Genomic DNA, 227,966 nt, shown 5'->3' with positions numbered 1-227,966 from the left:
GCTCGCCCGTGATGCCGCCGACCAGGTCGAGGCGTACGGCCTTGTCAGGGACCGCGTCGTCGTCGATGTCGGCGGCGGTGGTGGGTATTTCACCGAGGAGTTCCGTCGGCGCGGCGCGCAGAGTTTCCTCTTCGAGCCGGACCCGGCCGAGCTGGGCGCCAAACCGCCGGAGGGTTCCGTCGTCGCCGACGGATACCTGTTGCCCCTCGGCGACGGCGTGGCCGATGTGACCTTCTCCTCCAACGTCCTCGAGCACGTGGACGATCCGCAGACGTTCCTCAGCGAGATGGTGCGGGTGACGAAGCCCGGCGGCCTGATCTACGTCTCCTTCACCAACTGGTACTCGCCGTGGGGCGGCCACGAGTGGGCGCCCTGGCACTACTTGGGCGGCGAGCGGGCCCGCGCCCGCTATGAACGGCGTACCGGCAAAGCAGCCAAACACACGCTCGGCGAGAACCTCTTCGCCCACCACATCGGCCCGACCCTGCGCCAGGTGCGGGCGCGGGACGATGTGTCCGTCGTGTCCGCACGGTCCCGCTACTGGCCGTTCCTGGCCGGTGGCATCACCAAAGTGCCGGGTGTACGCGAGTTCGCCACCTGGAATCTCCTCCTCATCCTCAGGCGGTGTCCATGACCACGGTCCAGGCCCCACCCCCGGCGGCAGTCCGGCCCACGGCTGACGCCCCCGAACCCGGAAGGGGGCCGCGTTCACGGCGCTGGCTGCTCGGGTTCTGGGCCGTGGTGTTCGTCCTGTTCCTCGCCGTGAAGCCGGGGCGGATGACGTTCGACACCAAGCTGGGTGTCGCCGTCGACCCCTGGCAGTTCCTCTCCGACCTGGGCCAGCTGTGGCACGACCGGGGCGGGTTCGGCGGGATCCAGGACCAGTACGTCGGCTATACGTTCCCGATGCTGCCGTTCTACGGTCTCGCGAAGGCCGTCCAGCTACCGGTGTGGTTCGCGGAGCGGCTCTGGCTCTCGCTGATCGTGGCGACCGCGTTCTGGGGTGCGCTGCGGCTCGCCGAGCGGCTGCGGATCGGCAGCAACGGGAGCCGTCTTCTCGGCGCGGTGGCATACGCGTTGTGGCCGACGTTCACGATCGTCGTCGGTTCCACGTCGGCCGCCGCACTGCCCGGCGCTCTCCTGCCGTGGGTGCTGCTCCCGCTGACGAACGACCGCATCAGCGCACGCTCCGCCGCCCTGCGGTCCGCGCTCGTCATCCCGTTCATGGGCGGCGTGAACGCGGCGGCCACCCTTGCGTCGCTCCTTCCGGTGGGCCTGTACCTCCTCTCCCGGCCGAACGGACCACGCAAACGGAAGCTGATCACCTGGTGGGTGCCCGGCGTCGTCCTCGCCACCGCCTGGTGGGTGGTGCCGCTGCTCATGCTGGGCATCTACGGCGAGAACTTCCTTCCCTACGTGGAGAATTCGGCCACCACGACCGGCACGATGTCGGCCACGGAGACGCTGCGCGGCGCCGGTAACTGGGTCGCGTATCTGCACTTCGGCGACGCGTGGCTGCCCGCGGGCTGGACGGTCGCGACGTCCGTGCTCGTCGTGGTCTGCTCGGCGCTCGCCGCCGCCCTCGGCCTCGCGGGGCTCGCCCGGCGTGATCTGCCCGAGCGGCGCTGGCTCGTCCTGACCGTGCTCTCGGTCGCCCTGATCACCCTCGCCGGGTACGGCGGTTCGTTCGGCGCGCCCTTCCACGAGACGGTGCAGTCCTGGCTGAACGGCGGGCTCGTACCCTTCCGCAACATCTACAAGTTCCAGACGGGCCTCGCGCTCGCGCTTGTCCTCGGCCTCATGCATCTCGTGGGTGTCGCGGCCCAGGCGCGCGGCGCGCGGCCTGTGCGGGGGCGGCGCTATGCCCCGCTGATAGCGGCCGTCCTCGTGCTGCCGGGGCTCGCTCTCCCCTACCTGAACGGCTCGATCCTCCAGCCGGGCTCCTTCCAGAAGCTCCCCAACTACTGGGAGGCGACGGGCGACTGGCTGAAGAAGTACTCCCCCGACTCCCGCGCCCTCGTCGTCCCCGCCACCGCGCACGGCATCTACACCTGGGGCTCGCCCATCGACCAGCCGCTCGACGTGCTAGCCGAGTCCCGCTGGGCCCAGCGGGACTACGTGCCGTTCGGCACGCCCGGCAACCGGCGCGCGATGGACGCGGTGGAGCAGGCGCTCTCGACGGGCGGCGAAGTCCCGGGTCTGAGCGACTACTTGTCGCGAGCGGGCATGCACTACGTCGTCGTACGCAATGACCTCGACCCCGACCAGATCGGCAACGTACCGACCGCGACGGTCAAGCGGACCCTTGAGGAGTCGGGCTTCAAGCGGGTCACCGGCTTCGGTCCGACCGAGACCGGCGGGAAGATCCCCGACGACACGCCCCTCCAGGTCGAGGGCCTGTACCCGCGCGAGCGGGCGGTGGAGATCTACGCTCCCGCGGCGGGCGCCGAGCGGCCGGGCCAGGCGGGGATCAAGCCGGTCTCGAACACGGCCGTGGTGAGCGGCGGACCCGAGTCGCTGCTCCAGCTGTCCGCCGACAAGTCGATGCGGGACCGCCCCTCCGTCCTGACGGGTGACAACCACCCCGGCGTCGGAACTCCCGGTCTCCAGGCGGTCGGTGACGGTCTGCGCCGGGCCGACACACGCTTCGGCCTGGTCAACTCCAACACCTCCTATACGTACACACCCGGCGAACGCAACGCGAGCGGCGCCCTCCAGGACGCGGGCAAGAAGCCGCACCAGATCCTCCCCACCAAGGGCATCGAGCACCAGACGACGGCTCAGCTGCGCGGCGCGAAGTCCGTGACGGCGTCGAGCTACGGCAACTGGCTCTTCCACCTGCCGCAGTACGACCCCGTGAACGCCTTCGACGGCAACCCGGCCACCTCGTGGGCCGAGGGCAGCCCCGGAAAGCCCAAGGGTGCGTGGATCAAGGCGGAGTTCAGGTCCAAGGAGTCGATCCCCTCCTCGATCAAGGTCATCCCGCTGCCGCAGGAGGGTGTGCGGGCCGCGCCGACGAAGGTGCGGGTGGAGACGGAGCAGGGCAGCCGGACGAGTTCCCTCCAGCCCAATGGCATGAGGCAGCGCATCAAGGCTCCCGCGGGCGAGTCCGACTGGCTGAAGATCACCATCCTGGACGCGCAGATGGGCCACGCGGGCCTGACGGGCGCCGGGTTCTCGGAGATCACCGTTCCTGGCGTACGGGTGACGAAGCTGCTCCAGCTGCCCAAGGACACCGGGTCGTCCGCCAGGGAGCCCGATGCGGGCGCCGACGCGACGACGTACTCGATGCACCGTTCATCCGACCCGAGCGCGCTCGCCCCGGTGAACGCCGAGGCGGGCCTCCACCGTCGCTTCAACACTCCGGCCGAGGGCGATTACGAGGTCAGTGCGAGCGCGGTCGCCATGCCGGGCTCCGAGCTCGACAAGCTGCTCTACAAGGTGGCCCCGGAGCAGAAGGACCAGATCGTCGCGACCGCCGACTCCACGTCGAAGCTCGGCGGCAGTCTCTCGCCCCGCAATCTGACGGACGGCGATCTGACGACGGGCTGGATCGCCGGGGACAGCCCGGTGATCCACCTGAAGTGGAAGGGCAAGCAGCCGATCGACGAGATCGTCCTGCCGGCGGCGGGCGGGCTCTCGACGCGCCCCGAGAAGATCGAGATCAGCTCACCGGACGGCGCGGCGATCGCCGGTGTCGACGAGAACGGCAACTCGCACTTCGCGCCGATCACCACGGACGAGCTGACCATCACGGTCACGCAGACGGCGCCGATCTCGGTCCACAACCCGGTCGCGGACGAGGACTTGAAGCTGCCGGTGGGCCTGACCGAGGTCTACATCCCGGCCCTCGACAAGTACCGCACGCCGCAGCCCGAGGCATCGCAGACCTTTGAACTCGCCTGCGGGGAAGGCCCGGACCTTGCCGTCGACGGCAAGCTGCACGCGACGAGCGCGAAGGGTTCCGTGCGGGACCTGGTCGAGCGGCGCCCCATCAAGGTGACGCTCTGCTCGCGCGGCTCGGAGAACACGAACGTGTCGCTCGGCTCCGGCGAGCACACCGTCGAGGCCGGGGACGCGGGTCCGCTCACCCTCATGGACGTCTCGCTGACGCAGGGGACGCCGGGCGCGATCGACCGGGACTCCCGGTCCCTGAGCATCAAGGACTGGCTCGGCGACCGGCGTGAACTGTCGGTGGGCGCGGGCGCTGCCTCGTACCTCTCGACGTACGAGAACATCAACGACGGCTGGAAGGCGACGCTCAACGGCAAGGAGCTTTCGTCCGTACGCCTCGACGGCTGGCAGCAGGGCTTCCTCGTCCCGAAGGGCGAGGGCGGCACGGTCAAGCTGTCGTACGAGCCTTCGCGCCTCTACGAGATCGGGCTCATCGGCGGTGGCGTCGGCGTCCTCGCCCTGATCGCCCTGGTCCTGATCAGGCGCCGTGACCCGAACCCCGACGGCCCTGACGTGGCACCGCCCGCGCCGGGGGTCATCCTGGGCACGGTGGCGCTGACGCTGGTGGCCGCGGTGATCGCGGGCTGGTTCGCGCTGATCGTCCCCGCGCTCGCCGTGGTGGCCTGGCGCCGTCACGCACTGCTCGTGCCGCTCGCCTTCGTGGCGATGGCGGGGGCGGGGATCGCGGCGGCCGTGGGAGCGGGCGAGCCGATCGCCTCGGACGAGGGGGCGTTCGGGCCCACGGCCCAACTCCTGGCGGTCATCGCGCTGTTCGCGGCGCTGGTGAGTGTGCGGGAGCCTTTGGGGGCGGCGCCGGAGCCGGGGTCGGTGGATCCGGATTCCGGTGGAGGCACTTTCGGTGGCGACGCTTCTGGTGGCGGCCCTTCCGGTGGCTACACCGCGGCGCCGCTCGGGCCGCCTCCGCAGGCGGCTCCTCCGACCGCTCCACCCGCTGCCTCACCCTCCGCCCCGCCACTGGGCCCGGACAGGGACCTGGGCACGCAGCCGCTGCTGCCGCGGCGCAAGCGCGGGGAGAGCGGGCCCGGAGCGGACGCCGGGGGCACCCCGCCGGCCACCAGCTCGACCATCTCCGCCAGGGGCCCCGCCGCCGCCCAGCCGGAACCGGCACCGCCGGGCACGCGGACCACGCGCTTCAGGCGGCGCAGGCCAAGGGCGACGGACGGGCTCGCGGGAGCAGGGGCGCCGTCCGCCCCCGGGGAGGACACGGACCGATGACCGCACTCGATCACCCGGCACGTCACGCGGACGGACCCGAACGGCCACCGGAGCGCGTGCCGTTCCCCGTCGTCGACGAGGTCTCCCGGCACTGCCTCCAGGAGGAGGAGCCGGAGACGGTCCACATCGAGGTCCACCTGCCGGGCACCCCCGACCCGGCCCGCCTGAAGGCCGCGTTCACCGAGGCCCTGCGCCGCCACCCGCGCATCCTGATGCGGGAGGCGCGGGGGCCTTGGTACCGCCGCCGCTACGAGTGGGAACTGACGGCGGAACCGGACGTAGAGGTGGTGACGTTCCCCGCACCGGAACGGGATGCCCTGAAGAAGGCCCGCATCCGCTCCCTCTCCCAGGCCCCACCGCTGTCGGCCTCGCCGCCGATACGGCTTGAGGTGATCGCCTCCGGCGGGGGTGACAGTGCCGCCTCCGGCGGGGACAGCGATTCCGTGGAAACGTCCGCCCCCGTCGGTGACACCGCCCCGGCGGGGACGGACACCCCGGCCGGCCCAGGACAACCCGCCAGCAGCAGCGTCCTCTTCCTCACCATCAACCACACCGCCCTGGACGGCCCCGCCTGCCTCCGGGTCCTCGCCACCGCCGCAGAGCTGTACGGGGAGCAGGACAACTCCCCCGCCGCGCCCCCTCTGCGTACGCCATCGTCGACCGCACCCGAGAGCACGGAGCCGGTCAGCGACGCGCCCTCCAGCTGGGCTCCCCCCGCCCGCGTCTCCCGCGGCACCCCCGAGCCCTCCCCCGGCAACGGAATGCTCGTCGCCGAGCTGCCCGTGCCGCGACGGCCCAGGGGGGCACCGTTCACCGTGAACGATCAGCTCATGGTGGCTACCGCACTGATGATCACGCACTGGAACCGGGAGCACGGGGCGCGGCCGAGGCCGTTCCGGATCACCATGCCCGTGGACGACCGGCCCCGCGATATGGACATGCCCATCGGGAACGGCACCCGGCTCGTCGAAGTTCCTTTCAGCGCCGCCGAGTTGACCTCCGAGGAGTGGGGCCCCGAGGACATCGGCCTACTCCTGCGCCGCACCTCCGAACGCACCCGCGCACTCAAGGCACTCCCCCGGCCCCAACTCGGGCGCGGGGCAGCGATGCTGACCTCACCCGTCCTGCCCGTCACCCTCAGAGCCGCCCTCACACGCGGCCTGCGCAGAGCCGCCGCGCCCTGGACCTCCACCACGCTGCTCAGCAACATCGGGCGCGTTCCGTACTCCCTCGACTTCGGTGACGCCGGACGCGCGCACGCCGTCTGGTTCTCCGCGCCCGCCCGGCTGCCCCGCGGCCTGACCGTGACCACGGCGTCCACCGCGGGCCGTCTGCACGTCGCCCTGCGTTGGTCGAAGACCCTGCTCAGCAGCGGCGACGGAGCCCATCTGCGCGACCTCTTCGAGCACTACCTCCACGCCACTGAGCACACGGAACACACGGAGGAGGGGACAAAGCCATGACCAGCACCAGCACCAGTGCAAGCACCCGCACCGCGCCCCGTGACCTGCGCGACTTCTACGAGGACCCCTCCGTCCCCGTCGCGTCCGGCGACGCGCGCAGCCTCCGCCAGGCCCGGATGCTCGCCGCCGCCATCGGCCCCGCCACCACCCGCACCTCCGTCGTCCTGGACATCGGCTGCGGCGACGGCACCGCCGCCGCGGCCGCCGCCCCGTTCCTGGCGGGTCATCGCGTCATCGGCGTCGACTGGTCCCAGGACGCCCTGAAGCGGGCCCACTCACATCTGTCGTACGTCGTACGCGGTGAACTCACCGACGGCGGGCTCCCGTTCGCCGACGGCTCCGCCGATGCCGTCCTCTTCAGCGAGGTCATCGAGCATCTGGTCGACCCCGACAGCGCTCTGGACGAACTGCGGAGAGTTCTCAGGCCGGGCGGCCATCTGATGCTGTCCACGCCCAACCTCGCCGCCTGGTACAACCGCGGGCTGCTGCTCGCGGGGGTGCAGCCCGTCTTCTCCGAGGTCAGTCTGCGCGGCATTCACGGTCGGCCGGGGAGCGAGGTCGTGGGGCATCTGCGGCTTTACACCGCCCGCGCGCTGCGGGAGTTCGTCGCGGCCTCCGGTTTCGAGGTGGTGCGGGTGGCAGGGGCCCCCTTCCACGGCGTACCGCGTCCGCTGCGCGCCCTGGACAGGATCGCCTGCGCCGTGCCGAGCGCCTCGTCGATCCTGCTGCTGCACGCCAAAAGGACGTAACGCCATGTGGTGGGGTGTGACCGCCGCCCTACTGGCGAACGTCCTCTACAGCACCGGGTTCGTTTTGGAGAAACGGGCCCTGACCGCGATGCCCGCCGTCAGCGTGCGCAATCCGGTACGGCTGCTCAGGCAGGTCATCACAAGCCCCCTGTGGATCGGCGGATCGCTCTCGCTCGCCGCCGGTTTCGGCGCGCAGCTCGCCGTCTACAGGACGCTGCCGATCGCCGCCGCGCAGGGCATCTTCGTCTCCGGCCTCGTGCTCCTCCTTCTCCTCTCCTCCGTGCTGCTCGGGGAGCAGACATCGGGGCGCGAGCGGTACGCCGTCGGGGCGATCCTCCTCGCGCTGCTCATGGTCGTCCTCTCCCTCAGCGAGGACGCGGACACGGTGAGCCGCAGTGCGCCCGTGCCGCTCGTCCTCACGGTCTGCCTGCCCTCGCTCGCGGCGGGGGTCTGGCTGTACGGATCGGCCGAGCGCCGCGCGAAGCACCGGCACCGGCTTCCGACGGCGGGCGTCGAGTACGGGGTCGCCGTCGGGCTCCTCTACGGAGTCAGCTCCCTCGCCATCAAGGGCGTATCCAGCTATCTGACCACGCGGGGACTCGGCGCCGCGCTGCTCGACCTGCTGCGTTCCCCGTACCCGTATCTCCTGCTGTTCACCGGCGCGTTCGGCCTCGTCATGTCGCAGGCGGCGCTGCAACGCTGCCGGGCCTCGCTCATCGTCCCGGTGTGCACGACGGTCACTTCCCTGTTCACCGCGGTACTCGGAACCCTCGCGTTCGGCGAGCCGCTGCCCGACCAACCACTGCGGCTCGCCCTGCGCATCGCGGGCACGGCGCTCGCGGTGTCCGTCCTGCTGGTGATGCCCAAGCACGACGCGCCACCAGCCCCACCACCTCAACCGACGCCATCGACAAAGGAGTTGACGAGCTGATGAACCCCGAAGACCCACTCCTGAAGATCCTCGCCTGCCCGCTGGACAAGGGGCCGCTGCATCTTCTCGAACCCGACGAGCCCCTCGTACCGGAAGAGGTCCTCTACAACCCGCGCCTGCGCCGCCGTTACCCGATCATCGACGGCATACCGCAGCTCCTCCCCTCATCGGGCGAGCAGATATCGGAGGACGAGCACGAGCAGCTCCTGAAGCGGATCTCTCCGTGACGGGGCCCGGAAGGCCGACCGCAAGGCCCACCGCGAAGGACACCTCGAAGCCCACCGCGAAGTCCCACAAAACCGTGGCTGCCCGGCTCGCCCCGCACCTCCCCGCCCGGCTCGTCGGCGCCCTGGCCCGCCTCGTCTACCCCCGCTTCGAACCGGAGCTCGGGCGCCTCTCCGACCTCTGCCCGCGCGGCTGCGCCACGGCGGTGGACGTCGGCGGCTGGTACGGCCCGTGGTCGCGCCGCCTCGCCTCGCGTGCGCGCAGCGTGGTGACCGTGGAGCCAGTCCCGCATCTGGCCCGGCTCCTGGAGACCTCCACGCCCGGCAACGTCCGCGTGATCCAGGCCGCAGCCAGCGACCACCCCGGCACGGCCCGCCTCTGGCTGCCGCGGGGCGACCGCGGGGACCGCGGCGTCTCCTCCCTCATCCGCAGGGACATCCACGCCACGGCGGTCGACGTACCCTGCCTCACGCTGGACGGACTCGGCCTGCGTGACGTCGACTTCATCAAGATCGACGTGGACGGCAACGAACTCCCGGTCCTGCACGGCGCCCGCGATCTCCTGACCCGCGACCGTCCCGCCCTCTTCATCGAGCTGGAGTCCCGCATCCAGCCGATCGCCCCGATCGTCGAGCTGCTCACCCGGCACCACGGCTACCAGGGCTGGGTGCTCCCCCACGACACCTGGCTCCCGCTCGACGGCTTCGACCTGGAGGCACACCAGGAGGACACGTCGTACGTCGTGTCGCAGGGGCTGCTGCGCAGAGTGCTCACGCCGCGCCGACCTCGGTACGTCAACTCGGTCCTGTTCCTTCCCGGCGGGCGCCGCCCGGGAGCCGCCGCGGTGCGCGACCATGGAGTACATGCCCGCTAGCTCCGCCTCCGCGCCCAGGCCGTCCGGCCCGTTCACTCCCCTCGACTTCCAGCTGGTCCTGTTGCGTCGCATGGCCGACCACAACCCGGACCTGGTGGAGGCGGCCCGCCACGAGCTCGGCGTCTCCATCGCGGACATGCGCGAGGCCAACCGCCGCTGGCAGGCGATGAGCCGCGGCGCCCGCTCGCGCGGCGCTGCATCCCGCTACCGCTCGATCCTCGGCGCCCCCGAAGCCACCGTGACCCGCCGCATCGGCGACCTGGAGTGCGAGGCCCTGCTGTGGCCGGTGCCGCTCTGGCCGACCCTGCGCTTCGAGGTGCTGCGCGCCCCGAACGGCGCGGTGTGGAACGAGTGGCTGATCCGCACCCCGGGCGCTCCGGGTCCGGCGCTGTCCACCCTGGACGACCTCACCCCCTGGTCGTGCACGGTCGACGAGGCCGCCCGCGCGTTCGCCCCGGCCCGGCCGATGGAGGGCACGGCCCCCACGCGCTGGCGGCTCGCTTTCACCGCCCCGGACGGGTCGGGTCAACCGCGGCGCTGCGTCGCGGAGTTCACCTGGGGGCTGCTCCAGCGGCTCTCGTACCCGGACTCCCCCGCCGGGGGCTGACGCCTGCTGAGCGCCACCGCTCCGACCACGAGGGCCAGCGCCACGAGCAGCGCGCTGACCCACAGCGGCGCCCGGTAGCCGAGCCCCGCCGAGATGGCGAGACCGCCGCATACGGGACCGACAGCGGCCCCCACGTTCAGCGCGGCCGTGGCGAAGCCGCCCGCGAGGGTGGGGGCGCCGGTAGCCGCGTACAGCGTCCGGGCGATCAGCGCGGAGCCGACGCCGAACGACAGCGCGCCCTGGACGAGGACGAGTACGACGGCCGCCACCGGACTCCCGGCGGTCAGCGCGAACAGCACCCACCCGGCGAGCAGCGCCACCGCACCGCCGAGGAGGAAGGGACCCGGCCGCGCGTCCGCGAACCGCCCGGCGGCCGTGACGCCGACGAACGACCCCACGCCGAAGAGCGCGAGCAGCGCAGGTACCCAACTCTCCGAGAAACCACTGACGTTGGTGATCAGCGGCGCGAGATAGGTGAACGTACAGAAGGTCGCGCCGTTCACCAGCGCTCCCAGGAGCAGTGTTACCAGGAGGCGCGGCTCGCGCAGCGACAGCAGCTCCCCGCGAGCGCCCGCCCCCGTGCTGTCGGGCACACCGGCGGGCACGGACCGCAGGATCGCGAAGACCGCGGGCACGGAGACGAGCGCCACCGCCCAGAAGGCGGACCGCCACCCCCAGTGCTGCCCGAGCAGAGCACCGCCGGGAACGCCCGCGATACAGGCGAGCGTGACGCCCCCGAGCAGCGCCGATGTGGCCCGCCCCTTGGCGTTCGGCCCGACCATGCCGGTGGCGGTGACGAGCGCTACCGCGAGGAATCCCGCATTGGCGAGCGCACCGACCACGCGGGTCGCGAGCAGCACGGCGAAGCTGCTGGTCAGCGCGCCGATGACGTGGACGAGCAGGAAGGTCACGAGGAAGCCGAGAAGCGCGGTCCTGCGGGGCCAGCGACGGCTGAGGACCGCCATCAGCGGCGCGCCGACGACCATCCCCACGGCGAAGGCCGAGGTCAGGGCTCCTGCGGTGGACAGGGATACGTTCAGGTCGGCGGCGATGTCCGGGCCGAGGCCGGAGAGCATGAACTCGGATGTGCCTTGCGCGAAGACGGCGAGACCGAGCATGTAGATGGCAAAGGGCATGACGAAGCTCCGCAGGGGCGGGTGGCCACTGGCCGGGAAAAGGGAAGGTCGGTCCGCGCCCCGAAGGGGCGCGGGGCTGTGACATCTGCGGCTCCGCCGCGTGGGCGCGCTCAGCGACGACGCACTCGCAGCTGGCCACCGGACATGCCGGGCCGGTGGCTAGAGTCTGTCGGACTCGGGACTGGACATGGCGGCAGGCTATGCAGGCCCAGGCCGGCAAGTCCACCCGATTACTCGGCGGCGGCCAGGATCTCCTCGGTCACAGCGGACAGGGCCCCCGCGTCCATACCGAGAAAGAGATTCGGCTCAACCAGCTCGAGCTCCATCACGCACGGCGCGAAGCCTCCCGCGTCATCAACCAGGTCCACGCGCGCGTAAAGCAGCTCGGGCGAACCCGGAACAGCGGCCAGCGCCCGCTCGGCCACGTCGAGTTCAGCTGGGGTCGGCTGCCACGGCCGGAGGTCCGGATGCGGCATCCTCTCGTCGTCGTACGCCGCTCCGGGCGCAAGCACCGCGCCCTTCTTGACGGCGTGCAGGAACCGTCCGCCGACGAAGACGAGCGCACGTTCACCGGTCTCGTCGATACGCGGCATATAGGGCTGGACCATCGCGGTCAGCCCTTCGCCGTGCAACCGCTCGATGTGCCGTACGGCGTCGTCGTACGCGCCCTTCTCGTACCGGGCGGCGAGGCGCGCACCCGCCCCCGCCGCGGGCTTGACGACGAACTCGCCGTCGTCCGGGAGCTCCGCGGGGCCGACGGGGTCGCCCGGCGCCAGATAGCGGGTCGGAATGACCGGCACCCCGGCCGCCGCCAGCTCCCCCAGATACCGCTTGTCGGTGTTCCAGCGCACCACGGACGCCGGATTGGCCAGGATCGTGAGCCGCGCGACCCGGCCCGCCCACGCCACGAATTCGGCGAGCCGCTCGCTGTAGTCCCAGGCGGACCGGATGACGACCAGGTCGAAGCCTTCCCAGTCGACCCGCGGGTCGTCCCAGGACACAGTGGCGACTTCGGCGCCCGCCGCACCGAGCGAGCGCGCCAGCTCGGGGAGATCGCGGTCCATGCCGGTATCCAGCTGGACCCGGCTCGTGACCAGGGCGATCGTGGGGCGGTCGGGTGACACGGAGGCCTCCATGGTTCGATGATCCGCCCCGCAGGCTAACAACTTTTCGACGTGCTCCCGACAAGGCCCGTCTCGTACGCGATGATCACCAGCTGCACACGGTCCCGCGCGTCCAGTTTGGCGAGCAGGCGGGTGAGATAGGTCTTGGCGGTGGCGACGCTGATGGAGAGTTCGGCGGCGATCTCCGTGTTGGAGAGTCCGCTGCCTACGAGGGTCAGCACCTCGCGCTCGCGGTCGGTGATGCCGGTGATCTCGCCCCGCGGGCGGGATTCGGGCTTCGGGCGGCCCGCGAACTCCTTGATGAGCCTGCGGGTGACGCTGGGGGCGATCAGGCCGTCCCCGGCCGCCACCACGCGGATCGCGGCGAGGATGTCGTCCAGGGCCATGTCCTTGACCAGGAACCCTGCCGCGCCGACACGCAGCGCGCCGTAGACGTGATCGTCGTCGTCGAAGGTGGTCAGGACGATGACATGGGTGCTCCTGCTCGGGCCTTCGGTGATCAGACGGGTGGCCTCGATGCCGTCCATGCCGGGCATACGGATGTCCATCACCACGACGTCCGGGCAGAGTTCGGCGGCCAGCCTGACGGCTTCCGTGCCGGTGCCCGCCTCGCCCGCGACCTCGATGTCGGGGGCCTCGGTGATGACCATGCGCAGCGCGGCGCGGACGAGGGGCTGGTCGTCGACGAGTACGACACGGAAGGGCGCCGGGGCCGGAGTCGGGTGGCTCTGCCCGCTCATCGGACGCCCGCCGGTACGGGAAGCCGCGCCGCGACCCGGAAGCCGCCGTCGGGGCGTGGCGCGGCGGAGAACTCGCCGTGCAGCAGGCCGACCCGCTCACTCATGCCGAGGAGGCCGTAGCCGCTGCCGGGGGCGCTGCCGTGGCCCCGTCCGCCGTCGATCACTTCGATGGACAGCTCGTCGGCGGCCCGGCAGTCGACGGACACCTTGCACGATGCGGTGCTCGCATGACGTACGACATTGGTCACGGCCTCCTGGATGATGCGGTAGGCGGACATGTCGATCTCCGGTGGCAGTGACCGGAGTTCGCCGAGCCACCGCACGTCGACGCGGACACCGGCGGCGGTCGTCGCCTCGGCGAGGCGGTCGACGGCGGCGAGGCCGGGGGCGGGTTCGGGTTCGGGTTCGGGTTCGGGTTCGGGTTCCGCGGCGCGCAGCGCGCCGAGCATCCGGCGCAAGCCGGAGAGCGTCTCGCGCCCGGTGCTCTCGATGGCAGTCAACGCCTCACGCGCGCCGGCGGGTTGGGTGTCGATGACCCGGCGTGCGGCGCCCGCCTGGAGGGCGATGACGCCGATGCTGTGCGCGACCATGTCGTGCAACTCCCTCGCAATACGCAGCCGTTCAGCGATGACCGCCTGGGCAGCCGCCTGGGAGCGGAGATTCTCCGCGTACACGCGGGCCTGGTGCACGGAATTTCCGACGAGCCAGGCGACGGCGGCGACCAGCGCGATGTACGGCTCCGACGCGGTTCCGTCGTCCCGCCCGAAGCCGAGCAGTTCCCGTGGGAACCAGAGGGCGAACAACGCGCCGAAGGCCAGGGCGCTCGCGATCAGCGAGGTCCGCCGGGAGTTCCGGGCCGTGATGAAGCCGAGTGCGGCCGTCACCGGCAGGTAGACCATCGGCACCGTCTCCGTCTGGTGCCACGCCGCCATCGAGGCACCCGTGCCCACGACGAGCAGGGCCATCGCGGCCGGCGGACGGCGGCTCAGCAGGGCACAGCCCGCGAGGGCCAGGGCGGTGGCGAGCAGCAGGAGCAGCTGGGCCGCGGGCCCGTCCATGCCGTGCCGCGGATAGGAGTAGGAAATCTCCCGCCTCGGCGGCATCAGGACGTACGACACGAGGGGGTAGGCCGTCACGGCACACCACGTCACTGCCGTCCAGAAGCCCAGAGGTATGCGCTTGAGCAGCGGAAGGCGCGGGGTGGCGGACATGTGCCGATCGTAACGACGCGGGCCCGGCGGGTCATCGGACCCTGGGTGTACACCCAGGGTCGACATCCGCCCACGCGATTGCCGTCGGCGGTCCGACGACAGAGGGGGGCGCGTCCCGGCACCGTGGACCGGGTGATCGAAGTCAACGAACTGACCAAGAGGTACGGCGACAAGACTGCCGTCAAGAACCTGAGTTTCACCGTGCGCCCCGGACACGTCACGGGGTTCCTCGGCCCGAACGGCGCGGGCAAGAGCACCACGCTGCGGCTGCTGCTCGGCCTGAACGAACCCACGGGCGGTTCGGTCACCATCGACGGCAGCCCCTTCCGGGACCGCCCGCGCGGCCTGCGCCACGTCGGCGCGCTCCTGGACGCGGGGGATGTGCACGGCGGCCGCCGTGCCGCCGCCCATCTGCACGCCCTGGCCCGCGGCAACCGCATCCCGCGGGCGCGGGTCGACGAGGTGCTGCGCGAGGTGGGCCTCGCGGGTGCGGCACGGCGGCGCATCGGCGGCTTCTCCCTCGGCATGAGGCAACGCCTCGGGATCGCCACCGCGCTCCTCGGCGACCCGCCGGTCCTGCTCTTCGACGAGCCCCTCAACGGCCTTGATCCGGAAGGCGTGAAGTGGGTGCGCGGCCTCTTCCGGCGCCTTGCCGCCGATGGCCGCACGGTCTTCGTCTCCAGCCACCTCATGTCCGAGATGGAGAACACGGTCGACCAACTCGTCGTCATCGGCCGGGGCGAGCTGATCGCGGCGGAGAGCCTCGCCGCATTCGCGGCGCGGGGCACGCGGCTGAGCGTGACGGTGCGTACGCCGGATGCCCTGAAGCTGACGGACGTACTGAACGCCGAGGGCGCGGTGCTCGAGGCGGACGGCGAGGCACTCACCGTGACCGGCGTACCGGCGCCCCGCATCGGCGAACTCGCGCTCCAGCACCGGGTGTTGCTGCACGAACTGACGACCCGCACCGCCTCCCTGGAGGAGGCCTTCATGGAACTCACCGCGGACAGCGTCGAATACCTGGCAGGAGAACCCCAACCCCGATGATTCCTACGACGACGTCCACGCCCCCCGTGGTCACGGAACCCCGCGCCCGCTTCCGCGACCTCATCGCCGCCGAGTGGATCAAACTCTGGTCGCTGCGCTCGACGGCCTGGGTCTTCGTGCTCAGCACTCTGTCGGTCCTCGCCTTCAACGGAGGCACCGCCTACGACACGTACCGCTACTGGTCGGAGCGGAACGGCTCCGACCGGGCCGACTTCATCCGGGACGGCATCCCGCTCCAGGAGGCCTTCACCTCGAACGGCGCGCTCGTCTACATGCTCACCGTTGGCGCCCTCGGCGCGCTCCCGGTCGTCGGCGAGTACAGCACCGGCCTGATCCGCACGACGTTCACGGCGGTCCCGGACCGCCGCGCCGTGCTGGCCGCCAAGGCGACAGTGATCGCCGCGGTGACGACGGTGTTCGGCGCGGCGGTCAGCGCGGCCTCCTTCGCCCTCACACAGGCGATCCTGTCCGGCCGCGGCGCGGGGATCGGGATCTCGCACCCCGGCGCCCTGCGCGCGGTCGTGGCATCGGCGCTCCTCGCTCCGGTCTGCGCGCTCGCGGGCATGGCGCTCGGCACGCTGATCCGGCACAGCGCCACCACGATGGCCGCCCTCTTCGTGTCGCTCATCCTGCTCCCCGCCGTCGTCACCGACGGCCGCCGCTGGTCGGCGATCCTCTCCCACGCCCTCCCCCTCAAGGCCTGGGCCCGCCTGGCCCAGCCGTCCGGCGCCCCGACCCACTACCCATGGACGGCCACCGGGGCCTGGACGGTCTACGGCGTATGGGCCCTGGCGACGGCGGTGATCGCGGTGACGGCGGCGCGACGCCGCGATCAGTGAGGCCCGTCGGCAGGAATCAGTGGGGCCCGTCAACGAGCCGGAGCACGGCCCCGAGCCCCCGCACCGTCCCCGGCGCCGCTCCTCCCGGCAGCACATAGGACCGCAGGCCCGCTCCCGCGGCCCCGCCGTCCTTGGCGGGATGGTCGCCGACCATCAGGGTGTCCGCGGGGGCCACGCCCAGTTCCGCGCACGCGTGGGCGAAGAGCCGCGGGTCGGGCTTCTCCGTGTCGTGTTCGTACGAGTGGACCCAGCTGCCGAAGCAGTGGTCGAGGCCGTGCCGGGCGAACGTCGGCCGCAGGTCCCAGCCGACGTCGCTGACCACCCCGAGCGGGATGCCGCGCGACGCAAGCCCGGCCAGGGTGCGCTCGGCGTCCGCGTACGGCAACCAGTGCTCCGGGGAACGGAGTTGCTCGTAGAGGACGTCCGCGAAGGGGGCCAGCGCGGGCGCGGAGGCGTACCAGGTCGTGAACGCGTGGCGGTGGGCCTTGGACGAGACGTCGCGTGCGTGCTGGGCCCCGACCACGGCGGGGTCCGAGAGGCCCGCCTCCAGTGCGGTGAGGATGGCGTCCATCGTGGGCTCGTCCACCGGGTCCGGCAGCGCGGCGCGGATGCGGTCCTCGTACGGCTGGATCTGGAACAGCGTCCCGGAGAAGTCGAAGAGCACCGCTCGCGGTGGCGTCACCGGAGCGGGGGTGACCGTGCGGATCGGGCCCTCGGGGCCGGAGACGGGCGGGAGCTGGGGAGTTGGCATGTGATCTCCCTATCGGCCGCTCCGTAAAGCCGCGATGAAGATCGACCCGCACGCGGCGCCTCGCGGGGGCGCGAGGCGCCGGCGCCATTCATCCCCCGGCAGGCTCAGAGCACGAAGACGCTCTGAGCGGTCTCCGTGTAGTAGGCCTCGCCCGGATAGACGAGCCACTCGACCTGTCCCGTGCAGTCCGGACCGCTGTGGACCTCGGCGATCGCGTCGGTGTGGTTGGCCACCGACGACGGGTACCGGTCGATGGGATAGCAGCCGCTCGGATCGACGTACTCGCTGCCGTTGACGATCAGGACCCCCTGCGCCGCGTAGGCCGAGCCCGGCACCGCGAGTGCCAGGGTCGCGGCAGCCGCGAGTGCGCCCAAGGCCATGGCCATGCGTCGTCGTCGCATCATGTGTGAGAACCCCTCCTCCTCGCGAGCCGCTCCCGACGCGGCCCGCTGGAATCACCCACAGTAGGCGATCAGGCACGCCACGTATCCGGCGTGCGGAGGCAGTCCCGCTCGGCGCGTGCGCCGCTCACTTCGCCCCTTTCCTTCACGGATCGGTCACGCCACACACTCACCATCGTCACCATTGAGCCCAACTGCACCTATTGCAACGGGAGTTCGTATGATGCGGCCATGGCGAGTCACGGGGATCTCATAGCGGGGCGCTACCGCATCACGACACCGCTCGGACGAGGCGGCATGGGCACGGTCTGGCGGGCGGAGGACGAACTCCTCGGCCGTGCGGTGGCGGTGAAGGAACTGCACGTCGACGCGGGCCAGTCGGCCGCCGACGCGGCGGGCCGGCGCGACCGCACCCTGCGCGAGGCCCGCTCGGTCGCGCAGGTGAAGCACCCCGGCATCCTGGTCCTGCACGACGTCGTGCAACATGCCGCGCAGCCCTGGATCGTGATGGAGCTGATCGACGGCCGCTCGCTCGCCGACCGGATCGCCCTGGACGGCCCGGTCCCGCCCGCCGAGGCGGCCCGTATCGGCCTGGCCCTGCTCTCCGCGCTCGACGCCGCCCACAAGGCCGGGGTCCTGCACCGTGACCTCAAGCCCGCGAACGTACTCCTGGAGGCGGGGACGGAGCGCGTGGTGCTCTCCGACTTCGGGATCGCGCAGGTCGACGGGCAGACGACGCTCACGGAGACGGGCGCGTTCGTCGGCTCTCCCGAGTACACCGCTCCGGAGCGGATGTCGGGCAAGCGCACGGGCCCGGAGTCCGATCTGTGGTCGCTCGGGGTACTGCTCTGCGCCGCGGTCGAGGGCGAGTCGCCGTTCCACCGCGACTCGGTGGCGGGCGTGCTGCACGCCGTCGTCATGGACGAGATCACCGTCCCGGAATCGGCGGGACCGCTGGCTCCGGTCGTACGCGGCCTCCTCGACCGGGATCCCGAGCAGCGGCTCGGCGCGGACGAGGCCGCGCAGGCCTTGCGCGGCTTCCTCGTGGAGGAACGGATGCCCACCGTGCCCCGCACACCGGTGGCCCGCAGACCCGCGGCACCGTCCCCGTCCGACGGGGAGCCCATCGTGCTCGGCGCCGCACCGGCCGCACCGTCGAAGCGTCCCCGGATCCGTACGGCCCTGCTCGCCGGAGCCCTGGTCGCGGCCCTCACGGCGGGCGGCACCGGCGCGTGGCTCCTGGCGCGGAACGACACGAGCACGGGGGCGGAAACGGAGGCGGGCGGCAAGGGCGGCCCCGCGGACGAGGTGAGTGAGCAGCCGGAGACCAAGGAGCCGTCCAAGAAGCCCTCCAAGAGCCCCGGCAAGCCGAAGAAGCCCGGCACCGGCAAGAAGAGCCCCGCCGCCCCCAAGCCCTCCGCCGAAGGCACCGGCAAGGCCACCCCGGCCGGTACGGGCGGTGCCCCCGACGGGCAGGGCAAGCCCGCCGACGACGATCCGGCCCCCGCGGGGTACCGCACGGTCTCCGACCCGACCGGCTTCAAGATGGTGACGCCCACCGGCTTCGTCCGCTCGTCCGAACCGCCCCGCGTCTTCTACAACTCGGCGGACAACGCCTTCCGCATCGGCGTCCACCCCCAGCCGCTCGACCCGGAAGGCCCTCTGGCGGTGATGCGGCAGGCCCACAAGGACGGCCCGTCGGACTACCCCGGCTACCGCAACGGCTCGGTCCGGTCGACCACGCACAACGGCCATGCCGCCGCCGTCTGGGAGTTCACCTGGGACGGTGGCGCCGGTGACGGCGGGCCGCGCAGGACCTACGACCTGAGCTGGGACGAGGGCGGCAAGATGTACGACCTGTGGGTCTCCGCGCCCGCAGGACAGGCGGCGGCGGGCGAGCGCCACTTCGTCGAGGCGCACCAGTCCTTCGTGCGGACGGGCTGACAGCCGTACGCCCTCAGGCGGGTTCGGTCATCAACTCGTCCCGCAACGTGGGCAGATGCCCATGCTCCACGTCCTTCACCGCCGTGACCAGCGTGACCGTCCCCGCAGCCGCCAGTTCACGCAGGTGATGGATGGCGTCCTGCTGCTCCGGACCCGCGAGCTCGGCGCGGTAGCGGTTGCCGAACTCCTCGTACTGATCGCGGTGTTGATGGAACCAGGTGCGCAGCTCGGTGGAGGGCGTGACCGCCTTGGGCCATTCGTCGACGGCGGCGCGCTCCTTGGAGACGCCGCGCGGCCAGAGCCGGTCGACGAGGACACGCACGCCGTCCGCCTCGCCGGGCGGGTCGTACACACGGCGCACAGGGAACCTCTCGGCGGGCTTCATACGCCCATCGTCGCGCCCCGCCGGGCCCTGCGCATCTCGAAAATACGAACAGGGGAGCAGGTGTTCCCTGGAACAGGTGATCGTTGCGCCAGGGATTGCATGTGACGCAGGTGATTGACGATGATTACGGAACGCAAGCAACGGGCTGCAGACCGTAGTTGCCGCGTTCCCGGCTCATGTCCCATACGAGAGCCGGGAGTTCGAAGATCCTGAGCAAGTCCCCCAAGGAGAAGCACCACCATGAACCTCATCACTGACGTCGTCGCCGGTCTCGCCCACTTCCTCGGCTGGCTGGTCTGAGTCTGACGTCACCCGAAGTTCCCGCAGCGACGCCGCCTCCCCCGTCCCACGGGGAGGCGGCGTCGCCGTGTCGGGACAGCCGAAGGGCTGAGGGAGATCAGCGCGTCGGATCCGGATAGAAGTCCCGTGCCACGCCCTTCCCGTCCCTCGCCTTGCCGAGCAGGCTCGCCGGATACTCCACCAGCCAGTAGCTCGCCGTCCCCACAGCCACCGCGATCACGATGACGATCAGCGCGGCGATCGGGAAGCCCGCCTGACTCGTCGGCACCAGACCGGACTTGATGAGTTGCAGCATCACCGGCTCGTGCCAGATGTAGAGGCTGTAACTGACCAGACCGACCGACGTCACCCAGCGCGCCCTCAACAGGCCGTGCCACCGCACCTGTTCACGCGGGCGGACGTGCAGCGTGGCGTAGAGCAGCGTGAACCACAGCACGGCCGCGATCGGGTGGTAGTAGGTGTGGGCGAAGTTCTCCGGGTCGGAGAGGTACGACAGTGCGTAGAGCCCCGCGAGTGCCGCCACCGAGAGCGGCACCGTGGCCCGCGCGCTCAGCCTGCCCCGGTCACCGAGCGCCACGAGCAGCACCGCGAGCGCCATGCCCGCGGCGAAGCCCCCGAAGCGCGCTTGCGGCCCGAAGTAGACGGGCCAGTTGGTGTGCGGCACCCCGACGACGTAGTGCGCGACGGAGATCCAGACCACCGGCAGCACGAAGAGCGCCGCGCACCCCGACGCGCACACGGCGACCCGCGCCCGCCGCGTCGCGAGGCCCCGGCAGACCCGCACCGCGAGCGGCCCGAGCGCGATGAGTGCCAGATAGAAGGCGATCTCGAGGGACAGGGACCAGGTGGGGCCCAGGGTGTAGAAGATCCGCTCCTGGTCGAAGATGTGTGTGAACGTGAGGTGCCCGACCAGGTCGCGCCAGTCGCCGGGCAGTGTCGGATTGCGGACCGCCCAGACGACGAGCACCGCCAGGAAGTACAGCGGCAGAATCCGGATCGCACGCCGGAAGAGGAAGTCCTTGCCCGTACGGATCGAGCCGCCGTTGCCGCCGCCGTTGCCGTTGCCGTTGCCGTCGATGGCCGCGCGCGCGTACGACAGCGTGAGCAGATACGCGGACATCACGAAGAAGAGGTCGATCACCTCGAGCGAGATCAGCGCGCCCAGCCAGGGGCTGTCGACCGGTGGGTGCGCGCCGTGCGCGTCGTACGTGTAGTACTCCTGCCACACGTGGAAGACGACCGTGCTCAGCGCGGCGAGACCGCGGTATCCCTGGAGTTCGAGCGCGCGCCCGCGGGACGCGGCAGGTGCGGGAGCTGCCGCATCGGACGTCCCGGTGGGCCGCGTGGCCGTCAGCGCGCTCACGTGCGCACCGCCGGTTCCGCGACCGCCGCCGTATCGGGGACAGCGACGGGCACGGCCGCCCGCGGAGTGACCCGCCACTGCCGGTCGCCGAGCGCCTCCTTCAGATGCGCCTGGCGCGCCACGAAGTTCTTGAAGTGGCTGTAGAAGAACGTCGACACGAGCAGATAGCGCCAGAACCACGCCTTGCGGCGCCGCAGTTCGGGCACCGCGAGCCGCCACGCGAAGGCCGCCTGCACCACCCCGGCCGACATCGTGACCGCCGCCGCCATCAGGCAGACCGGCACCGCCCAGTCGAGGCGGTCGGCACCGCCCGCGCGCCAGGCCGCGTGCAGCAGGATGGGCAGGATCTGGAGCGTCAGCCACGGCTGGACCTCACGCCAGCCGAGCAGCACGGACAGGCCCGTCTTCTGGCGCCGCGAGAACACCGGCGAGCGCAGTGCACCCCACAGATGCCGGAGCGATACCTGAAGCCAGCCCTGCGCCCAGCGCGAGCGCTGGTTCCACAGCGGGCGAAGCAGCGTGGGTGCGAGCTCGCGCGAGATGAGCGTCCGGTCCATGGCGATCCGCGCGCCCTCGTTCAGGGCGCGCAGCGTGGAGTCGATGTCCTCGGTCAGCATCGAGCCGTGCATCCGGGTCCTCGCGAGCAGATCCGTACGCCAGAAGCCGTTCGACCCGCCGAAGACCCCGAAACCGTACATCCGGGTCCGTCCGGGATGGCTGACCGCGTAGATGGTCTCGAACTCGACGGCGACCATCTTGGCGACCCACGAACTGTCGCCGTTGCGGATCACGCAGTGCCCCTGGACGACGTCGTAACCGTTGGACAGCCAGTCCCAGGCGTGCCGGAAGGCGTTGGGGGCGGGGTGATGGTCGGCGTCGAAGATGCCGACGAACTCGCCGCGCACCCGCGTGACCGCCGCGTTGATGTTCTGCGCCTTGGACGTGCTGCCGGCCACCGGAAGCAGCACGAGGCGCGGATCGCGGGCCGCCATGTCCCGCAGGGTGTCCTCGACGGGCAGCGGATGCGGGGTGTTGTACGCGAGGACGATCTCCAGGTCGCTCGGGTAGTCGAGCCGCAGGAACGACTCGACGGTGTCGACGATGGTCGCGGCCTCGTTCGGCAGGTACGCGGCGATGACGGCACTGGCGGGCGGGTACGGCTGGGCGGCCCGGTCGGGTCGCCCGGTCGCGTCCAGCGAGAAGAGGCACTCCAGCATGATGAGCAGGGCGGACAGGACGAGCCCCGCCACCACCACCCAGTACGCGAACCCGGCCGCGTCCCAGCCCAGTTCGTACGCCTGCTGATAGAGCAGGAACGGCACGCCCACGCCGAGCACCAGCGGAAGCACGGGAGACAGCAGCCGGGTGACCCAGGTGAGCAGGACCCGGAGCCCCGCGCGGCCCCTGCGGTGGCGGTGCGTGGCGCTGGCCCGCATCCAGGGCTCGTAGCGAACAGGGCGCAGATCCCGATGGCGTACGGCTTCGGATGCGGCGTCCCTCGCGTGCTCGGCCGCCCGGGTGTGGTCGGCGTAATCGGCGAGCGGGGTCCAGCCGACGGCCGGGGTGAGCCGGACGTTCTCGTCGGCGACGACGAACCGGGTCCCGGCCACGGACGCGGCGAACTCCCGCAGGCTCCGGGTGGCGGTCTCCTCGTCGACACCGGGCATGAGGACGAGGAGCTGCCCGGCCTCGTCCCAGCCGAGCCGGTCGCAGACGCCGCCGAGCTTCTCCGCCACCCCCGCGAGCCGCTCGGCGACCTCGCGCCGCACGCGCGGCCCGAGGCGCGTCTCCAGGGCCGCCATCTCGGCGACGCCGACGACGGCGAGGACACCGCCGCGCCGGGCCGCCGCCGGACGGCTGAGCTCGCGGTCGAGTTCGTCCATGAAGTGCGGCCCCGAGTAGAGGCCGGTGCGCGGATCGCGCAGCAGGTTCTCGACCGGGACAGGGACGCGGTGCAGCTTGGCCGCTATCCGGGCCGAGAGCTCACGCGGATCGCAGGCCTCGGGCAGGCAGTCGTCGGCGCCGTGCCGCAGCAGATCAACGACGGTGCCGGGTAGGTGAGTTCGGGCCGCGGTGACCATGAGCAGCGGAAGAGCCTGCCCGGCGGGGTCGGCGCGGACCTCGCGTATGACGTCGATGCCCTGCCGCCGCCCGTCAGGACCGTCGTCGAGGGCCACTATCGCGTCCGGGGGTGCCTGCCTGACCTGGCGGTGTACGTCACCGGGGACGGCGTGGGTGACTTCGTACCCGGTGAGTTTCAGCGTCCGGGTGAGCAGATCACGGCTGGGCCCGGGTGACCCGACGGCGAGGACGTGACCGCTGGCCGGCGCGGGGGCCGGGGATGGGTTGGCGGGGGGAGAGATGAGGGTGACCGAGGCCGAGGATGAAGAACCTTTCGGGCGCGCGCGAGTATGCCCCGAGGGCAGTGGAATGGACATCTATGTGGTCCCATCCTGTTCGGATTGTGGGGGGAGGACCGCTTGGTTTTCGTTGAACCGCTTGAACCACCCACTGACCCGTTGAAACCCGGGCCAATCGGCCACACCAGCCTCAACGATCACTGTGACACCGCACCTTCACCGGCGTAACGCTCTGATTACGTCCCGGTGCAGAGACTGAGCAGACCCTGAGGCCGGGCGGGCTGCCGCCGCCGGCTGCGGGAACCGACAACTGCCGGGCAGGCGTCCAACTCGTCATGCAAGATCGATATCTGTACCTCGCCCGTCACGGTGAAGCCACATCAGAAGAAGGCGGTCTTACAGAGGCCGGGCGACGGCAGGCCGCGCTGCTGGGCCGGCGTCTGCACGGCGTGCCGCTGACCGCTGTCCAGCACGGTCCGCTGCCCCGCGCGGCGCAGACGGCCCGGCTGGTCGCAGAGCAGTTGAGCGGGGTGCCGTCGCACGAGTGCGAGACGGCCGGGGACTACGTCCCGTACGTACCGGAGCGCGACGAGCTTCCCTCGGAGATGGCCGACGCCCTGCTGTCGCGGCTGGCCTCAGTTACGGCCGAGGAGCGTGCACAGGGTGCGGAGTTGGCCCGCCGGGCGGTCGCGGACTTCACCGGCCCGGTGGAGCACGGGGACGCACCCCGGCACGAGCTTGTCGTCACCCACGCGTTCCTCGTCGCCTGGCTGGTCCGTGCCGCGATGGACGCACCGGCCTGGCGCTGGATGGGCCTCACCCACGGCAACGCGGCGCTCACCGTGATCCGCTATGCCGAGGCCCGGCCCGCAACCGTCCTCGTCCACAACGACGTGAGCCACCTCCCGGACGAGCTGCGCTGGACCGGTTTCCCCGCCCAGCTCCGCACGCCCTGACGGTCTCCTGCCGACAGCGGGACAGGGGAGAGCCCCCGCAGGGCCCGCCCCGCCCCGTCCGTTCCCCCTACCGCACCCCCACCGCCCGCACGATCTCCTGCGTGACCGCCCCGCCCCGGTCGTCCTTCGCCGAGGCCCGCAGCGAGATGAACTTCGCGGAGCCGGGCACCTTCAACTTCCCGCCCCACGCCGCCTTGTGGCCGTCCCTGTCGAGCTCAACGCCCGTCCAGCTCTTGCCGTCGTCGTACGACACTTCCAGCTTGCCGCCGCCGATGGCCCCCGTGTCCGGCGCCCCCTTGACGTACTCGGAGAAGATCCCGACCTGTACGGAACGCCCACCCCGGACGTCACCCGCGAGGTCCGTGTCCACGTTGAACCCGAGGTTCAGCAAGGGCAGGAAACTCTTCCGGTCCCCCGGTGTCTCCTTCGACTTGAAGGTCCACTCCGAGTGGCCCTTCGTGGCGAGACGCCACCGCTCGGGGTCCAGCGTCGTGTCCGTCACGACCTTGTACGTGGTCAACGCCGGATTCGCGTCCCACACGTACACACCCGAACTCTTGCGCCGGTCGACCAGCTTCCCGTCCGCGTACACCTCGCTCGTCTGAGTCATCGAGTCGTCGTTCCACACGTCACCGAATCCCGTGTGATCGGGCCCGGAGTCGCCCCATCCGGGGACATTGAATTCCAGCGTGTTCCCGTACCGCTGCTGCCCCCAGCCGAGGCCGGTCCCCAGCCACGGGTGCCACACGGGCTTGAACCAGTTCAGCGAACCGTGCTTGCCGCCCTGGTAGCTGATCAGACCGCTCCGCTCCTCCAGAGCGCCGGGCCCGACCGAGACAGACTCGTGCCACAGCTGCCCGGCTCCGGTGGACACGTAGTCCGTCCGCTCGACCGGGTAGTCGATCTTCTCCTGGAAGCCGATTCCGACGGCGAACGTGTCCGTGATCGAGTAGCGGAACTCCCCGCCCGCCACCGGCTTCACCGCGTGGAACTTCGTGTCCAGGACAGCCAGTTCACGCTTCGACGGCTCGTACGTCAGGTCGCGGGGCACCGCCCCCTTGTGGCCCTGTGACACGTCGTAGACGTACGGCGTGCGCGATGTGGCCGTGGTCTCCACCGCCTTGCCCGCCTTCGCCGCCGCGATGAGCCGCGCTCCGTCCGCCGCGTCGACCGTTCCGATCTGCAACGGCCGGTCCGCGTTGTCGTCCGTGCCGAACCACGCGTTGAGCCGCCCCGGCACGTCGTCCGTGACGAACAGCGCCTTCGCGCCGGCGTCCTGTGCCGCCTGCCCAAGCTGAGTGGGCGTCACATCGGGGTCAGGGGTGCGCCGCACTACGGCGGCCTTTCCCTTGACGTCCTTGCCCGCGTACTCGGCGGCCGTACCGCCGCCCACATCCACGAGCGGCAGCTCGCTGCGGCCGTCCGTGACCGTGCCGCCGGGTTGCGCGACGACCTCGCCGAGGCCCTTCACGTCCAGGGTCGGCTTCCCCAGGCGCCAGACGGTGCGGTACTCGAAGCTGCCGTCGGACACCTTGGCGGTGGGCGCCGCGAAAATGCTGTCGTACTTGACCGGCACCTGGACCGCGCCCATCAGATCGGCGCCGTTCGCCTTCCGGTCGTACTCCATCAGGAGCTGGCGGGTCTCCGTCCGCTTGCCGACGTCCACGCCGACCTCGCGCAACTTCCGCCCGTCCAAGGTGACTTCGCGATCCCGGTCGAGGACGATCTCCGGCGCGGCGAGGAAGCCGATACCGAGCGAGTCCTTGCCCTTGCCGCCGCGTACGTCGAGGAACGAGGACAGGGCGTACGAACCCGGCGTCAGACGCAGCTCCAGCGTGCCGGAATCACCGACCTCCACCTGGAGCGGGTCGGTCTCCTTGACGAGGTGCTGAAGCACCAGACCGGCCCCGGTCGCCGCCCCGTCACGGTCCTTGACGTGGACGGTGAGCGTGTACCGCTCCTCCTCCTTGACCAGACCGAACGCGGTGTGCGCGACCGGCTTCCCGGCGGCACTCGCGACGATGCGGCCACTCGTGTTGCCGACCGGCGCTTTCGCGCCGTCGCCGGTCACCGTGGTCGACGCGGTGCCGTGCGCGGGAACGGTGAGCGTCTTGTCGGCGAGGGTGGCGACCCCTTCGGCCGCACCTTCGGCGGCGAGGGACAACTCCAGTGGCGCATCGGAGGAGTTCGCGTACGTCACTGTCTTCGTGACGGGCTTGTTGTCCCCGTACGGCCAGGAGTAGAAGCCCAGGTCGGCGCTGCCGCTCGCGGTGACCTGCGCATCGATGGCACCGGGCACACTGACCCGCCCCGCACCCAACTCATATGCGGAGGCGTCCAGTTGTGCGGAGCTGGACATCAGCGCGTCCTTCAGGCGCGCCCCGCTCCAGTCCGGGTGCTTCTCGGCGAGCAGGGCGGCGACGCCCGCGATGTGCGGGGTCGCCATCGACGTACCGCTCATCTCGGTGTAGTAGCCCTCACCGCTGACCAGTTGGGAGCGTGCGGCGAGGATGTCCACGCCGGGCGCCGAGAGGTCAGGCTTGAGGGCGTGGTCTCCGTAGCGAGGGCCCTGGCTCGTGAAGTACGCGGCCTTGTCGGCGGAGTCGACCGCGCCGATGGTCAGCGCGGAGTCGGCGGCGCCCGGCGAGCCGATCGAGGAGGGGGCGCCGGTGTTGCCCGCCGCGATGACGAAGAGGGCGCCGGTGTCCTTGGAGAGGGTGTTGACGGCGGCGGCCATCGGATCGGTGCCGTCGCTCGCCTCCTGCGAACCGAGGCTCATCGACACGACCTTGGCGCCGACATCCTTGGCCGCCCACTCCATCCCGGCGATGATCTGCGACTCGCTGCCCGAGCCCTCGTCGCTGAGCACCTTGCCGACGGAGAGAGCCGCGCCCGGCGCGACGCCCTTCTCCTTGTTGCCATCGGACTCGGCGCCGCTGCCGCCGACGGTCGAGGTCACATGGGTGCCGTGGCCATTGCGGTCGGCGACCTCCTCGCCCGGAATGAAGCTCTTGGTGGCACCCACGCGGTCCTTGAGACCGGGGTGGGAGGTGTCGACACCCGTGTCGAGGACGGCGACCTTCACGTCCTTGCCGGTGAGTCCGGCCTCCCAGGCCTTGGGGGTGCCGATCTGCTCGTTGCTCTGCGCCATGTCGGCCTCGACGCGGCCGTCGAGCCAGATCTTGCCGATGCCGTCGGCGAGGGCGCCATCTGAACTCACAGTGTTGCGGGACGACTTGCCCGACTCAGAAGCATCCGGCGCCACATCCCGCCAGAACGTGCCGGGCTTCTCCGCCTTGACGGCCACGCCTCCCACGCTCGGCAGCGCGCGCACCTTGTCGGCGCCACGAGGTGCCGCCGGGCTCGCGTCGCGACGCGCGCTCTTCTCGTACGTGACGATGAGCGGCAACGCCACGGCGGCCTTGTCGCCCTTCCCTTGCGCCAGACCCTGGCGTATCAGCTCCGTCACGTCGAAGAGCCGCTTGTCGAGGGTGCCCGCGCTCAGATAGGGCCGCGCCTCATCCGGTACGACGGTGATGCGGTCGCCCGATATCTCGCTCCGCACGGCTCCGGTGGCCCCGTCGGGCCGGTCCACGGTGACCGTCTTCTTGCCGCCGCCGAGTTCGGTGACGGTGACCTTGTCCCCGGTCACCAGGGTGACCGTGTGGGCGGCACGCGCGGCGGGGGTGGCCCGCCCCTGCGACGCGCCGGAAGGTGCCGCATGGGGGGCGGCGGTGGCGCTCTGCCCTGCCGGAAGCAGCGCGAACGCGAGACCGACGGCCGGCAGCAGCCTCGCTCTTCGCCACGCGGATGATCGGGTCATGGGTGCCCTCTCTTCGTCGGACCCGGGCGGGGGTGGTTCCCGGGTGCTGGGAAGAGTGTCAGGGGGCTTGTGTTGCAGGGGCGTTGACGGGTGCTGGCGGGAATCCGCCAGGGCACCTTCCCGCCAGGGGAATCCGTATGCGTCGGGTGCCAGGGACTTGGCTGACAACTACAAGGGCTTTCCGCAACAATGCAGTTGGCAGGCGTACGGCGGGATCGACGGGATCGACGGGGCATTGATGGACGACTTGGTGGAGTTCACGACCGACGACGGCTCACAGGTCGTCATGGCGGACGTGGCGGACGTCCACGGCTCCCACCTCATCTCCCGCGACGACGGCCCGTCCCGTGCGGCCCGGACCTTCGAGGAGTCACTGTCCGGGGCGCGCGCTGCGGCGGAGTCGGCACTGCGGGTGTTCCGTGGCGGCACCCTGCGCCCTGACTCGGTGGAGATCGAGTTCGGGGTACGGATGTCGGCGGAGACGGGCGCCGTGATCGTGAAGGGGACGGCGGAGGGTCACCTGGTGGTGCGGTTGGCCTGGACGCCGGAGGGGGCGGGGGCGGATGCGACCTCTCCCCGGGCCGATGCGACTGCCCCCCGGGCCGATGCGACCGCCCCCGGGACCGATGCGACCGCCCCACACCCCCCGGAGGCCACCCCCACCCCATGAGCAGCGCATCGTGGCATACCCGCATCGCGTGCGGGAGCGAGGTCGGGGCAGGGTTTCTCGTGTCCGAACGGCATGTCCTGACCTGCGCGCATGTCGTTCGCGGCAGCGGCAGCGCGCCGGTCGTCGTGTCCTTCCCGCACCGCAAGGACCTCCCCCCGGTGACCGCCACCGTCGTCGTGCACGGCGGCTGGGACGGGCGCGGTGACGACCCGGGCGACCTCGCCGTCCTGGAGCTGGAGCACGCCGTGGCGGTGTCGCCCGCCGAGTTCGCGGCGCCCGACGACGCGTACACCGAACCCCGCCCACGGCTCCTCGTCTACGGGTTCCCCAAGGGTTACCCGGAAGGCACCCTCGCCGAGTACCGCGCGACCGCCGCCCAGTTGATCGCCGACGAGTGGGTCCAGCTGGAGGCATGGAACGCCCACGGCCAGCCCCTGGCTCCGGGGTTCAGCGGCGCGGCGGTGGCCCTCGCCGACAGCAACCGGGTCGTGGGCATGGTGTCGGCCGCCCCCCGCGCTTCCACCGGCGTACGCAACGGAAGGATGCTGCCCACCTCCGTCATGGCCCGCTACTGGCCCCCGCTCGGCGACCTGATCCCCACCCCCGGCCACCACCGGGCGGCGAAGGAGCGGCTGCGCTCCCTGGTGGACCGGGCGGCCGGCACCGGCGCCGCCCGCGACCCGGAGCGGCTGTACCGCGACGCGGTGGGGCCCCTCGGCCCGCCCGTGCCGCCGGGAGGCTTCGGCTCGCTGTGGTCGGCGGCCTGGTACGTGCTCTCGGAGGTCGAGGACCCGGACGCCGTTTCCCGCCTGGCGGACCGCATCGCGGGCCTCCTCGAAGCACCGGCCGCCGACAGCCCGACAGATACTGGTGGTTCGCCGTCCTGGTCGCCCATCCTCATCGAGATCGACCACAGCGGCGCGGGCGACGACCAGCTCCTGGTCGAGGTGTCCGCGTACCGCGAGGGACTTCGCCACCCCGTCGGTTCGCACACCCTGGCCACCGGAAACGTCCGTACGTACATCCAGGAGCGCGTGGACGACGCCTTCTCCCATCTCACCCCCGGCGCGGAGGAGTTACTGGCCTTCGTCCTGCCCCGAGCGCTGCTCAACTGGCCGGTGGCCCAGTGGCAGTGCGGCCCCGACGACCCGACCCCGCTCGGCTGCTCGTATCCCCTCGTCGTGACCGACCGGTCCCGCCGCAAGGGCGGGCTGCGCCATCAACTTGCCAGGAAGTGGGAACACTTGGACGGGCACACGGCGACCGTCCTGCACCGCGTCGAGTGCGGCACCCAGGAGAAGCCGAACAAGCTCAGGTTCCGGCTGCGGCGGGACGGCGCGGACCTGGCGGGGTTCGCCGCGCCGCCACCGGCCGGCCGCGCCGCTCCCGACGCCGACGTGACGCACTTCGACGTCTCGCTGACCGCGCCGGTGCCGGTGCTCCTGTGGCGGCGCACGGGCTGCGAGGAAACCGATCACCTCAGCGACAAGGGCTGTACGGGCTCCGACTTCCTCGACCGCATAGCCGCCCACATCGACGGCCATCCGCCCGCCGAACTTCCCCGCACCATCCTGACGTTGAGGGAGAGCGCCGAGGCGTCGGACGAGCCGGACACGCACTGGGCCAGGGACGTCCAGCTCCTCTGGGACGACCCGCGCTGTTTCCCCGACACGCCCGCCGCCCACCGCCACTCCCCCGTCGCCTGATCCCGACGCGCGAATGCCTGCGCCCGACGTCCGATACGGAGAACCCCGATCATGTCCCTGTGGCCCGTCTACACCGGCACGAACGAGCCCCACGACGGGATCACCCGGCTGCCCCCGCCCCCGCCCTGGCGCGCCTTCGACGGCGGCCCGGTCATCGGCACTCCCACGGACGACGGCTCGGCGACCTCCCCGGACCGCACGCACCGTGCGCACACGTACCGGGCCACGGAGACCTGCGTCCAACTGGTCAACGCCGCCCTGTACTTGAGGCGTCCACTCCTGGTGACGGGACCGCCTGGAAGCGGCAAGTCGAGTCTGGCGTACGCGGTGGCCCGGGAGTTGGACCTCGGCCCCGTCCTGCGCTGGAACATCACGAGCCGCAGCGCGCTGCACGACGGCCTCTACCAGTACGACCCGCTGTCGCGGCTGTACGCGGCGGGGCGCTCCCCGAGGGCACGGGCCCCGCGGGACGGCGCGGGCGTCGAGGACCACCTCCGCCTCGGCCCGCTGGGCACCGCCCTCCTCCCCTACGCCCGCCCCCGCGCCCTCCTCATCGACGAGATCGACAAGAGCGACCTCGACCTGCCCAACGACCTCCTGAACATTCTGGAGGAGGGCCAGTACGAGATCCCCGAGCTGGTGCGGATCGCCAAGCACACCCCGAAGGCGGACCTCCTTCCGGACGGCTCGGACGACCCGGTGACGGTCGAGCGCGGGCGCGTACGCTGCCGGGCCTTCCCCTTCGTCGTCCTCACCAGCAACGGCGAGCGCGAGTTCCCGCCCGCGTTCCTGCGCCGCTGCGTCACCCTGCGACTTCGCCAGCCGCGTGACGAACACCTGGAAGAGATCGTCCGGGCCCACCTCGGTGAGCCCGACGCCTACGCCCGGACCCTCATCGCCCGCTTCCTGGAACGCGGCACGGGCGGCGAACTGGCCACCGACCAGCTCCTCAACGCGATCTATCTGACCGGCGCTGCGGGTATCGACGCCGCATCGCGCGACGATCTCGCGCGACAGCTGATGCCGTATCTGACGCAGTCGGCGGACCAGCCGGGTCCCGATGCGGTCTGACCCACCGGGGCGCGGGACGCCGCTCGCGCAGTTGGCCGGCTTGCTCGCGAATGCGGCGGGCGGGGCCCGGCCCACGTCGGTCGAGCTTGCCGAACTGGTGTGGCTGGCAGGGCTGATGAAGTCACCCGCCGAGGACGCACCGCCGGATGCGTCCGGAAGCGATGACGTATCACCGCCCCTGCCACCCACACCACCACCGGTGGGGCCCGAACACCCCCCGACGGCACCCTCGACGCCTCCCGCCGAGGGACGAGTACCCCTGCGGCTCCCCGCGATGCCGCACGGGCCTGACGATCTGCCTGGCGTCCCGCCTGGCAACCCGCCTGACGGCACGTCACCATCGGACGTACAGGGTTCGGGCTCCGGCGCCACACCTCTCCGCGTCCCCGTCCCCCCGATGGTGACGCACCCCCTCACCTTGCAACGCGCCCTGCGCCCGCTCAAGCGCCGCGCCCCTTCCCCGGTGGGCCAGGTCATCGACGAGGAGGCGACGGCCCACCGCATCGCGCGCCTGGGCGGCCACCCGCGAGGCTGGCTTCCGGTCCTTCGCCCGGCGGAGGAACGCTGGCTGCGCCTGTGCCTCATCCACGACGCGGGCCCGACCATGCCGATCTGGCGCCCCCTGGTCCACGAACTCCACACGGCGCTCGCCCAGTCCGGCATCTTCCGCACGGTCGAGCTGCACCGCGCGGCACCGGACGGCACGATCCCGCCCCAGGCGGCCCACGCGCCCGCGACGGGCCGCACGGTCACCCTCGTGATCAGCGACTGCATGGGCCCGCAGTGGCGCGATGGCGACGCGGGCACCCGCTGGTACCGCACACTGCGCCGCTGGGCGAAGCAGATGCCGCTGGCCGTGATCCAGCCACTCCCGGAACGCCTCTGGCGCACCACGGCGCTGCCCACGACTCCGGGGCTCCTCTCCGCCCCGCATCGGGCCGCGCCGTCCGGGGCTCTCACCTTCACTCCGTACGCCGACGATGTGCCGCCGAGTGATGCGGTGCCGGTCCCGGTGCTCGAGCCCTCCGGGGCGTGGTTGTCGCACTGGGCCGCACTGGTGGCGGGTGGGGGTGGCAGTCAACTACCGGGTGCGGTGGGGTGGTTGGGGTGCGCGCCAATACCTGCGGAGGAAGACACAGAGGCCGGCGTCGAGGACGTGACCCGGCTCTCCCCCGAGGAACTCGTACTCCACTTCCGGTCCACGGCGTCCCCCGAGGCCTTCCGCCTCGCGGGCCATCTGGCCGTGGGCGAGCCGCAGTTGCCGGTGATGCGGCTCGTCCAGGCGGCGGTGGAGGAGCGTCCCCGGCCGCAGCATCTGGCCGAGGTGATCCTCAGCGGGATGCTGACGGAGGCGGCGGGCGGGGCTCCGGGGGCGTACGACTTCCGGGACGGTGTACGGGAGTTGCTGCTGCGGACGTTGCCGCGTACCGCGCGGGGACGCACTCGGGGGCTGCTGGCCCGGATCGGCGGGTTGATCGACGAGCGGGCGGGGGTCGCGCCGGGGGAGTTGCGGGCGCTGGCCTCCGCACCCGGCCGTGGCAAAGGCCCCGAGACGCCGGTGGGGGAGCCGTTCGCGACGGTGACTCCGGAGAGCGTACGACAGCTGGGCGGGGCGGGTCGTACGGAGCTGCTCGGGGGCCGATACCGGCTCCGGGAGCAGATCGGGCAGAGCGGCAGGGTCTGGCTCGCGGAGGATCAGCGCGAGGACGGGCGCCGCCCCGTGGTGGTGCAGCGCTACCCGCAGGCCCCGCAGTGGCTCCGCCTCGACTTCACCCGGGCCGCGCGACAGCTGTCCCGGTTCCGGCACCCGCATGTGGCCACTGTGCGGGACTACGCCAACGGTGAAGTCCCCTATCTGGTCATGGAGTTCGCCGAGGGACCCGATCTCCATGACGCGCTGCACAGCTCATCCCACAGTGTTCCCGTCGACCGCCTCGTGGAACTGCTCCCCCGGCTGGCCGAAGCCGTCACCGCGCTGCACGGCGCGGGTATCGCCCATGGCGCGCTCAGCCCCGCGAATGTGAGGGTCCCGCGCAACGGCCCTGTGCTGTGCGGCTTCGGTCTCACCCCGTACAGCGAGGAGAGCCGCGCCGCAGACCTCCAGGCGCTGGGCAGCATCGCCCGGGATGTGCTCCAGGCGGACGAGCCGGTGTTGCGCGTCGGCCTGCCTCCGCCGGCGTTCTCCTTGCCGGGCACGGCCCATACCGCGCTGACGTCGGCCGTCCGCGACCTCACTTCCAGCGATCCGGTCACGCAGCAGCGAGGCGTCGAACAGCTCGAACTGGCCTCGCTCGCGCTGCACACGCGCACCTACTCCCTGCTCGGCCCTCTCACGGTCACCCGGAACGGCCGGACCCTCGAAATCGTGGCGCCCAGGGAACGGGCGATGTTGTGCATGTTGCTGCTCAAAGAGGGGCGCGGCGTGACCCACGCCGAGCTGGCCGCGGGGATCTGGGGGTCGGATCCTCCGGCCAACTCGGAGCACCTCCTGGCCCTCTGCGCATCCCGCCTCCGCGAGGCACTGGGCCCCGACTCGGTCACGGGCGATGGCGACGGGTACGCCCTGCCCCTGCCGCCGAACGCCGACGGCGTCGACCTGTCGCGCTGCTGGCAGTTGGCAGCCGCCGCCGAATCGTCGCGCCGCCAAGAGGACATCGACGGCGCGCTCCGCCTGGTCCAGTCAGCTCTGGACCTGTGGCGCGGTGACCCGCTGGATGACATCCGGGGCCCGGCGGCCGAGATGGCCCGCACCAACATCGCCTCTCTGCGCGCTTCCCTGTTCCGTATGCGGCAAGAGCTCCGCCAGGAACTGAGGCCGTCCGTCCAGCAGGCCTCCGAACTGGACGAACTGCTCCAGGAGTTCCCCCACACCGAGGACGAGGTGCTCACCCCCCACGAGGAACTCCCCAGCGCCCAGCTGGACGACCTCGGCGTCAGCCGTGAGCTGCCGGACGACCAGCCCACGCCACCGGGGACGACCCTCGCCTTCGAGTATGTGACCCGCCCCTCCGGAACCCAGTCGGAGACCCTGCACAAGCTGGGCCGGGCGATCTCCCATCTCCTCATCCACGGCGGTATCGGCCCGGACCGGTTCGAGATGCGGCCCCGCCAACGCGGCTGGGACGTGACCGTGTCCGCGGAGGTCCACGTGCTGCACGTACTGACGACGATGGTGAACGAACTACCCGGCGCCCTCGACGAGTTCCCGGTGCTCGGACTCGGCGTCACCCTGACCCACGAACCTGACCCGACCGTCTCCGCACCCACATTCCCCTCCGGTCTGCGGCACCTCATCAACCGTGCCGACACCCGAGCCGTCGTGATCGTCTCCAACGATCTGCACGAGCGGCTCAACCGCTCCGGCCGCCTGAGGAACACCCGGTTCGCCCCGGTGCCCCAGTCCGACGACTGGTACTGCGAGGTCACCACCGAGCAGCCCGCGAACTCCCACCACACCACCGTCGACGCCCTGATCCTCGGCTTCGACGGCACCCTCGCCCGGCTCTACTCACCGAGCGCGGCACGCGAAGCCGCCCGCAGCCTCACCGCGCTGATCGCCGAGCGACGCGACCCCGAGTCGGCGCTGGCGGGCGAGCCCCTGCTGCCCGGCGGCGGCCCTGTCCGGCCCATGGGAGACGCGGTCCACCCCGTCGACGTACTCCATGCCTTCCCTCACCACCCCGAACTGCACATGGAGTTGCACACCCGGCTCGAGTACATCGAGATGCAGGCCGCGCTCACCGCCAAGCCGACGCCCCACGTGGCGAACGTCCTGCACACCCTGTCCGGCCCCGAGAACCCCTTGCGCCTCGCCATCGCCACCGACGCGTCCCCGCGCGCCGTGACCGCCTATCTGGGAGCCAAGGGGCTCTACCTCCCCGGCGTCGGAATCCACGGCCGCACCCCCGAGCTCGCGCTGCTGATGCCTGACGTCGACTGCCTGCGCCGCGCCCTTGAGCAGCTCGGCTCCCCGGCCGACCGCTGCGTCATGGCCGGCTCCTCCCCCGTGGAGGCGACCGCCGCCCAGAGCCTGGGCATCCCCTTCATCGGGTACGCCCCCGACCGCCGGGCCCGGGAGCGCCTCACCGCGGCCGGGGTCCACATCACGGTGAGCAGCCTGTCGCAGCTGCCGGATCGCTTGCTCAACCTGTAGGGGGCTCCTGACCTCGCCCGCCCCCCTACGCCTCCGGCGCCCTCGCGTCGTACCGGGCGAACCTCCGCCACTTGAGGGCCAACAACCCCACAGCGACGACACACGCGACTCCACCCCCCACGACCGCCACCCCGGGCGAGGCCACATCCCCCACCGACCCCGCGACGAAATCCCCGAGCCTCGGCCCGCCCGCCACCACCACGATGAAGACCCCCTGCAACCGCCCCCGCATCTCGTCCGGCACCGCCGCCTGCAGCATCGTCGTACGGAAGACCATCGAGATGGCGTCCGTGCACCCGGCCACCGCGAGGAAGAAGAGACCGAGCCACAGATTCCGTGTCAGGCCGAAGACCGCGACGGCCGTTCCCCATCCCGCCACCGCGAGGAGGATCGCGAGCCCGTGCCTGCGGATCCGGCCCAGCCACCCGGAGAACACGCTGCCCAACAGCGCCCCCACCGCGGGCGCGGCGGCCAGCAGGCCCACCGTCGTCGCGTCGCCGCCGAACCACACCACCGCCACGGCCGGGAACAACGCCCGCGGGTGCGCGAGAACCATCGCGCACATGTCCGTGAAGAAGGTCATCCGCAGGTTCGGCCGTGCGGCGAGGAACCGCAGCCCGTCGAGGACCGAAGCCCGTTTCCTGGGCATCCCCGCCTCCGCCTCCGCCCCAGCGGGCCGCATCGCGGGCAGCCGCCACATCGCGTACAGCGCCGCGCTGAAGGCCACCGCGTCCACCGTGTACGCCGCCTGATAGCCCCACAGGCCTACGACGAAGCCGCCCAGCATGGGGCCTAGCATCGTGCCCGAAGTCGTCGTCACCGACGTCAGCGCGTTGGCGGCGGGCAGCTGCTCCGGCGGAAGGAGACGCGGGATCATCGAGGAACGCGCCGGTGCGTTCAGCGCCGCGCAGACCGCCTGTAGCGCGACCACGGAGTACAGGAACCACACGTGGTGGAAGCCCGCGAACGCGCCCGCCGCGAGCGCGAGCGAGAGCCCGCACGAGCCGAGCGCCGAGCCGAGGCCCAGCTTCCGCCGGTCCACCGTGTCGGCGATCGCGCCCCCGTACAGGCCGAAGACGACCAGCGGGACGAGCGAGAAGAGGCCCACGAGGCCGACGGAGAAGCTGGAGTGCGTGAGGTCGTAGACCTGGAGGGAGACGGCGAGCGCGGTCATCGCCTGGCCGGTCCAGGAGATCGTGTTGCCGACCCAGAGGCGGCGGTAGTCGACGGACGTACGCAAAGGCGTCAGATCGGCGAGTATCCGCCTTTTCGCGATGGGTCCGTGGGACTCCACTGGAAGCGGGGGCAGCGGGGGGTTGTGGTCGGCCTCGGGTATCCGGGGGCCGTCGGCTTCGTCTTCTTCCGGGGGCGTATGCGGCACACAGGATGCTAACTGCGCCACCTGCGAGGCCATCAAGACCACCCGTGCGGCGGCACCCCTCCCGGCTCAGCCCGACGCGCGCGCCGCCCGCGGTCACCGCACGATGCGAGATGGGACCGTCGTCCGACGGTCCGTAGGGTCCGCGCTCTCGGGAGGATCTGCCATGACCGTCAGTCTGGAGCAGTTGCGCCGCTGCCACATCGCCGTCGACCTGGGTGCCGCGAGGACCCGGGTGTTTGTGAAAGGCTCCGGCCTCGTCGTCGACGAGCCGAGCGCCGCCGCCGTGAACACGCGGACGGGCGCACTCATCGCGGTCGGCCAGTTCGCCGAGCAGATGACGGGCCGTACGCCGGCCTACATCCGCGTCGTACGGCCCGTGTCCGGCGGCACCGTCGTCGACATCGAGATGGCCCAGCGTATGCTGCGGCACCTGCTCGGCGAGAAGCTCCGCCGCACCCTGCGCCGCAAGCCCCGCCTGCGGGCCGCCGCCTGCACCCCGCACGACGCCGATCCCCTGGCCCAGCGCGCGGCCGTCGAGACGATGGTCGGGCTCGGGGCGCGCAGGGTCGAGCTCGTGGACACGCTGATCGCCGCGGCGGTCGGCTGCGGGCTTCCCGTCGAGCGTCCTGAAGCGACGATGATCCTGGTGTGCGGGGCCGCGACCACGCAGGTCGCGGTGTTGTCGCTCGGGTCGATCGTCACCGCCCAGCGGATCCCGGTCGGCGGTGAGGCCATCGACCACGCGATCGTCCAGCATCTGCGCCACCACCACGAGCTGATGCTTCCGAGTCAGTCGGTACGTCCCCTTCAGCTGGCCCTGAGCGGCAACGGGCTCACCTCAAAGGGGCCCGAGTCGACCGAGATCCACGGCCGCGATGTCGCCACAGGGCTCGCACGCTCGGTGCACGTCGACACCGCCGCCGTCCGCGAGGCGATCCACACCCCGCTCACCGCCGTGCTCGACGGCATCGGCAAGGTGCTTCGCGACTGCCCGCCGGACCTGGTGGCCGACCTCGCCGACCGCGGGATCATGATGGTCGGCGGCAGCGCGCTGCTTCCTGGGCTCGACCAGATGCTGCGGGAAGCGACGGGGATGCCGGTGGCGATCGCCGAACGGCCCGACGTGTGCGCCATCCTCGGGCTCGGGGCGATGCTGGAGGGCAAGATCCAGCCGCTGGTCCTCGACCCGCTGTCCGGCTGAGCCTGACGGCAGGTGGGGTCTTCTGCTTTGGAGGGTGCGTGGATGGAGGTCTCGATGGCCTCGGTGGGCGTGGTCAGGACGGCGCGGGGCGGAACGGACGTGGCCACGGGCGGCCCGGCCCGATGAACCGCGACGACCTGCCGCTTCCCCTCGCCCCGCTCCTGGACGCGGTGCTCGGCGTCGGCACGGACCTCGAACTGCACGCCACGCTCCAGCACCTGGTGGAGAGCGCGGCCGAGCTGACGGGCGCTCGGTACGGCGCGCTCGGCGTCATCGACCCGGGGCACGGCAAGCTGACCGACCTGTTCACGGCGGGCCTGACCGATGCCGAACGCGGCCGCATCGGGCGCCTCCCCGACGGCCACTCGGGCCTGCTCGGCACCCTGATCCGCGAACCGCGGCCGCTCCTCCTCGACGACCTGACGGCCGACCCGCGCTCGTGCGGCGTACCGCCGGGGCATCCGGAGATGCACAGCTTCCTCGGCGTACCGGTGCACGTCCACGACGAGGCGTTCGGCAATCTCTACCTCACGGAGAAGCGCGGCGGCTCCTTCACGGAGGGGGACCTGCAACTCCTGCGCATCCTGGCCAGCCAGGCCGGCATCGCGATCGGCAACGCCCGCCTGTACGAGGCTGCCAGGCAGCGCGAGCGGTGGATCGACGGGGCGGCAGCGGTCACCACGGCCCTCCTCACCGGCGAACCGGCGGCCGGGGCGCTGATGACGGTCGCCGAGCAGGCCCGGATCCTCGCGAACGCCACCGCCGCGGTGATCTTGCAGCCGACGGACCAGGGCGGCATGAGGATCGTGGCGGCGGCGACCTCGGAAGACACCGAACCCCTGAGCCCCTCCCCCTCCTCCCCCTCCCCCTCCTCCTCCTCCTCCCACGACCTCCAGAACGAGCTCATCGGCACCACCATCGAGCCCGGCAGCGCGGTGTTGGAGCAACTACTGGGCGGCGAACCGGTGTTCATCGAGGACTCCGCGACCGACCCCCGGATGACCACCCACGTACGGACCAACTTCGGTCCCAGCATGATGCTGCCGCTCCAGGCGGGCGGGCGGCTCATCGGGACGCTCGCGCTGCCCCGCCGCCGGGGCGAACGCGCGTACACCTCCGTGGAACGGCTGCTCGCCACCCAGTTCGCCTCGCAGGCCGCCCTCGCGCTTGTCCTGGCGGACGTCCAGCAGAGCAGGCAGCGCCTCGCGGTGTTCGAGGACCGCGACCGCATCGCCCGCGATCTGCACGACCTCGTCGTCCAGCGGCTGTTCGCCACCGGCATGATGCTGGAGTCGACCCGGCGCCGGGACCGTTCGCCCCAGGTCGAGTCGACGCTCGACCAGGCCGTGGACGAGCTGGAGTCCACCATCCAGGAAGTCCGCACGGCGATCTTCGCGCTCCAACAGCCCCCCGCCGACGCCCCGACCACGTTCCGCGGCAAGGTGCTCCGCGAGACGGCCGGAGCGGCCGCGGTCGTCGGCGTACAGCCATCGGTGCACTTCACCGGCGCCGTCGACACCCACATCACGGACCCGGGGGCAGGCCACCTGCTCGCCGCCCTGCGCCGCGCCCTCGCCACCGCTTCACGCCGCTCCGACGTCACGCGGATCGAGGTGGCGGTGGACGCACGGGCGAGGTTGCCGGACGGGCGGACGGGGGTACGCCTGACGGTCTACGACGACGGCACGACGGACGGCGTGGGCTCGGGCACGACGACGACATGGCAGGCGCCGCTCTAGGGCCTGGGGTCCTGGCCGTTGGGCCGATCAGGACACCGACACCTACACCGACACTCACGCATGAGGACAACCGGCACTAAGGAGACAGCAGATGCTGTTCGGCAAAGAGCATGTGAAGCGCTACGTGGAGACCGACGGCGCGGAAGGCCATGACTGGCAGGGCGCCACGGTACTGATCCTCACCACGACCGGCCGCAAGAGCGGTGAGCAGCGCAGCACTCCGCTGATCTACCAGCCCTACGGTGACGCGGTGCTCGTGGTGGCATCGAACGGCGGTGCCGACGCGCCGCCCCTCTGGTACCGCAACCTGGAGGCGGATCCCGAGGCCCATGTGCAGGTGAAGGGCGACCGCTTCACCGCCCGCGCGCGCACGGCAACGCCGGAGGAGAAGCCGGGCATGTGGCGGACCATGGCAGCGGTGTGGCCCGCTTACGACGAGTACCAGACCAAGACCGACCGGGAGATCCCGGTGGTGGTCCTGGAGCGCGTCTGAGGATCGGGTACGCGGCGTACGGATACCGACTGGCGCCCCTGGTCCGCATGATCTCCGCGGGCGCGGAGCCCGTCAGTCGGGGCCGCTCCAATCGAACGGGAAGTACTTGCTGGACTTGCCGCTTCGGCTCCAGCTGAAGCCGAAGGCGTCGACCTGGTCGGTGGTGGACCGGCCCCAGGTGGCGATCTGCCCCGGGCCCACCTCGGCACCGGGCGCATTGTGGACCTGGACCCGCGCCCCCTCGGGCGTGGTAGGACCGGTGAGGGCCTCGGCACGGGCGGTTACCCGGCCGGGGATCTCGGCGCGCCACCACCCCAGGTCCTCGTCGACCTCGATGATGATCGGAGCGACGTCCATGCCACGTACCTCGGGTCCGAGGACCTCGACGAACTGCTGTGGCCAGCCACCGGCCTCCCCGCCGAAGATGGCACCGAGTGCGGCGCGCTGCCGGCCGTCGGCGCGCTCGTCGACGAAGACGGCGGCGTACGGGTCCGTGTGCTCGCCGGTCCACACGTTGCCGGTGAACGACCCGAGCATCAGGACATTCAGGTCGTCGAGCCGGAGATCCCCGAACCGTCCCTCACGTATGTGCCAGGCGAGCACTCCCTCGCAATCGCCCTCGGACGGGGGCTGGGCGAATGTGCACGGGCACGGTATGGCGCACTTGCAGGTGTCGAACCAGTCGCCGGCCACACGCCAGGGCGGGCTGCTGGTGGTCTGCTCGGCCATCTCACTCATCCTCTCCCCCCACCATTCCCCCACCGTTCCCCCACCACGGAGCGGCGTCACTTCCAGGGTGCGCCCCGCCGACGCGAAAGCGAAGTGCCGCCGAAGCCGAAAGGGGCCGACCCACGGGTCGTGAGGCCTGCGGTTCTGTGATCAGCTGGAGATGTCTTCGGAGTGCTCGTCGCGGCCACCGGAGCGGCGGGCGTCCTTGGGAGGCCTGTCATGCCACATCTCCGGCTCGCCCCACCGGAGCCCACCCGCCCGGGGATTCTGCTGCCCCGGCGTGACCTGGCCGTCGGCTGGTCTCTCCTGGCCCTGATCGCCGCTCTGGCGTGGGTGCTCACGGCCAGGCAGTCCCGGGACATGGGGATGGGGCCGGGCACCATGGGCCTGGCGCTCCCGCTCTTTCTCCTCCTGTGGGTGGTCATGATGGCGGCGATGATGCTGCCGTCGCTGGCACCCGTGGCTCTCACCTGGGTACAGGCGATCAACCGCAGCACCGCGGGTCGCCTCCGTGCGCTGCGCCTCACGGAATTCGTCGGCGGCTACCTGCTGGCCTGGGCCGGGTTCGGGCTGCTCGTGTACGGGGCCCTTGCGGTGACCGGGCACCTGGTCGACGCTCACCCCGAGGCGGGGCGCTGGATCGGTGCGAGCGCGTTCCTGCTCGCGGGAGTGCAGCAGTTCGGGCCCTTGAAGCGGGTTTGTCTGCGGCACTGCCGCAGCCCGATGTTCCAACTGCTGCGCTATGCGCGGTTCCGGCCGTGGGCGAAGGATCTGCGGGTGGGCGCGCACCATGGGCTCTACTGCGTCGGCTGCTGCTGGGGGCTGATGATCGTCCTGATCCCGCTCGGCGTGATGAACGTGGCGGCGATGGCGGGACTGGCAGCGGTGATCTTCCTGGAGAAGCTGTGGCGCGGCGGTCCCTGGCTCAGCTGGGCGGTGGGCGTCGCCTTCCTCGTACTGGCCGTGCTCGCCCCGTTCCAGGACTGGCTACTGCCGGGCCTTCAGATGCCGGGTCCGTCGATGGACCAGATGTCGGCCCTGAGGCTCTGAGGCTGGCGGTGGCACGGGAGGAGGCATTGCGTGCCTCCTCCCGTGCCGGTCCGGTACGACGACACGGCACTCGGCGCCGCTACCGCCCGGTGGGTGCGCCCTCGGCCTGTTCGCTGGAGAACGTGTAGTCGGACACTTCGCCGTACGTCGGCTCGAAGGTCAGGCCGAACGCCTGCGAGCTGCCGGTGGTGGTGCCGATGGTGAACTCGGGCGCGAATCCGAACATCGCGTTCTTCACCTTCGTCGGTCCCCCGTCGGGTCCTCGCAGCGGCTCGAATTCGAGCTGGGTCCTCCCGCCGACGCTGAGCCGGGGCTTCTCCCCGTCCGTGAGGGTGATGCTCGCCCTCTCCACGCCCAGGTTCTCGCCGAAGAACTGCGAGAGTTCACCGAACGCGCCGCCCTCGCGCCCGGACACGATGCGTTCGAGCGCGTCGGCCTGGGTATCGCTGGCGCCGTCGTCGATGACGAAGCCGACCTTCCAGTCACCCGCGGTCAGATGAGAGGGGAACTGGTTGTACAGGGCGAAGTCCACGCCGGACAGGTCCACCTCGTCCAGGTTCCCTTCGGCCACATGGAAGGCGGTGCATCCGAGGCATTCCTCGCGTCCTTGAGGGTCGTGCGGCATCGCGTCGACCGCGCACCCGCAGACCACTGCGCATGAGCAACCAGCCAGGTAGTTGCCCGAAATACTCCACGTCATGACTGCTCCTGATGGCTTGACGACGACCGTCGCCCGCAGCACGGGACGGCGCCGGTATCAGTCCCCCTGAGCCCTTTCTCCCTCAATCGTAGGCACGCCGAGGGCGCCTTTTCAGAACACGGCAGAGCCACGTACGTCCTGCCGCATTCTTCGTCATCGCTTGACCTCATCGACAGCTGAGCGTTATATGTATATATACGGCGTAAGTATACGACTTAAGGGCATCCCAGCCGAGAAGGGCCGGTTCACCCGAGTCCACTCCATCGGGTCCCTCGAGCGCACCGCATCCGCGGCATCCGCCTAGCTCTACGTCGACGGAGTCAAGACCGCGCCCCGGTTCGCGCTGCCTCCACGGCTCGCAGGACTAAGGAAAACGTGATGACGATCCATCGTCTCCAGAATCCGCCCCGCGGCCTCCGTATCGACGGCATGTCCGGCGCCGCGCAGCAGCGCGTGCCCTTCGCGTCCACCGTGATCAGCCGGGAGGCCCAGCAGGCAGCTCAGCGCGTCCTCGCCTCGGGCTGGGTGACCACCGGCCGGGAGACAGCGCAGTTCGAGCAGGAGTTCGCCACATACGTGCAGGCTCGGCATGCGGTCGCGGTGAGTTCCTGCACCGCGGCGATCGAGCTGGCACTGCGCGCGCTGGGACTGCCACCGCAGAGCCGGGTCCTGGTGCCGACGCTGACCTTCTGTGGTGCGGCCGAGGCGATCATCCATGCCGGGCTCCGTCCCGCGCTGGTCGATGTCGACCCTCGGACCGGTATGCCGTCCCCGGCCACCGTCGCCCTCGCGGCCCGCACCTGCGGTCAGCCGGCCGCGATGATCGTCCTGCACTTCGCCGGCGCCCCGGCACCACTGGCCGAGCTGGCCGAGGCGGCCGGACTGCCCCTCTCCCGTGTCGTCGAAGACGCTGCCCACGCCCTGGGAACCTTCGTGGACGACCGCCGTGTCGGCGCACTCTCGGGGGCCACCTGTTTCAGCTTCTACGCCACCAAGAACCTGCCGGTCGGCGAGGGCGGCATGGTGACCACCGACGACGAGAAGATCGCCGCATGGATCCATCGCGCGCGGCTGCACGGGATGTCCGCCGACGCCTGGCGGCGCAACACCCCGGACGGTGACTGGGAGTACACCGTCGAGGAGGCGGGCCTGAAGGCCAATATGACCGATGTCCAGGCGGCGATCGGGCGCGCGCAGCTGCACCACCTCTACGGCTGGCAGCGCCGACGCGAGGCGATAGCCGCCCAGTACGACGACGCCCTGCGGCAGGTACCCGGGCTGCTGCTCCCCGCCCGCCCCGCGCAGGGCCGCCACGCCTGGCACCTGTACGTGGTGCGGGTCCAGGACGAATTCGAGATGAGCCGCGACGAGCTGATCAAACGCCTTGCGGAGCGCCGGATCGGCACCTCCGTGCACTTCATCCCCCTGCACCACATGGAGTACTTCCAGCACGCCACGATCACCCCGCCCGGCGGCCTGCCGGGAGCCGACGAACTCTTCCCGCAACTGCTGTCCCTGCCCATGCACCCCGGGCTCGGGGAGGAATCGGTCGACCGGGTCTGCGCCGAGCTCACCCGGCTGGCTCCCGCCCGGCGCGCCCCGGCCTCCCACCCGGTGCGGCCGGGACTGTCCGGGCGGCCGGAGCGCCACACCGGACTGCGCACACTGGTGGCGGGAGCAGGCGAAGCCGGACAGGCGCTCGCCCGGGATCTGCTCGGCGCGCCGGGCTTCGGACTCGTGCCGGTGGGCTTCGTGGACGACGACCCGGCCAAGCGCGGCACGGCGGGCCTGCCCGTCCTCGGCAGCCTTGACGACACCGCGCAGGTCACGCTCGCCCACCGCGTCGAGGAGGTCGTGGTGGCCATCCCCGGACTGAGCCCGGAGCGATTCCGTCAGGTCACCCGGGCCGCCGAAGTGTCGGGCGCCGGCGTGCGCTACCTGCCCTCCTTCATCGCGGCCCTCCGCCGTGACGTGGTGGGCAGCGACATGCGGTCGCTGGACGTCCAGCGCCTGATCGGCCGTACGGAGATCCACGTGGTCAGCCCCGAGGCGCGCTCGATCATCGCCGGAAAGCGCGTGCTGGTCACCGGCGCCGGAGGCTCCATCGGCAGCGAACTGTGCCGCCAGGTACGCGGCTTCGAACCGAGCAGGCTGTTCCTGCTCGACCACGACGAGTCGAACCTGCACCGGCTCCAGTTGGAGCTGTACGGCGACGCGCTCCGCGACGACGACATCGTGATCTCCGACATCCGCGACCGTGCCCGCATCGACCAGGTATTCGGTGAGCTGCGCCCCCAGGTGGTCTTCCACGCGGCGGCCCACAAGCACCTCCCGCTGCTCGAGCGCCACCCCTGCGAGGGCGTGAAGTCCAATGTGCTCGGCACCGAGAATCTGATCCGGGCGGCGCTGGCGACGGAAGCCGAGCGTTTCATCCTGATCTCCACCGACAAGGCGGCCGACCCCGTCTCGGTGCTCGGTGCGACGAAGCGGCTGGCCGAACTGACCGTGCAGGCCAACGCCGGCAGTCCGACGAAACTTGCCGCCGTCCGCTTCGGCAACGTCCTGGGCAGCCGCGGTTCGCTGCTTTCCGTGCTCGCCGAACAGCTGGCGTCCGGCGGGCCGGTCACGGTCACTCATCGCGACGTGGAACGGTTCTTCATGACGGTCGAGGAGGCCGTGGGGCTCGTTCTGGAGGCGGGCCGGATGGCCGCCTCCGGCGAGGTGTTCGTCCTCGACATGGGCGATCCGGTCAAGATCGTCGACATCGTCCACCGATTCGCCCGGTCGCTCAACATGCCGGATCCGCAGATCCGCTTCACCAGCCTGCGCCAGGGCGAGAAGCTGAAGGAGACGCTGTTCTCGGAGCAGGAGGATTGCACCCGCACCTCCCATCCGCGGATCTTCGCCGCGAGCCAGGCCTCGTGTCCCGCTCTTGCACAGCTGCGGCAGCGGCTTCCCGACCTCTACGCCGCCGCCGAGCACAATGACCCGGCCGGCACCCGCCAGGTGCTCGCCGGCCTGCTCCCCAGCTTCCCGTCGTCGCCGGCCACCGCCCCGCGGGCGCTGACCGAGCCGTACCCGGACGGCTTCTGATGTCCGCGCGGCGCACCTGGCCCACCTGGCCGCCCCGTACGCCCACCGGCCCGCACCGCCGTCGCGCAAGGGCCCGGTGGATCCTTCTCTGGGCGCTGGCGGCCCTGCTCGGCGTACTCGCGCTGGGGGCGGGTGGCGTGTGGTGGGGCACGAATCACTATGCCGGCCACGTACAGCGCATCCCGCACGCCCTCCCCGACATCCCCTCCGAGCAGCGTCCGGGAAAGGTGCAGGGAACCGGAGGCGCGGAGAACTTCCTCCTCGCCGGAGTCGACAGCCGCTCGGTCCGGCCGACCACCGGCAGCGACAGCAGGGCGCCGGTGTGGAAGCCGGGCGCCCAGCGCAGCGACTCGATCCTGCTGGTGCATCTGAGCGCCGACCGCAAGACCTCGTACGCGGTCTCGATCCCGCGCGACACCTGGGTGACGATCCCCGGCCACGGCAAGGCGAAGATCAACGCCGCGTTCTCCTGGGGCGGCCCACCGCTGCTCGTCAACACCGTCGAGAAACTCACCGGCGTCCGCATCGACCACTTCGCGGTGATCGACTGGCACGGATTCAAGTCCCTGACGGACAAGGTCGGCGGCGTGACCATCACCGTCCCGACCGCCTCCTACGACTCCGAGCAGGACCGGCACTTCAAGGCGGGCACGTACACGATGAACGGCGCCGAGGCGCTGGCCTACGTACGGCAGCGCCACGGTCTGCCCGGCGGCGACCGGGGCCGTATCGAGCACCAGCAGGAGTTCCTGCACAGCCTGCTGGCCAAGGTCCGCGGCGAGATCAGCGTGACCGACCCGCTGAAGACCCACCGCATGATCGACGCGCTGACCCACGCGGTGAGCGTGGACGACACCATGTCCAACGGCGAGCTCCGCGACCTGGCCCTGGGGCTGCGGCACCTGAGTTCCGACCACGCGACCTTCGTCACGGCGCCCATCGCGAGCTCCGGCTGGGAGGGGAAGCAGAGCGTGCTGTACCTCGACCAGTCCAGGGCGAAGGCGATGTGGCAGGCGATCAGGACGGATCGGGTGCCGTGATGCCGTCCGTCCGGCACCGCGGCTCCCCCGCCGGTCTCGTCTCCGGTGTGAGCTACAGCGCCATCGCCCAAGCCGCCCCGCTGCTGGCCAACTTCGCGTTGACCCCGTTCCTCGTCCACCATCTCGGTCTTGAGCGGTTCGGCGTCTGGTCACTTCTGCTGATCTTCCTGGCAACCCTCACGGTCCTTGACGGCGGGGTCGGCGCCTCACTGGCGCGTTTCCACGCCGTCTACGGCGCGCGGGGCGATTCGGACGGAGCGGGGCGGCTCGTCGTCGGATCGCTGGCGGTCTTCGTGGGTCTTGGCACGGTCGTCACCGGGGTGTGCTTCGCGGCGGCACCCCACCTGGTGACCTTGCTGAACATTCCGCCGCGCCTGCAGAGTGAGGCACAGGGCCTGCTGCTCTGGCTGGGGCCCCTGCTCACCCTCGCGCTGGCCTCGAACTCGGCCACCGCTCTGCTCCAGGCGAACGCCCAGTTCCGGCGCCTGGCCGCGGCCACCGTGGGCTCGTGCCTGGTCTACGCCGTCGCCGTCGTACTCGTGGTCGGCCAGGGACGAAGCCTTCCCGCGCTGGCCGCCGTCGCCGCCGGGCGGTACGCGCTCCTGCTGACCGCCGGTCTCTGCCTGGGAGCGCGGCACCTGTCCGTCCGGCGCCCACTGCTGCCGGGAAAGTCGGTGCGCAGAGAGTTCGGTGGCTACGCCTTCCGTATGCAGCTGTCGGGTTTCACGGTCTTCCTCAACGGTGAGATCGACGCCTTCGTGATCGCGGCGATGCTCCCCGTGCGCTATGTCGGGATCTACGCCGCCGGATACCAGGTGGCAAGCGCCCTGCGCAGCCTGCCGCTCTACGCCTTCCCGCCGCTCCTCACCCGGATGACCGGCGTTTTCGCCGAACGCGGACTGGCCGGTGCGACAAGGGAGTTCCATGCCCTTCAACGGAACTGGCTGCCTGTCACACTCGCCTACGGCGCGGTGACCCTCACCGCGGTCTGGTTCGCGGTCCGGACATGGCTCGGTGAGGGGCTGGCGCTCAGCGGCGTGGTGGCTGCTGTCCTCCTCGTCGGCTACATCGTCCAGGTCGCGCTCACAGGGATCAGGACCTGCTTCGTGCGCGCGATCGGGCGCCCCGGTCTCGAGACCCGGTACTCGTGGTGCTCGACGCTGGTGAACCTTGCGCTGACCGTGCCCCTGGCCCTGCTGTTCGGGGTCACCGGCGTCGTCCTGGCCACCACGATCGGGCTGCTGGCCGGCTCTCTCTACTTCGTTGTCCTGTGCCGGCGGGTGTCCGATCTGCACGAGCAGCGGCTCCCTGGACACTGGGCCGCCGCGACCGGAGCCGGCGTGGTGGTGACCGCCGTCGGCGAGCTGTTGGTCACGCGTCTGGGATGGCACGGCGTGCTGCCCACGCTACTGGCCGGAGTCCCGGTCCTCGCCGGCCTCGCCACCGCCGCCGCACTCGGTGTCCGGGCCCCTCCCCCACCCGTCCCGACGGCCATCGCTGACGAAGTACTGGAAGAAGGAGGAGAGCGAAGATGACGGTGCACAGGCGGGCCGAGCACCCCAAACGAGTTCTGATCGTCTGCCAGCTCGACGGATTCGCCAACAGCGTCAGGCCGCTGGGAATCCAGCAGTTCCTGCGGGACCTCGGACACGACGTGTCCGTCGTCGACACCTACGGTCTCAGTCGGGCGTCCGACGCCCCTGGCTCCCTCGGGTGGAAGCTTCCCGGCAGTCTGCGCCCCTCGAAACTCGCTCTGTATGCGAACGAGGCCGCATCGAAGCTGTGGACCCGCGGGTGGAGCTTCGGGCGACGCCATCTCTCGTACTACGTACTGATGACGGACTACCGGCTGCGGCGCTCCATTCTGACGTCGAGCCTGCCGCTCGACGACTTCGACCTCGTGATCTGCCACACGCCGTACGACGCCGGGGTGCTGAGCTCTGCCACCTCGGCCCGTACGTTCTACGACTGTCCCACCCCCTGGGCGGACGAGGCCTTCTTCGAGGGCCGGCTGACCGACCGGCAGCGCAAGAAGTTCCGCCGCACCGAGTCGAAGCTCCTGGAACAGGTCGACCACCTCTCCTTCTCATGGGAGTCGTACGCGCGCTACGCCGTCGAGCACTACGGCATCAGTGGGCGCAACCTGACACAGCTCAACTGGGGCTGCACCCCCTCGGCAGACCGCGCCCGGTTCCGCGATCCGCCACGGGTGGCCTATCTCGGGTCTCTGAGCTCGCAGTTCATCGACGTACCCCTCCTCGCGAGGCTGTCCGCGCGCTACCCGCACATCGATGTCTATGGCGGCCCTCCGCCCGATCCGCGACTGGGGCTGAACTACCGCGGATACGCCTCCCCCGATGTCCTGCGTCAGTACCAGTTCGGGCTGGTGACGTGCAGCCAGGACCTGCTGCGCCAGGAGGGCTTCTCGGCCAAGCATCTGCACTACCTCGCCCACGGACTGCCCGTCCTGGTCCCGGCGTGGCGGCGCTACCTGGACCTGCTCCATGGATCCGTCACCTACACCGAAGAGACCTTCCTTTCCGTCATCGGAGGGCTCAGCGAGGAAGGGGCGTGGCAGTCGGTCAGTGACCAGGCGTACGAGCAGGCACGGCAACTGGCCTGGGAAGAGACTCTGCGGCCGCTGGAGAACCTGCTGGCCTGAGCACAACCGCTCCGGGAACCAGCGTCGCGGCGACGAGGGCGAAGCTCAGAGAATCGCTGATGCCGAAGGACCAGGGTCGTTCGAGCGCCGCGTTGAGCAGCACAGGCAGCAGCACGCAACAGGCGACGGCCACGTTGGCGCGACCACCGCGCAGCAGAATGTAGGCCAGGAGCAGCGCCAGAAGACTCAGCCCGATGAGCCCGCCGGCGAAGAGGACATCGATCCACTCGTTGTGCAACGTGGGGGTGAGGGCCTTCGGGACCCCGTACTGGGGGGAGGCCGCCGTCCAGGCGTTGGCGCCGAAGCCGATGAACGGTGATCTGGACAGCTGCTCTCCGGCGACGCTCCAGATGTAGGCCCGTCCTCCCAGTCCGCCACCGGCCGCCACGGTGAAAGGGAGGAGGAGGCCTGCGAAAGCTACCGCGCAGAGACTGAGCACGCCCCCGGCGACTATCGCAGCCGGCGTGTGCCGGGGGCGTTCAGTGCCCTCAGGGAGCTTGGGCCGCATCAGGACGAGGAGGAGCAGCGTGGCGATCGCCGCCACTTCGCCCGAGCGGCTGCCCGTGGCGATCACGACGAAGGCCACGTAGCAGGCCAGCAGAAGGCGCACCCGCCCGCGCACGGCCATCCAGATGAACGGGATGCACACCACCAGCAGCAGGCTGAAAATGTTCTCGTTCGTCAGGACCCCTGTGTACAGCGCGCCGAAAGGGCTGCACTTGTCCGTCCGGCATACACGGAACACATGGTCCGGAGCCACCAGCGCCTCGATCCCGCTCACCAGCGTGAGCAGTACGGCGACGGCCGCCGCACCCAGGAATGCCGGGCGTCCGGGACGGGCGACACTGGCCGCCAGGAGAACCGCCAGCAGGGCGAGTTGACGCGGAGCAAAGAGCTGACGCCCGTCAAGGCCGTCGGAGAACGCGAGCAGCAACGCCAGCAGGAGGGCGATCAGGGGCGCGACGTTGACCTTCGCGCGACCGCCGGCAAGCCGGAGGAAGACGAAGAGCACACCTGCGCCGAGGAGGGCGGCGTTGGTCAGCTGCCCGATCCGGTTGACCCACCCCGGAAGATCCGCCACGACATCGCCGAAGGCATCCAGGCGCTGGGGCCGGCCCGCGACGAGCACGTACGTGACCGCGGGCAGGATGCCCAGCGCTCCGACGAGGAAGACCAAGGTCGAGGTGAGCTCCCAGTCGCCATGCTTGCGGGCCCGGACGAGTGCCACCACAGCTGGAATCACGGAGAGAAGTGCGGCGATCCCCAGGACGAGCGCAGCCGCGCGCGGTGTCGTCATCGTGCGGGGGAGGCCGGGGCGGAACGGTGGCGACGGCCCATGGGGGACGCCGTGGTGAGGACGACACCCAGCACCGTTGCCCCGACAGCTGTCAACTTGTCAAGACCGCGCTGCACCGCACCGCGCGGGGTCCGCCCCGCGCGGACGACGAGGAGGGCCCCGCCCGCCTCGGCGGCGAGTACGGCACTGTCCGTGAACGGAAGCAGGGGCGGGCCGTTCAGGAGCACCACGTCCGCGTCCGCCTCGAGGGCGCGCAACACGTGCGTCATCTCGGGGGAGGCCAGGAGTTCACTCGGGTTGGCCACTGTCGGGCCGCCCGGCAGGATCCGCGTCAGCGGGCTTTCGAAGTCCTGGAGGCAATCGGCCAGGGTGGCCTGACCGGTCAGCACACTACTGAGGCCGGCCCCCTCCGCGAGGCCGAGACGGGTGGCGAGCGAGAGTTTGCGGAAGTCGGCCTCGACGAGGACGACCCGCTGTCCCGCCCGGCCCAGGCTCATCATGAGATCGATCGCGGTAGCGGCCTTGCCCTCGTCCCGCTCCGCGCTCGTCATGACGATGGAGCGGGGCAGTTGCCCACCGGAACCGAATTGCAGGTTGGTGCGGAGCTGGGCGACAGCTTCGGTACTGCCCGAAGGGCCGGTACCGGGCAGGACGGGCGGGCGCCCCCGACTCTGTTCCACGGGGATGACCCCCAGCGTGGCCAGGCCGGTGTAGCGACTGACGTCACTCTCGGTCTGCATCGTCGTATCGAGCGATTCACGCACACCGGCGCCTGCGACACCGACAACGAGGCCGCCCAGCAGGCCGATCGCGAGATTGAGCCATACGTGCGGGCTCGTCGGCGATGTAGGCAGTTGGGACGGCCCGACGACACTGACCTTGACCAGAGGCGTGCCGGCCGCCGATGGCTGCTCGATTCCGGCCACGAACTTGGTGAACTGCACGGCAGTCGCGTCGGCGATCTTCTGCGCCTGCTTCGGTGACCTGTCGCTCACCCGGATGTCGACCAGTACGGAGTCGAGAGGGGCGGTCGCGCTGATGTGCTGGGAGAGCGCCTCGGGAGTCATGTGCAGGCCAAGATCGGACACGACCTGACCAAGCAGAGCCGGGCTGTTGACGATCTGCGTGTACGACTTGACCCGCTGCTGTGTGAAGAGGGCTCCTTGATAGGCGTTGGAACTGTCCTTGTCACTGGTGGCCACGAACAGCTGCGCCCTCGCGGTGTACGTGCGAGGCATCAACAACGTCACCAGGCCCGCGACGCACAGGCCGAAGAGAACGCAAAGGGTGATGAACCGCCAACGCCGACGCAGTACCTGCACATAGTCACGAAGATCCATTCGGCATTCCTCCGCGTACGCCGGTATTATCCGTTTTGTAAGAGCATGGGTTCCTTGTCCCCACCGCGCACCCTCGCGGTCACGGATCCGGATCGATGCAGAGGGCCTGAAGCCACACCGCCGACGCTTCGGAACGGTCTCTTATGGACGACCAACCGGTTCGTTGGGCAGTAACGCCTTACGGCCGCAACGCAGGCAGCTCACGCGTCCGTGTCTTCGAGTGGCTGGACCGGACGGGCCTGGACTTCGCTGTCAGCAGCTACCTCTCGCGTCGCAACGCCACACCCTCGCGACTGGCCCGGCACCCCGTAGCGCTCCTTCAGGCGGAGCGGCGACTTCGGGACATCGCCACTGCCCGGCCGCGCCGGCTCCTTCTGCACCGGGAAGCCTCCCCACTCAGCCGCGGCGCGAGCGAGCAGCGCCTGCTCACGAGTTCGGAGTTCGCCGTGTACGACTTCGATGACGCCCTGCAATGGGACCACGGCGACGGTGGCCTGGCACGCCGCATCGCTCCCAAGTCCCTCAAAGCACGCGTCGCCGTGCGCTACGCCGACCGGGTCATCGCGGGCAACACGGTCCTCGCGGACTGGGCCTCCCAGCACCACCGTGACGTCGTGGTGATCCCGAGCTGCGTGGCGCCGGAGACGTACGCCCGCAAGACCACGCACGACCTCCATGACCCGCCACGCCTCGGCTGGATCGGCTCGCCGGACAACGAGGCCCATCTGCTGCTCATCGAGGAAGCACTGACCGAGGTCCATCGCAGGACCGGGGCCCGGCTGACGATCATCGGTACGACACGGCCCTCGCTCGGCCCGCTGGAGAGCTTCACCCACCGCGTCGCGTGGAGCGCCGCGAGCCAGCGGACGGCTCTGGCGGAGCTCGACGTCGGCCTCATGCCGGTGCCGGACACCCTCTACAGCCGCGGAAAGTGCGGCTACAAGCTGCTCCAGTACGGTGCCGCCGCACTGCCGGCGATCGCCAGCCCGGTCGGAGTCAACGCGGAGATACTTTCGCTGTTCGGCGCGCCCATGGCTCCACACGCACACGACTGGACCGACGCCATCCTCGGCCTGCTGGCCTCCCCGGCATCCGCCCGGGAGCAGCTCGGGCGGCGGGCCCATGACGTCACCTGCCGGCGGTACTCCTACGCCGAGTGGCTCCCCCGCTGGGAAGCCGCACTTGAGCTGGAAGCGACGCGGTGATGACCACCGCGGACTCAGGTCCCGTCGGAGCGCTGCGCCCCTCGGTAGTACCGGATGATCTCCTGCGGCGACATCCCGCCCTCCCGCTTGCGCCCCAGGAAGTAGCAGGCACCCGCGCTGTCCATCGCGAAGCGGCCGGGTACGACGGCGTCCAGGTACCGCAGCCCGAACAGGACACCACGCACGAGGCGCCCGGCCAGGGCGGAGCGGGTGACGCCGCGGACGAGGTGATCGACACTCCAGAGCAGCTGGGTGCCCGGCCCGGTGACCGGTCCCGCGGCGAGTTCGTCGAAGCGCCGGAAGAGGTAGCGGTGGCCGCTGGCCGTGAAGCGTACGAAGTCATAGGCGCCGGCGTGCACCTGCTGAAGGAACGGCGTCTCCGCGTACACGAGTCCGCGGCCCTTCAGCACCCGGTGCATCTCGCTGACGACCTGCCACGGGTCGAGCACATGCTCCAGGACCGCTTGCACCAGCACGGCATCGACGCTTCCGTCGGCCAGCGGGATCCGGTGGGCATCCGCGACGAACTGCGTGACAGGGCTGCCGGTGATGTCGAACCCGATGACCGTCACCCGCGGATCGTCGTAGACAGCGGCCACTCCGTTGCCCACCGTGCCACCACCGACCACGAGCAACGTGGGCGCCGGACCGGGGAGGAGCCGCAGCAGGCGCTGGACGTTGCGGACCGCCACCCGGTTCAGCGGTTTCCACAGTCCGCGCACGCGGGGAGGGAGTCGGTCGACGGCGGCCCTGGGAACGTCACCGCGCAGCTCGGCACCACCAGTGCGGTCCGCCGCCGTCACCAGCTCCTCGCGGCGCAGCACGCTGCGCTCGAAGTCGACGAGGACCGGCCACCGCCCCACGACGGGGAAGGCTCCCGGGCGGTGGTAGTGGCAGGAGCTCAGGGTGCAGTGCGAGCCGCCCGTGCCGACCGCCACCGACGACCGGCACCGCGGACACACCAGCAAGGGCCTGAGTTCGTCCAGAGTGGCCAGAGGCATACCCACCCCCATGTGCGATTTCTTGCGTTTCGGGCCAGTATTGCCTCCCTGTGTCACCGTCGCCACACGCTCGCGAGTCCGGAGTGTGCCGCGCGCGAGGGGGTGCTCCCATGACGGCCGGACATCTGAGCCCTCTGACGGCCGACATCGTGATCGTCAACTGGAACACCGGGCGCTACCTCAAGGAATGCCTGCGCTCCATCGCTCGCGCCGACCGGTCCGTCCTCGCCGTCCGCACCGTGGTCGTGGTGGACAACGCCTCCACCGACCGGTCCGCGTACGGCCTCGACGTGCCGGGGCTCCAGCTCAAAGTGATCGCCAACACCCGCAATCGCGGATTCGCCGCCGCGTGCAACCAGGGAGCGGCCCTGTGCGGCTCCGACTACATCCTCTTCCTGAACCCGGACACCAGGCTCCTGCCCGACACCCTGCGGACCGTGGGCGAGTTCCTGCACACGCCGACGGCCGAGCGAGTCGGCATCGTGGGAGTCCGGAACGTCGACGAGCAGGGGCGGCCCGGGGTCTCGTATTCACGATTCCCCAGCCTCCGCGGCTTCGTCGGCATGATGACCGGCCTCGACCGTGTCCTGCCCGCGCTCTTCCCTCCCCGTCACGCCCGCCCCGCGGAAACCGTCCGCTCCGGGCCCGTCGACCAGGTCATCGGCGCCTTCTTCCTGGCGCGCCGACCGCTGTTCGAAGCATTGGAGGGCTTTGACGAGCGGTACTTCCTCTACTACGAGGAGGTGGATCTCGCCCTGCGCGCGCGGAGGCGAGGCTGGCCGTCGTACTTCCTGAGTGACGCACGGGTGTACCACGCCGAGAATGTGAGCACCGATCAGATCCGCGGCAAACGGCTGGGCTACTCGCTGCGCAGCAGAACGCTGTTCGTCTTCCGGCACTGGCCCCGGTGGCGGGCGGGCCTGCTCGTCGCACTCTCCCTGACCGTCGAACCGGCCGCGAGGTTCCTCCGGGCGGGGCTGCACGGCGGAGGCGAACTCCGCGACACAGCCGTCGGCTACGCGGACTTCCTGCACTGGCTGCTGCGGCCGGGAGCGGCGGCCACCACGACGCCCGCAGCGCCCGCGACTCCCACCAGGCCGTCAACTCCCCGCCAGATTCTGGACATCGCCGTCAGCCTCGCAGGGCTCGTCGCGCTCTCTCCCCTGCTGGCCGTCGTCGCGGTGCTGGTGCGGATGACGAGCCGCGGACCGGTGCTGTTCCGCCAGCAGCGCATCGGCGAGGGCGGCAGAGAGTTCACGCTCTACAAGTTCCGCACGCTGCGCCCGGACATGGCGGGGCCGGAGGTGACGGGCAGCGACGACGCGCGGGTCACCCGGGTCGGACGGCAGCTGCGGCGCCTCTCCCTCGACGAACTGCCGCAGCTCTTCAATGTGGCGCGCGGCGACATGACCCTGGTGGGCCCGCGTCCGGAAACCCCCGGTCTGGCCCGGCGCTACCCGCCCGGATGCCGGTGGGTGCTCGACCACAGGCCGGGGCTCACCGGGCCGGTCCAGCTCAGGTCCCGCGCGTACGCCGCGCAACTCGAGGGACAGGCGGACCCGGAGGCGTACTACCTCGACGTCATGGTCCCGCGGCGGGTGACGCTCGACGCCGAGTTCCTGGCGGACCCCACCCTTGCCCACTCCGTGCGCCTGCTCATGCGCACGGCGCGCTACGTGCTGTCGGCGGTGGGGGAACGACCGGGCGGCACAAGGAAAGGAGGCTGACCCGATGCGAGCCATTGTGACGGGTGCGGCCGGATTCATCGGGTCGCACCTGTGCGAATACCTGCTGGCCGATGGGGACGACGTCCTCGGAATCGACGCCATGACCGACTACTACCCGCTCGCACGCAAGGAGGCCAACCTCGCACGCCTGCTGGGGAGGGACGGGTTCACCTTCCGGCGAGGCGACCTGCTGACTCTTCCCCTGGGACGGGAATTCGCCGGCGTCGAGGCCCTCTACCACCTCGCGGGACAGCCCGGCGTCCGCGCGTCCTGGGGCCCGGAATTCGCGGTGTACCTGGAGCGGAACGTACGCGCTACCCAGCGTGTCCTGGAGGCGGCGCACGAGGCCCGGCTGCCCAGGATGATCTTCGCGTCGAGCTCTTCGGTGTACGGCGACGCCGAGACCTGTCCCACGGCCGAGACGGAGCGCCCGCGACCGGTCTCTCCGTACGGCGTGAGCAAACTCGCCGCCGAGCACCTCTGCGAGATCTATCGCAACAGCTTCGCCGTACCGGTGACCTCCCTGCGGCTCTTCACGGTCTACGGACCGCGCCAGCGACCGGACATGGCGTTCTCGCGCCTGATCACGGCCGCCCTCACCGACGGCACGTTCCCGCTCCACGGAGACGGCGAGCAGACTCGTGACTTCACCTACGTCACGGACGTGGTGAGCGCCATGCGACGGGCGGCGCTCTCTCCATGGAACGGAGTCGCCAACATCGGCGGCGGCCTTCCGGTGACGATGAACCAGATTCTGGCCGTCGTCGCCGAATTGATCGCGCCCGTCCGCGTGGTCCACCACGCCGCACAGCCCGGCGACGCCCGCCATACCGCGGCCGACATCACGACGGCACGCGAAGCGTTCGGCTACCGGCCCGTGACCGGCGTCCGCGAAGGTCTCGCGGCGATGGTGGAGGCCGAGCGCGCCGCATGGACGGTGACGCGTTCATGAGGGGCTGGCCGGCCGCGCCCGCCCGTCTTGTGCCACGGGGTGAGTTGCCTCAGCAGCCGGTCCCGCCGCGGATCAAGGTCCTGCATGTGATCACCCGGTTCTGGGCGGGCGCCGGCGGCAACACGCTACTGTCGGCGACGGGGATGGATCCGGCCGTGTACGAGGTGTGGGTGGCGGGCGTACCCGGGGGCGATCTGTGGGAACGGGCCCGGACGGCCGGTGTGCACACCGTGGAGGTCCCGCGCTTCAGAGAGGTACTCACCCCCGCGGACGTCCTCGTGCTGTGGCGACTGGTGCGGCTGATCCGGTGCGAACGCTTCACGATCGTGCACACCCACTCGGCCAAGGGCGGCTTCCTCGGACGCCTCGCCGCACATCTGTGCCACACGCCGGTGGTCGTCCACACCTTCCACGGCCTCAGTTTCCACGCCCAGATGCCCCGATGGCGGCGCGTGTCGTACCGGATCCTGGAGCGGGCGACCCGGCGCTTCACCCATGCCTTCCTCGCGGTGGCCCCGCTCCTGGCGGCGGAGGCCGTCGCGCAGCGCCTGGCCCCGCCGGGCCGTGTCCGGGTCGTACCCTCGGCGGTGGACCTGGACCACATCCCCCACGGTTTCGACCCGGCCGCACGGCGCGAGCTCGGCGTCCCCGCGGATGTCGCTCTCATCGGCACGGTGGGCCGCGTCGACCGCCAGAAGGCCCCGCTGGACTTCGTCCGGATGGCTGCCGCGGTCCACGCCGCGCACCCGCGGACCGCCTTCGTGATCGTGGGTGACGGCCCACTCGCCGACGACGTCCGCCGGCTGGCGGCCGAGCTCGGCGTCGAGGTCCGGCTGACGGGCTACCGGCCGGACGCGGACCGACTGGTGGCCGGCCTGGACATCTTCGTGAGCACGTCGCTGTACGAGGGCCTCGGCCGCGCGCTCACCGAGGCCCTCGCCACCGCCCGGCCGGTGGTCGCGACGGCGGTGAACGGCGTACCCGATCTCGTGGAACCGGGCGCCACCGGTCTGCTCGGCGCGCCTGCCGATCCGGAGGGAATGGCGCGTGCGGTCGGGTGGCTGCTCGACCATCCCGACGAAGCCGCCGGCATGGGTCGCCAGGCGAGCGCGCGGGTTCGTACGGCCTTCGCCCCGGCCGCCATGTGCGCTGCCATCGACGAGTGCTACCGCCAACTGCTCGGGCTGCCGCCCACACCTTGACGCGACTGAACAAGGGGTTCAAAATAGACATATACGTCGTAAACGTACGCCAGCCACGTACGGCGACATCCCGCACTAGCCGTGCCAGGGGACGAGGACCGTGAAAGCGCTTGTACTCTCCGGCGGCGCGGGCACCCGCCTGCGCCCCATCACCTACACCTCCGCGAAGCAACTGGTGCCGGTCGCCAACAAGCCGGTGCTGTTCTACGGACTCGAAGCCATCGCGGATGCCGAGGTCACCGACGTCGGCATCATCGTGGGAGACACCGCGCAAGAGATCCGGGAAGCTGTCGGCGACGGGTCCAAGCAGGGTGTCGACGTCACCTACATCCCCCAGGAAGCTCCGCTCGGTCTGGCCCACGCCGTACTGATCGCCAAGGACTTCCTCGGAGACGACCCCTTCGTGATGTATCTGGGCGACAACTTCATCGTCGGTGGCATCTCCGGTCTCGTCGACGCCTTCCGCGCCGACCGGCCCGACGCCCGGATCCTGCTGACCCGCGTGCCCAACCCCACCTCGTTCGGCGTGGCCGAACTGGACGGGGCGGGCCGCGTGGTGAGCCTGGAGGAGAAACCGGCCCGGCCCAAGAGCGATCTCGCGCTGGTCGGCGTCTACCTCTTCTCCCCGCTGATCCACGAGGCCGTCCGCTCCATCAGCCCCTCCCGCCGCGGCGAGCTGGAGATCACCGACGCCATCCAATGGCTCATCGACCAGGGCCGGGACGTGCGTTCCACGACCATCTCGGGCTACTGGAAGGACACCGGGAACGTCACCGACATGCTCGAGGTCAACCGCACGGTGCTGGCGACGCTGCCCCCCGGAATCGAGGGCAGCGTCGACGAGGCCAGCGAGATCATCGGCCGGGTCCGCGTCGACGCGGGCGCAAGAGTGACCTCCAGCCGCATCGTCGGCCCCGCCGTGATCGGCTCCGGGACCGTGATCTCCGACGCCTACATCGGCCCGTTCACCTCCATCTCGGAAGACTGCCGCGTCGAGGACAGCGAGATCGAGTACTCCATCGTGCTGCGCGGCGCCTCCCTCGTCGGAGTCCGGCGCGTAGAAGCATCCCTGATCGGCCACAACGTCGAGGTGACCCCGGCTCCCCGGCACCCCGCGGCCCACCGCCTCGTACTCGGCGACCACAGCAAAGTGCAGATCGCCTCATGACCACGAACAGGATTCTCGTGACGGGCGGTGCCGGTTTCATCGGCTCCCACTACGTACGGACCCTGCTCGGCCCGGACGGCCCGCGGGACGTGACCGCCACCGTGCTCGACAAGCTCACCTACGCGGGCAATCCGGCGAACCTCGACGCGGTGCGCGGCTCCGACCGCTTCTCCTTCGTACAAGGAGACATCTGCGACGCCGCACTGGCCGACACGCTGCTCGCCGAGCACGACCAGGTCGTGCACTTCGCCGCCGAATCCCACGTCGACCGCTCCATCGCGGGCGCCGACGCGTTCGTGCGCACGAACGTCCTCGGCACCCACGTTCTGCTCGACGCCGCGCTGCGCCATGGGCCGACGACCTTCGTCCACATATCCACCGACGAGGTCTACGGCTCGATCAGCGAGGGCTCGTGGCCCGAGACCGACCCGCTGCGCCCCAACTCGCCGTACGCCGCGGCCAAGGCGTCCAGCGATCTGCTGGCGCTGGCCTACCACCGCACACACGGCCTGGACGTACGGGTGACCCGGGCGTCCAACAACTTCGGGCACCACCAGTTCCCCGAGAAGGTCATCCCGCTTTTCATCACCAACCTCCTCGACGACCAGCAGGTCCCGCTCTACGGCGACGGCCTGAACGTCCGTGACTGGCTGCACATCGACGACCATGTGCAGGGCATCGAACTGGTCCGTACCGCCGGGCGGCCGGGCGAGGTCTACAACATCGGAGGCGGTACGGAGCTGTCGAACAAGGAGCTGACCGGGCTGCTTCTGGAAGCCTGTGACGCCGGCTGGGACATGGTCAGTTACGTCGAGGACCGCAAGGGACACGACCGGCGCTACTCGGTGGACTGCACGAAGATCCGCACAGAGCTCGGCTATGAGCCACACACGGATTTCGCCTCGGGACTGGCCGGGACCGTCACCTGGTACCGCGATCACCGCCCCTGGTGGGAGCCGTTGAAGGAGCGCGCCGCATGGTGAGCCCCACCTGGCTCGTCACGGGAGCCCACGGGATGCTCGGCCAGGATCTGCTCCGCCGCCTTGCGGCAACCGGGAACGAGGCGGTGGGCGTCGGCCGCGGCGAACTGGACATCACCCGGCGCGAGGCCGTCCGCACCGCGATCGTGCGGCTGCGCCCTGCCGTCGTCGTCAACTGCGCGGCCTGGACGGACGTGGACAGCGCCGAGTCCCACGAAGCCGAAGCACATGCCGTCAACGGCGACGCGCCGCACCATCTGGCCGCCGCCTGCCGGGAATCCGGTGCGCTCCTGCTGCAGATCTCTTCCGACTACGTCTTCTCCGGGGACAGCGAAAGGCCGTACACCGAAACCGACCGCACCGCCCCGCGCACCGCCTACGGGCGGACCAAACTCGCCGGCGAGCAGGCCGTCGTCAGCACGCTCCCCGACGCCGGCTACGTGGTCCGTACAGCCTGGCTCTACGGCGCCGGCGGGGGCAATTTCGTCCGCACCGTGATCGCACTGGAGGCCCGCGAAGAGACCCTCGACATCGTCGACGACCAACGCGGCCAGGCCACCTGGACCGCCGACCTCGCCGACCGCCTCGTCCAGTTGGGCACATCGGCACTGGCCGGCACCGCCCCGCCCGGCGTCTACCACGGCACAAGCGCCGGCGACGGCACCTGGTACGACCTGGCCCGCGAGGTCTTCCTCCACCTCGGCGCGGACCCCGCCCGGGTCCGCCCCACCACCACCCGGGCTTTCCCGCGACCGGCGCCCCGCCCGGCGTACAGCGTTCTGTCTCACGGCCGTTGGCGGGTGGCGGGCGTCCCCCCGATCCGCGACTGGCACTCCGCCCTGACCGCGGCGTTTCCCGCACTGCACACGGCCGGGGATCATCACTCGCCGATCTCGCCGATCTCGCCGATCTCGCCGATCAGGCTCCGGCGATAGGCACGGCACTCCTCGTACGAGGGGAGCAGCCCTTGCGTTCCCGCTTCCTCCAGTGTGGGCGCCGCCGCGTCCTTGTCGGAGAGCAGCGGAGTCAGACCGGCGGGCCACGCCACGGCGAGCGCGGGATCGAGCGGGTGAACGCCGTGCTCACGCTGCGGCGCGTAGCCCTCGGAGCACAGATACACAACCGTCGAATGATCATCCAGAGCCATGAAGGCATGTCCGAGGCCCTCGGAAAGATACACACACCGAGGGGTCACCTCGTCGAGCCGCACTGCTTCCCACTGACCAAAGGTGGGAGAGCCGCTACGGATGTCGACGACGACATCGAGAACAGCGCCGCTGACACACGTCACGTACTTGGCCTGCCCCGGGGGAACCGAGGCGAAGTGGATTCCACGGAGAGTGCCGCGCGCGGAGACGGAGCAGTTGGCCTGCGCGAGACGAAACCCCTGCCCGGTGGCCGCGCGGAACCGGCCGTATTCGAACCACTCCTGAAACGAGCCCCGGCTGTCCGCGAAGACCTCCGGCTCGTGCACCCAGGCACCTTCGATGCCCAGCGACTTCACGCGAACACCTCCGCCACCGAACCGGCTCTCCATCCGGTAGCCCCGCTACCTGCCCTGCGCCGATGCACTTTCGTCACCCGTCCCGTCACCCGATCTCCGTCACCGCTTCTCACCCTGGTCATCGGGTGTTTCGGCGTCGAAGTTGAACGACCGGCGTAAGGAGTAGGTCTCGCGGTCCGCCACATCACGGCGTGGGAGGGGGCACGGCTCAGGCGTTCATTGGTCCTGACGTGAGCCACCTGCTTTGGGCGTGGACACGGTGGGACCTGACACTCAGCGACGTCGGCCCGCCCACCTGTCGAAGCTACGGCTACGACCTGCTGGGCTGGTTCCGGGTGCTTCTCTGCACCAGCCAGGCCGTCACAGGCTCAGCAGCAGGTCCCGGACCGCGGCGGGCTGGGACAGGAACGGGTGGTGGCCGGCGTCGAGTTCGACGACGCTGTCGGCCCGGCGGGCGAACTCTCGTTGCAGCCGCGGCGGAGTGCCCCGGTCCTGGGCGCAGATGAGGTACGTAGAGGGCAACTGCTGCCATGCGGCCGCCCCGACCGGCTGCCCGGTCACCCGCACGCTCTGCCGGGCGAGGTGGGCCGCCGCCTGCGCCTGGACCTCGGGGTCGCAGTCCTGCAGGAATGTATCCACGAGCAGTTCGGGGCGGACCCCGAATGTACCGGCGTCGGGGTCGACGTCGAGAAACGGGGCGGGGCTGCCGTCCCCGAACTCCGACAGGCTCTGCCCGACCTCGGGCAGGTAGCTGGAGACCAGCAGCAGGTGGCGTATCGACCCGATTCCCGCGGCGGCTTCCGCGGTGATGATGCCTCCGTAGCTGTGGGCGACCACGATGGTCGGCTCGTCGCTATCCCGCAGCACCTGCCGCACCGCGGCAACATCCTCGGGCAGCCCCGGACCGCCGACGCCGCCGGGCAGGCCCGCCTCGCCGCAGCTCGGCAGCGCCGGGGCCACGCTCGGCACCCCTCGCTCCTGCAGCAGCTCGGCGGTGCGGTGCCACCACCACGACCCGTCCCGGACGCACGCCCCATGCACGAACACGACCCTCATCGCTACCTCCACGTCTGCCTTGACTGCCCCCTCGACGATAGACGTAGTAGCTGTTACGTGAAAAAGTAGGGCGATGGGCAGACGACCGCAACCGCACATCAAGGAGAGGCTGCTCGATGCCTGCGCTGATCACGCCCTCGCGCACGGCCTCCCCGACCGGCTCGAGCCGCTGGCCACCGCCACCGGCACCTCAGCCCGAATGCTGATCTATCACTTCGGCACCCGCGACGCGCTGCTGCGGGCCGTCCTCGGGCACGCGCGACAACGTCAACTCGACACATTCGGCGACCTCCTGCGGGTGCGACCCGACGAGCCGTACACGGCCACCCTGAACAGCGCCTGGACCTCCATCACCGGCCCGGACGGGCAGCCGTACCTGCGGATGTTCGGTCAGCTGCGCGAGAGTGCGGAGCAGCAGTTGTGGCCCAACTTCCGGCGCACCGCGACGACCGACTGGCTCGGGCCGCTCGAGGACGGCCTGCGCAGCATCGGTCGGCCGGATCTCGCGACGCTCGTTCTCGCTGTCATCCGTGGTCTCCTCATGGACCTCGACGCCACCGGCGACACCACCCGCACCGACCGGGCCTTCCGCGACTTCCTCGGCGCAGTCGAGCACCTGTCCAGGGGCGACCGCTCAGGCGCGGTTCCCCTCGCCCCAGATGGTGTCCCGCCGGGCGGTGTAGCAGCCCCACCGAGGCCGGGGAAGCCGAACGGCTCATGACGGCCCTTCTGGTCGGATGCCCGGTATGCCGAGGCTGACGGGCGCGATGCGGGTCAGCCGCTGTGACTGCACGTGAGCTGTCTTGGCAGCGGCCTCTGCCCTGTCATTCAGGAGCCTTGTGCGGCCCTCCGGACCTCCAGGCCTCGTCAAAGGACGCCGCATCGGGCCTGGTAGGGCTGCGAGCGCCGGTCATCAGTTCAACACCGCGAACGTGACCGTGGCTGCGCCATTAGCTCCAGGCGGCGGCCAGGTCTACGCGAGCCGAAGCGCCGCGGCTCCTGCATCGAAAGATGTATCGGCGTCTCATCCGCCACTACGACCCCGGCGATCGCGTGGGCGCCGAGGATGGTGAATACCCCTGGTGCGACCGGGTGTTCAGCAAGGAGAGAGCAATGACCGACCCTCGCCCCGACTCGTCCGTTGACTCCCTCACGCCTCCCTCACGCTCCGGGGCTCTGGGCCGGGCCCTGGGCGGCGGTCTCATCATGGCCGTCGCGCTGGGGGTCGGGACCGCGGCGGGCCCGGTGGTCGCCGACGCCGTCGGGCTGACCGGGTTCGCCGCCCGCCTGGTGCCTGCCGCGCTCGTCAGCGCGGTGGCCATGCCACTCGTCGTGTTCGCGCTGCGTCGGCGGCGCGGCTCGCTCGCGGACATCGGGTTCGGCGGTGCGGGCCCGAGTCTGCGGGCCCTGCTCTTCGGGATGGGTGTGACGGCGGGTGCCGCGGCGCTGGTGCTCGGTGCGGGGACGGCCGCCGGGATGCTGCACTGGTCACGCCCTGATCTGCCCACGCTCGCCGGATACATCGTGACGAACGTCGTGATCGCTCTGCTCCTTGAAGCGCTGCCCGAGGAGACGACGCTGCGCGGCCATACGTGGACATCGCTGCGGAGCCGGTTCGACGGGGTGGCATCGGCGCTCGGGACAACGGCCGTGTTCCTGGTCGTACCCGGTGTCTCGACGGCCGTGGAGGCAGGCGCGGCACGCCTCGTCGGCGGCGAGGGCGGGCCCGTCGGCCTCGCGCCCGGAGGGCAGAATCCAGCCGACTACCTGATTCTGCTCACCGTCTTCGGCCTGATGCTCGTCGCGGCCCGCACGGCGGTGCGGCACGCTCCGCTGTGGGTCGGCATCGGCGCGCACCTGACCTTCCTCACCGTCAACCGGGTTGTGTTCGAGGGCGACCGGCGAAATGCGGGGTGGTCCGTGGAGACGACGCCGGAGGCGGAGCTCCTCGTACCCGTGTATCTGCTGGTCGCCATGGCCGTGTTCGCGCTGTGGCGGCGGCGTGCGGCGGACCCGGTCGGGCCCGGCCGGAAGGTCGCGACCGCGTCCGGCCTCCTCGGCCAGGAGGCCCATCTCCCGGCGCGCTGAACCTGAACGGCGATCACAACAGGCAGCCGCACCTACACGCCGCGGAACCGCACCAGCAGGTCGTGGGGGCGCGTGATCGTTGTCGCGGACGGTGCCCGCCCAGGCGCTGCGCCGCGATCGGGCGACTGCAAGCCTTGGCTGTCCTCGACAGCTCGCACAACATCCTCGCCTTCCGGCCGCAGAACGTCATGTTCAGCTTCGTCGTGGGCCTGCTGCTGATGACCTTCGGCATGTACGGCCAGGTCAGCGGCTCGCTCCCCCACGACAACCCCTACTGGCTGTCACGCCACAAGGACTGGACTTCTTCGCCGGTCAGCGCGCTGACGTGGGGCCTCCCCTAAGGGGCGGCCCCACGTCACTACCGGGGTCACATCTTCGGCATGAGAACGGTGTCGATGATGTGGACGTTGGCGTTGGCGGTCTTGACGTTGCCGCAGACCACGTTGGCGGAGTCGTTGACCTTGTAGGACTCGCCCGAGCCGGACGTGGTCAGCTTGGACTTCTCCAGCGTCGCGTAGGAGCCGTCCTCAAGGTCCTTGGGCGCCAGCTTCTGACCCACCACGTGGTAGGTGAGGATCTTGGTGAGCTGGGCCTTGTCGTTGAGGACCTTGTCCAGATCGGCCTTGGGGATCTTCGCGAAGGCGTCGTTGGTCGGCGCGAACACCGTGATGTTCTTGGCGTTGTTCAGGGTGTCGACCAGGCCCGCCTTCTTGACCGCGGTCACCAGGGTGGACAGGTCGGGGTTGTTGGACGCCGCGGTGGCGACCGGGTCCTTGGCCATGCCGTCGAAGGAGCCTGCGCCGTCGTCGGGCACGGAGGAGCACCCGGGGCCGAACGGCCCGTCCACGCTGCTCGTGTCGCTCGAAGCGCTGTCGGTGGCCTTGTCGGAGGCGGCGGACGACTTCGTGTCCGAGGACGCCTTGTCCTTGCCGTCGTCGCTTGAACAGGCGGTCAGGGCGAGCGGCAGCATCGCCGCCGCGGCCAGAACGAGGGCTCCACGGCGGGTACGGCGGGTGATGGCGTTCATTTCTGCTCCTTGGTCATTTATGTGCAGATGGCTCGTGTATGGGTTCAGGTGGTTCGTGCAGTCACTTCGTGCGCCTGGAAAGAGCGCGACCAGCTGCGGGGAGGCGGGAGGACAGGTCAGTCGACGGTGACCACCACCGAATGCCATCCGCTGGCCCCGTCGGGGATGGTGCGGGTCCGCTTCTCGGTCTGGACCTCGCCCGTGCGGTCGGTCGCCCGGACGGTCAGGGTGTGGCCGCCGGACGTCGCTTTCCAGGGGAAGGACCACTGGCGCCAGGTGTCCCGGGTGTCCTCTGCGGCCAGATCGGCTTGGCGCCAGGGGCCGTCGTCCACGCGCACCTCGACCTGGTCGATGCCGCGGTGCTGGGCCCAGGCCACCCCGGCGACCATCACGGTGCCCGCCTTCGGCCGGGCGAAGGGCTTGGGGGTGTCGATCCGGGACTGGGTCTTGATCGGGGCCTTGCGGGCCCAGTCCCGCTTCACCCAGTAGGAGTCGTAGTCATCGAACGTGGTCAGTTCGATGTCCTGGATCCACTTGCAGGCGGATACGTAGCCGTACAGGCCGGGGACCAGCATCCGTACGGGGAAACCATGGGCGAAGGGCAGCGGTTCGCCGTTCATCCCCAGGGCGAGCATCGCGTCACGGCCGTCCATGACGTCCTCGACCGGGCTGCCGATGGTCATCCCGTCCACGGATCGCGCGACCAGCTGGTCAGCGGGCCCGCCCTTCGACGGCGGCTTCACACCGCACTGCGCCAGGAGATCCGCCAGACGCACGCCGATCCACCGCGCGTTGCCCACGTACGGGCCGCCCACTTCGTTCGAGACGCAGGCCAGCGTGATGTTCCGCTCGATCAGCGGCATGCGCAGCAGGTCCGCGAAGGAGACGGTCGTCTCGCGCGTGACGCCCTTGCCGTGGATCCGCAGTTCCCATGAGGTCGCGTCGACCTTGGGGACCAGCAGCGCGGTGTCGACTCGGTAAAAGTCCTGATTGGGCGTCATGAACGGACTGACGCCCTTGACGCGCAGCCCTGCGCCCTTGGGGACGGGCGAGGCGGTCGAGGCCGGGGCGGGCAGCCTGACCTGATTGCGTGAGGCCACGGCGTTCTGCCCCTGAGCACCGTTCAGGGAGCGGCCGAGCAGGCCGACCCCCGTGGACGCGGCTGCCGCGGCCGTTGCGGCGACGATGAATCCCCGCCGGTCCCACCCCGACTCCTCGTCGTGAGCCGCATCGGCGTTCGCAGGAGCCGCCGTGCCGCCCTCCGCGACCGCCTCTCCGGCAGTGGCGGAAGCCCTGCGTGGCTGAAGGCGCCCAACGAGGTAGTAGAGGAACCCCGCGCCCACCACAGCGCCGGCCACCGACGGCAGCGCGTCCGCGATGCTCGTGGAGTCGGGCCGGCTCGTCGCGGCGAAGCCCCCGACCACGCCGAACAAGAGGACTCCTGCCGAGCCGATGCGCCGGTATCGGGCCGCCAGCGCTCCGAGGGCGAGCGCGAGGAGGGTGAGGACGGCGAGGATGCCGAGCTGCAGGACGAGCTTGTCGTTCGTCCCGAAGTTCCGGATCGCCCAGTCCTTCACCGCGGCCGGCGTGCGGTCGATCGCGGCTCCGCCCACCGCGATCACAGGGCTGGACTCGGGGCGTACCGCGGCAGACATCAGCTCGGCCGTCGCCAGCGCGGAGTAGCCCGCCAGGAGGCCGCTCAACGCGCCGAGCCCGGCAAGTCGCCACACTCCGGGGCGCCTTGAGGTAATCGCTTCTTCGCTCACACCCGGTCATCCGGAGCGGCGGCGGGTGCGGATTGGTCCTCGACTCATTTGAGGGAGAAATTCTTTCCGACCAATCCAAAGGGCCCGCAGATCCGAATACTTCGTCCACCTCACGTGTTCGGGCCTCGCCATCGGCCAGATATTGCCCGGTACTGGCAGGTCATTGCGCAATATGACAGGACACTCCCCAGAGCGCGGCACGGAGACCAATCCGCCGACCCTGGCCGCTCCGGATCACCTACAGAGAGCCCGATCAGGGCACGGTTCACCCACAGAATGGCGGGAGGTGAGGGCGAGATGACAGACGAAGAGTTCGACGACCTGATCGCTCAGGCCCGTCGGGAGATCCAGCGCCGGCGCCTCGCCGCGCCCCCTCCCCCGGACAAGAGGGAGGACGACGCCTACGCCATGCGCGCCCGGCACGCGGAGTTCGGGGCTGGCGCCCACTGAACACGCCTCCGGGACAACCCGCCGTTGCCCCGTGCGGGTGGCAGCAGGCGCCACGGCCTCGGCCCGCCCGTTATCCACCTCTGTGAGGTAGTTCCATGCCCCGCGTGCGGTCAGGGACACGCACCAGCGGAATCACCCGAACCAATCCTTGTCGCCCTCAGCAACGAATCATGGGCGGCACTCCGATTTTCCACCGTGCGGACATGGCGCGAGGCAAGTCGGCAATGATGTCGACATGAGGCGAGCGGTATTCATCGGTGGCAACCCGGACGACAAGCCTGATCTGATCGCATTGATGAAACAGATCGCCGACGGCGACGAGCAAGCCTTCGGCCAACTGTACGAATCAGTATCCGGCCCGGTCTTCGGGATTGTGAGGGCCGTTGTACGCGACGCGGCGCAGTCCGAGGAAGTGACGCAAGAGGTGCTGGTGGAGGTGTGGCGTCATGCCGCCGACTACCAGCCGGAACGGGGATCAGTGATGAACTGGGTACTCACGCTGGCCCATCGCAGAGCGGTGGACCGCGTCCGCTCGGTCGTGGCCTCCACCGCACGTGAGGAGCGGGCCGCCCGGCGCGCGCACATGCCCGAGTTCGACGTGACCGAGGCGGAGGTCGAAGCCCGCCAGGAGCGCGAAGACGTGGTGCGCTGCCTGGAAACACTGTCCGAACTCCAGCGTGAGTCGATCATCCTGGCCTACTACCAGGGCCTGACCTATCGCGAAGTGGCCGAGCGTCTGTCGGCGTCACTTGGCACGGTGAAGACCCGCATGCGGGACGGGCTGATCCGGTTGCGTGACTGCCTGGGGGTGGCGACATGAGCGTGACCGACCCGCACACCTTCGCCGGGGCGTATGCCCTCGACGCCCTCGACCCCGACGAGCGCATCATGTTCGAGGCACATCTGGCCGCGTGCCCGGAGTGCCGTCAGGAGGTGGCGGAGTTCGTGTCCACAGCCAGTCGGCTGGCACTCGCCGCCAGCGCCGCGCCGCCTCCCGCTCTCAAGCGCTCCGTTCTTCGGCAGATCGCCGACGTCCGCCAGGAGCCGCCGCGCACCGTGCCTGAGACGCGCGTCGCGCCATCGCCCCGGAGTTCGCTCTGGCTACGCCGGTTGATGCTGGCCGCCTGCCTGGTCGCCGCGTCCCTGGGCGGCGTGGCGACCTGGCAGCACCAGGAAGCTCAGCAGGCTCGCAAGCAGGCACGCCAGGCAGAGGCCAGTGCCGATCAAGTGGCGGAGGTTCTCACCGCTGGCGACGCGCGGACACACGCGGCGTCCCTGCCCGACGGCGCCCGCGGCGTCGTCGTGACCTCGGCGAGCCAGAACCGTGCGGTCTTCACCGCGTCCGGCCTCGGCACACCTCCCAAGGGCAAGGTCTACGAACTGTGGTTCGACGACGACGGCACGATGCGTCCCGCGGGACTCCTCGACCGGGGCCAGAGCAACCAGATCACTCTCATGGACGGAACGATCGACCAGGCCAACGGCGTGGGCATCACCATCGAACCCTCAGGCGGTTCCAAGACGCCGACACTGCCGCCCGTCGGCCTGATCGAATTTCCCGCCTGACGGCGGCGCGTGAGTCCAGGACGCACCCGGCGTGAGGTTCCACGACCTCCTCGTCGTGCCCCTGCGGCGGCTACGCGTCGGCGTCAGTCGACGGTGACCACCACTGAGTGCCGGCCGCTCGCGCCGTCCGGAACGGTGCCGGTGCGTTTCTCCGTCTGGGTCTCGCCGGTACGGTCGGTCGCGCGCACCGTCAGGTCGTGCCGCCCCGGGGTCGCCTTCCACGGGTAGGACCACTGGCGCCAGGTGTCACGGGTGTCCTCCGCCGCGAGAGTGGCGTCCTCCCACGGCCCGTCGTCGACGCGGACCTCGACCTTGTCGACCCCTCGATGCTGCGCCCAGGCCACCCCGGCGATCATCACCGTTCCGGCCTTGGGAGTGGCGAACGACTTGGGAGTGTCGATGCGGGACTGCGTCTTGATCGGCGCCTTCTGCGCCCAGTCCCGCTTGACCCAGTACGAGTCGTAGTCATCGAACGTGGTGAGCTCGATGTCCTGGATCCACTTGCAGGCCGAGACGTAGCCATACAAGCCGGGGACCAGCATTCTTACGGGGAACCCGTGCGTGAACGGCAGCGGCTGCCCGTTCATCCCGAGGGCCAGCATCGAGTCCCGGCCGTCCATGATGTCGTCGACCGGGGTGCCGATCGTCATGCCGTCGACCGAGCGGGCCACCAACTGGTCCGCGGGGCCGCCCTTCGAGGGTGGCTTGACGCCGCTCTCGGCGAGCAGGTCCGCCAGGCGGACGCCGATCCAGCGGGCATTGCCGATGTAGGGGCCACCAACCTCGTTCGACACGCAGGTCAGGGTGATGGTGCGTTCGATGAGCGGCCGGCGCAGCAGGTCGTCGAAGGAGAGGGTGACCGGGTGGGTGACTCCCTTGCCGTGGATCCGGAGCCGCCATGTCGTGGCGTCCACCTTCGGTACGACCAGGGCGGTGTCGACGCGGTAGAAGTCTTTGTTGGAGGTGGTGAACGCGCTGGTCCCGGGAACCCGCACCTGGGCGTTGGCCGGGGTTGGTTTCGCCCGCGAGGCGGGGGCGGGCAGTGTGATGTCCTTGCGCGAGGCGACGGCGTTCTCGCCCTGTGAGCCGTTCAGTGAGCGGCCCAGCAGGCCAACCCCCGTAGAGGCCACGGCGGCCGCTGTCGCCGCCGTGATGAATCCGCGCCGGTCCCAACTGGCCTGGGGGTGGTCGCTGCCTGGCACGTCGGCGGGCTTGGCCTGTAGCCGGCCGGCGAGCCACCACAACAGGCAGGCGCCCACCAGAGCGCCGACCACGGACGGCAGGGCATCCGTGAAGCTGGTGGAGTCCGGACGGCTGGTGGCGGCCAGCGCGCCGATCACACCGAACAGCAGGACTCCGGCCGATCCGACGCGGCGATAGCGGGCCGCGACGACGCCCAAGACGACGGCAAGGAGAGCCAGTACGCCCAGAATGCCGAGCTGGAGAATGAGCTTGTCGTTGGTTCCGAAGTGCCGGATCGCCCAGTCTTTGAGCGCGATCGGGGTGCGGTCGATGGCGGCGCCGCCCACGGCCACCACCGGGCTCGCCTCAGGACGGAGCGCGGCCGAGACCAGCTCGGCGACGGTCAGAGCCGCATATCCGGTCAGCAGTCCGCTCAGCGCACCCAGCAAAAGGGCCCGCCACGCACGCCGCCGCCCCGAGGAATTCCGTTTCTCGCCCATTTCAGAACTTGTAAACCTTCCCGGCAGCGTGACACCACACCATTAAGCGGTAGTAGCATTTCCCGCCGATGTGAACAGGCCCGCCTACGCTCAGTTGTGACCGGCGACGCTTGGGTTATAGCTGGCACTCTCCTCACCGGCCCGCCCATGCTGTAGGCGATAAGACGCGCATTCAAGGGGACATGCCCAATGCATGCGGCGCAGTTACCCGACGCCGCTCGGTCTTGGCAACTCGCGCCAAACACATGAGGATTCAAATAGAAGATTCCTGCAGAAGAACCAATCCGGCTCGGGATCCGCTTCGAATTCCCAGTGTGAACGAGATGAGTCGGCCTCCCGGAATCTCTTCGGGGAACGAGTCTTCCGCTGCCTCTGTCGACACGCATCCAAGGGGGGTCTGGGGTTCTCTCGGGAACCCCGCCTCGTCCAGAGGAGGAACTGATCATGACCACCCGGAGCATGATCCGCACTGCCGCCGTCTCAGCCGCGGCGATCGCCCTGCCCGTATCCCTTGGGCTCCTCGCGCCGGCCGCTCACGCGGACGACCACGAGACCTTCGGACCTGCGTGTTCGTCGGTGCCCAAAGAGGGGGCCGGCAGCCTCGACGGCATGGCCGAGGACCCGGTCGCCACGGCTGCGTCCAACAATCCGGAGCTGTCGACACTGGTGACCGCGGTCAAGAAGGCGGGCCTGGTCGACACGCTCAACAACGCGAAGGACGTCACCGTCTTCGCCCCGTCCAATGACGCCTTCAAGAAGATCCCGAAGGCCGACCTGGACAAGGTCCTCGCCGACAAGGACCAGCTCACCAAGATCCTCACGTACCACGTGGTCGGCGAGAAGATCGCGCCGAGCCAGCTGTCGATGGGTTCCTTCAAGACCCTTGAGGGCAGCAAGCTCACCACCGACGGATCTCACGAGTCCTACAAGGTCAATGACACGGCGAACATCGTCTGCGGCAACATCCAGACGGCCAACGCGACGGTGCACATCATCGACAGCGTCCTCATGCCACCCAAGTAGGGGCAGCTCACCAGCGCAGGTGCGGGCTGTGGTGTCAAGAATGACACCACAGACCGCACCTGCATATCGAGCTGATCACTGTGCCCGTGCCATCCGCGCGCCCGCACACCTCATCGCCCCGAACCGCGCCCGCCAGTCAATGAAAGGTCGCTCATAAGGGTGTTCCTCCGGCAAGACAGAAACAGAGAAGCTTTGTTGCACATCGATTGCCGTAAGGCCCGCTGTTCTCATGCGGTCTAGCGTTCACGGATCGTGTCGTCGGCGATTCTGTGCCGCGTGAATCTGTCGGAACACGGCCTTGGGGACCATCCGTACAGCCGTTGGCGCTAAGCCGGTGATCACGAACTTGAGGTGGGGCCGGGCCTATCGCAGCTCGGGGTTCGGGTGGGGCTGGGACTGGAGCCGTTCGCGAAGGGCGATCTCCTCGGCGGTGAGCGGTTCTCCGGGCTGGCGGATGCGGACGGGCTTGGGCCGCAGGGGCAGGCCGTCGTCCGCCGCGGCTTCCTCGGCTTCCGCGAGGGCCCGGTAGAGCGAGGCGACCGAGGGTGACTTGCCCGCGTTCTTGCCGACTTTGATGGTGAGCTTCTTCGCGATGTCGGGGACGGGGACGCCCTTGTCCTTGAGCGCGACGGCGAAGGTGAGCATGTCGTCGTCGACGACCTTCGGGCGGCCACCGTGGTTGCCCTTGGACGCGGCGATGACCTGACCTTCGAGGGTCTTCTCCCGGATGTAGTTGCGTTCGATCTGCCCGACGACGGCGAGGACGGCGAAGAACATGGCGCCCATGCCGTTGGGGTCGTAGATGCCGGTGAGTGGTCCGGTGAGGAGTTCGAGCTGGATGCCGCCGGCCTGGCGTTCGGCGGACAACGTCATCAGCTCGGCCGCGTTCCTCGCCAGACGCTTGAGTTCGTGGACGGTGAGGATGACGGGCGTCTCCGGGGCGGCCTCCTTGAACTGGTGGGCCAGCGCGAGCGCCTTCTCCAGCTCGGGCCGCACTTTGACCCGGGTGCTGATCTGTTCCTTGAAGACCTTGTGGCACTCCGCGCGGTGGAGGGCTTCGAGCTGGCTCGCCAGCTCCTGCCGGGCGGTCGACGTCCTCGCGTACCCGATGCGGACCGGGCGCTCGGCGCGGGGCGCGGGCATGACGGCGAGTGCCGGGCCCTGCTTCCACGTGCGGCCCGGGTGCCGGTCGGCGGGGACGGGGATCTCCAGTTCCTCGCGGAGCGCGGGGACGAGGACGAAGCGGGGGGGGTGGTACTTCGCGGCGGTCTTCCCGCCGCGGGTGCGGCAGGCGCTGCCGGCGGGCGCGTCACAGTTCGGGCAGCTGTGACGTTCTACCGCGATTGCTGCCTGATCGGGCGCGAGATCCATGCGGGAATTCTCTCAGAAGTGCCTCGCACAACGTGCGAGTTTCGAGAGGACTTTTGCGAACGACGACCTGTGGAGACGTGATCACTGCGGGGGCTGTCGCAGAACTCTCACAGATGACCGTTTGTGCGAAGCACTCGTTCAAGGCGAGGAGCGGACGCAGCCGGTGGACGGCAAGCATTCAGCAACGATGAGTGCGTCTTGATCATCTGCGGACGCCCCGGTCACTTTCGGGTGGTGTTTGCGGGTGGTTGCGGGCACGGCGCGGGCAGAGGGCGGGAGATAGCGGTTCGCTTCTGGTGTCCGCCCTCTCTCAGAAGTGAAACGAGGCCCCACGTGCGTAGTCCTCTCATGTCAGCGGCTGTCTCCGCCGCCGCTGTCATTGCTCTCGTCCCCCTCAGCCAGAGCGCGACCGCGGCGCCGGATGAGGCCGCCAGCGTCGTCTGCCAGGGCGGTTCTCTCAACGTGAAGTTCAATCCCGGCCTCGAAGCCCTCGTGAAGAAGGAGGTAGAACTCGGAGGCTCTGGCGACCTGGGCACCTGCTCCTCCGCCGCCCGTCCGGACATCACCGGCGGCACCTTCCAGATCGTAGGGGGCCCTTTCAGGTCTACTTCCTGCGAGACAGACGGAGTGCGTGGACGGGGCGAAGCCTTCGTGGACATCACCTGGAACGACGGAACTGTCGACAAGAGCGAACGCTGGATGCTCTACATCGATGGGCGTTCCCTCTTCCTGGAAGGGATGACCTTCAGCGACCTGTTCTCGGGCGGCACACGCGCCAACGGCAAGATCACCGACGAGGACTGGCACAAGCAAGCCAGAGGGTGCTTCTTCGACGGTCTCACCAACTACGACACACCGATCGACCAGTTCAGCATCAACGCACCCAACAGCTAGGCCACACGGCAGCCCAGGAACCGACCAGGACAGAGATCGCGCACAGACACTGACCGAGCGCGCGAAGCCCCCGTCGGCCTTCACGACCAGCGAGGGCTTCACCCTGCTCGCCGCCAGCGTGGGCAGGATCAAAAAGCCAGGTCAACGGCTTGGCGTTAACCGCTGTACCGCTGTGCCCCAAGGCCGTGGACACCCTCGCCGATTGGGGGCAAGCACCTGTACGCAGAGGACGAGCCCGGCGAGGTTCCGCCGATCCGTATCTGCGGCGCCCCGTACGACGGAAACCCCGACCGGTCGTGCACGCTGCCGCCCGGTCACGGCCACCACGTCCACCAGACAGCGACCGGCGTGCAGTGGTTCGTGGCCCACGGTTCCCCGATCCCCTCGGACGGATGACGTCGGCACTACCCGCGGCTCAGTCCTCCGCACCGTCCTCGTCGTCATCGAGGTCGGGTGCGTCCGGGTCGCGCAGCGGGCGCAGTCCGTTGGCCGGCTGGGAGGCGGTAAAGGTGTAGCGGCCCAGGACGTTGAGGTTCTTGTGCTTGAGCGGGGACAGCCGGGCGACGTCCGCGTCGCTGATGTCGTGGCCCTCGGCGCGGAGCTGGGCGACGGCGGCGTCGATGTACCTCGTCGTCCAGAGCACGACCGCATTGAGAACAAGGCCCAGTGAGCCCAACTGATCTTCCATCCCGTCCCGGTATGCCTGGTGGATGGTGCCCTTCTTGCCGTGGCAGATGTCGCGGGCGAGCTTGTGGCGGGATTCCTGGACGGTGAGCTGCTTGTGCATCCGGCGTCGGTAGGTGTCGTCCATGGGGTCGACGACGGCGAGCAGGTGCAGGGTCTTGGCGATCCGCCCGTACTCGGCGAACGCGGCCCCCAGCGGGTTCGGGCGGTCCTTGCCGCCGAACATCCGCAGCAGGTCGTAGGCGCGCACCTGGTTGGTGACCTGGGAGCCGGCCACCTTGAGCATGTCCGGCCAGGCGGTGAGGATCTTCTTCACGTTCACCTTGTTCCGGGCGATGGCCTCCAGCAGCCCGTACCCGTCGGCGGGCTCGGCGTCGGGCATCTGGGCCTTCCAGAACCGCTGGTCTTCGAGGTCCTTGAAGCGCGGGGAGAAGCGGTAGCCGAGCATCTTGAAGATGCCGAACACCATGTCGGAGTAGGAGGCGTTGTCGGTGGCGACCATCTCCGGCTTCACCCCGCCGTCCAGGTTCAACAAGGCGTCCAGGATGAACAGGGAGTCGCGCGGCGTACCGGGCACGACCATCTGCCCGATGCCGATCACCTGGTCATTGATCGCATTCAGCCAGGTGATGCCCTTCTTCTTCGCGAAGTACTTGGGGCTCGGGGCCGTGCTGATGCTGCGGACAGGGACGACGAAGCGCAGGCCGTCGACGGAGGCGAGCAGCCCCTGGCCCCAGAACTTGACGACCGGCACCTTCACCTGGGCCTCGATCAGGGCGGCGTTCGCCGCGCGATGGTGTCCGCGCGCAGGTAGTACTGGTCGACGTGGACCAGCCGGGAGCGAGTCAGCGCCTCGTAGTTCGGGTTGATGACCGGGGTCATGCGATGTTGCACGCCTCGCTCACCAGCAGCGCGACCATCGAGGTGGTGAGGTCCTCCATGCGGGTCCTGCCGTCGCCCAGGTGCACGAAGGCGTCCAGGAATCCGGTCCAGCCGTGCACCTCGAACAGCAGGTCCGGCAGGTCGATCTTCGGGAGTATCTTCTCGACCCGCTTGCGCAGCCACTCCAGCGACTTCGGCTCGCTGAGCGCGTGGAGCTTCTCCACATTCAGCTTCGCCCGCCCATTGGGCTGCACCTCAATGCTGATCTTCGCGTCTGCGCCGGCCTCCGACAGCCGCTCGGCCATCTGCCTCCACGTCGCATCCAGCACCTCGATGAGTTCCTTGAGGTGCTCCTCGGCGTCCTCGGTCAGGCTCAAGCCGATCAGGACGTCCTCGCGCACCGCCTCCCAGCGCTTGCCCTGAAGCAGCCGGGCGCGCGGGTCGGACCAGCGGTGCGAGGGCGAGGCGAAGATGTCCCGGCGCCTCAGCGCGCCAAAGAGCTGCTCCAGCACGCACACCACATACGCGTCGCGGTCGACGGCCCCCTCCGGCAGCTCGCTGTTCGCGTACACCGCCTTGCGCCAGTGCGGCGGCACCAGCTTGTCGTCGATCTCCCGGGGCAGCAGCGGCTTCTCGCTCACCTTCCGCCGCGACAGCGCCGGGAGCCGCTTCACCCCGGTCAGGATGCGCTTGCCGTGGGTTGCCGAGCCCAGCGCGGAGGTCTCGCCCAGCAGGGCCAGGAACGGCTTGACGGTGTTGTAGCGCAGCGCCAGCGCCCCGCGCAGTGCGCTCTCGGCCGCGTCGTCACCCTCTGGCACCAGGCTCACCACCGTGGCGGCCGCACTGGACAGCGCCGCCCGGGGCGCGACCTCCTCCAACGCCTTCCACAGCGCCTTCACGTCCACATCACAGCCGGTCTCCTCGACGAGCTCCAGCTCCTCGATGAACACCTTCGCCGCCCTCGCCACCAGCCGTGAGGACTTCTCCAACTGCGGCAGCGTCGAGAGCCGCTGCTTGTCGGTGGACCGCTTCGCCGTGGAGATCAGCCGGGTGGCCATGAGGATCTCAAACAGGTCCAGCGCGTCGTCGATCGCCTTCGCCTACAGATGCCGCATCACCGCGGTGAGCATCGCGGTGCGCTTGGGCTCCGACGTCCGTTCCAGCTTCGGCGCCTTGGTCCCCAGCCCGTACCGGGCCAGCGCCGAGAGCCGGTTCGGCGGGATCTTGTCCAGCTTCACGCGCCCCAGCTGGAAGCCTGCGATGTCCTCAACCCGCTGCAAGGCGCCCTTCATCGCGGTACCCGTGGTCCGCGTCGGCGGCCGGCGCATCCGCTCCAGCTCCGAATACCGCTTGCCCTCCGGCGTCTTCAACGTGGCCACCAGGTCCCCGGGCAGCGCCGCATCCGCCCGCCGGACCTCCTTGACGACCGTAGTGTGCAGCCGCGTGTCCGCGATGGTGCGGACCTCGGCGACCTGCCGGGCCAGCACACTCGCCCCCGGCAGCAGCACCCGGTTCTTGCGCAGCCAGCCCACCGCATGGTCGAACAAAGCCTTCGGCCCCTCGGCGTGCGTCGTCCACGCCCGCCCGTGCAGGAACGCCCGGAACTTCCGGCCCCGATCGTGGTCCTCGTACGGGTGGTAGCCGTACGCGTCGCGGATCTCCCACGCGTGCTCGTACGCCGTCTTCAACCGCTCGGTGTACTCCTTCACGCAGGAGACATCCTCGACCTCCAGTTGCTCGGCCAGGTGCTCGATGACCGGCCACGGCACGGCCAAGGGGTCCTCCAGGAACAACCCCACGTAGCGGACTGTGCACATCTGGAGCGCGAACCCAAGCCGGTTGTGGTCGCCGCGCCGCCTCGCGATCAGCTTCCGGTCCTCGTCATCAAGGAAGAAGAAGCGTTCCAACTCGGGTCTCGTCGGCTCCTCGGCAAACTTCCCGTACGCCTCAGCCTGCTCATCAGTCAAAAATTCCACCGGCATGCGGCGCACGGTAGCCACGCCCCACCACTGATCAAGGACCTTCCGCCGAACCCCCGCAGGGGCCCGATCGCCTGGCTAGACGGCCAAGATCAAGTGCTTAGCGCCAACGGCTGTACGGATGGTCCCCAAGGCCGGAACATTCGCCTGGCTCACCGCGGCGGGCGGCCTGGTGGTGTCCGACAGCCGCAACCAGGCCGCGATCCTGGCCACGAACCTGCCCGCACCCCCGCGCGGCAAGATCTACCAACTGTGGTTCGACGACCACAGACCCATGCGCCCGGCCAGGCGACTGGCATGGGCATCACGGTCGAACCCGCCGAAGGTTCCGGCCGGCCCACCGCGACGCCGGTGGCCCTGCTGAAGTTCCCCGCCTGACCCATCCGTTCGGACTGCCATGCTGCCGAGGATGTGGCAGGGCAAGTACCAGTCACCCGGTCCGCTTGCGCCCTCGCTTCGGCCTTGCCAACACGTTCATCATCGGCATGGCCCTGATGTCAAAGGGCTGAAACCGGCCGGGACGCGCTGCCCCGGGACGCCCCGGCTCGTTGGTCCCGTACGAAGCACCTCCCGCCTTCCTGGAGCCGCGTCATGACCGTCTCGGTCGTCCTGTTCACCTCGGACCTGCGGATCCACGACCATCCGCCGCTGCGCGCCGCGCTGGACGGCTCGGACGCGGTGGTGCCGCTGTTCGTCCGGGACCGCGGCGTCGACGCCGCCGGATTCGCCGTACCCAACCGTCTCGCGTTCCTCGCGGACTGCCTGGCCGACCTCGAGGCGGGCCTGCGCGCGCGGGGCGGGCGGCTGATCCTGCGCTCCGGGGACCTCGTCGACGAGGTCGGCAAGGTCGTCGCCGAGACCGGCGCCGACGCGGTCCACATGGCGGCCGGGCACAGCGGATACGCGCACCGCCGCGAGGACCGGCTACGCCGCGCCATGGAGGCCGCCGGCTGCCGACTGTCCGTCCACGAGGCGGTCGGGACGGCGGTCGCGCCGGGCGCGGTGACCCCTGCCTCCCGCGACCACTTCGCGGTCTTCACCCCATACTTCCGGCACTGGTCGCAGCAGGCGACGCGGCGGCCGCTTGCCGCTCCGCGCGCCGTGCGAGTGCCCGACGGCGTGGGCTCGGAGGCGCTGCCCGCGCGCCGGGACGTCCACGGCGTGTCGCCGGGCCTGACCCGCGGCGGCGAGAGCGCGGGCCGCCGACAGTTCAACGCCTGGCTGCGCACCGGGATTTCCGGCTACGCCGAGCATCACGACGATCTGCCCGGCGACGCCACCTCACGTCTCTCCCCGCACCTCCACTTCGGCTCGCTGTCCGCCACCGAGCTCGTCCATCGCGCGCGTGCCCAGGAGGGTGCGGGACCCGCGGCGTTCGTACGTCAACTGGCCTGGCGCGACTTCCATCACCAGGTCCTGGCAGCCCGCCCGGACGCGGCGTCGGCCGACTACCGCCCCCGGCACGACGCGTGGCGGGAGGAGAGGGAGGCCCGCGAGGACATCGTGGCGTGGCGGGAAGGCCGTACCGGATACCCGGTGATCGACGCCGCGATGCGCCAACTCCTGTACGAGGGCTGGATGCACAACCGCGGCCGACTGCTCACCGCGAGCTTCCTCACCAAGACGCTGTACGTCAACTGGCGTGCCGGCGCCCGGTACTTCCTGTCCCTGCTCGTCGACGGTGACATCGCCGACAACCAGCTCAACTGGCAGTGGATGGCGGGCACCGGCACGGACAGCCGCCCCAACCGGGTCCTCAAGCCCGTCGCCCAGGCCAAGCGGTACGACCCCGACGGCCACTACGTCCGGCGCTGGGTGCCGGAGCTCCGCGGGCTCGACCCATCTGCCCTGCACGACCCCGGGCAACTGACCGGACCGGACCGCGCCGCCCGCGGCTATCCGGACGCGATCGTCGGCCTCGCGGATGGCCTGGCCCGCTTCCGAAGGGCCCGCGGCCGCGCCTGAACGGAGGGCGGCGGGCACCGGAAGACGGCACTTCATGGCAGATCGCCGTGCGCGGCCACCGGGCGGGGAAGACTGTCCGGATGCCAGGCAACCTTCCGTACGAGATCAACCGCTTCGTGGGGCGCGCGGCACACCGCTCCCGGCTCGCCTCGGCCCTGACGAGACAGCGCCTGGTCACGCTCGACGGGGTGGCGGGAGTGGGCAAGACCCGGCTGGCCGTGCACACCCTGCATCAGCTGGACGAACGGGAATCGGGGCTGCTCGGCGAGGTGTGCTGGGCCGACCTCGGCACACTGCCGGACGATCGGCTGCTGATCGCCACGGTCGCGGACGCGGCGGGCTTCGCCGACCACACACCCACCACGCCCCTGGACTCCCTGTGCGCCTGGCTGTCCGACCGCCACGCGCTGCTCGTCCTCGACTCCTGCGAGCATCTGCTGCCCGCGTGCCGAAGCATGGTCGTCGAACTCCTCGGCGCCTGCCCCCGGTTGACGGTCCTTGCCACGAGCCGGGAGCCCTTCGGCCTGCCCCAGGAAACCGTCATCGACGTCGCGCCACTTCCGTACGAGAGCGAGGCCCTCGCCCTGTTCCACGAACGGGCGGTCGCCGCCGCACCGGCCATGGCTGTACGAAGTGCCGCGCAGGACCGGGAGATCGAGGAGATCTGCCGGCTGCTCGACGGCCTGCCGCTCGCCATCGAGCTGGCATCCGCGCAGTTGAGGAACCACACGCCCCGTGAACTGGCCGACCGGCTGCGCTCCTGGAGCGAGCCGCTGACCGCGGCCACGCCGGTGTGGCCCCTGCGGCACCGTTCGCTGCGGACCGCCATCGGCTGGAGCCACGAACTGTGCGCTCCCCTGGAACGGTTGCTGTGGGCCAGGCTCTCCGTGTTCCGCGGCACCTTCGACGAGAGCTCCGCGCGCGACATCTGCTCTGGCGGTCCGCTGTCCGCCAACGGCGTCGGCGCCGCACTGGCGGGGCTGAAGGCCAAGTCGGTCATCGGCCAGGACGCTGCCGGGCGGTACCGCCTGCTGGACACCGTGCGCAACTACGGGTGGATGTGGCTCGGAGAGCTCGGCGAACGGGAGTCGGTGGCGACGCGGCACGCCGGGCACTTCCTCGCCCTCGCCCGCGCGGCCGACCGGGGGTGGGCCGGGCCCGGACAAGTGGGCTGGTACCGGAGGATCGCCGCCGCGCACACCGATCTGTGCGCGGCCCTTGACCATCTCGCAGGCTCCGACCCCCGGCGTGCCGTGGAACTCGCCGGCCTGGTCGGCTTCTTCTGGAGTTGCTGCGGACACCTGCGGGAGGCCCGCGCCTACTTGGAACAGACCCTGCTGCTGTGCCCCTCCCCCGGCCCGGAGCGCGCGAAGGCCCAGTGGGCGCTGGGCGTCGTCGTGCTGTTGCAGGGCGAGCACGCCGAGGCGGCACGGATCGGCAGTCGCTGCGCGCGGGACGTCGAGCACACCGGCGACACCGAGGGGCGGCTCGCCGCGGCCTACCTGCGCGGCATCACCCACCTCCTGAACGGCGAGCCCCACGACGCCGGATCGGTCGTCGACGCCGCCCTGCGGCAGGCCCCTGGACCCGTCTTCAGCTCAGCAGCCGCGCTGCGCTGCCACCTGGTCAAGGCGTTCGCCCTCACCGCGCTCGGCCGACTCGACGAGGCGGCGGCCAAGGCCGGAGCACTGCGGACGGAATGCGCGGCTCGCGGCGAGTGCTGGACCCGTTCCTACGCCGACTATCAGCTCGCCCTGATCTCACTGGCCGCGAACCGCCCGGATCAGGCCGCCGAGCATTCCCGCGCCATGCTGGAGGGCAAGCGCCGCCTCGGCGACAGCTTCGGGATCGCGCTGGGCATGGACCTGCTGGCCGCCGCGGCGGCCGCCCAGGGCCATTGCGAGACGGCCGCCCTGGTGTCCGGCACCGGCCACACCTACTGGCGCTCCGTGGGACACCCCCAGCACGGCACACCCGAACTGCGCGACGTCCGCGAGGAATGCCGGCGCCGAGCCCGCGCGGGGGTCGGCGACCAGAGGTTCGAGCTGGCCTTCCGCCGGGGCGCCGAGGCCGACCCCGTCGACGTACTCGAACGGGCCGTGACCGGGCGGCTGTTCCACGAGTCATGAGCCCCCGCATCACACCCGCCCGGTCACGGTGACGACGACCTCGGGCGGGTTCTGCCGTCCCGTCTCCCTCTGGAATGCGTCCGCCGCGACCGCCCGCACTTGCCTGCCCACATCCAGGGCCCGGTGACTACGGAACAGCACGATCTCCACCTCGACCGTCCACTCCTCGGTCCCTCTGGCCCGGTACACCCGTACGCCCGAGGGGCTCTCCGACGGATCGCGGGCCGTGCCCGCGGCGCGTGCGGACCTCAACGGCAGGGAGGAGCGAAGCAGTTCGGCGAGGCCCGGACGCATGAAGGCCACGCCGGGCGTCCGCAGGACCGCCACGCGGACGGCGTCGGCCAGGGCACGGGGCGTGCGTTGTTCCGCCATCACTGGGGCCCTTCCTCTCCGTCGTCGATGATGTCGGCGATCCGTACGTCGATCGACACGACCCGCATGCCGAGCTCGGCGTCCGCCGCATCGCGCACCTTGCGGCGGACCAGTTCCGCCGCCTCCGGCAGGTCCCACGAGAGGGGCACCTGCACTTCGATGCGGACCCTGGCCGGGCCACGCGGCGTCCCCGGAGGGTCGGTCTCGACCTTGCAGCTGCCCGCCCGCACTCCTGGCACGGTCTCCGCGGCCGCGCGGAACGCCCTGGCTGCCGCGGCCTCCACGATCCAGACGTCGTCCTCCGCCTCACCCAGCGGCAGCGTACGGCCGGGCCGCAGTTCGAGCCGCACCACGTCCATGATCCGGCTGGTGAGACCGGCGCTGTCCGGATCCTGCTCCGGCGGCTCCGATCGACGCGCCTCGGCCACCACCTCCCCGAGTGACCGAAGGGCGGTCAGGGCGTCGGCGCAGTGCGGGCAGCCGTCGGCGTGCGCGTCACGCTCACCGGCCTCCCACCGCTCCCATACCTGCGACAACTCCCGGCCACAGGCCAGGAGTTCGTCGTCCCGCTCCCCGGCGTGAGCCGACGTCGCGCTGTGGTCACCTTCGTTCATCGCCATGCGGCCATCGCCTCCGTCAGATAGCGCCGCGCCCGGAAGACACGGCCGCGGGCCGCCTCGGGGCTGATGCCGACCGTCTCGGCAATGGACTCGTAGGGCACCCCCTGGAGCTCACGGAGCACCCAGCACACCCGTTGTTCCGGCGAGAGTCCCTCCATGGCCTGCGCCAGCTCCTCGACCGCGGCGTGCGCCTCCGCCACCCGCGCGGGCGACGTCTGATGGTCGGGGGCCTCCGGCTCCGGAACGCTCTCCAGGTCCACGACGGGCTGCGGCTGCCGTGCGCGCAGCACATTGAGGCACCGGTTGGTGACGATCCGGTGGACCCAGGTGCCGAACAGCGCATCGCCGCGGAATTCCGGCAGCTTGCGCCAGGCGCTCACGAACGACTCCTGTACGGCGTCCTCGGCCTCCGTGCGGTTGCCGAGCAGCCGTGTGGCCAGCCGCAGGGCCATGGGCGCGTGCCGGTGCACCAGCGCCTCGAACGCCTCCTCGTCACCCTCCGCGGCCCGGACCGTCAGCAGCTGGTCCGCACGCCGCGAGGACGCGTCCGTCTCCTCCTGCACACTGCCCCGGTCCCCCGGCACACGCGGCTCCTCTCACTTCGGTCGTACTCGTACGACACACCGCGGCTGTCCGCGTTACGCGGCGCGGGCACGCTATCCGCCCGGCGGAGAAATTTCCGCGAGGCGCGTAACGGACGCGCGGTCGCCGGGTCGAAACGGATGAAGGACAACCGCAAAGCCCAGACGACCGCGACAAGTAGGGAGACGTCAGCATGACGACTCAGGAGACGACTTCGAAGACGACGGCATCCGCCACTGCCGGGGCCTCCATTCCGAACGTGCAGAAGAACGCGCCCGGAGCCACCACCGTCTCCGGCGCGACCGGCGCCGCCGAGCCCGCGGCCACGCGCGGCAAGACGTCCATCGCCGATGTCGTGGTCGTGAAGATCGCGGGCATGGCGGCGCGCGAGATTCCCGGTGTGTACGACATGGGCGGCGGCCTGTCCCGCACGATCGGCGCCGTGCGGGACCGCGTTCCGGGCGGCCGTCCCAATGTCGGGCGGGGCGTGAAGGTCGAGGTCGGCGAACGCCAGACGGCGATCGATCTGGACATCGTCGTCGAGTACGGAGTACCGATCACGGACGTCGCCCACGACGTGCGCGAGAACGTCATCGCCGCCGTGGAACGCATCACCGGCCTTGAGGTCGTCGAGGTCAACGTCGCCGTCAACGACGTACGACTGCCCGACGACGACACCACGGACTCCGAGGGCGAGACCCGTGTGGAGTAGCAGCTGCATCGGCATTCGCACAGCCCCGATGCCCTTCTGCCGTCCTCTGTCCTTCTGCCGTCCTCTGTCCTTCTGCGCAATGTGAGGTGAATGGTGAGCACAGCCCTGACCGGCCTGATGGCGGGCATGGCCCTGGGATTCGCCGGGTGGTTCGGCGGGTTCGGCGCGTTCCTCGTGGTGGCCGCGCTCGGAGCGGTCGGGTTCGTCGTGGGCCGGCTCATCGACGACGGTACGGACATAAGGGAGTTCCTCGGCGGCCGTGACCGGGAGCGGCGATGAGCACGCCCGCGAAGGAACGGGGTACGACGACGATCGCCGACCGTGCCGTACGCCGTATCGCCGAACGCGCGGCCACGGAGGCGCTGGACGGCGCGGTGCGCATGTCCGGCGCCTCGGCGGCGGTCCACGGCCGCCGGGCCCGCGTCGCCGTCGACGTCACGCTGTCCTATCCGGGTCGGCTCGACGAGGCGGGCGAGAGCGTGCGCACGCACGTCGCCGACCGCACCGCCCGGCTCACCGGCCTGACGGTGCCCGCGCCGCGGATCCGCGTGCGAGGACTGACCCGGCAGGCGGTCGCCCAGCCGGACTCTGGCACGCCGGGCACCGACGAGGCCCCGACTGAGGCGGCCGCCCCGGTAGCCCCCGGCACCGCTCGCCGCCCCTGGTCCGAACGGCGGCTGCCGGTCGCGCTGCTCACCCTGCTCGCTGCCGCGGCATGCGGGACTCTTCTGTACGACGTGCTGTCCGTGCACGCCGCCGGGCACCCCCCGGCACGCTGGCGCGTCGAGCTGGTGGGCTGGCTGTCAGCGCACGGCCCGGCCGTCAGCAACGCTCCTGGCGCGGCGCTCGCGGCCGGGGTGTTCATACTCGGAGTAGGGCTGCTGGTCCTGGCCCTGGCCCCCGGGCGACACGGACTCCTCGCGATGACGCCGCCCGCGGCCGGTGTCCACGCGGTGCTCGAACGCCGGGCGGCCGCCGCCCTGTTGCGGGATGTGGTGGTCGACGTACCCGGAATCAGCCGGACACAGGTCCGGGTCCGCCGGCGCACGGCCCGCGTGCACGTCCACCTCGGGTTCGGCGAGCGTGACGCGGCCCACCAGGCCGTGACCGAGGCGGCGCGCACGGCTGTCGCCCGCTTCGGGACGGCGAGGCCACCGCGGCTGCGGATCCGGCTCGATACCGAACCGACGTGGCGCGCACCGGAACCGGCGGGGAGCGTGGACCAATGAGCCGACTCCGGCAGGGCACGAACCGCGTGGCCCTCTTCTGCGGTGCGGCGGCACTGCTCGCCTCGGGCGCCGCACTCGCCTCGGCGACCCCGCCGCGCCACTGGCCGGCGCGATGGCCCCGTTTGGGCACCGACCGGGTGTGGCTGGACGCGGCGGCGCTGAGCCGCTGGCGCGCTCACGACTGGTGGCCCGCCGCCGTGATCGGCGGCCTCTCGATCGGCCTGCTGCTCCTCGTCGCGTGGGCCGTCCTGCAGATCCGCTCGGGCCGCCTTCGCGAACTCCCCCTGGGGCGGCCCGATGTCACCCTCACGGTGTCGGCGCTGGCCTCCGCGATGACCGAGCGGGCCCGAACCGTCGACGGCGTGGCCCGCGTGCGCGTACGGCTGCTCGGCAGACCCCGGCGCCTACGGGCGCAGATGACGGTGACACTGGCGCCCGACGCCTCGCCGGAGACCGTGCTGCGCGACCTGTCACGACATGTCGTCACAGAAGCGCGCGCCGCGGTCGCACCACGCATCCTGGCGGCGGACGTACGGCTGAGGGTCCAGTCGCACGCGTCGCGGCACGTCCACTGAACGCCGTTCGCCGGCACGGCATCGGCCGCCCCGGAGGCGGCCTCGCCCAGGGGCTGCCCCGTCACCGCCGTGAGCGGTCCACGCCGCCGGACGTCACCGCGCAGCCGACAGCCATGACGTTATGGCTGCACACGCAGCGATGCGACGGCCCAGATCGTCCAGCCGAGCGAGTCCCGTCAGGCTCGGACATCCCGCTGTTGAACATCCTTGAGAACTGCCGCCACGGCAGCGAAGTCGTTGTCCATGTGGAGCACGACATGCCCGTGGTGAGCCGCCGTCGCACACACCAGGAGATCAATAGGGCCCGCCGCGCGATGCTGCCCCTGTTGAGTGAGCTTGTACTGCGCTGTGTCGACCCAGCGCCAGGCGTTCTTTGGTACCGGAGAGAGCTGGCACAACGCGTCCAGTTCCTCCGTCAGCTCGTCACGGTGAGCTGAGCTCGTGGCCGAGTACAGGAACTCCGCCCTCGTGGGCTCGCAGATATGGAACACGCCAGCAGCGATGTGCCCTTCCCAAGGACGCAGCGCCCCCGGCGTCCTGAACAGATGCCACAGCGCCGATGTGTCGAGCAGGTACGTGATCACTCGAAGGCTGTCCGCCGCGCGCGCTTGGCTGCGTCGTGCGCCGCCGCCGCGGCCTCGAACTCGCCCTGCTCGCCCCGCGTGGCCAGCTTCTCCGCAGCCTCAAGCCGCTTGAAGCGAGCGACGTAGTCCCGCAGAGCCCCGTTGACGGTCTCCTTCTTTGTGGGAGCACCCATCAGCCGCATCGCCTCGGCCAGCGCCTCATCGTCGAGATCGATCTGGGTAACGGACATGCCGACCACCCCATCCACGAGTCCATGATGTACATAACCAAGGTACATCACCAACATGTGGAGAACCCTGCGTCCCCTGAGGTGTCCCCTGGATCTTGGCCCGAACGGATGCAGGGGGTCGCCGCACCAGCGCGGCGGCTCCCGTTCCAACGTTTCCGCAGGTAGAAACGGTTCTGCGCCGGATAGGCATGGTGGGGCGGGTGGGACTCGAACCCACGGCCGACGGATTATGAGTCCGCTGCTCTAACCGGCTGAGCTACCGCCCCTAACGGCGCGTCGCGCACATTTGTGCGCGCCGTCTGCCGCAGCATAGCCGCTCATACGATCTCCTGCTTCGGATGGTCGGCATCGCTCGACCATGAGGACCGCAGTGCTGCCCGCATGGTTCCACCAGGCACGAAAAAGGGCCCCTGAGGGCAATCTCAGGGGCCCTTCTCCACAGCTCTCCCGACTGGACTCGAACCAGTAACCTGCCGGTTAACAGCCGGCTGCTCTGCCAATTGAGCTACAGGAGACCGAGCTCCCCCGACTGGACTCGAACCAGTAACCTGCCGGTTAACAGCCGGCTGCTCTGCCAATTGAGCTACAGGGGATCGTCTCGTTGCATCGAACGCACCTAGCTGGGAACTCTCCAGGCGGCGGGCGGTCGCTGCGACACATACATTAGCGCAAGCAGGGGGGTGCTCCGCCAATCGGTATCCCCCCACCGCCGACCGCGAAGCAGTAGACGAGCGACAGACGAGCGACGCCGACGCAAGAGAAGGGTGGCAGCCATGCGCTACCGGCTCACATTCGTCGCGGGACTGGCCATCGGGTACGTGCTCGGTACCCGGGCCGGACGCGAGCGCTACGAGCAGCTGAAGAAGTCCGCCCGCGAGTTCTCGCAGAACCCGGCCGTGCGCAACACAGTCGAGTCTGCGACCCAGCAGGGCCGCGACGTGGCGGGCAAGGCCTTCCACTCGGTGTCCGAGAAAGTGGGCGACCGGGTTCCCGATTCGGTGGCCGACCGGGTGCGGTCCCTGCGCGAGCGCGGGCAGGGTGGGCCGGGCGGTGCCGGGGACGACTGGGGCACCAGTAATACGTAGGCGGTACGGCACACGTCGCGCGGTGCGGCAGAATTCCCAGCATGGGGATAGTCGCAGGGTTGGACAGTTCGCCCGATTTCACGCGCATCGTGGTCTGTGACGCGGACACGGGCGCCGTACTCAAGCAGGGTTATGCCCCGCATCCGACGGAGGCCCCCGAGGGAGGCGGCCGGCCGTCGGACGTCGATCCGCAGGCCTGGCTGCTCTCGCTCGGCGAGGCCGCGGGCGGCGGGCTGCTCGAAGGTGTGCAGGCCATCGGCGTATCCGCGCAGCAGAACGCGGTCGTCCCCCTGGACCAGCACGGCAACACCGTGCGGCCCGCGCTCGTCGGCAACGACCGGCGTGCGCAGGTCGCCGCCGCCGATCTGATCGACGGACTCGGCAGCCGCGAGGCCTGGGCGCAGGCCGTCGGATGCGTCCCGCAGGCCGCGCAGCCCGTGACGAAGCTGCGCTGGCTCGCGAAGGCGGAGCCGGAGGCCGCGCAGCGCGTCGCCTCCCTCATGCAGGCGCACGACTGGCTGGTGTGGCAGCTGCTCGGGCGGCCCGCCCGCCGCACTACCGACCGGGGCGGGGCCTCCGGGACGGGGTACTGGTCGGCGGCGGGCAATGCGTACCGCCCCGATCTCGTCGAGCTCGCGCTCGGGCACCAGGCGATGCTGCCCGAGGTCATCGGGCCCGCGGAGGCGGCCGGGACGACGCCCGAGGGGCTGCTCATCTCCGCCGGGACCGGCGAGACGATGGCGGCGGCGTTCGGGCTCGGGGTCCAACAGGGCGACGCGGTCGTGTCGTTGGGGGCCTCGGGGTCCGTGATGGCCGTGCATCATGAGGCGCTCGTCGATCCGAGTGGCACGATCACCTCGCTCGCGGACGCCACCGGGATGCATCTGCCGGTGGTGCACACGCTGAACGCGGTGCGTGTGTTGCGCGGTGCCGCCGAGCTGCTCGGGGTGGCCGACCTCGACGCACTCTCCGAACTGGCCATGAAGTCGACACCCGGTGCGCACGGGCTCGTACTTCTGCCGTATCTGGAGGGCGAGAAGACGCCCAATCTGCCGCACGCGGCGGGCACCTTGACGGGGCTGCGGCGTGAGTCGATGCGGCCCGAGCATCTGGCGCGGGCCGCCTTCGAGGGGATGCTGTGCGGACTCGGGGACGCGCTCGACGTGCTGCGCGGGCGCGGTGTGGACGTACGCCGGGTCTTCCTGCTCGGTGCGGCGGCCGAGCTGCCCGCCGTGCAGGCCGCGGCGCCGATGCTGTTCGGTACGCAGGTCGTGGTGCCGCAGCCCGCGGACTACGCGGCGATCGGTGCGGCGCGGCAGGCGGCCTGGGCGCTGAGCGGTCAGCTGCCGAACTGGCAGGGGGCGTCGGCGCAGGTCTTCGAGCCGGGCGAGGAGCTCGCGGTGGGGCAGGCGGTGCGGCAGCAGTACCGGACCGTGCGGGAGCAGGCACATCCCGGGGCTCTTGACGGCTGACCTTCGACGGCTGACCTTCGACGGCTGGCCTTCGACGGCTGGCCCTTGACCGCTGGCCCTTCGGTGTGGCGAGTTATTTACTCGGACCATTTTTTTACCGGGTAATGACTTAATCGGTTGCGCACGGGTGGGTGCGATGTCGGAGTATGGGGTCGACCTCGCCCCCCTTCGCCGATCCCTTGCCGCCACTTTCCGAGAGACCGAGCGTGCTCATACGACTCCTGCGGGCCCACTTGGGCCCGTACAAGAAGCCCATCGCCCTGCTGGTGCTGCTGCAGTTCCTGCAGACCTGCGCCTCGCTCTATCTGCCCACGCTCAACGCCGACATCATCGACGAGGGCGTCGTGAAGGGGGACACGGGCTACATCCTGTCGTTCGGCGGCATCATGATCGCCGTCACCGTCGCCCAGATGGTCTGCAACGTCGGCGCCGTCTTCTACGGCGCACGCACCGCGTCCGCTCTCGGGCGTGATGTGCGGGCGGCCGTCTTCAACCGCGTGCAGTCGTTCTCCGCACGGGAGTTGGGCCAGTTCGGGGCGCCGTCCCTGATCACGAGGACCACGAACGACGTCCAGCAGGTGCAGATGCTGGTCCTGATGTCGTTCACGCTCATGGTGTCGGCGCCGATCATGTGCGTCGGCGGCATCGTCATGGCCCTGGGTCTCGACGTGAAGCTGTCCGGCGTCCTGGTCGCCGTCGTGCCCGTCCTCGCGATCTGCGTGAGCCTGATCGTGAAGCGCCTCCGGCCGCTGTTCCGCACCATGCAGGTGCGCCTGGACACCGTGAACCGCGTACTGCGTGAGCAGATCACCGGCAACCGCGTCATCCGCGCCTTCGTGCGGGACGAGTACGAGAAGGAGCGCTTCCGCGGCGCCAACGCCGAGCTGACCGATGTGTCGCTCGGCACCGGCAAGCTGCTCGCGCTGATGTTCCCGATCGTCATGACCGTCGTGAACATCTCCTCGATCGCCGTCGTGTGGTTCGGCGCGCACCGCATCGACAGCGGCGGTATGCAGATCGGGGCGCTCACCGCGTTCCTCGCCTATCTGATGCAGATCGTGATGTCCGTGATGATGGCCACCTTCATGTTCATGATGGTGCCGCGCGCCGAGGTCTGCGCCGAGCGCATCGAGGAGGTCCTGGACACCGAGAGCAGCGTGGTGCCCCCGGCCTCTCCCGTGCGGGAGCTGCGCAGCCACGGCCATCTGGAGCTTCGCGACGTCGGCTTCCGTTACCCCGGTGCCGAGGAGCCCGTCCTGAAGGCCGTCGCCCTGGTCGCGCGCCCCGGCGAGACGACCGCCGTGATCGGCTCGACCGGCAGCGGGAAGTCGACGCTGCTCAGCCTCGTACCGCGGCTCATGGACACCACCGAGGGGCAGGTCCTCGTCGGCGGCGTGGACGTGGGCACCATCGATCCCGTACTGCTCGCGAAGAGCGTGAGCCTGGTGCCGCAGAAGCCGTACCTCTTCGCGGGCACGGTCGCCACCAACCTGCGCTACGGAAACCCGGACGCGACCGACGACGAGCTCTGGCACGCGCTCGATGTCGCCCAGGCCAAGGGCTTCGTCGAAGGCCTCGAAGAGGGCCTCGGCGCGCCCATCTCGCAGGGCGGCACGAACGTCTCCGGCGGGCAGCGCCAGCGTCTGTCCATCGCGCGGACGCTGGTGCAGCGCCCCGGCATCTATCTCTTCGACGACTCCTTCTCGGCCCTCGACTACGCGACGGACGCCGCCCTGCGTGCCGCGCTCGGCCGCGAGACCGCCGAGGCGACGGTCGTGATCGTCGCCCAGCGTGTGTCGACGATCAGGGACGCCGACCGCATCATCGTCCTCGACGAGGGCCGGGTCGTGGGGACAGGACGCCATCACGAGCTGATGGAGAGCAATGAGACCTACCGGGAGATCGTGCTCTCCCAGCTGACGGAAGCGGAGGCCGCGTAATGCCCCCTGGTGGCATGGGTGGACCGATGATGGGGCCGGACTCCAGGTCCATGGATTTCAAGGGGTCCGGCAAACGGCTCCTCGCGCAGTTCAAACCAGAGCGCACCACGATGTACGGGATGCTCGCCGCCGGTGTGCTGAGCGTGGCGCTCACCGTGCTCGGCCCGAAGATCCTCGGGAAGGCGACCGACCTGCTCTTCGCGGGCATCGTCGGCCGCGACATGCCCGACGGCATCACCAAGGAGCAGGCCATCGACGGCCTGCGGGACAAGGGCGACGGCGGCATGGCCGACATGCTCTCCGGTGTCGACTTCACGCCGGGCAAGGGCATCGACTTCAGCGCCATGGGCGAGATCCTGCTCCTCGCGCTCGGTACGTTCCTGATCGCGGGCCTGCTGATGGCGGTGTCGACACGCCTTTCGAACCGGGCCATCAACAAGACGGTCTTCCGGATGCGCGGCGACGTGCAGTCGAAGCTGTCGCGGCTTCCGCTGTCGTACTTCGACAAGCGGCAGCGCGGCGAGGTGCTCAGCCGGGCGACGAACGACATCGACAACATCGGCCAGACCCTCCAGCAGACCATGGGCCAGCTGGTGAACTCGCTGCTCACCATCGTCGGCGTACTGGTGATGATGTTCTACGTCTCGCCGCTGCTCGCCCTGGTGGCGCTGGTGACCGTGCCGCTGTCGTTCTTCGTGGCGACGAAGGTCGGCAAGCGGTCGCAGCCGCAGTTCGTGCAGCAGTGGAAGTCCACCGGCAAGCTGAACGCCCACGTCGAGGAGATGTACACCGGGCACAACCTGGTGAAGGTGTTCGGCCGCCAGGAGGAGTCGGCGAAGGCCTTCGCCGAGCAGAACGAGGCGCTGTACGAGGCCGGGTTCAAGGCGCAGTTCAACAGCGGGGCCATGCAGCCGCTGATGTACTTCATGTCGAACCTGAACTATGTGCTCGTGGCCGTGGTGGGTGGCCTCCGGGTCGCGTCGGGCGCGCTGTCGATCGGTGACGTGCAGGCCTTCATCCAGTACTCACGGCAGTTCTCGATGCCGCTCACGCAGGTCGCGTCGATGGCGAACCTGGTGCAGTCCGGTGTCGCGTCCGCCGAGCGGATCTTCGAGCTGCTCGACGCGGACGAGCAGGAGGCCGACCCGGTGCCGGGTCTCCGTCCCGACCAGCTGCGCGGCCGGGTCGAGATGGAGAGCGTGTCCTTCCGCTACGAGAAGGACAAGCCGCTCATCGAGGACCTGTCCCTGAAGGTCGATCCCGGCCACACGGTGGCGATCGTCGGACCGACAGGCGCGGGCAAGACCACGCTGGTCAACCTCCTGATGCGGTTCTACGAGGTCACCGGCGGGCGCATCACCCTGGACGGGGTCGACATCGCGAAGATGTCGCGCGACGAACTGCGGTCCGGCATCGGCATGGTGCTCCAGGACACCTGGCTGTTCGGCGGCACCATCGCGGAGAACATCGCGTACGGAGCGTCCAAGGACGTCACCCGCGAGGAGATCGAGGAGGCGGCGCGGGCGGCCCACGCCGACCGCTTCTGCCGCACGCTGCCCGATGGCTACGACACGGTCATCGACGACGACGGCACGGGGGTGAGCGCGGGCGAGAAGCAGCTGATCACAATCGCGCGGGCGTTCCTGTCCGACCCGGTCATCCTCGTCCTCGACGAGGCGACGAGTTCGGTCGACACTCGTACGGAAGTCTTGATCCAGAAGGCGATGGCCCGGCTCGCGCACGGGCGGACCTCGTTCGTCATCGCCCACCGGCTCTCCACGATCCGCGACGCGGACACGATTCTTGTCATGGAGGACGGGGCAATCGTCGAGCAGGGTACGCATGACGCGCTGTTGGCTGCCGACGGGGCCTACGCCCGACTGTATGCCGCCCAGTTCGCTCAGGCTGTCGCTGAGGTCGACTGAGCGCCGTTGGGGTTCGGGGTTCGGGGGCCCTCAGTCGAGGTAGCCCCTGAGCTGGTCCGCGAAGGCGTGGTCCCGCAGTTTGTTGAGGGTTTTGGATTCGATCTGGCGGATGCGTTCGCGTGTCACGCCGAAGATCCGGCCGATCTCCTCCAGGGTGCGGGGCCTGCCGTCCGCGAGGCCGTAGCGCAGCTGGACCACCTTGCGTTCGCGCTCGCCGAGCGTGGAGAGCACCGCCTCCAGGTGTTCGCGCAGGAGCAGGAAGGCCGCCGATTCGACGGGGCTCGTCGCGTCGCCGTCCTCGATGAGGTCGCCGAGCGCGACATCGTCCTCCTCGCCCACGGGCGCGTGCAGCGACACCGGTTCCTGGGCCAGGCGCAGGACCTCGTTGACCCGCTCGTGCGGCAGGTCGAGGTGGGCCGCGACCTCTTCGGGGGTCGGTTCGTAACCGCGCTCCTGGAGCATCCGGCGCTGGACGCGTACGACGCGGTTGATCAGCTCCACGACGTGCACGGGGACGCGGATGGTGCGGGCCTGGTCGGCGAGGGCCCGCGACATGGCCTGGCGGATCCACCAGGTCGCGTACGTGGAGAACTTGTAGCCCCGTGCGTAGTCGAACTTCTCGACGGCCCTGATCAGGCCCAGGTTCCCCTCCTGGACGAGGTCGAGCATGGTGAGCCCACGGCCTACGTACCGCTTGGCGACGGAGACGACCAGGCGGAGGTTGGCCTCGATCAGGCGGCGCTTGGCCATCCGGCCGGTGACGACCAGCTTGTCCAGGTCCAGGGCGAGTTGAGAGTCCAGGTCGGGGGCGAGGCGCAGCTTCTCCTCGGCGAAGAGGCCGGCTTCGACACCGCGCGCGAGTTCCACTTCCTCCGCCGCCGTGAGCAGGGGGATGCGGCCTATCTCGCGCAGGTACTGACGGAACAGGTCGGACGAGGGGCCGCCGGTGTCGGCGCGAGCGCGCGAGGCGGGGGGCGGCAGGGGCAGCTCACCGCTGTCCGGTTCGAGCGCCTCGGGGACGCCCGGGGCCGCGGAGGGCACTTCGGAGGACGCTTCGGGGGGTGCTTCAGGGCTTTCGGGGCCCGCCTCCGGGTGCCGCGCGGCGCGGCCCTGCGGCGGTACGGCCGCGATGACGTCCGCTCCCGCCTCCGCTTCCGCTGCCGCTGCCACTTCCGCTGTCGCGGGAGCGGCGGTCTCGGTCTGGCTGAGGGTCTGGGTCTGCACGGGGGCGACCTCCATGATGATCGCTGCTGAGGCGTGCGGCAGCGGTACAGCGGGATCGGCTTCGGCGGCCTCGCCGCTGTCCGTCCCGAACACGATGTGTGGAATCGCGGGTGTACCGGATCCGCATCCGCTGTCTGCGGGCCGGCCGCGCTCCGAGGACTCAGGCACCGAGACCCAGTGTGGGGTACGACACACGGCCGCCACGAGGGGCGTGCGGTGACTTTCTGAGTCCGGTCCGTGACCGCCCGGTTACCCGGCGGGTAACCGGCCTCGCGCTACTTGAACCTCAGGGTGTGCACGCCGGGCGCGTCAGAGAGCGTCCGCGCCCCGCTCGCGCAGCGCACGCGCGTACTGCTGGAGGACCCACAACTCGTTCTGGACAGCCGCCAGTTGTGCGGGGTCGCCCTGCGCGCTCAGGCGGGTCAGGCTGCCCTGGACGTCGCGGATGCGGCGGTCGACGGCGCGCAGCCGGACCTGGACGAGCTGCGTGCCCGCGTAGATCTCGTCCACCGATCTGCGGAGGATCGCCTCGACGGCCAGCTCCGTGACCATCGCGCGCACCGTGTCGTCCGGCGCCGCGTCCAGGACGCGGGCGAGGTAGGGCTGTGACTCGGGGATGCCCGCCTCGGCGCCGCCCGCCTCCTCGACGCACTGGCGCACTGCCGCGTACGGCGGTGCGGTGAACTCGTCCGCGCCGTACGCGTCGAAGGCCGGGGAGACCAGCTCCGGGCGTTGCAGGGCCAGCTTGAGCAGCTCGCGCTCGGTGCGGTGGGCGGGGCTGCGGAGGGTCAGCGCGGGGCCTGCCGGCGCGGACGGCGCCGTGGCCCCGTACTGCTGCTGGTCGCGCTGCGAGCGCTGCTGCGGGGCCGGGCCCCTGCCGCCCCGGTCGCGGGCCCAACGCGCGAGCTGGGCGACGCGCTTGACCACGAACTGGGTGTCCATGATGCCGAGCATTCCGGCGAGCTGGACGGCCACTTCGTGCTGCGCACCGGTGTTCTTGATGCGGGCCACGACCGGCGCCGCCTCGTCCAGGGCGGCGGCGCGGCCCGCGGGGGTCTCCAGGTCGTACCGCCCGACGATCTGGCGCAGCGCGAACTCGAAGAGCGGCGTGCGGGGTTGGACGAGGTCGGCGACCGCTCCGTCCCCCTTGGCCAGGCGCAGCTCGCAGGGGTCCATGCCCTCGGGCGCGATGGCGATGTACGTCTCGGCGGCGAACTTCTGGTCGTCCTCGAAAGCGCGCAGAGCGGCCTTCTGGCCTGCCGCGTCGCCGTCGAAGGTGAAGATCACCCGCGCCGAGCCGTTGTCCATCAGGAGGCGGCGCAGGATCTTGATGTGGTCGCCGCCGAAGGCGGTGCCGCAGGTCGCGATGGCGGTGGTGATACCGGCGAGGTGGCAGGCCATGACGTCCGTGTACCCCTCGACGACGACCGCGCGGGAGGTCTTGGCGATCTCCTTCTTGGCCAGGTCGACGCCGTAGAGCACCTGGCCCTTCTTGTAGATCGGCGTCTCGGGGGTGTTGAGGTACTTGGGGCCGTTGTCGTCCTCGCGCAGACGCCGCGCTCCGAAGCCGACGACCTCGCCGCTGATGTCGCGGATCGGCCACATCAGGCGGCCCCGGAAGCGGTCGATGGGTCCTCGGCGGCCCTCCTGGGAGATGCCGGAGAGGGTGAGCTCCTTGTCGCTGAAGCCCTTGCCGCGCAGATACCGGGTGAGGTGGTCCCAGCCCGCCGGGCTGTAGCCGACGCCGAAGTGCGCCGCCGCCGCCTGGTCGAAGCCGCGCTCGGCGAGGAACTTCCGGCCGATCTCGGCCTCGGGGCTCTCCAGCTGGTCGATGTAGAACTGCGTGGCGATCTTGTGGGCCTCGACGAGGCGGATGCGCTCGCCGCGCTGGTTCGAGGGGTTGTACCCGCCCTCTTCATACCGCAGCGTGATGCCCGCCTGGGCGGCGAGGCGCTCGACCACCTCCGAGAAGGTGAGGTGATCGATCTTCATCACGAAGGCGATCGTGTCGCCGCCTTCCTGGCAGCCGAAGCAGTGGAAGAGACCCTTGCTCGGGCTGACCTGGAAGGACGGTGACTTCTCGTCGTGGAAGGGGCACAGGCCCTTGAGGTTGCCGCCGCCCGCGTTCCGCAGCTGGAGGTAGTCGGAGACCACGGCGTCGATCGGGACCGCGTCCCGAACCGCCTTCACGTCGTCGTCGTTGATCCTGCCTGCCACGTACGAATACTACGGCCCGGCTATGACACTCCCGTCACGAGATCAACGAGGCGAGCGGAATGCCCGGATCCGCGAGGGCGTCCTGGTTCGGCCTGACACCGCTGCGGATGAGCTCCTGGATGGGCTCCGTGACGTCCCACACATTCACGTTCATCCCCGCGAGGACCCGCCCCTCGCTCAGCCAGAAGGCGATGAACTCCCGCTTCCCGGCGTCGCCGCGGACCACCACCTGGTCGTACGACCCCGGCGGCGCCCACCCGGAATACTCCAGACCGACGTCGTACTGATCGGAGAAGAAGTAGGGCACCCGGTCGTACGTCACCTCCTGGCCGAGCATCGCGCGCGCCGCTGCCGGGCCGCCGTTGAGGGCGTTCGCCCAGTGCTCCACGCGCAGCCGGGTGCCGAAGAGCGGGTGCTGGACGGCGGACACGTCGCCCGCCGCGAAGATGTCCGGGTCGGACGTGCGCAAGGAGGCGTCGACCGCGATGCCGCCGCCGTGCGCGCGGTCGGCGAGCGTGAGTCCCGCGGACTCGGCGAGCGCGGTGCGCGGGGCCGCGCCGATCGCGGCGAGCACGTCGTGCGCCGGGTGCTCCTCGCCGTCGTCGGTGCGGGCGGCGAAGACCATGCCGTCCTGCCCGGTGATCTCGGACAGGCGCGCCCCGAAGTGGAACCGCACGCCGTGCTCGGCGTGCAGGTCGGCGAACATCTGGCCGATCTCGGGGCCGAGGATCGCGTGCAGCGGGGTGGCCTCGGGCTCGACGACGGTGACCTCCGCGCCGTACTCCCGCGCGGCGGCGGCGACCTCCAGGCCGATCCAGCCCGCGCCCGCGATCACCAGGTGGCCGTTGTCCCTGCCGAGTGCGGCGAGGACGTTGCGCAGCCGGTCGGCGTGCGCCAGGCGGCGCAGGTGGTGCACGCCCACCAGGTCGGTGCCCGGGACGTCCAGGCGGCGCGGCTCGGCGCCGGTGGCGAGGAGGAGTTTGTCGTAGTGGATGACGGCGCGGTCACCGAGGCGGACGGACTTGGCCGTGCGGTCGATGGAGACGACGGTCTGGCCGAGATGCAACTCCACGTCCGCCTGTGCGTACCAGGCGGGTTCGTGGACGTAGACGCTGTCGCGCTCCTCCTTGCCCAGCAGATATCCCTTCGACAGGGGTGGGCGCTCGTACGGGTGGTCGCGTTCGTCACCGATGAGGATCACCCGGCCGGTGAAGCCCTCCGACCGAAGTGTCTCGGCCGCTTTCGCGCCCGCGAGACCTCCTCCGACAATGACGAACGTCTGATCCGCGTCGACCACTTGATGCCTCCTCAAAGCCTTGCCGTCAGGGGGGAGCGTCCCGCACAGAGCGTGATGCGGGAAGGGGTTGCGGCCCTATCCGGCCAGTTTTCGTCACGCCCCGTGGTCGGTACGGGGGTGTTTTGCCGTGAGCCGCGCGTGCAGGGATCTGGCCGCGGCATCCGTGAATGACGCGATCTGGTCGATCACCACGCGCAGGGCCGCGCGGTCGTCGGGTGCCGCGTCGTAGAGCGCGCGGAACTGCGGGTCGAGTCCTTCGGGGGCGCGGGCCGTGAGCGCCTCGGCCAGCTCGGCGACGACGATCCGCTGATCGGCGCGGAGCCGCTCCTGGGCGGGGCGCTGCATCACGTAACGGTCGGCGACGGCCTTGAGGACCGCGCACTCGTGGCGGGCCTCGCGCGGGACGACGAGCTCGGCGGCGTACCGGGTGAGCGGGCCCTTGCCGTACCGCGCGCGGGTCGCGCTCTCCGCGGCGAGACAGAAGTGGCCGATGAGCTGGCTCGTGGCGTCCTTCAAGCGGCCCTGGGCGATGGCCGAGCCGTCGTACCCGTGCGGCCACCACTCCTGGTCCAGGAGGCGGTCGAGGGCCTGCGAGAGCTCTTCGGGGTCGGTGTCCGCCGGTACATAGCGGCCGATGGCGACGGCGAAGATGTCCTGCCGCTCGGGCTCGGCGTGCAGCAGGTTCGGATCGAGGTGCCCGGCGTGCAGGCCGTCCTCGAAGTCGTGCACCGAGTACGCCACGTCGTCCGACCAGTCCATGACCTGGGCCTCGAAGCAGGCGCTGTGGCCCGGGGCCTCCTTGCGGACCCAGTCGAAGACCGGCCTGTCGTCTTCATAGACCCCGAACTTGGAGGATGCCGGGTCGGTGGGGTGACCGCCGCGCGGCCAGGGGTACTTGGTGGCGGCGTCCAGGGCGGCACGGGTCAGATTGAGCCCCACGCTGACGAGTTCGTCCGTCTCCTCGCTGCGTACGAAGCGCTTCGGCTCGATACGGGTGAGGAGCCTCAGTGACTGGGCGTTGCCCTCGAAGCCGCCGCAGCTCTCGGCGACTTCGTTCAGCGCCTGCTCGCCGTTGTGCCCGAAGGGCGGGTGGCCCATGTCGTGGGAGAGGCAGGCGGTCTCCACCAGGTCGGGGTCACAGCCGAGCGCGGCACCGAGCTCACGGCCGACCTGGGCGCACTCCAGGGAGTGCGTGAGCCGGGTGCGGGCGCTGGCGTCCCACGCCTCGTTGCTGCGCGTGCCGGGGGTGACCACCTGCGTCTTTCCGGCCAGGCGGCGCAGCGCGGAGGAGTGCAGGACGCGTGCGCGGTCCCGCTGGAAGGCGGTCCGCCCCGGCCGCTTGTCCGGCTCGGTGGCCCATCGCTCGACGGCGGCCTTGTCATAGGCCACCTCGGCCGCCTCGTCGTCGTACGCGTTCGGTGCAGTGCCTTCCATGCACCGACAGTAAACGCAAGCAGTGACAAAGAGGGCTTCAGGGGCCCTGGCCCGCCGTCAGGCGGAGGTGAGCTGACGTGACGAAACCTGCGGGGCGTGCGTGGTCGCGGGGGCCGCTGTGGCGCTCGCCCGGACCTGTTCGTAGCGGTGCAGGAGGAGGCGGGCCATCGCCTGGTGGGCGCCGAGCGGGGCCGCCGCGATCCAGGGGGCGGCTTCGGCGCACTGCGTGGCGAAGCGTCCTGGCGCGGTGAAGTACGAGGCTATGGCGGTCCGGTGGCGGCCACGGGCGGCGAGGGAACGCACCGCGGCGGGCACGCTGAGCGCGGCGGCCGCGGTCGGGGACGCGTACGCGGGCACCACCGGTACGCCAAGACGCTGGGCGAGGAGTTCCGCCGCGCGCCGGGTGTCCGTGGCGGAGTCCGGGTCGCGGGAGCCCGCCGCGGCGAGGACCACTCCACTGGCCCGCCGGCCCGCCTCGCCGAGCCGGGCCGGCCAGCCCGCTTCGACGAGCCGGTCGTGCAGCGCGTCGACGAGCAGGGGGTGCGGGCCGAGCGGGGCGGCGACCTTCGCTGCGAGGTGCGGGGCACCCGCGGCGGCTTCGGGGATGTCGTGCTTGACGTGGTAGCCGCGGCTGAGCAGCAGCGGCACGAGCACGGCGGAGCCGGTCGCCGCGGCGAGGGTGTCGGTGAGCGGCGGTTCGTTCAGCTCGATGTGGCCGAGGCGCACGGTGAGCCCCGGCCGCAGCTCACGGACCCGTTCGAGGAGCGCCGTGACGGTGGCGAGGGCACGCGGGTCACGACTGCCGTGGGCGACCACGACAAGCGCGGGCGCCGGTTCGGTGCGGCGCCTGCCGTCGAGCGCCACGAGATTGAGCTGGGTGCCGAGCTGGCTGGTGATCCGGTCCATGAGTTGCGCCGTACTTTCGAGAGGGGTGCTGCCGGACTCGTCGCGAAGAGGGTTCGACGGCGTCATGGACCGAGGATGGCTGTGCCAGATTGCGGTGGCGTTGCGTGCCGGTGACGGGTCCTTTCGGCGGGGCTCACCGACCGTGCCGAGGCATTGTCAGTGCGGTCGCTTACCGTTGTGCGTAGTGATCGGATCGGGGTATCCGGCTTGGGGGCACGGGGGTGCGGGATGGAGCTGCCGGGGTGGACGCGGTGGTCGGGGGCTGCGCTGGGGGCTGTGCGGCTGCCCGCGGTGCGGCGGGTGCCGGGGTGGGCCCGCGGATTCGGGGCTCGGTTGCGCCGCCTGCGGCTGCCGCGGACGCGGCGGGGGCAGCGGCGGGCCGTACAGGGCTTCATGGCCGTCTGTGTGCTGGCGCTGCTGCCCGCGACCTGGCTTTTCGTCACGACGGACGGCCGGTTGCGTTCGACGGCTGATGTGCCGCACACACGGGTCGCGGTCGTCTTCGGCGCCGGGTTGTGGGAGGGCGAGCCCTCGCCGTATCTCGCGCACCGCCTGGACGCGGCGGCCGAACTGTACGAGGCGGGGCGGATAGAGGTCGTGCTCGTCACCGGGGACAACAGCCGCGAGGACTACGACGAGCCGGACGCCATGCGCGCGTATCTGACCGAGCGCGGCGTGCCGGACCGGCGGATCGTCAGTGACTACGCGGGCTTCGACACCTGGGACTCCTGTGTACGGGCCAAGAAGGTGTTCGGCGTCGACCGTGCGGTGCTGATCAGCCAGGGCTTCCACATACGCAGGGCCGTCGCGCTCTGCCGCGCCGCGGGCGTCTCGTCGTACGGCGTCGGGGTCGACGACAAGCACGACGTGACCTGGTACTACGGCGGTGCGCGGGAGGTGTTCGCGGCGGGCAAGGCGGCGCTCGACGCGGCGATACGGCCGGATCCGCGTTTCCTCGGGCCGAAGGAGCCGGGCGTGCGGGAGGCCCTGGCGGCGGGGCGCTGAGAGGTGCCACGCACATCATCACCGCAGGTCAGCGTGGATCGGGCCGGGCCTCACAGTGAGGTCGGGCGGCGGCTGAGGGGGGCGTACCGACGGCGTAACGCGGCGGGGCGGGGTGTGTAACACGGAGGTCGGACCCTGGCTGGTATGCACTCCAAGGCGACACCGACCCACTGTCCGTACTGCGCGCTGCAATGCGGGATGGGCCTGACCTCGGGCCCCGGCGGGGTGGAGGTCGTGGAGCGCCCGGAGTTCCCCGTGAACGGGGGCGCGCTGTGCGGCAAGGGCCGCACGGCGACCGCGGTGCTCTCCTCCCGGGTGCGCCTGACCGAGCCACTCGTCCGGTCCCACGCCACGGGCAGGCTCGAACCGGCCACCTGGGAGGAGGCTATCGGCCGCGTCGCCGACGGGCTTTCCCGCACGCGCACGGAACATGGCGCGGACGCGTGCGGGGTGTTCGGGGGCGGGGGTCTGACCAACGAGAAGGCGTACGCCCTGGGGAAGTTCGCGCGGGTGGCGCTCGGCACGTCGCAGATCGACTACAACGGCCGGTTCTGCATGTCGTCGGCGGCAGCGGCGGGGCAGCGGGCCTTCGGGCTCGACCGTGGCCTGCCGTTCCCGCTCGAGGACATCCCGCGGACCGGCTGTGTGATCCTCGTCGGCTCGAACCTCGCCGAGACGATGCCTCCCGCGCTGCGGTATCTGACCGAGCTGAAGGCGAACGGCGGCAAGCTGATCGTCATCGACCCGCGCAGGACGCGGACCGCCGAGCAGGCCGACCTGCATCTGGCGCCACGCCCCGGCACCGACCTCGCCCTGGCGCTCGGCCTGCTGCACCTGGTGGTGGCCGAGGGGCGGACCGACGAGGCGTTCATCGAGCGGCGGACGAGTGGCTGGGAGGAGGCGCGGGCGGCGGCGATGGCGCACTGGCCTGAGTACGTGGAGCGGATCAGCGGCGTCTCCGTGCCCGAACTCCGGGACGCGGCGCGGATGTTCTGCGATGCCGAGGCCGCGATGGTGCTCACCGCGCGCGGGCCCGAGCAGCAGTCCAAGGGGACGGACACGGTGGGCGCGTGGATCAACCTCTGCCTCGCCACGGGCAACGCGGGCCGCCCCCTCGCCGGGTACGGCTGCCTGACCGGCCAGGGCAACGGGCAGGGCGGACGGGAACACGGCCAGAAGGCCGACCAGCTGCCGGGCTACCGCAAGCTGACGGACCCGGCGGCGCGGGCGCACGTGGCGGGGGTGTGGGGCGTCGACCCCGACTCGCTCCCCGGCCCCGGCCGGTCCGCGTACGAGCTCCTCGACGCACTCGGCGGGGACATCAAGGCCCTGCTCCTGATGGGCTCCAACCCGGTGGTCTCGGCGCCGCGCGCCGCGCACGTGGAGGAGCGGCTGCGGTCGCTCGACTTCCTCGCGGTGGCGGATGTCGTCCTCTCCGAGACGGCTCAACTGGCCGATGTCGTCCTGCCGGTGACGCAGTGGGCCGAGGAGACGGGGACGGTGACGAATCTGGAGGGGCGGGTGCTGCTGCGCCGCCGGGCGGTGAGTGCGCCTGACGGCGTACGGAGCGACCTGGACGTACTGCACGGCATCGCCGCCCTCCTTGGCCACGGCAAGGGCTTCCCGACCGACCCGGAGGAGGTCTTCGAGGAACTGCGCAGGGCGAGCGCGGGCGGGGTGGCGGACTACTCGGGGATCTCGTACGCGCGACTGCGGGAGGGGAACGGGGAGGGGGTGTTCTGGCCTTGCCCTGCGGACGAGGGCGCGGACGTGGGCGGTGGTGTGGACGTGAGCGAGGGCGCGGACGTGGGCGGTGGTGTGGACGTGAGCGAGGGCGCGGACGTGGGCGAGGGCGAGACGCGTGCCGCGCACCCCGGTACCCCCCGCCTCTTCCTCGACCGTTTCGCCACCGAGGACGGGCTTGCGCGGTTCGTGCCCGTCTCGCACCGGGCCGCCGCCGAGGAGCCGGACGCGGAGTATCCCGTGCTCCTGACCACCGGGCGGGTCCTCGCGCAGTACCAGTCGGGGGCCCAGACCCGCCGCGTCGACGAGCTCAACTCCGCCGCTCCAGGCCCCTTCGTCGAGCTGCACCCGCGGCTCGCCGCGCGGCTGCGGATTGGGGAGGGTGAGCCGGTGACCGTCGTCTCACGGCGGGGGCGGGCCGTCGCCCCCGCGCGGATCACGAGCGCGATCCGCTCCGACACGGTCTTCATGCCCTTCCACTGGCCGGGCGAGGGACGGGCCAACTCCCTGACCAATCCGGCACTTGACCCGGTGTCGCGGATGCCGGAGTTCAAGGTGTGCGCGGTGCGGCTTGAGCGGTTGGAGCGACTTGAGCGGGCGTAGCAGCGGGCCGGGGTGGCACTACCACCTCGGCCCGCCGTCATGCGCGTACGGAGCGTACGGAGCGTACGGAAATCAGCAGGTGCGCCCCGTGTAGTGCGCGCCCTGGATCCTGCTCGCCGATCCCAGCCAGCTCCTGCCCGGACCCACACAGCTCTCGTAGTCGGGGGCCATCGCCACCTCCACCTTGATGACCACGTTCGAACCGTCGCCCGTGCAGTGGTTGTAGAACGCGTCGCTGCCGGTCTCGTAGAACCCGCACGGGTTCATGACGGCGGTCGGCGCGGGGGTGGCCGCGGAGGCTGCCACGGGGAGGCCGAGGGTGAGGGCTACGGCGCCGACGAGGGCAGGCAGAGAGCGGCGAAGGCTCATGGGGCAACTCCTACTTGAGTAAGTTGAGCAACTCGAGCGACTTGAGTGACTTGAGTGCGCGCACCGACTGGTGCGTACGGAGAGTGCCACAGTCGCCACCCTCCGCGATCATGACGGTTCACGCGCGTCGCCCGCACGAGTGACGGAGTCCACCGGATCGAGTGCGCAGGCATTGCGCGCAGGCATTGCGCGCAGGCGTTTGAGCAGGCGTTTGAGCAGGCGAATCGCCCGCCGCGAGCAGCCCCCACCGCCTCACCCCGACCGGCGCGCGGACACCCAGTCCCCTCCCCCGATCACCGCCCCCGAAGCCCGCAGCCCCGCCGCCACCCGTGGGGCCGCCACGTACACCCAGGCCCGAGCCTTCGTCCCGTCCAGGAGGGTCACGTCGCGCACCACGCGCTCGTACAGATTGCGGGGATCGCCCGGCGCGTACTCCTCGAGTACGTCCAACTCGGCGAGGAGTCGCTCGTACGCGGACGGCAGCGCGGTGATCAACTCCCCGCGCACCGGAGGGCCGCCGCGTTCCGGCTCCTCCACCAGGTACGGGTAGCCCGGCCCCTCGTACAGGACCGCCCCCGCGAGCCGGGCAGGCTCTTCCGCGGCGACTCGGCCGCGTAGATAGAGGTCGTGGTTCGACTCCCCCGGCCGCAGCGTCCCGTACACGAAGAACAACGACGTCATGGACCGATTCTCGCCGGACCGGCCCCGGAGGGGCAGTCAGGGGCCACCGGCCAGGCCGAAGGTCCCCACCTCTCCGATTCCTCCCCGCATACCGCTATCTGTTACACAACGTCCCGTTTCCCGTGATGGACGCTTCCTACCGTCAGTAGAGCCATGAACCTCCCCCGCTCCCGCCGCCACCTCCTCCTGTACCGCGCCGCGCCCCTCGCCGTCGCGGCGGTCGTCGTGCTGGCCGGATGCGGCAGCGAGGACGGGCTCGACGCCGGTGAGCCCGCGCCGCCCGTGTCCGTGCAGCCGCACCCCGATCCGCTCTGGCCCGCCTGGTCGAGTACGTCGTCCGAGGCGCCCGGCGCCGACACCGCCACCCGTCAGCCGCCGCCACAAGCCCTGACGGGGCTGCCGAAGCTGGGCGACGGCGGGCTCGGCACGGAGGACTTCCGCGAGGTCCTGCGGGCCGATCCCCGGATGCGGCCGCTCGCCGGCCACGGCGAGATCCACCGCCCCGGCAAGGCCGGGCTCAGGCCGCCGATGCGGACGGACCTGACCGGCGACGGGCAGCCCGAACTCCTTGTGGCCGCCGACACCGAGAGCGGACGGAGCGTGCTAGTCGTCTACCGGGAGCACGACGGTCGCGTCTACCCGATCCTGCTGACCTCCGGGAAGCGCGTGAGCGTCGAGACGCTCGGCCAGGACCTGCTGGTGCGCAGCCCTAGCGCGGACGGCGGCGAGCACGCCGTGCGGTTCCACTGGGACGGCGTGCGGATGTCCACGGTGAGCGACATCAAGCGATACGAGAAGACGCCGAAGTCCCCGACGGCGGCCCCGTGAAGGCCATCGCCCGGCGCACCCGTGCCGCGCTGGGCGACCTCGGTCTGCGCTGGAAGATCGCGGCGCTGCTCGCCGTCGGCTGCGCGGTCGTCGCCGTCGCCATCGGGGTCCTCGTCCACCAGGCACGCCTTGAGCAGGTATCGGCGACCGCCAGGTCCGGGGCCACCGCGCAGCTGGTGCGGGTGCGTCAGCTGTACGAGCTGACGGGGCAGGTCGACACCGTCGGCGACGACGCCACGGATGCCGCCATCGACGCGCCCGGCCTGCCCGCGTCGCTGCGGGCGGCCGCGCTCGACGGGCGACGGACCACGTACCTCGACATGGGCGCCGCCGATCCCGTCGTGTGGGCGGCACGCCCGGTCGGCGGCGACCATGTGCTGTCCGTCCGCGAGCCGCTGGCCGGACAGGCCGCCGAGATGGCCGAGTTCGATCAGCAGCTGATGGTCTCGGGCGCCGTCGTCGTCATCCTCGCGGCGCTCGGCGGTGCCGCCCTGGCCAGCCGCCTCAGTCGCGAACTGCGGACCGCGGCGGCCACCGCGCGCCGGATCAGCCAGGGCGATCTGGACGCCCGTATCGACCATCCGCGACCGCCGGGCGGCCGGAACGGCAGGCCCTGCAAGGACGAGGTCGCCGAACTCGCCACCGCCGTCGACACGATGGCGGCGTCCCTGCAACAGCGCCTGGAGGCCGAGCAGCGCTTCACCGCGGATGTCGCCCATGAGCTGCGTACGCCGCTGACCGGTCTGCACACCGCGGCCGAGCTCCTGCCGCAGAGCCGCCCCACGGAACTCGTACGCGACCGGGTCGGCGCCCTGCGCGCCCTCACCGAGGACCTGCTCGAAGTGGCGCGGCTCGACGCGGAGGTGGAACGGCCGGATCTCGACGTGCACCCGCTGGGCAGGCTGTCCGCGGGGATCGTGCAGCGGTCGGGGTACGAGGCCCGGTTCGCGGCGGTGGCCGATGCGGACGACACGCTCGTACGCACTGATGCGCGCCGCCTGGAGCGGATCATCGCCAACCTCGTCGCCAACGCCCGCAGGCACGGCGCGGGCCCGGTCGACGTGCGGGTGGCCGGGCCCGTGGTCACGGTCAGCGACCACGGGCCCGGCTTCCCCGAACACCTCCTGAAAGACGGCCCGCAACGCTTCCAGACCGGCGCGCGGGAGCGCGGTCAGGGCACGGGCCTCGGCCTGACGATCGCGTTCGGCCAGGCGCAGGTCATCGGTGCGCGGGTGGAGTTGGGCAATGCGGAGGGCGGTGGGGCGGTGGCGTCGGTGCGGCTGCCGGAGGCGTGACGGCGCTCTCAACCGCCGTACGGGCGGGCCTCCTTGGCGCCGTGCAGCGCCCAGGCCCACCACTGGAGCTGGTCGAGCATCGTCTTGGCGGCGGCGTTCGCGGCCGCCGGGTCCTTGTGGGTGCCGTCGGCGGCGAAGAGCTCGCCCGCGTTGTGGAAGGAGACGGTGTCGCGGACGGTCATGGTGTGCAGTTCGGCGAAGACAGGACGCAGGTGCTCGACCGCGCGCAGGCCGCCGGAGACCCCTCCGTAGGAGACGAAGGCGAGGGGCTTGGCCTGCCACTCGGCGTTGTGCCAGTCGATGAGGTTCTTGAGGGACGCGGGGTAGGAGTGGTTGTACTCGGGGGTGAGGACGACAAAGGCGTCGGCGGCGGCCAGCTTCGGGGTGACCTTGCCGAGCTCGGCGAGCGTCTCGGGCGACGGGCTGAACGAGATCGCGGTGGGCAGGTGGGATTCGGCCAGATCGATGACATCCACCTCGAAGCCGGCGTGCTCCCGGAGCCGGGACAGCAGCCATTCGGCGACGATGGGCCCGAAACGTCCCTCGCGGTTGCTGCCGATGATGACGGCGACGCGGAGGGGGTCGGTGGTGGCGGGAGCGGGGTCAAAGGCAAGCGTGTTCTGAGTCATGAGGGAGAGCGTGGTTGCTCAACCTTGGTTGAGGTCAAGCGGAGGGCTACCGCCCAGGGCAACGGGTCCCGCAGCGGGCCCCGCAGCGGGGCCGCCTGACCTCGCAGCGGGACCTGCGGACCTCGCAGGGCGAAGCCGCCCCGGGGAGACCCAGACTCCGCAGGTTCCGCACCACGCCAGGCCTCGTCCACTCCGCGGCCAGCGCCCGCGGCCCGCGCCACGCACCCCGCGCCACGCACCTCGCGCCACACACCTCGCACCTCGCACCTCGCACCTCGCACCTCGTACGGTGAATCCCATGACAACTCCCGCGCTGGTGCAGCGCCTTGAGATCGATGGTCAGGCCGTCACCGCCGACCGGCTGCTGTGGCCCGCCCTGGGCAGTACGGGGCACTTCACCGCGATGCAGGTCAGAGGCGGCGCGACACGCGGTCTCGCGCTGCATCTCGCGCGGCTCGACGCGGCCACCCGTGAGCTCTTCGACCGGGAGCTCGACGGCGAGCACGTCCGCGAGCTGATCCGGCACGTGCTCCGTGACGACATCGCCGACGCGTCCGTACGGGTCCATGTCCACGCACCCGACGGCGAGCCGTCCGTGATGGTCACCGTCCGGGCGCCCGGCGGGATGCCGGGGGACGCACAGGCCCTGCAGTCCGTGCCCTACCAGCGGCCCTTCCCGCACATCAAGCACCTGGGCGGCTTCGGACAGGCTCGCTACGGAGACCTCGCGCGGCTCGCGGGCTTCGACGACGCGCTGCTCACCGCGCCCGACGGAACTATCAGCGAGGGCGCCGTCACGAACATCGCCTTCTACGACGGCTCGGAGATCGTCTGGCCGGATGCCCCCTGCCTGGCCGGCGTCACCATGCAGCTCATCGAACCCCGCCTCGCGGCCGCCGGGCTTCCCACGCGCCGGGCCCCGGTCACGCTCGCGGACCTCCCCTCGTACGCGGCCGCCTTCGTCACCAACGCGCGCGGCATCGCACCGGTGCGGCGGATCGACGCCACGGAGTTCGCGGTCGACGGGAAGCTGATGGGGACGCTGGCGGGCATCTACGCCGACGACGTTCCCTGGGATGCCATCTGAGGCGAAGGCCGTCGGGTCACCCATTCACAGGCGTCCTCGACCCCCTTCGGATTCTTCTCGGCGACACGCCGAGTGACCTGCTGGAATGTTGCCGTCGAAGTGTCGTGATCCGCTCCCCCACGGAGTTTCTGACAGACCTTCAGGAGGCGTGCGCCGCCGAGTGGCACTTACCTCGGTAGAGCGGGGTTCGACCGACGCAGCGGCACTTGGAGGTGCCGCGGGCCGTGCCCTCTGAAGGTCCCTCGGAGGAGCAAGCACGATGCGCACACCCCGCCTGCTGACCACTGCCGCGCTCGCCGTCGCATCGGCGGGTCTGCTGGCACCCACCGCCGCTGCCGTCGCCGCCGCCCCGGGTGGCCTGGAGATCGTTCCCGCCACGGTCACCCCCGGCAGCACGGTCACCGTGAACACCACCGCGTGCGGCAGCGGAGGTACCGCGTCGGGCGATGCCAGCGCGGTGGGCGCGGGCACGTTCACGCTCGCCCCCGGCACGCCGGATGAGAAAGCGACCGGCCGGTTCAAGGTGCCGCCGTCCGCGCAGCCCGGCACCTACGAGATCGTCGCGAAGTGCTCAGGTTCCGGCGCGGGCAGCAAGCAGGTGACGGGCGATCTGATCGTGACGATCACCTCCACCGCCGCCGTCCCTCAGCAGCGGCCGGTGGCTCCGAAGGGGCATGTGAAGACGGGGGTCGGCGGCGCACTCGGCCCCGACCCCGTGCAGACCGCGGCGGGTGTGGCGGCGCTTGCCGTCGCCGCCGCGGGCGGTACCTGGCTCCTGCATCGCCGGGCGAGAGGCGACAGGATCTGACGGACACCCTCCGCTGTCCACCGGTACCGCCAGCCCCCTCCCTCTCCGGGTCCGTATGTCCCTAGTGGACCCGGAGAGGGATGCGGGGACCGGCCTCCCCGAACCCTGAGGGGGACGAGTCGAGTGATGCGCAGGAAGACCCTCAACTCCGCTATAGGAGCCGTCACCGTCCTTGCCCTGTGCTCCGGCGCCTGGCTCCTGCACAACGGCACCGAGTCCCATCCGCCCCCGCAGCCCTCCGCCGCGCAGGCCGCGTCCGCACACCCCCGCTCCGACGACCCCGCGTCGTCCGCCGCGGCGCTCCCGCCGTCCCCGCCCGACCGGATCCGGATCCCCTCGATCCAGGTCGACGCGCCCCTCATGGGGCTCGAGCTCACCCGGCAGGGCAGCCTCGACGTACCGCCTCCGAAGAAGACGAATCTCGCGGGCTGGTACGAGTCCGGGACCACGCCCGGCGAGAGGGGCACCGCCATCGTGGCGGGGCACGTCGACAACGCCGAAGGACCGTCCGTCTTCTACGACCTGGGCAGCCTGACCAAGGGCCGCACCATCGAGATCGAGCGCAGGGACGGCAGCGTCGCGGTGTTCACGGTCGACGCGAACGCGGTCTACGACGCGAAGGGGTTCCCCGACGACAAGGTGTACGGCGCGGCGGACCGCCCCGAGCTTCGGGTGATCACGTGCGGCGGCAGCTACTCGAAGAAGACGGGATATCAGGGCAACGTGGTGGTGTTCGCGCACATGACGAGCGTGCGCTGAGCGCGGTGCCGGTGCCGACGCCGATGCCGGTGCCGGTGCCGGTGCCGGTGCCGGTGGGCGTCACCGCTACGCGATCCACTGCTCGTACGCCATCTTGGTCACGAGCGCGAACACTGTGGTCAGGAGCACGACCCGGACGAACCCGCTGCCCTTCTTCAGCGCGGTGTGCGCGCCGAACATGCCGCCCGCGAGGTTGAAGACGGCCATCAGACCGGCCAGTTGCCACAGGACCGAGCCCTGCCAGGCGAACATGGCGAGGGCACCCGCGTTGGTGCAGCAGTTGACGATCTTGGCGGTGGCGGAGGCGGACACCAGGTCGAGGTGGAGGACCGCGGTCAGCGCGAGCACCAGGAAGGTGCCGGTGCCGGGCCCGATGAGGCCGTCGTAGAACCCGATCCCGAGGCCCGCGAGGCCGATCGCGGCGAGGATGCGCTTGGGCGACGCGGGCTTGGCGGAGGGCGCGGTGCCGAAGGCGGGCCTGAAGATGACGAAGGCGCCGACGCCGACCAGCACCACCATGATCACGGGCTTGAGCACTTCGGTACTCATCCCGGCCGCGAAGAACGCACCGCCCATGGACCCGGCGAGCGCGGCAAGGCCGATCCGCACGGCGGTCGGCACATCGACGGGCGTCTTCCTTACGTACGTCACCGCGGCGCCGGTCGTCCCGACGATGGCGACGGCCTTGTTCGTCCCGAGGGCGTGCGCGGCCGGGGTCGAGCCCGGAAGCCCGAGCAGCAACGCGGGCAGCAGCAGAAGCCCGCCGCCACCCACCACCGCGTCGATCCAGCCCGCCGCGAGGGCGGCGAGGCAGAGGACGACGACGGTGGTCAGAGATATGTCAGGCATGATCGCGACCCTATGGAGGGGCTGATCGAACCGTCCACGGAACAGGGCAGAGTTTGAGGATCTCCAGAGGTTCGCCAGTTCGCCAGTTCTCCGAGAACTAGGGCGCCGCCTGAGGTGCCGGGACCCCCGTCGGGGCGCGATCCGGAGCCGGTGGCGCCGCCGGGTCGACCGTGAGGGCGAGGACCGTGGCGACGAGCGCGCTGGCGCCGGCGAGGCCCGCGGCGAGCTTGCGGCGCGCCTGGCGGGTGGGCCCTTGGACGGGCCCGACAGGTCTGCGGTGACGTCCCACGTCAGCCCCTTTCGGAAGGCTCGGAAGGCTCGGAAGGCTCGGAAGGCTCGGAAGGCTCGGAAGGTTCAGAAGGTTCAGAAGCTGAAGCACTCGGCGTGAATGCGCTCCTCGGGCACCCCGGCCCGCACGAGCGCGGCGGTGGCGGAAGCGGCCATCCCCGGCGGCCCGCACAGATACACGTCGTGCTCGGCGAGATCAGGCATCAGATTGCGCAGCGCCTGCGGGGCCAGGGGATCGAAGGAGGCGTCGGACGGGCCGAGCAGGTAGTGCAGCCCCGCTCCCCTGCTCCGGGCGATCTCCTCCAGCTCCCCCCGCAGTACGAGCTGCTCCGCGCTGCCCGCCCGATAGAGCAGGGTGATGTCCCCGGGCCCGCCCGGCAGCGTCTCGAACAGCGCCCGCATGGGCGTGATCCCGACCCCGCCCGCGAGCAGCAGCACCTTCCGCTTCGTACGCCGATGGGCCGTCAACGCCCCGAAGGGCCCCGTGGCGAGCACCCGCGTCCCCCGTTTCAGCCTCCGTACCCGCCGGGTGTGGTCGCCGATCGCCTTGACCGTGATCCGCAGGGTGTCGTCGCGCACGGGCGCGGAGAGCGAGAACGGCAGTGCCGTACGCCAGAGCCCGCGCCGCAGGAAGCGCCAGCGGAAGAACTGTCCCGGCTCGGCCCGCAGCTCGTCGAGCCCGATGCCCTGCATGACGACCGACACGACTCCCGGCCCTTCATCGCGTACGTCGATGACGCGCAGGCTGTGCTTCAGGGCCTGCCGGACGGGCACGACGATGCGGTACCAGACGAGCAGTACGCCCACCGTGGCGTGCAGCATCGACCATGCCCACACGGTGAGGACGCTGCCCGCGACATCGGGCCCGGCGAGCTGGTGCACGAAGGCGAGCGCCGCGCCGAGATAGGTCAGCAGATGCACGGCCTGCCAGGTCTCGTGCGGGATCCGGCGCCGCATCGCGCGGGCGGACGTGACGCCGACTGCCGCGATCAGCGAGGTGCCGATCACCGCGAGGACGAGCCCCGGATAGCCGAGCAGGTCGAGGGTGGCGTTCAGGAGGTCGGTGTCGGCGTGGGCGGCGTATCCGCAGAGGGCGAGCAGGGCGTGGCCCAGGCAGAGGGAGAGTACGTAGCGCCCGCCGAGCGCGTGGCGCCGCGCGAGCCGGTCGGCGCCGACGCCGTGCTCGACGGCGGGGACGCGGGCCATGAGGAAGAGCATCACGAGGATGCCGTATCCGGCGAGCAGTCCACTGAGGTGCGCGCCGGTCGCGAACAGCACGTCGAGCCGCGCGGAGGGCTCCGCCTGCACGGCCCAGAGCCCGGTGACGGCCACCGCACCGCCGATGGTTCCGGTGCGCAGAGCGGTGGGGGTGACGCGGATCGGGGGGACGGGGACGGGGGTGGCGGCTCGGGGCCGTCCGCGGCGCCCGCTCGTCGGGCGTGGGGGTGTCGTCGGCATCGGCGGGGTGGGCGGGGTGAACGGCTCCCCCTCCGTCTGGCGCAGGTATGCGGACAGCGCGGGGTACGCGGCGAGTTGGGGGTCGGCTGCCTCGGTGGTCACGGCCGCACACTAGACGCAGGAAGCCTCTCGAAATGGCTGGTCAGGGGGGTATCGCTGATCCTTAAGGTGGGCTTGAGGATTGCCTCAACGGGGGTTAAGACCGACCGGCCACATAGGCGCCCGGGAGGCGACGGGGCAGCAGAACGGCCACGGTCCACGGACCTGCCATTTCGCCCGCTTGAACCCTCCAAGACGGCGCTGCAGGGTGGATCCATGGCATGGACAGCACCACCGGTCGAGCGCACCAAGCAGCTGGGCGACCTGGGTACCGTAACTGAGCGTCAGATGTTGGAGGGTTGGCTGAGCTGGCACCGGGAAACGTTGCTGGCCAAGTGTGCCGGGCTTGAGCCGGCCCAATTGGCGCGGACGACCGTGGAGCCGTCGAACCTCACCCTCCTGGGCTTGGTCCGGCACATGGCGGAGGTAGAGCGATGGTGGTTCCGGCGGAGCTTCGCCGGTGAGGCTGTCGGCGATGTCTTCAGCGGCCCGTCAGATGGCAATGAGGGACTCGACGGAGTGCACGCAGCCGATGCGGAGAGAGACTTCGGATTGTTCCAGACCGAAGTCGAAGCGTGCGACGCGGCGGCGGCCGGGCACGACCTCGACGAGACCTTCATGCCCTCTCGCGGAGTGCCCCTCAGCCTGCGCTGGGTCTACGTGTTGATGATCCAGGAGTACGCCCGCCACAACGGACACGCCGACTTCCTGCGGGAGCGAACCGACGGGGCAACGGGTGACTGAGCTTCTTTCTCAGACCGGTCCGGCAGCAGGTGCCTGGATGAGCTGTGCGGTTGCGTAGCACAGGCCGGCCGGGGTCGCAGCTCTGACCAGCACGGACTCATTCCACCCACCGGCGGCTGCCGCCTCACACCCCACCCCGCCCCCCGCTGAGCGCAGCGTTCCCGCCGGGAAACAGACCGGATGCGGTCGGGTAACACCGGCCGCGCACTCTGCCGTACATGACCCCTTCGAACTCCGGCCCGAACGCACGCGTGGTGGTGATCGGCACCGGCCTCGCCGGTGCCCAGCTCGCCCAGCGGCTCGGGGGCGGGGGCGGCACGACCCCGGGGGCCCTCCTCATCGGGGAGGAGCCGCATGCGCCGTACAACCGTGTGCTGCTCGCCGATGTCCTCGCCGGGCGGTACGGGCCCGAGGTCATCGGCCTGCCCTCCGCCCCCGGCGAGATCCTGCGCACCCGTGCCGTCCGCGTCGACCGCACGGACCGGATCGTGCACTGCGCGGACGGCAGTGTCGTCCCGTACGGCACCCTCGTGCTCGCGACCGGCTCGAACCCCGTCCTTCCTCCCCTCCGCGGTCTCTTCGAGCCCGGTGCCGCCGAGCTGCCGCGCGGCGTGCACGCCTTCCGGACCATGGACGACTGTCTCGCCCTGTCCGAGGCCGCGGGGCCCGGCACCCGCGTCGTCGTCATCGGCGGCGGGCTGCTCGGCGTATCGGCGGCCCGCGCGCTCGCCGTGCGTGGCGCCCAGGTCGTCCTCACCCAGCAGGGCGACCGGCTCATGGAGCGGCAGCTCGACCCGGCCGCGAGTGCGTTGGTACGGCAACACCTCACCGACCTCGGCGTCGAAGTGCACACCGAGTGCCGGGTCCGCGGCGTGCGGCAGGCCGAAGGCGCCGTCCGGTCGGTCGAGCTCGCCGACGGATACGTACTCGGCACCGACCTCACCGTCCTGGCCTGCGGCGTCCGCCCCCGCACGGGGCTCGCCCAGGCCGCCGGGCTCGACGTGCGCCGCGGCATCGTCGTCGACGACGAGCTGCGCACATCGGACCCCCACATCCGCGCCATCGGCGACTGCGCCGAGCACTCCGGCGAGGCCCGCTGCCTCGCCGCGCCCGCGCTCGAACAGGCCGACGCGCTAGCGGACGCCCTGCTCTCCCCGCAGGACGCGCGCCCCTATGCCGGCACCCGCGCCCTCACCCGTCTCACCCTGCACAACGCGCTGCCGGGCTCGACTCCCCTGGATCTGGCGACCTTCGGCGACCCCGACCACCGTCCCGACGACGACGTCGTCCAGCTCACGGACGCCACCCGCGGCACGTACCGCAAGGTCGTCGTGCGCGGCGACCGGCTCGTCGGCGGCGTACTGCTCGGCGAGCTCACCGCCGTCGGCGCGCTCGCCCGCGCCTGGGAGGCCGACGACCCGCTGCCCGACGACGGCAGCCCCCTGCTCCACCTGCTCACACACGACGGAGGCCTCTGACATGCCCACGGACACCCCCGCCCCGAACGCGCAGGACGCGCGGGACGCTCAGGACGCGCGGGACGCTCAGGACGCGCGCCCCGCCATCGTCCTCGTCGGGCACGGCATGGTCGGCCAGCGCTTCCTCGAAGCCATCGCCGCCCGCGGTCTCACCGCCACGCACCGCGTGGTCGTCCTGTGCGAGGAGCCGCGCCCCGCCTACGACCGCGTACAGCTGACCTCGTACTTCGCGGGCCGCACACCCGACGAACTCTCCCTCACCGAGCCGGAGTTCATCGAGCAGCACGGAATCGAGCTGTACGTCGGCGATCCCGCCGAGACGATCGACCGCGACGCGAAGACCGTCACCGCGCGCTCCGGGCAGACCTTCGCGTACGACACGCTCGTGCTCGCGACAGGATCCTTCCCCTTCGTGCCTCCCGTGCCCGGCAAGGACACCACCGGCTGTTTCGTCTACCGCACGATCGAGGACCTGCTCGCCATCGAGGAGTACGCGAAGACGTACGCCACGACCGGCGCCGTCGTCGGCGGCGGGCTGCTCGGCCTGGAGGCGGCGGGCGCGCTGCGCGGACTCGGACTCGACACGCACGTCGTGGAGTTCGCGCCACGCCTGATGCCGGTACAGGTCGACGAAGGCGGCGGCGCCGCGCTCCTGCGCACCATCACCGGCATGGGCCTGACCGTGCACACGGGCGTCGGCACCCAGGAGATCGTCGGCACCGACGGCGCGGTCAGCGCGATGAAGCTGTCGGACGGCCGGGAGATCCCCACCGATCTGGTGGTGTTCTCGGCAGGCGTCCGCCCCCGCGACCAACTGGCCCGCGACACAGGCCTGTCGGTCGGCGAGCGCGGCGGCATCACCGTCGACGAACAGTGCCGCACCAGCGACCCCGCCGTGTACGCGATCGGCGAGTGCGCGCAGGCTTCGGACGGCCGGGTGTACGGGCTCGTCGCGCCCGGATATGAAATGGCCGAGACCGTCGCCGCCGCGATCGCCACGGAGGAGTCGAGCTTCACCGGCGCCGATCTGTCGACCAAGCTGAAACTGCTCGGCGTGGACGTCGCCTCCTTCGGCGACGCGCACGGCGCGACCCCCGACTGCCTGGACGTCGTCTACTCCGACTCGCGCTCGGGCACGTACAAGAAGCTGGTCATCGGCACGGGCGGCGAGCTGCTCGGCGGTGTCCTGGTCGGCGACGCGGATTCCTACGGCGTGCTGCGGCCGATGACCGGCAGCGTGCCGCCGGTCTCGCCCGAGCAGCTGGTGCTCCCCGCGGGCGCGGGCGGCCCGGTGGCGCTCGGCCCCTCCTCGCTACCGGACTCCGCGGTCATCTGCTCCTGCCACAACGTCACCAAGGGCTCGATCCGCGGCGCCGTTACCGAGCACAGCTGCACGACCGTGCCCGAGGTCAAGAAGTGCACCAAGGCCGGTACGGGCTGCGGCAGTTGTGTGAAGGTGCTCGGCCAGCTGGTCAACGACGAGCTGGCGGCGTCGGGCGTCGAGATCGACAAGGGCCTGTGCGGCTGCTTCGAGCAGACCCGCCAGGAGCTGTACGAGATCGTCCGCACCCTGGGCATCACCTCCTACCGCCGACTCCTCGACGACCACGGCCGGGAGACCGCACGCGGCAGCGAGGGCTGCGAGACCTGCAAGCCGACGGTCGGCTCGATCATCGCCTCACTCGCTCCGACGATCGGCGCCGACGGCTACGTACTCGATGGCGAGCAGGCATCGCTCCAGGACACCAACGACCACTTCCTCGCCAACCTCCAGAAGAACGGCTCCTATTCGGTCGTGCCGCGCATCCCCGGTGGCGAGATCACCCCGGACAAGCTGATCGTGATCGGCGAGGTGGCACGGGACTTCGGGCTCTACACGAAGATCACCGGCGGCCAGCGCATCGACATGTTCGGCGCGCGCGTCGAGCAACTCCCGCTGATCTGGACGCGGTTGGTGGACGCGGGCTTCGAGTCGGGCCACGCGTACGGGAAGTCGCTGCGCACGGTGAAGTCCTGCGTCGGGCAGACCTGGTGCCGGTACGGCGTACAGGACTCGGTGCGGATGGCGATCGACCTGGAGCTGCGCTACCGGGGCCTGCGCTCCCCGCACAAGCTGAAGTCGGCCGTCTCCGGATGCGCCCGCGAGTGCGCGGAGGCCCAGTCCAAGGACTTCGGCGTGATCGCCACGTCGAGCGGCTGGAACCTGTACGTGGGCGGCAACGGCGGCGCGACCCCGCGCCACGCGGACCTGCTCGCGCAGGACCTGTCCGACGCCGAACTGGTGCGCCTCATCGACCGGTTCCTGATGTTCTACATCCGCACGGCCGACCGTCTGGAGCGCACATCGACGTGGCTGGAGCGGATCGAGGGCGGCCTCGACCACGTACGCGATGTGGTCGTCCATGACTCGCTCGGCATCTGTGCCGAACTGGAGACCCTGATGGCGGACCACGTCGCGCACTACCGCGACGAGTGGTCCGAGACCATCAACGACCCCGAACGGCTCGCGCGTTTCGTGTCCTTCGTGAACGCGCCGGACGTCCCCGACCCCACGGTGAGCTTCGTCCCCGAGCGGGACCAGATCAAGCCGGACCTGCCGCTTCTGAGTATCGGCTCCCGCCCCCGCGACCTGGAAGGTGCCGCATCCCGATGAGTACTGCCCTGACGACCAACTCTGCCTCGACACTTGTTCAACTCCGCCTGGGAGACGGCTGGTTCGACGTCTGCGACCCCGCGCTCCTCCAGCCGGGCCGCGGCATCGCCGCCCTCCTCCCCGACGGCCGCCAGGCCGCGCTCTTCATCGACCGCACGGGTCGCGCGTACGCGGTCGACAACCGCGACCCGTTCACAGGCGCCGCGGTGCTCTCCCGCGGGCTGCTCGGCGCGGACGGGGGGCGGCCGTTCGTCACGTCGCCGCTTCTGAAGCAGCGGTTCGACCTGGAGACGGGGCGATGCCTCGACGACGATTCGGTGACGCTGGACACGCACGCAGTACGAGTGGCGTGACCTGATACGAGTGGCGTGACCTGATACGAGTGGCGTGACCTGACCGGGCTACTTGACCGACTTACTTGACCGGCTTACTTGACCGTACGTTCCAATACGACGTAACCTTCCCTTGTGGCCAGGACCAAGGAATTCGATCCGGACGCCGCGCTCCAGTCGGCCCTAGAGCTGTTCTGGCAGCGCGGCTACGAGGCGACGTCGATGGCGGATCTCGTCGAGGGCCTCGGCATCGGCCGCGCCAGCATCTACGCGACGTTCGGCAACAAGCACGACCTGTACCTGAAGGCGCTGGAGCGGTACGCCAGGCTCCAGAACCCGCGCCTGCTCGCCGAGCTCTCGCAGCCGGGGCCCGCACTGCCCGCCGTACGCGCGGTGGTACGTCGCTTCGGCGGCGAGTCAGGATCCGACGACGGGCGCCTGATCGGCTGTTTCATCACGAATACGGCGTCCGAACTGGGCCCGCACGACGAGGCGGCCGCCCGCTGCGTGGAGCGCAGCTGGGAGCACATAGAGACACTGCTGCACTCCGCCCTCGTCCGCGCACAGGCGCAGGGCGAGCTCCCGGACGACCGTGATCCGCTCGCCATCGCGCGAATGCTCCTGACTCTGATGCAGGGGCTGCGCGTGGTCGGCAAGGCGTCGAAGGATCCCGCGCGGGTGCGGGACGCGACGGAGCAGGCGCTGACGCTGCTCGACTGAGCCACCACCTAGGCCACCCCTACCTCGCCTCCCCCCTCCCTCTCTTTCCCATGCCCTCATACTGAACCGATCGTTCAAGAAAAGAGCTCTGTCATGACGCTGGCTTCTTCAGCACCGCGCAACCGCTTCTCCGGCCGCACCGCCCTCGTCTCCGGCGGCGGCTCCGGTCTCGGCCGCGCGACAGCGCTCGCCCTCGCCGCCGAGGGCGCGAACGTCGTCGTCGCCGGGCGCACGGAGGGCACGCTCAAGGAGACCGTGGGGCTCATCGAGGACGCCGGCGGCACCGCGGTCGCCGTCACCGCCGACGTCTCGAGCTCCGCGGACCTCGCGGCGCTCGTCGACGCCACCGTCGAGCGGTTCGGCTCCCTGGACGTCGCCGTGAACAACGCGGGCGTCCTGCGTGCGGGGCAGCCGGTCGCGGAGCTGCCCGAAGAGGACTGGCGGACGATGCTCGACATCAACGTCACCGGTGTCCTGCTCGCCCTCCAGGCGGAGGTGCGGCAGATGCGTACGCAGCCGGGCGGCGGGGCGATCATCAACATCTCCTCCACCCTCGGCCCCCACATCCGCCTCCCCGGCACCATCGGCTACGGCGCCACCAAGGCGGCCGTCTCCGCGCTGACCAAGGGTGCGGCGGCCGAGTACATACGGGAGGGCATACGGATCAACGCCGTGAGCCCCGGCTCGTCGGACACCAGCATGTCGCTGCGCCAGGGCGAGAGCGAGGCCGAGCGCACGGAGCGCATGAAGACCGCGACGCCGCTCGGCCGGGTCGCAAGGACCGAGGAGGTCGCTGCTGCCGTGCTCTACCTCGCGTCGGACGAATCGGCGTCGGTGGTCGGCGCGGACCTGGTGATCGACGGGGGTGCCGCCGCCTGACCTCCTGCCGTAGGCTCGCACCCCTTACTCTCGGGTAAGAACAGGTGTGCACCCAAACAGAGGGAGCGGCGTCATGACGGGCTGGACCGCGAGCGACATCCCCGACCAGAGCGGCCGCACGGCCGTGGTCACCGGCGCCAACAGCGGCATCGGCTATGTCACCGCACGCGAACTCGCCCGCCGTGGCGCCCGCGTGATCCTCGCCTGCCGCAGCGGCGAACGGGGTACGCGTGCGCTGGAGCGGCTGCGGACCGAAGTCCCGGGCGCGGAGGCCGAGTTCAGGCGCCTGGACCTCGGAGACCTCGACTCGGTAAGGGAGTTCGCAGCGTCGTACGACAGCGACGACAGCGATGAGCGAGGCGACGGTCTCGACCTGCTCATCAACAACGCGGGCGTGATGGCGCTGCCCTACCGGCAGACGGCGGACGGTTTCGAGACGCAGTTCGGCGTCAACCACCTCGGCCATTTCGCGCTCACGGGCCTGCTCCTGCCCCGCCTCCTGCGGACGCCGGGCGCCCGCGTCGTCACCGTGTCCAGCGGACTCCACGCCCTGGCGAACATCGACATCGGCGATCTCAACAGCGAGCGGAACTACCGGCGTTGGATCGCCTACGGCCGCTCCAAGACGGCGAACCTCCTCTTCATCCACGAGCTTGCGCGCCGACTCGCCGCCGCCGGTTCGGACGTCGTGGCGGCAGCCGCGCACCCCGGCTACGCGGAGACGAATCTCCAGTCCGCCGGTCCCAAGATGGAGGGCCGCAAGGCCGTGGAGCGCGTGGTGTCGATAGGCAACCGCATCCTGGCCCAGCCGGCGACCGCGGGCGCACTCCCCACCCTGTACGCGGCCACGGCCCCCGGCATCCGCCCGGACTCCTTCACGGGCCCCCGCTTCCTGGGCTGGCAGGGTTCACCGGCGAAGTCGTGGCGGGCGAAGTGGACGCGGGACGACACGGCAGGGGAACGGCTTTGGGAGGCGTCGGAGGGACTGACGAAGATCAGCCCTGATTTCGACGGGTGAGCCTCTCCCCCCTTCTGGCCCGTCATGGGGGTCCCCCTACCGCAACTCAGACACCTCAAAGACCCCCCGCACAGCCTCACCGTCAAGCCGCGCCGCTCCCGGCGGGACGGAGCAGGCCCTCGGCGGAAGCGGAAGAGGCGAGGTCCTACCCCCGCACCTCGAACCGATACAGCGAATAGCCGTACGTCGTCTGCCGCTTCACGCCCTGCATCCGTACGTGCCTCGTGGAGACGGGCGGCTCGATGTCCACGACGTCGACGCCCGCCGTGTCCCGCCCGCGCCGCTCGGCGACCGTCCGCCACCCCGATGCCCCGTCGTCCGAGACCTGGAGGTCGTAGTCGCGCCCGGCGGCCGCCTCCCAGTCGAGGACGACGCGGCGCACGGTCCGCGCCTCTCCCAGATCGACGGCGAGCCACTCGCCGTCGGTGTACTTGGAGGCCCACCGAGTGGACGGATCCCCGTCGACGGCGTTCTCGGCACCAAGGGACGCGGTCTCGGCGGAGGAAGCGGACGCGGCTTTCCCGCGAGCGAGATCGGGAATGTCGAAGACCTGAACCGACCACACGTCCCACCGGGCGCGCCCCTCCTCACGCCCCCGCACCCGCACGTATCGCGCCTTCTCGGCACCGAACTCCAGCTCGTCCCAGCCGGGTTGACCGAACCCACGGCGCGCGGCGACGCGCCGCCACCCACCGCCCCCTCCACCGCTGCCGTCCCCGGAGACCTCGATGTCGTACGAACGCCCGTGCTCGCTGCCCCAGTCGATCCGCACCCGCGCCACATCGCGCACCTCCCCGAGGTCGACCCGCAGCCAGGGACCGCCCCGTTCGCTGCCACTGGTCCAGTGGGTGACGGGGTTGCCGTCGGTGGCGTACGAGGGATGCGCGCCGGAGGATGCGGTGGCGGGGGCGCCGAAGGCGATCTGGTCGGGCTCGGCGAGAGTCGGGGTGACCGTGGTCAGCCCCGGCCCCAGCGAGCCGCGCCGCAGCAGCGCGGTGAAGGCGCTGTAGGAGAGGGACTGGGAGCCGCCGCTCCACATCTTCTGGGCGAGCGTGCCGTACGTCTTCTCGATGAGCCCGTGCACGTCCTGCTGGGTGTAGGTGGCGTGGACGAGGTCGTTCCAGACGGCGGACATCGCGCCGCGCAGGGCGGGGTCGCCGGGGGCGAGACTCTCCTTGCCCGGGAAGACATGCGGCTCCCAACTGTCGTACAGGTAGCGGCCGTCGAGTCCGTGCCCGTGGTAGTAGTCGGCGAACGGGACGACGTACAACAGCCCGTCGTTCGTGTTGACGATCTCGTACCCGTCGGCCTTGGCGGCCTGCGGCCCGTACCAGCCGTTGTTCCAGCTGTGGACGGTGACGTCCCGGTCATACCCCTCGGCCGAACCGGCCATCTCGGTGAGACTCCCCCAGGCGCGCGGATGCTTGCCGAGGGACCGCACATGCCGGGCCATGTCATTGAAGTAGCCGCGGTACTGGGCCTCGGGCCCGGTGTACTCGTCGGCCCCGTAGTGCACCTCAGGACTGCGGAACCACGGCACGAACTCCTCGAAGACCTCCTTCATGAAGGCCGTCGTCTCGGGCTTGGCGAGGTCGAGGTGATCGGAGTTGCCGCCGTCGAGCCCGAGCGAGGGCCGGAAGCGTACGAAGGAGCGCGAGTGCGCGGGGGCGTCGATCTCGGGGGTGAGCTGGACGGCGTGCAGGGCGGCGGTGTCCTCGAAGGAGTCCCAGTCGGCACGGGAGTACGACCCGTCGGGCGCGGCGAGCCCGTCCCACTCGCTCTTCTCACTGCGCAGCCGGAAGGCGTCGTAGGCCTTGCTCCAGTCGCCGCCGGGTGCCTTGATCTCATTGTCGTTGAGATGCAGCTGGAGATCATTCAGCTTGAACCACCCCATGACACGCAGGTAGTCCCGCACGAATCCGGGCGTGAAGAACCGCCGCCCGACGTCCAGCATGAAGCCGCGCAGCCGGTAGTTGGGCCAGTCCTGCGCGGTGCCGACAGGGACGCGGGAGCGGCGCTCGTCGTGCAGAAGAATCTGGAGGAGGGAGCGGGTGCCGTAGTAGACGCCGCTGTAGGCGGGCGCGGTGATGGTGACGGCGTCGCTCGTGACCTTGAGCTCGTACCCCTCGCGGGCGTAGAGCTGCCCGCCCTTGGTGTGCCGGGCGGCCGGGTCGAGACGGAGGAGGACCTCACCGCGAGCGGGGCGAGAGCGCCCGGTGGCGGCGGTGCGGGGCGCGGCGATCTTCAGCCCGGTGATGTCGGCGATGTCCTGGGTCAACTGACGTGCGAGGCCCATGAGTTGCCCGGCGTCTTGAGCCGGAACGACGACACGCGTATCAGCTGCGGAGAGCTGGTACGCGCCGTCGCCGCCGTCCCACTCCTGGAGGGCGGGGATGACGGAGGGGCGGGGGTTGCCCCGGGTCGCCGCCTGAGCAGGGGGCAACGGCAACGCCAACGGTAGGGCGACGGCGGCTCCCGCGACGGCTGTCGCGGTGATGAGAGTGCGACGGGAGAGGTTCGTCATGGCAGTGGACTACACCACTCAACTCCCCACGACCACAAGGGAACCAACGAGATCGAACAGGATCCGCCGCTTCCACGGGAATGTCCGCTGACAGAACTGGGTTACCTACCTTTACGACGATTTCAAAGGTTTCAAAGATCCAAATGATTCCAACGGGGTGGACCGCGGTCCACAGCAAGGAGGGGACGGGCGCCGATGAGCCTTCGTCAGTACGAGTACGCCCTGGCCGTTGCCGAGGAGGGCTCGGTGACGGCGGCGGCGGAGCTGTTGCACGTCGCTCAGCCGTCGGTGTCCCAGCAGATCCGCGGCCTGGAGCGGGAACTCGGCGTGGAGCTGTTCGCCCGCACGCCCACCGGCCTTGTGCCCACCGTGGTCGGGCGCGCGTTCCTGCGGGAGGCCGAGGTCGCGGTGAGGGCGTCGCGGCGGGCGAGGGAGACGGCGCGGGCCAGTGCCGATGAGCTGGTGGGCGAGCTGGTGGTCGCGGCGCAGATGGGCTTCGGCACCCGGCAGCTGCCGGGGGCCCTCGCCGCACTGCGGCGCCGCTTCCCCCGCCTCGAGGTCTCCGTCTTCGAGGAGCCGAGCTCCGCCGAGCTGGAGCGGCTGTGCCGCCGGGGCGTGTTGAACCTCGCGCTGATGGCGGCGTGCGAGCGGACCCCTGCCGATGCCCACCACCTCGGCGACGAGGAGTTCGTCGTGGTCCTCGCCGCCGGGCACCGGCTGCTGGCCGCGGACCGGGTCGAGCTGCGCGAACTTGAGGGGGAGCAGTGGGTGAGGTTCGACCGCGACAGCGCGCTCGACGGCGTACTGCTTGACGTGCTGCGGAACAACGACCTGACCCCGACCACGGCAGCCCGCGTCTCTCAGACGGCGACGGCGGTGCGCTGGGCCGCCAACGGCCTCGGAGTGACGCTGGTCCCGTCCTCCGCGGTGCCCCAGGGCCACGAGCACCTCGTACGCCCGGTGCTCCCGGCCGTGCCGCAGCCCGTCATCGCCGTGCTCCGGCAGGGCGCGGGCCCGGCGGAGACGGCCCTCCTTGAACTCCTGCGCAGGGAGACCTGGTCCGAGTCCGCGCCCGCTAGAAGCTAGAAGCTAGAAGACGGTGCCACCGGCATCGACGTGGACCGTGGTGCCGGTGATGTAACTGGCACGAGGAGAGGCAAGGAAACAGATCGCCTCGGCGATCTCGTGTGCCTTGGCCGTCCGCTTGATCCCCAGCTCCTTGGCCACGCCCTCGTTGCCCTCCTCACCCCATGCGGCCAGCACACCTTCGGTGCGGGTCGGACCGGGAGAGACGCTGTTGACCCGTACGCCGCCATCGGCGAACTCCGCCGCCCACGTACGTGTCAGCGAGGACAGAGCAGCTTTGGACGCGCTGTAGACCGAGCCGCCGGGGAAGGCCTTGAACGCCGCGAGCGAGGTGACATTGACGATGGCGCCCTCACCCTTCTCAAGCATGTGCGGCACCAGCGCGGCGACCAGGAAGTACGGTCCGCGGACATTGGTGTCGAAGACCTGCTCGTAGCCCGCCGCGCTCTGTTCGACGGTGAGCGAGGTGGGGAAGGCGCCCGCGTTGTTGACGAGGATGTCGACCGGACCGCTCTGGCGTGCCAGTTCGGCGACCGAGTCCAAGTCGGCCAAGTCGGATGGGATGAAGCGGACCACACCGTCCTCCTGAGCGGCGTGCGCGGCGTTCTTGCCGCGCTGGGCGTCGCGGCCGGTGATGACGACTTCGGCACCCGCGCGGGCCAGCAGTCGGGCGGCTGCCAGACCGATGCCGGAAGTACCGCCGGTGACCAGTGCGGTCTTTCCTTGCAATTCCATGTGTGTGACCTTTCGTGATGCCTGACACTGGCGTTTCGGATGCCGCCGAACTCGACATTGATATCGATCTCGGCATCACCCCCTGGGGAATTCGCCGCCGTCCACGACGAGATTGCTCCCGGTCAGCCAGCCCGCCCGGCCGGTCATCAGGAACAGCACCGCGTGGGCGATGTCGTCAGGCTCACCATCGCGCCCCAGCGGCGGGGCGGTGGTGTCCTGGCCAGGACCCGAGTTCAGGAGCGCCCACTGCTCCCGCGTCGCTTCGCCGCCGGGGGTGGCGGTCCTGCCGGGCGAGACGGTGTTGACCCGGATACCGAACGGGGCCAGCTCGGCGGCCAGCCCCCGGCTGTAGTTGTCCAGCGCCGCCTTCGCCGTGGTGTAGTGCAGGAACGGTGGCGCCACGGTGGGGACCGCGGCCGAGGAGACGTGGACGATCGCCCCCGAGCGCCGTTCCCGCATCCCCGGTGCCAGCAGCGAGTCAAGCCGTACCGACGCCAGGAAGTTCAGGTCGAGCGCGTCCTGCCACTCCTCGTCAGGGATGGCCAGAGCGCCCTTGTGCGGTCGCGCCCCACCCACGTTGTGAACCAGGATGTCCACCCCGCCGAGCGTCTCCTGCGCAGCCGCGGCAAGCGCCTCCGCGCCGCCCCGTGTCCGCACATCGGCCTCCACGAAGGTGGCACCCTCCGGCACCGTGCTCGTCGCTGACCTGGCAGTCGTGAGCACCTCGGCGCCTGCCTCCAGGAGTTGGCGCACGATGGCTGCTCCGATTCCACGGGAACCACCCGTGACGAGGGCGCGCTTTCCCGCGAGTTCCCCTGTTCTCGTTCCTGTTCCCGTTCCTGTTCCCGTTCCTGTTCCCTGTTCCGACACGTTCTCGTTCGTGGTCATGCCATCGGCCCTCTCGATCGCGAAAGAATTGTCCGCTCGACGGAATACGGAATACGGATCGACTTGCACAGAGCGCGAATCTTCAGAGAAATCGCGGTGAGCACCTCGCCGAGCTGCTTCACCGTACGTATGGCAAAGAACGAGAGGCAAAGACCAAATGTCAGCAGGTGCTATAGGGAACCCCTATGGCACCCTGGCCCCTCCGCCGGAGCCGGGTCGGTGCAGGGCTTCGATGGCCTTCACGATCAGAGCTCGCGCGGCGACGCCGTAGACGGCCATGCGGCGCAACCGCTCGAACGTCTCCAGGTACTGGGTGATCTCGGCAGGCTGGTCCGCCGCACGCAGGCATAGCCTTTGGAGTCTCCGCACGCGCGACGGCGTGGCCCCCGGTCCGGCAGTATCCGACGCTTGTCTTCAGGCGTCCGACGTCAGCCGGCGGGCTTCGGCCGTGACCTCGGCATCGATCTGGGCCGGCGCCCGGTCCCCGTAGTCGAGGATGTCGTACTCATCGTCGAGCTCGGCGAGCCGCTCAGCCAGCGGCAGTTGATGGCCAAAACGCTGGTGGATGCGCACGGCAAGCTCACGCGGTGTCAGCCTGCCCGCCAGCATCTGGTGTGCGAGCGCCCTCACGGCGGCTTCCCGCCCGGCCTCGCTGTCGCGCGGGTAGAACGCGAGGCCGAGCTCATCGAGAGCGGCGGGCAGGAGATCGGGCACGTCATACTCCGCCTCGCTGCGCGTGCACGCAGCGAGGATACGGAGCCCCGGACTGTCGAGCCCGGCAACGAGTGCCTCGCAGGCAGTGCGGACGACGTCGTTCGCACGGGTCTCGCCGACACTCCAGAGAACAGCAAGATCCTCCAGGTCACGGGCTGCTGCTTCGATCGGGGGCACCCACGCATGATCCCCCGCACTGAGTGATCCAGTCGTCTTCGTCTTCAGAAGCCGGTCAACCCGTTGTCCGGTGGATCCGGGATCAGCTGTCCTCTTCGGCCTCGGCCGCGGCCTTCGTGTCGGCCGGGGCCAGCTTCTTGCAGTCCCTGTCGCGGACGGTCGCCTTGTTCCAGATGTCCACCATGTTGTCGGCGTACAGGTTGTGGATGGTCTTGTCCGCGATCCGCGCGGTGACCTCGTCGTTCTCCTCCAGCGACGACGGGGTGAAGTTCGCGCTGCCGGTGAAGGTGATGTGCCGGTTCTTGTCGAGGTAGTTCCCGACGATCGTCATGTTCTTCCCGTGAGTGCCGTGCTCGCGCTTTCCGGCGGCGAAGCCGCGGATCTGCGGGCCGTCGTAGCCGCCGTCCTTCTTGGTCAGCGCCTTGCACGCGCCCTCAGAGATCTGGTTGGCCACGATCTGCACCCCGCATCCCGTCCGCCCCATCTCCCAGAGCTTCTTGGCGATGTCCGTCTTCGCGAGCCACCAACTGTCGATCCGGATCAACGCCCCCTTATTGCAGTCCACGCCCTCGAGGATGTTGACGAACGTATTGGCGCCCTGCCGCGGGTGGAAATACGTCTTGACGTTCTTGTCCGTGTCCGGCTTGTTCGTGTTGTAGTAGTCGTCGTTCTTCTTCTCCGCCTTGAGGTCGTAGAAAAAGTCGTGCATTCGGTCGTAGAGGCCGTCGTTGCCGACTCGCGTATAGGCGCTGTTCCAGCCGCCGATGCCGCCCACGGTGTCGTTGCCCGTGAGGTTCGCGGTCGTGATGAAGGTGACCTTGGACTGCCTCAGGGTGTTGGAGAACAGGGCGAACTTGCTGTGCTGGAACGCGGAGCCCTTGTTTCCGATGCACCCCGTACCTTTGGAACAGAGCTTCGCCCAGGTGGAGTCCTTGCCGTCGTCCTTCATCGCCTTGTCGAAAGCCTTGTAGACGTTCGGATGCTTGTTGAGGCTCCGATAGTCGGCGATGACCTTCACGCCTACGCCCCGCTCAGCGGCTTCGGTGAGACTCTCGGCGACGTCCTTGTCCCGGAAGAGGAAGGTGGTCAGGTAGATCGAGCCGTGTTCGGAACCGTCGATCAGACGGATCAGCTGGTTCTTGACCTCGGTGCCACCCGGCTTGCTGAACACCGCACCTGTGCCGAGATCCGACGGCGCCGCAGTCGCGGCGGGGGGCACACTGAGCCCGACGATCGCGAGAATTCCGGCAGCGGCGGCAATGAGAAGCCTGCGAATGCCTGTTACTCCTGAATCTCCACTGCCGCGTCTGCGGCCGGCGCTTGGATTCGCCGCGGTCTTGAACATGAGCATGTCCCCTCGTCCCCGTGTGTGACCGTGTGACCGTCCCCACGAGGCCGGTCACGCTCGGTCGTTCGGTCGTCCAGCCAGGTTCTGATGCGTGGCAGCGACCCGCAACGTGTTTCGGCCGTGCCCGAATCCGTCGACAATCCATCGACAATCCGTCGAGTTTCCACGTTTCCACGCAAGGCGCCACGATCGGATGCCTGACATGCCAGGCATCCGAGATCAACTGCTTGGTTCCGACTCCTGCGCAGGTCAAGACAGGTCAAGACAGGTCAAGACGTAGCGTGCCTGAGGGCGAAATCTGATGGGATGAAGCGATGACATTGCATTCCGATGTGGCCGCGTTGCTGGCGGAGGCCGGCATCCTCGATGTGGACGTCGACGAAGCCGTCGCGGACGACCACGCCCGAACGTCCGCGTACCTACGCGTCGTCTCGGTGACGGCTTCCTCGGAGAGCCGCGACCGAGACCGCGCGATCGTGGCCACGATCCTGCGCGACCCCAACGAAATGGGGTCCAAGACGGCGGTGGTCGCCCTCGTGGACGAGATCGCGGGGAAGGTGACCGGTTCTGCCGAGTTCCAGCAGTGGTCGGACGGACTACTGCCGGAGATCGACAAGCTCAAGGCGGAGGGATTCCGGGAGTTCATCCGCCGCCGCATCCACGACTGGCTGTTCTACCTGTCCATCGAGGACGGTCACGTGCCGACACCGGCCGAGTTGGCGGGGGTCACGGACTGGATGCAGCGCTACCTCGCCGAGTGGTCGACGTCGTCGGCGGCACTCGCCCTGGTCGCCGAGTCGGCCAACACCAGAAAGACACGGAACATCGCGGAGAACGCCCGAAGGGGCAGCACCCCCGCACAGGGTGCTGCCCCTTCATGGTGAACCGGAGCCGACGCCGCATCGGTGAGGGTCGGGGACACGGCGTCGGCCCCGGAGTTGTGCCGGTGGCCCGTCAGGACTACCGGTGGTCACTCCCCGCCGACTCCGACGCCGCGCGCCCCGCCTCGAGCCGGGCCACCGGGATCCGGAACGGGGAGCAGGAGACGTAGTCCAGGCCCACCTCGTGGAAGAAGTGCACGGACTCCGGGTCGCCGCCGTGCTCGCCGCAGACGCCCAGCTTCAGGTCGGGGCGGGTGGCGCGTCCTGCCTTGACCGCGTCCTTGACCAGCTTGCCCACGCCGTCCTTGTCGATGGTCTCGAAGGGGGAGACTCCGAAGATGCCCTTCTCCAGGTACGCCGTGAAGAAGCTCGCCTCCACGTCGTCCCGCGAGAAGCCCCAGACGGTCTGCGTGAGGTCGTTCGTGCCGAAGGAGAAGAACTCGGCGGCCTCCGCGATCTGGTCCGCCGTGAGCGCGGCACGCGGCAGCTCGATCATCGTGCCGAGCGCCAGCTTCAGCTTGATGCCGGTCGTCGCCTCGACCTCCGCGATGACCTGCTCGGCCTCCTCGCGGACGATCTCCAGCTCCTGGACCGTACCGACGAGCGGAATCATGATCTCCGCGCGCGGGTCGCCCTTGGCGTTCTTGCGCTCCGCCGCCGCCTCGGCGATGGCCCGCACCTGCATCGTGAACAGGCCGGGGATGACGAGGCCCAGGCGTACGCCGCGCAGGCCCAGCATCGGGTTCTGCTCGTGCAGGCGGTGCACGGCCTGGAGCAGGCGCAGGTCGTTCTCGTTGGAGTCCTTGCGGGACTCGGCCAACGCCACCCGGACGGAGAGTTCCGTGATGTCCGGGAGGAACTCGTGCAGCGGCGGGTCCAGGAGACGGACCGTCACCGGGAGGCCGTCCATCGCCTCGAAGAGCTCCACGAAGTCGCGCTTCTGGAGCGGGAGGAGTTCCTTCAGGGCCTCCTCGCGTGCCTCGTCCGCGTCGGCGAGGATCAAGCGCTCGACCATCTCGCGGCGCTCACCGAGGAACATGTGCTCGGTGCGGCACAGGCCGATGCCCTGGGCGCCGAAGCGGCGGGCGCGCAGGGCGTCCTCGGCGTTGTCGGCGTTGGCCCGGACACGCAGGCGGCGTACTCGGTCCGCGTACGCCATGATCCGGTGCACGGCGCCGACCAGTTCGTCGGCGTCGTCGGCGCCCGCGTGCATCCGGCCCTCGAAGTACTCGACGACCGGCGAGGGGACCACGGGCACCTCGCCCAGGTACACCTTGCCCGTCGAGCCGTCGATCGAGACGACGTCGCCCTCCTCGACGACCACACCGCTGGAGGTCGTCAGGCGACGCCGCTTGGTGTCGACCTCGATCTCCTCGGCGCCGCAGACGCACGTCTTGCCCATGCCGCGGGCGACGACGGCGGCGTGCGACGTCTTGCCGCCGCGGGAGGTGAGGATGCCCTCGCAGGCGATCATGCCGTCGAGGTCGTCGGGGTTGGTCTCACGGCGGATCAGGATGACCTTCTCGCCCGAACGCGACCACTTGATGGCCGTGTACGAGTCGAAGACCGCCTTGCCGACCGCGGCACCGGGTGACGCGGCGATACCGCGGCCGAGCTGCTCGACCTTCGCCTCCTCGTCGAAGCGCGGGAACATCAGCTGCGCGAGCTGCGCGCCGTTGACGCGCTGCAGCGCCTCGGCCTCGTCGATCAGGCCCTGGTCGACGAGCTGCGTCGCGATGCGGAAGGCGGCACCGGCGGTGCGCTTGCCGACGCGGGTCTGGAGCATCCACAGCTGGCCGCGTTCGATGGTGAACTCGATGTCGCACAGGTCCTTGTAGTGCGTCTCGAGGGTTTCCATGATCTGCATGAGCTGGTCGTACGACTTCTTGTCGATCTGCTCGAGATCGGCGAGCGGGACGGTGTTGCGGATGCCCGCCACCACGTCCTCGCCCTGCGCGTTCGTGAGGTAGTCGCCGTACACGCCCTGGTGACCGCTGGCCGGGTCGCGGGTGAACGCGACGCCCGTGCCGGAGTCCGGGCCGAGGTTGCCGAAGACCATCGAGCAGATGTTGACCGCGGTGCCGAGGTCGCCGGGGATGCGCTCCTGGCGGCGGTAGAGCTTGGCGCGGTCGGTGTTCCACGACTCGAAGACCGAGCGGATCGCGAGGTCCATCTGCTCGCGCGGGTCCTGCGGGAAGTCACGCCCGGCCTCGGTCTTGACGATCTTCTTGAACTTCGTGACCAGCTTCTTCAGGTCGGCGGCCTCGAGGTCGGTGTCGACCGTGACCTTCTTCGCCGCCTTGGCCGCCTCGAGGGCGTCCTCGAAGAGCTCGCCGTCGATGTCCATGACCGTCTTGCCGAACATCTGGATGAGGCGGCGGTAGGAGTCCCACGCGAAGCGGTCGTCGCCGGACTGCTTGGCGAGGCCCGTCACCGACTTGTCGGAGAGCCCGATGTTCAGGACGGTGTCCATCATGCCGGGCATCGAGAACTTGGCGCCCGAGCGGACCGAGACGAGCAGCGGGTCATTGGCCTGACCCAGCTTCTTGCCCATCTGGTGCTCGAGGGCGTCGAGGTGCGCACTCACCTCGTCGCGCAGCTCGACCGGCTCCTCGCCGCTGGCGAGGTAGGTCTTACAGGCCTCGGTGGTGATCGTGAAGCCCGGAGGGACGGGCAGCCCGAGGTTGGTCATCTCGGCGAGGTTCGCGCCCTTCCCGCCGAGAAGGTCCTTGAGGTTCCTGTTGCCCTCGGTGAAGTCGTAGACGAACTTCACGGCCGCATCGCTCGCATCGCTGTCGCTCGCATCGCTCTGCGCTACGTGGGGATCTTTGTTTTCCGACACGGGTCTCGACTCCTCGAGGACTCGGTGGCTGCCCTGACGGCGAGGAACATACCCAGATCGAAGGCACCTGGGTACGTCCACTTGTGCGTCATACGGCTGTAACCACCCGTCCGCCAGTAGATCGAAAGTAACTCGGGAGTAGCCAAGCGGTCGCTTATGCGTTCAAGTATTGAAGACTTACCCTCAGCATAACCTGCGATTCGCTCAGATGAGCAGAGGATTCTCAGATGTGAGTTCACCTAATGAATGATCGAGCAGTGGCACTGAGTGCCACCCCTTGGAGAAGTGCAGCCGCCCATCAAACGCTCATCTGAGCGCAACGCCTATCAGGGGTGGCGAGAATCACGCCGTTTGAAGCGGCCTGATGTCAGCATCCGGACGCGCGACGAGACGGTCGCGCGCCCGTCACGCGCCGAGCGCGGCGAGCCGTTCCGCCGCCCTGTCGGGCGGGTAGAGGTGCTCCACCACCGGCGCACCCGCCCCGACCAGGCCCGCGCGCTCGCCGAGCCACAGGCTGACGGCCTCGGGCCCTGCCCCGCTCCACCGCTCATCTGTACGGCAGCGCAGGTCGCGCACCCTGGCGAGGAAGGGAGTTCCGGCCAGATCTCCGGTGAGCATGAGAACTCCGGGTCGCGGAGCGCTCCCGCCGGCGTGCTGAGGAGCCGTACGGCGGGCAACTCCTGCCGGGGAGGCTCAGGCGTGGGCCACGTGGTCGAGGAAGGCGTCCACCAGGGCGAAGGCCCGCGCCCTGCCGCCCTCCTCGTCGGCCCGCACCTCCCGCACGAGGCGGGCCGCGTCGACGCCCACCTCCTCGGCGATCGCCAGGCCGCCGTTGTCCAGCCACCCTTGCAGCGTGTCCGCCGTCAGCTCCGGATGGAACTGCACGCCCATGGAACGCCCGCATACGAAGGCCTGCGAGGCCACGTCGTTGCGGGCGAGCTCGCGTGCGCCGTCCGGCAGTTTCCACCGGTCACCGTGGAACTGGAACCATGGCCCACGCCCCACCAGCTCCGCCGCGCTCGTGTCCAGTTCGGACCAGCCGAGCTCGAAGCGCGGGGCCCGTTCGACCGACCCGCCGAGCGCCGTGGCGAGCGCCTGTCCGCCGAAGCAGATGCCGAGGACCGGGACGCCACCGGTGTGCGCTTCGCGGAGAAGGTCCAGTTCGGCCGGTATCCACGTGTTGATGCGGTCCACTGACCAGGGCGCACCGAGGGGCACGACAAGGTCGTACGCAGCATCCGTGACTGCCGGGAAATCGGGGTCCACGTCGGGCGTTTCGTAGCGGTGGGGCGGGACGACTGTCATCTCGTCCAGCTCCCAGCCGCGCAGGGCGAGCCGCTCGGCCACGTGCCCGGCTGAGGAGACGTGGCTATGGTGGATGAGGAGCGCGCGGGGGCGGGCGCGAGGGGGCATGGGGCTCTCCTTCTCCGGTGGGACGACTTCTACAGTGGGACGACTTCTACAGTGGGACGACTTCTCCGGTGGGGCGCCTCGGGTGCGTGGGCGATAGCGATAGCGGCAGCGGCAATCTTGGGCCTGGGGGGGGAGTGCTAGGTGGCCCCTCCCCCTCAACCCACCACCTCCGGCAACACCATCAGCTCCCCCCGATACCGCCCCGCAAGCCCCACCACCCCCGCTCCCCCCAGCGCCGCGACCCCGACCAGCCGCTCCCCCCGGTAGTACCCGTACAGCACATCCCCGTCCACGGACTCCGCATCCCCCGCCAGCAACTGAGCCCGCTCCCCCACGCCCGGCTGCCCGAACGACTGCACCCGCATCCCGAACTGATCGCTCCAGAAGGACGGCAGGGGCGCGAATGGCGCCAGGCCGTGCTCCGTGCCTCCGAGACCCGCGACCAGCACGCGGGCCGCGTGCTTCGCGGTGTCCGAGGGAATCGACCAGTGCTCGACGCGGCGCGCGGCGGGGCCGTAGCGGGGGTTGGGGAAGCGGGCGGCATCGCCCACCGCCACCGCGTGCGCGAGCCCGCCGATCCGCAGGTGCTCGTCGCAGAGGATGCCGTCACTCAGGTCGAGGCCGACGCCCTCGCTCGCCCTCAGCCACTCCACATTCGGCACCGAGCCGACCGCCTCGACCACGACATCGGCCGCGCACTCACTCCCGTCGTCCAACACCACGTATCCATCTGCTAGTTGGGACACCAGGCATCCCATCCGGAAACGCACCCCCCGCACCTCGTGCCGTCTCCGCAGCACCCGGCCGAGCCCCTCGCCGAGCGCGAGCAGCATCGGCTCGCTCTCCGGTGCGACGACCGTCACCTCGCAGCCCGCCTTGCGGGCCGTGGCCGCCACCTCGCAGCCGATGAAGCCGGAACCGATCACCAACACCCGTGTTCCTGTGCGGAGTTCACCTCGCAGCCCTGCCGAGTCCTCCAACGTACGTACGACGTGCCGCGGCGATCCCCCGGTCAACGGGAGTCGTCGTGGCCGCACCCCCGTGGCGGCCACGAGACCCTCGTACACATGGACCGAACCGTCCGCCAGCGTCAGCGTCCGCGCCCCCAGGTCGGCGGAGCCCACTGCCTGCCCGAGACGCCACTCCACGTCCTCGACGCTCGGCCTGCGGCGCAGCTCGGTCGTGGGCGGCGGGACCTCTCCCGCAAGGACCTCCTTGGTCAACGGCGGGCGGTTGTAGGGGAGATGGGGCTCGTCCCCGTAGACCGTGATCGCCCCCTCCCAGCCCGCGGCCCGCAACTGCTCCGCCGCCCGCAGCCCGCCGAGCGACGCACCGACGACGGCGATTCCCGTCGAGGCCACGGCGGGTCAGCCCTCGACCCTGATGGCCTGGAGCGGGCAGACGTCGGCGGCATCCTCGGCGTCGGCGCGCAGCGACTCGTCGGGCGATCCGACGTACGTGAGGTGGCCGTCCTCATCAAGCGTGAAGACATCCGGCGCGGCGAAGACGCACTGCCCGTGATCCTGGCAGACGTCGACGTCGACGGTGACCTTGAGCATCTCAACTCCCCTCATATCATGCATAGTTGGCTTAGCGGCGGCGCGGCGTTCGTACGCCGCGGAACTCCCAGTCGCCGCCGAAGGCCGTCGAGATGACCTCCTCGGACTCCGTGGGCTGGGCGCCGACGTCGGAGCGGATGGCCGTCGGGCCTGTGACGATGCGGTTCGTCAGGCGGCCGAGGCCCTCGGCCTCGACCTCGACGACGTCCCCGGGCTTGACGGGGCGGGAGTTGGCCGGCGTACCGGACAGGAGTACGTCGCCCGGCTCCAGCGTGATCGTGCGGGCGATGTCGGCGACGAGGTAGTGCATGTCCCACTCCATCTCGTCCGTCGAACCGTCCTGGACGAGAGCCCCGTTGACGTACGTCCGCAGGTATTTGGAGTGGAAGTCCCATCCGGTGACGAGGCCGGGGCCCAGCGGGCAGAGCGTGTCCGAGCCCTTGACCCGGAGCATCGAACCGGCGTCGGTGTCCCGGAAGTCGTGCAGGCCGTAGTCGTTGGCGACGGTGTAGCCCGCGATGTACGCGCCCGCGTCGGCGGGGGCGATGTTGCGGCAGGTGCCGCCGATGACGATGCCGATCTCGCCCTCGTAGTTGAGGTACTTGCAGCCATCGGGGCGGACGACCGCGCCGCCGTGCGCGTTCAGGGATGAGATCGGCTTGTGGAAGAAGGTGGGCGCGGGAGGCAGGCCGATCCCGAACTCCTCCACCCTGCTGCGGTGGTTGAGGTGGACGGCGATCACCTTGGAGGGGCGCACGGGGGGCAGATGGCTCGCCTCCGCCGCCTTCACGCGGCGGCCGTCCGCGGCGACCAGCTCTTCCCCCTCCCGCACTACCTGGACTGCGGCGCCTTCGAGGAGGATGCGGCGGTATTCGACGGTGGTGGTCATGCGAGGGAGGCCTCACTCTTCTCGGGGGTGCCGGTCCAGCCCTCGGCCGGGCGGTCGAACCACAGGTGCATCTGGCCGGTGCCCACCGAGTTCTCGTAGTCGCTGTAGGCGCGGCCCGCCGCGGAGCACCGCTCTTCTCCGAGAGCACCGATCATCATCAGGTAGTGAGCGAAGCGCGCCTCGGGCTTGTGGGTGAGGAACTCCGGCATCGTGCGCAGGACTTCCGCGTGGTCGCCGCGCTCGAACCACTCGATGCGCTGCTCGTCGGCGGCCCGCGCCTCGGGCGTACGGATGTGTGACGGCCCGCTCGACTCGTGGTCGCGCAGCTGCCGCAGCGGCCAGAAGGTGTGCGAGAGCGCTCCGGACGCGATGAGGAGCACCTTGCGGCGGTCGGGCAGTGCGGCGACCCCGTCGGCGAGCGCGCGGCCGAGCCGCAGGTGGTCCTCGGTGTCGCCGGTCTGGCAGACGCCGATCGAGAGCCACTTCTTCTCCGGGAGGCCCTCGCCCAGGTACTTCCAGAGGTTGATCGTGGCGTAGTGGACGGGCAGGTACGGGTCGTCGACCGGAGTGATCCAGGTGCCGTGCCGGTCGGCGAACTCACCAATGGATGCGGCGAGTTCGGGGTCGCCTGGATAGTCGTACGGCATCCGGCACATGCCCCTCGGCAGCTCCTCGGACGTGAAGAGCCCGGCACGGCGCGCGTGCGCGGAGACGACGAACTCGACCGTGGTCGCCCAGTGCGAGTCGAGGACGACCACGGTGTCGTAGTCGAGCGTCGACTCGAAGACTTCTTCGCGCAGCCGTCGCAGTCCGGGGACGAGGCTGATCTCGCGGCCTTCGTTGAGCTCTTTGCGCGTCTCTTCGGGGAGCACGATCGTGGGCACGTGGGCGAGGAGTCCCGCCCCGACGATCTCACCCATGGCGGGCCCGTCCTTTCGGCTCCGGCGCGGTCACCGTGTTCTTCAGGTCGCAGTAGAAGTCGAAGGACCAGTCGCCGCCCTCGCGCCCGACCCCCGATTCGCGGGAGCCGCCGAAGGGGGCCGAGAGGTCGCGTACGAAGAAGCAGTTGACCCAGACGGTCCCGGCGACGAGCCGCACGGCGACCCGGTCGGCGCGGTCGCGGTCGCCGGTGGCGAGGGTGGCGGCGAGGCCGAAGCGGGTGTCGTTGGCGAGGCGTACGGCCTCGTCCTCGTCCCCGTCGGGGAAGGTCTGGAGGGTGAGGACGGGCCCGAAGACCTCCTCCTGCACGATCTCGGAGTCCTGGGCGACGTCGGTGAGGAGGGTGGGGAGGTAGTAGTTGCCGCCCAGTTCTTCGTTGCGGCCGCCGCCGATCGCCACCTTCGCGCCGGCGTCGAGCGCACGGCGCACGAATCCGTCGACGCGCTCCACATGCCGGGGGTGGATGTTGGGCCCGACGTCCGTGGTCTCGTCCCGCGGATCTCCCTGGGTCAACTTCGTTACCCGGTCAAGAAAGTGGCCGAGGAAGGCATCGCGTACGGACTCCTCGACGAGGATGCGGGTGGCGGCGAGGCAGACCTGCCCCGCGTTGTCGAACTGCTCGACGGCCAGATCGGCGGCACGCTCCGGATCGGCGTCGGCGAAGACGATCAGCGGCGACTTGCCGCCCAGCTCGAAGCTGCACGGCACCAGATGCGCGGCCGCGGCCCCGGCGATCCGCCGCGCGGTGGGCACGGACCCGGTGAAGCTGATCCGGCGCACGTCGGGGTCGGCGACCAGGGGCTCACCCACTTCCGCGCCGTACCCCTGCACCACATTGAAGACCCCGGCCGGCAGCCCCGCCTCGTGCGCGATGTCCGCGAAGAGCGAGGCGGTCAACGGGGTCCACTCGGCGGGCTTGAGCACCACGGTGTTCCCGGCGGCGAGCGCGGGGCCGATCTTCCAACTGGCCAGCATCAGCGGGGCGTTCCACGGCGTGATGAGGACTGCGGGGCCCGCCGGATCCCAGCTCACGTGGTTCGTGTGGCCCCTGGTCTCGAAGTCGTCGTGGGCGAGGGCGAGGAGGCGGTCGGCGAAGTAGCGGAGGTTGTGGGCGACGCGGGGCATGACACCGCGGCGGTGGGAGCGCAGGAGGGCGCCGTTGTCGGTGGTCTCGACGATCGCGAGGTCCTCGATGCGGGCCTCGACTCCGTCGGCGACGGCGTGCAGGAGCCGGGCGCGTTCGGGAGGCGGGGTGGCGGCCCAGGCGGGGAAGGCGGCGCGGGCGGCGGCGACGGCGGCGCGGGCCTCTTCGGGGCCCCCGCGGGCGATTTCGGCTAGCGGGGTGCCGTCCAGGGGGGAGTGGTCGGTGAAGGTGGGGGCGGCGGGCGAGGGCAAGGGCGAGGGCGGGGTCGATATCGGGGACGCGGAGGCGATGCGTTCGCCGCCGATCCAGTGCCGGGTGTCGACGGGGACTCCGGCGATGATCGCCGTGTTCGCGGGGGTGGGGGGAGCCATGACTTCCTCCAGTTCGTTTGAACCCAAACAACATTAGAAGCGGCGGGGCGGCGGGGTCAACCCCTCGATCGGGGCGCCCTGTTCGGCTACCGTTTGAACTCAAACGAAAGGTGCGGACGCGTTGTCGCTGCGCGTGGCGGCTTGCGGCTTGCGGCTTGCGGCTTGCGGCTTGCAGCTTGCGGCTTGCGGCTTGCGGCTTGCGGCTTGCGGCGATCGCACCTGCCCTGCCCACGGCACCCCTGGAGGCATCCATGCCGGATGACGCCCTGTCCACCAGCAGCCATCAGGACTGGATACGGCGGGCCGAAGCGCTCACGTTCCCCACCCGGCACCGCATCGCGGGCGCCGACACGGACGGTTCGGGAAGTGCGTTCCCCGTCGTCTCGCCGCGCGACGGCCGCACGCTCGCGCTGGTCGCGGACGCGGGCGAGAAGGAGGTGGACCTGGCGGTCGCCGCCGCCCGCCGCGCCTTCGACAGCGGGCCGTGGCCACGCCTCTCCCCCGCCGACCGGGGCCGGACCCTGCTGCGGATCGCTGCTCTCATCGAAGAGCAGCGCTCCGCCCTCGCCCTCACAGTCACCCTGGAGAACGGCAAACCGATCACGGAGTCGTACGCCATCGAGCTGCGCGCCCTGGCGAACACCTTCCGCTGGTACGGCCAGCTCGCGGACAAACTCACCGACACCGCCCCGCACACGACCCCCGACGCGCTGGCCCTCGTCACACGCGAGCCGTCCGGCGTGGTGGGCGCGGTGGTCCCATGGAACTTCCCCCTGACCCTGGCGGCCTGGAAGGTGGCCCCGGCCCTCGCCGCGGGCTGCACGGTGGTCCTGAAACCCTCCGAACTGACGCCCCTCTCAGCCCTGTTGCTCGCCCGCATCGCCGACGAGGCGGGGCTGCCTCCCGGCGCCCTGAACGTCATCGCGGGCGACGGCCCGACCGCGGGCCGCGCGCTCGGCCGCCACCCGGACGTGGACGTCATCGCCTTCACCGGCTCCACAGCGGTGGGCCGTCACTTCCTCCACTACGCGGCCGACTCCAACCTCAAGCGGGTCTGGCTCGAGCTCGGCGGCAAGTCCCCCAACATCATCCTGCCCGACGCCCCCGACCTCGCGGCGGCGGCAGGCACGGCGGCCTGGGGCATCTTCTTCAACCAGGGCGAGATGTGTACGGCGCCTTCACGGCTCCTCGTCCACGAGTCGGTGGCCGAAGAGGTGACCGCGGCGGTCGTCGAACGGGCCGGAACCCTGCGGGTGGGCGACCCGCTTGACCCCGCCACGGAGATGGGCGCCCTTGCGGGGGCGGCGCGGGTGGACTCCGTCCAGGACCATGTACGGCGGGGTGCGGAGAGCGGGGCACGGCTGCGGGCGGGAGGTGCGGCGCGCGAAGTCGTCCCCGGCGGAAGCTACTTCGCGCCGACCGTCTTCGACCGGGTCACCCCCGCCATGCCGCTCGCCCGCGAGGAGATCTTCGGCCCTGTCCTCTCCGTCCTCACCTTCGGCTCGCTCGACGAGGCGGTCGCGCTGGCCAACGACACGGAGTACGGGCTCGCGGCCGGCCTCTGGACCTCGGACCTGTCGACCGCGCACACGGTGGCGCGGCGCCTCCGGGCCGGGACGGTGTGGGTCAACTGCTACGAGGAGGGTGATGTGACGGTGCCGTTCGGCGGCTACAAGCGGTCGGGGAACGGGCGGGACAAGTCGGTACATGCGGTGGAGAAGTACACGGAGCTGAAGACGACCTGGATCCAGCTTTGAGGCTCCGCCCGTTGACTGCCCTATTCGGGAAGGGGCGGGGTCGAGGTCGGGGTCGGGGTCGGGGTCGGGGTCGGGGTCGAGGTCGAGGTCGAGGTCGAGGGAAGTTACCCCTTCGCCCGCCTGCCACTCCGGCGAGGCGCCGGATCGGCACCGTCCAGTAGTTCCACCCGCCGCTCGTCCCCCTTCTCCTCCGTCTGCACCACGATCTTGCGCAGCAGGTCCGCCAGGACCCCGCACTCCTCGACCGTCAGCCCCTCGGCCACGAACACCTCCTCCGCGTTGAACTCCGGGAACACCTTCTCCATCAGCCGCTCCCCCTGCCCCGTGAGTCGCAGCAGTGCGAGCCTGCCGTCGTCGGGGTGGCCCCGCCGCTCAAGCAGGCCCCGGCCCGCGAGCGTTCGGGCCACCCCGGTCAGCGTGCCCTTGGAGATTCCCGCCTCCTCGGCGACGTACCGCGTCTCCATCTCTCCCCAGATCCACACCACGTACAGCACGACGAACGACGTCCACGTCAGTTCGGCCCCCCGCAGCACGGAGTTCTCGAAGTGCTGCCGCACGGCCGATGCCGCGCGGTAGATGTTCGAGACGGCGGCCATCTGCTCGTACTTGACGGGGGTGCCGCCGAGCTTGGCCCGGACCGCCTTCTCGGTCTCGCGAATGGAACGGTTGCCCGTCACGTCCGTATCTCCTCGTCCCTGTGGTGCCGGTGGCGCCTGTGCGCCCCCAGTCTCCCAAGGCCTCTTGCCGGGGCGCATACGCGTCCGTACCATCAGCGCCACTCGAATTTCGTACGGGCTCAAACGATAACGCGTTTCCAGCGGAAACGCCCTCCCCTCCCCGGAGTCCCGGTATGACCATCGATCACCACGGCGCGCCCTCGCCCGCGCCTCCCCTCCCTCTCGCCTCCGCCCCCGAGCGCCGCATCGGCGTCACCGGCATCGTCTTCTTCGTCGTCGCCGCCTCCGCACCGCTCACCGTGGCCGCCGGTGGCATACCGCAGTCCCTCGGCGTCACGGGGATCCTGGGCATCCCCCTCCTCTACCTCCTCATAGGCGTCGTCCTCGCCCTCTTCAGCGCCGGATACGCGGCGATGAGCCGGCGCATCACCGGTGCCGGAGCGTTCTACGCGTACACCGCGCAGGGCCTCGGCCGCTCCATGGGTGTCGGCGCCGCCTTCGTCGCGCTGCTCGCGTACAACGCCATGCAGATCGGCATCGCGGGCCTCTTCGGCGCGACCACCGCGCAGTTCATCGACTCCAAGACCGGCGTCGACATCCCCTGGTGGGCGCTCGTCTTCGCCTGCACGGCCGTCGTGGGCGTCCTTGGCTACCTCCGCGTCGACCTGGGCGTGAAGGTGCTCGCCGTGCTGCTCGTCCTCGAATTCGGGACCGTACTCGTCTTCGACATCGGCCAGTTCGCCGACGCGCCCGACGGCATCTCCACCTCGCCGCTCACCTGGGGCGCCGCCACCGACGGCTCCCTCGGAGTCGCCCTGTGCTGCGTCTTCGCCGCGTACATGGGCTTCGAATCGGCCGCACTCTACAGCGAGGAGTGCCGTGATCCTCGCCGGACGGTGGCACGGGCGACGTACATCGCCGTCGCTCTCATCGGTGTCTTCTACGCTGTCACCGCGTGGGCGATGATCAGCGGGGCCGGTACCGGGCGGGCCACGAAGGTCGCGGCCGAGCAGGGGCCCGAGATGCTGTTCTTCCTCAGTGACCGGGGCAGCCTCGGCTCGGTCTTCTCCGACTTCGCCCAGCTCTTCCTCATCACCAGCCTGCTTGCCGCGCTGCTCTCCTTCCACAACGCCGTTGCCCGGTACGTACGTTCACTCGGCCGGGAGGGTGTACTGCCTCGCGGGCTCGGCGCTCTCCATCCACGCCACACGTCGCCCTACCGGGGTTCGCTGCTCCAGACCTTGGTCAGCGCCGTCGTCATCGCCGTCTTCGCGCTTGCCGGGCGCGACCCGGTGATGGATGTCTTCACCTGGCTGACCAACCTCGGTGCCCTCGGGGTGATTCTGCTTCTGTTCGCCACATCGGCTTCCGTCATCGCCTACTTCGTACGCCGTCGTGAGGCAGTCGGTGAGGTGGTGAGTGAGCCGTTGTGGAACCGGTTGATCGCGCCGCTCCTGTCCGGCGTCGCGCTCGCCGTCATCTTCTGGCTCGCGCTGACCAACTTCAGCGTGCAACTGGGGGTTTCCTCGGGCAATCCGCTGCGGTGGATCCTGCCGTGCCTGATCCTCATCGCCGCGGCGGCGGGGGTTGCGTGGGGCGTGTGGCTGCGGCGGTTCCGGCCGGACACGTACGCCGGGATCGGCTCCGCTGCGGGGCAATGACACCCTTGGTTTGGCTTGACCTGGCTTGGCTTGACCTGGCTTGGCTTGACCTGGCTTGGCTTGACCTGGCTGGGTTGGGCTGGCTGGGTTGGGCTGGGCTGGGCTACAGCGCTCGGTCCAGGAGTTTTCCGCCGTTCCAAGTGACTCCCACCTGGCGGTAGTACGCCCCTATCGGCTCCTCCACCGTCAGTGACGCCAACTCCTCCGTGGGGGCGTCGAAGAGGCTCAGTTCGGCGTCCCCGGACCAGGCCTTGCCGCCCTCGAAAGCTGCCGCCCCGGTCGCGATGAGTTCGTCGAGGGCCAGCCCTTTGCCGTCTATGGAGGGGAGTTGGCGGTGGTGAGCCATGGGGTGGGCGTTGACGAAGCCGTTCGTCTCGGAGGGTTCGCGCAGGGTCACCACTGCCTGGGCGATGCGCCGGTCGGCGGCTGCCAGTGTCGCGCCGAAGGCTGCGCCCGCCTCGATGCGGGGGGCAGGGCCGAAGGGGTGCGGCCGCGTCAGATGGATCGAGCCGAGCTTCTTCGGGTAGCCCTGGTGGATGCCTCGGGCCATGGCGAAGTCCTTGTCGACCCAGATGTAGACGCAGCGGGAGTAGGTGCGGCCTCGGTAGCCGCACCGTACGACGGCGAAGCACTCCTTGTACTGGGCGCGGACCGGGTCGAGCAGCTCTGACCTGGAGTCTCCGCAGGACTGCCAGTCTGCCCAGATGAGAGCTACCGCGCCCGGGTCGTCGGCTGCCAACTCCAGGGGGGCGGGGATCAGTTCACGGATTCGGGCGGGGTTTGTGCGGTACTCGATCGTCAGCAGGTCGCCCGAGTAGTGCCAGGGCGGGGTGGGGATGAGCGATGAACGGCCCGTCGCCGTTTTGGGCGGGAAGAATCCTTGGGATCCGGACACCGTGGACTCCTTGGGTAGTCGTTTGGGTCCGTACGATATGCCTCCGGCGGAGGTGGCGCCATGGGGAGTGGCTGCGTTTCGTCTCGTCGTGGGGCGGGGTCGCGCCGGTATGTCCGTCCTCGCCATCACGGTCCGAGCGCCTGGATGCTTCGACACCGGAGTTCTGCGAACCGTGCTCCGGGCGGAAATACCGACACGCCCCCTCCTGTCGGACGCGCGACCGTGGGCCGTCGGCGGTCGCGGCCGCCCCGCTGGGGAACTTCGGCACAACTCCCCCTGAGGGGCTTGCGCGTACCCCTCAGGGTTTCTATCGTTTGGTCTCAAACGATAGCCCCCGATCCACCTCTCCGAAAGGCTGGACCACGGGTGAGTGAAGCGAGCGCAACCCAGCGGAGCCACATCGCAGAGACCGTCGAAGCCCTCCGCGCCGGAGGTACGGACGTCGTCCGCGTCATCTACCCCGACCTCATCGGCGTCGACCGCGGCCGAGACATCCTCGTCGGGCATCTGCCCGGCGCCTGCGGCCACGGCCTCTCCTTCTGCCGCGCCGTCTACCACACCAGCCCCCAGGGCGACGTCGTCCCCATCGCGGGCGGGCTCGAGGCCGGGCTTCCCGATGTCTCCGTACGTCCAGATCTGGCCACCCTCCAGCCGCTGCCCTGGGAGCCCGGTGTCGCCTGGTGCCTCGGCGACACCTTCGACCCCGCCACCGGCGAACCCGCTCCGGAATCGCCACGCGCCTTGCTGCGCCGGGTACTTGAGAGGGCGGAGGAGTACGCCGGCCTCGCGGTCACCCCTGTCGTCGGGCCCGAGCTGGAGTACTTCCTCTGCGACGCCGACCCCACCAAGGCCTCCGGCTGGACCGTGTACGGCGGTGCCACCGGCAATGTGTACAGCGCGGGGCGGCGCGGCGACCCCGACGGTCATCTCCTGCGCACCCTGCGGCACTTGGCCGACCTCGGCATCGGTGTGATCGCGGGGAACCATGAATTCGACGGCGGGCAGTTCGAGATCAACCTCGACCACTCCGACGCCCTGGACGCCGCCGACCGCGCCTTCCAGTTCAAGGCCGCGGTGAAGGAGACCGCCCGTCGCGAGGGGCGGCTCGCGACCTTCATGGCCAAGCCGTTCAACGGTCTCGGCGGCTCCGGATTCCACCTGCACATCTCGCTGCTCGACGGTGCCGGACGCAATGTCTTCGAGGACGCGGGCTCGCCCGATGGTCTCTCCGCGACCGCCCGGCACGCCATCGCCGGGCTGCTGCGGCACGCACCCGCGCTGAGCGCCCTGCTGAACCCGACCATCAACTCGTACAAGCGGTTCGGTCCCGACACCCTTGCCCCCTGGCTGATCGACTGGGGTCTGGACAATCGCAGCGCGATGCTCCGGATACCACCTGAGCGAGGCTCAGGAACACGGCTTGAGCTGCGACTTGGCGATGCTTCCGCCAATCCGTATCTCATCATCGCCGGTGCCGTGGCCGCCCTCCTCCTCGGCATCCGCGACAAGGCCGAGCCACCGGCACCCCTGGAGGGCTACGGATACCAGGAGGACTCCGCGCCCCGCCTCCCCAGCACGCTCGGGGCTGCCCTCGACGCCCTGGAGGCCGACGAGGCGCTCACCGGGCTCCTCGGCGCCGACTTCACCGGCGCCTTCCTCGCGTACAAGCGCAATGAGATCGAGCGCTTCCAACAGCACATCACCGACTGGGAGTTCACGGAGTACGCCTTCCTCATCTGACCGCGCCGCCCCATGAGATCCCGAGAAGGAGTACGTCCATGCCCAGTACGGTCACGGCGAGCCCCGCGCCCCTCGCCCTCGCCGACGTCGACCTCGCCGACAACGACAACTTCACCGACGGCACCCTGCCCTGGCGGATGTTCGACGTGCTGCGCCGCGAGGACCCCGTCCACTGGCAGCCCGAGCCCGCGCCCAACTCCGGTTTCTGGGCGGTCACCCGGCACGAGGACATCGTGCGTGTCGATCGTGACCCGGAGACCTTCACGTCTATGCGGTTCACCAATCTCGAGGAGGTCGATGAGGACCAGATCGCTCTGCGCCGCTCACTGTTGGAGACCGACGGTATGCGGCACCGTGCGATGCGGCTGATTCTGCAGAAGCAGTTCACGCCGCGCGCGGTGGCGACGTACGAGACGTTTCTGCGCGGTCTGACCGCCCGCACCCTCGACGCGGCTCTCCCCAAGGGCACCTTCGACTTCGTGCGGGAGATCTCGGCGGACTTCCCCATCAATGTGCTTGCGCGGATGCTCGACGTTCCCGAGGAGGACACCCAGCAGCTCATCGACTGGGGCAACCGCATCATCGGCAACACCGACCCTGATTACGCCGACGTACTTCTGGAGAGTGCGGAGAGCGAGCAGTACCGCGATCTGCCCTTCCGGTCCCCTGCCGCCCTCGAAGTCTTCGAGTACGGGCGGAAGTTGGCCGCCAAGCGGCGGGGCGGGGGTGGGACCGACCTGGTGAGTACCTTGGTCAACAACTCGCCCAAGGACGGCATCCCGCTCTCCGACACCGACTTCGACAACTATTTTCTGCTGCTCGTCGTCGCGGGCAACGAGACGACCAGGCACGCCATTTCGCACTCCACGCTCGCCCTGATCGACCACCCGCAGGAGCGCGCCAAGCTCACCGCCGATCCCTCGCTCATCCCTGGCGGCGTCGAGGAGTGCCTGCGCTGGGCCTCGCCCGTCTATCACTTCCGGCGTACGGCGACCCGTGATGTGGAACTCGGCGGCAAGCTGATCAGGGAGGGGGACAAGGTGGTGCTGTGGTTCGCATCGGGCAATCGGGACGCGGACGTCTTCCCTGATCCTTACCGCTTCGACGTGACCCGCGAGAGCATCGACCACGTCACCTTCGGCAAAGGCAGCCCGCACTTCTGCCTGGGCAACTCCCTTGCCCGCCTGGAGATGCGGATCATGTTCGAGGAGTTGCTGCCGCGGCTCGCGGATATTCGGGTGACTGGTGAAGTTCGGCGGGTGCGGTCCAACTTCGTGAACGGGATCAAGGAGCTGCCGGTGGAAGTCATCCTGGCCTAGGCGCTGTTCAGCCCCCGCTGGTGTCCAGCTCCGCGTCCTCGCTGATGCCCGCGCAGTCGTAGGGGTCCTTCAGCCAGCCGTCCGGCAGGACCACTCGGTTGTTGCCCGATGTGCGGCCTCGCGGGCCGTCCGCGCCGGTGGGCCATGCCTGGTCCAGGTCCAACTCGCCGAGTCCCTCTTCGAGTTCGGCCAGGGATGACGTGATCGCGAGGCGCTTGCGCATTTCCGAGCCGACCGCGAAGCCCTTCAGGTACCAGGCCACGTGCTTGCGGAAATCAATGACGCCGCGCGCCTCGTCACCGATCCACTCGCCGAGGAGGGTCGCGTGCCGGAGCATGACGGCGGCGACCTCGCGCAGGTCCGGCGCCTTGGGCGCGCCCGTGCCCTCGAAGGCGGCCACCAGGTCGCCGAAGAGCCAGGGGCGGCCGAGGCAGCCGCGGCCGACGACGACTCCGTCGCAGCCCGTCTCCTTCATCATGCGCATCGCGTCGGCGGCCGACCAGATGTCGCCGTTGCCGAGCACCGGGATCTCGGGGACGTGCTCCTTGAGGCGGGCGATGGCGTCCCAGTCCGCTGTGCCGCCGTAGTGCTGGGCGGCGGTGCGGCCGTGCAGGGCGATCGCCGTGACGCCCTCCTCGACCGCGATGCGGCCCGCGTCGAGGAACGTGATGTGTTCGTCGTTGATGCCCTTGCGCATCTTCATGGTGACGGGCAGGTCCCCGGCGCCGACGACCGCCTCGCGGAGGATCGCGCGCAGCAAGGGCCTCTTGTACGGGAGTGCGGAGCCGCCGCCCTTGCGGGTGACCTTGGGGACGGGGCAGCCGAAGTTCAGGTCGATGTGGTCGGCGAGGTTCTCCTCGGCGATCATGCGGACCGCCTTGCCGACGGTCGCGGGGTCGACGCCGTACAGCTGGATCGAGCGGGGCTTTTCCGTCTCGTCGAAGTGGATCAGCTGCATAGTCTTCTCGTTGCGCTCGACCAGGGCGCGGGTCGTGATCATCTCGCTGACGAAGAGGCCCTTGCCGCCGCTGAACTCCCGGCACAGCGTCCGGAACGGCGCGTTCGTGATGCCCGCCATGGGGGCGAGCACGACGGGCGGCCGCACTGCGTGCGGGCCGATCTGAAGCAGGGGCTCCATGGCGCGGGGTTCCTCCGGGACGGGCGGGGCTGAGGCGAGGGCGGACCTCCTATTGTCCCTCATCCGCGAGAGTGCCCGCGCGACTGCCCACGCGCCCGGCCTTCACCAGGCGGTGCAGCTCCTCCGTCGCCGCCTGCGAGCGCGCGTCTGCCGGGACGTACGTCCCCAGGCGCGGGCCCTCGGCCGGGCCGAGCCACAGTCCGTGGTACGTGAAGTGCAGCGGGCCCACGAGCGAATTGTTGAACCGTTTCGACTGGTCCACCGCCTGCATCACCTCATGCCGCTCCCACAGTTCGCAGAACGTGGGTGAAGCCTTGCGCATCCTCCTGAGCAGCGTCTTCCACGCCGGGTCGGCGAGGTGCCCGGCCATCCGCGCCCGGAACCTCGCGACCATCCTGCGCATCGTCTCCGCGCGGTCATCCATGGCGGCCTGCCAGGCGGGGTGCGTGAAGGTCAGCCACATGCAGTTGCGGTCCTCGGGCGGCAGCGCGTCCAGGTCGGCGAGGAGATTTCCGTACGTGGCGTTGTAGGCGAGGATGTCGTAGCGGGAGTTCTGCACGCACGCCGGGTACGGCTCGAGCTGGGTGACGATCCGCAGCAGGCCCTGCGGGACCGACGCGATCTCGGCGGCCGGTGAGGGGTCGGCGGTGCCCGCGAGCTGGAAGAGGTGGGCGCGCTCGCCGGAGTCCAGCATCAGGGCGCGGCACAGCGCGTCGAGCACCTGGCCCGAGACGTGGATGGCGCGGCCCTGCTCCAGCCACGTGTACCAGGTGACGCCGACCGTGGAGAGGTGCGCGACCTCCTCGCGGCGCAGGCCCGGCGTGCGGCGGCGCGGGCCCCGGGGCAGGCCCGCCTGCTCAGGGGTGATGCGCTCGCGGCGGCTGCGCAGGAAGTCGGCGAGCTCGCTGCGGCGGATGCGGTCGGGCTGCGGCTGCGGCTGCGCGGGTGCTGCGATGTCCATGGGAACAGCTTGGTCCATGGGGACAGCTTGCCTGCCCGGCGACCCTGTTTCCAGGTAGTACAGGTACCAGGATAAAGAGACTCTGGTACCAGGCTGAATGTTCGACGAGCGTCGTACTCGTGAACCTCACGAACTCCACGGCCCACGTCCTGAAGCCGACTCCGACCACCCCGGCCCCCGACCGGTCCGCATCAGACGCCTCCCCCGCCCTGACCCCGCTGGGCCTCGTCACCATCCTGCTCGGCGCCGCGCTCCCGATGATCGACTTCTTCATCGTCAACGTCGCCCTGCCCAGCATCGAACACGACCTGCACGCCTCCCCCGCCACCCTGGAGATGGTCGTCGCGGGCTATGCCGTGGCGTACGCCGTCCTGCTCGTACTCGGCGGGCGGCTCGGCGACACCTACGGGCGCCGCACGCTCTTCCTCTGGGGCGTGGCCGCCTTCGGTGTGACCTCGCTGGCCTGCGGGCTCGCGCCCGGCGCCTGGTGGCTCGTGGGGGCGCGCATCGCGCAGGGGGCGGCATCCGCGCTGATGCTGCCGCAGGTCCTCGCCACCATCCACGCGACGACGCGGGGCGAGCGGCGGTCGAAGGCGGTCGCCCTCTACGGCTCGGTGGGCGGCATCTCCATCATCCTCGGCCAGGTCCTCGGCGGCGTCCTGGTCTCCGCCGACCTCGCGGGCACCGGCTGGCGCGCGGTGTTCCTGGTGAACGCCCCCATCGCGGTCGCCGCCCTGCTCTGCGCGGTGCGCTCCGTGCCGGACAGCCGTGCCGAGCAGCCCACCCGCAGCGACATCGGCGGCACGCTCCTGCTCGCCGCGTCCCTGATCGCGCTGCTGCTTCCCCTGACCGAGGGCAGGGCCGCGGGCTGGCCCCTGTGGTCGGTGCTGTCCCTGGTCGCCGCACCGTTCCTCGCCTGGGCGTTCGCCCGCGTCGAGCTGCGCGCCGAGCGCACCGGCGGCAGCCCGCTCCTTCCCCCGTCGCTCCTTCGCGAACCCGGCGTACGCATGGGTCTCACCATCGGCCTGCCCATCTTCATCGGCTTCGCGGGCTGGATGTTCGTCAGCGCGGTGACGCTCCAGCAGTGGCTGGGCTTCAGCCCCTTGAAGTCCGGCCTGACCCTGATTCCCATGGGCATCGCCCAGTTCGCGGCGTCGATGCTGGCCCCGCGCCTGGTGACGCGGCTCGGCAGCCGCGCGCTGACCGTGTGCGCCCTGGTGCACGGCTCGGGGCTCGTGATCCTCGCCCTGACGGTGCTGTGGACGCCTCTTCCGTCACTGACCCCGCTCGTGCTCGCCCCCGGGCTCGCCCTGTGCGGCGTCGGGCAGGGTGTGCAGCTCGCCCTCTACTACCGCATCGTGCTCGCCGCGGTCCCGGCGGCGAAGGCGGGCGCGGGCAGCGGTCTCGCGGCGACGGTCCAGCAGTCCTGCCTGGCCCTCGGCGTCGCGACGCTCGGCTCGCTCTTCCTGGCCCTGGTGCCGGGCCTCGGTATGCGGGACGCGTTCGCGATCGTGCTCGGGGCGCAGCTGGCGGGGCTGCTCGGCATGGCCCTGCTGAGCCTGCGGCTGCCTCGGACGCTCGGCTGAGGGCGGGGGTGCGGGGCACGAGCACGAGCACGAGCACGGCCCTATGACGCAATGACGCACGTGATGACGGGTGCAGCGCTGCACGCAATGACGCACGCAATGACGCACGCAATGACGCGATGACGCGCGTGCGCGGCATCCACCCCGCCGGGATACCGTCGAAGCCATGCCCGTCGCACCACCATTCGCACCGCCCCAGCTCACGCACCGCCGCCGAATGCTCGTCCTCGCGATCTGCTGTATGAGCCTGCTCATCGTCAGTCTCGACAACACCGTCCTGAACGTCGCCCTGCCCTCCATGGCGCGGGAGTTCGGCACCAGCATCTCGGGTATGCAGTGGACGATCGACGCCTACACCCTCGTACTCGCCACGCTCCTGATGCTCGCGGGCTCGACGGCGGACCGTGTGGGGCGCCGGAAGATCTTCAAGGTGGGCCTTGTCGTCTTCACAGCCGCCTCCGTCGCCTGTTCCCTCGCCCCCAACCTCGAATCGCTCGTGGCCTTCCGGATGCTCCAGGCGGTCGGCGGCTCCATGCTCAACCCGGTGGCGATGTCGATCATCACCAACACCTTCACCGAGCCCCGCGAGCGTGCGCGTGCCATCGGAGTCTGGGGCGGGGTGGTCGGCATCTCCATGGCCGCGGGCCCGTTGGTGGGAGGACTCCTGGTGGACTCGGTCGGCTGGCGGTCCATCTTCTGGATCAACCTGCCGGTCGGCCTCGCGGCCCTGCTCCTCACCATCCGGTACGTCCCCGAGTCCCGCGCCCCCAAGCCGCGCCGCCCCGATCCCGTGGGCCAGCTCCTGGTGATGGTGCTTTTCGGCGCCCTGACGTACGCGATCATCGAGGCCCCGACGGCGGGCTGGACCTCCCCGCTGATCATCGCGTTCGCGGCTGCCGCGCTCCTGGCCCTCATCGGGCTGCTTGCCTACGAGCCGCGCCGCGCCGACCCCCTCATCGACCTGCGCTTCTTCGGCTCGGCGCCGTTCAGCGGGGCCACGGTGATCGCGATCAGCGCCTTCGCCGCGCTCGGCGGTTTCCTCTTCCTCTCCACGCTCTACCTCCAGAACGTGCGCGGCCTGAACGCCCTGCACGCGGGCGTGTGGATGCTGCCGATGGCGGCGATGACGCTGGTCTGCGCCCCGCTGTCGGGCCGCCTGATCGGCAGCCGGGGCCCGCGGCTGCCGCTCCTGATCGCGGGGGTCGCGATGACGGCCTCCGGGGTACTGTTCGCCGCCTTCGACGCGGAGACGTCCAACGGGACGCTCTTCCTCGGATACGTCCTCTTCGGCCTCGGTTTCGGCTTCGTGAACGCCCCCATCACCAACACCGCGGTCTCCGGAATGCCCCGCTCCCAGGCAGGCGTCGCCGCCGCCGTCGCCTCCACGAGCCGCCAGATCGGCCAGACCCTGGGCGTCGCGGTCATCGGCGCGGTACTTGCCTCCGGGGTGGGTTCATCGTCGTACGCCGACACCTTCACGGAGGCGAGCCGCCCCGCCTGGTGGATCATCACGGGGTGCGGCCTCGCGGTACTCGTACTGGGCGCGCTGACCAGCGGCCGGTGGGCGAGGGAGACCGCGCGGCGGACCGCGGAGCGGCTCGACGCCGGCTCGGCGGACTCGGCGGCCCGGCCCAGCACTACTCTCGCGCCATGACTGCGACTTGGGACCCCACGGCACCCGGCGTCCTGCGACTCCCCTCGGGCCGCCTCATCCGAGGCCGGGGCCTGCGGCACCCGCTTCCGGAGGGCGTGACGCCCGACTTCGCGCTGTATCTCCTCGGCAAGGAACCGCCCGGCGTCGACTGGGAGTCCCGGTGGCTCCGCTGGCCGGACTTCCGGCTGCCCACCGACCGCGCGGCGACGGCCGCCGCCTTGCACGAGGCATGGGAGCGGTCGGAGACGGAGCGGGTCGAGGTCGCGTGCGCCGGAGGGCAGGGACGTACAGGGACGGCGCTGGCGTGCGTGGCGGTACTGGACGGGGTGCCGGGGCGCGAGGCGGTGGCTTATGTGCGGGAGCACTATGCGGCGCGGGCGGTGGAGACGCCGTGGCAGCGGGGGTTTGTGACGCGGTTCGGAGGGTGACGCGGTTCGGAAAGGTGACGCGGTTCGGAGGGTGACTCCACACGACCCGGGCCACCCTCGGAATGACAGATGACAGATGACAGATATTGAAATCTGTCATCTGTCATGTCATGGTGGACACATGCGTACTCTCACTCTCGGAAACACCGGCCCCCAGTCCTCCGCCATCGGCCTCGGCGCCATGGGCATGTCCGCGCTCTACGGAGACGCCGACCGCGCGGAGTCCATCGCGACCGTCCACGCCGCCCTCGAAGCGGGCGTCACCCTCATCGACACCGGCGACTTCTACGCCATGGGTCACAACGAAATGCTGATCGGCGAAGCCCTCCGCTCCGCCCCCGCCGCCCGCCGCGAGCAGGCCCTCACCAGCGTCAAGTTCGGCGCCCTCCGCGACCCGGACGGCGGCTGGGCCGGGTATGACGGGCGGCCCGCAGCGGTCAAGAACTTCGCCGCGTACTCGCTCCAGCGGCTCGGCGTCGACCACATCGACGTCTATCGGATCGCCCGCATCGACCCCGACGTCCCCATCGAGGAGACCGTCGGCGCGATCGCCGAGCTGGTCGAGAAGGGGCACGTCCGCCACATCGGGCTCTCGGAGGTCGGCGCCGACACCATCCGCCGCGCCGCCGCCACCGCCCCCATCTCCGACGTACAGATCGAGTACTCGCTCATCTCACGCGGCATCGAGGAGCAGATCCTGCCGACCGTCAGCGAGCTCGGCATCGGGATCACGGCGTACGGAGTCCTCTCCCGCGGCCTCATCTCCGGCCACTTCACCCGCGACCGCAAGCTGGGCGCTAACGACTTCCGGTCGATGAGCCCCCGCTTCCAGGGCGAGAACCTCGACCGGAACCTCGACCTCGTCGACGCCCTGCGCAAGATCGCCGAGCAGAAGGGCGTCAGCGTCGCTCAGACCGCCATCGCCTGGGTGCTCGCGCAGGGCCCGCGGCACGACGCGGCGATCGTCCCGCTCGTCGGCGCCCGCCGCCGCGACCGTCTCACCGAGGCGCTCGGCGCCCTCGACGTGCCGCTCGACGCGGCCGACCTCGCCGCGATCGAGCAGGCCGTCCCGGCGGGCGCGGCATCCGGCGCCCGTTACCCGGAGGCTCAGATGGCACACCTCGACAGCGAGCACTGATCCGCCCCGGGTACGGTCACTGTCATGGCAACGGGCACCCTGACCACCGAGCGCATCCTCGAAGCGACCGAGGAGATGCTGCGCCGCCACGGAGCGGCGAAGGCCACCGTCGTGGACGTGGCCCGCGTGCTCGGGGTCAGCCATGGCACGGTCTATCGCCACTTCCGTACGAAGGCGGAACTGCGCGGGGCGGTCACGAAACGCTGGCTGGACCGCACGTCCACCGCACTCGCCGCCGTGGTGGCCACCCCCGAACCCCCTGAGGCGAAGCTGCGCCACTGGCTCTCGGGCCTGTTCGAGGCCAAGCAGCACAAAGCGGGTGACGACCCCGAACTGTTCGCCACGTACACGGTGTTGGCGCAGGAGAACAGCGACGTGGTGGACGCCCACATCGCCGACCTCGACGCGCAGCTCGCCGCCATCATCCAAGAAGGCGTGGCCCAGGGCGTGTTCGCCCCGACCGACCCCGCATCAACAGCCCGCGCGGTCTTCGACGCCACCAACCGCTTCCACGACCCGGTCTACGCCGGAGAATGGTCGAAGCCCGGCATCGAATCCGCCTTCACGGCCGTGGTCGACCTGGTCCTGCGCGGCCTGCGAGCTCAAGGCACCGAAGGATCCACCGTCGCCTGATGCTCATCGGCGAGGTGTTCCTCCGCCTTGAGCCACGGCAGGAACTGCACCTTCCTGCCCCAATCGCAGGTGTCGCAGCTCAGTTGCCGCTGCACACCCGCCTTTTGCACGTGCACGACATGCTCGCGCCCGTGCTGGTCCCATCTGCTGACCTTGCTCGTGGTCATCGAAGGCATGGCGCCCAGTGTGCAGCAGAAGCCCCCGGTTCCGTATGCGGAACCGGGGGCTTCTTTCAAGCTTCACTCAGTGAGTGCCCAGCGGCACCGAGCGTCAGCGGCGTCAGCAGCCCACCAGGCGCGAGGCCAGGTAGCCCTCGATCTGGTCGAGGGAGACCCGCTCCTGCTTCATCGAGTCACGCTCGCGCACCGTAACCGCGTTGTCGTCCAGGGTGTCGAAGTCGACCGTCACGCAGTACGGCGTGCCGATCTCGTCCTGGCGGCGGTAGCGGCGGCCGATGGCGCCCGCGTCGTCGAAGTCGATGTTCCAGTTCTGCCGCAGGGCCGTCGCAAGGCCCTTGGCCTTCGGCGAGAGATCCGGGTTGCGGGAGAGGGGCAGGACCGCGACCTTCACGGGAGCGATGCGGTGGTCGAAGCGCATGACCGTCCGCTTCTCCAGCTTGCCCTTGGCGTTGGGCGCCTCGTCCTCGATGTACGAGTCGAGGAGGAAGGCCAGCATCGTGCGGCCGACGCCCGCCGCGGGCTCGATGACGTACGGAGTCCAGCGCTCGCCGGCCTCCTGGTCGAAGTAGGACAGGTCCTGGCCCGACGCCTTGGAGTGCGCGGACAGGTCGTAGTCCGTGCGGTTGGCGACGCCCTCGAGCTCGCCCCACTCGCTGCCGCCGAAGCGGAAGCGGTACTCGATGTCAGCGGTGCGCTTCGAGTAGTGGGAGAGCTTCTCCTTCGGGTGCTCGAACCACCGCATGTTCTCCTCGCGCAGGCCCAGGCCGGTGTACCAGTTCCAGCGCTGCTCCATCCAGTATTCCTGCCACGTCTCGTCCTCGCCCGGCTTGACGAAGAACTCCATCTCCATCTGCTCGAACTCGCGGGTCCGGAAGATGAAGTTGCCGGGCGTGATCTCGTTGCGGAAGGACTTGCCCATCTGCGCGATGCCGAAGGGCGGCTTCTTGCGCGAAGTCTGCTGGACCTGACCGAAGTTGGTGAAGATGCCCTGTGCGGTCTCGGGGCGCAGGTAGGCGACGGAGCCGCTGTCCTGCGTCGGGCCGAGGTGCGTGGAGAGCATCCCGGAGAACTGCTTGGGCTCGGTGAACTGGCCCTTGGTGCCACAGTTGGGGCAGTTGACGTCGGCCAGGCTCTCGGGCGGACGGCCGTGCTTGGCCTCGTACGCCTCTTCCAGGTGGTCGGCGCGGTGGCGCTTGTGGCAGGAGAGGCACTCGGTCAACGGGTCGGAGAACGTCGCGACGTGACCCGAGGCCTGCCAGACCTCCGTGGCCAGGATCACCGACGAGTCGATACCGACGACGTCCTCACGCGAGGTGACCATGTAACGCCACCATTGGCGCTTGAGGTTCTCCTTGAGCTCGACGCCGAGCGGCCCGTAATCCCAGGCGGCACGCTGGCCGCCGTAGATCTCACTGCACGGGTAAACAAAGCCACGGCGCTTGCTCAGGCTGACGATGCTGTCGATCTTGTCGGCGGCCACGGTGCTCTCTTCATTACGACGGTGGGCGAAGCGAATGACTCAGGTTACCGGCGGCCTTACCCCCCTAATCAAATCGGTTCCCGGTCGACCGCACATCCACCGCAGATCGGACAGCTAGTTGACAATCGTTTCCACATTTGTTGAAAATGAGTGTCATGAACGTACGTCGCCTCATACCCACCGCAGCCGTCGCCTCCGCCACGCTCCTCGGCCTCACGGCCCTGTCCGCCTGCTCGTCCTCCGACGCGGCCGACAAGAACGGCGACGGCAAGCTGAACGTGACCGCGTCGTTCTACCCCATGCAGTACCTCGCCCAGGAGATCGGCGGCGATCACGTCTCCGTCGACACCCTGACCAAGCCGGGTGTCGAGCCGCACGACCTGGAGCTCAGCCCGAAGCAGACCGCCTCGCTCGGCGAAGCGGACTTCATCCTGTACCTCAAGGGCATCCAGCCCGCCGTCGACGACGCCATCGGCCAGTCCGGCGTGAAGAACACCGTGGATGCCGCCGGGCTCACCAAGCTGGAGAAGCACGGCACCGAGGTCGGCCACGACCACGGGAGCGAGGAGCACGGGGGCGAAGAGGAAGAGCACGCCGGAGAGGGCGAAGCCGGTGCCGATCCGCACATCTGGCTCGACCCCGTGAAGTACGCCGAGGTCGCCGAAGGCGTCGGCAAGGCCATGGAGAAGGCCGACCCCGACCATGCGGCGGCGTACAAGAAGAACACCGAAGCCCTGGTCAAGAAGCTGGACGGCCTGAACACGAAGTTCGAGGACGGCCTGAAGGACACCAAGACCAAGACCTTCATCACCACGCACTCCGCCTTCGGCTACCTCGCCGAGCGCTACGGCCTGGACCAGGAGGGCATCTCCGGCATCGACCCCGAGTCGGACCCGAGCCCCGCCCACATCAAGGATCTCCAGGACACCGCCGAGAAGGACAAGGTCTCCACCGTGTTCTTCGAGACGCTCGCCAGCGACAAGACCGCCAAGACCCTCGCGGACGACACGGGCCTGAAGACGGACGTCCTGGACCCGCTCGAGGGAATCACGGACAAGTCCAAGGGCGATAACTACGTAGAGGTCATGCAGTCCAACCTCGCCGCGCTGCAGAAGGCCCTCGGCGCGAAGTGAAACAACGGCTAGCGGCAGCAGCATCGGAGGCGCCCGCGATGACAGACACAGAGCCCGCCCCGCCCGTCATATCCGTGAGGGCGGCCACGGCCACCCTCGGCGCGCGCCCGGTGCTGCGCGGCATCGACCTCACCGTCAGGCGCGGCGAGGTCGTCGCCCTGCTCGGCGCGAACGGCTCGGGCAAGTCCACCGCCGTACGCTCCGTCATCGGCCAAGTCCCCCTCACCGGCGGCGACATCAGCCTCTTCGGCACCCCCCTGAAGCGCTTCCGCCAGTGGGCCCGCATCGGCTACGTACCGCAGCGCACGACGGCAGCGGGCGGCGTCCCCGCGACGATCCGCGAGGTCGTGTCGGCCGGGCGTCTCTCGCGTACGAAGCTGACGAAGCTGGGCTGGACGACCAAGGCGGACCGCGCGGCGGTCGACCGGGCCATCGAGCTCGTCGGCCTCGCCGACCGCGCCAAGGACTCCGTGAACGCCCTCTCCGGCGGCCAGCACCAGCGCGTGCTCATCGCCCGCGCCCTCGCCTCCGAGCCCGACCTGCTGATCATGGACGAGCCCATGGCGGGAGTCGACCTGGCGAGCCAGGAGATCCTCGCCCAGACCCTGCGCGAGCAGGTCGCGGCCGGTACGACGGTCCTGCTCGTGCTGCACGAGCTCGGTGCCCTGGAGCCGCTGATCGACCGCGCGGTCGTCCTGCGCGACGGCTGCGTGACGCACGACGGCCCGCCGCCCAAGGCCACGGGCCAGCACGCGCTGCCCGGCCACGACCACGTACATCCGCATTCGGCCGACGAGCACGAGCCGATCCGCACGGGACTGCTGAGCTGATGATGGAAATCTTCCAGACCGAATTCATGCAGCGGGCGCTGATCGCCGCCGTCCTCGTCGGCATCACGGCCCCCGCCATCGGCATCTACCTCGTCCAGCGCCGCCAGGCCCTGATGGGCGACGGCATCGGCCACATCGCCATGACGGGCGTAGGCCTCGGCTTCCTCCTCAACTCCAGCCCCGTGTGGATGGCGACGCTGATCGCCGTCGTGGGCGCGGTGACCATGGAGCTGATCAGGGCGTACGGCAAGACGCGCGGCGACATCGCCCTCGCGATGCTCTTCTACGGCGGCATGGCGGGCGGTGTCCTACTGATCAACCTCTCGGACACCGGCTCGAACGCGAACCTCTCCTCGTACCTCTTCGGCTCGCTCTCCACGGTCTCGGACTCCGACGTCACGGCGATCTGCCTACTCGCGGCCTTTGTGGTCCTGGTCACGGTCGGCCTGCGCAAGCAGCTCTTCGCGGTGAGCCAGGACGAGGAGTTCGCACGGGTGACGGGGCTGCCGGTCCGGGCCCTGAACCTCCTCATCGCGGTCACGGCAGCCGTGACGGTGACCGTCGCGATGCGCGTCGTCGGCCTGCTCCTGGTGAGCGCGCTCATGGTGGTGCCGGTCGCCGCGGCCCAGCAGATCACCCGCTCGTTCAAGGTGACGTTCATCCTGTCGGTGGTCATCGGCACCGCCGTGACGCTGTCCGGCACGGCCACGTCGTACTACAAGGACGTGCCGCCCGGAGCGACCATCGTCCTGATGGCGATCGGCGTCTTCATCGTCCTGACGGCCCTCGCGACGCCCCTGGCGCGACGGCGGGCACGGGCCATGACCGCCACGGAGGCAGCAACCTGCACGGCGGCCGACTCCAAGGACGTCCCCGAGGCGCGGCGCCCGGCTGACGAGGTCACCGTCTGAGAGCGAGCTGGCACAATGGCCCGACGGGATACGACAGATGTGCGGGCGATCGTGCGAGTGATCAGTTGGAGGAGGCACCTGTGACAACAGCTGCGGGACCCCCGGTACGAGGCCGATCCACCCGGCAGCGCGCCGCGGTGGCGGCGGCCCTGGGCGAGGTGGACGAGTTCCGCAGTGCGCAGGACCTGCACGACATGCTCAAGCACAAGGGCGACTCGGTTGGCCTGACCACGGTCTACCGGACGCTCCAGTCCCTCGCCGACGCCGGCGAGGTCGACGTGCTGCGCACCGACGAGGGCGAGTCGGTCTACCGCCGCTGCTCCACCGGCGACCACCACCATCACCTGGTCTGCCGGGTGTGCGGCAAGGCGGTCGAGGTCGAGGGCCCGGCGGTCGAGAAGTGGGCCGAGGCGATCGCTTCGGAGCACGGGTACGTGGACGTGGCGCACACGGTCGAGATCTTCGGTACGTGTGCGGAGTGCGCGAGCAAGTAGCCGTACGTACGTGAGGGGCCCCACCGTCGCGCTGACGGTGGGGCCCCTCACGTACGTAGGCACGTAGGCACGTATGGCTGACTGGCTAACTGTCGGCGATCTGCTGCTCGTTCGGGATCGCCCCGCCGAAACGGCGGTCGCGCGACGCGTATTCGAGGCAGGCTCGCCACAGGTCGCGGCGGTCGAAGTCCGGCCACAGGACGTCCTGGAAGACCATCTCGGCGTAAGCGCTCTGCCAGAGAAGGTAGTTGGAGGTGCGCTGCTCGCCGCTCGGGCGCAGGAAAAGGTCGACGTCCGGCATGTCCGAGTAGTACAGGTACTTCGCGAAGGTCTTCTCGCTGACCTTGGAGGGATCGAGCCGCCCCGCCTTCACGTCCTCGGCGAGGGCCTGCGCCGCATCGGCGATCTCGGCCCGCCCCCCGTAATTCATGCAGAAGTACAGGGTGAGCTTGTCGTTGTCCTTGGTCTGCTCCTGGGAGATCTCCAGTTCCCTGGCGACCGACTTCCACAGCTTGGGCATCCGCCCCACCCAGCGCACCCGGATACCGAGCTCGTCCAACTGGTCGCGGGTCTTGCGGATGAAGTCGCGGTTGAAGTTCATCAGGAACTTCACCTCGTCCGGCGAACGCTTCCAGTTCTCGGTGGAGAAGGCGTAGAGCGAGATCGCCCCGACGCCCATCTCGATGCCGCCCTGCAAAACGTCGAGGACACGCTCGGCACCGACCTTGTGCCCCTCGGTGCGCGGCAGACCGCGGTCCTTCGCCCAACGCCCGTTGCCGTCCATGACGATCGCCACATGCTTGGGCACCAGCTCGCCGGGGATCTTCGGCGGCGTGGCGCCCGAGGGGTGCGGCTCGGGGGCGTTGTACTGACGGCGGGACCGTCCGAGGATTCCGCGTCGTGCCATGGGGGGCTCTCTCTCCTACCTAGCTAGCTATTCTCTGTCACGTCTATTACGTCTATTACGTCTGCTACATCTGCTACGTCTGTTACGTGGTTTTCTCGACGTACCGCAAGGACCGGAGCCCGCGCTCCAAGTGCCAGTGCAGATAGGCGGAAACGAGCCCGCTGCCCTCCCTGACATGCCGCGACTCGCACGCGTCCGCCGTCTCCCAGTCTCCGGTGAGCAGCGCACCGAGCAGGCCGAGGGCTTCCAGCGAGGGTACGACGCTGCCGGGCACCCGGCAGTCGACGCAGACGGAGCCACCGGCGGCCACGGAGAAGAACCGGTTCGGGCCGGGCATTCCGCATTTGGCGCAGGAGCTGAAGCTGGGCGCGTAACCATTCACGGCGAGGGAGCGGAGAAGAAACGCGTCGAGGACGAGATTCGACTCGTGCTCTCCGTTGGCGAGCGTCCGCAGCCCGCCCACGAGCAGCAGATACTGCTGCACGGCGGGCTCGCCCTCATGGTCGGTGAACCGTTCCGCCGTCTCCAGCATGGCCGTACCGGCGGTGTAGCGCCCGTAATCGGCGACGATCCCGCCACCGTACGGAGCGATGATCTCACTCTGTGTGCACAACGGGAGTCCACGCCCGATGAGTTCGCTGCCGCGCGAGAAGAACTGCACGTCGACGTGCGAGAACGGCTCGAGGCGGGCACCGAACTTGGACTTGGTGCGCCGCACGCCACGGGCGACCGCGCGGACGCGGCCGTGGTTGCGGGTGAGCAGCGTGATAATGCGGTCCGCCTCACCCAGCTTCTGGGTGCGCAGCACGACGCCGTCATCACGGAACAGACTCATGGGTTCATTCTCGCGTACGGGGCCGACAGCCGTGGCCGGGGTGGGTGATCGCCCCTACTGGCGGCTGATCGCCCGCGTGATACCTGCCGCGCTGGTTTACTCCGCACCCGGCTAACGCCTAGGTTTACCCGCTATTGACGCCCATAGGTTGACGTGTCCCACCGCGCCTCCGCGTAACTTCTCCACTCGTCGGCGAGTACGCCGGTGACCACGGATGAAGCTGAAACAGGGGGAAACACTCATGCGCATACGTTCACGCATGGCTCCGATCGCTCTGACCGCCGTCATGCTCGGGGGAGGAATGGCCGCCGCGACCGCCGCGACGGCGAGCGCCGACGTGCCGAAGGCCGGGGCCCAGATCCAGTCCTGCTACGGCAGCGCGAAGAACTACAAGGCCGAGGGCAACGGCACCACGGCGATCTGGCCGGCCGGTACCGCCTGGGCCAGGACCACCAGCAACTGCGCGGACATCAACATCAAGGTGAACTACAACCGGCACGTCAAGATCTGCTACCGCCACGGCTGCCAGGACTACCAGTACGCCAAGGCGGGCGAGTGGAAGGTGCTCGACGCCAACGTCCCGAACGGCTGGGAGTTCTACCTGGAGTTCTCCGGCGGCAACGACGGCACGGGCAAGGTCGCCTACTGATCCGGTTCTGCCACACCTGGGGCGTCCGCCAAGCTACGGCTTCCGTGCCCGGAAGCCGTAGCCCAAGATGTGGGCATGAAGAGTGACCTGTTCTCCAGCGAGCACATGGCGCAGCAGTCCGTCGTCCCCGGGATGACCCTGCACAATGCCAAGTCCATCAAGTACGCGGTCAACGGCGAGATGCACGCCCGGCAGGGCGCGATGATCGCCTACCGCGGTGACCTCCAGTTCGAGCGCAAGGGCCAGGGCGTGGGCGGGATGCTCAAGCGGGCCATGACCGGTGAGGGTCTCCCGCTCATGGCCGTGCGCGGCCAGGGCGAGGCGTGGTTCGCGCACGAGGCGCAGAACTGCTTCATCGTCGACATAGAGCCGGGTGACGTCCTCACCGTCAACGGCCGCAACGTCCTCTGTTTCGACGCGACGCTCTCGTACGAGATCAAGACCGTGAAGGGCGCGGGCATCACCGGCGGCGGCCTCTTCAACAGCGTCTTCACCGGGGCCGGGCGGCTCGGTCTGGTCTGCGAGGGCAATCCGCTGGTGATCCCGGTGTCCCCACAGCAGCCGGTGTACGTCGACACGGACGCGGTGGTCGGCTGGACCGCGAACCTGGACACCACCCTGCACCGCTCGCAGTCCATCGGCTCGATGATCAGGGGCGGTTCCGGGGAAGCGGTGCAGCTGATGCTGCGGGGTGAGGGGTACGTCATCGTGCGGCCGAGCGAGGTGACTCCGTCGAAGCCGCAGCAGCACTAGGCACCTGGAGGCCTAGCTGCGGAGGCGGCTGCCACGAAGAATGGAATGGCGACGAGGAAGCGGTCGGCCTCGGCGCGTCGGTGCTGGTCAGCGAGCCACTCGTCGATCTGGTCCCGGCTGACGGCGCCACCGGCGCAGGCCGACTCGGCGAGCCCGGTGAGCAGCGGCAGCATCGCGGGGTCGGTGAACACGCCGGTGTGCACCTCGACGGTGACATCGCCGAAGCCGCCGTCCAGGAGCAGGTTGCGGTACTGGCGGCCGGCGCGGGGCGCACCCAGGAGGTCGGCGCGGGCGTGCACGATGGTCCGGGTGAGCGCCGCGTCACTTGAGTCGATCATGATGGCGTCCCAGTCCTGCCCGGTCACGACGATCCTGCCCCCCGGGCAGAGGACGCGCCGGGCTTCGGCCACCGCGCGCCCCGGCTCCTGGAGCACGTGGAAGACCTTGTCGGCACGGTAGCCGCGCACGCTCCCGTCGGTGAACGGCAGTTCCTCCGCCCCCGCCTGGCGGAACTCGGCCGCCGACCACCGTTCCCGGGCCGTGCCCAGCATCCACGGGTCGGGGTCCACGCCCACCGCGTGGACCCCGCGTCCGGCCAGCTCGGCGACGGCGCGTCCGGCGCCGCAGCCGACGTCCACGACGGTGGAGCCCGGTTCCAGGGACAGCAGTTCGTAGGAGCGCGTCCGCAGCCGGGTGGCGCTCGGCATCTGGTCCGCCGCGTCGAGGACGGCCAACAGGGCCTCGGTGTCGCGGTGTTCTTCCACTGCTTCCCGGTTCTTGGATGACATGAATGACTTGGATGACATGGACGCCAGGCTGCGACTTAATGTCGGCATGAAGTCAAGCGATGTCGGCGACGTCGGTGCGATGAGTATCGGCGCCCTCGCCGCACGGTTCGACCTGGCCACGCACGTCCTGCGGCACTGGGAGTCGATGGGCCTGCTGCACCCCGGACGGGACGCGGGCGGGCGCCGCCGCTACGGAGCGGACGACCTCAACCGCGTGGCGGTGATCCTCCTCTGCAAGGAGGCCGGTCTCGGCCTGGACACCATAAGGAGCCTCTCCGCCACCGTCGACCGCGCCACCCGGCACAAGATATTGGCCCGCGAAGCCGAGGACCTGCGATCGAGAATCGCGGCGGCCCAGGCCTCACTGGAGCTCATCGAGGGCGGCCTGAACTGCGGGCACGAGGACGTCACCCAGTGCCCGAACTACCGGCGGCTCATCGCCGAGCAGGTCGGCCACCGAGTGCCCGCGCCCGACGTGGCGTGTGATCGGGCTGGCTGATCGCTTCCCAGGGGGCGAGGTTCCACGGGCTCGTCCGGTTCGCCGGGTCCAGAAGCGCCTGGAGGTGGGCGTCCGAGGCGGCCTGCGGGGCGGGGAAGCTCTCGTCCTGGGTGCCCTGGAGGCTTTCGCGCCAGACCTGCCTGCCGAGGAGGTAGTGGTCGGCGTACTCCTGCCAGGAGGCGTACGTCCCCGCGACCGTCGGCACGACGTTCTTGAGCCGGTTCCAGGTGTCGGCCTCGCTCAGCATCCCGCAGGCGAAGCCGCGCCGTGAGATGTCCACGTACAGCGCGATGTCCCAGGCCAGCGGTGCGACGCCGAGGCGGCGCTGGGCCATGGCACGGTAGCCGGTGCTCGCGAGCCCGCTCAGGCGCCCGAGCAGCTGCTCGGGCGCGGTGATCTCCCACTGCTCGGCCAGCCACTTCTCGGCCTTGCCGTCGTCGACGCGGGTGAACGGATACAGGGTCGTCCGGGATGCGTCCTTGTCCCGGCTCACCGGCGCGCTCAGCGACACCATCCACAGCTGGTGCATGGTGAGCGGCGTCGGGTACTTGGACTCGGCCTTCGGCTTGCTCCACTTCTTCCATATCGCCATGCGCCCGCACCTTACGTCACGGCACTTCGCCCCTACTTCGGGCATTCGCATAGGCGGTCGCGGCGCGGAGCCTCTCCGATGTGGTGGCGGTTCTGAGCGCGTCCGGTTCGCAGTCCCACTCCCGGCCGCCGCCGAAGGGGCGGAGCTGGATATACGGCCCTTCATGGCCCATGACCCTGCCGACCTGTCCCGTGCGGGTGTCCACGGCGTAGGCGCCGATCGGAAGGTTGAGGTTCACTTTGGCCCCTCACCTTCGCCACGTGGCAGGGCGACGGCGAGGCGTGCCGCCGTGTCGACGGAGCATCCGCCCAATTCGATGAGTGGGCAGGGGGCTTCGCGGGCCCAAGATGTGGGGTCGATCCGCAATGACGGAAGAATAATTCCGGCCCGCGCGAGTGCGGCACGCAATTCCTTCATGGTCTCCTCCGCTTCTTCGACGCATAGCGTCGAGTGCGCCTTGCTTTCAGCCATGACGTGGCTCCCCTTTCCCACCGGATTTCACGCTTCGTGTCTCGATGGTGACGGGTCCGGCCTACACTCGGCAGGAGTCTGTCTCCTACAACTGCGGGGCAGTGGAAGGCGGTTGGCTATGGCCAATGGTTCACGACAGGCGGCTTGGGAGTTCTTCGGAGCGGAGTTGAAGAGACGGCGGGAGGAAGCGGGGCTTACGCAGTCGGCGCTGGGGATGCGGGTATTTGTTTCCGGCGGATACGTCGGCCAATTCGAACAGGCTATTCGGAAACCGCAGTTGGATGTGGCGGAGCGGATCGATGAGGTCCTACAAACCGATGGCTTTTTCGGGCGGATGTGGCGCAAGCTCATCAAGGAGCAGCCGTATACGGAGTACTTCGCGCACGCCGCAGAGCTTGAGCGGCTGGCCACAGAGATCTGCGACTTCGCTCCGGCGGTGGTCCCAGGGCTGCTACAGACCCCCGAGTACGCGCGAGCGGTCTTCCTCGGCAGTAATCCGCTCGCCACCGACGAGTACGTCGAGGAGTTGGTGAGGGCTCGCATGGACCGCGCGGCGCTCCTCAAGGACGCTACACGGCCCGTGTATTGGGCGATCCTGCACGAGACAGTGCTGCGGATGCCGGTCGGCGGACCCGAGACGATGACCCGGCAGCTCGATCACATCGCGGCGACGGTGCGCGAGCGCAAGGTGCTGCTCCAGGTACTCCCGTTCGCGGCCGGGGCGTATTCGCCGATGGGAAAGATGATGAGGCTGATGGAGTTCGAGGACGCCCCACCAACTGTCTATACAGAGGCGGTGTTTTCGGGGAACTTGCTGGACGATCCGGCTGTGGTGAAGCGGACGGCGGCGTCTTACGATCAGCTCAGGGCCGTCGCGTTGTCGCCGGAGGCGTCCCTGGATCTGATCGATTCGACGTCGGAGGATTTCAGACGATGCGCGAGTACGACCTGAGCAACGCCAACTGGCGCAAGAGCAGCTACAGCGGCGGAGACGGCGGGGAGGAGTGCCTGGAGGTCGCGTACGACTTCATAGGCGCCGCCCGCTGGCGCAAGAGCAGCTACAGCAACGGCGAGGGCGGCAGCTGCGTCGAGGTAGCCGACGGACTCCCCGGGGTCGTCCCCGTAAGGGACAGCAAGAACCCCCAGGGCCCCGCCCTGCTACTGAGCGCCGAAGCCTGGACCGCCTTCGTGGGAGACCTCAGCTCGTCAGGATGACCAGCCGCTGCGTCGCCCGCGTCATAGCGACATAGCGGTCGACCGCTCCTTCGATGCCCTCGCCGAACGACTCCGGGTCGATGACGACGACCAGGTCGAACTCAAGCCCCTTCGACAGCGACGGAGTCAGCGACCGTACGCGAGGCGTTGCCCGGAACGTGGGATCGCCGATGACGCAGGCGGTCCCCTCGGCGTGCGCCCCGAGCCACGTGTCGAGGATCGAGTCCAGGTCGGCGACGGGCCCGTACAGGACGGGGATTCCGCTGCTCCGGATGGAGGTCGGCACATTGGCGTCCGGAAGCGCCGCGCGGATGGCAGGCTCGGCCTCAGCCATCACCTCTTCCGGCGTGCGGTAGTTGACGCTCAGGGAGGCCACGTCGATCTGGTCGAGGCCGACCCGCTCGAGCCGTTCCTGCCACGGCTCCGTGAACCCGTGCCTGGCCTGGGCGCGGTCACCGACGATGGTGAAGCTCCGGGACGGACACCGCAGGATCAGCATCTGCCATTCCGCGTCGGTGAGTTCCTGGGCCTCGTCCACGATGATGTGGGCGAACGGCCCCGCGAGCGCGTCCGGTTCAGCGGTGCCCACCATCCCGCTCTCGTCGATGAGGGTGTCCTGCATGTCCCGTCCGTGCAGCATCCCCAACGCGCCTTCGCTCTCGTCGATCTCGACGTTCTGGAGCAGGCTGGACATGGCGTCGGCGCGGCGCGCACGCTCGGCGGTGACGGAGGCCTCGTGCCGCCGCTTGCGCGCTGACGCCTCCGCGTCGCCGAGCCGCTGCCGTGCCGCGTCGAGGAGCGGCAGGTCGGAGACGGTCCAGGCCTGAGCGTCGGCGGCCCGCTGGAGCTTTCGTACGTCGTCGGGGCCGAGACCGGGAGCGCACTTGCGCAGGTAGGCGGGTACCGACCACAGGTCTCCGACGAGGTCGGTCGCTTCGAGCATCGGCCACGCGCGGTTGAGGGCGGTGATCAGCTCCCTGTTCTGGAGCAGCGACCTCCGGAAGAGCTCGGGGGACGCGTCGCTGTCGTCCTTGTCGAACAGGATCGTGAACAGCTCTTCCTGGATCTGGTCGCGCGCTTCGTTGTGCGGGGTGCCCGGTTCCACGGCCTCGAAGGCCACGGCCCAGTCGGCGGCGCTCAGCCAGATGTCGGACCAGTGGGTCTCGACCGTCATGCCCTTGGTGGGCGGCTCTTCGTAGATGCCGACGGCGGGTTCGATCGCCTTGACCAGGTCTGCGGACGACTTCAGGAGGGCGACTTCCGGGTCGGTCTCGGCCACGGCTGCGGCTCCCTCGGTGACGAGGTCGCGCAGGGTGCAGGTCTGTACGCCCTCCTCTCCGAGGCTGGGCAGGACATCGGCGACGTAGGCGAGGTAGGCCTGGTGGGGGCCGACGAAGAGCACGCCGCCGCGACGGTGACCGAGGCGGGGGTCGGAGTAGAGGAGGTGGGCGGCGCGGTGCAGGGCGACGACGGTCTTGCCCGTACCAGGGCCGCCGTCCACGACGAGAGCGCCGCGTGATCCCGCCCGGATGATGGCGTCCTGGTCGGACTGGATGGTGGACAGCACGTCGCGCATACGGCTCGACCGGTTGCTGCCGAGGCTGGCGATGAAGGCGGACTGGTCGTCAAGCGCGGCGTGCCCTTCGAGTCCGTCGGCGGTGAACACCTCGTCCCAGTAGTCGCTGATCCGGCCGCGCGTCCAGCGGTACCTGCGGCGGCTCACCAGGCCCTTCGGATGCGCGTGGGTCGCGGCGAAGAAGGGCTCGGCGGCAGGAGAGCGCCAGTCGAGCAGCAGCCGACGGCCCGTGCTGTCGGTGAGGCCGAGCCGCCCGATGTATACGGGCTCGGGGTCGTCCTCGCTGACGATGTGACCGAGGCAGAGGTCGAGGCCGAAGCGGCGCAGGGCACGCAGGCGGCCGGTGAGCCGGTGGATCTCCAGGTCCCGGTCCATCGCCTCCCGGCCGAGGCCGCCGGGAGCCATGCGCGCGGCGTCGAGGCGGTCGGACAGCTCGGCGATCGACTGCTCCAGGCTCTGAGCGATGGCCGCGAAGTGCTGATCGTCGCGGTCGATGAGCTTGGGGTCGGCTTTGGGGGAGAGATGGTCAGGAAGGTCGAACGCACTGGTCGTCGCACTGCTCGTCGCACTGGTGGTGGTCCCGTTAACCGACATCAACGCACGCACTTCGTGAATCCCCCATTTACGGCAGTTTCTGGCTTCGGCGATGGATTCTGCCCCACGACCGGGGCCTTGCCGCAAGCCCCCCAGTGCGCTATATCTTGATAGTGGCAAGAGGTGGTTACTCCCTCTTGCCCTTTTCGTTGGCCAGCCCTTCACGGCGGTAGCGAATCTCGACGAGCCCCTCCCCCTCCTTCTCCACCTCGTCCACGATCAGGAACCCCGTACGGACGAGCACGGCCCGTGACCCGGCGTTGCCCGCGTCCGTGGCTGCCCGCAGCGCGCTCAGTCCGTACGTGTCGGCGGCAAGACCGCACACCTGCCGTACGGCGGCGGTGGCGAGGCCACGGCCTGCCGCGCTCTCGGCGATGCGATAGCCGAGCTCGGCCTCGCCGTCCGCCAGGTCGAGGAGGTTGACCCGCCCGACGACCGTGCCTTCGCTGTCCACCAGTACGTGGAACTGACAGCTCCCGGCGGCCTGTTCGGCGAGCAGGGCCTCGTGGCGGGCGTCGAACTCGGCGAAGTAGGCGTCACCGCGATCGGGGACGGACCGGGCGAAGTATTCGCGGTTCTCCCGCTCGAAGGCGAGGAGGGCGAGAGCGTGATCGGAGCGCAGACGCTGGAGTTCGGGCATGGCGGAAAGCTAACCCTGCGGTCCCTGCTGCCGCACGGGAAAATACTGGCGCGGGGTGAGCCCCACGATGCGGTGGAACGCGGCGACGAACGAGCTGGCCGAGGCATAGCCGACCCTCGCGGCCACCGCCTCGATCGTCGCCCCTTCGGCGAGCAGCGGCATCGCGGCCTGCATCCGCAACTGCTCCCGCCACTGCCCGAACGCGAGGCCCGTCTCGGCGACAAAGAGCCGGGCCAGGGTGCGGGCGCTGGCGCCGACGGTGCGGCCCCAGGCCTCAAGGGGGCGCCCGTCGGAGGGATCGGCGGCCAGCGCCGCCGCGACCTCCCCCGCGCGCGGATCCTTCGGCTCCGTCACGGAGATGCTCGTCACCGGGACGGGGTGCAGCACGTCGAGAAGAACCCGCTCCGCGCGCGATCGCGCGTCCAGGTCGAGGTCCGTGCGGAGCAAGTGGTCGATCAGGGCTCGCAGGAGGGGCCCCGCCGCAAGGACCGTCGGCTCGGTCCAGGCGGCGGATTCGGGGCAGCGCGCCGGGTCGACGTACGGGCTGCGCATCACCGTGTCACCCTCGGCCTCCGTCGCGTGGGGCAGACCGGCGGGGATCCACAGGGCGAGGGAGGGTGGCAGCAGCCAGGAGCCGGAGTCGGTCCGGATCCGGAGCAAACCCTTGGCGGACCAGGCGAGTTGATGCACGGGATGATCGTGCGTCGCGAACTTCACGCCGCGCGGCATGGTGAAGTCGCCGACGAAGATCGCAGTCAACGCCCGATAGGAGTGTCCGGTCTGCGACATGACACGGCAGCCTAGCCCGTGGCGGACATCGCGCGACCCGGCCTAGCGTCACCGGTATGCCAATGAACCGAGCGCATCGCAAGCTGTGCAGTTCCGATGAGTGGGCCCAGACAGTGAAGGACCGCATCCTCCCCTGGGCCCTCGAAGACGTCGAACTCGGCGACGAGGTCCTGGAGATCGGCCCGGGATACGGCGCGAATCTGCGCGTCCTGGTCGACCAGGTCCCCAGCCTCACGGCGGTCGAGATCGACGGCGACACGGTCCGCCTCCTGGAGCGCGAGTGGGGCGACCGGGCCCGCATCCTGCACGCGGACGGCGCGGACATGCCGCTCCCCGACGCCACGTACTCCTCGGTGGTGTGCTTCACGATGCTGCACCACGTCCCCACCGACGCACTCCAGGACCGCATCTTCGCGGAGGCGTTCCGCGTACTGCGCCCCGGCGGCACGTTCGCAGGCAGCGACAGCCAACCAAGCCTCCGCTTCCGCCTGCTGCACTTCCGCGACACGATGAACACCCTGCCCCCGGCGGCCCTGCCCGCACGTCTGGAAGCCGCCGGCTTCACGAACCCGGTCGTCGACCGCCACCCGGAGAGCGGGGGCCTGCGCTTCAGCGCCCGGAAGCCGTGAAGCCCCCGAGGGCTCTCACCCGACCTTCCGCAGCTCCCCGTCACCGAACACCGCGACCATCACCAGGCTGCCTCCCAGCGCCTCGACATAGCGCGCCACCACATCCGTACCGGACACCTGGCCGCTCTCGATCTGAGAGACCCTGCCCTTGCTCACGTTCATGCGCTCGGCCACTTGCGCCTGGGTGTAGCCGCGCTCCTGGCGCATCTCGGCCAGCCGCCAGGCGCGAGCCTCGGCGAGTACGCGTTCGGCGCCTTCGAGGAACGCGTCGCGCCCTCCCGACAGCTCCTCCGCCCGCTCACGGTGTCCACTGGCCGACCACTTGATGTGTCCGCTCACTTCCCCAGCTCCTTCTCACGGTCAGCGACGTACTCCGCGTACCGCCGCTCAGCCAGCGGGATCGTTCAGCCATTGATCCACCGCACTGGTCAGGTAGACGTCCCACTGCCCGACACCCTCACCCGGATGAGGTAAATCAACCGCGGATCACGTCCACCGAACAGTCCCGGGCATCCATCCGCACGTGCAACCGCTCTCCTTCCCCCGTCACCCGCGTCCGCGCCTGCACCCCCTCCGGGAGGTCCGGCAGGACCGGGGTCACGCCGCACTCCGCTCGCACCCGGTCGAGCAGTTCCCGCATCTCCTTGGGGGCGGGGCGCGTGCCCAGGTACCAGGCGACTCCCTCGCCGTACGCGTGGCGGGTCACCGCCGGGCCGCCGTCGGGGAACGAGATCACCGTCTCCGCGCCCTCCAGGTGGATCTCCTCCGCCCAGGTGCCGTCCGGGGCCGGGGCGAACTCCTCCACCAGTACACCGAGGAGCTCGCGGAAGGGGGCCGGGTAGCCGCCGAGGTGGACTCGGTCGTTCTCGTCCGTGATTCCGGAGAAGTAGGACATGACCAGGGTGCCGCCAGCCCGGACGTACAAGGAAATTCGTGCCGCGGTCTCCTTCGATACCGAGTAAAGGTTGGGGATCAGGAGCAAGCGGTATTCGGTCAAGTCGGCGTCTACCGGCAACACATCGCACGCCACCGACGCGTCATACAGCGGCTTGTGGTGGGCCAGGGCCGCGTCAAGGAGCGTGACGTCCGCGCTCGGGTGCGCGTCCAGTTCCAGGGCCCACCAGCTCGGCCAGTCCAGGAGCAGCGCCGCGTCCGCCCGCTCGGGAGTTGAGCCGAGCAGCTGGGGGTGGGTCGCGAGTTCCGCGCCCAGCTCCCGTACCTCCCGGAAGATCCGCGTCCCCGCTCCCCCGTGCGGCACCATCGCCGAGTGGAACTTCTCCGCTCCCCCGCGCGACTGCCGCCACTGGAAGAACAGCACCGAGTCCGCGCCGTGCGCCACCGCCTGCCAGCTGTCGAGGCGCATCCGGCCCGGCGGCTTTCTGCCATTGCGCTCGCGCCAGTTCACCGCGCCCGGTGCCTGCTCAAGGAGCAGCCACGGCTGTCCGCCCTTCAGGCCGCGCATGACGTCGTACGAGAAGGCCGTTCGGTGGAGCGAATCCGGATCGTGCGGGTCGGGGTACGAGTCGTACGCCACCACGTCCAGGTGCGGGGCCCAGGTGAACAGGTCCAGGGTTTTCGCTATCGGGACGAAGTTCGTCGTGACCGGGATGTCCGGCGTGATGCGGGTCAGTACCTCCTTCTCCGCCAGGTAGCACGCGAGGAGTTCGTCCGATGAGAAGCGCCAGTAGTCCAGCTGCTGGGCCGGGTTGCGGAAGGACGGGGCCTTGCGCGGGGTGTGGACCTCCTCGAACGTGCCGTACCGCTGCGACCAGAAGTCCGTCGACCAGGCCTCGTTGAGTGCCGCCACCGTCCCGTAGCGCGCCCGCAGCCACGTACGGAACGCCGCCGTCGACACCTCGCAGTGGCAGTGGCGCGAGATGTGGCAGCCGTATTCGTTGCCGATGTGCCAGAGGGCGAGGGCGGGGTGGGTGCCGTAGCGGGTGGCCAGGCGTTCCGCGAGGCGTACCGAATAGCGGCGGTAGACCGGGCTCGACGGGCACCAGTGCTGGCGTGAGCCGGGGTGCAGGCGGGTGCCGTCCTCCAGGACCGGGAGGGTCGACGGGTGCAGGCGGGTCAGCCACGGGGGCGGGGACGCCGTCATCGTGGCGAGGCTGACCGCGACGCCCGCCTCCGCGAGGCGGTCCATGTGGCCGTCCAGCCAGGTGAAGTCGTACGCGCCCGGGGCGGGCTCCGTCGTCGCCCAGGAGAAGATCCCGAGCGTCACGAGATTCACTCCCGCCTCGCGCATCAGCTCGGTGTCCTCGGCGTGGACCTCGGGGCCCCACTGCTCCGGGTTGTAGTCACCGCCGTACCCCAGTGACGCAACCCGGTCATAGAAGTGACCCAGTCTCATCCCGCGCCCTGCACTCGTCCCATCCCCTGCACTCGTCCCATCCCCTGCGCTCATCCCACGCCCCTCGACTCCTGGCCCGCCCGCGCCTCGATCCCCCGGAAGTGATCCGCCATCGCCCGCTGAGCCCCCTCCACGTCCCGCGCCCGCAGCGCCGTCACGATGTCCCGGTGTCTGCGCACCGTCACCTCCGGCGCCGGATCGCGGGCCCATCCCCGCACCCCCGCCACCCGGTTGAAGACGTTCCAGAACGCGCCGAGCAGCTGCGGCACCAGCTCGTTGCCCAGCGAGCGGTAGAGCGTCTCGTGGAACTCGCGGTCGAGCTCAGGGAAGACCGCCCCCGTGTCCGCCGACTCCTCCATCCGCCCTACCAGAGCCTCCAGCTGGCACAGTTCCTCATCGGTGAGCAGCACCGCTATCCGCCGCACCAGGCCCTCCTCGATGACCTCCCGGAGTTGCAGGATCTCCAGTAACGCGTGGGTGTCGTCGGCAGGTTGCACCAACGTACGGAAGGTGAGCCCGTCGGCTAGCGGCGTCAGCGACACCTGCCCCACGTACGTCCCGTAGCCGTGTCTGATCTCCACGATGTCCAGGGCCTGGAGCGCCTTGAGTGCCTCGCGCACCGAGTTCCTGCTGACCCCGAGCGCTTCCATCAGCTCGGCCTCGGTGGGCAGCAGGGCGCCGGGCTTCAGCCCCCGGTCGAGGATCAACTGCATGACTTTGCGCTGGACTTGACTGCCCACGCGCCGTTCGCGGACTGGCTCCTGAGGCATGTGGCACATCGTAGGCACGGATGACATCCCACGTCCCACCTCCGGACCAACATCGTTCAGGACGGCCGGGGTTGCAGCTGGCACGACGGCCCGGATGACGCCCGGACCGGATCCGTGCGCGATCTCTTGACCGGCTCTCGCGGCGCTCTTATGGTCGCCACGCCACTACGACGTAGGACGTGGGATCTCTCAAGGGAGACACAGTGAGCGACCAGAAGATCAGCATCAGCTCATCCACCACACGCACCGGGCCCGCGCCGGACCGTCGGTCCTTCCTCAAGTACACCGGTGCGCTGGGCGCGGCCGCCGCCATCACTACCACGCTCTCCGCCTGTTCATCCGGGCCCGAGTCCACGAATGACGCCGGAGACGGCGGTGGGAAGGGCGGCGACTCCACCCTCACCGCCGTCATCGGCTATGGGAACGACGGCAGTTGGGACCCGACGCAGACCGCGTCCGCCTTCGCGATGGCCGGCAACGAACACATCTATGAGGGGCTCCTCAACACCGACCCCATCACGCGCGAGCCGTATCCCGCGCTCGCCACGGAGGTCCCGTCCGACGACAAGGCGACCACCTGGAAGTTCACGCTCAGGCCCGGCGCCAAGTGGCACGACGGGAAGCCCGTCAACGCCGACGACGTGGTCTTCGTCTTCGACCGCATCCTGGACCCGAAGACGCAGACCCTGGCCAAGGGCTTCTTCGAGAGCTGGCTGAAGGAGGTCAAGAAGGTCGACGCGACGACCGTCGAGCTCGTCCTCAAGTTCCCCTTCCCCGACGGCCTCGCCCGCCTCTCCCTCGCCAAGATCATGCCGAAGCACGTCTTCTCCAAGCCCGGCGCCTGGGACGACGCGACCAAGGGCAAGGCGGTGGGCTCGGGACCGTACAAGCAGGCGGCGCACCACCCGAAGTCCAACACCACCTTCGAGGCGTTCGACGACTACAACGGCCCGCGCAAAGCCGCCTTCAAGAAGATGAACTGGCTGACCATCGTGGACGCGGCGCCCCGCGTCGCGAAGATCTCCGGCGGCAGCGCGGACTCGGAGATCGCGGACAACATCCCGTACGCCAACATCGAGCAGCTCAAGAAGGGCGGGCTCACCGTCGAGGGCGGGGCGGGGATGAACAACCTGTTCCTGATGTTCAACACCGCGCACAAGCCCTTCGACGACGTACGCGTGCGGCAGGCGCTGCACTACGCCATCGACACGGGGAAGATGATCGAGGTCGCCCTCAAGGGGCACGGCAAGGCGTCGACCTCGTTCCTCAACGAGTCCAACCCCGCCTATCGCCCGGCGAAGACGGTCTACGCGTACGACCCCAAGAAGGCGAAGAAGCTCCTGAAGGAAGCCGGGGTCACGGATCTGTCGATCAACCTCATGGCGGTGAACGTGAGTTGGATCGTCGACTGCCTGCCGACCATCAAGGCCTCGTGGGACGCGATCGGTGTGAAGACGACGCTGGACCCGCAGGAGACGACGGCCGTGTTCACCAAGATGGACCAGAAGAAGGACTACCAGGTCGTCGCGGCGGCATCGAACCCCAACCAGTTCGGCATCGACCCCGACCTGATCATGCACTACAACTACGGGCCCGAGAACCTGTGGATGGGCTACGCCCACTGGGCCGGCAACTCCACGGCCAAGAAGCTCTTCAAGGACATGGACCAGGCGACGCGCGAACCCGACGCGGCCAAGAAGAAGGCCATGGTCCAGGACTACATCGACATCGTCGCCGAGCAGGCGGTGATCTATCCCGTCGTCCACAACGAGCTGATGACCGCGTGGGACCCGAAGAAGCTCACGGGCATCAAGGCCCAGCCCTACCCAGGCATCAACCTCCTCCAGGCCAAGTGGGCCAAGTAGCCCACACAGCAAGACCGTTGACCGTTGGGAGTCGTACGACGTGACCGCGATCTTCAGAATCCTGGCCCGCCGCCTCGCCCTGCTCGTCCCGCTGCTGCTCGGCATCGTGCTGTTCGTCTTCCTCGTGATGCGGTTCTCGGACATCGATCCGGCGTCGGCGTTCTTCCAGGGGGCCAATCCGACCCAGGAGCAACTGCACCAGTTCCGCCAGGAGAACGGGCTGCTCGATCCGCTGCCGGTGCGCTACGTCGCCTTCGTCGGCGATCTGCTCCAGGGCGACATGGGCATCAGCGTGCTCACCCGCTCACCGGTGGTGGACCAGGTCACCACCGCGCTGCCGCTCACCGTGCAGCTGACGTTCCTGGGCCTCGGCATCGCGGTGGTGATCTCGCTGCTGCTCGGTGTGACCGCCGCGATCTACCGTGACCGGCTGCCCGACCAGCTCATCCGCGTCGTCTCGCTGACCGGAGTGGCGGCACCCGGCTTCTGGCTGGCACTGCTCATGATCCAGTACCTGGCGGTGGAGGCGGGCTGGTTCCCGACCGGCGGATACGTCAACCCCGGTGATTCCTTCACCGGTTGGCTCAAGACGATGACGCTGCCCGCCCTCGCGCTCTCGCTCCCCGTGGCCGCCGGGCTCACGCGCATCATCCGTACGGCGGTGGTCGAGGAGCTCGACAAGGACTACGTACGGACGGCGATCGGCAGCGGCCTGCCACCGGTCGTGGTCGTCGGACGCAACGTCCTGCGCAACGCCCTCATCAACCCCCTGACGGTGCTCGGCCTGCGCGTCGGCTATCTGCTCGGCGGCGCGGTCGTCATCGAGACGATCTTCTCGCTGCCGGGCATGGGCAAGCTGATGATCGACGCCGTGAAGAACGGCGACCCGGCGGTGGTGCAGGGAGTGGTCATCACGACAGCCGTCGGCTTCGTGGTCGTGAACCTGGTCCTGGACATTCTCCATCTGCTGGTCAATCCGCGCCTGAGGGGGACTGCCTGATGATCACGTCCCGCAAGGCTCTGACCGAGCGCCTCGCACGGCCCGGCATCCGGATCCGCTCCCTGCGCAGGCTGCCGGTACTCTCCCGCGTCGCGGTGGGAGTGGTCGGCCTGGTCGTCTTCGTGGCGCTCTTCGCACCGCTGCTGGCCCCGCACGACCCACTGGACCAGCAGCCGCAGGCCGACGGCACGGGACACCCCTCGGGCAGTCACTGGATGGGGCAGGACAGTCTCGGCAGGGACATCCTCAGCAGGCTGATGTACGGGGCACGCTGGTCCCTGGCGATCGGGCTCGGGGCGACCCTGCTCGCCCTGATCGTCGGCGCGGTGCTCGGCGCGATCGCGGCGACCTCGCGCAAGGCGGTCGACGAGACGCTGATGCGGTGCCTCGACATCGTCATGGCGTTCCCCGGCATCGCGCTCGCGGCGGTCCTCGTGGCCGTCTTCGGCGGCGGCATCCTCGTCCTGATCTGCGCCATCGCGTTTCTGTTCACGCCGCCGATCGCACGGGTCGTACGCGCGAATGTGATGGATCAGTACGGCGAGGACTATGTCGTCGCCGAACGCATCGTCGGCGCACGCACCCCGCACATCCTCATCAAGCACGTGGCGATCAACTGCGCCGCGCCCATCCTGGTGTTCTGCACGGTGCAGGTCGCCGAGGCCATCGTGTTCGAGGCCTCGCTGTCGTTCATCGGCGCGGGCGTACGGCCCCCGGACCCGTCCTGGGGCAGCGTCATCGCGGACGGCAAGAACATGGTGCTGCTCGGCGGCTGGTGGGCGACGGTCTTCCCCGGCCTCCTGATGCTGATCACGGTCCTTTCCCTCAACATCCTCTCCGAGGGAGTCTCGGACGCGTGGGCGGCGCCCGTGACGCGCGATGTGCCGGGCACGGCCCGCAAGGAGGACCGCGAGGACCGCCTCGAAGCTCCCGAGCCTGGCAGCGGCAAGGTCCTTGAACTGCCGGGCCTGACAGCGGCGGCCCAACGCCTGCGCTCGCGCGCACGCCCGCTGCCCGAGGGGACACCGGTCCTCACGGTCTCCGACCTCGCGATCGGCTTCGACGCCCGCCACGGCGGGGTGGACATCGTCGACGGCATCAGCTTCCACGTGCGGCCGGGTGAAGTCCTCGGCCTGGTGGGCGAGTCGGGCTGCGGCAAGTCGCTCACCGCGCTGACCGTGATGGGCCTGGAGCCGAAGGGCGCCCGCATCGGCGGCCACGTGACGTTCAACGGCGAGCAGTTGATCGACATGCCGATGCGCGCCCGGAGGAGACTCCTGGGCCACGACATGGCGATGATCTACCAGGACGCGCTGTCGTCCCTCAACCCGGCGATGACGGTCCGCTCCCAGCTCAAACAGGTCGTACGAAGGGGTGGCCGCCGCACATCGGTCGAGCTCCTCGAACTGGTCGGCCTCGACCCGGAGCGCACCCTGCGCAGCTACCCCCATGAGTTGTCGGGTGGCCAGCGGCAACGCGTCCTGATCGCCATGGCGCTCTCCCGCGACCCGAAGCTGATCGTCGCGGACGAACCGACGACGGCACTGGACGTCACGGTCCAGGCCCAGGTGATTCAACTCCTCCTGCGCCTGCGCGAGGAGCTCGGCTTTGCCCTGATCCTCGTATCGCACGACCTGGCCCTCGTCGCGGACGTCACCGACCGGGTGGTCGTGATGTACGGCGGCCAGATCGTCGAGACGGGCGTGACGGCGGACCTGGTCGAGACGCCGTCGCACCACTACACGCGCGGCCTGCTCGGCTCGGTGCTCTCGCTCGAATCGGCGGCGGAACGCCTGACGCAGATCAAGGGCGTCGTACCGTCCCCCGCCGACTTCCCCGCAGGGTGCCGTTTCGCGGACCGATGCCCTCTCGCGAGCGAGGTGTGCCGGACGACGGCACCCGAACTCGTGGGCGGAGCACGGCATTCCATCGCTTGCCACCATCCGGCGGAACAGCCGCCGCGAGTGCCGGAGCCCAGGGGAAGCGAGGCGCTCAAGTGACGACCGAACAGCCCGGACAGCCCGGACAGCCCGAAGACCTGATCACCCTCTCCGGCGCGCACGTCGTACACCGGGCGCGCTCGGGCGGGCTGCTCTCGCGGGACCGCGTGTACGCCCTCACCGGCGCCGATCTGACCATCGCGCCCGGCGAGACGGTGGGCGTCGTGGGCGAGTCGGGGTGCGGCAAGTCGACGCTGGCGAAGGTCCTCGTGGGGGTGCAGCGGCCCACGGCGGGCACGGTGTCCTTCCGAGGCCAGGACCTGTGGACGATGAAGCCCGCCGAGCGGCGGGTGGCGATCGGCCGGAACACCGGCATGATCTTCCAGGACCCGTCGACGGCGCTGAACCGCAGGCTGACGGTGCGGCAGATCCTCCGTGACCCGCTGGACGTACACAGGGTGGGCACCTCGGCTCAACGCACCGACCGCGTCCGCGAGTTGATGTCCTTGGTAGGCCTCCCCAAGGTCCTGGCGGACGGGCTGCCGGGCCAACTCTCCGGCGGGCAACGCCAACGCGTGGCGATCGCGCGCGCACTGGCCCTCGAACCGGACCTTGTGGTGGCGGACGAGCCGACGAGCGCACTCGACGTCTCCGTACGCGCCCAGATCCTCAACCTCCTCCTGGATCTGAAGGAGCGGCTCGGCCTCGCCCTGGTCTTCGTGTCGCACGACATCCAGACGGTTCGACGGATGAGCGACCGGGTCATCACCATGTATCTGGGCAGAATCGTGGAGGAGTCACCGGCGGAGGAGATCCTGGACAGAGCGCGGCATCCGTACACGCGCGCGCTGTTCTCCGCGACTCCCGGCCTGCTCGACCCCATCGACCCGATCCCGCTCGCGGGCCCGGTGCCGTCGGCCACCCGGCCACCGAGCGGGTGCCCGTTCCGCACGAGGTGCTGGAAGGCGGACGAGGCCTGCGCCGCCACCATGCCTGACTTCGCCTCGACGGAGGGATCGGGGCGATCGGGGCACCGCTACCGCTGCCACCACCCCGTACGGGACGGCCAGTCCACGCACGAGCTAGTGATCCAGTCCGCCGCCACGGACGCGAGCCCCAGGGAGAATCCATGACCATGCCCACCCCGCTGACCGGTGTCGTCCCGCCCGTCTGCACCCCTCTGACACCGGACCACGAGGTGGACACACCGTCGCTCACAAGGCTGGTGGATCACCTGGTGGAGGGCGGGGTCGACGGTCTCTTCGTGCTCGGCTCGTCATCGGAGGCGGCGTACCTGACGGACGGCCAGCGGAGGCTGGTCATCGAGACGGTGGCGGGGCACGTGGGGGGCCAACTCCCGGTTCTGGCAGGGGCGATCGACATGGCGACGCCACGGGTCCTGGACCACGTCCGCGCGGTGACGGAGGCGGGGGCGGACGGGGTGGTGGTGACGGCCCCCTTCTACACGCGCACACACCCGGCGGAGATCGCACGCCACTTCCGGCTTGTGGCGGCGCGGTCCTCGGTGCCGGTCTTCGCGTACGACCTGCCGGTCGCCGTCCACTCCAAACTGGACGCGGGGCTCGTCCTGGAGCTGGCCGCCGAGGGGGTCCTCGCAGGGCTGAAAGACTCCAGCGGGGAGGAGGGGAGCTTCCGGGACGTGGTGCTCGGTGCGCGGGGGCGGGCGGACGTCTCCGGGTTCAGTGTGCTTACGGGGTCGGAGACGACGGTGGATGCGGCGTTGGCGATGGGGGCGGACGGGGTGGTGCCGGGCCTGGGGAACGTGGATCCGGAGGGCTATGCGCGGCTTTACCGCTACTGCCGGGAGGGGGACTGGGGGCGGGCCCGGGAGGAACAGGAGCGGTTGTGCGGTCTTTTCGGGATGGTGCGGGTCGGGGATTCCGCGCGGATGGGCGGCAGTTCGTCGGCCCTCGGGGCGTTCAAGGCGGCGCTGTATCTGCGGGGTGTGATCGCTTGCCCGGCCACTGCGGAGCCGCAGGTGCCGTTGTCCTCCGGGGAGGTTGAGCGGGTGGGGAAGTTCTTGGCGGGGGCGGGGTTGTTGTAGGGCGGGGGCGGTTTCCTTTCCCCAAGCCCGCCCCTACCCGAATCCCCTGGCTCCGCCGGACCGATGCGTACCGTCGATCACCGGCTTCGCCGAGTTCGTCCTCAATCACCGGACGGGCTGAAAAACTTCAGCGGCTCGTCACCGTCGTGCGGTGGTCTGTTCGGCCCGCATGACGGGCCTCCTTCCGGCAGGTTGGCAGGTCGGTGCCAACCCTTCCGGAGCGGCCCGCGCGATCCGTCGGGCGCGAGGGCGAGTTGAGGCGTACGACGTGGGGAGGCGACGAAGTCGCGCTACTCCCACGGGAGTACGGAGCCGTGGGCTCCCGGAGGCATCAGAAGTGTGTCGTCCGCGCCGCCACCATCAGCCGTGTCACCTCGTCCGCACCGATGGTCAGCGCACCGCCCGCCGTGGCGAGCACCTCGCGCTCGGCGGGTGTGTACGGGCCGTCGGCGAGCGCGATGCGGGCGCCTTGCAGGAGGATCGACTCCCGGCCGGCCGGGGCGAGGTGCGGGGCCAGCGGGTCGAGCGCCTCGTGGAGCTCTATGGCGAGACCGGGGTCGACGTCCGGCACGGTCGCCCGTCCGGTGTCCGCGGCGAGCGCCTCGACGAGCGCGACGAGCTGTTCCTCGCAGGCGTCGTCGTACCCCGCGCCGCGCAGCGCGCCGACGGCCGCGTCGAGCGTCGTACGCGATGAAGTGCCGCCCGCGGCGAGGATCGCGAGGACGACGGTGTGCACGGCGTCGCGCACCATCGCCGAGAGGCGGGTGGTCGTGGGATGGCCGAGAACGTCCGTGCCGAAGTGGTCGCCGCAGGCGGCACACTCGACGATGGGGCCCGCGGCACCGCGCGGCAGGACCGGAAGGCCGAGCAGAACGAAGCGGCGACGACCGGTGCGCCGTTGGTAGTTGCGGTCACCACCGCAGCCGGGGCAGAAGAACTCGCCGTCCCCCACGGTGGTCCAGGCCGTATGCACGCCGATCACGCGCCTGCGCAGGACCCGCCCGCGCGATACAGGCCTGCCGAAGATGCGGGATTCCCGGCCGATTCGTCCCCGATCTGGCAGCACCACGCACCTCCGTAACGCCCCGGCCACATTGCCGCGTTGGGCGTGATGTTAGCCACATTGTTGATGTGGCGTCAGCACCCTGCACGAGAGATGGCCGGTAGACGACCGCCGGACGGGCTCGAGATGAGCCCGTCCGGGAGTCGGAAGTGTCCTTGAAGAGGTGCGCGAGGAGGCGCTGAGTCGGTCAGCGCGCGGCGCGGAGTGGGCTCAGCGAGCCGCGCGGTTCACCGCGGAAACCGCGGCCTTGAGCGACGCACGTGTCGTATTCGCGTCGATACCGATGCCCCACAGCACCTTGTCGCCGATCGCGCACTCGATGTACGAAGCGGCCTGCGCGGAGGCTCCCTCACTCATCGTGTGCTCCTGGTAGTCCAGGAGGCGTACGTCGATGCCGATGCCCTGCAGCGCCTGGAAGAAGGCCGAGATCGGGCCATTGCCGGTGCCGGTCAGGATCGTGTCGGCGCCGTCGACCGTCGCCTCGACGGTGAGCGTGTCCGTGCCGTCCTTGTCCGTGGTGGTCTGGCCGTTCTTGACCTGGATGCGGCCCCACGGGTTTTCCGGGTTGGGCAGGTACTCGTCCTGGAAGATGCCCCAGATCGCGGCCGGGGTGACCTCGCCGCCCTCGGAGTCGGTCTTCGTCTGGATGATCTTCGAGAACTCGACCTGCATACGGCGCGGCAGGTCCAGCTTGTGGTCGTTCTGCAGGACGTAGGCGATGCCGCCCTTGCCGGACTGCGAGTTGACGCGGATCACGGCCTCGTACGAACGGCCGACGTCCTTCGGGTCGATCGGCAGGTACGGAACGGCCCACTCGATCTCGTCGACCGTCTTGCCCTGCTGCTCGGCACGGATGCCCATCGCCTCGAAGCCCTTCTTGATGGCGTCCTGGTGGGAGCCGGAGAAGGCGGTGTAGACGAGGTCGCCCGCGTACGGGTGGCGGGGGTGGATCTCCATCTGGTTGCAGTACTCGGCGCTGCGGCGGATCTCGTCGATGTCGGAGAAGTCGATCTGCGGGTCCACGCCCTGCGAGAAGAGGTTCATGCCCAGCGTGACCAGGTCGACGTTGCCGGTGCGCTCGCCCTGGCCGAACAGGCAGCCCTCGATGCGGTCGGCGCCGGCCATGATGGCCAGCTCGGCGGCGGCGACGGCGGTGCCGCGGTCGTTGTGCGGGTGGACGGACAGGCAGACGTGCTCGCGCCGGGTCAGGTTCCGGGACATCCACTCGAAGCGGTCCGCGTGGGTGGAGGGCGTCGAACGCTCCACCGTGGCGGGCAGGTTGAGGATGATCTCGCGGCCCTCCGCGGGCTGCCACACGTCACAGACCGCCTCGCAGACCTCCAGGGCGAAGTCCAGCTCGGTGTCCGTGAAGATCTCGGGGCTGTACTGGTAGCCGAAGACCGTCTCGGGGCCCAGCAGCTTCTCCGCGTACTCCATGACCAGGCGCGTGCCGTCGACGGCGATCTGCTTGACCGCGTCCTTCGAGCCACGGAAGACGACCTCGCGCCAGACGGGCGCGGTCGCGTTGTACAGGTGGACGGTGGCGCGCTTGGCGCCGACCAGCGACTCGACGGTGCGGGAGATCAGCTCTTCGCGGGCCTGCGTCAGGACGGAGATCGTGACGTCGTCCGGGATCGCACCGTCCTCGATGATCGAGCGTACGAAATCGAAGTCCGTCTGCCCGGAGGACGGGAAGCCGACCTCGATCTCCTTGTAGCCCATGCGGACGAGCAGGTCGAACATCTCGCGCTTGCGGGCGGGAGACATCGGGTCGATCAGTGCCTGATTGCCGTCACGCAGGTCCGTGGAGAGCCAGCGGGGAGCGACCGTGATGCGGTTGTCGGGCCACGTGCGGTCGGGGATGTCCACCTGGTCGTACTGGCCGTACTTGTGGACCGGCATGGAGGTGGCGCGCTGGAAATTCGGCTTGATCGCCATGATGCGGGGGCTCCTCGGGAGTGTCCTTAAGGACGGCCGACGGTCGCTTCGCGAGCAACACCGAACTCCGCGGGGAGGGGGTCGGCCTCGACTACAGGCCCTCGCCGCGGCAGCTAAGGAGGAGAAGCAGCCCGTAACGCATGATGCTCCGCAGCCTAGCCGAGCCGCGCCGTGTGCGCGGATCCGTATCAGTATGCGGGATCGCGGTTAGGTTACGGGTAAGAGGTGATCAATACCTCTATTTCACTAATCATGGTGGCAGGTAGTGACAGCGGCATGACCCAGTGCCACATTGCCGCCATGGCCACCAATCCAGGCTTCGAGCCTGTCTTCTGCTCCATCATCCCGCCTCACGTTCTCGACACTCTGGCCCAGAGTGACGACGCCACGCTCGCCGGTCCCGCCCGCCGCACCCTGGAGCGGGACGCCATCGAGCGCACCCACCGCCGCCTGACCACGGTCATCGGCGCCCCGTCCGTCACCCCGCCCAAGGACGCGGTCGCCGAGAAGCCGCACCGCACGATCTACGACGCCAGGCACGGCACCGAGCTGCCGGGCCGCAAGGTCCGCGGCGAGGGCGACAAGCCCGGCAAGGACGCGACCGTCAACCGCGCGTACGCGGGTCTCGGCGCGACCTTCGAGCTGTACCTGAAGACCTACCAGCGCAACTCCATCGACGGCCACGGCCTGCCGCTGAACGCCACCGTCCACTACTCGAAGGACTACAACAACGCCTTCTGGAACGGCGAGCAGATGGTGTTCGGCGACGGTGACGGCGAGATCTTCCTCGACTTCACCATCCCCGTCGACGTCATCGGCCACGAGCTGACCCACGGCGTCACGCAGTACACGGCCAACCTCACGTACTTCGGCCAGCCCGGCGCCCTGAACGAGTCGATGTCGGACGTCTTCGGCTCGCTCATCAAGCAGTACACGCTCGGCCAGTCCGCCACCGAGGCCGACTGGCTGATCGGCGCGGGCCTGCTCGCGCCCCGCGTCACCGGCACGGCCCTGCGCTCCATGAAGGCGCCGGGCACGGCCTACGACGACGATGTGCTCGGCAAGGACCCGCAGCCCGCCGACATGGACCACTACGTCCGCACGGGCCGCGACAACGGCGGCGTGCACATCAACTCCGGCATCCCCAACCACGCCTTCTACCTGCTCGCCGAGTCGCTCGGCGGCAACGCGTGGGAGCGGGCCGGGCAGATCTGGTACGCCGTCCTGACCGGCGGGCAGCTGGCGCAGGACGCGTCCTTCGCGGACTTCGCCAAGCTGACGGTCGCCGCCTCGCGCGACAAGTACGGCGAGGGCGAGGAGCACCAGGCCGTCCTGAAGGCGTGGTCCCAGGTCGGGGTGCCTACCAACTGACCTCCCCATGGAGTAGACAGGACCCATGCGTATCCAGGTGAAGCGCACGGGAGGATTCGCGGGCATCGAGCGGGACGCCGAGATCGACACCTCGGAACTGCCCGATGCCCACGAGTGGCACGCCCTGGCCGAACAGGCCTTGGCCGAGGGCCGGGGCACGCCGCCCATAGGGGTGCCTGACGGCTTCAACTACCAGCTCACCATCGACGGGCACACGGTGTACTGCTCGGATCCACGCCTTACCGATCCGCAGCGGAAGCTGATCACGCGAGTGCTGAAGGAAGGGGCGTAGGAGAGGAAGGGGCATAGGAGAACGGCTCGTAAAACTTGAGCGGTGTTCACCTTTTCTGGCGTACGCCCATTGACTTCCGTACTCGGCCGTACGGAAGATCGCGCCCATGGCAGCGAGTGCGGCGAGTGCGGCGATTCCTCAGTTCCCCCGCGATTTCGTGTGGGGGGTGTCCACATCGGCTCACCAGATCGAGGGCGCCGTCGACGAGCGCGGCCCCTCCGTCTGGGACGCGTTCACCGCGATGCCGGGCCGGGTCAAGGACGGCACGACGGCCGCGATCGCCTGCGACCACTACCACCGCTACCGCGAAGACGTCTCGCTCATCCGGGAGTTGGGGGTGGACGCGTACCGCTTCTCGGTGTCGTGGCCGCGGGTACTCCCGACGGGGGCGGGCGAGATGAGCGCCGCGGGCCTCGACTTCTACGACCGCCTGGTCGACGAGCTGTGCGCGGCGGGCGTACGTCCTGTCCCCACCCTCTTCCACTGGGACACGCCCCTCGCACTCGCCGACGCGGGCGGCTGGCTGCGGCGGGACACCGCCGAGCGTTTCGCCGAGTACGCCGCCGTGGTGGCGGACCGCATCGGTGACCGGGCCAAGAAGTGGATCACCCTCAACGAACCCGCCGAGCACACCCTCCTGGGCCACGCGCTCGGCCAGCACGCGCCCGGTGAACAGCTCATGTTCGACGCGCTTCCGGTGGCGCACCACCAGCTGCTCGCCCATGGCCTCGCGGTACGGGCACTGCGCGCGGCGGGCGTCACGGACATCGGCATCGCCAATTCGCACGGCCCGACCTGGCCCGCGTCGTCATCGGCGGCGGACACGGAGGCGGCGGACTTCTACGACGTACTGCTCAACCGCCTCTTCGCTGACCCGTTGCTCCTGGGTCAATACCCGGAAGGCATAGGCGAGTTGATGCCAGCGGACGACCTCGAAGCGGACCTGAAGGTCATCGCGGAACCGATCGACTGGTACGGCATCAACTTCTACCAGCCGACCAAGGTGGGCGCGCCGCTCCCGGCGGCGACACCGACGGAGTTCTCCGGCCTCACGCTCCCACCCGAACTCCCCTTCTCCCCAAGGGAGATAGCGGGCCGCCCGGTGACGGACTTCGGCTGGCCGGTGGTCCCGGAATCACTCACCGAGCTGCTCATCGACTTCCGCGACCGGTACGGAGACCGCCTGCCTCCCCTGGTGATCACCGAGAACGGCTGCTCGTACGAGGGAATCGACGACCAGCGGCGGATCGACTACCTCGACGGCCACATACGGGCGCTGCACCGGGCGTTGGAGGAGGGAGTGGACGTACGCGGCTACTTCGTCTGGTCCCTCATGGACAACTTCGAGTGGGCGGAGGGCTACCGGCAGCGCTTCGGTCTGGTCCACGTCGACTACACCACCCTTGAGCGCACCCCGAAGGCGTCGTACGCATGGCTGCGCGAGACGCTGCGGGCGCAGCGCGCATGACCGCCAGCGCCCTGCGGGAGCCCGTCAACCGGGTCGGCCGGGGCTGGACGACGTCACTTTCGGTCGCCAACGGCGCGATCTGGGTGGGCTGGTACGGCCCGCTACAGATCCTGCTCGCCGTGCAGGCGGAGAACCTGGCCCCGGCCGGCACGTCGAAGGAGACCGTCCTCGCGTGGGTCACGGGGGTCGGCGCGGTCGTCTCGCTGGCCGCGAACCCGCTCTTCGGAGCGCTCTCGGACCGCACGACGTCCCGCTGGGGCAGGCGCACCCCGTGGATCGTGGCGGGCGCGGCGGGCGGCGCCGCCTCGCTCCTGCTGCTCTCGGCCGCGGGCTCGGTGTGGTGGATGGCGGCGGGCTGGTGCCTGGTCCAGCTCACCCTGAACGCCGCGTTCGCCGCGGTCACCGCTGCCGTACCCGACCGGGTGCCACGGCTCCAGCGGGGCTCGGTGGGCGGCTGGCTCGGGGCGGCGCAGCTGCTCGGCGTGGTCGTCGGCACCGGCCTCGCGACGGTGCCCGGCGGGACGGTCACGGGGTACGCGGCATGTGCGGTCTTCACGGTGGCGGGTGTGCTGCCCTATGTCGTACGCCATCGGGACCTGCGCCTGGACGCCGCCGACCGGCCGCCGTGGAACCGGCGGGAATTCCTCGCGGGCTTCTGGCTGAGCCCGCGCCGCTACCCGGACCTGGCCTGGGCGTGGCTGACCCGCTTCCTGATCAACGTCAGCAACTCGGTGGTGCTGCTCTACCTTCTCTACTTCCTGCGGGACCGCCTGCACCGCTCCGACCCCGAAGAGGGCGTCCTGATCCTGACGGCCGTGAACGGCGTGACGATGCTCGCCACGGTCGTGGTGGGCGGCGCCTGGTCGGACCGGACCGGGCGCCGCAAGCCGTTCGTGATCTGGGCGGGGACGCTGATGGCGGTGGCCACGGGCCTGCTCGCCCTGTGGCAGACCTGGCCAGGGGCGATCGTCTCGGCGGCAGTGCTCGGCATCGGCTTCGGGGTCTTCACGTCGGTGGACTTCGCCCTGATGACGGACGTACTCCCCAAGGCGATGGACCGGGGCAAGGACCTGGGCGTCATCAACATCGCCAACTCGCTGCCCCAGGTGGCGGCCCCCGCCATCGCGGCCCCGATCGTGACCTACCTGGGCGGCTATCGGGTGCTGTACCTGGTGGCGGCGGCGGTGGGCCTGGCGGGAGCGGTGCTGGTGACGCGGATCAGGGGCGTGGAGTAGCCCCTGATAGTTGGCCGCCGCTCAGAAGCCGAGCTTGCGCAGCTGCTTCGGGTCGCGCTGCCAGTCCTTGGCGACCTTCACATGCAGGTCCAGGAAGACCGGCGTGCCGAGCAGCGCCTCGATCTGCTGGCGGGACTTGATCCCGACCTCCTTGAGCCGCTTGCCCTTCGGGCCGATGATGATGCCCTTCTGGCTGGGCCGCTCGATGTAGACGTTCGCGTGGATGTCCAGCATCGGCTTGTCCGCGGGGCGGTCCTCGCGCGGCAGCATCTCCTCCACCACGACCGCGATGGAGTGCGGCAGCTCGTCCCGCACGCCCTCGAGCGCGGCCTCGCGGATCAGCTCGGCGACCATGACCTGCTCGGGCTCGTCCGTGAGGTCGCCCTCGGGGTAGAGCGGCGGGCTCTCGGGAAGCATCGGGACGATCAGATCGGCGAGCAGCTGGACCTGCTCGTCACCGACGGCGGAGACCGGCACGATCTCGGCCCACTCGAAGCCGAGCTCCGTGCTGAGCTGGTCGATGGCGATGAGCTGCTCGGCGAGCGTCTTACTGTCGACCAGGTCGGTCTTCGTGACGACCGCGATCTTCGGCGTCTTCTTGATGCCGGCGAGTTCCTTGGCGATGAACCGGTCGCCGGGGCCCAGCTTCTCGTTCGCGGGCAGACAGAACCCGATGACGTCGACCTCGGCCCACGTCGTCCGTACGACATCGTTGAGCCGCTCACCGAGCAGCGTGCGCGGCTTGTGGAGTCCGGGGGTGTCCACCAGGATCAGCTGGGCGTCAGGACGGTGCACGATGCCGCGCACCGTGTGCCGCGTGGTCTGCGGCTGGTTCGCGGTGATCGCCACCTTCTGGCCGACCAGAGCATTCGTAAGGGTGGACTTGCCCGCATTGGGGCGGCCCACGAAGCAGGCGAAGCCGGCGCGGTGGGTGGCCTCGGACGGCTCGGATGACTCGGTACGAACGCTCATGGCGCCCATTCTCCCTGATCGACAGAGGGCCGCAGCACGCCGAGGTGCCCAGGAGGCGCCGGTGAGGCGCCGACGGGGCATCGGCGCGTCGTCGGCGGGGACATCCGTGAGCTCCCGGAAACTCCTCCGCAACACGAAACACACCGGAAACCCGAGGGTGCCCGTTCGGAAACGCACGGCAGTGACGCTCTCCCTCTGCCCCCACCCGGAGGAGAGATTCCCCGTGCAGTCCGCGCACTCGTCGCACTCCCTCACCACCACCCTGGCCGCCGCCGGTGGCCCCGACACCGGCGACACCGCCTGGCTGCTCGCGGCCACCGCTCTCGTCCTGCTCATGACGCCGGGCCTCGCGCTCTTCTACGGCGGCATGGTCCGCACCAAGAGCGTCCTCAACATGCTCCTCATGAGCTTCGTCTCGATCGCCCTGGTCACAGTGGTGTGGCTGCTCGCCGGCTACTCCCTGGCCTTCGGCGACGACACGTTCGCGGGTCTGATCGGCGGCGTCGACCACTTCGGCATGGCGGGCATCGGCCCGAGCACGCTCACGGGGACGGTCCCCACCCTCCTCTTCACCACGTTCCAGCTGACCTTCGCGATCCTCACCACGGCACTGATCAGCGGCTCGATCGCGGACCGTACGAAGTTCGCTGGCTGGCTGGTCTTCGTGCCGGTCTGGGCGCTGCTCGTATACGTTCCCGTGGCGCACTGGGTGTGGGGCCCGGACGGCTGGATCTCCTCGTCCCTCGGCGCGCTCGACTTCGCGGGCGGTCTGGTCGTCGAGATCGCGTCCGGCGCCTCCGGGCTGGCCCTCGTGCTCGTCCTCGGCCCGCGCATCGGCTTCAAGAAGGACGCGATGCGCCCGCACAACCTGCCGATGGTCCTGATGGGCGCCGGGCTGCTCTGGTTCGGCTGGCTCGGCTTCAACGGCGGCTCGGCACTCGGCGCGAACGGCCTGGCTGCGGCGTCCCTTCTGAACACCCTGCTCGCAGGCTGCACGGGCCTGCTCGGCTGGCTCTTCGTGGAGCAGCGCCGGGACGGCCACCCCACCACCTTCGGCGCGGCTTCGGGCGCGGTGGCGGGTCTCGTCGCCATCACGCCCGCGTGCGGGGTCGTCGGGGTGCTCGGCGCCGCGGTGGTCGGGCTCGCGGCGGGCGTGGTCTGCTCGTACGCCGTGGCATGGAAGTTCCGCTTCGACTACGACGACTCCCTCGACGTGGTGGGTGTCCACCTGGTCGGCGGCGTGGTCGGCACGCTCCTGATCGGCCTGTTCGCGACGGCCACGATGACGGACGGCGCGGAGGGACTCTTCTACGGGGGCGGCCTGGCCCAGCTGGGCAAGCAGACGGTGGCGGTGCTCGTGGTGGGGGCGTACACGTTCGCCGTCACGTACGGCATCGGCAAGGCGATCGACAAGCTCATGGGCTTCCGCGCGGACCCCGACGACGAGCTGACGGGCCTCGACCAGACGCAGCACGCGGAGACCGCCTACGATCACGGCGTCCTGGTCAGCCCGATGAAGGGGAGCACCGTCGCATGAAGCTCGTAACCGCGGTCATCAAGCCGTTCCGCCTGGACGAGGTGAAGACCGCGCTCCAGGAGCTCGGCGTGCAGGGACTCACCGTCACGGAGGCGAGTGGGTACGGGCGGCAGCGGGGGCACACGGAGGTGTACCGCGGGGCGGAGTACCAGGTGGACCTGGTGCCGAAGGTGCGGGTCGAGGTCGTCGTGGATGACGCGGACCTCGACCCGACCATCGACGCGATCGTCCGCGCGGCGGCCACGGGCAAGATTGGTGACGGGAAGGTGTGGGCGGTTCCGGTGGAGACGGTGGTGCGGGTGCGGACGGGTGAGCGGGGTCCGGACGCGGTTTGACGCACCGGAAACGCCGGACGGGCTGGAATATCCAGCCCGTCCGGCGTTTGAGGACATCTTGTACGGGGTCTGGGGCGGGGCCCCAGTCTCGGGAAGGGGCGGGATCGGGGAAAAGTCACCCAGTCTGAACCCGCACCCGAACCTCCCCATCAGGCCCCGCGAGGAACACCGGCGTCCCGGCCCCGCCAAGGTCCCGCACAGCGGCAAGATCCTCCGAGGACAGCGCCTCCCCGGCGGAGACGACCGCCGCCGCTTCAAGGGACTCCGCCCCGGAGGCAACAGCCATAGCCACAGCAGTGCGCAGCGCGGAAAGCTCCAGCGAGGCAAGCGCAACGGTCCCGGCGACATAAGTCCGCCCCGTCTCGTCCCGCACCGCGGCCCCCTCAGGCACCCCGTTCCGCGCCCGCGCCGAACGAGCCAGCGTAACGATCTTGCGGTCCTCGGCATCAAGAGCGTCAAGCGACGCAGCACTCTCGGTCATGAACCGAGCATACGGAGCTCAGAGCCCTACACGGCCACCGGGTACATGGACCCCCGCCGCCCCTCGGGCGACGCGAGCCACTCCAGCTTCGCCGCCGTGTCCGCCTCGTTCAGCGGCGTATGCAGCACGATCGTGAGGTCCGGCCTGGCCGGCACCTTCAGCGGCGTCGACTCGACGTGCAGCGCCCCCACCAGCGGATGCGTGAGCTCCTTGTGGACCTGCCCCGGGGGCCGCACGTCCCGCCGCTCCCACAGTTCGGTGAACTCCTCGCCCGCCGCCTCCCGCAGTTCGGCGAGGACCGTCTGGAAGCCCTCGTCGTCGGGAGACTCGGAGCAGGACGCCCGGAACTGCGCGACGACCGTCTCCGCGTTCTCTTCCCAACTCCTGCTCCGTGCGCGGTAGATGGGGTCGGTGAAGAAGTCCACGATGCAGTTCTGGGTGTTCCCGGGACGCATCCCGAAGACCATCCCGGCGGCGTCGTTGTAGAGGACGCGGTTGTAGTAGCGGTCCATGATGTGTGCCGGGTACGGCATCCACGTATCGATGAGGCGCTGCAACCCCGCGCACATGTCCTGGTCGGCCTGTGCGACCTCGGGCGCCGGCGGATTGAGCCCGGCGAGCACGTACAGATGCCGCCGCTCGGCGCTCGACAGCTTCAGTACGCGCGCCACGGAGTCAAGGACCTGCGGCGACACCGAGATGTCGCGCCCCTGCTCGAGCCACTGGTACCAGGACGCGCCGACCCCGGCGAGCACGGCGACCTCCTCGCGCCGCAGCCCCGGCGTTCGCCGCCGCGCCCCGCCGTCCGGCAGGCCCGCGTCCGCGGGGCTGACCCGAGCCCGGCGGCTCATCAGAAACTCGCGCAACTCGCCGAGCCGCCGCGCCTTGGACGCGTCCCGCGGCACCATGGCCGCCACCTCACCCGAACCCGCCATCTGCAGCTCCCCCTGACTGGTGTTCCGACCACCAGCATAAGTTCCCGCTCCCCACTGGTATTCCGGAGGCCCGAAGCTCATCGCATGGCGATCGACACCACAGCTCCCCCGTCCACCACGGCCCCCTCACCCCAGGCCCAGGCCCAGGCCCAGGCCCAGGCCCCCAAGCTCTCCTCCCGCGACAAGCTCGTCCTCTTCGTGCTCTGCGCCGCCCAGTTCATGGTCGCGCTCGACTTCTCCGTACTGAATGTGGCGCTGCCCGTCCTGGGTGCCGACCTGGGCATGAGCCAGTCCGCGCTGCAGTGGGCGGTGACCGCGTTCGCCCTTCCCTCCGGCGGCTTCCTGCTGCTCTTCGGCCGCACCGGCGACCTGTTCGGGCGGCGCAAGCTGTTCCTCGCCGGGCTCGCCCTGTTCGGCCTCGCCTCGCTGCTCGCGACCTTCGCCTGGGACCCGGCGTCGTTCCTCGCCGGACGCGCGCTGCAAGGAGTGGGCGCGGCGGCCATCGTGCCGACCGGCATGTCCCTGCTCACCACGACGTTCCCCGAAGGTCCGCAGCGCGACCGGGCGCTCGGCATCTCCGGCACGCTGCTCTCGCTCGGCTTCACCGTCGGCATGGTGCTCGGCGGCGTACTCACCGACACGCTCGGCTGGCGCTCCACGATGGGCCTGCTGACCCTCTTCGCGCTGCTCGTGCTGCCGATCGCTCCCGGCCTGCTGCCCGAGTCCCGCACCCCGGACCGCCCCCGCCTGGACATCCCCGGCGCGGTCACCGTCACCGGCGGCCTGCTCGCCCTGATCTACGCGCTCTCCACGGCCGCCGAACGCGGCTTCGGCGGCACCGACGTCATCGTCACGCTGACCGCCGGTGTGCTGCTGCTCGCGGCCTTCATCTTCATCGAGTCGCGTGCCGCGTCCCCGCTCGTCTCGCTCCCGATGCTGCGGCGCCGGACGGTGGCGTGGGGCAACCTGGGCGGCCTCGTCACCTTCTCGATGATGTCGGCGATCGTCTTCGTCCTCACGCTCTACCTCCAGGAAGTCCTGAAGCTCTCCGCCTTCCAGACGGGCCTCGTCTTCGGCGTGCAGGGCGTGCTCTCGGTGGTCGCGGGGATCTACGCACCCAAGGTCATCAGCCGCTTCGGCGCCCGCCGCACCCTCGTCGTCTCGCTCCTGGGCCAGGGCCTGTTCATCGCGACACTGCTCGGCATCGACGAAGGCACCGGGTCGGTCTGGCTGGCCACGGCGGGCGTCTCGCTGGCGAGCATGTTCCACCTCGGCGCGATCATCTCGTACGGCGTGACGGTCACGTCGGGCGTCCCGGACGAGGAGCAGGGCCTGGCCACGGGCCTGGTGACGTCCACCCAGCAGGTGGGCATCACGGTCGGCATTCCGCTGCTGGGTGTCCTCGCGACCACGGGATCGGATCTCCTCGCGGGGGCGCGGACGGTCATCCTGATCGACGCGATCGTGGTCATCGCGGCGGCGGCACTGGTCGCGACGGGCCTGCGCACCAGGCGCACCGCCTGACGGCTCAGGACCGGTCGAGCCGACAGCTCAGGGCCGGTCGAGCCGACAGCTCAGGGCCGGTCGAGCCGAAGCCGCACGGCCTTCGGGAGCCCGGCCACGACCAAGTCGTACGAGTCCTCGACGAGCTCCCGGACCTGCTGGTCCGGGAGTTTCGCGTCCAGCGTCACCGTGTTCCAGTGCCGCTTGTTCATGTGCCATCCCGGCACGATCTCCGGGTGCGTGGCCCGCAGTTGGACCGCGATCTCGGGATCGCACTTCAGGTTGGCCGTGAAAGGCCGCGCGTCCAGCGAGGAGAGCGCGAACATCTTCCCCGCGACCTTGAAGACCGAGAACTCGGGGCCGAAGGGAAACTCCTCCGCCACGTCGTTGAACGACAGGCAGAACGCACGCAGTTCCTGCGGGGTCATCCACGCACTCCCTTCTCCGCGTCCTGGGACGCGACCGGCTCCACGAGCACCGTCACGATCTTGTTCCGGCGCCCCGCCGCGGACTCCGCGGTGAGCCGCAGCTCCCGCCCGTCCGGCAGCGGCACGAGCGCCGACGCATCGGCGATCGGCACCCGGCCGAGCGCCTTGGCGAGCAGGCCGCCGACCGTCTCGACGTCCTCGTCGTCGAACTCGTCGAACCCGAAGAGCTCGCCGAGGTCTCCGATGTCGAGGCGCGCGGTGACGCGGTAGCAGCCGTCGTCGAGCTCCTCGACGGGTGGCAGTTCACGGTCGTACTCATCGGTGATCTCGCCGACGATCTCTTCGAGGATGTCCTCGATGGTGACGATGCCCGCCGTGCCGCCGTACTCGTCGATGACGACGGCGACGTGATTGCGCTCCTGCTGCATCTCGCGCAGCAGATCCCCCGCGTTCTTCGTGTCGGGCACGAACGTCGCCGGGCGCATCGCCGTCGACACCAGGTCCGACTCGCTGTCGCGGTTGATGTGCGTCTTGCGGGCGAGGTCCTTCAGATACACCATGCCGACGACGTCGTCCTCGCTCTCGCCCGTCACCGGGATCCGCGAGAAGCCGGACCGCAGCGCGAGCGTCAGGGCCTGCCGGATGGTCTTGAAGCGCTCGATGGCGACCAAGTCCGTCCGGGGCACCATCACTTCGCGTACGAGGGTGTCGCCGAGCTCGAAGACGGAGTGCACCATGCGGCGCTCGTCGTCCTCGATGAGGGATTCCTTCTCGGCGAGGTCGACCATCGCGCGCAGCTCGGCCTCGGAGGCGAACGGGCCGCGCCGGAAGCCCTTGCCGGGCGTGAGGGCGTTGCCGATGAGGATCAGGAGGGGCGGGATCGGGCCCATGACGCGGGCCAGCGGCAGCAGGACGTACGCGGCGGCCGTCGCCGTGTTGAGCGGGTGCTGGCGCCCGATGGTGCGCGGCGAAACCCCCACGGCCACGTATGACACGAGGACCATCACCGCGATGGCGACGGCGAGCGCCTGCCAGGTCTCGGCGAATTCATTCAGGCAGGCGTACGTCACGAGCGCCGCCGCCGCCATCTCGCACGCGACGCGCACGAGCAGCGCCACGTTGAGATAGCGGGTCGGGTCGGCGGCGACCTGCGCGAGCTTCGCGCTGCCGCGCCGCCCGGAGCGGACCGCCTCCTCCGCCCGGAAGCTGGAGGTGCGGGCGATGCCCGCCTCGGCGCAGGCCGCGAGCCAGGCGACGACGACAAGGGCGACGGCGCCCGCGATCAGCTGGAAGCTCATGGCCCTACGAGACGGTGGGCGCCGGAGAGGGCCCGGTCAGGCCGTTCTCCGCGCGCCAGCCGTCGACGATGGCCGCCTGGAGGCCGAACATCTCGGCCTTCTCGTCCGGCTCCTCATGGTCGTACCCGAGAAGGTGCAGCACCCCATGGACGGTGAGCAGCTGAAGCTCCTCGTCCATGGAGTGCTCCGTCTCCGCGTCCTTGCCCTGCTTGAGGGCGACCTCCGGACAGAGCACGATGTCGCCGAGGAGGCCCTGCGGGGTCTCCTCCTCGTCCTTGGCGGGCGGGCGCAGCTCGTCCATCGGGAAGGACATGACGTCCGTCGGCCCCGGCAGGTCCATCCACTGGATGTGCAGCTGCTCCATGGCATCGGCGTCCAGGACGATCACCGAGAGCTCGGAGAGCGGGTGGATGCGCATCCGCGCGAGCGCGTAGCGGGCGATGTCGAGGATCGCCTGCTCGTCGACCTCGGTTCCGGATTCGTTGTTGACGTCGATCGACATGGTGCGGCTTCCGCTACTTCCCGTGTTTCTGGTGCTGCTGCTGTTTCTGGATCTGCTGGCTGTCGTCGTACTTCTCGTACGCGTCGACGATACGGCCGACCAGCTTGTGCCGGACGACATCGCTGGAGGTGAGCCGCGAGAAGTGCACCTCATCGATGCCTTCCAGGATGTCCTGGACCTGACGAAGACCCGACTTGGTGCCGTTCGGCAGGTCGACCTGCGTGACGTCGCCCGTGATCACGATCTTCGATTCGAAGCCGAGCCGGGTGAGGAACATCTTCATCTGCTCGGCGCTGGTGTTCTGCGCCTCGTCGAGGATGATGAACGCGTCATTGAGGGTGTTGTGCGTGAGCAGGTAGTCCTGCGTGACGTACAGCGAATCCTCGGCCGCGACCTGGATGCATACGGCGTCCTCGCGGCCTGCGGGCTCAATGCTGTCGATGAAGCGCATCGGGCGTCCGCCGCCTCCGGCCGCGTGGTATTTGTCGCGCTTGCGGGCGAGGCGGAAGGGCTCGATTCCCTCGGGGAGTCGGATGTCGACGACGTGGGAATCGTAGCGATGAGCGGCCAGGGCGGTGCCCTGCTCGCGACCCTCGGCCTGACGGCGCTTCGTATAGGCGACACCGCCAAGCGACTGGACGAGTGCGATCACGTCGTCCCGCAGGACGATCGACGCCGTCGAGTACTGGATACGGCACGTACGGTCGTCCTGAGTGACCGGACCGCCATCGGAGTCGAGCAGGCCCTGGAGCACTGCGAGCCGGATCTCCGCCGTGTTGAACAGGTAGTCGTCCGGCACGAACTTGGAGTGCGAACGGCTGCCGATGAGGTCCAGCTCGCGCATGACGCCGGTGACCGGATTCTCCAGAGTGACCACGTCGCCAGGCGACTTCACCCGGTTCAGTACGTAGTCGGGGCCGCTCTTGTGCCGCACATTGACGCCCGGGAGTGCCGCCTCAAGCGCCTGGGCGAGTTCGACGTCCTCGGTGGAGAACGACGGCGTCGTGGAGCCGGTGAGGCAGCCGTCTCCGAGGAGCAGGCCCAGCGCGTACGGGTCCATGCGGACCTCGCGCTCCGGGAACTCGACGGGCGCGGTGAGCATCGGCAGCTCGTACCGCCGTGCGTGCGCCGCGCGCAGGTTGCCGATCATCTCCTGGGTCTCCAGGACCCGCCACGGCTTGTCGCGTCGCTTGTCGTCGCGCGTCCTGACCGTCCACAGGTGCTCGCCGCAGCACAGGGTCCAGGAGCCGTCCTGGGCCGTGACACGGTAGATGTCCTTCTCGCCCTGCGGGTAGACGCCGAGGACCGGGGTCGGCTCACCATTGGAGCCGACGACCAAGTCGCCCACTCTAATTGTGCCAATGGGTCGCCAGCCATCGGGCGTCAGCACATTGGTCCATACCGGTTGGCTTCTTCCCCTCATATATGCCAGCGGCGCCACCTCAATGGTCCCCGCCGCCATCAACCGAGGGATCGAGTCCGGGTCGAGCATGTCGTGCAGCGCGTCGTACAACGGGCGCAGATACGGGTCGATCTTCTCGTAGAGCGTGCCCGGCAGGAAGCCGAGCCGCTCGCCGGCCTCGACGGCGGGGCGGGTCAGGATGATGCGGTTGACCTGCTTGGCCTGCAAGGCCTGCACGGCCTTGGCCATGGCGAGGTAGGTCTTGCCCGTGCCCGCGGGGCCGATGCCGAACACGATGGTGTTCTTGTCGATCGCGTCCACATAACGCTTCTGGTTGAGCGTCTTGGGGCGGATCGTGCGGCCGCGGGACGAGAGGATGTTCTGCGTGAGGACCTCGGCCGGGGTCTCCGGGCCGTCCCCCTCCCCCGCCTCGTCCGCCCTGAGCATGGCGATCGAGCGTTCCACGGCGTCCTCCGTCATCGGCTGACCGGTGCGAAGCACCAGCATCATCTGGTCGAACAGGCGCTGGATGAGGGTGACTTCATGGGCGTCACCCACGGCTCTGATCTCATTGCCCCGGACATGGATGTCGGCCGCCGGGAAGGCCTTCTCGATCACGCGCAACAGGGCGTCTCCGGAGCCGAGAACCGTCACCATCGGATGGTTCGCCGGAACGGTGAAGTGGGCTCGGGACTGACCCTGGGCAGGGGTATGAGCTGTGGGTGTCTGAGTCATGGGCCGGCGCTGAAGGCCTGCTCATCCTCCTCATGCGGGGCTTGGTGGCCGCTCGACTGCCTTGCACTGCCAAGAGTACGACGCACCACTGACACTGCCGTAGGGCTTTTCCACTCCCGTCGCGGGGGCCGCCCGGCCGCTACGCCGACCGGAAGCCGATCGTCGGCACCGCACGCCGCAGCGGCCACGGCCGCGTCACTTCCGGAAGCAGGTCCTCCAGAAAGCCGTACCGCCGCAGCGCCACCGGATCCTGGTCGTCGACCTCCCGCACGGTGCGCCACCACGCGGCGATCTCCGCCCAGCCCGGCGCCGAAAGGGACCCCCCGAACTCCTGCACCGAGAGCGCCGCGGTGAGCCCCGCGAAGGCAAGGCGGTCCGCGAGGGGCCAGTCCGCCAGGGTCCCGGTCACGAAGCCCGCCACGAAGACGTCACCCGCCCCCGTGGGGTCCAGGGCTTTGACCGCGATGGCAGGCACCTCGGCGGTCTCGCCGGTCCGCCCGTCCACGGCGTACGCGCCTTCCGCACCCAGCGTCACCACGGCGAGCGGCACATGCTCGGTCAGTGCCCGCGCGGCGGCACGGGGGCACGAAGTGCCGGTGTACCGCATGGCCTCCTCCGCGTTCGGCAGGAACGCCTCGCAGTGCGCCAGGTCTGCGAGACCCGCCAGGTCCCACCGCCCGGTGTCGTCCCACCCCACGTCGGCGAAGATCCGCGTGCCGTTGCGCGCGGCCTCGGCGATCCACGGCGCGCGCGTGCCCGGCGTCAGCGACGCGATGGCGGCACGCGCGCGTGGCGGGCACGGGGGCGCACCGCCGTCCGGCGAATCGGCGTCCGGCGGCGGTTCGTGCCCATGGCTGACCATGGTCCGCTCCCCCTCGTACGCCATGGAGACGGTCACCGGGGAGTGCCAGCCGGACACGGTGCGCGACGAGGTCAGATCGATGCCCTCGCCCTGTTCGAGGGCGTCCCAGCAGTACTCCCCGTAGTGGTCGTCCCCGAACGCCGCCGCGAGCGAGGTGCGCAGGCCGAGCCGGGCGAGCGCGGTCGCCATATTGGCCACCCCACCGGGACTCGACCCCATCCCGCGGGCCCAGGATTCGGTGCCACGTACGGGAGCGGAGTCGAGTCCGGTGAAGATGATGTCGAGGAAGACCGTGCCGGTGAGGTAGACGTCGCAGGGCGGGTCGCCTGCTCTGCGGGCTGCCTTGAGCGGGTCGATGCTGGGCTTGAGGGGTACGACCATGCAGGCAAGGTAACGGATGGAGCCCTGGCGGGCGCGGCCACCCGCGGGTCACGCCCCGCCGATTCGCCGAGCTCGGCCTCGATCGCCGGACGGACCGCACATCCAGCCCGTCCGGCGATCGAGGAGCGCCTGGCCGCTACCCGCCGAGCTCGGCCTCGACAAGATCGGCGGCCCGAGCGGTGCCGCCCTCGGCCCGCACCTCGGCCTTCAGACGGGCGACCCGAAGCGCGACGTCAGGGTCGGACGTCAGCTCGAGCAGCGCGGAACGCAATGCCTCCGCACTCGCCTCGGCCGTATCGATCCTCCGCGCGACCCCCAGCTCCACAAGCCGATCCGCGTTGAGAGGCTGCTCGGCCCCCTGCGGGACGGCGATCATCGGTACCCCGCTGAACAGCCCCTCGCTGCTGCTGCCCATGCCCGCGTGCGTGACGAACGCGTCGGCCTGCTCCAGGATCGCCAACTGCGGTACCCACGACCGCACTTCCACATGCTCTGGCACCTCCCCGAGCTCCGCGGGATCCACGTGCTTGCCGATCTGCAGCACGACATGCCACCCCGCGAGCCCCCCGAAGGCGGCCACGCAGTTCCGGTAGAACTCGGGCTGCTGGGTGAACGAGGAGCCGAGGGACACGAGCAGCACCTTCTCGGCGCCCTCGGGCCGCTGCCAGCTCCCCTGCCCCGACCGGTCCCCGAAGCAGGGCCCGACGAAGTCGACCCGCTTCGGATCGACCCGGTCGGCGGACAGCTGCATGGCCCGGGGGATCATCGCGACGGCGCGGTCGGGTGTGCCCGAGAAGGCGGCGACATCCAGGGTCGTGGCCCCGTTCCCCGCGAGCCACTCCCCGAACCGCTCCTCAAGTTCGGCGGCCCCGGGCAGCTGCCGGAACTGCGCCCCGACCTCTTCCTGGTAGCCGTCCCAGGCCACGAAGGTGGGCGACAGCTGCACGAACGGCCGCTGCTGCCCTTCGGCCAGCGCACGGGCGACGTACGCGCCGATGTCGTACAGATACAGATCGGCGGGGTCGTCGCCGTAGAACGAACGCAATTGCGGAAGCACCGCCATCGCGTCATCCAGAAAAAGACCGCTGGCGGCGATCGGGTCCTCGGGCCAGACGTTGTCCTTGAAGGGCAACGTCGAGACGCACGGGACGAGTTCGGCGCCGGTGGGCTCGATGAGCTCGCGGGTCGCCGGGTCGTTCGCATACGTCACCCGGTGGCCGCGCGCCACCAGCTCGCGGATGATCCCCAGACCGGGCAGCACATGGCTGACCATCGGGACACCGACCATGGCGATATGGGCAGGGCGACGTGAGAGTCGACTGGACATGAATGAGAGTTTCCTTCGCGTGATTCAGCTACGTACGCGCTGCGTACGAGCCGGCTACGGATGAGGACACGACGGCCCGCCGCCTGCCGCTGATCAGCGGGGCGTGCGGGCCTATGAGAGCCGTGTCAGCCGTAGAGCTGAATGAAGGAGTCCATGAGCCAGAGGCTAGCCCCGCCCTCACCCCTCACTCAAACGAATATTCCGCGACCTCGGTGAGATACCGCGCCCGCAACGCCTCGTCCGCCGCGCTCCCGTCGAGGAAGGCCGCTTCAAAGGAATTGCGCGCGAGCTCCCGCAGCCGCTCCTGATCGAGGCCGAGGGCCTCCCGCACCGCGTGGAAGGTGTCGTCGACGTAGCCGCCGAAGTACGCCGGATCGTCGGAGTTGACGGTGCACAGCAGCCCGGCGTCCATCATCCGCACCAACGGATGCTCTTCGAGTACGTCGATGGCGCGCAGCCGCACGTTGGACAGCGGGCAGAGGGTGAGCGGCACCCGCTCCCGCACGAGCCGCTCCACGAGCTCCGGGTCCTCGACGCACCGCAGCCCATGGTCGATGCGCTCGACGCCAAGCACATCGAGTGCCTCCGTGATGTACGCGGGCGGCCCCTCCTCACCCGCGTGCGCGACCCTGCGAAGGCCGAGTGCCGCGGCTGCCTCGTACACCGCACGGAACTTGGCGGGCGGATGCCCGACCTCGGCCGAGTCGAGCCCCACGCCCACGATCCGGTGGAGATGGGGCCCAGCGGCCTCCAGCGTCTCCAACGCCGAATCAGCGGACTGATCGCGCAGGAAGCACATGATGAGCCGGGTGGAGATCCCGTGCCGCTCCACACTCCGGTCGAGGGCGCGCCCGAGGCCTTCCATCACCGTCCCGATGGCGACGCCCCGTGCCACATGGGCCTGCGGGTCGAAGAAGATCTCCGCGTGCCGCACCCCCTGCTGAGCGGCGCGCGCCAGATAGGCATCGGCGAGCTGCTCGAAGTCCTCCTCGGTCCGCAGTACGGCCATGAGCCCGTAGTACAGATCGAGAAAGGACTGCAGATCATCAAAGAGATAAGCCTTGCGCAGCTCTTCGGTGTCGGCGTACGGCAGAGCGACACCGTTGCGCGCCGCGAGCTCAAAAGCCAGCTCGGGCTCAAGCGTGCCTTCGATATGAAGATGAAGTTCGGCTTTGGGAAGAGGCATGGTGCGACTCACTCAAGTGGTTCGTTTGGGAAGGGGTACACGCAGCAAATCCTGGGCGACGGTGAGTTCACCATCGAACCCACCCTCCCTGGCCTGCTGCTCAAAAACGCGGGGGTCGGGATAGCGCTGACTGAAATGGGTCAGTACGAGATGCCGGACACCGGAATCGACGGCGACGCGGGCAGCCTGTCCTACCGTCAGATGCCCATGATCAGAGGCAAGTTGCTCATCCTCATCCAAAAAGGTCGACTCAATGACAAGCATGTCGCACCCATCGGCCAGCGCATAAACCCCATCACACAGCCGAGTGTCCATCACGAAGGCGAAACGCTGCCCGCGCCGCACCGTACTGACATCCTCCAGGGCGACACCCCCCACAGCACCTTCCCTCTGCAACCGCCCCACATCCGGTCCAGAGATCCCGCGCTCGGCAAGCAGCTCCGGCACCATCCGACGCCCGTCGGGCTCGGCGATGCGATAGCCGAAGGATTCGACGGGATGGGAGAGCTTGACGGCGTCGAGCGCGTAAGAAGGAGTAACGGCCAACTGCCCACCCTCCACCACCGGCTCCTCGACCAAGGACACGGTCTCGCGATAGGCGGTGGCATACCGCAGCCGGTCGAAGAAGTGCTGCCCCGAGCGCGGAAAATGAACGGTCACCGGATGCGGGACCCGGTCCAGATTGATCCGCTGAATAACACCCGGGAGCCCCAGCGAGTGATCGCCGTGGAAATGCGTGACGCAGATGCGGTGCAGATCGTGCGCGGCGACTCCGGCCCGCAGCATCTGCCGCTGCGTGCCCTCACCGGGGTCGAAGAGCACGCCCTGCCCGTCCCAGAGCAGAACGTACCCGTTGTGGTTGCGGTGTCGGGTGGGAACCTGGCTCGCGGTGCCGAGGACCACCAATTCGCGTACGGACAAGGCGAGTTATCCCGGGGGCCACTGGAGGCCGCGTCCGCCGAGGACGTGGGCGTGCGCGTGGAAGACGGTCTGCCCGGCGCCGGACCCGGTATTGAAGACGATGCGATAGCTCTCCGCCTTCTCCTCAAGGGCGACGTCGCCGGCCTCGCGCAGTACATCGGCGGCGATGGCCGGCTCGGCGGCGGAGAGGGTGGCGGCGTCCGGGTAGTGCACCCTGGGGATGACCAGGATGTGGGTGGGGGCCTGCGGGTTGATGTCCCGGAAGGCGACGGTCGTCGGGGTCTCCCGGACGACGGTCGCGGGGACGTCACCCGCGACGATCTTGCAGAACAGGCAGTCGGCCTGCGGTTCTCCCGCCATGGGGCGCCTCCGGTCTTGACGGTAGAGATCGCTGAGCTCTCGCCATGCTATCCGGGCTGCGCCCTTGCCTTGCCCGATCCCTCGCCTGCGGCTGCGCCTGCCGAACAACCTTTCCCACCCTCCCCCAAGCTCTTAAGGAGCAGGGGGGAGGGTCGGCAGCGGGCAGGGCGGTGCGGGTGGGGCGGTGAACTCGTCGGCAGGGGAGCGAACACGCCCCTGCCGACGAGGGCTCGGCCCCGATGCACCTGCTGTCGGCAGCGGACCCGCGGGGTCGTGTCGGTATTTCCGCCCGGAGCACGGTTCCCAGAACTCCAGAACCGAAGAAGCAGCACGCCCAGACCGTGATGGCGAGGACGGACATACCGGCGCGGCCCCGCTGCCACCGACGAACCGATGCCGCGTCGCCAGCCCCCACCCAACCGAGACAGGCGCCGCAGGCCTACGGCCCCGGCAGTTCCGGAGCCGCCTTCGCCGGTGTCTCCGCCAGTGAGGCCAGCGCGAGGCGTACCGCCTCGTCAAGTTGCGGATCACGCCCCGCCGCATAGTCCTCCGGCGTCATCACCACCTCCACGTCCGGGTCCACCCCGTAGTTCTCGACCCCCCACCCGTACCCCTCCAGCCAGAACGCGTACTTCGGCTGCGTGACCAGCGTCCCGTCCACAAGCCGGTACCGGCTGTCGATCCCGATGACGCCGCCCCACGTCCGCGTACCCACCACGGGCCCGATCCCCAGCGCCTTGATCGCCGCGTTCACGATGTCCCCGTCCGAGCCGGAGAATTCGTTGGCGACGGCCACCACAGGCCCCCGGGGCGCATCCCCCGGATAGCTGTACGGCTGCGAGCCCCGCGGCAGGTCCCAGCCCACGATCTTCCGTGCCAGCTTCTCCACCACCAGCTGCGACGTATGCCCGCCCCGGTTCTCCCGGACGTCGACGACGAGCCCCTCCCGGGCGACCTCCACCCGTAGATCCCGATGGATCTGCGCCCACCCGGGCGCCTGCATGTCCGGCACGTGCAAGTAACCGAGCCGCCCCCCGGACCGCTCATGGACGTACGCACGCCGGTCGGCGACCCACGCGTGGTACCGCAGCGGCTCCTCGTCGTCGACGGGAACGACCACCGCGTGCCGGGGCTCGCCCCCACCCGCGGGCGAGACCGTCAGCTCGACAGGCTTCCCCGCGGTCCCCACCAGCAACGGTCCGGGCCCGGTCACCGGATCGACGGGCCGCCCCGCGACGGCAAGGACGACGTCACCGGCCCGCACCGCGACCCCGGGCGCGGCAAGCGGCGACTGGGCAGCGGGATCCGACGTCTCCGACGGCAGGATCCGATCGATCCGCCAGCCCCCGTCCCCACCTCCGGCTCCGTCCCCACCTCCGGCTCCGGCTCCACCTCCGGCTCCCCCCTCCGCCCCCCGCGAGACATCCGCCCCGAGCAACCCCTGCTTCCCCTCAGAACCCCAACTGCCCCAGCCCCCACCCCCCGGCATGACGTAGGCATGAGAAGTACCAAGCTCCCCCGACACCTCCCACAACAGGTCCACAAGATCGTCATGCGTGGCCACCCGCCCCAGCACAGGCCGATACCGCTCAAGGACCGCATCCCAGTCGACCCCGCCCAGATCGGGCCGCCAGAAGTTGTCCCGCATGAGGCGCCCCGCCTCGTCGTACATCTGACGCCACTCGGCGGCGGGGTCGACGCTCTGCCGCACCCGGGAGAGATCAACGGTGACGTTCGAGTCGGACCCCTCCTCGCCGGTGGCCCGCCGGTCGCTCGGCACCACCTTCAGTTTCCCGTCGACCCAGAGCAGCACCCGCTTACCGTCACCGCTCACGGCGAAGTGATCCGCGTCCAGGGCGAGTTCCTCGACGCGCCGCTGCACGAGGTCGTACCGCTCGAGCTCGCTCTTCGGATCGGGGTCGGACGGCGTGGCCCGCGAGGCCCCCAGCACGCCCCGCACGGGATGCCGCAGCCACAGGACACCGTCCTTGGCGGCCCGCAGGGTCGAGTACCGGGCGGCCTCGACCGGGAAGGGCACGATGCGATCGGCGAGCCCGTCGAGATCGATCCGGGTGACCGGCGCCCCCTCGCTGTCCGGCGTCTCGTCCTTGTCGGGCGCTTCGAAGGCACGCCCGTGCCGCTGCGGCCCGAAGGGCGACGGAGTAGTAGCGGCCAACGTAATGAGATGGGGCCGCGATCCGCCCACAAAGGCGAGATCGAAAACATGCTCGTCATAGACCGGATCAAAAGAACGAGCGGACAGGAAAGCCAGGTGCTTCCCGTCCAGGGTGAACGCCGGGGCGTAGTCCCGGAACCGCAGCGGAGTCGCCTCGGACACCGAGAGATCAGCTGTGTTCGCCAGCTTCAACTGCCGCAGCGGCCGCGGCCCCGGATGCGACCAGGCGAGCCAGGCCGAGTCCGGCGAGAAGACGAGCCCGGCGGCATCCCCGTGCTCCCCCCGGTCGACCTCCCGCACCTCCCCGCTCTCCCGCTCGACAAGCAGCACCCGCCCGTCGTGCGACGCGACGGCGGCCCTGCTCCCGTCGGGCGCCACGGCGAGCCCGAGAACCCGCCCCAACTGCCCGGCGGCGAGCCGCCGCGGCGTCGCACCGGGGGCGAGCCCGGTGGCGGGCGCGAACTGCAACGCGTCGTCGCCCTCCGCGTCCGTCACCCATACGACGTGTTCCTCGCCCTCGACCCGGAACGTACGCGGCAGCCTGGCCCGCACCCCGTGCTCGGCGGCGAGCGCGCGGGCGGGCCCCTCCCGGTGGGTGACCCAGTGGACGCCACCGCGCACGGAGACGGCACTGCCACGTCCCGTGTGGTCGGGCGCGGCGGCGCCGAACCAGCGTGCCGCGCTCACGGGGTGCGGCTGGAGGTCGACGCGCTGGCCGCCGAGGCGGATGTCGAGGCGGCGCGGTTCGGCGGCCAACAGGTCGTCCAGAACCCAGAGTTCACCAGCAGACGCGTAAACGACACGAGTACCGTCACTCGCCGCGTGCCGGGCGTAAAAGCCCTCAACACCACTGTGCCGCCGCAGATCTTCCCCATCGGGCAGCGACGAATAGACAGCCCCGACGCCTTCGTGATCGGAGAGAAAGGCGATCCGCTCCCCGACCCACATCGGGTACTCGATGTTCCCGTCGAGTCCTTCATGGACGCGCACGAACCGCCGCTCACCACCCGAGGCGGCCCCATCCCCGCTGCCGTCCTCGTCCCCGTCCCCGTCCCCGTCCCGGATCCACAACTTCCCCGCCGTGCCGCCCCGATACCGCTTCCACCAGGCGGCCTCACGCCCCATCGGCGCGGAGAGCAGCAGGACCTGCCCCTCCCCCGCCCCATGGGCGACGTTCCCCACGATCCCGTACGGGAGAGTCTCGGCGGGCCCGCCGTCCAGCGGCACGGCCCGCGCCCAGCTGCGCCGCAGCGAGGCCTGGCCGTGCGCGCTGATCGCGAGGACCCGTCCGTCCGGGGTCCAGCCCCGCACCGACGTACGCGAATTCCCCCAGTATGTAAGGCGTTTGGAGGGGCCTCCGTCGACCGGCGCGACATGCACCTCGGGCGCGCCGTCACGCGTGGACGTCCAGGCGACGGTGGTTCCGTCCGGGGAGATACGGGGGTGGTTCACCGGCATGTTGTCGGCACTGACCCGCCATGCCCGGCCGCCGTCCAGGGGCGCGGCCCAGACGTCGTCCTCAGCGGTGAAGGCGACCAACTCGCCGTACAGATGCGGAAACCGAAGATACGCAGGGTGCCCAGCAGTCTCAGTCACACAGCCAGCGTAAGCAGCCGGGGCGAAGTCGGACAGCGCTTTGGATCACTTGCCCTGGAAGCACGAGCAGGTCGGGTCAGGTGGCCGCGGTGGCGGATCGGCCGTGACGGTCACCGTGACGGTGGGCCCGGGAGGCTGATGAGACGCGGGCGGCTCGGGGGTCGCGGAAGAATCTCCCCCGCCACCACCGCCCCCACTCCCATTGCCACTCCCACTCCCATTCCCATTACCGCCCCCGGAGCAGTCCCCCAGCACATCCACCCGGAACCACTCCTTGCCCCCGACCCTGGCGGTCAAGTCCCCGCGTACGCACCGCTCGTCGACGACCTTCCACACCTTCCCCTTGATGGTGATGTGCGTGGAGCCGCCCGGCCCCTTCCCCTCCTTGGCCTGCCCCTGGCAGTCGACCGTCGCGACGGTGTCGCGGGGCTCGGCGCCGCTGGACGGCGTGACCTTGTCCTTGAAGGTGGCGGTGCAGCTGAGCCACAGCACGTCGAGGTGCTGCCGCTCCAGCTCCTTGGTCCCCATCTGGTCGACGGTGATCGCGACGGCGGCGGAGTTCATGCCTCCGTCGACGGGATCGCACGCGGCGGCCCCGAGCGCCGCGGCGCCCGCGAACGCGACGGCGCACACCACCCGCCGCCGACGCCGCCGCAAGCCACCACGTAGCTCCCCCGCACGATCACGTATACGCCTCAATGCCCCCATAGGCGGCAGGGTGCCACTACGAGCCGCACGACGATAGACCGCTTTGCGTCCAGTCCACTCAGCCGTGCAGCAGCAACCACTCCTGCAGCTCCACCAAGTTCCCCTCAGGGTCCTTGAGGTGGGCGACCCGCATACGGTCCGTCATCGGGACCGGTCCGTGCGCGATGGTCCCGCCACGCTCGACGACCTGCGCGCAGTACGCGTCGAGATCGTCGACCCGCAGCACCACCAGTGAGCGGTGCCCGGTCGCGGACTCCCCCAGTTCGCCCAGGAGTTGAGCCATCATGGACCGGTCCTGGAGCGCGATGCCCGCGGAACCGAACGCCGGGCTGAACTTCTCGTACGGTCCGTCCACCGCACCCGACTGTGGCTTGAGGCCGAGCACTTGCGCGTAGAAGTGGTAGCAGGAGCTGAAGTCCGAGACCAGCAGCCTCACTTGGGCGAGTTCCACGGTATCCCCCTTACCTGAAGCTCTTACCTGGAGCTCTTACCTGGAGCGAGGGTTCAGGACCAGCGGCCCGTGCGTCCCAGCAGCAGCGCGGCCGCCGCCGTCCCCGCGGTCGACGTGCGCAACACGCTACGCCCCAGGCGGTACGGCTTCGCCCCCGCCGTCGCGAAGGCCGCGAGTTCGTCCGGCGATACGCCGCCTTCGGGGCCCACCACGAGGACGATGTGCCCGGCGGCGGGCAGCTCCGCGGTGGCTAGCGGCTCACTGCCCTCCTCGTGCAGGACCGCGGCGAAGTCGGCCGTGGCGAGCAGCGCGGCGACCTGCTTGGTCGACGCCGCGTCCGCCACCTCGGGGAAGCGCACCCGGCGCGACTGCTTGCCCGCCTCGCGCGCGGTGGCACGCCACTTGCCGAGCGCCTTGACCCCGCGCTCGCCCTTCCACTGCGTGATGCAGCGGGACGCGGACCACGGCACGATCGCGTCGACGCCGGTCTCCGTCATGGTCTCGACGGCGAGTTCACCGCGGTCGCCCTTGGGCAGCGCCTGTACGACGGTGATCCGGGGCTCCTGCGGCGCCTCTTCCTGTACGGAGTCCATCCGCAGGATCAGCCGGTCCTTGCCCTCGGTGTCCACGACCACGCAGTCGGCCCAGCGCCCGGCCCCGTCGGTCAGGACGACGTCCTCACCGGTGTGCAGCCGCTTCACGGAGACGGCGTGCCGCCCTTCGGGACCATCGAGTACGTAGCGTCCGCCGCCGCCCGCGTCGGGGTTCTTGAGGGTCCCGAAGGTCTCGACGACGAAGACGGGCGCGGTCACGCCTGGCCCCCGGCCACCAACGCGGCCTTCGCCTCGGCCAGTTCGGCCGCGAGGACCTCCACGAGCTGCCCGGCGGGAAGCTCCCGCGCCATGCGGTGCCCCTGCCCCGCCCACAGCGCCATGCCCTGCGCGTCACCGGCCTTGGCCGCGGCCTTGCGCAGGCCGCTTGTCAGGTGGTGGATCTGGGGGTAGGCGGCGGGGGCGTACGGACCGTGCTCACGCATGAAGCGGTTGACCAGGCCTCGCGCGGGGCGCCCGGAGAAGGCCCGGGTCAGTTCGGTCCTGGTGAACAGCGGGTTGGTCATGGCCTGCTTGTGCAGGACGTTCGCGCCCGACTCGGGGCAGACCAGGAACGCCGTGCCGAGCTGTGCCGCGTCCGCGCCCGCCGCGAGCACCGCGGCGACCTGCGAGCCGCGCATCAGGCCGCCGGCCGCGATGACGGGGATCTGCACGGTGCCGCGGACCTGCGTGATGAGCGAGAGAAGTCCGAGCCCGGCGCCGTCCGTCTCGGGGTTGTCGCGGTGGGTGCCCTGGTGGCCGCCTGCCTCGATGCCCTGCACGCAGACGGCGTCGGCGCCGGACCACTGCGCGGTCTGGGCCTCTTCCGGGGTGGTCACGGTGGCAATGGTGAGGGTGCCGACGCGGGCGAACGCGTCAAAGACATCGCGGGTGGGGCACCCGAAGGTGAACGACACGACCGGCACCGGGTCGTCCATCAGGATCGCCAGCTTGGCGTCATAGCCGTCGTCGCGCCCGCTGTCCGGATCGCCGAGCTGCGTCTCATACCAGGTGGCCTCGCCCGCGAGCTGGCTGCGGTAGACATCGACGGCGGCGGCGTCGGCGTACTCGGGCTGCGGCATGAAGAGATTCACACCGAAGGGCTGACTCGTGAGCCCCTTCAGCTGTTTGATCTCCTGATACATCCCATCGGCCGTTTTGTACCCGGCAGCGAGGAACCCGAGCCCTCCGGCTTCACAGACAGCCGCGGCGAGCTGGGGGCAAGAAGCGCCGCCCGCCATGGGGGCCTGCACGATCGGATAGCGACAGAGATCGGTCAGTGCGGAGGACATGAACGCATCGTGCCATGCCCTGGGCGGGCGGCCGAATCGCGCCCGGTAAGGGGCGCGAGGAACTGCGCGAGCAACCCGAGACGGCCCGCGGAGACGGACGACAAAGCGCCCCCGGCAGGGGAGAAACCCTGCCGGGGGCGCACGTACCGCTCAAGGCGCTACCGCCCGTTGAACGCGTCCTTCAAGCGAGAGAACAAGCCCTGCTGCCCCGGCTGGAACTGCCCCGTGGGCCGCTCCTCGCCGCGCAGCACCGCGAGCTCCCGAAGGACCCGCTCCATCTCCGCGTCCAGCTTCGTCGGGGTGAGGACCTCGACGTGCACGATGAGGTCACCTCGCCCGCCGCCGCGCAGATGTGTGATGCCACGCCCGTGCAGCGGGACCGACTGACCGGACTGCGTGCCCGGCCGGATGTCGACCTCTTCCAGGCCGTCCAGCGTCTCCAGCGGCACCTTCGTGCCGAGAGCCGCGGCCGTCATCGGGATGGTGACCGTGCAGTGCAGATCGTCCCCGCGCCGCTGGAACACGGCGTGCGGCAGCTCGTGGATCTCCACGTAGAGGTCGCCGGCGGGGCCGCCGCCGGGGCCGACCTCGCCCTCGCCCGCGAGCTGGATCCGCGTGCCGTTGTCGACACCGGCCGGGATCTTCACGGTGAGCGTCCGGCGGGAGCGGATGCGCCCGTCGCCCGCGCACTCGGGGCACGGCGTCGGCACGACCGTGCCGAAGCCCTGGCACTGCGGGCACGGTCGTGAGGTCATGACCTGGCCGAGGAAGGACCGCGTGACCTGCGACACCTCGCCGCGACCGCGGCACATGTCACATGTCTGGGCGGACGTGCCGGGCGCGGCGCCTTCACCGCTACAGGTCGTACAGACGACCGCCGTGTCGACCTGGATGTCCTTGGTGGTCCCGAAGGCGGCCTCGTCGAGGTCGATCTCGAGGCGGATCATGGCGTCCTGGCCACGGCGCGTGCGCGACCGGGGGCCACGCTGCGACGCCGTACCGAAGAACGCGTCCATGATGTCCGAGAAGTTGCCGAAGCCACCGGCTCCGAAACCGCCCGCGCCTCCGCCGCCCGCCTGGGACAGCGGGTCGCCGCCGAGGTCGTAGACCTGCTTCTTCTGCGGGTCCGACAACACCTCGTACGCGGCGTTGATCTCCTTGAAGCGCTCCTGAGTCTTCGGATCCGGATTCACATCCGGGTGAAGCTCACGCGCAAGCCTCCGGAAGGCCTTCTTGATTTCGTCCTGAGAAGCGTCGCGGCGCACGCCTAGTACGGCGTAGTAGTCCGTGGCCACTTACGACTCCGCCAGGATCTGTCCGACGTAACGTGCCACTGCGCGTACTGCTCCCATCGTTCCCGGATAGTCCATGCGGGTCGGTCCGACCACGCCGAGTTTGGCTACTGCCTCGCTGCCCGAACCGTAGCCGACGGAGACCACGGACGTGGAGCTGAGTCCCTCATGGGCGTTCTCATGACCGATCCGTACGGTCATGCCCGAATCTGTGGCCTCGCCAAGCAACTTGAGCAGGACGACCTGTTCCTCGAGGGCTTCCAGGACCGGCCTGATAGTGAGGGGAAAGTCATGTCCGAAGCGGGTGAGATTGGCCGTTCCGCCGATCATCAGCCGCTCCTCGGTCTCCTCGACGAGCGTTTCGAGGAGCGTGGAGAGCACGGTCGCCACCGTGCCCCTGTCCTCCGTGTCGAAGGACTCCGTCATGTCCTGCACCAGCTGCGGCACGTCCGCGAAGCGACGCCCCGCGACCCTGCTGTTGAGCCGCGCCCGCAGATCAGCGACCGAGGTCTCACCGAAGGGGGCAGGGCAGTCGATCATGCGCTGCTCGACGCGTCCGGTGTCCGTGATCAGCACCAGCATCAGGCGGGCCGGGGCCAGCGAGAGCAGCTCCACGTGCCGCACCGTCGACCGCGTGAGGGACGGGTACTGCACGACCGCGACCTGCCGGGTCAGCTGCGCGAGCAGCCGCACGGTGCGTGCCACGACGTCGTCCAGGTCGACGGCGCCGTCGAGAAAGTTCTGGATGGCCCTGCGCTCCGGCGCCGCCATCGGTTTGACGCCGGCGAGCCGGTCGACGAAGAGGCGGTACCCCTTGTCCGTCGGGATGCGCCCCGCGCTCGTATGAGGCTGGGCGATGAACCCTTCCTCCTCCAGCGCCGCCATGTCGTTGCGGACAGTGGCCGGGGAGACCCCGAGGCTGTGCCGCTCGGTGAGCGCCTTGGAGCCGACGGGCTCCTCGGTGCCGACATAGTCGTGGACGATGGCGCGCAGCACTTCGAGCCTGCGTTCATTGAGCATCCGCGCACACCTCCACCTATTTGCCCCGAAACCTGTCTGCCCCACAGCCCCGCCTGGCACTCCTCGCGGGCGAGTGCCAGCCAATACCCCGCTCAGTGTACGGCCGCGAGGTACGGCCCCGGCAAGGGCCGGACCTCGTATGTCGGCACGATGGCCTGGGCAGCGGCTGCCAAGCCGCCAGTACGGCGCTAGCGTCGGCCTATGGACGTGGCACTGGCATGGGACGAAGCGGGCTGGGAACGGCTCGCGCCGCACGTGGGGCGGCGGCGCCTTCCGGTCTGGGACTGCACCGCGGGCCTTGTGGTCGGCGCCGAATCAGCCCTGATGATCGAGGCGGGCGCGACCCTGCGCGAGGGCGCGGAGCTGCGCACCCAGGCGCGGAACATCCTCGGCGGCGGGCGGCGGGTCACCCACCTCGCCCTGACCCACCCGCACTTCGACCACGTCCTGGGGGCGGCGGCGTTCGCGGGCGTGGAGGTGTACGGAGCGGTCGGCCTCGACGCGCTCCTGGCGAAGGGCCGTGACGATCTTCGCGATTCGGCCGTACGTCAGGGGGTCGGCCCGGATGCCGCGGCGGAGGCCACCGACCTGCTCGTCCAGCCGCAGCATTCGGTGTGCGGGGAGTGGACGCTCGACCTGGGCGGCGGGGTGCAGGTCCTGCTCGCGAACGTGGGCCCGGGTCACTCGGGCCACGATCTCGCGGTCCTGGTCCCCGGCACCGCTCAGACCCCGGAGATCGTGTTCTGCGGCGACCTGGTCGAGGAGTCGGGCGAACCGCAGGCGGGCAGCGACGCGGTCCCGGCCCGCTGGCCCGCGGCGCTCGACCGGCTCCTGGACCTGGGCGGCGAGGACGCGCTGTACGTGCCGGGGCACGGTGCGGTGGTCGATGCGGCTTTTGTCCGTGCACAACGCGCCACGCTGGCGACCCGTTTCGGCGTGTCGTAGCCGCCTGTACGCCACTTCTCTTATCGTCGTCCAAATGCGCCAGTACTCCGCCGACCTCACCCCGCCCTGGAAGAAGCCGAAGCCCGTGCCGGAGGTCGCCGCGGAGGCGGACCTCGTGGTGGAGGAGCTGAGCACCGGATTCTGCGGCGCGGTGATCCGCTGCGAGAAGACCGCGGAGGGCCCGACGGTGACCCTGGAGGACCGCTTCGGCAAGCACCGCGTCTTCCCGATGACACCGGGCGGCTTCGCCCTGGAGGGCCGGAGGGTCACCCTCACCCGCCCGTCCGCCGCCGCTCCCGTACGCCCCACGCGCACCGCGTCCGGCTCGGTGGCCGTGCCGGGTGCGCGGGCCAGGGTCGCCCGCGCGGGACGGATCTACGTCGAGGGGCGCCATGACGCGGAGCTCGTCGAGCGGGTCTGGGGCGACGATCTCCGCATCGAGGGCGTGGTCGTCGAGTACTTGGAGGGCATCGACGACCTGCCCTCCATCGTCACGGAGTTCTCCCCGGGCCCGGACGCGCGGCTCGGCGTCCTGGTGGACCACTTGGTGCCGGGCTCGAAGGAGTCGAGGATCGCCGCGGAGGTGAATTCTCCCTCGGCGCTGGTGGTGGGGCACCCCTACATCGACGTATGGGAGGCCGTGAAGCCGTCATCGGTGGGGATCGCCGCGTGGCCCCGGGTCCCACGAGGCCAGGACTGGAAGACAGGCGTCTGCGAGGCGCTGGGCTGGCCGCCGAACACCGGCGCGGCCTGGCAACGGATCCTGGGCTCGGTCCACAGCTACCGAGACCTGGAACCGGCGCTTCTGGGACGCGTGGAGGAACTGATCGACTTCGTGACGGGGTCCGAGTCCTAGCCCACCCATCCGATTACCCAGCAGCGAGAGACCCACCCGAACCCGAACCGTCAGTCCACCAGATCCCGCACCACCGCATCCGCCAGCAACCGCCCCCGCAGAGTAAGAACCGCCCGCCCCTCCTCATAGGGCCCCGCCTCCAGCAGCCCATCGGAAAGCGCCCGGCCCGCGGCGGCGAGACCCGCAGGCCGAAGCAGCCCCAATGGACACCCCTCCAGCAGCCGCAGCTCGAGCAGAATCCGCTCCACCCGCCGGTCCTCCGCGGCAAGAACCTCCCGCCCGGCCCCCGGCGACCGCCCCGTGGCAAGCGCCCCCGCGTACGCCCCGGGATGCTTCACGTTCCACCACCGCACACCCCCCACATGGCTATGGGCCCCCGGCCCGGCCCCCCACCAGTCGGCCCCCCGCCAGTACAGCTCGTTGTGCAGGCAGCGCCCCGCCTCGGAGGTGGCCCAGTTGGACACCTCGTACCAGGAGAAGCCCGCACCGCCGAGCACCTCATCGGCGATGAGATACCGGTCGGCGTGCACGTCGTCGTCCGTCATCGGCACCTCGCCCCGCCGGATCCGCCGCGCCAGCTGCGTACCCTCCTCGACGATCAGCGCATAGGCGCTCACGTGGTCGGGTGCGGCCCCGATCGCCGCGTCCAGCGTGGCCCGCCAGTCGTCGTCCGACTCGCCGGGCGTGCCGTAGATGAGGTCCAGATTGACGTGCTCGAAGCCCGCCGCCCGCGCTTCCGCCACGCACGCTTCGGGCCGGCCCGGCGTATGCGTACGGTCGAGGATCTTCAGGACGTGCTGCTTCGCGCTCTGCATCCCGAAGGAGATCCGGTTGAATCCCCCGGCCCGCAGCTCGCTCAGATAGGCCGGGTCGACGGACTCCGGATTCGCCTCGGTGGTGATCTCCGCGTCATCGGCGAGCCCGAACTCGTCCCGCACGGCCCCCAGCATCCGTACGAGATCGGCCGCGGGCAGCAGCGTCGGCGTACCGCCTCCGACGAAGACGGTCCGCACGGGCCGCGGATCGTCCCCCAGGGTCTTCCGCGCCATCCGCACCTCGTCGATCAAGGTGTCCGCGTAGTTGTCGCGGGAGGCGAGCACGCCGCCGGTGCCGCGCAGCTCGGTCGCCGTGTACGTGTTGAAGTCGCAGTAGCCGCAGCGCGTGGCGCAGTACGGAACGTGGAGGTAGAAGCCGAGCGGACGGGCCCCCGCCCCCTGAAGGGCGGACGCGGGCAGCGCCCCGTCCTCGGGCATGGGCTCACCATCAGGCAGTGCGGAAGGCATACCTTCGATTGTCCCGCACCGAAGACGGACCCGACGCCGCTGCTCGGCCCGTCCGGAGCCCCGCGCGAAAAGATCACTCCGCCCGCAGCACGAGCACCGCCATATCGTCATCCGGCGGCCGCTCGGAGAACTCGTGCACCAGCCTCTTGATCCGTTCCGCCACCAGACCCGCGTCGAGCCCCGCGCAGCTCGCGAACGCCGTCGCGAGGCCGTCGTCGTCGTCGAACATCTGCCGTCCGGTGCGCCGCTCCGTCACGCCGTCCGTGACGCACAGGAGGGTGTCGCCGGTGTGCAGCTCGAAGGTCTCGCTCTTGTACGTGGCGTCGTCGACGACCCCGAGCAGCAGCTGGGGCGTGGCCGCGGGGCGGACGTGTCCCTCGGGCGAGAGCAGCAGCGGCAGCGGATGTCCGGCGCTCGCCAGCGTGCAGCGGACACCGCCGCCGTCCAGGAGCACCAGCTCGCCGTAGAGGAGGGAGAGGAAGCGTGAGGTGGCCCCTTCGGGCGGCACGCCCTGGCCGCCCGCCACCGCGACCACCGCCGCCGCCGCGTCCGCCGCTTCCGTCGCGTCGTCCAGGAGGAGCTGGTTCAGGCGGTCGAGGACCTCCGCGACTTCGTACCCCTCGCGGGCGAGCAGCCGCAGCCACGGCCGGGCGAGGCCGATCACGACGGCCGCCTCGACGCCCTTGCCCTGTACGTCGCCGAGCGCGAAGCACCAGCGGCCCTTGCCCGCCTGGAACAGGTCGTAGAAGTCGCCGCCGGGGCCGCCCTTGTCCCGCGGTTCGTACACCACGCCGCTCTGCACGCCCGGGATGTCCGCCACCGAGCTGGGCAGCAGGCCGCGTTGCAGGACCTGGCTGATGGTGGCCTGCCGCTGATAGCGCCGTGCCGCGCTGATGGCGAGCGCGACGCGGCGGCTGAAGTCTTCGATGAGGCCCGTGACTTCGTCGGCGAAGCGCACCATTCCGGCCCGTCCGATGACGAGCGTGCCCAGCGAACGCCCGCCCGCCACGAGGCGGTACGCCAGGGCCGTGCCGGATGTCTCACCGGCCGACGCCTCGCCGGGCCAGGGCACGGGGACGGCGCCGGAGCCGGCCGATTCGGGCAGCCGGGGCGGGTCCTTCTCCAGGGCATGGCGCAGTAGTTCTATGTGGTGCTCGCTGCTGTGCCAGACGCGGGCGAGCCGGGTGCCCGCGATCCCGCTCCCGCCGCCGCGCCCGGCGGTCTCCGCCTCGTCGTCGAGCCATACCGCGCACCAGTCCGCGAGTCTGGGCACCAGGAGCTGCCCGGCGAGCGCGGCCACCAGCTCCTCGTCGAACTGGCCCGCGAGCAGATCGGACGACTCGGCGAGGAAGGTGAGCGCGCCACGGTTGACCCACTCCGTGTCGTGCGTGATCCGCTTCGGCAGCGGGGCGAGGAGCTCGGCGGCGCGATGGCCGCGCTGCATGGCCTGTTCGCTCGCGTACGACTCGATCTCCTGGACGGCTTGTACGCCCCCGACAGGAAGTCGGGCCCAGACGGCCTTGGTGCCGGTGCGGTAGGTGATGCCCCAGGAGTCGGAGAGGGTCGCGACGAGCTGGAGGCCCCGGCCGTACTCGGGCGTGCCGGGCGGCTGGGGCGCCGGCTCACTGCGGACCGAGCGGGCGGGATGGTGGTCGGAGACCTCGATCACCAAAGTGTCGGAGCTCTCCCCAAGGCCCGCCTCGTCGAGCCTGCAGAGCAGCTCGACGGTCGTGCCCGCGTGCACGACGGCGTTCGTGACGAGTTCGCTGACCAGGAGCACGGCGTCGTCCGCAAGGCGGTCGGTGATACCCGCCGCCGCGGGCACGGCGAGCTCGGTCCAGTCGGCGAGCGCCGCGCGCACGAACTTGCGTGCGGCGGCGGGCGCCAGCGGATTTCCGGGCAGCGATGTGCACACCACCGCCGGCGGGCCGGGCTGGTGCTCCGGCTGGGCGGGCGCACGGAAAGTGGTCTCCCGTTGCATCGGAATGGACCCCACGTTTCGGCTCCTGAGCAGTTCGGTCGAATACGCCTCAGCCGACACGGACAGAGTGACAGACTGGCCACGCCCATAAGCACCGAGTTACTGAAGTGGGCCGTTATGAGTGAGAACACTGCTATGCCCGCGCTCGGCCACGGTCAGATTCCGTCACCGAAGCCAGCTCCGATACCCCCGCCGCGCCCCGGACAAGTTCCGGACACGGCCCCAGGATTCATCCAGGAGACCACCCCGGAAGCGGCTCCCGACCTGCGCTTGCTCCTGTCCGCCATGCGGTCCGCGCGAGACGGGGACTTCGCCAAGGTCGCGGTGACCGGCGACGGCCTCACGGCCGAACTGCACGCGGTCTTCAACGAGATGATGGACCGCTCCCTCCACTTCGACGGCGAACTCTCCCGCGTACGCCGGGAGATCATCCGTCTCGGCCACCTCGACGAGCGGTTCTCCGCGAGCCCGGGGCGGGGCAGCTGGGCCACACGCATCCATGACGTGAATACGCTGCTCGACTCCCTGGTCGCCCCGGCGGCCAACGCGACGCGCGTGCTGAACGCGGTCGCGGGCGGCGACCTCACCCAGCGCGTGGACCTGCACGACGGCACCCGGGAGCTGCGGGGCGACCTGCGGCGCCTGGGCCGCGCGGTGAACACGATGGTCGACCAGCTGTCGCTGTTCACGGGCGAGGTCACCCGCGTCGCCCGCGAGGTCGGCACGGAGGGGCGGCTCGGCGGGCGCGCCAAGGTGCGTGGTCTTTCGGGCAGTTGGCGTGACGTGACGGAGGCCGTCAACACGATGGCGGCCCGGCTTACCGCACAGGTGCGCGACATCGCCCTGGTGACGACGGCGGTGGCACAGGGAGACCTGACACGGACGGTCACGGTCGAGGCGACGGGCGAGCTGCTCGAACTGAAGCTGACCGTCAACACCATGGTCGAGCAGCTCTCCGCGTTCGCCGCCGAGGTGACCCGTGTCGCCCGCGAGGTCGGCACCGAGGGGCAGTTGGGCGGCCGGGCGCAGGCCCGCGGTGTGTCCGGCGTATGGAAGGACCTCACCGACAACGTCAACTTCATGGCGTCCAATCTCACCTCACAGGTGCGGAACATCGCCCAGGTCACCACGGCCGTCGCCAACGGCGACCTGAGCCAGAAGATCACCGTCGACGCCCGGGGCGAGATCCTGGAGCTGAAGTCGACGGTGAACACGATGGTGGACCAGCTCTCCGCCTTCGCCGACGAGGTCACCCGGGTCGCCCGCGAGGTGGGCACGGAGGGCAATCTGGGCGGGCGCGCTCAGGTGCGTGGGGTCTCCGGCGTATGGAAGGACCTCACCGACAACGTCAACTTCATGGCGGACAACCTCACCTCACAGGTGCGGAACATCGCCCTCGTGTCGACGGCCGTCGCCCAGGGCGACCTCGGCAAGAAGATCACGGTCGAGGCGAAGGGCGAGATCCTCGAACTGAAGTCGACCATCAACACGATGGTGGACCAGCTCTCCGCCTTCGCCGACGAGGTCACCCGCGTCGCCCGCGAGGTCGGCACGGAAGGCAACCTGGGCGGCCAGGCCCAGGTGCGTGGGGTCTCCGGCGTATGGAAGGACCTCACCGACAACGTCAACTTCATGGCGCTGAACCTCACCTCTCAGGTCCGCAACATCGCCCAGGTCACCACGGCCGTCGCCAACGGCGACCTGTCGAAGATGATCACGGTGACGGCGCGCGGCGAGATCCTTGAACTGAAGGACACCGTCAACACGATGGTGGAGCAGCTGCGTGCCTTCGCGGACGAGGTGACCCGCGTGGCACGCGAGGTCGGCACGGACGGCCGGCTCGGCGGGCGGGCCCAGGTGCGTGGGGTCTCCGGCGTATGGAAGGACCTCACCGACAACGTCAACTACATGGCGGACAACCTCACCGGACAGGTCCGCAACATCGCGCAGGTCGCCACGGCGGTGGCCCAGGGCGACCTCTCCAAGAAGATCGACGTCGACGCGCGCGGCGAGATGCTTGAGCTGAAGACCACCATCAACACCATGGTGGACACGTTGTCCTCCTACTCCTCCGAGGTCACCCGGGTGGCCCGCGAGGTCGGCTCCGAGGGCCAACTGGGCGGCCAGGCAAGGGTCGAGGGCGTCTACGGCACATGGAAGCGCCTGACGACGAACGTGAACGAGCTCGCCCTGAACCTCACCACGCAGGTCCGCGCGATCGCCGAGGTCGCGTCCGCCGTGGCGCAGGGCGACATGACCCGTTCCATCACCGTCGAGACCCGCGGCGAGGTCACCGAGCTCAAGAACAACATCAACCTCATGGTCTCCAACCTCCGTGAGACCACCCGCGCCAAGGACTGGCTGGAGTCCAACCTCGCCCGTCTCGCGGGCCTGATGCAGGGCCACCGCGACCTGATGGAGGTCGCCGACCTGATCCTGCGCGAGCTGACCCCACTGGTGAACGCGCAGTACGGCGCCTTCTTCCTCGCCGATCCGGACGCCGAGGAGACCACGACGCTGCAAGCCAGGCCCGTCAAGGGGCTCGCCTTCATCGCCGGGTACGGTTCAGCGCAGGGCTCGGTCGTCGACACCGGCGCGATGCCCGCGCACGGTCTGGTGCGCCAGGCGGCCCTGGAGAGGAAGCGGATCCTCGTCGACGAGGTGCCGGCCGACTACATCAAGATCATTTCGGGACTCGGGGACGCCGCCCCGGCCAGCCTGGTGATCATCCCCATCATCTTCGAGGACAAGCTGCTCGGCGTGATCGAGCTGGCCACGTTCTCCCGCTTCTCGGACGTACACCTGGCGTTCTTCGACCAGTTCGTGAACACCATCGGCGTTGCGATCAACACGATCATCGCCAACTCCCGTACGGAGTCGCTGCTCAGCGAGTCCCAGCGCCTCGCCACCCAGCTCCAGGACCGCTCGGACGAACTCCAGCTCCAGCAGGCGGAGTTGCAGCGTTCGAACGCCGAGCTCGAGGAGAAGGCGGCCCTGCTCGCCACCTCCTCGCAGTACAAGTCGGAGTTCCTCGCGAACATGTCGCACGAGCTGCGCACCCCGCTGAACTCGCTGCTCATCCTGGCCAGGCTGCTCTCCGACAACCCCGACAGCCATCTCTCCGACCAGGAGGTGCAGTTCGCCACCACGATCCACCGGTCGGGCTCCGACCTCCTCCAACTCATCAATGACATCCTGGACTTGTCGAAGATCGAGGCGGGCCGCATGGACGTACGACCCAAGAAACTCCCGCTGATCAAGGTTCTCGACTACGTCCACGCGACGTTCCGCCCGCTCACCCTCGACCGCGGGCTCGCCTTCGAGGTGTCGGTCGGCGAGGACGTGCCGCGGGAGATGTTCTCGGACGAGCAGCGCCTCCAGCAGATCCTGCGCAACCTCCTGTCGAACGCGGTCAAGTTCACCGCGAACGGCCGCGTCGAGCTGCGCGTGAGCCGCGTCAAACGCACCGACGAACACATGCTCCACGAAGGCGTCGACCTGCTCTGCTTCGCCGTCACGGACACCGGCATCGGCATCCCGTCCGACCAACTGCCCGCCATCTTCGAGGCGTTCCAGCAGGCCGACGGCACCACCAACCGCAAGTACGGCGGCACCGGCCTCGGCCTTTCCATCAGCCGCGAGATCGCCGGACTCCTCGGCGGCCGCATCACAGCGGAGAGCAGTCCGGGACAGGGCTCCACCTTCACGCTGTACGTCCCCGTAGCGCACCCGGGCCACGGACCGGCCGCGGCGGCATACGCGGCGACCAGGCCGTCCACTGCCGCCCTCCCCGAGCCGGAGGGAGAAGCGGCCATGACCCTGCACACGTTCCGCGACCAGGACGACAGCTGGCCGACGCCGACCAAGCTGGAGGAGTACCGAGAGGGCCCGGCGGGCCGCATACTGCGCGGGCGCCGCGTCCTCATCGTGGACGACGACATCCGCAACGTCTTCGCGCTCACCCATGTGCTGAGCCGCGTCGGAATGCCCGTCCTGTACGCGGAGAACGGCCGCGAAGGAATCGAGACCCTGGAGCGCAATCCCGATATCGATCTGATCCTGATGGACATCATGATGCCGGAGATGGACGGCTACGAAACCATCACCGCCATCCGCCGCACCCCGCGCTGGACCGGCCTTCCCATCATCGCGCTGACCGCCAAGGCGATGCCCGGCGACCGCGAGAAGGCCATCGAGCAGGGCGCCAGCGACTACGTACCCAAACCCGTGGACGTGGACCAGCTGCTCACCGTCTCCTGCGCTCTCCTGGCCCCCGAGGGCGACGGTGCGGACGAGCGGGACACACCCACAGCAGAAGAGAAGCCCGTTGCACCGGATCCGGCAGGCACTCCTGGGGAGTCCGCCGTTCCGCCGACGACCGAGTGAGGCACTGTCACCATGAGCACAACTGTCATGACCGACAACCGCGCGAGCATCCTCCTTGTCGATGACATGGAGGACAATCTGATGGCGCTCGAAGCTGTCCTGGGGTCACTCAACGAACCGCTGGTACGCGCCCGTTCGGGCGAGGAGGCGATGAAGGCGCTACTGAGGCAACGATTCGCCGTGATCCTCCTGGACGTACGTATGCCAGGGATGGACGGATTCGAGACCGCGTCGAACATCAAGCGGCTCGACCAGACCAAAGACGTTCCCATCATTTTCCTGACGGGCACCGACAACGACGCGGGCTACGCCTTCCGCGGCTACGCGACCGGCGCCGCGGACTACATGACCAAGCCGTTCGACCCGTGGGTACTGCGCGCCAAGGTCACCGTCTTCCTCGAACTGCATCGCAAGAACCAGCAGTTGGAGAGAATACTGGCCCGCGAACAGCAGCAGTTCGACGAGCTGGCGGCCCGCCTCTCGGCGATCGAGACGCATATGGCCGCCAGCAGCCTCAAGGACGTACTGGAACTGCGCCACCATGTGACGCACATGGAGGAGCTGGTGAAGGAGATGCGGCGCGGGCGGGTGACGTGAGGCTCAGGCCTCGCGCGAGCCCGCGTACATCTCGTCGATCAGGTGCTGGTACTCGCGCTCGACGACCGGACGCTTCAGCTTCAGGCTCGGCGTCAGCTCGCCGTGCTCGATGTCCAGGTCACGCGGGAGCAGCTTGAACTTCTTGACGGTCTGCCAGCGCTGGAGACCTTCGTTGAGCTCCTTCACATAGCCCTCGACGAGTGCGACCGTGGCCGGGGCGGCGACCACGTCCGCGTAGCTCTTGCCGTCCAGGCCGTTCTCCTTGGCCCAGGCCAGGATGGCGGGCTCGTCCAGGGAGATCAGGGCGGTGCAGAAGTTCCGGTCGGCGCCGTGCACGAGGATGTTGGAGACGTACGGGCAGACGGCTTTGAACTGTCCCTCGACCTCGGCGGGCGCGATGTACTTCCCGCCGGAGGTCTTGATCAGGTCCTTCTTGCGGTCGGTGATCCGCAGATAGCCGTCGGCGGAGAGCTCGCCGATGTCCCCGGTGTGGAACCACCCGTCGGACTCCAGAACCTCGGCGGTCTTCTCGGCGAGGCCGTGGTAGCCCTCCATGATGCCGGGGCCGCGCAGCAGGATCTCGCCGTCATCCGCGATCCGGACCTCGGTGCCGGGCAGCGGCTTGCCGACGGTGCCGGTGCGGTAGGCCTCGCCGGGGTTCACGAAGGAGGCCGCGGAGGACTCCGTCAGGCCGTAGCCCTCCAGGATGTGGATGCCCGCGCCGGCGAAGAAGTAGCCGATGTCGGGCGCGAGCGCGGCCGAACCGGAGACGGCGGCGCGCAGCCGGCCGCCGAAGGCTTCCCGCAGCTTGGAGTAGACGAGCGCGTCGGCGACCTTGTGCTTGGCGCCGAGGCCGAAGGGCACGGACGCGTTGCCGGTCCTGCGGAAGTTGTCCTGGCTGACCTTCGCGTACTCGCGGGAGACCTCGGCCGCCCACTGGAAGATCTTGTACTTGGCGCCACCACCGGCCCGCGCCTTGGCCGCGACCCCGTTGTAGACCTTCTCGAAGATGCGCGGCACGGCGGCCATGTACGTCGGCTGCACCACCGGAAGGTTCTCGATGATCTTGTCGACGCGGCCGTCGACGGCGGTGACGTGCCCCAGCTCGATCTGCCCGGAGGTCAGCACCTTGCCGAAGACGTGCGCGAGCGGCAGCCACAGGTACTGCACGTCGTCCGGCCCGAGAAGACCGGTCGATGCGATGGCCTTCGCCATGTACGACCAGTTGTCCTGCGGCAGGCGCACGCCCTTGGGCTTGCCGGTGGTACCGGAGGTGTAGATGATCGTGGCGAGCTGATCCTTGGTGATCGCCGCGACCCTGTCCTTGATGAGGTCCGGCTTCTTCTCCAGGTGGGCGGCGCCGCGCGCCTCGAGCTCGGCGAGCGTGAGCACCCATCCTTCGGGGTCGCCCTCCACCGCTCCGGCGCCCTCGGCGTCGATCACCACGACATGCCGGAGCTCGGGCAGCTCGGCCCGCTTCTCGCGCGCCTTGGCGAGCTGCGCGGCGTCCTCGGCGATCAGGACCCGGCTGCCGGAGTCGGCCAGGATGTAGGTGGACTCCTCGGCGTTGGTCTGCGGATACACCGTGGTGGTGGCCGCGCCCGCGCAGAGGATGCCGAGGTCGGCGAGGATCCACTCGACCCGCGTGGACGAAGCGAGCGCCACCCGGTCCTCGGGGGCGAGGCCGAGCTCGATCAGGCCCGCCGCGATGGCGTAGACACGCTCGGCGGCCTGCCCCCAGCTCAGCGACTTCCACTCGTCGGGACCGTCGCCGGACGCCGCTGGTACGGGATAGCGGTAAGCCTCGGCGTCTGGCGTGGCCGCCACGCGCTCCAGGAAGAGGTGCGCCACGGACGGCGGACGGTTCTCGATCAAGGTCTGTGTGTCGCTCACGACATCCTCCGGACCCGCGACATGGCGGCGACTGGCTGGCGGCTGCTGGTCTTGTTTAACTTGCGAGTAACCTACGAGCAGTGATCAGAGTAGAGCGCTGAAGCCCGCCGCGTAAGGGGCTTCTGCCTGTCACTTCATACAAGAACGGGTCCGCCGCGCAAGAGCGCGACGGACCCCTTGAGATGCCTCTGTGCTGCCTCTGTGACGCCCGTGCAGGACGGGGCGACAACTACTTCCTGGGCTTGCCGGGACTACTTCTTGGGCTTGCCAGGACCGCTGTCGTCACTGGAGAGCACGGCGATGAAGGCTTCCTGCGGCACCTCGACGGAGCCGACCATCTTCATGCGCTTCTTGCCCTCCTTCTGCTTCTCGAGCAGCTTGCGCTTACGGGAGATGTCACCGCCGTAGCACTTGGCGAGCACGTCCTTGCGGATGGCGCGGATGGTCTCGCGGGAGATGACCCGGGAGCCGATGGCCGCCTGGACGGGGATCTCGAAGGCCTGGCGCGGGATGAGCTCCCGCAGCTTGGCCACGAGGCGCACGCCGTACGCGTACGCGGCGTCCTTGTGCGTGACGGCGGAGAACGCGTCGACCCGGTCGCCGTGCAGCAGGATGTCGACCTTGACCAGGTCGGCGGACTGCTCGCCGGTGGGCTCGTAGTCCAGGGACGCGTAACCGCGGGTCTTGGACTTCAGCTGGTCGAAGAAGTCGAAGACGATCTCGGCGAGGGGGAGGGTGTAGCGGATCTCCACCCGGTCCTCGGAGAGGTAGTCCATGCCGAGGAGGGTGCCGCGGCGGGTCTGGCAGAGCTCCATGATCGAGCCGATGAACTCGCTGGGCGCGAGGATCGTGGCGCGTACGACCGGCTCGAAGACCTTGTCGATCTTGCCCTCGGGGAACTCGCTCGGGTTGGTGACCGTGTGCTCGGTGCCGTCCTCCATGTCCACGCGGTAGACCACGTTGGGGGCGGTGGCGATGAGGTCGAGCCCGAACTCGCGCTCGAGCCGCTCACGGATCACGTCGAGGTGGAGCAGACCCAGGAAGCCGACGCGGAAGCCGAAGCCGAGGGCGGCGGAGGTCTCCGGCTCGTAGACGAGCGCGGCGTCGTTGAGCTGGAGCTTGTCGAGGGCCTCGCGCAGGTCGGGGTATTCCGAGCCGTCCAGCGGATAAAGACCCGAGAAGACCATCGGCTTCGGGTCCTTATAGCCGCCCAGGGCCTCGGTCGCACCCTTGTGCAGGGAGGTGATCGTGTCACCGACCTTGGACTGACGGACGTCCTTCACGCCGGTGATGATGTAGCCCACCTCGCCGACGCCGATGCCGTCGGACGGGGTCATCTCGGGAGACGACACACCGATCTCGAGCAGCTCGTGCGTGGCCCCGGTGGACATCATCCGGATGCGCTCACGCTTGTTGAGCTGGCCGTCGACCACTCGTACGTAGGTCACGACGCCTCGGTAGGAGTCGTACACCGAGTCGAAGATCATCGCGCGGGCGGGCGCGTCCGCGACGCCGACCGGCGGCGGGACCTCGGCGACGACCTTGTCGAGCAGCGCCTCGACGCCCATGCCGGTCTTCGCGGAGACCTTCAGCACGTCGTCAGGGTCGCAGCCGATGAGGTTGGCGAGCTCCTCGGAGAACTTCTCCGGCTGGGCTGCCGGCAGGTCGATCTTGTTGAGCACAGGAACGATCTTGAGGTCGTTCTCCATCGCCAGGTAGAGGTTGGCGAGAGTCTGCGCCTCGATGCCCTGCGCGGCGTCGACGAGAAGGACCGTGCCCTCACACGCCGCGAGAGAGCGGGACACCTCGTACGTGAAGTCCACGTGCCCCGGGGTGTCGATCATGTTGAGAATATGGGTCTTGCTCTGCTCGGGGCCCTCGGTGGGGGCCCAGGGCAGACGCACCGCCTGGGACTTGATCGTGATGCCGCGCTCACGCTCGATGTCCATGCGGTCGAGGTACTGGGCGCGCATCTGCCGCTGGTCGACCACACCGGTCAGCTGGAGCATCCGGTCGGCGAGCGTGGACTTGCCGTGGTCGATGTGCGCGATGATGCAGAAATTACGGATCAGAGCCGGGTCGGTACGGCTCGGCGCGGGCACATTTTTAGGGGTCGCGGGCACGCAGGGTCCTGTCTCTTGAGGCGCCTGTCGCCTCGGGTCGGATCTATACGTAGGTTCCATGGTCCCATGGGCGAGGCACTGTGCCCGGTTTGGGCCGGTCAGGGTGAGGACCTGCACCCGAATTGGGCCGGTCGCATCGCGACTGGTAATCTGGGCAGCTGTGTCTCCTGGCCCTCTGGGCTCTGAGGCACAGGCGAAACAAACAACTCATCTGCAGTACCTCTGCAGAACCTGAACCTGAAAAGGCTCTTTCGTGGCGAACATCAAGTCCCAGATCAAGCGGATCAAGACCAACGAGAAGGCGCGTCAGCGCAACAAGGCGGTCAAGTCTTCTCTGAAGACCGCGATCCGCAAGGCCCGCGAGGCCGTTGCCGCGGGTGACACCCAGAAGGCCGTCGAGGCGACGCGTGAGGCTTCGCGCCAGCTCGACAAGGCCGTCTCCAAGGGCGTCATCCACAAGAACCAGGCCGCCAACAAGAAGTCGGCGCTTGCTTCGAAGGTCGCGACCCTCCAGGGCTGAAACCCTTGCCCCGGCTCGCCGGGGCGCTGATCAATCCTCCCGCGAGGGTAATTCGAGCCCTCTACCTCGAATCGCGGACAGACCACGCAGTACGCCACGCTGCGACAATGCCCCCGGCCCACTCCGGGGGCATTGCTGTGTCCGGGGCCGCGTCAGGGGCGCGGAGAACTGCGCGCCCAGCCACGAACCACTCGCGCGGACATCACTGCGCACGGGCCCCGCAAGGGACGCGGGGAACTGCGCGACCAGCCACGAGCTACCCGCAGATACCGAACCGGCGGTCTTACGGGGGAAAGATTCAGCGACGTCAGCGACGGGACCGCGCCGCGCGTGCGACGGCTACGACGGCCTTCTCCAGGGCATACTCCGGATCGTCCCCGCCCCCCTTGACCCCCGCATCGGCCGCCGCGACAGCGGTAAGCGCCACCGCCACCCCGTCGGGAGACCACCCCCGCATCTGCTGCCGAACCCGATCAACCTTCCAGGGCGGCATCCCCAGCTCACGGGCAAGATCGGCAGGCCGCCCACCCCGCGCGGACGAAAGCTTCCCGATGGCCCGCACGGCCTGCGCCAACGCACTGGTGATCAAAACAGGCGCAACCCCGGTCGACAGCGACCACCGCAACGCTTCGAGCGCCTCGGCCGCCCGCCCCTCCACGGCACGATCGGCCACGGTGAAGGAGGAGGCCTCCGCCCGTCCCGTGTAGTAGCGCCCGACGACCGCCTCGTCGATCGTGCCCTCGACGTCCGCCACCAGCTGGGACACCGCCGAAGCCAGCTCCCGCAGATCGCTGCCGATCGAGTCGACCAGAGCCTGGGACGCCTCCGAGGTGGCCGAACGGCCAAGCGCACGGAACTCGCTCCGTACGAACGACAGCCGGTCCGCGGCCTTGGTCA

General features: G+C 69.9%; 198 protein-coding genes, 3 tRNA genes and 1 pseudogene (2 of these 202 cut by a window edge). 102 read left to right on the top strand and 100 right to left on the bottom strand.

Annotated elements, in window-relative coordinates:
- The 8 genes from ACGFSB_RS03235 to ACGFSB_RS03200 all read left to right on the top strand — a co-directional run.
- Positions 1 to 634, top strand: the 3' portion of a protein-coding gene (locus tag ACGFSB_RS03235) for a class I SAM-dependent methyltransferase (protein WP_393393211.1). The gene continues 86 nt to the left of window position 1, outside the view; 634 of the gene's 720 nt are visible here — the last part of the coding sequence; the start codon falls outside the window, past its left edge; it ends in the stop codon at positions 632 to 634.
- Entirely contained in the window at positions 631 to 5,190 is a 4,560-nt protein-coding gene (locus ACGFSB_RS03230; RefSeq protein WP_393393208.1) for an alpha-(1->3)-arabinofuranosyltransferase family protein, read from the top strand. Before ACGFSB_RS03235 ends, ACGFSB_RS03230 begins: the two co-directional genes overlap by 4 nt.
- On the top strand, positions 5,187 to 6,653 hold the full coding sequence (locus tag ACGFSB_RS03225; protein ID WP_393393206.1) for a condensation protein: 1,467 nt from the start codon (positions 5,187 to 5,189) through the stop codon (positions 6,651 to 6,653). Before ACGFSB_RS03230 ends, ACGFSB_RS03225 begins: the two co-directional genes overlap by 4 nt.
- Positions 6,650 to 7,402 (top strand): class I SAM-dependent methyltransferase, encoded by a 753-nt coding sequence (locus ACGFSB_RS03220; RefSeq protein ID WP_393393203.1) that lies wholly within the window; start codon positions 6,650 to 6,652, stop codon positions 7,400 to 7,402. Before ACGFSB_RS03225 ends, ACGFSB_RS03220 begins: the two co-directional genes overlap by 4 nt.
- A 16-nt stretch (positions 7,403 to 7,418) precedes the next feature.
- Positions 7,419 to 8,333, top strand: a complete 915-nt coding sequence (locus ACGFSB_RS03215) for a hypothetical protein (RefSeq protein ID WP_393393809.1) — start codon at positions 7,419 to 7,421, stop codon at positions 8,331 to 8,333.
- Complete coding sequence (locus ACGFSB_RS03210; RefSeq protein WP_393393200.1) at positions 8,333 to 8,560, top strand: Trm112 family protein; 228 nt, start codon at positions 8,333 to 8,335, stop codon at positions 8,558 to 8,560. Before ACGFSB_RS03215 ends, ACGFSB_RS03210 begins: the two co-directional genes overlap by 1 nt.
- A 74-nt stretch (positions 8,561 to 8,634) precedes the next feature.
- Positions 8,635 to 9,432, top strand: coding sequence for an FkbM family methyltransferase (locus ACGFSB_RS03205; RefSeq protein WP_393393806.1), 798 nt, complete (start codon positions 8,635 to 8,637; stop codon positions 9,430 to 9,432).
- On the top strand, positions 9,422 to 10,039 hold the full coding sequence (locus ACGFSB_RS03200; protein ID WP_393393198.1) for a hypothetical protein: 618 nt from the start codon (positions 9,422 to 9,424) through the stop codon (positions 10,037 to 10,039). Before ACGFSB_RS03205 ends, ACGFSB_RS03200 begins: the two co-directional genes overlap by 11 nt.
- On the opposite strand, the gene ACGFSB_RS03195 is transcribed toward ACGFSB_RS03200, so the two are convergent.
- From ACGFSB_RS03195 to ACGFSB_RS03180, 4 genes are all read right to left on the bottom strand, one after another.
- Positions 9,958 to 11,175, bottom strand: a complete 1,218-nt coding sequence (locus ACGFSB_RS03195; protein ID WP_393393195.1) for a Cmx/CmrA family chloramphenicol efflux MFS transporter — start codon at positions 11,173 to 11,175, stop codon at positions 9,958 to 9,960. The two genes, ACGFSB_RS03200 and ACGFSB_RS03195, sit on opposite strands and share 82 nt — an antisense overlap.
- Before the next feature lie 230 nt (positions 11,176 to 11,405).
- Complete coding sequence (locus ACGFSB_RS03190; RefSeq protein ID WP_393393192.1) at positions 11,406 to 12,311, bottom strand: RimK family alpha-L-glutamate ligase; 906 nt, start codon at positions 12,309 to 12,311, stop codon at positions 11,406 to 11,408.
- Positions 12,312 to 12,334: 23 nt separating this feature from the next.
- Entirely contained in the window at positions 12,335 to 13,039 is a 705-nt protein-coding gene (locus ACGFSB_RS03185) for a response regulator (RefSeq protein WP_393393190.1), read from the bottom strand.
- Positions 13,036 to 14,250: a sensor histidine kinase gene (locus tag ACGFSB_RS03180; RefSeq protein WP_393393187.1), complete on the bottom strand. Its 1,215-nt coding sequence runs from the start codon at positions 14,248 to 14,250 to the stop codon at positions 13,036 to 13,038. Before ACGFSB_RS03180 ends, ACGFSB_RS03185 begins: the two co-directional genes overlap by 4 nt.
- Positions 14,251 to 14,382: 132 nt before the next feature.
- Between ACGFSB_RS03180 and ACGFSB_RS03175 the strand changes: the two genes are divergently transcribed.
- On the top strand, positions 14,383 to 15,297 hold the full coding sequence (locus ACGFSB_RS03175; protein WP_393393184.1) for an ATP-binding cassette domain-containing protein: 915 nt from the start codon (positions 14,383 to 14,385) through the stop codon (positions 15,295 to 15,297).
- Positions 15,294 to 16,136, top strand: coding sequence for an ABC transporter permease (locus ACGFSB_RS03170; RefSeq protein ID WP_393393181.1), 843 nt, complete (start codon positions 15,294 to 15,296; stop codon positions 16,134 to 16,136). The genes ACGFSB_RS03175 and ACGFSB_RS03170 overlap by 4 nt, the downstream gene beginning before the upstream one ends.
- A 16-nt stretch (positions 16,137 to 16,152) precedes the next feature.
- Here ACGFSB_RS03170 and ACGFSB_RS03165 read toward each other — a convergent pair whose 3' ends face one another.
- Complete coding sequence (locus ACGFSB_RS03165; protein ID WP_393393179.1) at positions 16,153 to 16,887, bottom strand: HAD family hydrolase; 735 nt, start codon at positions 16,885 to 16,887, stop codon at positions 16,153 to 16,155.
- A 104-nt stretch (positions 16,888 to 16,991) separates the two neighbouring features.
- Entirely contained in the window at positions 16,992 to 17,291 is a 300-nt protein-coding gene (locus ACGFSB_RS03160; RefSeq protein ID WP_393393176.1) for a hypothetical protein, read from the bottom strand.
- A 228-nt stretch (positions 17,292 to 17,519) separates the two neighbouring features.
- On the opposite strand from ACGFSB_RS03160, the gene ACGFSB_RS03155 reads away from it, so the two are divergent.
- Positions 17,520 to 19,232: a serine/threonine-protein kinase gene (locus tag ACGFSB_RS03155; protein ID WP_393393174.1), complete on the top strand. Its 1,713-nt coding sequence runs from the start codon at positions 17,520 to 17,522 to the stop codon at positions 19,230 to 19,232.
- 13 nt (positions 19,233 to 19,245) lie between these two features.
- On the opposite strand, the gene ACGFSB_RS03150 is transcribed toward ACGFSB_RS03155, so the two are convergent.
- The 3 genes from ACGFSB_RS03150 to ACGFSB_RS03140 all read right to left on the bottom strand — a co-directional run bounded on the left by ACGFSB_RS03150 (position 19,246) and on the right by ACGFSB_RS03140 (position 23,718).
- Complete coding sequence (locus ACGFSB_RS03150; RefSeq protein WP_393393171.1) at positions 19,246 to 19,617, bottom strand: DUF488 domain-containing protein; 372 nt, start codon at positions 19,615 to 19,617, stop codon at positions 19,246 to 19,248.
- Positions 19,618 to 20,014: 397 nt separating this feature from the next.
- Positions 20,015 to 21,280 carry an acyltransferase family protein gene (locus ACGFSB_RS03145; RefSeq protein ID WP_393393168.1) on the bottom strand — a complete coding sequence of 422 codons (1,266 nt, stop codon included), beginning with the start codon at positions 21,278 to 21,280 and terminating at the stop codon, positions 20,015 to 20,017.
- Positions 21,277 to 23,718: a glycosyltransferase gene (locus ACGFSB_RS03140; RefSeq protein ID WP_393393165.1), complete on the bottom strand. Its 2,442-nt coding sequence runs from the start codon at positions 23,716 to 23,718 to the stop codon at positions 21,277 to 21,279. Before ACGFSB_RS03140 ends, ACGFSB_RS03145 begins: the two co-directional genes overlap by 4 nt.
- Positions 23,719 to 23,975: 257 nt before the next feature.
- Between ACGFSB_RS03140 and ACGFSB_RS03135 the strand changes: the two genes are divergently transcribed.
- Complete coding sequence (locus tag ACGFSB_RS03135) at positions 23,976 to 24,596, top strand: histidine phosphatase family protein (RefSeq protein ID WP_393393162.1); 621 nt, start codon at positions 23,976 to 23,978, stop codon at positions 24,594 to 24,596.
- Between the two features lie 67 nt (positions 24,597 to 24,663).
- On the opposite strand, the gene ACGFSB_RS03130 is transcribed toward ACGFSB_RS03135, so the two are convergent.
- Positions 24,664 to 28,419 (bottom strand): S8 family serine peptidase, encoded by a 3,756-nt coding sequence (locus ACGFSB_RS03130; RefSeq protein ID WP_393393159.1) that lies wholly within the window; start codon positions 28,417 to 28,419, stop codon positions 24,664 to 24,666.
- A 157-nt stretch (positions 28,420 to 28,576) separates the two neighbouring features.
- Between ACGFSB_RS03130 and ACGFSB_RS03125 the strand changes: the two genes are divergently transcribed.
- The 4 genes from ACGFSB_RS03125 to ACGFSB_RS03110 are packed head-to-tail and all read left to right on the top strand — an operon-like array spanning position 28,577 to position 36,019.
- Complete coding sequence (locus ACGFSB_RS03125; RefSeq protein WP_393393156.1) at positions 28,577 to 29,089, top strand: CU044_2847 family protein; 513 nt, start codon at positions 28,577 to 28,579, stop codon at positions 29,087 to 29,089.
- On the top strand, positions 29,086 to 30,795 hold the full coding sequence (locus ACGFSB_RS03120; RefSeq protein WP_393393154.1) for a trypsin-like peptidase domain-containing protein: 1,710 nt from the start codon (positions 29,086 to 29,088) through the stop codon (positions 30,793 to 30,795). The genes ACGFSB_RS03125 and ACGFSB_RS03120 overlap by 4 nt, the downstream gene beginning before the upstream one ends.
- A gap of 51 nt (positions 30,796 to 30,846) precedes the next feature.
- The gene (locus ACGFSB_RS03115) at positions 30,847 to 31,866 is read left to right on the top strand and encodes an AAA family ATPase (RefSeq protein ID WP_393393151.1); all 1,020 of its coding nucleotides are present in this window, start codon (positions 30,847 to 30,849) and stop codon (positions 31,864 to 31,866) included.
- Positions 31,856 to 36,019, top strand: a complete 4,164-nt coding sequence (locus tag ACGFSB_RS03110; protein ID WP_393393148.1) for an SAV_2336 N-terminal domain-related protein — start codon at positions 31,856 to 31,858, stop codon at positions 36,017 to 36,019. The genes ACGFSB_RS03115 and ACGFSB_RS03110 overlap by 11 nt, the downstream gene beginning before the upstream one ends.
- A 25-nt stretch (positions 36,020 to 36,044) precedes the next feature.
- Here ACGFSB_RS03110 and ACGFSB_RS03105 read toward each other — a convergent pair whose 3' ends face one another.
- Positions 36,045 to 37,313 carry an MFS transporter gene (locus ACGFSB_RS03105; protein ID WP_393393803.1) on the bottom strand — a complete coding sequence of 423 codons (1,269 nt, stop codon included), beginning with the start codon at positions 37,311 to 37,313 and terminating at the stop codon, positions 36,045 to 36,047.
- A 250-nt stretch (positions 37,314 to 37,563) separates the two neighbouring features.
- Here ACGFSB_RS03105 and ACGFSB_RS03100 point away from each other — a divergent pair, with 250 nt between their 5' ends.
- The 3 genes from ACGFSB_RS03100 (at position 37,564) to ACGFSB_RS03090 (ending at position 40,833) form a co-directional block, all read left to right on the top strand.
- Complete coding sequence (locus tag ACGFSB_RS03100; protein ID WP_393393145.1) at positions 37,564 to 38,601, top strand: rod shape-determining protein; 1,038 nt, start codon at positions 37,564 to 37,566, stop codon at positions 38,599 to 38,601.
- 122 nt (positions 38,602 to 38,723) lie between these two features.
- Complete coding sequence (locus tag ACGFSB_RS03095) at positions 38,724 to 40,340, top strand: GAF domain-containing protein (RefSeq protein WP_393393801.1); 1,617 nt, start codon at positions 38,724 to 38,726, stop codon at positions 40,338 to 40,340.
- A gap of 91 nt (positions 40,341 to 40,431) precedes the next feature.
- Positions 40,432 to 40,833, top strand: a complete 402-nt coding sequence (locus tag ACGFSB_RS03090) for a nitroreductase family deazaflavin-dependent oxidoreductase (RefSeq protein WP_393393142.1) — start codon at positions 40,432 to 40,434, stop codon at positions 40,831 to 40,833.
- A 72-nt stretch (positions 40,834 to 40,905) separates the two neighbouring features.
- Here the strand turns inward: ACGFSB_RS03090 and ACGFSB_RS03085 are convergent, their stop codons facing one another.
- Positions 40,906 to 41,562, bottom strand: a complete 657-nt coding sequence (locus ACGFSB_RS03085; protein WP_393393140.1) for a DUF1326 domain-containing protein — start codon at positions 41,560 to 41,562, stop codon at positions 40,906 to 40,908.
- A gap of 219 nt (positions 41,563 to 41,781) precedes the next feature.
- On the opposite strand from ACGFSB_RS03085, the gene ACGFSB_RS03080 reads away from it, so the two are divergent.
- Positions 41,782 to 42,612, top strand: a complete 831-nt coding sequence (locus tag ACGFSB_RS03080; protein ID WP_393393138.1) for a DUF2182 domain-containing protein — start codon at positions 41,782 to 41,784, stop codon at positions 42,610 to 42,612.
- 79 nt (positions 42,613 to 42,691) lie between these two features.
- Here ACGFSB_RS03080 and ACGFSB_RS03075 read toward each other — a convergent pair whose 3' ends face one another.
- On the bottom strand, positions 42,692 to 43,312 hold the full coding sequence (locus ACGFSB_RS03075) for a DUF1326 domain-containing protein (RefSeq protein ID WP_393393135.1): 621 nt from the start codon (positions 43,310 to 43,312) through the stop codon (positions 42,692 to 42,694).
- A gap of 378 nt (positions 43,313 to 43,690) precedes the next feature.
- On the opposite strand from ACGFSB_RS03075, the gene ACGFSB_RS03070 reads away from it, so the two are divergent.
- From ACGFSB_RS03070 to ACGFSB_RS03055, 4 genes are read left to right on the top strand one after another with little or no spacing between them, the layout of a single operon-like run.
- Positions 43,691 to 46,405, top strand: a complete 2,715-nt coding sequence (locus tag ACGFSB_RS03070; protein ID WP_393393132.1) for a DegT/DnrJ/EryC1/StrS family aminotransferase — start codon at positions 43,691 to 43,693, stop codon at positions 46,403 to 46,405.
- Entirely contained in the window at positions 46,405 to 47,445 is a 1,041-nt protein-coding gene (locus tag ACGFSB_RS03065; protein WP_393393129.1) for an LCP family protein, read from the top strand. The genes ACGFSB_RS03070 and ACGFSB_RS03065 overlap by 1 nt, the downstream gene beginning before the upstream one ends.
- Positions 47,412 to 48,980, top strand: coding sequence for a lipopolysaccharide biosynthesis protein (locus tag ACGFSB_RS03060; RefSeq protein ID WP_393393127.1), 1,569 nt, complete (start codon positions 47,412 to 47,414; stop codon positions 48,978 to 48,980). The genes ACGFSB_RS03065 and ACGFSB_RS03060 overlap by 34 nt, the downstream gene beginning before the upstream one ends.
- Positions 48,977 to 50,107 (top strand): hypothetical protein, encoded by a 1,131-nt coding sequence (locus ACGFSB_RS03055; RefSeq protein WP_393393125.1) that lies wholly within the window; start codon positions 48,977 to 48,979, stop codon positions 50,105 to 50,107. The genes ACGFSB_RS03060 and ACGFSB_RS03055 overlap by 4 nt, the downstream gene beginning before the upstream one ends.
- Here the strand turns inward: ACGFSB_RS03055 and ACGFSB_RS03050 are convergent.
- Both ACGFSB_RS03050 and ACGFSB_RS03045 read right to left on the bottom strand, forming a co-directional pair.
- Positions 50,028 to 51,404, bottom strand: coding sequence for an O-antigen ligase family protein (locus tag ACGFSB_RS03050; protein ID WP_393393122.1), 1,377 nt, complete (start codon positions 51,402 to 51,404; stop codon positions 50,028 to 50,030). The genes ACGFSB_RS03055 and ACGFSB_RS03050 overlap by 80 nt on opposite strands.
- Positions 51,401 to 52,744 (bottom strand): polysaccharide biosynthesis tyrosine autokinase, encoded by a 1,344-nt coding sequence (locus tag ACGFSB_RS03045; protein ID WP_393393119.1) that lies wholly within the window; start codon positions 52,742 to 52,744, stop codon positions 51,401 to 51,403. Before ACGFSB_RS03045 ends, ACGFSB_RS03050 begins: the two co-directional genes overlap by 4 nt.
- A 143-nt stretch (positions 52,745 to 52,887) precedes the next feature.
- On the opposite strand from ACGFSB_RS03045, the gene ACGFSB_RS03040 reads away from it, so the two are divergent.
- The gene (locus ACGFSB_RS03040) at positions 52,888 to 53,949 is read left to right on the top strand and encodes a glycosyltransferase (protein WP_393393116.1); all 1,062 of its coding nucleotides are present in this window, start codon (positions 52,888 to 52,890) and stop codon (positions 53,947 to 53,949) included.
- 14 nt (positions 53,950 to 53,963) lie between these two features.
- On the opposite strand, the gene ACGFSB_RS03035 is transcribed toward ACGFSB_RS03040, so the two are convergent.
- A complete protein-coding gene (locus ACGFSB_RS03035; RefSeq protein WP_393393114.1) occupies positions 53,964 to 54,950 on the bottom strand; it encodes a class I SAM-dependent methyltransferase in 987 nt (328 codons plus the stop codon).
- A gap of 110 nt (positions 54,951 to 55,060) precedes the next feature.
- On the opposite strand from ACGFSB_RS03035, the gene ACGFSB_RS03030 reads away from it, so the two are divergent.
- From ACGFSB_RS03030 to rfbD, 6 genes are all read left to right on the top strand, one after another.
- Positions 55,061 to 56,677: a sugar transferase gene (locus tag ACGFSB_RS03030; RefSeq protein ID WP_393393111.1), complete on the top strand. Its 1,617-nt coding sequence runs from the start codon at positions 55,061 to 55,063 to the stop codon at positions 56,675 to 56,677.
- A 4-nt stretch (positions 56,678 to 56,681) separates the two neighbouring features.
- Entirely contained in the window at positions 56,682 to 57,629 is a 948-nt protein-coding gene (locus tag ACGFSB_RS03025) for an NAD-dependent epimerase/dehydratase family protein (RefSeq protein WP_393393109.1), read from the top strand.
- Positions 57,626 to 58,831: a glycosyltransferase gene (locus ACGFSB_RS03020; protein WP_393393106.1), complete on the top strand. Its 1,206-nt coding sequence runs from the start codon at positions 57,626 to 57,628 to the stop codon at positions 58,829 to 58,831. The genes ACGFSB_RS03025 and ACGFSB_RS03020 overlap by 4 nt, the downstream gene beginning before the upstream one ends.
- Before the next feature lie 100 nt (positions 58,832 to 58,931).
- Positions 58,932 to 59,999 (top strand): glucose-1-phosphate thymidylyltransferase, encoded by a 1,068-nt coding sequence (locus ACGFSB_RS03015; protein WP_393393103.1) that lies wholly within the window; start codon positions 58,932 to 58,934, stop codon positions 59,997 to 59,999.
- Positions 59,996 to 60,982, top strand: coding sequence for a dTDP-glucose 4,6-dehydratase (gene rfbB / locus ACGFSB_RS03010; RefSeq protein ID WP_393393101.1), 987 nt, complete (start codon positions 59,996 to 59,998; stop codon positions 60,980 to 60,982). Before ACGFSB_RS03015 ends, rfbB begins: the two co-directional genes overlap by 4 nt.
- Positions 60,976 to 61,914 carry a dTDP-4-dehydrorhamnose reductase gene (rfbD, locus tag ACGFSB_RS03005; protein WP_393393098.1) on the top strand — a complete coding sequence of 313 codons (939 nt, stop codon included), beginning with the start codon at positions 60,976 to 60,978 and terminating at the stop codon, positions 61,912 to 61,914. The genes rfbB and rfbD overlap by 7 nt, the downstream gene beginning before the upstream one ends.
- Here rfbD and ACGFSB_RS03000 read toward each other — a convergent pair.
- Together ACGFSB_RS03000 and ACGFSB_RS02995 are read right to left on the bottom strand one after the other, a co-directional pair.
- Positions 61,860 to 62,483, bottom strand: coding sequence for a dTDP-4-dehydrorhamnose 3,5-epimerase family protein (locus ACGFSB_RS03000; protein ID WP_393393096.1), 624 nt, complete (start codon positions 62,481 to 62,483; stop codon positions 61,860 to 61,862). The two genes, rfbD and ACGFSB_RS03000, sit on opposite strands and share 55 nt — an antisense overlap.
- Positions 62,484 to 62,843: 360 nt before the next feature.
- On the bottom strand, positions 62,844 to 63,539 hold the full coding sequence (locus tag ACGFSB_RS02995) for an alpha/beta hydrolase (protein ID WP_393393093.1): 696 nt from the start codon (positions 63,537 to 63,539) through the stop codon (positions 62,844 to 62,846).
- A gap of 73 nt (positions 63,540 to 63,612) precedes the next feature.
- On the opposite strand from ACGFSB_RS02995, the gene ACGFSB_RS02990 reads away from it, so the two are divergent.
- The 3 genes from ACGFSB_RS02990 (at position 63,613) to ACGFSB_RS02980 (ending at position 65,968) form a co-directional block, all read left to right on the top strand.
- Entirely contained in the window at positions 63,613 to 64,260 is a 648-nt protein-coding gene (locus ACGFSB_RS02990) for a TetR/AcrR family transcriptional regulator (protein ID WP_393393090.1), read from the top strand.
- Positions 64,261 to 64,652: 392 nt separating this feature from the next.
- Positions 64,653 to 65,627 carry a type II CAAX prenyl endopeptidase Rce1 family protein gene (locus tag ACGFSB_RS02985; protein WP_393393088.1) on the top strand — a complete coding sequence of 325 codons (975 nt, stop codon included), beginning with the start codon at positions 64,653 to 64,655 and terminating at the stop codon, positions 65,625 to 65,627.
- 134 nt (positions 65,628 to 65,761) lie between these two features.
- Complete coding sequence (locus tag ACGFSB_RS02980; RefSeq protein WP_393393085.1) at positions 65,762 to 65,968, top strand: hypothetical protein; 207 nt, start codon at positions 65,762 to 65,764, stop codon at positions 65,966 to 65,968.
- A 26-nt stretch (positions 65,969 to 65,994) separates the two neighbouring features.
- Here the strand turns inward: ACGFSB_RS02980 and ACGFSB_RS02975 are convergent, their stop codons facing one another.
- Together ACGFSB_RS02975 and ACGFSB_RS02970 are read right to left on the bottom strand one after the other, a co-directional pair.
- The gene (locus ACGFSB_RS02975) at positions 65,995 to 66,654 is read right to left on the bottom strand and encodes a fasciclin domain-containing protein (protein WP_393393083.1); all 660 of its coding nucleotides are present in this window, start codon (positions 66,652 to 66,654) and stop codon (positions 65,995 to 65,997) included.
- Positions 66,655 to 66,770: 116 nt separating this feature from the next.
- On the bottom strand, positions 66,771 to 68,420 hold the full coding sequence (locus tag ACGFSB_RS02970) for a molybdopterin-dependent oxidoreductase (protein ID WP_393393080.1): 1,650 nt from the start codon (positions 68,418 to 68,420) through the stop codon (positions 66,771 to 66,773).
- A gap of 297 nt (positions 68,421 to 68,717) precedes the next feature.
- On the opposite strand from ACGFSB_RS02970, the gene ACGFSB_RS02965 reads away from it, so the two are divergent.
- From ACGFSB_RS02965 to ACGFSB_RS02955, 3 genes are all read left to right on the top strand, one after another.
- A complete protein-coding gene (locus tag ACGFSB_RS02965; RefSeq protein ID WP_393393077.1) occupies positions 68,718 to 68,870 on the top strand; it encodes a hypothetical protein in 153 nt (50 codons plus the stop codon).
- Between the two features lie 235 nt (positions 68,871 to 69,105).
- Entirely contained in the window at positions 69,106 to 69,690 is a 585-nt protein-coding gene (sigK, locus tag ACGFSB_RS02960; protein ID WP_393393075.1) for an ECF RNA polymerase sigma factor SigK, read from the top strand.
- Complete coding sequence (locus ACGFSB_RS02955) at positions 69,687 to 70,436, top strand: anti-sigma factor domain-containing protein (RefSeq protein WP_393393072.1); 750 nt, start codon at positions 69,687 to 69,689, stop codon at positions 70,434 to 70,436. Before sigK ends, ACGFSB_RS02955 begins: the two co-directional genes overlap by 4 nt.
- A gap of 83 nt (positions 70,437 to 70,519) precedes the next feature.
- Here the strand turns inward: ACGFSB_RS02955 and ACGFSB_RS02950 are convergent, their stop codons facing one another.
- Positions 70,520 to 72,118 carry a sulfite oxidase gene (locus ACGFSB_RS02950; protein ID WP_393393070.1) on the bottom strand — a complete coding sequence of 533 codons (1,599 nt, stop codon included), beginning with the start codon at positions 72,116 to 72,118 and terminating at the stop codon, positions 70,520 to 70,522.
- A 444-nt stretch (positions 72,119 to 72,562) separates the two neighbouring features.
- Here ACGFSB_RS02950 and ACGFSB_RS02945 point away from each other — a divergent pair, with 444 nt between their 5' ends.
- Positions 72,563 to 73,141 (top strand): fasciclin domain-containing protein, encoded by a 579-nt coding sequence (locus ACGFSB_RS02945; RefSeq protein ID WP_393393067.1) that lies wholly within the window; start codon positions 72,563 to 72,565, stop codon positions 73,139 to 73,141.
- A 363-nt stretch (positions 73,142 to 73,504) separates the two neighbouring features.
- On the opposite strand, the gene ACGFSB_RS02940 is transcribed toward ACGFSB_RS02945, so the two are convergent.
- A complete protein-coding gene (locus ACGFSB_RS02940) occupies positions 73,505 to 74,512 on the bottom strand; it encodes a recombinase family protein (RefSeq protein WP_393393064.1) in 1,008 nt (335 codons plus the stop codon).
- A 348-nt stretch (positions 74,513 to 74,860) separates the two neighbouring features.
- Here ACGFSB_RS02940 and ACGFSB_RS02935 point away from each other — a divergent pair, with 348 nt between their 5' ends.
- Positions 74,861 to 75,406, top strand: a complete 546-nt coding sequence (locus ACGFSB_RS02935) for a hypothetical protein (protein WP_393393062.1) — start codon at positions 74,861 to 74,863, stop codon at positions 75,404 to 75,406.
- A 415-nt stretch (positions 75,407 to 75,821) separates the two neighbouring features.
- On the opposite strand, the pseudogene ACGFSB_RS02930 reads toward ACGFSB_RS02935, so the two are convergent.
- A pseudogene (locus tag ACGFSB_RS02930) lies at positions 75,822 to 78,954 on the bottom strand (Tn3 family transposase).
- A gap of 118 nt (positions 78,955 to 79,072) precedes the next feature.
- Here ACGFSB_RS02930 and ACGFSB_RS02925 point away from each other — a divergent pair.
- The 3 genes from ACGFSB_RS02925 to ACGFSB_RS02915 all read left to right on the top strand — a co-directional run bounded on the left by ACGFSB_RS02925 (position 79,073) and on the right by ACGFSB_RS02915 (position 83,045).
- Positions 79,073 to 79,315 (top strand): anti-sigma factor domain-containing protein, encoded by a 243-nt coding sequence (locus ACGFSB_RS02925; RefSeq protein WP_393393060.1) that lies wholly within the window; start codon positions 79,073 to 79,075, stop codon positions 79,313 to 79,315.
- 227 nt (positions 79,316 to 79,542) lie between these two features.
- Entirely contained in the window at positions 79,543 to 80,916 is a 1,374-nt protein-coding gene (locus ACGFSB_RS02920; protein ID WP_393393057.1) for a cryptochrome/photolyase family protein, read from the top strand.
- A gap of 80 nt (positions 80,917 to 80,996) precedes the next feature.
- Positions 80,997 to 83,045 carry an ATP-binding protein gene (locus ACGFSB_RS02915; RefSeq protein WP_393393054.1) on the top strand — a complete coding sequence of 683 codons (2,049 nt, stop codon included), beginning with the start codon at positions 80,997 to 80,999 and terminating at the stop codon, positions 83,043 to 83,045.
- A 9-nt stretch (positions 83,046 to 83,054) separates the two neighbouring features.
- Here ACGFSB_RS02915 and ACGFSB_RS02910 read toward each other — a convergent pair whose 3' ends face one another.
- From ACGFSB_RS02910 to ACGFSB_RS02900, 3 genes are read right to left on the bottom strand one after another with little or no spacing between them, the layout of a single operon-like run.
- Complete coding sequence (locus tag ACGFSB_RS02910; protein ID WP_393393051.1) at positions 83,055 to 83,417, bottom strand: Asp23/Gls24 family envelope stress response protein; 363 nt, start codon at positions 83,415 to 83,417, stop codon at positions 83,055 to 83,057.
- A complete protein-coding gene (locus ACGFSB_RS02905) occupies positions 83,417 to 84,037 on the bottom strand; it encodes an Asp23/Gls24 family envelope stress response protein (RefSeq protein ID WP_393393049.1) in 621 nt (206 codons plus the stop codon). Before ACGFSB_RS02905 ends, ACGFSB_RS02910 begins: the two co-directional genes overlap by 1 nt.
- Positions 84,028 to 84,600, bottom strand: a complete 573-nt coding sequence (locus ACGFSB_RS02900; RefSeq protein WP_393393798.1) for an RNA polymerase sigma factor — start codon at positions 84,598 to 84,600, stop codon at positions 84,028 to 84,030. Before ACGFSB_RS02900 ends, ACGFSB_RS02905 begins: the two co-directional genes overlap by 10 nt.
- A gap of 212 nt (positions 84,601 to 84,812) precedes the next feature.
- Between ACGFSB_RS02900 and ACGFSB_RS02895 the strand changes: the two genes are divergently transcribed.
- The 4 genes from ACGFSB_RS02895 (at position 84,813) to ACGFSB_RS02880 (ending at position 87,135) form a co-directional block, all read left to right on the top strand.
- A complete protein-coding gene (locus ACGFSB_RS02895; protein ID WP_393393046.1) occupies positions 84,813 to 85,331 on the top strand; it encodes an Asp23/Gls24 family envelope stress response protein in 519 nt (172 codons plus the stop codon).
- Between the two features lie 93 nt (positions 85,332 to 85,424).
- A complete protein-coding gene (locus ACGFSB_RS02890) occupies positions 85,425 to 85,610 on the top strand; it encodes a hypothetical protein (protein WP_393393795.1) in 186 nt (61 codons plus the stop codon).
- Entirely contained in the window at positions 85,607 to 86,560 is a 954-nt protein-coding gene (locus ACGFSB_RS02885) for a DUF6286 domain-containing protein (RefSeq protein WP_393393044.1), read from the top strand. Before ACGFSB_RS02890 ends, ACGFSB_RS02885 begins: the two co-directional genes overlap by 4 nt.
- Complete coding sequence (locus tag ACGFSB_RS02880; protein ID WP_393393041.1) at positions 86,557 to 87,135, top strand: hypothetical protein; 579 nt, start codon at positions 86,557 to 86,559, stop codon at positions 87,133 to 87,135. The genes ACGFSB_RS02885 and ACGFSB_RS02880 overlap by 4 nt, the downstream gene beginning before the upstream one ends.
- A gap of 176 nt (positions 87,136 to 87,311) precedes the next feature.
- Here the strand turns inward: ACGFSB_RS02880 and ACGFSB_RS02875 are convergent, their stop codons facing one another.
- The 5 genes from ACGFSB_RS02875 to ACGFSB_RS02855 form a co-directional block, all read right to left on the bottom strand.
- Entirely contained in the window at positions 87,312 to 87,719 is a 408-nt protein-coding gene (locus ACGFSB_RS02875; protein ID WP_393393038.1) for a PIN domain nuclease, read from the bottom strand.
- A complete protein-coding gene (locus tag ACGFSB_RS02870; RefSeq protein WP_393393036.1) occupies positions 87,716 to 87,949 on the bottom strand; it encodes a type II toxin-antitoxin system VapB family antitoxin in 234 nt (77 codons plus the stop codon). The genes ACGFSB_RS02875 and ACGFSB_RS02870 overlap by 4 nt, the downstream gene beginning before the upstream one ends.
- Before the next feature lie 189 nt (positions 87,950 to 88,138).
- Positions 88,139 to 88,215: transfer RNA gene (locus ACGFSB_RS02865), tRNA-Ile, on the bottom strand.
- A gap of 176 nt (positions 88,216 to 88,391) precedes the next feature.
- Positions 88,392 to 88,464 (bottom strand) — tRNA-Asn (locus ACGFSB_RS02860).
- Between the two features lie 5 nt (positions 88,465 to 88,469).
- Positions 88,470 to 88,542, bottom strand: a tRNA-Asn gene (locus ACGFSB_RS02855).
- Between the two features lie 171 nt (positions 88,543 to 88,713).
- Here ACGFSB_RS02855 and ACGFSB_RS02850 point away from each other — a divergent pair.
- From ACGFSB_RS02850 to ACGFSB_RS02835, 4 genes are all read left to right on the top strand, one after another.
- Positions 88,714 to 89,034 (top strand): YtxH domain-containing protein, encoded by a 321-nt coding sequence (locus tag ACGFSB_RS02850; RefSeq protein WP_393393033.1) that lies wholly within the window; start codon positions 88,714 to 88,716, stop codon positions 89,032 to 89,034.
- Between the two features lie 41 nt (positions 89,035 to 89,075).
- Entirely contained in the window at positions 89,076 to 90,506 is a 1,431-nt protein-coding gene (locus ACGFSB_RS02845; protein ID WP_393393030.1) for an FGGY-family carbohydrate kinase, read from the top strand.
- 206 nt (positions 90,507 to 90,712) lie between these two features.
- The gene (locus tag ACGFSB_RS02840) at positions 90,713 to 92,446 is read left to right on the top strand and encodes an ABC transporter ATP-binding protein (protein WP_393393027.1); all 1,734 of its coding nucleotides are present in this window, start codon (positions 90,713 to 90,715) and stop codon (positions 92,444 to 92,446) included.
- Between the two features lie 14 nt (positions 92,447 to 92,460).
- Positions 92,461 to 94,371, top strand: a complete 1,911-nt coding sequence (locus tag ACGFSB_RS02835) for an ABC transporter ATP-binding protein (RefSeq protein WP_393393024.1) — start codon at positions 92,461 to 92,463, stop codon at positions 94,369 to 94,371.
- 30 nt (positions 94,372 to 94,401) lie between these two features.
- Here ACGFSB_RS02835 and ACGFSB_RS02830 read toward each other — a convergent pair whose 3' ends face one another.
- The 5 genes from ACGFSB_RS02830 to ACGFSB_RS02810 all read right to left on the bottom strand — a co-directional run bounded on the left by ACGFSB_RS02830 (position 94,402) and on the right by ACGFSB_RS02810 (position 101,515).
- Positions 94,402 to 95,763 (bottom strand): sigma-70 family RNA polymerase sigma factor, encoded by a 1,362-nt coding sequence (locus tag ACGFSB_RS02830; RefSeq protein WP_393393022.1) that lies wholly within the window; start codon positions 95,761 to 95,763, stop codon positions 94,402 to 94,404.
- A gap of 141 nt (positions 95,764 to 95,904) precedes the next feature.
- Entirely contained in the window at positions 95,905 to 97,812 is a 1,908-nt protein-coding gene (gene dnaG, locus ACGFSB_RS02825) for a DNA primase (protein ID WP_393393020.1), read from the bottom strand.
- A 34-nt stretch (positions 97,813 to 97,846) separates the two neighbouring features.
- On the bottom strand, positions 97,847 to 99,109 hold the full coding sequence (locus ACGFSB_RS02820) for an NAD(P)/FAD-dependent oxidoreductase (protein WP_393393017.1): 1,263 nt from the start codon (positions 99,107 to 99,109) through the stop codon (positions 97,847 to 97,849).
- 93 nt (positions 99,110 to 99,202) lie between these two features.
- A complete protein-coding gene (locus ACGFSB_RS02815) occupies positions 99,203 to 100,543 on the bottom strand; it encodes a deoxyguanosinetriphosphate triphosphohydrolase (protein ID WP_393393014.1) in 1,341 nt (446 codons plus the stop codon).
- Positions 100,544 to 100,600: 57 nt separating this feature from the next.
- Positions 100,601 to 101,515: a sirohydrochlorin chelatase gene (locus ACGFSB_RS02810; RefSeq protein ID WP_393393011.1), complete on the bottom strand. Its 915-nt coding sequence runs from the start codon at positions 101,513 to 101,515 to the stop codon at positions 100,601 to 100,603.
- 327 nt (positions 101,516 to 101,842) lie between these two features.
- Here ACGFSB_RS02810 and ACGFSB_RS02805 point away from each other — a divergent pair, with 327 nt between their 5' ends.
- Together ACGFSB_RS02805 and ACGFSB_RS02800 are read left to right on the top strand one after the other, a co-directional pair.
- Positions 101,843 to 102,454 carry a vancomycin high temperature exclusion protein gene (locus tag ACGFSB_RS02805; RefSeq protein WP_393393792.1) on the top strand — a complete coding sequence of 204 codons (612 nt, stop codon included), beginning with the start codon at positions 101,843 to 101,845 and terminating at the stop codon, positions 102,452 to 102,454.
- Between the two features lie 144 nt (positions 102,455 to 102,598).
- Positions 102,599 to 104,800, top strand: a complete 2,202-nt coding sequence (locus ACGFSB_RS02800; protein WP_393393009.1) for a molybdopterin oxidoreductase family protein — start codon at positions 102,599 to 102,601, stop codon at positions 104,798 to 104,800.
- Positions 104,801 to 104,872: 72 nt separating this feature from the next.
- Here ACGFSB_RS02800 and ACGFSB_RS02795 read toward each other — a convergent pair whose 3' ends face one another.
- Both ACGFSB_RS02795 and ACGFSB_RS02790 read right to left on the bottom strand, forming a co-directional pair.
- Entirely contained in the window at positions 104,873 to 105,169 is a 297-nt protein-coding gene (locus ACGFSB_RS02795) for a DUF6355 family natural product biosynthesis protein (protein ID WP_393393006.1), read from the bottom strand.
- Positions 105,170 to 105,421: 252 nt separating this feature from the next.
- The gene (locus tag ACGFSB_RS02790; protein ID WP_393393003.1) at positions 105,422 to 105,850 is read right to left on the bottom strand and encodes a gamma-glutamylcyclotransferase family protein; all 429 of its coding nucleotides are present in this window, start codon (positions 105,848 to 105,850) and stop codon (positions 105,422 to 105,424) included.
- A gap of 153 nt (positions 105,851 to 106,003) precedes the next feature.
- On the opposite strand from ACGFSB_RS02790, the gene ACGFSB_RS02785 reads away from it, so the two are divergent.
- Complete coding sequence (locus ACGFSB_RS02785; RefSeq protein ID WP_393393001.1) at positions 106,004 to 106,678, top strand: hypothetical protein; 675 nt, start codon at positions 106,004 to 106,006, stop codon at positions 106,676 to 106,678.
- On the top strand, positions 106,675 to 107,973 hold the full coding sequence (locus tag ACGFSB_RS02780; protein ID WP_393392998.1) for an ATP-binding protein: 1,299 nt from the start codon (positions 106,675 to 106,677) through the stop codon (positions 107,971 to 107,973). The genes ACGFSB_RS02785 and ACGFSB_RS02780 overlap by 4 nt, the downstream gene beginning before the upstream one ends.
- An 8-nt stretch (positions 107,974 to 107,981) precedes the next feature.
- Here the strand turns inward: ACGFSB_RS02780 and ACGFSB_RS02775 are convergent, their stop codons facing one another.
- The gene (locus ACGFSB_RS02775) at positions 107,982 to 108,602 is read right to left on the bottom strand and encodes an NADPH-dependent FMN reductase (RefSeq protein WP_393392996.1); all 621 of its coding nucleotides are present in this window, start codon (positions 108,600 to 108,602) and stop codon (positions 107,982 to 107,984) included.
- Positions 108,603 to 108,900: 298 nt separating this feature from the next.
- Between ACGFSB_RS02775 and ACGFSB_RS02770 the strand changes: the two genes are divergently transcribed.
- The 3 genes from ACGFSB_RS02770 to ACGFSB_RS02760 all read left to right on the top strand — a co-directional run bounded on the left by ACGFSB_RS02770 (position 108,901) and on the right by ACGFSB_RS02760 (position 111,256).
- On the top strand, positions 108,901 to 109,689 hold the full coding sequence (locus ACGFSB_RS02770) for an aminotransferase class IV (protein WP_393392993.1): 789 nt from the start codon (positions 108,901 to 108,903) through the stop codon (positions 109,687 to 109,689).
- A 259-nt stretch (positions 109,690 to 109,948) separates the two neighbouring features.
- Positions 109,949 to 110,497, top strand: coding sequence for a hypothetical protein (locus tag ACGFSB_RS02765; RefSeq protein ID WP_393392990.1), 549 nt, complete (start codon positions 109,949 to 109,951; stop codon positions 110,495 to 110,497).
- 126 nt (positions 110,498 to 110,623) lie between these two features.
- Positions 110,624 to 111,256, top strand: coding sequence for a class F sortase (locus ACGFSB_RS02760; RefSeq protein ID WP_393392987.1), 633 nt, complete (start codon positions 110,624 to 110,626; stop codon positions 111,254 to 111,256).
- 66 nt (positions 111,257 to 111,322) lie between these two features.
- Here the strand turns inward: ACGFSB_RS02760 and ACGFSB_RS02755 are convergent, their stop codons facing one another.
- The 3 genes from ACGFSB_RS02755 to ACGFSB_RS02745 form a co-directional block, all read right to left on the bottom strand.
- Positions 111,323 to 112,105 carry a sulfite exporter TauE/SafE family protein gene (locus ACGFSB_RS02755; RefSeq protein ID WP_393392984.1) on the bottom strand — a complete coding sequence of 261 codons (783 nt, stop codon included), beginning with the start codon at positions 112,103 to 112,105 and terminating at the stop codon, positions 111,323 to 111,325.
- A gap of 97 nt (positions 112,106 to 112,202) precedes the next feature.
- The gene (locus ACGFSB_RS02750) at positions 112,203 to 112,394 is read right to left on the bottom strand and encodes a hypothetical protein (protein ID WP_393392981.1); all 192 of its coding nucleotides are present in this window, start codon (positions 112,392 to 112,394) and stop codon (positions 112,203 to 112,205) included.
- Positions 112,395 to 112,468: 74 nt separating this feature from the next.
- On the bottom strand, positions 112,469 to 113,851 hold the full coding sequence (locus ACGFSB_RS02745; RefSeq protein WP_393393790.1) for a ferric reductase-like transmembrane domain-containing protein: 1,383 nt from the start codon (positions 113,849 to 113,851) through the stop codon (positions 112,469 to 112,471).
- A gap of 315 nt (positions 113,852 to 114,166) precedes the next feature.
- On the opposite strand from ACGFSB_RS02745, the gene ACGFSB_RS02740 reads away from it, so the two are divergent.
- The 7 genes from ACGFSB_RS02740 to ACGFSB_RS02710 all read left to right on the top strand — a co-directional run bounded on the left by ACGFSB_RS02740 (position 114,167) and on the right by ACGFSB_RS02710 (position 121,774).
- The gene (locus ACGFSB_RS02740) at positions 114,167 to 114,694 is read left to right on the top strand and encodes a DinB family protein (protein ID WP_393392978.1); all 528 of its coding nucleotides are present in this window, start codon (positions 114,167 to 114,169) and stop codon (positions 114,692 to 114,694) included.
- Between the two features lie 218 nt (positions 114,695 to 114,912).
- Positions 114,913 to 116,172 (top strand): NAD(P)/FAD-dependent oxidoreductase, encoded by a 1,260-nt coding sequence (locus ACGFSB_RS02735; protein WP_393392976.1) that lies wholly within the window; start codon positions 114,913 to 114,915, stop codon positions 116,170 to 116,172.
- Between the two features lie 106 nt (positions 116,173 to 116,278).
- Complete coding sequence (gene nirB / locus ACGFSB_RS02730; RefSeq protein WP_393393788.1) at positions 116,279 to 118,825, top strand: nitrite reductase large subunit NirB; 2,547 nt, start codon at positions 116,279 to 116,281, stop codon at positions 118,823 to 118,825.
- Entirely contained in the window at positions 118,822 to 119,178 is a 357-nt protein-coding gene (nirD, locus tag ACGFSB_RS02725; RefSeq protein WP_393392973.1) for a nitrite reductase small subunit NirD, read from the top strand. Before nirB ends, nirD begins: the two co-directional genes overlap by 4 nt.
- 114 nt (positions 119,179 to 119,292) lie before the next feature.
- Positions 119,293 to 119,877 (top strand): TetR/AcrR family transcriptional regulator, encoded by a 585-nt coding sequence (locus ACGFSB_RS02720; RefSeq protein WP_393392970.1) that lies wholly within the window; start codon positions 119,293 to 119,295, stop codon positions 119,875 to 119,877.
- Positions 119,878 to 119,970: 93 nt separating this feature from the next.
- Positions 119,971 to 120,756 (top strand): SDR family NAD(P)-dependent oxidoreductase, encoded by a 786-nt coding sequence (locus ACGFSB_RS02715; RefSeq protein ID WP_393392968.1) that lies wholly within the window; start codon positions 119,971 to 119,973, stop codon positions 120,754 to 120,756.
- 73 nt (positions 120,757 to 120,829) lie between these two features.
- The gene (locus ACGFSB_RS02710; protein ID WP_393392965.1) at positions 120,830 to 121,774 is read left to right on the top strand and encodes an oxidoreductase; all 945 of its coding nucleotides are present in this window, start codon (positions 120,830 to 120,832) and stop codon (positions 121,772 to 121,774) included.
- 145 nt (positions 121,775 to 121,919) lie between these two features.
- On the opposite strand, the gene ACGFSB_RS02705 is transcribed toward ACGFSB_RS02710, so the two are convergent.
- On the bottom strand, positions 121,920 to 124,298 hold the full coding sequence (locus ACGFSB_RS02705) for a discoidin domain-containing protein (RefSeq protein ID WP_393392962.1): 2,379 nt from the start codon (positions 124,296 to 124,298) through the stop codon (positions 121,920 to 121,922).
- A 195-nt stretch (positions 124,299 to 124,493) separates the two neighbouring features.
- Between ACGFSB_RS02705 and ACGFSB_RS02700 the strand changes: the two genes are divergently transcribed.
- On the top strand, positions 124,494 to 125,384 hold the full coding sequence (locus ACGFSB_RS02700; protein ID WP_393392959.1) for a LysR family transcriptional regulator: 891 nt from the start codon (positions 124,494 to 124,496) through the stop codon (positions 125,382 to 125,384).
- 3 nt (positions 125,385 to 125,387) lie between these two features.
- Here ACGFSB_RS02700 and ACGFSB_RS02695 read toward each other — a convergent pair whose 3' ends face one another.
- The 5 genes from ACGFSB_RS02695 to ACGFSB_RS02675 all read right to left on the bottom strand — a co-directional run bounded on the left by ACGFSB_RS02695 (position 125,388) and on the right by ACGFSB_RS02675 (position 129,069).
- Positions 125,388 to 126,119 (bottom strand): SDR family NAD(P)-dependent oxidoreductase, encoded by a 732-nt coding sequence (locus ACGFSB_RS02695; RefSeq protein WP_393392956.1) that lies wholly within the window; start codon positions 126,117 to 126,119, stop codon positions 125,388 to 125,390.
- 75 nt (positions 126,120 to 126,194) lie between these two features.
- Positions 126,195 to 127,007: an SDR family oxidoreductase gene (locus tag ACGFSB_RS02690; protein ID WP_393392953.1), complete on the bottom strand. Its 813-nt coding sequence runs from the start codon at positions 127,005 to 127,007 to the stop codon at positions 126,195 to 126,197.
- 183 nt (positions 127,008 to 127,190) lie between these two features.
- On the bottom strand, positions 127,191 to 127,376 hold the full coding sequence (locus tag ACGFSB_RS02685) for a hypothetical protein (protein WP_393393874.1): 186 nt from the start codon (positions 127,374 to 127,376) through the stop codon (positions 127,191 to 127,193).
- A gap of 45 nt (positions 127,377 to 127,421) precedes the next feature.
- Complete coding sequence (locus tag ACGFSB_RS02680) at positions 127,422 to 127,898, bottom strand: hypothetical protein (RefSeq protein WP_393392951.1); 477 nt, start codon at positions 127,896 to 127,898, stop codon at positions 127,422 to 127,424.
- Between the two features lie 82 nt (positions 127,899 to 127,980).
- Complete coding sequence (locus ACGFSB_RS02675) at positions 127,981 to 129,069, bottom strand: phosphatidylserine/phosphatidylglycerophosphate/cardiolipin synthase family protein (protein ID WP_393392948.1); 1,089 nt, start codon at positions 129,067 to 129,069, stop codon at positions 127,981 to 127,983.
- Between the two features lie 491 nt (positions 129,070 to 129,560).
- Here ACGFSB_RS02675 and ACGFSB_RS02670 point away from each other — a divergent pair, with 491 nt between their 5' ends.
- The gene (locus tag ACGFSB_RS02670; protein ID WP_393392945.1) at positions 129,561 to 130,130 is read left to right on the top strand and encodes a hypothetical protein; all 570 of its coding nucleotides are present in this window, start codon (positions 129,561 to 129,563) and stop codon (positions 130,128 to 130,130) included.
- A gap of 76 nt (positions 130,131 to 130,206) precedes the next feature.
- Here the strand turns inward: ACGFSB_RS02670 and ppdK are convergent, their stop codons facing one another.
- From ppdK to ACGFSB_RS02630, 8 genes are all read right to left on the bottom strand, one after another.
- Positions 130,207 to 132,969 (bottom strand): pyruvate, phosphate dikinase, encoded by a 2,763-nt coding sequence (gene ppdK, locus ACGFSB_RS02665; RefSeq protein WP_393392943.1) that lies wholly within the window; start codon positions 132,967 to 132,969, stop codon positions 130,207 to 130,209.
- Between the two features lie 405 nt (positions 132,970 to 133,374).
- Entirely contained in the window at positions 133,375 to 133,587 is a 213-nt protein-coding gene (locus tag ACGFSB_RS02660) for a hypothetical protein (RefSeq protein WP_393392940.1), read from the bottom strand.
- Between the two features lie 75 nt (positions 133,588 to 133,662).
- The gene (locus ACGFSB_RS02655) at positions 133,663 to 134,382 is read right to left on the bottom strand and encodes a type 1 glutamine amidotransferase (RefSeq protein ID WP_393392937.1); all 720 of its coding nucleotides are present in this window, start codon (positions 134,380 to 134,382) and stop codon (positions 133,663 to 133,665) included.
- Between the two features lie 155 nt (positions 134,383 to 134,537).
- Complete coding sequence (locus ACGFSB_RS02650) at positions 134,538 to 135,743, bottom strand: NAD(P)/FAD-dependent oxidoreductase (RefSeq protein ID WP_393392934.1); 1,206 nt, start codon at positions 135,741 to 135,743, stop codon at positions 134,538 to 134,540.
- 6 nt (positions 135,744 to 135,749) lie between these two features.
- The gene (locus tag ACGFSB_RS02645) at positions 135,750 to 135,956 is read right to left on the bottom strand and encodes a ferredoxin (RefSeq protein WP_393392932.1); all 207 of its coding nucleotides are present in this window, start codon (positions 135,954 to 135,956) and stop codon (positions 135,750 to 135,752) included.
- A 16-nt stretch (positions 135,957 to 135,972) separates the two neighbouring features.
- Positions 135,973 to 136,830, bottom strand: coding sequence for a fumarylacetoacetate hydrolase family protein (locus ACGFSB_RS02640; protein WP_393392929.1), 858 nt, complete (start codon positions 136,828 to 136,830; stop codon positions 135,973 to 135,975).
- Positions 136,827 to 137,750, bottom strand: a complete 924-nt coding sequence (locus ACGFSB_RS02635) for a 3,4-dihydroxyphenylacetate 2,3-dioxygenase (protein WP_393392926.1) — start codon at positions 137,748 to 137,750, stop codon at positions 136,827 to 136,829. The genes ACGFSB_RS02640 and ACGFSB_RS02635 overlap by 4 nt, the downstream gene beginning before the upstream one ends.
- Positions 137,743 to 139,284 (bottom strand): aldehyde dehydrogenase, encoded by a 1,542-nt coding sequence (locus ACGFSB_RS02630; RefSeq protein ID WP_393392924.1) that lies wholly within the window; start codon positions 139,282 to 139,284, stop codon positions 137,743 to 137,745. The genes ACGFSB_RS02635 and ACGFSB_RS02630 overlap by 8 nt, the downstream gene beginning before the upstream one ends.
- Before the next feature lie 251 nt (positions 139,285 to 139,535).
- On the opposite strand from ACGFSB_RS02630, the gene ACGFSB_RS02625 reads away from it, so the two are divergent.
- Positions 139,536 to 141,041, top strand: a complete 1,506-nt coding sequence (locus ACGFSB_RS02625; protein ID WP_393392921.1) for an aldehyde dehydrogenase — start codon at positions 139,536 to 139,538, stop codon at positions 141,039 to 141,041.
- Positions 141,042 to 141,145: 104 nt separating this feature from the next.
- On the opposite strand, the gene ACGFSB_RS02620 is transcribed toward ACGFSB_RS02625, so the two are convergent.
- Positions 141,146 to 141,718, bottom strand: coding sequence for a MarR family winged helix-turn-helix transcriptional regulator (locus ACGFSB_RS02620; RefSeq protein ID WP_393392919.1), 573 nt, complete (start codon positions 141,716 to 141,718; stop codon positions 141,146 to 141,148).
- 173 nt (positions 141,719 to 141,891) lie between these two features.
- On the opposite strand from ACGFSB_RS02620, the gene ACGFSB_RS02615 reads away from it, so the two are divergent.
- Positions 141,892 to 143,379, top strand: a complete 1,488-nt coding sequence (locus tag ACGFSB_RS02615; protein WP_393392916.1) for an APC family permease — start codon at positions 141,892 to 141,894, stop codon at positions 143,377 to 143,379.
- Between the two features lie 103 nt (positions 143,380 to 143,482).
- On the opposite strand, the gene ACGFSB_RS02610 is transcribed toward ACGFSB_RS02615, so the two are convergent.
- Positions 143,483 to 144,274 carry an acetoacetate decarboxylase family protein gene (locus ACGFSB_RS02610; protein WP_393392914.1) on the bottom strand — a complete coding sequence of 264 codons (792 nt, stop codon included), beginning with the start codon at positions 144,272 to 144,274 and terminating at the stop codon, positions 143,483 to 143,485.
- Between the two features lie 366 nt (positions 144,275 to 144,640).
- Here ACGFSB_RS02610 and ACGFSB_RS02605 point away from each other — a divergent pair, with 366 nt between their 5' ends.
- Entirely contained in the window at positions 144,641 to 146,014 is a 1,374-nt protein-coding gene (locus ACGFSB_RS02605) for a glutamine synthetase family protein (protein ID WP_393392912.1), read from the top strand.
- A gap of 38 nt (positions 146,015 to 146,052) precedes the next feature.
- Positions 146,053 to 147,333 carry a cytochrome P450 gene (locus ACGFSB_RS02600; RefSeq protein WP_393392909.1) on the top strand — a complete coding sequence of 427 codons (1,281 nt, stop codon included), beginning with the start codon at positions 146,053 to 146,055 and terminating at the stop codon, positions 147,331 to 147,333.
- A 7-nt stretch (positions 147,334 to 147,340) separates the two neighbouring features.
- Here the strand turns inward: ACGFSB_RS02600 and dusB are convergent, their stop codons facing one another.
- Both dusB and ACGFSB_RS02590 read right to left on the bottom strand, forming a co-directional pair.
- On the bottom strand, positions 147,341 to 148,471 hold the full coding sequence (gene dusB / locus ACGFSB_RS02595; RefSeq protein WP_393392906.1) for a tRNA dihydrouridine synthase DusB: 1,131 nt from the start codon (positions 148,469 to 148,471) through the stop codon (positions 147,341 to 147,343).
- 49 nt (positions 148,472 to 148,520) lie between these two features.
- Complete coding sequence (locus ACGFSB_RS02590) at positions 148,521 to 149,432, bottom strand: helix-turn-helix transcriptional regulator (RefSeq protein ID WP_393392904.1); 912 nt, start codon at positions 149,430 to 149,432, stop codon at positions 148,521 to 148,523.
- Between the two features lie 119 nt (positions 149,433 to 149,551).
- Between ACGFSB_RS02590 and ACGFSB_RS02585 the strand changes: the two genes are divergently transcribed.
- From ACGFSB_RS02585 to ACGFSB_RS02565, 5 genes are all read left to right on the top strand, one after another.
- Positions 149,552 to 151,018 carry an MFS transporter gene (locus tag ACGFSB_RS02585; protein ID WP_393392901.1) on the top strand — a complete coding sequence of 489 codons (1,467 nt, stop codon included), beginning with the start codon at positions 149,552 to 149,554 and terminating at the stop codon, positions 151,016 to 151,018.
- Between the two features lie 166 nt (positions 151,019 to 151,184).
- Positions 151,185 to 152,672, top strand: a complete 1,488-nt coding sequence (locus ACGFSB_RS02580) for an MFS transporter (RefSeq protein ID WP_393392898.1) — start codon at positions 151,185 to 151,187, stop codon at positions 152,670 to 152,672.
- Positions 152,669 to 153,100: a protein-tyrosine phosphatase family protein gene (locus ACGFSB_RS02575; protein ID WP_393392895.1), complete on the top strand. Its 432-nt coding sequence runs from the start codon at positions 152,669 to 152,671 to the stop codon at positions 153,098 to 153,100. Before ACGFSB_RS02580 ends, ACGFSB_RS02575 begins: the two co-directional genes overlap by 4 nt.
- Before the next feature lie 121 nt (positions 153,101 to 153,221).
- Positions 153,222 to 154,238 carry an aldo/keto reductase gene (locus tag ACGFSB_RS02570; protein ID WP_393392893.1) on the top strand — a complete coding sequence of 339 codons (1,017 nt, stop codon included), beginning with the start codon at positions 153,222 to 153,224 and terminating at the stop codon, positions 154,236 to 154,238.
- 24 nt (positions 154,239 to 154,262) lie between these two features.
- On the top strand, positions 154,263 to 154,871 hold the full coding sequence (locus ACGFSB_RS02565) for a TetR family transcriptional regulator (protein ID WP_393392891.1): 609 nt from the start codon (positions 154,263 to 154,265) through the stop codon (positions 154,869 to 154,871).
- On the opposite strand, the gene ACGFSB_RS02560 is transcribed toward ACGFSB_RS02565, so the two are convergent.
- Together ACGFSB_RS02560 and ACGFSB_RS02555 are read right to left on the bottom strand one after the other, a co-directional pair.
- On the bottom strand, positions 154,841 to 155,047 hold the full coding sequence (locus tag ACGFSB_RS02560) for a hypothetical protein (protein ID WP_393392888.1): 207 nt from the start codon (positions 155,045 to 155,047) through the stop codon (positions 154,841 to 154,843). The genes ACGFSB_RS02565 and ACGFSB_RS02560 overlap by 31 nt on opposite strands.
- 103 nt (positions 155,048 to 155,150) lie before the next feature.
- Entirely contained in the window at positions 155,151 to 156,530 is a 1,380-nt protein-coding gene (locus ACGFSB_RS02555; RefSeq protein WP_393392885.1) for a glycine--tRNA ligase, read from the bottom strand.
- A 155-nt stretch (positions 156,531 to 156,685) separates the two neighbouring features.
- Here ACGFSB_RS02555 and ACGFSB_RS02550 point away from each other — a divergent pair, with 155 nt between their 5' ends.
- The 4 genes from ACGFSB_RS02550 (at position 156,686) to ACGFSB_RS02535 (ending at position 159,898) form a co-directional block, all read left to right on the top strand.
- Complete coding sequence (locus ACGFSB_RS02550) at positions 156,686 to 157,663, top strand: metal ABC transporter substrate-binding protein (protein WP_393392883.1); 978 nt, start codon at positions 156,686 to 156,688, stop codon at positions 157,661 to 157,663.
- A gap of 38 nt (positions 157,664 to 157,701) precedes the next feature.
- Positions 157,702 to 158,493 carry a metal ABC transporter ATP-binding protein gene (locus tag ACGFSB_RS02545; RefSeq protein WP_393392881.1) on the top strand — a complete coding sequence of 264 codons (792 nt, stop codon included), beginning with the start codon at positions 157,702 to 157,704 and terminating at the stop codon, positions 158,491 to 158,493.
- Between the two features lie 2 nt (positions 158,494 to 158,495).
- Positions 158,496 to 159,404, top strand: a complete 909-nt coding sequence (locus ACGFSB_RS02540; RefSeq protein WP_393393786.1) for a metal ABC transporter permease — start codon at positions 158,496 to 158,498, stop codon at positions 159,402 to 159,404.
- Between the two features lie 80 nt (positions 159,405 to 159,484).
- Complete coding sequence (locus tag ACGFSB_RS02535; protein WP_393392879.1) at positions 159,485 to 159,898, top strand: Fur family transcriptional regulator; 414 nt, start codon at positions 159,485 to 159,487, stop codon at positions 159,896 to 159,898.
- An 85-nt stretch (positions 159,899 to 159,983) separates the two neighbouring features.
- Here ACGFSB_RS02535 and ACGFSB_RS02530 read toward each other — a convergent pair whose 3' ends face one another.
- Both ACGFSB_RS02530 and recO read right to left on the bottom strand, forming a co-directional pair.
- Positions 159,984 to 160,805: an isoprenyl transferase gene (locus ACGFSB_RS02530; protein ID WP_393392877.1), complete on the bottom strand. Its 822-nt coding sequence runs from the start codon at positions 160,803 to 160,805 to the stop codon at positions 159,984 to 159,986.
- A gap of 82 nt (positions 160,806 to 160,887) precedes the next feature.
- Positions 160,888 to 161,640, bottom strand: a complete 753-nt coding sequence (recO, locus tag ACGFSB_RS02525) for a DNA repair protein RecO (protein WP_393392874.1) — start codon at positions 161,638 to 161,640, stop codon at positions 160,888 to 160,890.
- A 259-nt stretch (positions 161,641 to 161,899) separates the two neighbouring features.
- Between recO and ACGFSB_RS02520 the strand changes: the two genes are divergently transcribed.
- Positions 161,900 to 162,289 (top strand): hypothetical protein, encoded by a 390-nt coding sequence (locus tag ACGFSB_RS02520; protein WP_393392871.1) that lies wholly within the window; start codon positions 161,900 to 161,902, stop codon positions 162,287 to 162,289.
- A 75-nt stretch (positions 162,290 to 162,364) separates the two neighbouring features.
- Positions 162,365 to 163,042, top strand: coding sequence for an AIM24 family protein (locus ACGFSB_RS02515; protein ID WP_393392868.1), 678 nt, complete (start codon positions 162,365 to 162,367; stop codon positions 163,040 to 163,042).
- Here ACGFSB_RS02515 and ACGFSB_RS02510 read toward each other — a convergent pair.
- Entirely contained in the window at positions 163,039 to 163,848 is an 810-nt protein-coding gene (locus tag ACGFSB_RS02510; RefSeq protein WP_393392865.1) for a methyltransferase domain-containing protein, read from the bottom strand. The genes ACGFSB_RS02515 and ACGFSB_RS02510 overlap by 4 nt on opposite strands.
- A 28-nt stretch (positions 163,849 to 163,876) precedes the next feature.
- Here ACGFSB_RS02510 and ACGFSB_RS02505 point away from each other — a divergent pair, with 28 nt between their 5' ends.
- Positions 163,877 to 164,329 carry a MerR family transcriptional regulator gene (locus tag ACGFSB_RS02505; RefSeq protein WP_393392863.1) on the top strand — a complete coding sequence of 151 codons (453 nt, stop codon included), beginning with the start codon at positions 163,877 to 163,879 and terminating at the stop codon, positions 164,327 to 164,329.
- On the opposite strand, the gene ACGFSB_RS02500 is transcribed toward ACGFSB_RS02505, so the two are convergent.
- Genes ACGFSB_RS02500 through ACGFSB_RS02490 form a run of 3 tightly spaced genes read right to left on the bottom strand, consistent with a single transcriptional unit; the run spans position 164,265 to position 165,392 of the window.
- Positions 164,265 to 164,921 carry a DUF1266 domain-containing protein gene (locus ACGFSB_RS02500; protein WP_393392860.1) on the bottom strand — a complete coding sequence of 219 codons (657 nt, stop codon included), beginning with the start codon at positions 164,919 to 164,921 and terminating at the stop codon, positions 164,265 to 164,267. The two genes, ACGFSB_RS02505 and ACGFSB_RS02500, sit on opposite strands and share 65 nt — an antisense overlap.
- 16 nt (positions 164,922 to 164,937) lie before the next feature.
- Positions 164,938 to 165,159 carry a hypothetical protein gene (locus ACGFSB_RS02495; protein WP_393393871.1) on the bottom strand — a complete coding sequence of 74 codons (222 nt, stop codon included), beginning with the start codon at positions 165,157 to 165,159 and terminating at the stop codon, positions 164,938 to 164,940.
- On the bottom strand, positions 165,156 to 165,392 hold the full coding sequence (locus ACGFSB_RS02490) for a hypothetical protein (RefSeq protein ID WP_393392859.1): 237 nt from the start codon (positions 165,390 to 165,392) through the stop codon (positions 165,156 to 165,158). The genes ACGFSB_RS02495 and ACGFSB_RS02490 overlap by 4 nt, the downstream gene beginning before the upstream one ends.
- Positions 165,393 to 165,510: 118 nt before the next feature.
- Here ACGFSB_RS02490 and ACGFSB_RS02485 point away from each other — a divergent pair, with 118 nt between their 5' ends.
- Complete coding sequence (locus ACGFSB_RS02485) at positions 165,511 to 166,344, top strand: helix-turn-helix domain-containing protein (RefSeq protein ID WP_393392856.1); 834 nt, start codon at positions 165,511 to 165,513, stop codon at positions 166,342 to 166,344.
- A complete protein-coding gene (locus tag ACGFSB_RS02480) occupies positions 166,326 to 166,607 on the top strand; it encodes a DUF397 domain-containing protein (RefSeq protein WP_393392854.1) in 282 nt (93 codons plus the stop codon). Before ACGFSB_RS02485 ends, ACGFSB_RS02480 begins: the two co-directional genes overlap by 19 nt.
- Here ACGFSB_RS02480 and helR read toward each other — a convergent pair.
- The 3 genes from helR to ACGFSB_RS02465 all read right to left on the bottom strand — a co-directional run bounded on the left by helR (position 166,591) and on the right by ACGFSB_RS02465 (position 170,206).
- Entirely contained in the window at positions 166,591 to 168,777 is a 2,187-nt protein-coding gene (gene helR, locus ACGFSB_RS02475) for an RNA polymerase recycling motor ATPase HelR (RefSeq protein WP_393392852.1), read from the bottom strand. The two genes, ACGFSB_RS02480 and helR, sit on opposite strands and share 17 nt — an antisense overlap.
- A gap of 127 nt (positions 168,778 to 168,904) precedes the next feature.
- On the bottom strand, positions 168,905 to 169,417 hold the full coding sequence (locus tag ACGFSB_RS02470; RefSeq protein WP_393392850.1) for a GNAT family N-acetyltransferase: 513 nt from the start codon (positions 169,415 to 169,417) through the stop codon (positions 168,905 to 168,907).
- Between the two features lie 9 nt (positions 169,418 to 169,426).
- A complete protein-coding gene (locus tag ACGFSB_RS02465; RefSeq protein WP_393392847.1) occupies positions 169,427 to 170,206 on the bottom strand; it encodes an AraC family transcriptional regulator in 780 nt (259 codons plus the stop codon).
- 56 nt (positions 170,207 to 170,262) lie between these two features.
- Between ACGFSB_RS02465 and ACGFSB_RS02460 the strand changes: the two genes are divergently transcribed.
- Complete coding sequence (locus ACGFSB_RS02460; RefSeq protein WP_393392844.1) at positions 170,263 to 170,835, top strand: class I SAM-dependent methyltransferase; 573 nt, start codon at positions 170,263 to 170,265, stop codon at positions 170,833 to 170,835.
- Positions 170,836 to 170,850: 15 nt separating this feature from the next.
- On the opposite strand, the gene ACGFSB_RS02455 is transcribed toward ACGFSB_RS02460, so the two are convergent.
- From ACGFSB_RS02455 to ACGFSB_RS02445, 3 genes are all read right to left on the bottom strand, one after another.
- Positions 170,851 to 171,174, bottom strand: coding sequence for a helix-turn-helix domain-containing protein (locus ACGFSB_RS02455; RefSeq protein ID WP_393392841.1), 324 nt, complete (start codon positions 171,172 to 171,174; stop codon positions 170,851 to 170,853).
- 136 nt (positions 171,175 to 171,310) lie between these two features.
- Positions 171,311 to 173,188: a beta-galactosidase gene (locus tag ACGFSB_RS02450; protein WP_393392839.1), complete on the bottom strand. Its 1,878-nt coding sequence runs from the start codon at positions 173,186 to 173,188 to the stop codon at positions 171,311 to 171,313.
- A gap of 50 nt (positions 173,189 to 173,238) precedes the next feature.
- On the bottom strand, positions 173,239 to 173,967 hold the full coding sequence (locus tag ACGFSB_RS02445; RefSeq protein ID WP_393393783.1) for a FadR/GntR family transcriptional regulator: 729 nt from the start codon (positions 173,965 to 173,967) through the stop codon (positions 173,239 to 173,241).
- A 194-nt stretch (positions 173,968 to 174,161) separates the two neighbouring features.
- On the opposite strand from ACGFSB_RS02445, the gene ACGFSB_RS02440 reads away from it, so the two are divergent.
- Genes ACGFSB_RS02440 through ACGFSB_RS02420 form a run of 5 tightly spaced genes read left to right on the top strand, consistent with a single transcriptional unit; the run spans position 174,162 to position 180,828 of the window.
- Positions 174,162 to 175,823: an ABC transporter substrate-binding protein gene (locus ACGFSB_RS02440; protein WP_393392836.1), complete on the top strand. Its 1,662-nt coding sequence runs from the start codon at positions 174,162 to 174,164 to the stop codon at positions 175,821 to 175,823.
- A 40-nt stretch (positions 175,824 to 175,863) separates the two neighbouring features.
- Positions 175,864 to 176,823, top strand: a complete 960-nt coding sequence (locus tag ACGFSB_RS02435; RefSeq protein ID WP_393392833.1) for an ABC transporter permease — start codon at positions 175,864 to 175,866, stop codon at positions 176,821 to 176,823.
- Positions 176,823 to 178,823 carry a dipeptide/oligopeptide/nickel ABC transporter permease/ATP-binding protein gene (locus tag ACGFSB_RS02430; protein WP_393392830.1) on the top strand — a complete coding sequence of 667 codons (2,001 nt, stop codon included), beginning with the start codon at positions 176,823 to 176,825 and terminating at the stop codon, positions 178,821 to 178,823. Before ACGFSB_RS02435 ends, ACGFSB_RS02430 begins: the two co-directional genes overlap by 1 nt.
- Positions 178,820 to 179,896 (top strand): oligopeptide/dipeptide ABC transporter ATP-binding protein, encoded by a 1,077-nt coding sequence (locus ACGFSB_RS02425; RefSeq protein ID WP_393392827.1) that lies wholly within the window; start codon positions 178,820 to 178,822, stop codon positions 179,894 to 179,896. Before ACGFSB_RS02430 ends, ACGFSB_RS02425 begins: the two co-directional genes overlap by 4 nt.
- Positions 179,893 to 180,828, top strand: a complete 936-nt coding sequence (locus ACGFSB_RS02420; protein ID WP_393392824.1) for a dihydrodipicolinate synthase family protein — start codon at positions 179,893 to 179,895, stop codon at positions 180,826 to 180,828. The genes ACGFSB_RS02425 and ACGFSB_RS02420 overlap by 4 nt, the downstream gene beginning before the upstream one ends.
- Before the next feature lie 331 nt (positions 180,829 to 181,159).
- Here ACGFSB_RS02420 and ACGFSB_RS02415 read toward each other — a convergent pair whose 3' ends face one another.
- Positions 181,160 to 181,894 carry a TerB family tellurite resistance protein gene (locus ACGFSB_RS02415; RefSeq protein ID WP_393392822.1) on the bottom strand — a complete coding sequence of 245 codons (735 nt, stop codon included), beginning with the start codon at positions 181,892 to 181,894 and terminating at the stop codon, positions 181,160 to 181,162.
- A 207-nt stretch (positions 181,895 to 182,101) separates the two neighbouring features.
- Positions 182,102 to 183,829, bottom strand: coding sequence for a 2-isopropylmalate synthase (leuA, locus tag ACGFSB_RS02410; RefSeq protein WP_393392819.1), 1,728 nt, complete (start codon positions 183,827 to 183,829; stop codon positions 182,102 to 182,104).
- Positions 183,830 to 184,129: 300 nt separating this feature from the next.
- Here leuA and ACGFSB_RS02405 point away from each other — a divergent pair, with 300 nt between their 5' ends.
- The 4 genes from ACGFSB_RS02405 to ACGFSB_RS02390 all read left to right on the top strand — a co-directional run bounded on the left by ACGFSB_RS02405 (position 184,130) and on the right by ACGFSB_RS02390 (position 188,195).
- Positions 184,130 to 185,200: a M4 family metallopeptidase gene (locus ACGFSB_RS02405; protein WP_393392816.1), complete on the top strand. Its 1,071-nt coding sequence runs from the start codon at positions 184,130 to 184,132 to the stop codon at positions 185,198 to 185,200.
- Positions 185,201 to 185,225: 25 nt separating this feature from the next.
- Positions 185,226 to 185,492 (top strand): protealysin inhibitor emfourin, encoded by a 267-nt coding sequence (locus ACGFSB_RS02400; protein ID WP_393392813.1) that lies wholly within the window; start codon positions 185,226 to 185,228, stop codon positions 185,490 to 185,492.
- 106 nt (positions 185,493 to 185,598) lie between these two features.
- Entirely contained in the window at positions 185,599 to 186,960 is a 1,362-nt protein-coding gene (locus tag ACGFSB_RS02395; protein WP_393392811.1) for a GH1 family beta-glucosidase, read from the top strand.
- Positions 186,957 to 188,195 carry an MFS transporter gene (locus ACGFSB_RS02390; RefSeq protein WP_393392808.1) on the top strand — a complete coding sequence of 413 codons (1,239 nt, stop codon included), beginning with the start codon at positions 186,957 to 186,959 and terminating at the stop codon, positions 188,193 to 188,195. The genes ACGFSB_RS02395 and ACGFSB_RS02390 overlap by 4 nt, the downstream gene beginning before the upstream one ends.
- A gap of 21 nt (positions 188,196 to 188,216) precedes the next feature.
- Here the strand turns inward: ACGFSB_RS02390 and era are convergent, their stop codons facing one another.
- Positions 188,217 to 189,176: a GTPase Era gene (era, locus tag ACGFSB_RS02385; protein WP_393392805.1), complete on the bottom strand. Its 960-nt coding sequence runs from the start codon at positions 189,174 to 189,176 to the stop codon at positions 188,217 to 188,219.
- 214 nt (positions 189,177 to 189,390) lie between these two features.
- Here era and ACGFSB_RS02380 point away from each other — a divergent pair, with 214 nt between their 5' ends.
- Positions 189,391 to 190,704 (top strand): ammonium transporter, encoded by a 1,314-nt coding sequence (locus ACGFSB_RS02380; protein ID WP_393392802.1) that lies wholly within the window; start codon positions 189,391 to 189,393, stop codon positions 190,702 to 190,704.
- Entirely contained in the window at positions 190,701 to 191,039 is a 339-nt protein-coding gene (locus tag ACGFSB_RS02375) for a P-II family nitrogen regulator (protein WP_393392799.1), read from the top strand. Before ACGFSB_RS02380 ends, ACGFSB_RS02375 begins: the two co-directional genes overlap by 4 nt.
- Positions 191,040 to 191,154: 115 nt before the next feature.
- On the opposite strand, the gene ACGFSB_RS02370 is transcribed toward ACGFSB_RS02375, so the two are convergent.
- Both ACGFSB_RS02370 and ACGFSB_RS02365 read right to left on the bottom strand, forming a co-directional pair.
- Positions 191,155 to 191,520: a cytidine deaminase gene (locus tag ACGFSB_RS02370; protein WP_393392796.1), complete on the bottom strand. Its 366-nt coding sequence runs from the start codon at positions 191,518 to 191,520 to the stop codon at positions 191,155 to 191,157.
- A gap of 26 nt (positions 191,521 to 191,546) precedes the next feature.
- On the bottom strand, positions 191,547 to 192,455 hold the full coding sequence (locus tag ACGFSB_RS02365; RefSeq protein ID WP_393392793.1) for a helix-turn-helix transcriptional regulator: 909 nt from the start codon (positions 192,453 to 192,455) through the stop codon (positions 191,547 to 191,549).
- Positions 192,456 to 192,539: 84 nt separating this feature from the next.
- Between ACGFSB_RS02365 and ACGFSB_RS02360 the strand changes: the two genes are divergently transcribed.
- Entirely contained in the window at positions 192,540 to 193,979 is a 1,440-nt protein-coding gene (locus tag ACGFSB_RS02360) for an MFS transporter (RefSeq protein WP_393392791.1), read from the top strand.
- A 50-nt stretch (positions 193,980 to 194,029) separates the two neighbouring features.
- On the opposite strand, the gene ACGFSB_RS02355 is transcribed toward ACGFSB_RS02360, so the two are convergent.
- The 16 genes from ACGFSB_RS02355 to hrcA all read right to left on the bottom strand — a co-directional run bounded on the left by ACGFSB_RS02355 (position 194,030) and on the right by hrcA (position 212,485).
- On the bottom strand, positions 194,030 to 194,386 hold the full coding sequence (locus tag ACGFSB_RS02355) for an MmcQ/YjbR family DNA-binding protein (RefSeq protein WP_393392788.1): 357 nt from the start codon (positions 194,384 to 194,386) through the stop codon (positions 194,030 to 194,032).
- A complete protein-coding gene (locus tag ACGFSB_RS02350; protein WP_393392786.1) occupies positions 194,383 to 195,684 on the bottom strand; it encodes a hemolysin family protein in 1,302 nt (433 codons plus the stop codon). Before ACGFSB_RS02350 ends, ACGFSB_RS02355 begins: the two co-directional genes overlap by 4 nt.
- 4 nt (positions 195,685 to 195,688) lie before the next feature.
- Positions 195,689 to 196,186, bottom strand: a complete 498-nt coding sequence (ybeY, locus tag ACGFSB_RS02345) for an rRNA maturation RNase YbeY (RefSeq protein ID WP_393392783.1) — start codon at positions 196,184 to 196,186, stop codon at positions 195,689 to 195,691.
- Between the two features lie 13 nt (positions 196,187 to 196,199).
- The gene (locus tag ACGFSB_RS02340) at positions 196,200 to 198,245 is read right to left on the bottom strand and encodes a PhoH family protein (protein ID WP_393392780.1); all 2,046 of its coding nucleotides are present in this window, start codon (positions 198,243 to 198,245) and stop codon (positions 196,200 to 196,202) included.
- A 217-nt stretch (positions 198,246 to 198,462) separates the two neighbouring features.
- Positions 198,463 to 199,566, bottom strand: coding sequence for a carbohydrate kinase family protein (locus tag ACGFSB_RS02335; protein ID WP_393392777.1), 1,104 nt, complete (start codon positions 199,564 to 199,566; stop codon positions 198,463 to 198,465).
- 136 nt (positions 199,567 to 199,702) lie between these two features.
- The gene (locus ACGFSB_RS02330; protein WP_393392774.1) at positions 199,703 to 200,893 is read right to left on the bottom strand and encodes a macrolide family glycosyltransferase; all 1,191 of its coding nucleotides are present in this window, start codon (positions 200,891 to 200,893) and stop codon (positions 199,703 to 199,705) included.
- A gap of 184 nt (positions 200,894 to 201,077) precedes the next feature.
- Positions 201,078 to 202,079 carry an adenosine deaminase gene (locus tag ACGFSB_RS02325; RefSeq protein WP_393392772.1) on the bottom strand — a complete coding sequence of 334 codons (1,002 nt, stop codon included), beginning with the start codon at positions 202,077 to 202,079 and terminating at the stop codon, positions 201,078 to 201,080.
- Between the two features lie 12 nt (positions 202,080 to 202,091).
- A complete protein-coding gene (locus tag ACGFSB_RS02320) occupies positions 202,092 to 203,000 on the bottom strand; it encodes a ribonuclease Z (RefSeq protein ID WP_393392769.1) in 909 nt (302 codons plus the stop codon).
- 6 nt (positions 203,001 to 203,006) lie between these two features.
- Positions 203,007 to 203,360: a histidine triad nucleotide-binding protein gene (locus tag ACGFSB_RS02315; protein WP_393392767.1), complete on the bottom strand. Its 354-nt coding sequence runs from the start codon at positions 203,358 to 203,360 to the stop codon at positions 203,007 to 203,009.
- A 439-nt stretch (positions 203,361 to 203,799) separates the two neighbouring features.
- Positions 203,800 to 207,132 carry a S41 family peptidase gene (locus ACGFSB_RS02310; RefSeq protein WP_393392764.1) on the bottom strand — a complete coding sequence of 1,111 codons (3,333 nt, stop codon included), beginning with the start codon at positions 207,130 to 207,132 and terminating at the stop codon, positions 203,800 to 203,802.
- Positions 207,133 to 207,177: 45 nt separating this feature from the next.
- Entirely contained in the window at positions 207,178 to 207,789 is a 612-nt protein-coding gene (locus ACGFSB_RS02305) for a hypothetical protein (protein WP_393392761.1), read from the bottom strand.
- A 109-nt stretch (positions 207,790 to 207,898) separates the two neighbouring features.
- Positions 207,899 to 208,291 carry a VOC family protein gene (locus tag ACGFSB_RS02300; RefSeq protein ID WP_393392758.1) on the bottom strand — a complete coding sequence of 131 codons (393 nt, stop codon included), beginning with the start codon at positions 208,289 to 208,291 and terminating at the stop codon, positions 207,899 to 207,901.
- A 53-nt stretch (positions 208,292 to 208,344) separates the two neighbouring features.
- Complete coding sequence (locus ACGFSB_RS02295) at positions 208,345 to 209,103, bottom strand: 16S rRNA (uracil(1498)-N(3))-methyltransferase (protein ID WP_393392755.1); 759 nt, start codon at positions 209,101 to 209,103, stop codon at positions 208,345 to 208,347.
- Complete coding sequence (locus ACGFSB_RS02290) at positions 209,100 to 210,173, bottom strand: nitronate monooxygenase (RefSeq protein WP_393392752.1); 1,074 nt, start codon at positions 210,171 to 210,173, stop codon at positions 209,100 to 209,102. The genes ACGFSB_RS02295 and ACGFSB_RS02290 overlap by 4 nt, the downstream gene beginning before the upstream one ends.
- Positions 210,174 to 210,331: 158 nt before the next feature.
- Positions 210,332 to 211,468: a molecular chaperone DnaJ gene (gene dnaJ / locus ACGFSB_RS02285; RefSeq protein WP_393392750.1), complete on the bottom strand. Its 1,137-nt coding sequence runs from the start codon at positions 211,466 to 211,468 to the stop codon at positions 210,332 to 210,334.
- A complete protein-coding gene (gene hrcA, locus ACGFSB_RS02280) occupies positions 211,469 to 212,485 on the bottom strand; it encodes a heat-inducible transcriptional repressor HrcA (RefSeq protein ID WP_393392747.1) in 1,017 nt (338 codons plus the stop codon).
- A 201-nt stretch (positions 212,486 to 212,686) separates the two neighbouring features.
- Here hrcA and ACGFSB_RS02275 point away from each other — a divergent pair, with 201 nt between their 5' ends.
- Both ACGFSB_RS02275 and ACGFSB_RS02270 read left to right on the top strand, forming a co-directional pair.
- Positions 212,687 to 213,430, top strand: a complete 744-nt coding sequence (locus ACGFSB_RS02275; protein ID WP_393392744.1) for an MBL fold metallo-hydrolase — start codon at positions 212,687 to 212,689, stop codon at positions 213,428 to 213,430.
- Positions 213,431 to 213,464: 34 nt separating this feature from the next.
- Positions 213,465 to 214,286: a DUF3097 domain-containing protein gene (locus tag ACGFSB_RS02270; RefSeq protein ID WP_393392741.1), complete on the top strand. Its 822-nt coding sequence runs from the start codon at positions 213,465 to 213,467 to the stop codon at positions 214,284 to 214,286.
- A 50-nt stretch (positions 214,287 to 214,336) separates the two neighbouring features.
- On the opposite strand, the gene hemW is transcribed toward ACGFSB_RS02270, so the two are convergent.
- Together hemW and ACGFSB_RS02260 are read right to left on the bottom strand one after the other, a co-directional pair.
- The gene (gene hemW, locus ACGFSB_RS02265; RefSeq protein WP_393392738.1) at positions 214,337 to 215,569 is read right to left on the bottom strand and encodes a radical SAM family heme chaperone HemW; all 1,233 of its coding nucleotides are present in this window, start codon (positions 215,567 to 215,569) and stop codon (positions 214,337 to 214,339) included.
- A 73-nt stretch (positions 215,570 to 215,642) separates the two neighbouring features.
- Positions 215,643 to 217,565 (bottom strand): SpoIIE family protein phosphatase, encoded by a 1,923-nt coding sequence (locus tag ACGFSB_RS02260; RefSeq protein ID WP_393392735.1) that lies wholly within the window; start codon positions 217,563 to 217,565, stop codon positions 215,643 to 215,645.
- A gap of 270 nt (positions 217,566 to 217,835) precedes the next feature.
- On the opposite strand from ACGFSB_RS02260, the gene ACGFSB_RS02255 reads away from it, so the two are divergent.
- A complete protein-coding gene (locus tag ACGFSB_RS02255) occupies positions 217,836 to 221,936 on the top strand; it encodes a HAMP domain-containing protein (RefSeq protein ID WP_393392733.1) in 4,101 nt (1,366 codons plus the stop codon).
- Positions 221,937 to 221,948: 12 nt separating this feature from the next.
- On the top strand, positions 221,949 to 222,533 hold the full coding sequence (locus ACGFSB_RS02250) for a two-component system response regulator (protein ID WP_393392730.1): 585 nt from the start codon (positions 221,949 to 221,951) through the stop codon (positions 222,531 to 222,533).
- A gap of 3 nt (positions 222,534 to 222,536) precedes the next feature.
- Here the strand turns inward: ACGFSB_RS02250 and ACGFSB_RS02245 are convergent, their stop codons facing one another.
- Together ACGFSB_RS02245 and lepA are read right to left on the bottom strand one after the other, a co-directional pair.
- Positions 222,537 to 224,426 carry an AMP-dependent synthetase/ligase gene (locus ACGFSB_RS02245; RefSeq protein WP_393392728.1) on the bottom strand — a complete coding sequence of 630 codons (1,890 nt, stop codon included), beginning with the start codon at positions 224,424 to 224,426 and terminating at the stop codon, positions 222,537 to 222,539.
- Between the two features lie 251 nt (positions 224,427 to 224,677).
- Entirely contained in the window at positions 224,678 to 226,549 is a 1,872-nt protein-coding gene (gene lepA / locus ACGFSB_RS02240) for a translation elongation factor 4 (protein WP_393392725.1), read from the bottom strand.
- Between the two features lie 253 nt (positions 226,550 to 226,802).
- On the opposite strand from lepA, the gene rpsT reads away from it, so the two are divergent.
- Positions 226,803 to 227,069 carry a 30S ribosomal protein S20 gene (gene rpsT, locus ACGFSB_RS02235; protein WP_135334171.1) on the top strand — a complete coding sequence of 89 codons (267 nt, stop codon included), beginning with the start codon at positions 226,803 to 226,805 and terminating at the stop codon, positions 227,067 to 227,069.
- A gap of 307 nt (positions 227,070 to 227,376) precedes the next feature.
- Here the strand turns inward: rpsT and holA are convergent, their stop codons facing one another.
- A protein-coding gene (gene holA / locus ACGFSB_RS02230; RefSeq protein ID WP_393392723.1) for a DNA polymerase III subunit delta crosses the window boundary here: on the bottom strand, positions 227,377 to 227,966 show its 3' portion. The gene runs 394 nt beyond the window's last position; the window shows 590 of its 984 coding nt (coding positions 395-984); its start codon lies off the right edge, out of view — the gene reads right to left on this strand; it ends in the stop codon at positions 227,377 to 227,379.

It is taken from the genome of Streptomyces sp. NPDC048441 (genome assembly GCF_043200235.1).
Lineage (GTDB): Bacteria > Actinomycetota > Actinomycetes > Streptomycetales > Streptomycetaceae > Streptomyces.
The sequence above is the reverse complement of the archived record's forward strand: the minus strand, read 5'-3'. Positions and strand labels throughout refer to the sequence as shown.

Coding starts and splice junctions, on each gene's coding strand:
- ACGFSB_RS03230 (WP_393393208.1), top strand. CDS start 631: ATGACCACGGTCCAGGCCCCACCCCCGGCGGCAGTCCGGCCCACGGCT.
- ACGFSB_RS03225 (WP_393393206.1), top strand. CDS start 5,187: ATGACCGCACTCGATCACCCGGCACGTCACGCGGACGGACCCGAACGG.
- ACGFSB_RS03220 (WP_393393203.1), top strand. CDS start 6,650: ATGACCAGCACCAGCACCAGTGCAAGCACCCGCACCGCGCCCCGTGAC.
- ACGFSB_RS03210 (WP_393393200.1), top strand. CDS start 8,333: ATGAACCCCGAAGACCCACTCCTGAAGATCCTCGCCTGCCCGCTGGAC.
- ACGFSB_RS03200 (WP_393393198.1), top strand. CDS start 9,422: ATGCCCGCTAGCTCCGCCTCCGCGCCCAGGCCGTCCGGCCCGTTCACT.
- ACGFSB_RS03195 (WP_393393195.1), bottom strand. CDS start 11,175: ATGCCCTTTGCCATCTACATGCTCGGTCTCGCCGTCTTCGCGCAAGGC.
- ACGFSB_RS03190 (WP_393393192.1), bottom strand. CDS start 12,311: ATGGAGGCCTCCGTGTCACCCGACCGCCCCACGATCGCCCTGGTCACG.
- ACGFSB_RS03185 (WP_393393190.1), bottom strand. CDS start 13,039: ATGAGCGGGCAGAGCCACCCGACTCCGGCCCCGGCGCCCTTCCGTGTC.
- ACGFSB_RS03180 (WP_393393187.1), bottom strand. CDS start 14,250: ATGTCCGCCACCCCGCGCCTTCCGCTGCTCAAGCGCATACCTCTGGGC.
- ACGFSB_RS03170 (WP_393393181.1), top strand. CDS start 15,294: ATGATTCCTACGACGACGTCCACGCCCCCCGTGGTCACGGAACCCCGC.
- ACGFSB_RS03165 (WP_393393179.1), bottom strand. CDS start 16,887: ATGCCAACTCCCCAGCTCCCGCCCGTCTCCGGCCCCGAGGGCCCGATC.
- ACGFSB_RS03160 (WP_393393176.1), bottom strand. CDS start 17,291: ATGATGCGACGACGACGCATGGCCATGGCCTTGGGCGCACTCGCGGCT.
- ACGFSB_RS03155 (WP_393393174.1), top strand. CDS start 17,520: ATGGCGAGTCACGGGGATCTCATAGCGGGGCGCTACCGCATCACGACA.
- ACGFSB_RS03150 (WP_393393171.1), bottom strand. CDS start 19,617: ATGAAGCCCGCCGAGAGGTTCCCTGTGCGCCGTGTGTACGACCCGCCC.
- ACGFSB_RS03140 (WP_393393165.1), bottom strand. CDS start 23,718: ATGTCCATTCCACTGCCCTCGGGGCATACTCGCGCGCGCCCGAAAGGT.
- ACGFSB_RS03135 (WP_393393162.1), top strand. CDS start 23,976: ATGCAAGATCGATATCTGTACCTCGCCCGTCACGGTGAAGCCACATCA.
- ACGFSB_RS03130 (WP_393393159.1), bottom strand. CDS start 28,419: ATGACCCGATCATCCGCGTGGCGAAGAGCGAGGCTGCTGCCGGCCGTC.
- ACGFSB_RS03120 (WP_393393154.1), top strand. CDS start 29,086: ATGAGCAGCGCATCGTGGCATACCCGCATCGCGTGCGGGAGCGAGGTC.
- ACGFSB_RS03115 (WP_393393151.1), top strand. CDS start 30,847: ATGTCCCTGTGGCCCGTCTACACCGGCACGAACGAGCCCCACGACGGG.
- ACGFSB_RS03110 (WP_393393148.1), top strand. CDS start 31,856: ATGCGGTCTGACCCACCGGGGCGCGGGACGCCGCTCGCGCAGTTGGCC.
- ACGFSB_RS03100 (WP_393393145.1), top strand. CDS start 37,564: ATGACCGTCAGTCTGGAGCAGTTGCGCCGCTGCCACATCGCCGTCGAC.
- ACGFSB_RS03095 (WP_393393801.1), top strand. CDS start 38,724: ATGAACCGCGACGACCTGCCGCTTCCCCTCGCCCCGCTCCTGGACGCG.
- ACGFSB_RS03090 (WP_393393142.1), top strand. CDS start 40,432: ATGCTGTTCGGCAAAGAGCATGTGAAGCGCTACGTGGAGACCGACGGC.
- ACGFSB_RS03085 (WP_393393140.1), bottom strand. CDS start 41,562: ATGGCCGAGCAGACCACCAGCAGCCCGCCCTGGCGTGTGGCCGGCGAC.
- ACGFSB_RS03080 (WP_393393138.1), top strand. CDS start 41,782: ATGCCACATCTCCGGCTCGCCCCACCGGAGCCCACCCGCCCGGGGATT.
- ACGFSB_RS03075 (WP_393393135.1), bottom strand. CDS start 43,312: ATGACGTGGAGTATTTCGGGCAACTACCTGGCTGGTTGCTCATGCGCA.
- ACGFSB_RS03070 (WP_393393132.1), top strand. CDS start 43,691: ATGACGATCCATCGTCTCCAGAATCCGCCCCGCGGCCTCCGTATCGAC.
- ACGFSB_RS03065 (WP_393393129.1), top strand. CDS start 46,405: ATGTCCGCGCGGCGCACCTGGCCCACCTGGCCGCCCCGTACGCCCACC.
- ACGFSB_RS03055 (WP_393393125.1), top strand. CDS start 48,977: ATGACGGTGCACAGGCGGGCCGAGCACCCCAAACGAGTTCTGATCGTC.
- ACGFSB_RS03050 (WP_393393122.1), bottom strand. CDS start 51,404: ATGACGACACCGCGCGCGGCTGCGCTCGTCCTGGGGATCGCCGCACTT.
- ACGFSB_RS03045 (WP_393393119.1), bottom strand. CDS start 52,744: ATGGATCTTCGTGACTATGTGCAGGTACTGCGTCGGCGTTGGCGGTTC.
- ACGFSB_RS03040 (WP_393393116.1), top strand. CDS start 52,888: ATGGACGACCAACCGGTTCGTTGGGCAGTAACGCCTTACGGCCGCAAC.
- ACGFSB_RS03035 (WP_393393114.1), bottom strand. CDS start 54,950: ATGCCTCTGGCCACTCTGGACGAACTCAGGCCCTTGCTGGTGTGTCCG.
- ACGFSB_RS03030 (WP_393393111.1), top strand. CDS start 55,061: ATGACGGCCGGACATCTGAGCCCTCTGACGGCCGACATCGTGATCGTC.
- ACGFSB_RS03025 (WP_393393109.1), top strand. CDS start 56,682: ATGCGAGCCATTGTGACGGGTGCGGCCGGATTCATCGGGTCGCACCTG.
- ACGFSB_RS03020 (WP_393393106.1), top strand. CDS start 57,626: ATGAGGGGCTGGCCGGCCGCGCCCGCCCGTCTTGTGCCACGGGGTGAG.
- rfbB (WP_393393101.1), top strand. CDS start 59,996: ATGACCACGAACAGGATTCTCGTGACGGGCGGTGCCGGTTTCATCGGC.
- rfbD (WP_393393098.1), top strand. CDS start 60,976: ATGGTGAGCCCCACCTGGCTCGTCACGGGAGCCCACGGGATGCTCGGC.
- ACGFSB_RS02995 (WP_393393093.1), bottom strand. CDS start 63,539: ATGAGGGTCGTGTTCGTGCATGGGGCGTGCGTCCGGGACGGGTCGTGG.
- ACGFSB_RS02990 (WP_393393090.1), top strand. CDS start 63,613: ATGGGCAGACGACCGCAACCGCACATCAAGGAGAGGCTGCTCGATGCC.
- ACGFSB_RS02985 (WP_393393088.1), top strand. CDS start 64,653: ATGACCGACCCTCGCCCCGACTCGTCCGTTGACTCCCTCACGCCTCCC.
- ACGFSB_RS02975 (WP_393393083.1), bottom strand. CDS start 66,654: ATGAACGCCATCACCCGCCGTACCCGCCGTGGAGCCCTCGTTCTGGCC.
- ACGFSB_RS02965 (WP_393393077.1), top strand. CDS start 68,718: ATGACAGACGAAGAGTTCGACGACCTGATCGCTCAGGCCCGTCGGGAG.
- sigK (WP_393393075.1), top strand. CDS start 69,106: ATGAGGCGAGCGGTATTCATCGGTGGCAACCCGGACGACAAGCCTGAT.
- ACGFSB_RS02955 (WP_393393072.1), top strand. CDS start 69,687: ATGAGCGTGACCGACCCGCACACCTTCGCCGGGGCGTATGCCCTCGAC.
- ACGFSB_RS02950 (WP_393393070.1), bottom strand. CDS start 72,118: ATGGGCGAGAAACGGAATTCCTCGGGGCGGCGGCGTGCGTGGCGGGCC.
- ACGFSB_RS02945 (WP_393393067.1), top strand. CDS start 72,563: ATGACCACCCGGAGCATGATCCGCACTGCCGCCGTCTCAGCCGCGGCG.
- ACGFSB_RS02940 (WP_393393064.1), bottom strand. CDS start 74,512: ATGGATCTCGCGCCCGATCAGGCAGCAATCGCGGTAGAACGTCACAGC.
- ACGFSB_RS02935 (WP_393393062.1), top strand. CDS start 74,861: ATGTCAGCGGCTGTCTCCGCCGCCGCTGTCATTGCTCTCGTCCCCCTC.
- ACGFSB_RS02925 (WP_393393060.1), top strand. CDS start 79,073: ATGGTCCCCAAGGCCGGAACATTCGCCTGGCTCACCGCGGCGGGCGGC.
- ACGFSB_RS02920 (WP_393393057.1), top strand. CDS start 79,543: ATGACCGTCTCGGTCGTCCTGTTCACCTCGGACCTGCGGATCCACGAC.
- ACGFSB_RS02915 (WP_393393054.1), top strand. CDS start 80,997: ATGCCAGGCAACCTTCCGTACGAGATCAACCGCTTCGTGGGGCGCGCG.
- ACGFSB_RS02910 (WP_393393051.1), bottom strand. CDS start 83,417: ATGGCGGAACAACGCACGCCCCGTGCCCTGGCCGACGCCGTCCGCGTG.
- ACGFSB_RS02905 (WP_393393049.1), bottom strand. CDS start 84,037: ATGGCGATGAACGAAGGTGACCACAGCGCGACGTCGGCTCACGCCGGG.
- ACGFSB_RS02895 (WP_393393046.1), top strand. CDS start 84,813: ATGACGACTCAGGAGACGACTTCGAAGACGACGGCATCCGCCACTGCC.
- ACGFSB_RS02885 (WP_393393044.1), top strand. CDS start 85,607: ATGAGCACGCCCGCGAAGGAACGGGGTACGACGACGATCGCCGACCGT.
- ACGFSB_RS02880 (WP_393393041.1), top strand. CDS start 86,557: ATGAGCCGACTCCGGCAGGGCACGAACCGCGTGGCCCTCTTCTGCGGT.
- ACGFSB_RS02870 (WP_393393036.1), bottom strand. CDS start 87,949: ATGTCCGTTACCCAGATCGATCTCGACGATGAGGCGCTGGCCGAGGCG.
- ACGFSB_RS02845 (WP_393393030.1), top strand. CDS start 89,076: ATGGGGATAGTCGCAGGGTTGGACAGTTCGCCCGATTTCACGCGCATC.
- ACGFSB_RS02835 (WP_393393024.1), top strand. CDS start 92,461: ATGGGTGGACCGATGATGGGGCCGGACTCCAGGTCCATGGATTTCAAG.
- ACGFSB_RS02815 (WP_393393014.1), bottom strand. CDS start 100,543: ATGGAAGGCACTGCACCGAACGCGTACGACGACGAGGCGGCCGAGGTG.
- ACGFSB_RS02810 (WP_393393011.1), bottom strand. CDS start 101,515: ATGACGCCGTCGAACCCTCTTCGCGACGAGTCCGGCAGCACCCCTCTC.
- ACGFSB_RS02805 (WP_393393792.1), top strand. CDS start 101,843: ATGGCCGTCTGTGTGCTGGCGCTGCTGCCCGCGACCTGGCTTTTCGTC.
- ACGFSB_RS02800 (WP_393393009.1), top strand. CDS start 102,599: ATGCACTCCAAGGCGACACCGACCCACTGTCCGTACTGCGCGCTGCAA.
- ACGFSB_RS02795 (WP_393393006.1), bottom strand. CDS start 105,169: ATGAGCCTTCGCCGCTCTCTGCCTGCCCTCGTCGGCGCCGTAGCCCTC.
- ACGFSB_RS02790 (WP_393393003.1), bottom strand. CDS start 105,850: ATGACGTCGTTGTTCTTCGTGTACGGGACGCTGCGGCCGGGGGAGTCG.
- ACGFSB_RS02785 (WP_393393001.1), top strand. CDS start 106,004: ATGAACCTCCCCCGCTCCCGCCGCCACCTCCTCCTGTACCGCGCCGCG.
- ACGFSB_RS02775 (WP_393392996.1), bottom strand. CDS start 108,602: ATGACTCAGAACACGCTTGCCTTTGACCCCGCTCCCGCCACCACCGAC.
- ACGFSB_RS02770 (WP_393392993.1), top strand. CDS start 108,901: ATGACAACTCCCGCGCTGGTGCAGCGCCTTGAGATCGATGGTCAGGCC.
- ACGFSB_RS02765 (WP_393392990.1), top strand. CDS start 109,949: ATGCGCACACCCCGCCTGCTGACCACTGCCGCGCTCGCCGTCGCATCG.
- ACGFSB_RS02760 (WP_393392987.1), top strand. CDS start 110,624: ATGCGCAGGAAGACCCTCAACTCCGCTATAGGAGCCGTCACCGTCCTT.
- ACGFSB_RS02755 (WP_393392984.1), bottom strand. CDS start 112,105: ATGCCTGACATATCTCTGACCACCGTCGTCGTCCTCTGCCTCGCCGCC.
- ACGFSB_RS02745 (WP_393393790.1), bottom strand. CDS start 113,851: ATGCCGACGACACCCCCACGCCCGACGAGCGGGCGCCGCGGACGGCCC.
- ACGFSB_RS02740 (WP_393392978.1), top strand. CDS start 114,167: ATGGCATGGACAGCACCACCGGTCGAGCGCACCAAGCAGCTGGGCGAC.
- ACGFSB_RS02735 (WP_393392976.1), top strand. CDS start 114,913: ATGACCCCTTCGAACTCCGGCCCGAACGCACGCGTGGTGGTGATCGGC.
- nirB (WP_393393788.1), top strand. CDS start 116,279: ATGGTCGGCCAGCGCTTCCTCGAAGCCATCGCCGCCCGCGGTCTCACC.
- nirD (WP_393392973.1), top strand. CDS start 118,822: ATGAGTACTGCCCTGACGACCAACTCTGCCTCGACACTTGTTCAACTC.
- ACGFSB_RS02715 (WP_393392968.1), top strand. CDS start 119,971: ATGACGCTGGCTTCTTCAGCACCGCGCAACCGCTTCTCCGGCCGCACC.
- ACGFSB_RS02710 (WP_393392965.1), top strand. CDS start 120,830: ATGACGGGCTGGACCGCGAGCGACATCCCCGACCAGAGCGGCCGCACG.
- ACGFSB_RS02705 (WP_393392962.1), bottom strand. CDS start 124,298: ATGACGAACCTCTCCCGTCGCACTCTCATCACCGCGACAGCCGTCGCG.
- ACGFSB_RS02700 (WP_393392959.1), top strand. CDS start 124,494: ATGAGCCTTCGTCAGTACGAGTACGCCCTGGCCGTTGCCGAGGAGGGC.
- ACGFSB_RS02695 (WP_393392956.1), bottom strand. CDS start 126,119: ATGGAATTGCAAGGAAAGACCGCACTGGTCACCGGCGGTACTTCCGGC.
- ACGFSB_RS02690 (WP_393392953.1), bottom strand. CDS start 127,007: ATGACCACGAACGAGAACGTGTCGGAACAGGGAACAGGAACGGGAACA.
- ACGFSB_RS02670 (WP_393392945.1), top strand. CDS start 129,561: ATGACATTGCATTCCGATGTGGCCGCGTTGCTGGCGGAGGCCGGCATC.
- ACGFSB_RS02660 (WP_393392940.1), bottom strand. CDS start 133,587: ATGCTCACCGGAGATCTGGCCGGAACTCCCTTCCTCGCCAGGGTGCGC.
- ACGFSB_RS02655 (WP_393392937.1), bottom strand. CDS start 134,382: ATGCCCCCTCGCGCCCGCCCCCGCGCGCTCCTCATCCACCATAGCCAC.
- ACGFSB_RS02645 (WP_393392932.1), bottom strand. CDS start 135,956: ATGAGGGGAGTTGAGATGCTCAAGGTCACCGTCGACGTCGACGTCTGC.
- ACGFSB_RS02640 (WP_393392929.1), bottom strand. CDS start 136,830: ATGACCACCACCGTCGAATACCGCCGCATCCTCCTCGAAGGCGCCGCA.
- ACGFSB_RS02635 (WP_393392926.1), bottom strand. CDS start 137,750: ATGGGTGAGATCGTCGGGGCGGGACTCCTCGCCCACGTGCCCACGATC.
- ACGFSB_RS02630 (WP_393392924.1), bottom strand. CDS start 139,284: ATGGCTCCCCCCACCCCCGCGAACACGGCGATCATCGCCGGAGTCCCC.
- ACGFSB_RS02625 (WP_393392921.1), top strand. CDS start 139,536: ATGCCGGATGACGCCCTGTCCACCAGCAGCCATCAGGACTGGATACGG.
- ACGFSB_RS02615 (WP_393392916.1), top strand. CDS start 141,892: ATGACCATCGATCACCACGGCGCGCCCTCGCCCGCGCCTCCCCTCCCT.
- ACGFSB_RS02600 (WP_393392909.1), top strand. CDS start 146,053: ATGCCCAGTACGGTCACGGCGAGCCCCGCGCCCCTCGCCCTCGCCGAC.
- dusB (WP_393392906.1), bottom strand. CDS start 148,471: ATGGAGCCCCTGCTTCAGATCGGCCCGCACGCAGTGCGGCCGCCCGTC.
- ACGFSB_RS02590 (WP_393392904.1), bottom strand. CDS start 149,432: ATGGACATCGCAGCACCCGCGCAGCCGCAGCCGCAGCCCGACCGCATC.
- ACGFSB_RS02580 (WP_393392898.1), top strand. CDS start 151,185: ATGCCCGTCGCACCACCATTCGCACCGCCCCAGCTCACGCACCGCCGC.
- ACGFSB_RS02575 (WP_393392895.1), top strand. CDS start 152,669: ATGACTGCGACTTGGGACCCCACGGCACCCGGCGTCCTGCGACTCCCC.
- ACGFSB_RS02570 (WP_393392893.1), top strand. CDS start 153,222: ATGCGTACTCTCACTCTCGGAAACACCGGCCCCCAGTCCTCCGCCATC.
- ACGFSB_RS02565 (WP_393392891.1), top strand. CDS start 154,263: ATGGCAACGGGCACCCTGACCACCGAGCGCATCCTCGAAGCGACCGAG.
- ACGFSB_RS02560 (WP_393392888.1), bottom strand. CDS start 155,047: ATGCCTTCGATGACCACGAGCAAGGTCAGCAGATGGGACCAGCACGGG.
- ACGFSB_RS02550 (WP_393392883.1), top strand. CDS start 156,686: ATGAACGTACGTCGCCTCATACCCACCGCAGCCGTCGCCTCCGCCACG.
- ACGFSB_RS02545 (WP_393392881.1), top strand. CDS start 157,702: ATGACAGACACAGAGCCCGCCCCGCCCGTCATATCCGTGAGGGCGGCC.
- ACGFSB_RS02540 (WP_393393786.1), top strand. CDS start 158,496: ATGGAAATCTTCCAGACCGAATTCATGCAGCGGGCGCTGATCGCCGCC.
- ACGFSB_RS02530 (WP_393392877.1), bottom strand. CDS start 160,805: ATGGCACGACGCGGAATCCTCGGACGGTCCCGCCGTCAGTACAACGCC.
- recO (WP_393392874.1), bottom strand. CDS start 161,640: ATGAGTCTGTTCCGTGATGACGGCGTCGTGCTGCGCACCCAGAAGCTG.
- ACGFSB_RS02520 (WP_393392871.1), top strand. CDS start 161,900: ATGGCTCCGATCGCTCTGACCGCCGTCATGCTCGGGGGAGGAATGGCC.
- ACGFSB_RS02515 (WP_393392868.1), top strand. CDS start 162,365: ATGAAGAGTGACCTGTTCTCCAGCGAGCACATGGCGCAGCAGTCCGTC.
- ACGFSB_RS02510 (WP_393392865.1), bottom strand. CDS start 163,848: ATGTCATCCAAGTCATTCATGTCATCCAAGAACCGGGAAGCAGTGGAA.
- ACGFSB_RS02505 (WP_393392863.1), top strand. CDS start 163,877: ATGAAGTCAAGCGATGTCGGCGACGTCGGTGCGATGAGTATCGGCGCC.
- ACGFSB_RS02500 (WP_393392860.1), bottom strand. CDS start 164,921: ATGGCGATATGGAAGAAGTGGAGCAAGCCGAAGGCCGAGTCCAAGTAC.
- ACGFSB_RS02490 (WP_393392859.1), bottom strand. CDS start 165,392: ATGGCTGAAAGCAAGGCGCACTCGACGCTATGCGTCGAAGAAGCGGAG.
- ACGFSB_RS02485 (WP_393392856.1), top strand. CDS start 165,511: ATGGCCAATGGTTCACGACAGGCGGCTTGGGAGTTCTTCGGAGCGGAG.
- ACGFSB_RS02480 (WP_393392854.1), top strand. CDS start 166,326: ATGCGCGAGTACGACCTGAGCAACGCCAACTGGCGCAAGAGCAGCTAC.
- helR (WP_393392852.1), bottom strand. CDS start 168,777: ATGTCGGTTAACGGGACCACCACCAGTGCGACGAGCAGTGCGACGACC.
- ACGFSB_RS02470 (WP_393392850.1), bottom strand. CDS start 169,417: ATGCCCGAACTCCAGCGTCTGCGCTCCGATCACGCTCTCGCCCTCCTC.
- ACGFSB_RS02465 (WP_393392847.1), bottom strand. CDS start 170,206: ATGTCGCAGACCGGACACTCCTATCGGGCGTTGACTGCGATCTTCGTC.
- ACGFSB_RS02460 (WP_393392844.1), top strand. CDS start 170,263: ATGCCAATGAACCGAGCGCATCGCAAGCTGTGCAGTTCCGATGAGTGG.
- ACGFSB_RS02450 (WP_393392839.1), bottom strand. CDS start 173,188: ATGAGACTGGGTCACTTCTATGACCGGGTTGCGTCACTGGGGTACGGC.
- ACGFSB_RS02445 (WP_393393783.1), bottom strand. CDS start 173,967: ATGTGCCACATGCCTCAGGAGCCAGTCCGCGAACGGCGCGTGGGCAGT.
- ACGFSB_RS02430 (WP_393392830.1), top strand. CDS start 176,823: ATGATCACGTCCCGCAAGGCTCTGACCGAGCGCCTCGCACGGCCCGGC.
- ACGFSB_RS02420 (WP_393392824.1), top strand. CDS start 179,893: ATGACCATGCCCACCCCGCTGACCGGTGTCGTCCCGCCCGTCTGCACC.
- leuA (WP_393392819.1), bottom strand. CDS start 183,829: ATGGCGATCAAGCCGAATTTCCAGCGCGCCACCTCCATGCCGGTCCAC.
- ACGFSB_RS02405 (WP_393392816.1), top strand. CDS start 184,130: ATGGCCACCAATCCAGGCTTCGAGCCTGTCTTCTGCTCCATCATCCCG.
- ACGFSB_RS02400 (WP_393392813.1), top strand. CDS start 185,226: ATGCGTATCCAGGTGAAGCGCACGGGAGGATTCGCGGGCATCGAGCGG.
- ACGFSB_RS02395 (WP_393392811.1), top strand. CDS start 185,599: ATGGCAGCGAGTGCGGCGAGTGCGGCGATTCCTCAGTTCCCCCGCGAT.
- ACGFSB_RS02390 (WP_393392808.1), top strand. CDS start 186,957: ATGACCGCCAGCGCCCTGCGGGAGCCCGTCAACCGGGTCGGCCGGGGC.
- era (WP_393392805.1), bottom strand. CDS start 189,176: ATGGGCGCCATGAGCGTTCGTACCGAGTCATCCGAGCCGTCCGAGGCC.
- ACGFSB_RS02375 (WP_393392799.1), top strand. CDS start 190,701: ATGAAGCTCGTAACCGCGGTCATCAAGCCGTTCCGCCTGGACGAGGTG.
- ACGFSB_RS02370 (WP_393392796.1), bottom strand. CDS start 191,520: ATGACCGAGAGTGCTGCGTCGCTTGACGCTCTTGATGCCGAGGACCGC.
- ACGFSB_RS02365 (WP_393392793.1), bottom strand. CDS start 192,455: ATGGCGGGTTCGGGTGAGGTGGCGGCCATGGTGCCGCGGGACGCGTCC.
- ACGFSB_RS02360 (WP_393392791.1), top strand. CDS start 192,540: ATGGCGATCGACACCACAGCTCCCCCGTCCACCACGGCCCCCTCACCC.
- ACGFSB_RS02355 (WP_393392788.1), bottom strand. CDS start 194,386: ATGACCCCGCAGGAACTGCGTGCGTTCTGCCTGTCGTTCAACGACGTG.
- ACGFSB_RS02350 (WP_393392786.1), bottom strand. CDS start 195,684: ATGAGCTTCCAGCTGATCGCGGGCGCCGTCGCCCTTGTCGTCGTCGCC.
- ybeY (WP_393392783.1), bottom strand. CDS start 196,186: ATGTCGATCGACGTCAACAACGAATCCGGAACCGAGGTCGACGAGCAG.
- ACGFSB_RS02340 (WP_393392780.1), bottom strand. CDS start 198,245: ATGGTGACGGTTCTCGGCTCCGGAGACGCCCTGTTGCGCGTGATCGAG.
- ACGFSB_RS02335 (WP_393392777.1), bottom strand. CDS start 199,566: ATGGTCGTACCCCTCAAGCCCAGCATCGACCCGCTCAAGGCAGCCCGC.
- ACGFSB_RS02330 (WP_393392774.1), bottom strand. CDS start 200,893: ATGTCCAGTCGACTCTCACGTCGCCCTGCCCATATCGCCATGGTCGGT.
- ACGFSB_RS02325 (WP_393392772.1), bottom strand. CDS start 202,079: ATGCCTCTTCCCAAAGCCGAACTTCATCTTCATATCGAAGGCACGCTT.
- ACGFSB_RS02315 (WP_393392767.1), bottom strand. CDS start 203,360: ATGGCGGGAGAACCGCAGGCCGACTGCCTGTTCTGCAAGATCGTCGCG.
- ACGFSB_RS02290 (WP_393392752.1), bottom strand. CDS start 210,173: ATGTCCTCCGCACTGACCGATCTCTGTCGCTATCCGATCGTGCAGGCC.
- hrcA (WP_393392747.1), bottom strand. CDS start 212,485: ATGCTCAATGAACGCAGGCTCGAAGTGCTGCGCGCCATCGTCCACGAC.
- ACGFSB_RS02275 (WP_393392744.1), top strand. CDS start 212,687: ATGGACGTGGCACTGGCATGGGACGAAGCGGGCTGGGAACGGCTCGCG.
- ACGFSB_RS02270 (WP_393392741.1), top strand. CDS start 213,465: ATGCGCCAGTACTCCGCCGACCTCACCCCGCCCTGGAAGAAGCCGAAG.
- hemW (WP_393392738.1), bottom strand. CDS start 215,569: ATGCCTTCCGCACTGCCTGATGGTGAGCCCATGCCCGAGGACGGGGCG.
- ACGFSB_RS02255 (WP_393392733.1), top strand. CDS start 217,836: ATGCGGTCCGCGCGAGACGGGGACTTCGCCAAGGTCGCGGTGACCGGC.
- ACGFSB_RS02250 (WP_393392730.1), top strand. CDS start 221,949: ATGAGCACAACTGTCATGACCGACAACCGCGCGAGCATCCTCCTTGTC.